This window comes from Streptomyces sp. NBC_01241, from assembly GCF_041435435.1.
Taxonomy (GTDB): Bacteria; Actinomycetota; Actinomycetes; order Streptomycetales; family Streptomycetaceae; genus Streptomyces.
Window position 1 is genome coordinate 1887675 of sequence record NZ_CP108494.1, and the last position, 230686, is coordinate 2118360.

General features: G+C 70.1%; 193 protein-coding genes, 1 tRNA gene, 13 pseudogenes and 1 riboswitch (2 of these 208 only partly in view). Of the genes and pseudogenes, 96 read left to right on the top strand and 111 right to left on the bottom strand.

All coding sequences use genetic code 11. The features are described 5' to 3' along the window. Nucleotides 1–424: the 5' end (the start) of an ABC-F family ATP-binding cassette domain-containing protein gene (locus tag OG306_RS08145; RefSeq protein WP_266745429.1), read on the bottom strand. It extends 1175 nt beyond the left edge of the window; only the first 424 of its 1599 coding nucleotides appear in the window; the start codon lies at nt 422–424; its stop codon lies off the left edge, out of view. 282 nt (nt 425–706) lie between these two features. On the opposite strand from OG306_RS08145, the gene OG306_RS08150 reads away from it, so the two are divergent. Then, entirely contained in the window at nt 707–1120 is a 414-nt protein-coding gene (locus tag OG306_RS08150) for a VOC family protein (RefSeq protein ID WP_266745430.1), read from the top strand. Nucleotides 1121–1214: 94 nt separating this feature from the next. Here the strand turns inward: OG306_RS08150 and OG306_RS08155 are convergent, their stop codons facing one another. The 3 genes from OG306_RS08155 to OG306_RS08165 form a co-directional block, all read right to left on the bottom strand. Then, nucleotides 1215–2525, bottom strand: coding sequence for a hypothetical protein (locus OG306_RS08155; RefSeq protein WP_266752116.1), 1311 nt, complete (start codon nt 2523–2525; stop codon nt 1215–1217). A gap of 185 nt (nt 2526–2710) precedes the next feature. Beyond that, complete coding sequence (locus OG306_RS08160) at nt 2711–3838, bottom strand: alpha/beta hydrolase (protein WP_266745431.1); 1128 nt, start codon at nt 3836–3838, stop codon at nt 2711–2713. A 161-nt stretch (nt 3839–3999) separates the two neighbouring features. Continuing rightward, nucleotides 4000–4659, bottom strand: a complete 660-nt coding sequence (locus OG306_RS08165; protein WP_266745432.1) for a class II aldolase/adducin family protein — start codon at nt 4657–4659, stop codon at nt 4000–4002. Nucleotides 4660–4963: 304 nt separating this feature from the next. On the opposite strand from OG306_RS08165, the gene OG306_RS08170 reads away from it, so the two are divergent. The 9 genes from OG306_RS08170 (at nt 4964) to cobI (ending at nt 18092) form a co-directional block, all read left to right on the top strand. Further along, on the top strand, nt 4964–6229 hold the full coding sequence (locus OG306_RS08170; protein ID WP_266745433.1) for an inorganic phosphate transporter: 1266 nt from the start codon (nt 4964–4966) through the stop codon (nt 6227–6229). A gap of 75 nt (nt 6230–6304) precedes the next feature. After that, nucleotides 6305–6535, top strand: a complete 231-nt coding sequence (locus OG306_RS08175) for a hypothetical protein (RefSeq protein ID WP_266745434.1) — start codon at nt 6305–6307, stop codon at nt 6533–6535. Nucleotides 6536–6708: 173 nt separating this feature from the next. Further along, nucleotides 6709–6837, top strand: a riboswitch (cobalamin riboswitch). Nucleotides 6838–6982: 145 nt separating this feature from the next. After that, nucleotides 6983–8056 carry a cobalamin biosynthesis protein gene (locus OG306_RS08180; protein WP_266907055.1) on the top strand — a complete coding sequence of 358 codons (1074 nt, stop codon included), beginning with the start codon at nt 6983–6985 and terminating at the stop codon, nt 8054–8056. Continuing rightward, nucleotides 8053–9570, top strand: a complete 1518-nt coding sequence (locus tag OG306_RS08185; RefSeq protein WP_266907053.1) for a cobyric acid synthase — start codon at nt 8053–8055, stop codon at nt 9568–9570. Before OG306_RS08180 ends, OG306_RS08185 begins: the two co-directional genes overlap by 4 nt. After that, complete coding sequence (gene cobN / locus OG306_RS08190; RefSeq protein ID WP_266907051.1) at nt 9567–13229, top strand: cobaltochelatase subunit CobN; 3663 nt, start codon at nt 9567–9569, stop codon at nt 13227–13229. The genes OG306_RS08185 and cobN overlap by 4 nt, the downstream gene beginning before the upstream one ends. Nucleotides 13230–13350: 121 nt before the next feature. Beyond that, a complete protein-coding gene (locus tag OG306_RS08195) occupies nt 13351–15375 on the top strand; it encodes a putative cobaltochelatase (protein WP_266745438.1) in 2025 nt (674 codons plus the stop codon). Next, entirely contained in the window at nt 15375–15974 is a 600-nt protein-coding gene (gene cobO / locus OG306_RS08200; protein ID WP_266745439.1) for a cob(I)yrinic acid a,c-diamide adenosyltransferase, read from the top strand. The genes OG306_RS08195 and cobO overlap by 1 nt, the downstream gene beginning before the upstream one ends. A 10-nt stretch (nt 15975–15984) precedes the next feature. Beyond that, on the top strand, nt 15985–17349 hold the full coding sequence (locus tag OG306_RS08205; RefSeq protein WP_266745440.1) for a cobyrinate a,c-diamide synthase: 1365 nt from the start codon (nt 15985–15987) through the stop codon (nt 17347–17349). Beyond that, complete coding sequence (gene cobI, locus OG306_RS08210; RefSeq protein ID WP_266745441.1) at nt 17346–18092, top strand: precorrin-2 C(20)-methyltransferase; 747 nt, start codon at nt 17346–17348, stop codon at nt 18090–18092. Before OG306_RS08205 ends, cobI begins: the two co-directional genes overlap by 4 nt. 23 nt (nt 18093–18115) lie before the next feature. Here cobI and OG306_RS08215 read toward each other — a convergent pair whose 3' ends face one another. Further along, nucleotides 18116–18838, bottom strand: a complete 723-nt coding sequence (locus OG306_RS08215) for a ZIP family metal transporter (RefSeq protein WP_266745442.1) — start codon at nt 18836–18838, stop codon at nt 18116–18118. Between the two features lie 115 nt (nt 18839–18953). Between OG306_RS08215 and cobM the strand changes: the two genes are divergently transcribed. From cobM to cobC, 6 genes and pseudogenes are all read left to right on the top strand, one after another. Then, nucleotides 18954–19802, top strand: a complete 849-nt coding sequence (gene cobM, locus OG306_RS08220) for a precorrin-4 C(11)-methyltransferase (protein WP_266745443.1) — start codon at nt 18954–18956, stop codon at nt 19800–19802. Beyond that, nucleotides 19799–21055 (top strand): precorrin-6y C5,15-methyltransferase (decarboxylating) subunit CbiE, encoded by a 1257-nt coding sequence (gene cbiE / locus OG306_RS08225; RefSeq protein ID WP_266907045.1) that lies wholly within the window; start codon nt 19799–19801, stop codon nt 21053–21055. Before cobM ends, cbiE begins: the two co-directional genes overlap by 4 nt. Continuing rightward, complete coding sequence (gene cobJ / locus OG306_RS08230) at nt 21052–22770, top strand: precorrin-3B C(17)-methyltransferase (protein ID WP_266745445.1); 1719 nt, start codon at nt 21052–21054, stop codon at nt 22768–22770. Before cbiE ends, cobJ begins: the two co-directional genes overlap by 4 nt. Further along, the gene (locus tag OG306_RS08235) at nt 22767–23375 is read left to right on the top strand and encodes a precorrin-8X methylmutase (protein ID WP_266745446.1); all 609 of its coding nucleotides are present in this window, start codon (nt 22767–22769) and stop codon (nt 23373–23375) included. The genes cobJ and OG306_RS08235 overlap by 4 nt, the downstream gene beginning before the upstream one ends. Then, nucleotides 23372–24292, top strand: coding sequence for a sirohydrochlorin chelatase (locus OG306_RS08240; protein WP_266745447.1), 921 nt, complete (start codon nt 23372–23374; stop codon nt 24290–24292). The genes OG306_RS08235 and OG306_RS08240 overlap by 4 nt, the downstream gene beginning before the upstream one ends. Before the next feature lie 31 nt (nt 24293–24323). Then, nucleotides 24324–25370: pseudogene (cobC, locus tag OG306_RS08245) on the top strand (Rv2231c family pyridoxal phosphate-dependent protein CobC); the annotation flags it as partial. Nucleotides 25371–25468: 98 nt separating this feature from the next. On the opposite strand, the gene OG306_RS08250 reads toward cobC, so the two are convergent. From OG306_RS08250 to OG306_RS08265, 4 genes are all read right to left on the bottom strand, one after another. After that, the gene (locus OG306_RS08250) at nt 25469–26509 is read right to left on the bottom strand and encodes an SCO1860 family LAETG-anchored protein (protein WP_371665212.1); all 1041 of its coding nucleotides are present in this window, start codon (nt 26507–26509) and stop codon (nt 25469–25471) included. Between the two features lie 334 nt (nt 26510–26843). Next, on the bottom strand, nt 26844–27920 hold the full coding sequence (locus OG306_RS08255; protein ID WP_266752117.1) for an amidohydrolase family protein: 1077 nt from the start codon (nt 27918–27920) through the stop codon (nt 26844–26846). A gap of 503 nt (nt 27921–28423) precedes the next feature. Continuing rightward, a complete protein-coding gene (locus tag OG306_RS08260; RefSeq protein WP_371665068.1) occupies nt 28424–29686 on the bottom strand; it encodes an IS701 family transposase in 1263 nt (420 codons plus the stop codon). Between the two features lie 62 nt (nt 29687–29748). Next, nucleotides 29749–30420 (bottom strand): hypothetical protein, encoded by a 672-nt coding sequence (locus OG306_RS08265; RefSeq protein ID WP_266745450.1) that lies wholly within the window; start codon nt 30418–30420, stop codon nt 29749–29751. A 318-nt stretch (nt 30421–30738) separates the two neighbouring features. On the opposite strand from OG306_RS08265, the gene OG306_RS08270 reads away from it, so the two are divergent. The 6 genes from OG306_RS08270 (at nt 30739) to OG306_RS08295 (ending at nt 36609) form a co-directional block, all read left to right on the top strand. Continuing rightward, nucleotides 30739–31845 carry a pyridoxal-phosphate-dependent aminotransferase family protein gene (locus tag OG306_RS08270; protein WP_266745451.1) on the top strand — a complete coding sequence of 369 codons (1107 nt, stop codon included), beginning with the start codon at nt 30739–30741 and terminating at the stop codon, nt 31843–31845. Between the two features lie 339 nt (nt 31846–32184). After that, nucleotides 32185–32715 (top strand): diaminobutyrate acetyltransferase, encoded by a 531-nt coding sequence (ectA, locus tag OG306_RS08275; RefSeq protein ID WP_266745452.1) that lies wholly within the window; start codon nt 32185–32187, stop codon nt 32713–32715. Between the two features lie 101 nt (nt 32716–32816). After that, nucleotides 32817–34085, top strand: a complete 1269-nt coding sequence (gene ectB, locus OG306_RS08280) for a diaminobutyrate--2-oxoglutarate transaminase (RefSeq protein ID WP_266745453.1) — start codon at nt 32817–32819, stop codon at nt 34083–34085. A 77-nt stretch (nt 34086–34162) separates the two neighbouring features. Beyond that, a complete protein-coding gene (locus OG306_RS08285) occupies nt 34163–34561 on the top strand; it encodes an ectoine synthase (protein WP_266745454.1) in 399 nt (132 codons plus the stop codon). A gap of 3 nt (nt 34562–34564) precedes the next feature. Then, a complete protein-coding gene (gene thpD / locus OG306_RS08290) occupies nt 34565–35470 on the top strand; it encodes an ectoine hydroxylase (RefSeq protein ID WP_266745455.1) in 906 nt (301 codons plus the stop codon). A gap of 113 nt (nt 35471–35583) precedes the next feature. Then, entirely contained in the window at nt 35584–36609 is a 1026-nt protein-coding gene (locus OG306_RS08295) for a VOC family protein (RefSeq protein WP_266745456.1), read from the top strand. A 144-nt stretch (nt 36610–36753) separates the two neighbouring features. Here OG306_RS08295 and OG306_RS08300 read toward each other — a convergent pair whose 3' ends face one another. Then, the gene (locus OG306_RS08300; protein ID WP_266745457.1) at nt 36754–39483 is read right to left on the bottom strand and encodes a SpoIIE family protein phosphatase; all 2730 of its coding nucleotides are present in this window, start codon (nt 39481–39483) and stop codon (nt 36754–36756) included. On the opposite strand from OG306_RS08300, the gene OG306_RS08305 reads away from it, so the two are divergent. After that, nucleotides 39476–39943, top strand: coding sequence for a MarR family winged helix-turn-helix transcriptional regulator (locus OG306_RS08305; RefSeq protein WP_371665213.1), 468 nt, complete (start codon nt 39476–39478; stop codon nt 39941–39943). The two genes, OG306_RS08300 and OG306_RS08305, sit on opposite strands and share 8 nt — an antisense overlap. A gap of 24 nt (nt 39944–39967) precedes the next feature. Here the strand turns inward: OG306_RS08305 and OG306_RS08310 are convergent, their stop codons facing one another. Together OG306_RS08310 and OG306_RS08315 are read right to left on the bottom strand one after the other, a co-directional pair. Then, complete coding sequence (locus OG306_RS08310) at nt 39968–41029, bottom strand: aminotransferase class V-fold PLP-dependent enzyme (protein WP_266745458.1); 1062 nt, start codon at nt 41027–41029, stop codon at nt 39968–39970. 235 nt (nt 41030–41264) lie between these two features. After that, a complete protein-coding gene (locus tag OG306_RS08315; protein WP_266745459.1) occupies nt 41265–41984 on the bottom strand; it encodes a DsbA family oxidoreductase in 720 nt (239 codons plus the stop codon). A gap of 220 nt (nt 41985–42204) precedes the next feature. Between OG306_RS08315 and OG306_RS08320 the strand changes: the two genes are divergently transcribed. From OG306_RS08320 to OG306_RS08340, 5 genes are all read left to right on the top strand, one after another. Beyond that, nucleotides 42205–42618, top strand: a complete 414-nt coding sequence (locus OG306_RS08320; protein WP_266745460.1) for a hypothetical protein — start codon at nt 42205–42207, stop codon at nt 42616–42618. A 64-nt stretch (nt 42619–42682) separates the two neighbouring features. Next, nucleotides 42683–44290 carry a DUF262 domain-containing protein gene (locus OG306_RS08325; RefSeq protein ID WP_266745461.1) on the top strand — a complete coding sequence of 536 codons (1608 nt, stop codon included), beginning with the start codon at nt 42683–42685 and terminating at the stop codon, nt 44288–44290. After that, a complete protein-coding gene (locus OG306_RS08330; RefSeq protein ID WP_371665214.1) occupies nt 44178–45494 on the top strand; it encodes a type II toxin-antitoxin system HipA family toxin in 1317 nt (438 codons plus the stop codon). Before OG306_RS08325 ends, OG306_RS08330 begins: the two co-directional genes overlap by 113 nt. Nucleotides 45495–46148: 654 nt before the next feature. Beyond that, nucleotides 46149–47489 (top strand): hypothetical protein, encoded by a 1341-nt coding sequence (locus tag OG306_RS08335; RefSeq protein ID WP_371665215.1) that lies wholly within the window; start codon nt 46149–46151, stop codon nt 47487–47489. A 205-nt stretch (nt 47490–47694) separates the two neighbouring features. After that, complete coding sequence (locus OG306_RS08340) at nt 47695–48540, top strand: LLM class flavin-dependent oxidoreductase (protein ID WP_266745464.1); 846 nt, start codon at nt 47695–47697, stop codon at nt 48538–48540. A gap of 566 nt (nt 48541–49106) precedes the next feature. Here OG306_RS08340 and OG306_RS08345 read toward each other — a convergent pair. The 3 genes and pseudogenes from OG306_RS08345 to OG306_RS08355 form a co-directional block, all read right to left on the bottom strand. Then, complete coding sequence (locus OG306_RS08345; protein ID WP_266907036.1) at nt 49107–49541, bottom strand: ankyrin repeat domain-containing protein; 435 nt, start codon at nt 49539–49541, stop codon at nt 49107–49109. 39 nt (nt 49542–49580) lie between these two features. After that, nucleotides 49581–50455 (bottom strand): IS5 family transposase gene (locus OG306_RS08350; protein ID WP_371665216.1). Its coding sequence is split into 2 segments (ribosomal slippage): nt 49581–50065 and nt 50065–50455, totalling 876 coding nucleotides; the frame shifts between segments, so codons are not numbered across the junction. A gap of 550 nt (nt 50456–51005) precedes the next feature. After that, nucleotides 51006–51206: pseudogene (locus tag OG306_RS08355) on the bottom strand (dienelactone hydrolase family protein); the annotation flags it as partial. Between the two features lie 217 nt (nt 51207–51423). On the opposite strand from OG306_RS08355, the gene OG306_RS08360 reads away from it, so the two are divergent. The 3 genes from OG306_RS08360 to OG306_RS08370 all read left to right on the top strand — a co-directional run bounded on the left by OG306_RS08360 (nt 51424) and on the right by OG306_RS08370 (nt 54976). Further along, nucleotides 51424–51669 carry a hypothetical protein gene (locus OG306_RS08360; RefSeq protein WP_266745466.1) on the top strand — a complete coding sequence of 82 codons (246 nt, stop codon included), beginning with the start codon at nt 51424–51426 and terminating at the stop codon, nt 51667–51669. Between the two features lie 408 nt (nt 51670–52077). Next, entirely contained in the window at nt 52078–53454 is a 1377-nt protein-coding gene (locus OG306_RS08365) for a vanadium-dependent haloperoxidase (protein WP_406735420.1), read from the top strand. Between the two features lie 199 nt (nt 53455–53653). Beyond that, nucleotides 53654–54976, top strand: coding sequence for an IS1380 family transposase (locus OG306_RS08370; protein ID WP_266907035.1), 1323 nt, complete (start codon nt 53654–53656; stop codon nt 54974–54976). Between the two features lie 225 nt (nt 54977–55201). On the opposite strand, the gene OG306_RS08375 is transcribed toward OG306_RS08370, so the two are convergent. Together OG306_RS08375 and OG306_RS08380 are read right to left on the bottom strand one after the other, a co-directional pair. After that, nucleotides 55202–56791, bottom strand: a complete 1590-nt coding sequence (locus OG306_RS08375; protein ID WP_266745471.1) for an ABC transporter substrate-binding protein — start codon at nt 56789–56791, stop codon at nt 55202–55204. Nucleotides 56792–57374: 583 nt separating this feature from the next. Continuing rightward, nucleotides 57375–57545: pseudogene (locus tag OG306_RS08380) on the bottom strand (pectate lyase); the annotation flags it as partial. Between the two features lie 413 nt (nt 57546–57958). On the opposite strand from OG306_RS08380, the pseudogene OG306_RS08385 reads away from it, so the two are divergent. The 7 genes and pseudogenes from OG306_RS08385 to OG306_RS08415 all read left to right on the top strand — a co-directional run. Beyond that, nucleotides 57959–58394 (top strand): annotated as a pseudogene (locus OG306_RS08385) (TetR-like C-terminal domain-containing protein); the annotation flags it as partial. Between the two features lie 172 nt (nt 58395–58566). Beyond that, a complete protein-coding gene (locus tag OG306_RS08390) occupies nt 58567–59124 on the top strand; it encodes an EF-hand domain-containing protein (protein ID WP_266745472.1) in 558 nt (185 codons plus the stop codon). 140 nt (nt 59125–59264) lie between these two features. Beyond that, nucleotides 59265–59975: a TenA family transcriptional regulator gene (locus OG306_RS08395; protein WP_266745473.1), complete on the top strand. Its 711-nt coding sequence runs from the start codon at nt 59265–59267 to the stop codon at nt 59973–59975. A gap of 170 nt (nt 59976–60145) precedes the next feature. Beyond that, a pseudogene (locus OG306_RS08400) lies at nt 60146–60571 on the top strand (transposase); the annotation flags it as partial. A 925-nt stretch (nt 60572–61496) separates the two neighbouring features. Beyond that, nucleotides 61497–62438 carry an ABC transporter ATP-binding protein gene (locus OG306_RS08405; protein ID WP_266745474.1) on the top strand — a complete coding sequence of 314 codons (942 nt, stop codon included), beginning with the start codon at nt 61497–61499 and terminating at the stop codon, nt 62436–62438. Next, on the top strand, nt 62435–63799 hold the full coding sequence (locus OG306_RS08410; RefSeq protein ID WP_266907033.1) for an ABC transporter permease: 1365 nt from the start codon (nt 62435–62437) through the stop codon (nt 63797–63799). The genes OG306_RS08405 and OG306_RS08410 overlap by 4 nt, the downstream gene beginning before the upstream one ends. 4 nt (nt 63800–63803) lie before the next feature. Then, the gene (locus OG306_RS08415) at nt 63804–66545 is read left to right on the top strand and encodes an alkaline phosphatase family protein (RefSeq protein ID WP_266745476.1); all 2742 of its coding nucleotides are present in this window, start codon (nt 63804–63806) and stop codon (nt 66543–66545) included. Nucleotides 66546–66734: 189 nt separating this feature from the next. On the opposite strand, the gene OG306_RS08420 is transcribed toward OG306_RS08415, so the two are convergent. Together OG306_RS08420 and OG306_RS08425 are read right to left on the bottom strand one after the other, a co-directional pair. Next, nucleotides 66735–67082: a VOC family protein gene (locus OG306_RS08420; protein WP_266745477.1), complete on the bottom strand. Its 348-nt coding sequence runs from the start codon at nt 67080–67082 to the stop codon at nt 66735–66737. A 76-nt stretch (nt 67083–67158) separates the two neighbouring features. Further along, nucleotides 67159–67623: an ATP-binding protein gene (locus OG306_RS08425; protein ID WP_266745478.1), complete on the bottom strand. Its 465-nt coding sequence runs from the start codon at nt 67621–67623 to the stop codon at nt 67159–67161. 150 nt (nt 67624–67773) lie between these two features. Here OG306_RS08425 and OG306_RS08430 point away from each other — a divergent pair, with 150 nt between their 5' ends. Both OG306_RS08430 and OG306_RS08435 read left to right on the top strand, forming a co-directional pair. After that, the gene (locus OG306_RS08430; RefSeq protein WP_266745479.1) at nt 67774–68631 is read left to right on the top strand and encodes a helix-turn-helix domain-containing protein; all 858 of its coding nucleotides are present in this window, start codon (nt 67774–67776) and stop codon (nt 68629–68631) included. Next, entirely contained in the window at nt 68628–68828 is a 201-nt protein-coding gene (locus OG306_RS08435; protein WP_266745480.1) for a DUF397 domain-containing protein, read from the top strand. The genes OG306_RS08430 and OG306_RS08435 overlap by 4 nt, the downstream gene beginning before the upstream one ends. A 49-nt stretch (nt 68829–68877) precedes the next feature. On the opposite strand, the gene OG306_RS08440 is transcribed toward OG306_RS08435, so the two are convergent. Then, on the bottom strand, nt 68878–69489 hold the full coding sequence (locus OG306_RS08440) for a DUF1349 domain-containing protein (protein WP_266745481.1): 612 nt from the start codon (nt 69487–69489) through the stop codon (nt 68878–68880). Beyond that, a complete protein-coding gene (locus tag OG306_RS08445; protein WP_266745482.1) occupies nt 69486–71006 on the bottom strand; it encodes an aldehyde dehydrogenase (NADP(+)) in 1521 nt (506 codons plus the stop codon). The genes OG306_RS08440 and OG306_RS08445 overlap by 4 nt, the downstream gene beginning before the upstream one ends. Before the next feature lie 172 nt (nt 71007–71178). On the opposite strand from OG306_RS08445, the gene OG306_RS08450 reads away from it, so the two are divergent. From OG306_RS08450 to OG306_RS08460, 3 genes are all read left to right on the top strand, one after another. Further along, the gene (locus OG306_RS08450; RefSeq protein WP_266745483.1) at nt 71179–71949 is read left to right on the top strand and encodes an IclR family transcriptional regulator; all 771 of its coding nucleotides are present in this window, start codon (nt 71179–71181) and stop codon (nt 71947–71949) included. 3 nt (nt 71950–71952) lie between these two features. Further along, on the top strand, nt 71953–72426 hold the full coding sequence (locus OG306_RS08455; protein WP_266907031.1) for a GNAT family N-acetyltransferase: 474 nt from the start codon (nt 71953–71955) through the stop codon (nt 72424–72426). Between the two features lie 102 nt (nt 72427–72528). Continuing rightward, nucleotides 72529–73980, top strand: coding sequence for a penicillin-binding transpeptidase domain-containing protein (locus OG306_RS08460; RefSeq protein WP_266907029.1), 1452 nt, complete (start codon nt 72529–72531; stop codon nt 73978–73980). A gap of 118 nt (nt 73981–74098) precedes the next feature. Here the strand turns inward: OG306_RS08460 and OG306_RS08465 are convergent. After that, nucleotides 74099–75420: pseudogene (locus OG306_RS08465) on the bottom strand (pectate lyase family protein). Between the two features lie 22 nt (nt 75421–75442). On the opposite strand from OG306_RS08465, the gene OG306_RS08470 reads away from it, so the two are divergent. Then, nucleotides 75443–75607, top strand: coding sequence for a hypothetical protein (locus tag OG306_RS08470; RefSeq protein WP_371665218.1), 165 nt, complete (start codon nt 75443–75445; stop codon nt 75605–75607). Nucleotides 75608–75619: 12 nt separating this feature from the next. Here the strand turns inward: OG306_RS08470 and OG306_RS08475 are convergent, their stop codons facing one another. The 9 genes from OG306_RS08475 to OG306_RS08515 all read right to left on the bottom strand — a co-directional run bounded on the left by OG306_RS08475 (nt 75620) and on the right by OG306_RS08515 (nt 84620). Further along, nucleotides 75620–76954 carry an ABC transporter substrate-binding protein gene (locus OG306_RS08475; protein WP_266745487.1) on the bottom strand — a complete coding sequence of 445 codons (1335 nt, stop codon included), beginning with the start codon at nt 76952–76954 and terminating at the stop codon, nt 75620–75622. A gap of 42 nt (nt 76955–76996) precedes the next feature. Further along, nucleotides 76997–77146, bottom strand: a complete 150-nt coding sequence (locus OG306_RS08480; protein WP_266752736.1) for a hypothetical protein — start codon at nt 77144–77146, stop codon at nt 76997–76999. Further along, complete coding sequence (locus OG306_RS08485; RefSeq protein ID WP_266745488.1) at nt 77143–77967, bottom strand: PmoA family protein; 825 nt, start codon at nt 77965–77967, stop codon at nt 77143–77145. The genes OG306_RS08480 and OG306_RS08485 overlap by 4 nt, the downstream gene beginning before the upstream one ends. Next, on the bottom strand, nt 77964–79139 hold the full coding sequence (locus OG306_RS08490) for a Gfo/Idh/MocA family protein (RefSeq protein WP_266907027.1): 1176 nt from the start codon (nt 79137–79139) through the stop codon (nt 77964–77966). Before OG306_RS08490 ends, OG306_RS08485 begins: the two co-directional genes overlap by 4 nt. Nucleotides 79140–79197: 58 nt before the next feature. Continuing rightward, on the bottom strand, nt 79198–80109 hold the full coding sequence (locus OG306_RS08495; RefSeq protein WP_266745490.1) for a carbohydrate ABC transporter permease: 912 nt from the start codon (nt 80107–80109) through the stop codon (nt 79198–79200). Then, on the bottom strand, nt 80106–81035 hold the full coding sequence (locus tag OG306_RS08500; protein WP_266745491.1) for a carbohydrate ABC transporter permease: 930 nt from the start codon (nt 81033–81035) through the stop codon (nt 80106–80108). The genes OG306_RS08495 and OG306_RS08500 overlap by 4 nt, the downstream gene beginning before the upstream one ends. A 254-nt stretch (nt 81036–81289) precedes the next feature. Further along, nucleotides 81290–83035, bottom strand: coding sequence for an L-arabinonate dehydratase (gene araD / locus OG306_RS08505; RefSeq protein WP_266745492.1), 1746 nt, complete (start codon nt 83033–83035; stop codon nt 81290–81292). After that, nucleotides 83023–83925 carry a dihydrodipicolinate synthase family protein gene (locus OG306_RS08510; RefSeq protein WP_266907746.1) on the bottom strand — a complete coding sequence of 301 codons (903 nt, stop codon included), beginning with the start codon at nt 83923–83925 and terminating at the stop codon, nt 83023–83025. The genes araD and OG306_RS08510 overlap by 13 nt, the downstream gene beginning before the upstream one ends. 32 nt (nt 83926–83957) lie before the next feature. After that, on the bottom strand, nt 83958–84620 hold the full coding sequence (locus tag OG306_RS08515) for a GntR family transcriptional regulator (protein WP_266745493.1): 663 nt from the start codon (nt 84618–84620) through the stop codon (nt 83958–83960). Between the two features lie 268 nt (nt 84621–84888). Here OG306_RS08515 and OG306_RS08520 point away from each other — a divergent pair, with 268 nt between their 5' ends. Next, nucleotides 84889–86121, top strand: a complete 1233-nt coding sequence (locus tag OG306_RS08520; RefSeq protein WP_371666220.1) for an MFS transporter — start codon at nt 84889–84891, stop codon at nt 86119–86121. Here the strand turns inward: OG306_RS08520 and OG306_RS08525 are convergent. Together OG306_RS08525 and OG306_RS08530 are read right to left on the bottom strand one after the other, a co-directional pair. Next, complete coding sequence (locus OG306_RS08525) at nt 86104–87282, bottom strand: hypothetical protein (protein ID WP_371665219.1); 1179 nt, start codon at nt 87280–87282, stop codon at nt 86104–86106. The two genes, OG306_RS08520 and OG306_RS08525, sit on opposite strands and share 18 nt — an antisense overlap. Then, a complete protein-coding gene (locus OG306_RS08530) occupies nt 87279–88238 on the bottom strand; it encodes a 5-dehydro-4-deoxyglucarate dehydratase (RefSeq protein WP_266745495.1) in 960 nt (319 codons plus the stop codon). Before OG306_RS08530 ends, OG306_RS08525 begins: the two co-directional genes overlap by 4 nt. 489 nt (nt 88239–88727) lie before the next feature. Here OG306_RS08530 and OG306_RS08535 point away from each other — a divergent pair, with 489 nt between their 5' ends. The 3 genes from OG306_RS08535 to OG306_RS08545 all read left to right on the top strand — a co-directional run bounded on the left by OG306_RS08535 (nt 88728) and on the right by OG306_RS08545 (nt 91167). Beyond that, a complete protein-coding gene (locus OG306_RS08535) occupies nt 88728–89537 on the top strand; it encodes an NAD-dependent epimerase/dehydratase family protein (RefSeq protein ID WP_266745496.1) in 810 nt (269 codons plus the stop codon). A 95-nt stretch (nt 89538–89632) separates the two neighbouring features. Next, a complete protein-coding gene (locus OG306_RS08540; RefSeq protein ID WP_266745497.1) occupies nt 89633–89866 on the top strand; it encodes a hypothetical protein in 234 nt (77 codons plus the stop codon). Between the two features lie 95 nt (nt 89867–89961). Further along, complete coding sequence (locus tag OG306_RS08545) at nt 89962–91167, top strand: TerD family protein (protein ID WP_266745498.1); 1206 nt, start codon at nt 89962–89964, stop codon at nt 91165–91167. A 129-nt stretch (nt 91168–91296) separates the two neighbouring features. Here OG306_RS08545 and OG306_RS08550 read toward each other — a convergent pair whose 3' ends face one another. The 3 genes and pseudogenes from OG306_RS08550 to OG306_RS08560 all read right to left on the bottom strand — a co-directional run bounded on the left by OG306_RS08550 (nt 91297) and on the right by OG306_RS08560 (nt 93629). Further along, the gene (locus tag OG306_RS08550) at nt 91297–91527 is read right to left on the bottom strand and encodes a hypothetical protein (protein WP_037691698.1); all 231 of its coding nucleotides are present in this window, start codon (nt 91525–91527) and stop codon (nt 91297–91299) included. A gap of 78 nt (nt 91528–91605) precedes the next feature. Next, nucleotides 91606–92052: pseudogene (locus OG306_RS08555) on the bottom strand (TROVE domain-containing protein); the annotation flags it as partial. A gap of 122 nt (nt 92053–92174) precedes the next feature. Further along, nucleotides 92175–93629: a hypothetical protein gene (locus OG306_RS08560; RefSeq protein WP_266745499.1), complete on the bottom strand. Its 1455-nt coding sequence runs from the start codon at nt 93627–93629 to the stop codon at nt 92175–92177. A 204-nt stretch (nt 93630–93833) separates the two neighbouring features. Here OG306_RS08560 and OG306_RS08565 point away from each other — a divergent pair, with 204 nt between their 5' ends. Further along, nucleotides 93834–95699, top strand: coding sequence for an endonuclease/exonuclease/phosphatase family protein (locus OG306_RS08565; protein WP_266745500.1), 1866 nt, complete (start codon nt 93834–93836; stop codon nt 95697–95699). A gap of 78 nt (nt 95700–95777) precedes the next feature. On the opposite strand, the pseudogene OG306_RS08570 reads toward OG306_RS08565, so the two are convergent. After that, nucleotides 95778–96491: pseudogene (locus OG306_RS08570) on the bottom strand (antibiotic biosynthesis monooxygenase). A 137-nt stretch (nt 96492–96628) separates the two neighbouring features. On the opposite strand from OG306_RS08570, the gene OG306_RS08575 reads away from it, so the two are divergent. Next, a complete protein-coding gene (locus OG306_RS08575) occupies nt 96629–97762 on the top strand; it encodes a lipid II:glycine glycyltransferase FemX (RefSeq protein ID WP_266745501.1) in 1134 nt (377 codons plus the stop codon). Nucleotides 97763–97823: 61 nt separating this feature from the next. Here OG306_RS08575 and OG306_RS08580 read toward each other — a convergent pair whose 3' ends face one another. Further along, nucleotides 97824–98537 (bottom strand): DUF4232 domain-containing protein, encoded by a 714-nt coding sequence (locus OG306_RS08580; protein ID WP_371665220.1) that lies wholly within the window; start codon nt 98535–98537, stop codon nt 97824–97826. A gap of 148 nt (nt 98538–98685) precedes the next feature. Between OG306_RS08580 and dapA the strand changes: the two genes are divergently transcribed. Then, the gene (gene dapA / locus OG306_RS08585; RefSeq protein ID WP_266907015.1) at nt 98686–99570 is read left to right on the top strand and encodes a 4-hydroxy-tetrahydrodipicolinate synthase; all 885 of its coding nucleotides are present in this window, start codon (nt 98686–98688) and stop codon (nt 99568–99570) included. On the opposite strand, the gene dapD is transcribed toward dapA, so the two are convergent. Then, a complete protein-coding gene (dapD, locus tag OG306_RS08590; RefSeq protein ID WP_266745503.1) occupies nt 99567–100556 on the bottom strand; it encodes a 2,3,4,5-tetrahydropyridine-2,6-dicarboxylate N-succinyltransferase in 990 nt (329 codons plus the stop codon). The two genes, dapA and dapD, sit on opposite strands and share 4 nt — an antisense overlap. A 208-nt stretch (nt 100557–100764) precedes the next feature. Between dapD and OG306_RS08595 the strand changes: the two genes are divergently transcribed. Then, on the top strand, nt 100765–101652 hold the full coding sequence (locus tag OG306_RS08595; protein WP_266907013.1) for a winged helix-turn-helix transcriptional regulator: 888 nt from the start codon (nt 100765–100767) through the stop codon (nt 101650–101652). 114 nt (nt 101653–101766) lie between these two features. Here the strand turns inward: OG306_RS08595 and OG306_RS08600 are convergent, their stop codons facing one another. Both OG306_RS08600 and OG306_RS08605 read right to left on the bottom strand, forming a co-directional pair. Further along, nucleotides 101767–102303 (bottom strand): TetR/AcrR family transcriptional regulator, encoded by a 537-nt coding sequence (locus tag OG306_RS08600; protein ID WP_266745505.1) that lies wholly within the window; start codon nt 102301–102303, stop codon nt 101767–101769. Continuing rightward, nucleotides 102303–102623 (bottom strand): DMT family transporter, encoded by a 321-nt coding sequence (locus tag OG306_RS08605; protein ID WP_266745506.1) that lies wholly within the window; start codon nt 102621–102623, stop codon nt 102303–102305. Before OG306_RS08605 ends, OG306_RS08600 begins: the two co-directional genes overlap by 1 nt. A 192-nt stretch (nt 102624–102815) precedes the next feature. On the opposite strand from OG306_RS08605, the gene OG306_RS08610 reads away from it, so the two are divergent. After that, a complete protein-coding gene (locus OG306_RS08610; protein WP_266907011.1) occupies nt 102816–103850 on the top strand; it encodes a hypothetical protein in 1035 nt (344 codons plus the stop codon). Nucleotides 103851–103961: 111 nt separating this feature from the next. On the opposite strand, the gene OG306_RS08615 is transcribed toward OG306_RS08610, so the two are convergent. The 9 genes from OG306_RS08615 to OG306_RS08655 all read right to left on the bottom strand — a co-directional run bounded on the left by OG306_RS08615 (nt 103962) and on the right by OG306_RS08655 (nt 111241). Then, nucleotides 103962–104435 carry a carboxymuconolactone decarboxylase family protein gene (locus OG306_RS08615; RefSeq protein WP_266907009.1) on the bottom strand — a complete coding sequence of 158 codons (474 nt, stop codon included), beginning with the start codon at nt 104433–104435 and terminating at the stop codon, nt 103962–103964. 223 nt (nt 104436–104658) lie between these two features. Continuing rightward, entirely contained in the window at nt 104659–105012 is a 354-nt protein-coding gene (locus OG306_RS08620) for a metal-sulfur cluster assembly factor (RefSeq protein ID WP_371665221.1), read from the bottom strand. Beyond that, the gene (gene sufU / locus OG306_RS08625; RefSeq protein WP_266745509.1) at nt 105009–105464 is read right to left on the bottom strand and encodes a Fe-S cluster assembly sulfur transfer protein SufU; all 456 of its coding nucleotides are present in this window, start codon (nt 105462–105464) and stop codon (nt 105009–105011) included. Before sufU ends, OG306_RS08620 begins: the two co-directional genes overlap by 4 nt. Before the next feature lie 26 nt (nt 105465–105490). Beyond that, nucleotides 105491–106747 (bottom strand): cysteine desulfurase, encoded by a 1257-nt coding sequence (locus OG306_RS08630; protein ID WP_266745510.1) that lies wholly within the window; start codon nt 106745–106747, stop codon nt 105491–105493. After that, nucleotides 106744–107508, bottom strand: a complete 765-nt coding sequence (gene sufC, locus OG306_RS08635; RefSeq protein WP_266745511.1) for a Fe-S cluster assembly ATPase SufC — start codon at nt 107506–107508, stop codon at nt 106744–106746. Before sufC ends, OG306_RS08630 begins: the two co-directional genes overlap by 4 nt. Nucleotides 107509–107515: 7 nt before the next feature. Further along, the gene (locus tag OG306_RS08640; protein ID WP_093539686.1) at nt 107516–107833 is read right to left on the bottom strand and encodes a bifunctional 3-phenylpropionate/cinnamic acid dioxygenase ferredoxin subunit; all 318 of its coding nucleotides are present in this window, start codon (nt 107831–107833) and stop codon (nt 107516–107518) included. After that, nucleotides 107833–109014, bottom strand: a complete 1182-nt coding sequence (gene sufD, locus OG306_RS08645) for a Fe-S cluster assembly protein SufD (RefSeq protein ID WP_266745512.1) — start codon at nt 109012–109014, stop codon at nt 107833–107835. Before sufD ends, OG306_RS08640 begins: the two co-directional genes overlap by 1 nt. A 68-nt stretch (nt 109015–109082) precedes the next feature. Then, nucleotides 109083–110504, bottom strand: a complete 1422-nt coding sequence (gene sufB / locus OG306_RS08650) for a Fe-S cluster assembly protein SufB (RefSeq protein ID WP_266745513.1) — start codon at nt 110502–110504, stop codon at nt 109083–109085. Beyond that, nucleotides 110501–111241 (bottom strand): helix-turn-helix transcriptional regulator, encoded by a 741-nt coding sequence (locus OG306_RS08655; protein WP_266745514.1) that lies wholly within the window; start codon nt 111239–111241, stop codon nt 110501–110503. The genes sufB and OG306_RS08655 overlap by 4 nt, the downstream gene beginning before the upstream one ends. Before the next feature lie 136 nt (nt 111242–111377). Between OG306_RS08655 and OG306_RS08660 the strand changes: the two genes are divergently transcribed. From OG306_RS08660 to OG306_RS08670, 3 genes are all read left to right on the top strand, one after another. Beyond that, nucleotides 111378–112358 carry an ABC transporter ATP-binding protein gene (locus OG306_RS08660; protein ID WP_266745515.1) on the top strand — a complete coding sequence of 327 codons (981 nt, stop codon included), beginning with the start codon at nt 111378–111380 and terminating at the stop codon, nt 112356–112358. Next, nucleotides 112355–113122, top strand: a complete 768-nt coding sequence (locus OG306_RS08665) for an ABC transporter permease (RefSeq protein WP_266745516.1) — start codon at nt 112355–112357, stop codon at nt 113120–113122. The genes OG306_RS08660 and OG306_RS08665 overlap by 4 nt, the downstream gene beginning before the upstream one ends. 75 nt (nt 113123–113197) lie before the next feature. Beyond that, entirely contained in the window at nt 113198–114202 is a 1005-nt protein-coding gene (locus tag OG306_RS08670) for a COX15/CtaA family protein (protein ID WP_266745517.1), read from the top strand. A 182-nt stretch (nt 114203–114384) separates the two neighbouring features. On the opposite strand, the gene OG306_RS08675 is transcribed toward OG306_RS08670, so the two are convergent. Beyond that, the gene (locus tag OG306_RS08675; RefSeq protein WP_266745518.1) at nt 114385–114741 is read right to left on the bottom strand and encodes a hypothetical protein; all 357 of its coding nucleotides are present in this window, start codon (nt 114739–114741) and stop codon (nt 114385–114387) included. A gap of 98 nt (nt 114742–114839) precedes the next feature. After that, on the bottom strand, nt 114840–115793 hold the full coding sequence (locus OG306_RS08680; RefSeq protein ID WP_266745519.1) for a heme o synthase: 954 nt from the start codon (nt 115791–115793) through the stop codon (nt 114840–114842). A gap of 412 nt (nt 115794–116205) precedes the next feature. On the opposite strand from OG306_RS08680, the gene tkt reads away from it, so the two are divergent. The 5 genes from tkt to pgl are packed head-to-tail and all read left to right on the top strand — an operon-like array spanning nt 116206 to nt 122809. Further along, nucleotides 116206–118293 (top strand): transketolase, encoded by a 2088-nt coding sequence (tkt, locus tag OG306_RS08685; protein WP_266745520.1) that lies wholly within the window; start codon nt 116206–116208, stop codon nt 118291–118293. A 34-nt stretch (nt 118294–118327) separates the two neighbouring features. Beyond that, complete coding sequence (gene tal, locus OG306_RS08690; RefSeq protein ID WP_266745521.1) at nt 118328–119446, top strand: transaldolase; 1119 nt, start codon at nt 118328–118330, stop codon at nt 119444–119446. 5 nt (nt 119447–119451) lie between these two features. Continuing rightward, a complete protein-coding gene (gene zwf / locus OG306_RS08695) occupies nt 119452–120984 on the top strand; it encodes a glucose-6-phosphate dehydrogenase (protein WP_266745522.1) in 1533 nt (510 codons plus the stop codon). Then, a complete protein-coding gene (opcA, locus tag OG306_RS08700) occupies nt 120981–122030 on the top strand; it encodes a glucose-6-phosphate dehydrogenase assembly protein OpcA (protein WP_266745523.1) in 1050 nt (349 codons plus the stop codon). Before zwf ends, opcA begins: the two co-directional genes overlap by 4 nt. Next, nucleotides 122027–122809, top strand: coding sequence for a 6-phosphogluconolactonase (pgl, locus tag OG306_RS08705; protein WP_266745524.1), 783 nt, complete (start codon nt 122027–122029; stop codon nt 122807–122809). The genes opcA and pgl overlap by 4 nt, the downstream gene beginning before the upstream one ends. Before the next feature lie 178 nt (nt 122810–122987). Here the strand turns inward: pgl and OG306_RS08710 are convergent, their stop codons facing one another. From OG306_RS08710 to uvrA, 14 genes are all read right to left on the bottom strand, one after another. Further along, nucleotides 122988–124547 (bottom strand): PH domain-containing protein, encoded by a 1560-nt coding sequence (locus tag OG306_RS08710; protein ID WP_266745525.1) that lies wholly within the window; start codon nt 124545–124547, stop codon nt 122988–122990. Continuing rightward, nucleotides 124544–125047, bottom strand: coding sequence for a PH domain-containing protein (locus tag OG306_RS08715; RefSeq protein WP_266745526.1), 504 nt, complete (start codon nt 125045–125047; stop codon nt 124544–124546). The genes OG306_RS08710 and OG306_RS08715 overlap by 4 nt, the downstream gene beginning before the upstream one ends. 4 nt (nt 125048–125051) lie before the next feature. After that, a complete protein-coding gene (gene pgi / locus OG306_RS08720) occupies nt 125052–126704 on the bottom strand; it encodes a glucose-6-phosphate isomerase (protein WP_266745527.1) in 1653 nt (550 codons plus the stop codon). Between the two features lie 154 nt (nt 126705–126858). Continuing rightward, on the bottom strand, nt 126859–127194 hold the full coding sequence (locus OG306_RS08725; RefSeq protein WP_072483070.1) for an RNA polymerase-binding protein RbpA: 336 nt from the start codon (nt 127192–127194) through the stop codon (nt 126859–126861). Nucleotides 127195–127303: 109 nt separating this feature from the next. Next, on the bottom strand, nt 127304–127540 hold the full coding sequence (gene secG / locus OG306_RS08730) for a preprotein translocase subunit SecG (protein WP_266736497.1): 237 nt from the start codon (nt 127538–127540) through the stop codon (nt 127304–127306). Nucleotides 127541–127654: 114 nt separating this feature from the next. Further along, nucleotides 127655–128431: a triose-phosphate isomerase gene (tpiA, locus tag OG306_RS08735; RefSeq protein WP_266745528.1), complete on the bottom strand. Its 777-nt coding sequence runs from the start codon at nt 128429–128431 to the stop codon at nt 127655–127657. 6 nt (nt 128432–128437) lie between these two features. After that, nucleotides 128438–129649 carry a phosphoglycerate kinase gene (locus OG306_RS08740; RefSeq protein ID WP_266745529.1) on the bottom strand — a complete coding sequence of 404 codons (1212 nt, stop codon included), beginning with the start codon at nt 129647–129649 and terminating at the stop codon, nt 128438–128440. Nucleotides 129650–129758: 109 nt separating this feature from the next. After that, nucleotides 129759–130766, bottom strand: coding sequence for a type I glyceraldehyde-3-phosphate dehydrogenase (gene gap, locus OG306_RS08745; protein WP_266745530.1), 1008 nt, complete (start codon nt 130764–130766; stop codon nt 129759–129761). Nucleotides 130767–131025: 259 nt separating this feature from the next. Next, the gene (gene whiA, locus OG306_RS08750) at nt 131026–132015 is read right to left on the bottom strand and encodes a DNA-binding protein WhiA (RefSeq protein ID WP_266745531.1); all 990 of its coding nucleotides are present in this window, start codon (nt 132013–132015) and stop codon (nt 131026–131028) included. Further along, nucleotides 132006–133040, bottom strand: a complete 1035-nt coding sequence (locus tag OG306_RS08755) for a gluconeogenesis factor YvcK family protein (RefSeq protein ID WP_266745532.1) — start codon at nt 133038–133040, stop codon at nt 132006–132008. The genes whiA and OG306_RS08755 overlap by 10 nt, the downstream gene beginning before the upstream one ends. Beyond that, nucleotides 133037–134032 (bottom strand): RNase adapter RapZ, encoded by a 996-nt coding sequence (gene rapZ / locus OG306_RS08760; protein ID WP_266745533.1) that lies wholly within the window; start codon nt 134030–134032, stop codon nt 133037–133039. Before rapZ ends, OG306_RS08755 begins: the two co-directional genes overlap by 4 nt. Continuing rightward, nucleotides 134029–136200 carry an excinuclease ABC subunit UvrC gene (uvrC, locus tag OG306_RS08765; RefSeq protein ID WP_266745534.1) on the bottom strand — a complete coding sequence of 724 codons (2172 nt, stop codon included), beginning with the start codon at nt 136198–136200 and terminating at the stop codon, nt 134029–134031. Before uvrC ends, rapZ begins: the two co-directional genes overlap by 4 nt. A 189-nt stretch (nt 136201–136389) precedes the next feature. After that, nucleotides 136390–136818 carry a Rieske (2Fe-2S) protein gene (locus OG306_RS08770; protein WP_266745535.1) on the bottom strand — a complete coding sequence of 143 codons (429 nt, stop codon included), beginning with the start codon at nt 136816–136818 and terminating at the stop codon, nt 136390–136392. Between the two features lie 416 nt (nt 136819–137234). After that, entirely contained in the window at nt 137235–140294 is a 3060-nt protein-coding gene (gene uvrA, locus OG306_RS08775) for an excinuclease ABC subunit UvrA (protein WP_266745536.1), read from the bottom strand. A 175-nt stretch (nt 140295–140469) separates the two neighbouring features. On the opposite strand from uvrA, the gene OG306_RS08780 reads away from it, so the two are divergent. The 3 genes from OG306_RS08780 (at nt 140470) to OG306_RS08790 (ending at nt 142548) form a co-directional block, all read left to right on the top strand. Further along, complete coding sequence (locus OG306_RS08780) at nt 140470–141159, top strand: maleylpyruvate isomerase family mycothiol-dependent enzyme (protein ID WP_266745537.1); 690 nt, start codon at nt 140470–140472, stop codon at nt 141157–141159. A gap of 10 nt (nt 141160–141169) precedes the next feature. After that, complete coding sequence (locus OG306_RS08785) at nt 141170–141823, top strand: MBL fold metallo-hydrolase (protein WP_266745538.1); 654 nt, start codon at nt 141170–141172, stop codon at nt 141821–141823. Nucleotides 141824–142170: 347 nt separating this feature from the next. Continuing rightward, the gene (locus OG306_RS08790) at nt 142171–142548 is read left to right on the top strand and encodes a nuclear transport factor 2 family protein (RefSeq protein ID WP_024757633.1); all 378 of its coding nucleotides are present in this window, start codon (nt 142171–142173) and stop codon (nt 142546–142548) included. A gap of 153 nt (nt 142549–142701) precedes the next feature. Here the strand turns inward: OG306_RS08790 and OG306_RS08795 are convergent. The 3 genes and pseudogenes from OG306_RS08795 to OG306_RS08805 all read right to left on the bottom strand — a co-directional run. Beyond that, nucleotides 142702–143760: pseudogene (locus tag OG306_RS08795) on the bottom strand (IS630 family transposase); the annotation flags it as partial. A 779-nt stretch (nt 143761–144539) separates the two neighbouring features. After that, nucleotides 144540–145076 (bottom strand): recombinase family protein, encoded by a 537-nt coding sequence (locus tag OG306_RS08800; protein ID WP_323183828.1) that lies wholly within the window; start codon nt 145074–145076, stop codon nt 144540–144542. 45 nt (nt 145077–145121) lie between these two features. Beyond that, a complete protein-coding gene (locus tag OG306_RS08805) occupies nt 145122–145739 on the bottom strand; it encodes an ABATE domain-containing protein (RefSeq protein ID WP_371665222.1) in 618 nt (205 codons plus the stop codon). An 87-nt stretch (nt 145740–145826) separates the two neighbouring features. Between OG306_RS08805 and OG306_RS08810 the strand changes: the two genes are divergently transcribed. Continuing rightward, nucleotides 145827–146615 (top strand): MBL fold metallo-hydrolase, encoded by a 789-nt coding sequence (locus OG306_RS08810; RefSeq protein WP_266745541.1) that lies wholly within the window; start codon nt 145827–145829, stop codon nt 146613–146615. A gap of 199 nt (nt 146616–146814) precedes the next feature. On the opposite strand, the gene OG306_RS08815 is transcribed toward OG306_RS08810, so the two are convergent. Then, entirely contained in the window at nt 146815–147126 is a 312-nt protein-coding gene (locus OG306_RS08815; protein WP_266745542.1) for a hypothetical protein, read from the bottom strand. A 183-nt stretch (nt 147127–147309) separates the two neighbouring features. Further along, a complete protein-coding gene (locus tag OG306_RS08820; protein ID WP_266745543.1) occupies nt 147310–147531 on the bottom strand; it encodes a helix-turn-helix domain-containing protein in 222 nt (73 codons plus the stop codon). Nucleotides 147532–147584: 53 nt separating this feature from the next. Between OG306_RS08820 and OG306_RS08825 the strand changes: the two are divergent. Further along, nucleotides 147585–147743: pseudogene (locus tag OG306_RS08825) on the top strand (MBL fold metallo-hydrolase); the annotation flags it as partial. 120 nt (nt 147744–147863) lie between these two features. Here OG306_RS08825 and OG306_RS08830 read toward each other — a convergent pair. From OG306_RS08830 to OG306_RS08850, 5 genes are all read right to left on the bottom strand, one after another. Beyond that, a complete protein-coding gene (locus tag OG306_RS08830; RefSeq protein ID WP_266745544.1) occupies nt 147864–148868 on the bottom strand; it encodes a TerC family protein in 1005 nt (334 codons plus the stop codon). A gap of 264 nt (nt 148869–149132) precedes the next feature. After that, nucleotides 149133–151073 carry a TerD family protein gene (locus tag OG306_RS08835; RefSeq protein ID WP_266745545.1) on the bottom strand — a complete coding sequence of 647 codons (1941 nt, stop codon included), beginning with the start codon at nt 151071–151073 and terminating at the stop codon, nt 149133–149135. 178 nt (nt 151074–151251) lie between these two features. Further along, the gene (locus tag OG306_RS08840; RefSeq protein WP_073747806.1) at nt 151252–151830 is read right to left on the bottom strand and encodes a TerD family protein; all 579 of its coding nucleotides are present in this window, start codon (nt 151828–151830) and stop codon (nt 151252–151254) included. 132 nt (nt 151831–151962) lie between these two features. Beyond that, nucleotides 151963–154098 carry an excinuclease ABC subunit UvrB gene (gene uvrB / locus OG306_RS08845; RefSeq protein WP_266745546.1) on the bottom strand — a complete coding sequence of 712 codons (2136 nt, stop codon included), beginning with the start codon at nt 154096–154098 and terminating at the stop codon, nt 151963–151965. Between the two features lie 63 nt (nt 154099–154161). Beyond that, nucleotides 154162–155061, bottom strand: coding sequence for an MHYT domain-containing protein (locus OG306_RS08850; protein ID WP_266745547.1), 900 nt, complete (start codon nt 155059–155061; stop codon nt 154162–154164). Between the two features lie 214 nt (nt 155062–155275). Here OG306_RS08850 and OG306_RS08855 point away from each other — a divergent pair, with 214 nt between their 5' ends. From OG306_RS08855 to OG306_RS08865, 3 genes are all read left to right on the top strand, one after another. Beyond that, nucleotides 155276–156223, top strand: coding sequence for a glycerophosphodiester phosphodiesterase (locus OG306_RS08855; protein ID WP_371665223.1), 948 nt, complete (start codon nt 155276–155278; stop codon nt 156221–156223). A 102-nt stretch (nt 156224–156325) separates the two neighbouring features. Beyond that, nucleotides 156326–156868, top strand: a complete 543-nt coding sequence (locus OG306_RS08860; RefSeq protein WP_266745549.1) for a methylated-DNA--[protein]-cysteine S-methyltransferase — start codon at nt 156326–156328, stop codon at nt 156866–156868. A gap of 117 nt (nt 156869–156985) precedes the next feature. Next, the gene (locus tag OG306_RS08865; RefSeq protein ID WP_266745550.1) at nt 156986–158368 is read left to right on the top strand and encodes an MFS transporter; all 1383 of its coding nucleotides are present in this window, start codon (nt 156986–156988) and stop codon (nt 158366–158368) included. Nucleotides 158369–158381: 13 nt separating this feature from the next. Here the strand turns inward: OG306_RS08865 and OG306_RS08870 are convergent, their stop codons facing one another. Continuing rightward, a complete protein-coding gene (locus OG306_RS08870) occupies nt 158382–158744 on the bottom strand; it encodes a cupin domain-containing protein (RefSeq protein ID WP_266745551.1) in 363 nt (120 codons plus the stop codon). Between the two features lie 121 nt (nt 158745–158865). Here OG306_RS08870 and OG306_RS08875 point away from each other — a divergent pair, with 121 nt between their 5' ends. Next, nucleotides 158866–159849 carry a pseudouridine-5'-phosphate glycosidase gene (locus OG306_RS08875; RefSeq protein ID WP_371665224.1) on the top strand — a complete coding sequence of 328 codons (984 nt, stop codon included), beginning with the start codon at nt 158866–158868 and terminating at the stop codon, nt 159847–159849. A 104-nt stretch (nt 159850–159953) separates the two neighbouring features. Beyond that, nucleotides 159954–160868, top strand: a complete 915-nt coding sequence (locus OG306_RS08880; protein ID WP_266752125.1) for a carbohydrate kinase family protein — start codon at nt 159954–159956, stop codon at nt 160866–160868. Nucleotides 160869–160899: 31 nt separating this feature from the next. Here OG306_RS08880 and OG306_RS08885 read toward each other — a convergent pair whose 3' ends face one another. From OG306_RS08885 to OG306_RS08900, 4 genes are all read right to left on the bottom strand, one after another. Further along, complete coding sequence (locus tag OG306_RS08885; protein ID WP_266745553.1) at nt 160900–161547, bottom strand: uridine kinase; 648 nt, start codon at nt 161545–161547, stop codon at nt 160900–160902. Nucleotides 161548–161554: 7 nt separating this feature from the next. Continuing rightward, nucleotides 161555–162034, bottom strand: a complete 480-nt coding sequence (locus tag OG306_RS08890) for a hypothetical protein (protein ID WP_266745554.1) — start codon at nt 162032–162034, stop codon at nt 161555–161557. A 159-nt stretch (nt 162035–162193) separates the two neighbouring features. Next, on the bottom strand, nt 162194–162628 hold the full coding sequence (locus OG306_RS08895) for a cupin domain-containing protein (RefSeq protein WP_266752126.1): 435 nt from the start codon (nt 162626–162628) through the stop codon (nt 162194–162196). 228 nt (nt 162629–162856) lie between these two features. After that, entirely contained in the window at nt 162857–163549 is a 693-nt protein-coding gene (locus OG306_RS08900; RefSeq protein ID WP_266745555.1) for a winged helix-turn-helix transcriptional regulator, read from the bottom strand. Nucleotides 163550–163635: 86 nt separating this feature from the next. On the opposite strand from OG306_RS08900, the gene OG306_RS08905 reads away from it, so the two are divergent. After that, complete coding sequence (locus OG306_RS08905; protein ID WP_266745556.1) at nt 163636–164847, top strand: pyridoxal phosphate-dependent aminotransferase; 1212 nt, start codon at nt 163636–163638, stop codon at nt 164845–164847. Between the two features lie 13 nt (nt 164848–164860). Next, nucleotides 164861–165547 (top strand): peptidase, encoded by a 687-nt coding sequence (locus tag OG306_RS08910; RefSeq protein ID WP_266745557.1) that lies wholly within the window; start codon nt 164861–164863, stop codon nt 165545–165547. A 275-nt stretch (nt 165548–165822) separates the two neighbouring features. On the opposite strand, the pseudogene OG306_RS08915 reads toward OG306_RS08910, so the two are convergent. Both OG306_RS08915 and OG306_RS08920 read right to left on the bottom strand, forming a co-directional pair. Continuing rightward, nucleotides 165823–165908, bottom strand: a pseudogene (locus OG306_RS08915). Between the two features lie 31 nt (nt 165909–165939). Further along, nucleotides 165940–166671: a hypothetical protein gene (locus OG306_RS08920; RefSeq protein WP_266745558.1), complete on the bottom strand. Its 732-nt coding sequence runs from the start codon at nt 166669–166671 to the stop codon at nt 165940–165942. Between the two features lie 337 nt (nt 166672–167008). On the opposite strand from OG306_RS08920, the gene OG306_RS08925 reads away from it, so the two are divergent. Both OG306_RS08925 and OG306_RS08930 read left to right on the top strand, forming a co-directional pair. Beyond that, entirely contained in the window at nt 167009–167521 is a 513-nt protein-coding gene (locus OG306_RS08925) for a DUF3574 domain-containing protein (RefSeq protein WP_266745559.1), read from the top strand. Nucleotides 167522–167606: 85 nt separating this feature from the next. Continuing rightward, nucleotides 167607–167846 (top strand): annotated as a pseudogene (locus tag OG306_RS08930) (TetR/AcrR family transcriptional regulator C-terminal ligand-binding domain-containing protein); the annotation flags it as partial. Between the two features lie 165 nt (nt 167847–168011). Here OG306_RS08930 and OG306_RS08935 read toward each other — a convergent pair. The 3 genes from OG306_RS08935 to OG306_RS08945 form a co-directional block, all read right to left on the bottom strand. Further along, the gene (locus tag OG306_RS08935) at nt 168012–169346 is read right to left on the bottom strand and encodes an SWIM zinc finger family protein (protein WP_266745561.1); all 1335 of its coding nucleotides are present in this window, start codon (nt 169344–169346) and stop codon (nt 168012–168014) included. After that, nucleotides 169343–172333, bottom strand: a complete 2991-nt coding sequence (locus OG306_RS08940) for a DEAD/DEAH box helicase (protein ID WP_266745562.1) — start codon at nt 172331–172333, stop codon at nt 169343–169345. Before OG306_RS08940 ends, OG306_RS08935 begins: the two co-directional genes overlap by 4 nt. A gap of 181 nt (nt 172334–172514) precedes the next feature. Further along, on the bottom strand, nt 172515–173528 hold the full coding sequence (locus OG306_RS08945) for an SPFH domain-containing protein (RefSeq protein WP_266745563.1): 1014 nt from the start codon (nt 173526–173528) through the stop codon (nt 172515–172517). 256 nt (nt 173529–173784) lie between these two features. On the opposite strand from OG306_RS08945, the gene OG306_RS08950 reads away from it, so the two are divergent. Then, a complete protein-coding gene (locus OG306_RS08950; protein ID WP_266745564.1) occupies nt 173785–174132 on the top strand; it encodes a hypothetical protein in 348 nt (115 codons plus the stop codon). A gap of 157 nt (nt 174133–174289) precedes the next feature. On the opposite strand, the gene OG306_RS08955 is transcribed toward OG306_RS08950, so the two are convergent. Continuing rightward, on the bottom strand, nt 174290–175429 hold the full coding sequence (locus OG306_RS08955; RefSeq protein ID WP_406735413.1) for an ADP-ribosylglycohydrolase family protein: 1140 nt from the start codon (nt 175427–175429) through the stop codon (nt 174290–174292). Between the two features lie 58 nt (nt 175430–175487). Here OG306_RS08955 and OG306_RS08960 point away from each other — a divergent pair, with 58 nt between their 5' ends. Beyond that, a complete protein-coding gene (locus tag OG306_RS08960; RefSeq protein WP_266745566.1) occupies nt 175488–175766 on the top strand; it encodes a DUF6343 family protein in 279 nt (92 codons plus the stop codon). Nucleotides 175767–175820: 54 nt separating this feature from the next. Here OG306_RS08960 and OG306_RS08965 read toward each other — a convergent pair whose 3' ends face one another. The 3 genes from OG306_RS08965 to OG306_RS08975 all read right to left on the bottom strand — a co-directional run bounded on the left by OG306_RS08965 (nt 175821) and on the right by OG306_RS08975 (nt 177824). Continuing rightward, nucleotides 175821–176189 (bottom strand): tetratricopeptide repeat protein, encoded by a 369-nt coding sequence (locus OG306_RS08965; RefSeq protein WP_266745567.1) that lies wholly within the window; start codon nt 176187–176189, stop codon nt 175821–175823. A gap of 68 nt (nt 176190–176257) precedes the next feature. Continuing rightward, complete coding sequence (gene coaE / locus OG306_RS08970; protein ID WP_266745568.1) at nt 176258–176860, bottom strand: dephospho-CoA kinase; 603 nt, start codon at nt 176858–176860, stop codon at nt 176258–176260. Nucleotides 176861–176903: 43 nt separating this feature from the next. Continuing rightward, the gene (locus OG306_RS08975) at nt 176904–177824 is read right to left on the bottom strand and encodes a PAC2 family protein (RefSeq protein WP_371666221.1); all 921 of its coding nucleotides are present in this window, start codon (nt 177822–177824) and stop codon (nt 176904–176906) included. A gap of 381 nt (nt 177825–178205) precedes the next feature. Here OG306_RS08975 and OG306_RS08980 point away from each other — a divergent pair. Then, nucleotides 178206–178463, top strand: a pseudogene (locus OG306_RS08980) (right-handed parallel beta-helix repeat-containing protein); the annotation flags it as partial. 117 nt (nt 178464–178580) lie between these two features. Here OG306_RS08980 and rpsA read toward each other — a convergent pair. Further along, a complete protein-coding gene (gene rpsA, locus OG306_RS08985) occupies nt 178581–180092 on the bottom strand; it encodes a 30S ribosomal protein S1 (RefSeq protein ID WP_266745570.1) in 1512 nt (503 codons plus the stop codon). A 399-nt stretch (nt 180093–180491) separates the two neighbouring features. On the opposite strand from rpsA, the gene OG306_RS08990 reads away from it, so the two are divergent. Together OG306_RS08990 and hrpB are read left to right on the top strand one after the other, a co-directional pair. Further along, the gene (locus OG306_RS08990; RefSeq protein WP_266745571.1) at nt 180492–181304 is read left to right on the top strand and encodes a class I SAM-dependent methyltransferase; all 813 of its coding nucleotides are present in this window, start codon (nt 180492–180494) and stop codon (nt 181302–181304) included. A gap of 94 nt (nt 181305–181398) precedes the next feature. Beyond that, nucleotides 181399–183906, top strand: coding sequence for an ATP-dependent helicase HrpB (gene hrpB / locus OG306_RS08995; RefSeq protein ID WP_266752127.1), 2508 nt, complete (start codon nt 181399–181401; stop codon nt 183904–183906). A 213-nt stretch (nt 183907–184119) separates the two neighbouring features. Here hrpB and OG306_RS09000 read toward each other — a convergent pair whose 3' ends face one another. The 3 genes from OG306_RS09000 to OG306_RS09010 all read right to left on the bottom strand — a co-directional run bounded on the left by OG306_RS09000 (nt 184120) and on the right by OG306_RS09010 (nt 187201). Continuing rightward, nucleotides 184120–185130: a DUF3068 domain-containing protein gene (locus OG306_RS09000; protein ID WP_266745572.1), complete on the bottom strand. Its 1011-nt coding sequence runs from the start codon at nt 185128–185130 to the stop codon at nt 184120–184122. A 40-nt stretch (nt 185131–185170) separates the two neighbouring features. Next, complete coding sequence (locus OG306_RS09005; RefSeq protein ID WP_266745573.1) at nt 185171–185311, bottom strand: SPW_0924 family protein; 141 nt, start codon at nt 185309–185311, stop codon at nt 185171–185173. Nucleotides 185312–185473: 162 nt separating this feature from the next. Next, nucleotides 185474–187201, bottom strand: coding sequence for a lytic transglycosylase domain-containing protein (locus OG306_RS09010; RefSeq protein WP_266745574.1), 1728 nt, complete (start codon nt 187199–187201; stop codon nt 185474–185476). A gap of 186 nt (nt 187202–187387) precedes the next feature. Here OG306_RS09010 and OG306_RS09015 point away from each other — a divergent pair, with 186 nt between their 5' ends. Next, the gene (locus OG306_RS09015; RefSeq protein WP_266906983.1) at nt 187388–188224 is read left to right on the top strand and encodes a DUF4184 family protein; all 837 of its coding nucleotides are present in this window, start codon (nt 187388–187390) and stop codon (nt 188222–188224) included. Nucleotides 188225–188270: 46 nt separating this feature from the next. Here OG306_RS09015 and polA read toward each other — a convergent pair whose 3' ends face one another. Then, complete coding sequence (gene polA / locus OG306_RS09020; RefSeq protein WP_266745576.1) at nt 188271–190982, bottom strand: DNA polymerase I; 2712 nt, start codon at nt 190980–190982, stop codon at nt 188271–188273. Between the two features lie 162 nt (nt 190983–191144). Between polA and OG306_RS09025 the strand changes: the two genes are divergently transcribed. The 7 genes from OG306_RS09025 to OG306_RS09055 all read left to right on the top strand — a co-directional run bounded on the left by OG306_RS09025 (nt 191145) and on the right by OG306_RS09055 (nt 200412). Beyond that, nucleotides 191145–193436 (top strand): FdhF/YdeP family oxidoreductase, encoded by a 2292-nt coding sequence (locus OG306_RS09025; RefSeq protein ID WP_266745577.1) that lies wholly within the window; start codon nt 191145–191147, stop codon nt 193434–193436. Nucleotides 193437–193574: 138 nt separating this feature from the next. Beyond that, complete coding sequence (locus OG306_RS09030) at nt 193575–194045, top strand: PaaI family thioesterase (protein WP_266906979.1); 471 nt, start codon at nt 193575–193577, stop codon at nt 194043–194045. A 648-nt stretch (nt 194046–194693) separates the two neighbouring features. Next, on the top strand, nt 194694–195902 hold the full coding sequence (locus tag OG306_RS09035; protein WP_266752128.1) for a branched-chain amino acid ABC transporter substrate-binding protein: 1209 nt from the start codon (nt 194694–194696) through the stop codon (nt 195900–195902). A gap of 109 nt (nt 195903–196011) precedes the next feature. After that, nucleotides 196012–196941, top strand: coding sequence for a branched-chain amino acid ABC transporter permease (locus OG306_RS09040; protein WP_266745579.1), 930 nt, complete (start codon nt 196012–196014; stop codon nt 196939–196941). A gap of 5 nt (nt 196942–196946) precedes the next feature. Beyond that, on the top strand, nt 196947–198740 hold the full coding sequence (locus tag OG306_RS09045; RefSeq protein ID WP_266745580.1) for a branched-chain amino acid ABC transporter permease: 1794 nt from the start codon (nt 196947–196949) through the stop codon (nt 198738–198740). Next, a complete protein-coding gene (locus OG306_RS09050; protein WP_371665225.1) occupies nt 198737–199699 on the top strand; it encodes an ABC transporter ATP-binding protein in 963 nt (320 codons plus the stop codon). The genes OG306_RS09045 and OG306_RS09050 overlap by 4 nt, the downstream gene beginning before the upstream one ends. After that, complete coding sequence (locus tag OG306_RS09055) at nt 199696–200412, top strand: ABC transporter ATP-binding protein (RefSeq protein WP_266745582.1); 717 nt, start codon at nt 199696–199698, stop codon at nt 200410–200412. Before OG306_RS09050 ends, OG306_RS09055 begins: the two co-directional genes overlap by 4 nt. Nucleotides 200413–200486: 74 nt before the next feature. On the opposite strand, the gene OG306_RS09060 is transcribed toward OG306_RS09055, so the two are convergent. Then, nucleotides 200487–201137, bottom strand: coding sequence for an ANTAR domain-containing response regulator (locus OG306_RS09060; RefSeq protein WP_266745583.1), 651 nt, complete (start codon nt 201135–201137; stop codon nt 200487–200489). A 100-nt stretch (nt 201138–201237) separates the two neighbouring features. On the opposite strand from OG306_RS09060, the gene OG306_RS09065 reads away from it, so the two are divergent. Both OG306_RS09065 and OG306_RS09070 read left to right on the top strand, forming a co-directional pair. Further along, nucleotides 201238–201310: transfer RNA gene (locus OG306_RS09065), tRNA-Leu, on the top strand. Nucleotides 201311–201420: 110 nt separating this feature from the next. Beyond that, complete coding sequence (locus OG306_RS09070; RefSeq protein WP_266745584.1) at nt 201421–202200, top strand: helix-turn-helix domain-containing protein; 780 nt, start codon at nt 201421–201423, stop codon at nt 202198–202200. Nucleotides 202201–202212: 12 nt separating this feature from the next. Here OG306_RS09070 and pyk read toward each other — a convergent pair whose 3' ends face one another. Together pyk and OG306_RS09080 are read right to left on the bottom strand one after the other, a co-directional pair. Further along, entirely contained in the window at nt 202213–203646 is a 1434-nt protein-coding gene (pyk, locus tag OG306_RS09075) for a pyruvate kinase (protein ID WP_266906973.1), read from the bottom strand. Between the two features lie 125 nt (nt 203647–203771). Further along, nucleotides 203772–204476 carry an SIMPL domain-containing protein gene (locus tag OG306_RS09080; RefSeq protein ID WP_371665226.1) on the bottom strand — a complete coding sequence of 235 codons (705 nt, stop codon included), beginning with the start codon at nt 204474–204476 and terminating at the stop codon, nt 203772–203774. 255 nt (nt 204477–204731) lie between these two features. Here OG306_RS09080 and OG306_RS09085 point away from each other — a divergent pair, with 255 nt between their 5' ends. Then, on the top strand, nt 204732–206543 hold the full coding sequence (locus tag OG306_RS09085) for a bifunctional metallophosphatase/5'-nucleotidase (protein WP_266906971.1): 1812 nt from the start codon (nt 204732–204734) through the stop codon (nt 206541–206543). A 75-nt stretch (nt 206544–206618) separates the two neighbouring features. On the opposite strand, the gene OG306_RS09090 is transcribed toward OG306_RS09085, so the two are convergent. The 4 genes from OG306_RS09090 to OG306_RS09105 form a co-directional block, all read right to left on the bottom strand. Further along, nucleotides 206619–208037 (bottom strand): lysine N(6)-hydroxylase/L-ornithine N(5)-oxygenase family protein, encoded by a 1419-nt coding sequence (locus OG306_RS09090; protein WP_266745588.1) that lies wholly within the window; start codon nt 208035–208037, stop codon nt 206619–206621. Continuing rightward, nucleotides 208034–209440, bottom strand: a complete 1407-nt coding sequence (locus tag OG306_RS09095) for a pyridoxal phosphate-dependent decarboxylase family protein (protein ID WP_266745589.1) — start codon at nt 209438–209440, stop codon at nt 208034–208036. The genes OG306_RS09090 and OG306_RS09095 overlap by 4 nt, the downstream gene beginning before the upstream one ends. Nucleotides 209441–209709: 269 nt before the next feature. Continuing rightward, on the bottom strand, nt 209710–212214 hold the full coding sequence (pepN, locus tag OG306_RS09100; RefSeq protein ID WP_327259380.1) for an aminopeptidase N: 2505 nt from the start codon (nt 212212–212214) through the stop codon (nt 209710–209712). Nucleotides 212215–212338: 124 nt separating this feature from the next. Then, the gene (locus OG306_RS09105) at nt 212339–212665 is read right to left on the bottom strand and encodes a hypothetical protein (RefSeq protein ID WP_266745591.1); all 327 of its coding nucleotides are present in this window, start codon (nt 212663–212665) and stop codon (nt 212339–212341) included. 38 nt (nt 212666–212703) lie between these two features. Here OG306_RS09105 and OG306_RS09110 point away from each other — a divergent pair, with 38 nt between their 5' ends. Further along, nucleotides 212704–213540 (top strand): alpha/beta fold hydrolase, encoded by an 837-nt coding sequence (locus OG306_RS09110; RefSeq protein ID WP_266745592.1) that lies wholly within the window; start codon nt 212704–212706, stop codon nt 213538–213540. Next, nucleotides 213533–214087 carry a TetR/AcrR family transcriptional regulator gene (locus tag OG306_RS09115; RefSeq protein ID WP_266745593.1) on the top strand — a complete coding sequence of 185 codons (555 nt, stop codon included), beginning with the start codon at nt 213533–213535 and terminating at the stop codon, nt 214085–214087. The genes OG306_RS09110 and OG306_RS09115 overlap by 8 nt, the downstream gene beginning before the upstream one ends. A gap of 103 nt (nt 214088–214190) precedes the next feature. Here the strand turns inward: OG306_RS09115 and OG306_RS09120 are convergent, their stop codons facing one another. After that, entirely contained in the window at nt 214191–214520 is a 330-nt protein-coding gene (locus OG306_RS09120) for a chorismate mutase (protein ID WP_266745594.1), read from the bottom strand. Nucleotides 214521–214722: 202 nt separating this feature from the next. After that, nucleotides 214723–215616, bottom strand: coding sequence for a helix-turn-helix domain-containing protein (locus OG306_RS09125; protein ID WP_371666222.1), 894 nt, complete (start codon nt 215614–215616; stop codon nt 214723–214725). Nucleotides 215617–215848: 232 nt separating this feature from the next. Here OG306_RS09125 and OG306_RS09130 point away from each other — a divergent pair, with 232 nt between their 5' ends. Further along, the gene (locus OG306_RS09130) at nt 215849–217654 is read left to right on the top strand and encodes a glycoside hydrolase family 35 protein (protein ID WP_266745595.1); all 1806 of its coding nucleotides are present in this window, start codon (nt 215849–215851) and stop codon (nt 217652–217654) included. 43 nt (nt 217655–217697) lie between these two features. Here OG306_RS09130 and OG306_RS09135 read toward each other — a convergent pair whose 3' ends face one another. Continuing rightward, nucleotides 217698–218474, bottom strand: a complete 777-nt coding sequence (locus OG306_RS09135) for a S1 family peptidase (protein ID WP_266745596.1) — start codon at nt 218472–218474, stop codon at nt 217698–217700. Nucleotides 218475–218733: 259 nt separating this feature from the next. Here OG306_RS09135 and OG306_RS09140 point away from each other — a divergent pair, with 259 nt between their 5' ends. Then, nucleotides 218734–219660 (top strand): hypothetical protein, encoded by a 927-nt coding sequence (locus OG306_RS09140; RefSeq protein WP_266752130.1) that lies wholly within the window; start codon nt 218734–218736, stop codon nt 219658–219660. A gap of 100 nt (nt 219661–219760) precedes the next feature. On the opposite strand, the gene OG306_RS09145 is transcribed toward OG306_RS09140, so the two are convergent. The 5 genes from OG306_RS09145 to OG306_RS09165 all read right to left on the bottom strand — a co-directional run bounded on the left by OG306_RS09145 (nt 219761) and on the right by OG306_RS09165 (nt 224188). Next, nucleotides 219761–221401, bottom strand: a complete 1641-nt coding sequence (locus tag OG306_RS09145) for a DEAD/DEAH box helicase (RefSeq protein ID WP_266745597.1) — start codon at nt 221399–221401, stop codon at nt 219761–219763. A gap of 199 nt (nt 221402–221600) precedes the next feature. Then, entirely contained in the window at nt 221601–221804 is a 204-nt protein-coding gene (locus tag OG306_RS09150) for a cold-shock protein (protein ID WP_003969786.1), read from the bottom strand. Between the two features lie 466 nt (nt 221805–222270). Beyond that, nucleotides 222271–222882, bottom strand: coding sequence for a TetR/AcrR family transcriptional regulator (locus tag OG306_RS09155; RefSeq protein ID WP_266745598.1), 612 nt, complete (start codon nt 222880–222882; stop codon nt 222271–222273). Between the two features lie 115 nt (nt 222883–222997). Beyond that, on the bottom strand, nt 222998–223498 hold the full coding sequence (locus tag OG306_RS09160) for a pyridoxamine 5'-phosphate oxidase family protein (RefSeq protein ID WP_266745599.1): 501 nt from the start codon (nt 223496–223498) through the stop codon (nt 222998–223000). 126 nt (nt 223499–223624) lie between these two features. Next, nucleotides 223625–224188: a HutD/Ves family protein gene (locus tag OG306_RS09165; RefSeq protein ID WP_327349940.1), complete on the bottom strand. Its 564-nt coding sequence runs from the start codon at nt 224186–224188 to the stop codon at nt 223625–223627. 260 nt (nt 224189–224448) lie between these two features. On the opposite strand from OG306_RS09165, the gene OG306_RS09170 reads away from it, so the two are divergent. Continuing rightward, nucleotides 224449–225378 (top strand): rhomboid family intramembrane serine protease, encoded by a 930-nt coding sequence (locus OG306_RS09170; protein WP_266745601.1) that lies wholly within the window; start codon nt 224449–224451, stop codon nt 225376–225378. Nucleotides 225379–225400: 22 nt separating this feature from the next. Here OG306_RS09170 and OG306_RS09175 read toward each other — a convergent pair whose 3' ends face one another. Next, nucleotides 225401–230686: the 3' portion of a TIR domain-containing protein gene (locus tag OG306_RS09175; RefSeq protein WP_266745602.1), read on the bottom strand. 570 nt of this gene lie beyond the right edge of the window; the window shows 5286 of its 5856 coding nt (coding positions 571–5856); its start codon lies off the right edge, out of view; the stop codon is at nt 225401–225403.

Here is a 230686-nt window from a genome sequence, read left to right on the forward strand (position 1 = left end):
CGATGGTGGCGGCCTCGGCCTCGGCGGCGTATCCGCCCTTGGTGAGGAACTCCGTCTCCAGGCGCTCGTACTTCTTCATCGCCTTCTCGCGGGTGGCGCCCTTGCCGTTCGCCATCCGCTCCTCGTTCTCCCGCATCTTGCGCAGGATCTCGTCGAGACCGCGGGCGGAGAGGATCCGGTCGCGGGCGAGTACGTCGAGGTCGCCGGTGCGCGGGTCCTGCGGGAGGTAGCCGACCTCGCCGGCGCGGGTGATGGTGCCGCCGACGGGGTTGCCCTCGCCGGCGAGGCACTTGGTGAGGGTGGTCTTACCCGCTCCGTTGCGGCCGACGAGGCCGATGCGGTCGCCCTTGGCGATACGGAAGGAGGCGGACTCGATGAGGATGCGGGCGCCGGCGCGCAACTCGATGCCGGAAGCGGTGATCACGGTAAAACTCCAGGGCGGGTGGGCTGCGGACGGGACGACTAAGAGTTCGACTCGACGCCGTTACTCATGCACAAGGAGAATTGCCATAGGGGTCATTCTACTGGCGGTGTGCAACTGCTTTTCCGCATGCGCCCACGGCACTCGTCCCGCCCTCGCCGGGCGCCGCCGCTCCGTGGCGGGCCGGGCCGAATCGGGCCGTTGTCGGTGGCGGGTGGAAGACTGAGACGCAGATCACAGAGATCACAGAAACGGGTCACGGGAGCACGAGAAGGGGTGAGCGTCATGGCAGGCGCACCGGCCGGCGTTCCGACGATCTATCCGACGATTCTGTACGACGACGCGAAGGCCGCGATCAAGACGCTGACGGAGGGCCTCGGCTTCAAGGAGGAAGCGGTCTACGAGGGCGCGGCCGGGCAGGTTCTCCATGCGGAGCTGTCCTGCGGCAACGGCAGAGTGATGCTCGGTTCCAAGGGCCGCGAGGGTGCCTTCGCCAAGGCGATGCAGGGGGCGGGCCCCGCCGGTGTCTACGTCGTGGTGGACGAGGTCGACGCGCACCACGCACGGGCCGTGGAGCACGGGGTGGAGATCCTGATGCCGCCCACGGACCAGGACTACGGCTCGCGCGACTTCATGGCCCGGGACGGGGAGGGCAATGTGTGGACCTTCGGGACGTACGCACCGGGGTCGGCGGGCTGACGGCCGGGCGGACCGACTGCCTGAGTGACGGGCTCAGCGGCGCACGCGCGGCCGGACGGGCTCGGGGCGGGCCCGTCCGGCGTGGTCGTACGGGCTACGCGCCGCCCGTGTGCACCTGGAACGCGGCCCGGCGCACCGCTTTGGCCAGTGCGGGGTCCGGGTGCGCGGCGGCCAGGGCCACCAGAACCTGCACGGTGCGCGGGTGGCCGACGGCCCGTACCTCGTCCAGCAGCGCCGGCACCGTGCCCTGGACGGCCGAGTCGAGGTGGCGGACCAGCAGTCCGGTCTCGCCGTGGTCGGCGACGGCCGCCGCGGTGTCGACCCAGAGCCAGGTGGCCTCCTCCCGGCTGAGGACGTCCTGGGTGTCCTCGGGGTCGGTTCCGTCGTACTCGGCCAGCCAGAGCAGCGCGTAGGGGCGCAGCGAGGGGTCGGCGACGACGGAGCGCACCTCGGGTTCCGCCGGGGCGCCGACGACCCGGAGGGCTTCGAAGGCGAGGCCGCGCAGCAGTGCGTCCTCGCCGCGGGCCACGGCGAGGAGTTCGGCGACGGCGCTTCCGACGGGGCGGGCGGCAAGCCAGGCGCGGTATTCGTCGCGGGCCGGGCCGGGGGTGAGCCGGGCGCAGCCGAGCAGCATGTCTGCGGCGGACTGCTCGATGTTCCCGGCGGGGCTCTGGGCCGCGACGCAGATCTGCTCCAGCTTGACCCAGACCGCCCAATTGCCGAGCGGGGTGAGGGTGGCGTGTCCGGCGCCGAGCGTGAGCGCGCCGACGGCGACCAGTCCCTCCAGGGCCCAGTCGAGGAGCAGGGCGACCAGGGCGGCGGGGTGTGCGGCGGGGGCGGGTTCGGCCGGTGCGGTCAGCGGCCGCGGTCCGTACGGCACCTCGCAGCGCTCCTCGTGGAGTTCGGCGACGCGCTGGCCGAGCAGGTCCAGGAGGGCGGGCACGGTGACCGGGCCGGCCGAGAGCTGGAGGAGGGAGAGCACCTGGGGCACGGCCTCGACGGCCTCGGCGACCGCGGTGGACTCGATGCCCTCGGGTGCGGGGTGGACGAGCGACCAGGCGTCGAAGAGCGCCACCCAGCCGCGGAGCACGGCGGAGTCGTCGCGGTCCCAGGCGCGCAGCCGCCAGCCGGGGCGCGCGGTGCCGCCGTGCAGTTCGACGAGACCGGCCAGGCGGGCCCGGTCCCAGCCGGAGCGCACCTGGGCCGGGGACAACTCCAGGGCCGTCGCGGCCCGTTCGAGAGCCTGGGCGGCCGGTGGCGGTGCGCCGGGGAACGCGCCGTCGGCTGCCCAGTGGGCGATCCGTACGGCGTCGGCGAGGACCGTCCTGGCCTGGCGGGCCAGTTCCGCCCGGGGCGGGGTGCCCTCCGGAGGGCGGGGCGCCGGCCTGGTGCGGCGGGTGGTCACCGCCTTGCGAGCGGTGGCGATGGGTCGGGGGCGGACAAGTCGCAGCCTGGAGTCGCGCGGAGTACGGGACGTCACGGGGAGCAGTCTTGCCTCTGACGGCCCGAAAGCCCAAACGGAACCCGAATTCCCGGTGGAGGGGGTGCCCGGCGGGGTCCGGCACCAATCGGCCGATCCCCCTCATCAGGTCACATCAGGGGCGTGAGGAAGCGGCGCAGGGCCTCTTCGTAGTGGACCGGATCGGCATTCCACATCGCCGCATGCGGAGCCTGTGGAACGGCGCGCAGGGCGACCAGGTCCGGGCGGCGGGCGGCGAGATCGCGGGACGGCTGCCAGGGGGCCAGGGTGTCGTCCGGGCCGTGGAAGATCAGGGCCGGGACGCGCAGCTCCGACGCGAGGGAGCCGTCCAGGAGCCGGGCGCCGCGCAGCCCGGTCTGTCCCTGGGCGGCGCGGACCGCGAGCGGCAGCAGCGCGGTCGGGACGCCGTGGGCGACGGCCAGGGCGCGCAGTGTGGTGACCCAGTCCAGGACCGGGGAGTCGAGGACGAGACCGCGGATCCGGTCACGCAGCGCAGAGTTGACGGCCGCGTGCAGCGCCATCGAGGCGCCGGTGGACCAGCCGTGCAGGACGACCTTGTCGGCTCCGTACCGCACGGCGAAGCGGACGGCCGCGTCCAGGTCGCGCCATTCGGATTCGCCGAGGTGGGCGAGGCCGTCGGGGGAACGCGGGGCTCCGGCGTCGCCGCGGTAGGCCAGGTCGAGGACGGGCAGGCGCAGGTCGTGCAGGAACTCCATGATGTTCATGGGGTGTTCCCTGGTCGTACCGAGTCCGTGCACGGTGATGACCCAGGTGTCGCGGGCGCCGGGCAGGAACCAGGCGGGCAGTGCGCCCAGTTCGCCGGGGATCTCGACTTCCCTGTGGTCGAGGCCGAGGGCCGAGGAGGGGTCGCCGCTGTGCAGCTGCGGGGTGATCCCGACCTTGGCGCCGGGTTCCAGGTTGCCGCGGTCGACCCGCTCCAGTCGGCGGACGACCGTGTCGGGGGCGTGATGGGCGTGTTCGATCACCGGGCCGACGACCGCGTGGACGTCGTCGCCCACCAGTCCGTACCTGCCGGGCCGCAGCGCGGCGAGGGAGCGGGTCAGGGTGATCTGCCCGGCCGCCGTGGCGTGCACGGTGAGCCTGCGGTCGGCGGGGAGCGGTCGTCCGGACGGCGCCCTGAGCGCGGCGTCGCTGGCGTACCGGCCGGCCGCGACAGCTGCCGCACCGACGCCGAGGATCGTGGTGACGGCTGCTGCCGTGACTGTTGCCGGGCGCACGGCTCCAGTGTCGGGGGATGTGCGGCACCCTGCCAGCGGACGGGGGCCGTCCGGTGTCCCGGCAGAGGTGATCCCGGAACGGATGATCTCGGAAGGGGTATCCCGGAAGGGGGCATCCCGAGGGGGGCACCCGGGAAGGATATGGGACCGCCGGGAGCGGGTCAGCCCGGTTGTCCGTATCCCTTCAGGGCTTCCTGTACGTCGCGCAGCTGGGCCGGGGAGAGCAGGCTCGGAGTGTGTCCGGGTACGGAGCTCGCGGTGAGCCAGAGCCGGCAGAGCCATTCCAGCTGGGCGGTCCTGTCGTACGCCTCGTCCAGGCGGGCTCCGTAAGTGAGGGTTCCGTGGTTCTGGAGCAGGCAGCCCGTACGGTCCCGCAGGGCGGTGAGCATGTTTTCGGCCAGTTCCGCGGTCCCGTAGCGCGCGTAGGCCGCGACCCGGACGGGGCCGCCGAGCATGGCGGCGGCGTAGTGGACCGGGGGGACCTCGTGGACCAGGGTGGAGACGGCCGTGGCGTGCACCGCGTGGGTGTGCACGACGGCGGCCGCGTCGCTGTTCCGGTAGACCGCGAGATGAAGCGGGAGTTCGCTGGTCGGGGCCAGTTCGCCGATGATCCGGTTGCCTGCCAGATCGACGCCGACGGCGTCCTCGGGGCCGAGCCGGTCGTACGGCACTCCGCTCGGCGTGACCAGGACCGTCCCGCCGACCCGGGCCGACACGTTGCCCGACGTGCCGACGACGAGGCCGTCCGCCGCCGTCCGGCGGGCGGTGGCGACGACGCCCTCCCAGGCCTGTTCGATCGCGTCCCGCTGCTGATCGCTCATACGGAGATCCTGTCAGCCGCGAAGGCCCGGGTCAGCTCTATGAGCGAACGGACAAACGGTCGGCTCGGCCGAAGTCGCCACCATCACAAATCGGAAACGATCGCAAATAGGGGTGACGAGGGGGCGAAACGGGCCTCACGGGGCCCTGCGCCCGACTCGTGCCGCCCGCGGAGGACGAGCAGAGAACAAACTGAGCGACCCGACTCCGTTTGGAGTCACCGTGACGCCCTGTCCAGTTCATCTTCCGTTCACTCAGGTTGCCTACGGTCCACGTGCCAATGACGTCGAACGATTGCCTGGGTAAATGGAACACATCACGCTGCTCCTCGCGATTGTGATCGTGACAGCTCTAGTGTTCGATTTCACGAACGGTTTCCATGACACCGCCAACGCGATGGCGACGACCATCTCGACCGGCGCACTCAGACCGAAGACAGCGGTGGCCATGTCCGCCGCTCTCAACCTCGTCGGCGCTTTCCTGTCCGTGGAGGTCGCCAAGACGATCTCCGGCGGGATCGTCAACGAGAACGGGCTGCGGACAGAAGTCATCTTCGCGGCACTCGTCGGCGCCATCCTGTGGAATCTGCTGACCTGGCTGGTCGGGCTGCCGTCCAGCTCCTCGCACGCCCTGTTCGGCGGACTGATCGGCGCGGCGGTGATGTCGGCGGGCTGGTCGTCGGTCAACGGCGGCACCGTCGTCACCAAGGTGCTGCTCCCCGCGGTCGCCGCCCCGATCGTCGCCGGTCTGGCCGCGCTGCTGGCCACCAGACTGACGTACCGGATCGGCGGGAAGATCCGTAACGACGCCCAGGAGAAGGCCACCGCCAAGGGCTACCGCGCGGGCCAGATCGCCTCGGCCGGACTCGTCTCCCTCGCCCACGGCACCAACGACGCGCAGAAGACCATGGGCATCATCACCCTGGCGCTGGTCACCGGTGGCGTCCTGCACCCGGGCTCCAACCCGCCGGTCTGGGTGATCGTCTCCGCCGGTCTGGCCATCGCGCTCGGCACCTACCTGGGCGGCTGGCGCATCATCCGCACCATGGGCAGTGGCCTCACCGACCTCAAGCCGCCGCAGGGCTTCGCCGCCCAGACCAGTGCGGCCACGGTCATCCTGGCCTCCTCCCACCTCGGCTTCTCCCTCTCCACCACCCAGTCCTGCTCCGGCGCCGTGATGGGCGCGGGCCTCGGCCGCCAGGGCGGCGTGGTCCGCTGGTCCACCGCCACCCGGATGTTCGTCGCCTGGGGTCTGACCCTGCCGGCCGCGGGCCTGGTCGGCGCGGGCGCGGAATTCCTCACCAAGCAGGGCACCTGGGGTGTCGTGGTCGTCGCGGCGCTGCTGGTCGCGGGCTCCGGGGCGATCTGGATGCTGTCGCGCCGCAAGCCGGTCGGCCACGGCGATGTCGCACCGGCGGACGGCGTCGCCGAGCCCGCGGGCGTCGTCACCACGGCCATCGCCGCCGTCAGCCCGCCGCTCACCGCGGCCCAGGCAGCGGCACAGGACCTCAAGACCACCATTCCGGCCCCGGCCGGAACCACCCCGGACCCGGCGCGACCCGCCACCGTCTAGGCCGACCTTCCAGGCCGGTCCGTCCGGGCCCGCCGTCCGGGCCCGCGTCCAGGCCCGCCGTCCAAAGGATTCCGCATGAAAATCGACTGGGCAGCCCTCGGCACCGTCTTCGGCGTCTCCCTCGTCGCCACCGTCGCACTGGTCGGCCTCTTCACCCTGGGCATCGTCGGCCTCTCCAAGCAGCCCGAACCGGCCACGCAGGGCGGCTCCGGCGGCTCACTGCTGCTGGCCCGCGCCGGCGCGTACGTCTGCTTCGCGCTGTGCGCGGCGGCGGTCGCGTACGGGATCTATCTGATCGTCGCCTGAGCCCCGCCCCGCGCACTCCCTCTTCGGGCCGGACACACCTCGTGTGTCCGGCCCGAAGTGCTGCGCCCGGCCCGGTGTGGGCCTCAGCACACTGCGCCGTCGCAGGTCAACGGCAAGTTGACGGGCGTTCGCGGAGCGTGGTGGACTGCCGGAGCCAATTACGGCGACAGCAGAGGAAGCCGGTGCGAATCCGGCGCGGTCCCGCCACTGTCACCGGGGAGCAGTCCCCCACACCGGAAGTCACGGCACGCGCGAGCGGGCTGGAAGGCCGGGGGAACTGCGGATCCGGGAGCCAGGAGACTCTCGTCGCCGGTCACGTCGAACCAGGGCGCGGACCCTGAGTGAGGACATATCGCCATGCCTGGCTGCCGTGCGTCCGTTGCTGTGGCGCTCTCACCGAGAGCCGCCTGTACGAAGCTCCTTCGAGGCGTAACGGCCGGCTGAGCCGTGCGTGCCGACCGCGTCTTCGCGTACGGCGCCACAGCCGGCCTGATCGGCGATCTGCTGCTCGGTGACCCCCGCAGGGGGCATCCGGTCGCCGCCTTCGGGCGGGCCGCGGCGGGCGTCGAGCGCCGGCTGTGGCGCGACCACCGCGGGTGGGGCGCGCTGCACACCCTCGTCTGCGCCGGAGGCGCCGCGGGTGGTGCCGCGCTGCTCGCCCGTGCTGTACGCGACCACCCCGCCGCCTCCGTCGCGTTGACCGCGGCCGCCACCTGGTCCGTCGTCGGCGGTACCTCCCTGGGGCGTGAGGCCCTGACCATCGGTGACGCCCTGGCCGCCGGTGACCTCGACCGCGCCCGCGAGCGGCTGCCGCATCTGTGCGGGCGCGATCCGCACTCCCTCGACGGGCCGCAGATCGCCCGCGCCGTGGTGGAGTCCGTGGCCGAGAACACCTCGGACGCCGTGGTCGGCGCCCTGGTGTGGGGTGCGCTGGCCGGTGTCCCCGGGCTCGTCGGCTTCCGGGCCGCGAACACGCTCGACGCCATGGTCGGCCACAAGTCGCCCCGCCACCGGCGCTACGGCTGGGCCTCGGCGCGCCTCGACGACCTCGCGGGCTGGCCCGGCGCCCGGCTCACCGCCCTGCTCGCCGTGGCCTCCGGGCGGCGGCCACGTGGAGCGGTACGGGCGTGGCGGGCCGACGCGGCCAAGCACCCGAGCCCCAACGCGGGCCCGGTGGAAGCCTCGTTCGCGGGTGCGCTCGGCGTGCGGCTCGGCGGGACGCTCGCGTATGGCGGCCGCGTCGAGCACCGCCCCGTCCTCAACGGGGAGACGGGCCGGGCGGTGGAGACCCAGGACATCGAACGCGCGGTACGGCTGTCGCGCCGGGTGAGCGCGCTGGCCCTCGGCGTGTGCGTGACGGGCCGGTTGGGCGTGGCCCTCGCCGCACGGCGGATCGCGGAACGCCCGATGACAGAACGCTCGGCCGCGGGGACTCCGGTCGCAGTGACGTCGATCGCTGTGACCTCGATCGCTGGAATTTCAATGGCAGCACGTTCGATCGCAGGACGGAGACGGACATGAGCGGCGGACTGCTGGTCGCCGGAACCACCTCGGACGCGGGCAAGAGCGTCGTCACCGCGGGCATCTGCCGCTGGCTCGTACGCCGGGGCGTGAAGGTGGCGCCCTTCAAGGCGCAGAACATGTCGCTGAACTCGTTCGTCACCCGCGAGGGCGCCGAGATCGGCCGCGCCCAGGCCATGCAGGCCCAGGCCGCCCGGGTCGAGCCGACCGCGCTGATGAACCCGGTCCTGCTCAAGCCCGGCGGCGACCGCTCCAGCCAGGTCGTCCTGATGGGCAGAGCCGTGGGCGAGATGAGTGCGCGCGGCTACCACGGGGGCCGGCAGGAAGCGCTTCTCTCCACGGTCGTGGACTGTCTGGAGCAGCTTCGGGGCACGTATGACGCGGTGATCTGCGAGGGCGCGGGCAGTCCGGCCGAGATCAATCTGCGGCGCACGGACATCGTGAACATGGGCATCGCACGGGCGGCGCGCTTCCCGGTGGTGGTCGTCGGCGACATCGACCGCGGCGGCGTCTTCGCCTCGTTCTTCGGTACGACGGCGCTGCTCGACGCCGAGGACCAGTCGCTGATCGCCGGCTACCTCGTCAACAAGTTCCGGGGCGACGTCTCGCTGCTGGAACCGGGCCTGGAGATGCTGCGCGACATCACCGGGCGGCGGACGTACGGGGTGCTGCCCTTCGCCCATGGCCTCGGCATCGACGAGGAGGACGGGCTGCGAGCCTCACTGCGCGGGGCCGTGCGCGAGTCGGCCGTCGCGCCGCCGCACGGCGAGGACGTACTGCGCGTCGCGGTGTGCGCCGTACCCCTGATGTCGAACTTCACCGATGTCGACGCGCTGGCCGCCGAACCGGGCGTCGTCGTCCGGTTCGTGGACCGCGCCGAGGAGCTGGCCGACGCCGACCTCGTCATCGTGCCGGGCACCCGCGGCACCGTGAAGGCACTGGCCTGGCTGCGCGAGCGCGGCCTCGCCGACGCCCTGGCGCGGCGCGCCGCCGAGGGCCGGCCGGTCCTCGGGATCTGCGGCGGCTTCCAGATCCTCGGCGAACACATCGAGGACGAGGTCGAGTCGAGGGCGGGGCACGTCGACGGCCTCGGCCTGCTGCCCGTACGCATCCGCTTCGACCGCGAGAAGACCCTCGCCCGCCCCGTCGGCGAGGCGCTCGGCGCGCCGGTCGAGGGGTACGAGATCCACCACGGCGTCGCGGACATGGGCGGCGGCGAGCCATTCCTGGACGGCTGCCGGGTCGGCGCCGTGTGGGGCACGCACTGGCACGGCTCGCTGGAGAGCGACGCGTTCCGCCGCCGCTACCTGACCGAGATCGCGCGGGCCGCCGGCCGGCGCTTCGTCCCCGCCCCCGACACCTGCTTCGCCGCGTTGCGCGAGGAACAGCTCGACCGCCTCGGCGACCTCATCGAAGAACACGCGGACACGGACGCGCTGCTGCGGCTCATCGAGTCGGGCGCACCGTCCGGACTTCCCTTCATCGCCCCCGGAGCACCTGGAGCACGCGCATGAACTCCCCTACGAGCACCGTGCTGTTGCTGTCGACCGCCGACACGGACCTCCTCGCCGCCCGCGCCTCCGGCGTGCCGTACCGGATCGGCAACCCCACCCGCATCGACGTCCGCGAGGAACTCCCCGCGCTGATCGAGGACTCCTCCGTCGCCGTCGTCCGTCTCCTCGGCGGCAAGCGCGCCTGGGAGGACGGGCTGGCCGTCCTCAAGGCGTCCGGCATCCCGACCGTGCTGCTGGGCGGCGAGGGCGTGCCGGACGCGGAACTGATGGCCGAGTCGTCGGTACCGGCCGGTGTGGTCGCGGAGGCACTGCGCTACCTCGTGGAGGGCGGCCCCGGAAACCTCGTGGAGCTGGCCCGCTTCCTGTCCGACACCGTCCTGCTGACCGGTCACGGTTTCGCCGAGCCGCAGCAGATGCCCGAGTGGGGCCTGCACGGCGGGCGTACGTTCACCGAGGGCCGCCCGACCGTCGGGGTGCTCTTCTACCGGGCACACCAGCTGTCCGGGAACACCTCGTTCGTGGACGTCCTGTGCGACGCGGTCGAGGCGCGCGGCGCCAACGCCCTGCCCGTGTACTGCGGTTCGCTGCGCGGCGCCGACGCCGGTCTCTACGAGCTGCTCGGCAGGGCGGACGCCCTGGTCGCCACGGTCCTCGCGGCGGGCGGCACCCGCGCGTCGGACGCCTCCGCCGGGGGCGACGACGAGGCCTGGGACATCGGCGCGCTCGCCGAGCTGAACATCCCCGTCCTCCAGGGCCTGTGCCTGACCTCGTCGCGCGGCGCGTGGGACGCCTCGGACGCGGCGCTCTCCCCCATGGACGCCGCGATGCAGGTCGCGATCCCGGAGTTCGACGGCCGGCTGATCACCGTGCCGTTCTCCTTCAAGGAGCAGGGTCCCGACGACGTGCCCGTCTACCGCGCCGACCCCGAACGCGCCGCGCGCGTCGCGGGAATCGCGGTACGCCACGCCGTCCTCAAGCACAAGTCGAACGCCGAGAAGAAGCTGGCCCTCGTCTTCACCGCCTACCCGACCAAGCACTCCCGCGTCGGCAACGCCGTCGGCCTGGACACGCCCGCGTCGGCAGTGCGGGTCCTGGACGCCCTGCGCGACGCCGGTTACGGGGTCGACGGGCACCCCGACAACGGCGACGAGCTGATCCACCGTCTCATCAACGCCGGTGGCCACGACATCGAGTGGCTGACCGAGGAGCAGCTCGCCGCCGCCCCCGCGCGCGTCCCGCTCGCCGACTACCGGGCCTGGTTCGAGAAGCTGAAGCCGGAGCTGCGCGACTCGATGCTGGAGCACTGGGGCGAGCCGCCGGGCTCGCTGTACGTGGACGGCGACGACATCGTCCTCGCCTCGTTGCAGTTCGGGAACGTGGTGGTGCTGATCCAGCCGCCGCGCGGCTTCGGCGAGAACCCGATCGCGATCTACCACGACCCGGACATGCCGCCGTCGCACCACTACATGGCGACGTACCGCTGGCTAGAAAACTCCTTCGGTGCGGACGCCGTCGTCCACATGGGCAAGCACGGCACGATGGAGTGGCTGCCGGGCAAGGGCCTCGGCCTGTCCGCGGGCTGCGGCCCCGATGCCGTGCTCGGCGAACTGCCGCTGATCTACCCGTTCATCGTCAACGACCCGGGCGAGGGCACCCAGGCCAAGCGGCGCGGGCACGCCACCGTGGTGGACCATCTGGTGCCGCCGATGGCGCGTGCCGACACCTATGGCGACCTGGCCAAACTGGAGCAACTGCTCGACGAGTACGCGCTGGTCAGCGATCTCGACCCGGCAAAGGCGCCGTCGGTGCGGGCGCAGATCTGGACGCTGGTGAAAGCCGCCGAGCTGCACCACGACCTCCATGTCGACGAGCAGCCCGGCGACGACGACTTCGACTCGTTCGTCATGCACATCGACGGCTACCTCTGCGAGATCAAGGACGTCCAGATCCGCGACGGCCTGCACATCCTCGGCGGCGGTCCCGTCGACGAGGCGCGGGTCAACCTGGTCCTGGCCGTGCTGCGCGCCTCCCAGGTGTGGGGCGGGCTGGCGAACGCGCTGCCGGGGCTGCGGGCGTCGATCGCCGGGCACTTCGGGCTCAGCGAGAAGGAGTTGCTGGCCGAGCCGGGCGCCGCGGTGAAGGTGCCGGCCGAGCTGACCGGACTGGTCGACGGCCCGGCGCGCACCGGTGCGGACGCGATCGATCTGCTGGAGCAGCTGTGCCGCCGGCTCGCGGAGGGCATGGAGGAGCGCGGCTGGGACCTCGCGGCCGTGGCGGGGCTGGTACGGGACGTCCTCGGCTTCGAACTCCCGGACGCCGTAGCCGTGTTGGGCTTCGCGTGCGAGGAGGTCGTGCCGCGGCTGGCCCGGACGACGGACGAGATCGACCACATTCTGCGGGCGCTGGACGGCGGCTTCGTACCGGCGGGTCCGTCGGGCTCACCCACCCGCGGTCTGGTCAACGTGCTGCCGACCGGGCGCAACTTCTACTCGGTGGACCCGAAGGCGATTCCGTCCCGGCTGTCGTGGGAGGTCGGCCAGTCCCTCGCGGACTCCCTGATCGCCCGGTACCTCGCCGACACGGGCGACTACCCGAAGTCGGTCGGCCTGACCGTGTGGGGCACCTCCGCCATGCGTACGCAGGGCGACGACATCGCGGAGATCCTGGCGCTGCTCGGCTGCCGTCCGGTGTGGGACGACGCGTCGCGGCGGGTGACCGGGTTCGAGGTCGTGCCGGTGAGCGAGCTGGGCCGGCCGCGCATCGATGTGACGGTGCGGATCTCCGGGTTCTTCCGGGACGCTTTCCCGCATGTGGTGGGGCTGATCGACGACGCGGTGCGGGCGGTGGCGGAGCTGGACGAGCCGGCCGGGGCCAACTACGTACGGGCACACGCCGACGAGGACACGGCGGTCCACGGCGACCGGCGCCGGGCCACGGCACGCGTCTTCGGCTCGAAGCCGGGGGCGTACGGTGCGGGGCTGCTGCCGCTGATCGACGCACGGAACTGGCGGTCGGACGCGGACCTGGCCGAGGTGTACGCGGTGTGGGGCGGTTACGCGTACGGGCGCGGGCTCGACGGGCGGGCGGCGCGCGGGGACATGGAGACGGCGTTCCGGCGGATCGCGGTGGCGGCGAAGAACGTCGACACGCGTGAGCACGACCTGGTCGACGCCGACGACTACTTCCAGTACCACGGCGGCATGGTCGCCATGGTGCGGCATCTGACCGGCGAGTCCCCCGAGGCGTACGTCGGCGACAGCGCCACGCCGGACCAGGTGAAGACGCGCACGCTCGGCGAGGAGACACACCGGGTCTTCCGGGCGCGGGTGGTCAATCCCCGCTGGATGAGCGCGATGAGAAGGCACGGCTACAAGGGCGCGTTCGAGATGGCCGCGACCGTGGACTACCTCTTCGGGTACGACGCCACAGCGGGGGTCGTCGACGACTGGATGTACGAGAAGTTGTCGGCGGAGTACGTGTTCGACGAGACCAACCGGGACTTCATGAAGAAGTCCAACCCCTGGGCGCTGCGCGGGATTTCGGAACGGCTGCTGGAGGCGGCGGAGCGGGGGCTGTGGGCGGAGCCGGACCAGGAGACCCTGGACCGGCTCCGGGCGACCTACCTCGAACTTGAGGGAGATCTGGAGGGGGACGAGTGAGCGGTCCGTCCGTGTCCGCCCATCGGGGGCTCCGCCCCCGGACCCCCGCTCCTCAAACGCCGGAGGGGCTGGAATTCACGCCGGAGGGGCTGACACCCCGCCGTATCCCCAAGGAGGCATCGTGAGTACGCCCTACCCCTTCACCGCCATCGTCGGGCAGGACGATCTCCGGCTCGGGCTGCTGCTCAACGCCGTCTCACCCGCCGTCGGCGGGGTGCTGGTGCGTGGCGAGAAGGGCACCGCCAAGTCCACCGCCGTGCGTGCGCTGGCCGCGCTCCTGCCGGAGGTTCCCGTCGTCGCCGGGTGCCGGTTCTCGTGCGACCCGGCGTCGCCCGATCCGGCGTGTCCCGATGGCCCCCACGAGGCCGGGACCGGCGTGTCGCGGGATGCGCGCATGGTGGAGCTTCCGGTCGGAGCGTCCGAGGACCGGCTCGTCGGGGCGCTCGACATCGAGCGCGCACTCGCCGAGGGCGTGAAGGCCTTCGAGCCGGGGCTGCTCGCCGACGCGCATCGCGGGATTCTCTACGTCGACGAGGTCAATCTCCTGCACGACCACCTCGTGGATCTGTTGCTGGACGCGGCCGCCATGGGCGCGTCGTACGTGGAGCGTGAGGGCGTCTCCGTACGGCATGCCGCCCGCTTCCTGCTCGTCGGGACGATGAACCCGGAAGAGGGGGAACTGCGGCCGCAGTTGCTCGACCGTTTCGGGCTGACCGTCGAGGTCGCCGCGTCCCGTGAGACCGATCAGCGGGTCGAGGTGGTGCGGCGGCGGCTCGCGTACGACGACGATCCGGCCGCGTTCGCCGCCCAGTGGGCCGACGAGGAGGGCGCGTTGCGGGCCCGGATCGTCGGTGCGCGCGCGCTGCTGCCCGAAGTACGGCTCGGGGACGGGGCGTTGCGGCAGATCGCGGCCACCTGCGCGGCCTTCGAGGTCGACGGGATGCGCGCGGACATCGTGATGGCACGGACAGCCACCACCCTGGCGGCCTGGGCGGGACGTACGGATGTGCTCGCCGAGGATGTACGGCAGGCTGCCCTGCTCGCGCTCCCCCACCGGCGCAGACGCAACCCGTTCGACGCGCCGGGCCTCGACGAGAACAAGCTCGACGACACGCTGGAGCAGAACAGCGGCGAGGACGACGATCCGGACCCGGACGGCCCCGGTGGCGGCGGCCGGCCCCCGCAGGGCGACGGGCCCGACACACCGCCGCAGCCCGAGGGCGGGGCCGACGACACGCCCGCGCAGTCCGTGCCCGAGCAGGGCAGGGAACAGGAGCCCGGGCAGGGGCAGTCCTCGGGGGGCGGCGAGCAGCAGCCCGTACGGGCCGGTGAGCCGTTCCGTACGAAGATGCTGAGCGTGCCCGGTCTGGGCGAGGGCGCGGCGGGGCGGCGGTCCCGGGCGCGTACCGAGCACGGACGTACGACCGGTGCGCGGCGTCCACAGGGCGCCCTGACCAAGCTGCATCTGGCGGCTACCGTGCAGGCCGCCGCCCCGCATCAGCGGGCGCGGGGGCGGTCGGGGCGGGGGCTGGTGGTCCGGCGGGACGATCTGCGGCAGGCGACCCGGGAGGGGCGCGAGGGAAACCTCGTTCTCTTCGTGGTGGACGCGTCCGGGTCGATGGCCGCCCGGCAGCGTATGAGCGCCGTGAAAGGTGCGGTTCTTTCTCTGCTGCTGGACGCGTATCAGCGGCGGGACAAGGTCGGGCTGGTCACCTTCCGGGGCAAGGACGCCGAGTTGGTGCTGCCGCCGACGTCGTCGGTGGACGCGGCGGCAGCGCGGCTGGAGATGCTGCCGACCGGTGGGCGTACGCCCGTCGCGGCCGGGCTGTTGAAGGCACACGAGGTGTTGCGGGTGGAGCGGCTGCGTGATCTGTCGCGGCGGCCGTTGCTGGTCGTGGTGACCGACGGCCGGGCGACCGGGGGGCCCGAGCCGGTGGCGCTGGCGACGCGGGCGGCGCGGCTGCACGAGGCGCAGGGCATCGCGTCCGTCGTCGTGGACTGCGAGTCGGGGCCCGTGCGGCTCGGGCTCGCGACCGGTCTCGCACGGGATCTCGGCGGCACCGCCGTCACGCTCGACGAGCTGCGGGCCGAGTCGATCGCCGGGCTCGTCAAGGACGTTCAGGGAACCAGCAGGAGGGCCGCGTAATGCCGCAGGGACAGCCGACCACCGTGCCGGACGACGGGCTCACCACCCGTCAGCGCCGCAACCGTCCGCTGCTGGTGGTGCACACCGGCATCGGTAAGGGGAAGTCGACGGCGGCCTTCGGGCTCGCGCTGCGCGCCTGGAATCAGGGGTGGCCGATCGGGGTCTTCCAGTTCGTCAAGTCGGCGAAGTGGAAGGTCGGCGAGGAAAACGCGCTCAAGGTCCTCGGAGCGAGCGGCGAGGGCGGGTCCGTGGCCTGGCACAAGATGGGCGAGGGCTGGTCGTGGGTGCAGCGCGACAAGCAGCTGAACAACGAAGAGGCGGCGCGCGAGGGCTGGGAGCAGGTCAAACGCGACCTGGCCGCCGAGACGTACCGGCTGTACGTCCTCGACGAGTTCGCGTACCCGATGCACTGGGGCTGGGTCGACACCGACGAGGTGATCGAGGTGCTGCGGGGCCGTCCCGGTACGCAGCATGTGGTCATCACCGGGCGCAACGCGCCCGAGAAGCTGGTGGAGGCCGCCGACCTGGTGACCGACATGTCGAAGGTCAAGCACCCGATGGACGCCGGTCAGAAGGGTCAGCGGGGCATCGAATGGTGAGGGGACCGCGGTGAACATTCCGCGTCTGGTGATCGCCGCGCCCTCCTCGGGCAGCGGCAAGACCACCGTGGCCACGGGGCTGATGGCGGCCTTCGCGGGCCGGGGTCTCGCCGTGTCCGGGCACAAGGTCGGGCCCGACTACATCGACCCCGGCTACCACACGCTGGCCACGGGACGGCCGGGGCGCAACCTCGACGCGTACATGTGCGGTCCGGAACTGGTCGCCCCGCTGTTCGCGCATGGGGCGCGCGGCTGCGATCTGGCGGTCGTCGAGGGGGTGATGGGGCTGTACGACGGGGCGTCGGGCCACGGTGAGCTGGCGTCGACCGCCCAGGTCGCGAAGGTGCTGCGGGCGCCCGTGGTGCTGGTCGTGGACGCGTCGTCGCAGTCGCGGTCCGTGGCCGCGCTGGTGCACGGCTTCGCCTCGTGGGATCCGCGGGTGCGGATCGGTGGGGTGATCCTGAACAAGGTCGGCTCGCAGCGGCACGAGGCGTTGCTGCGGGAGGCGCTGGACGAGTCGGGCGTGCCGGTGCTGGGGGTGCTGCGGCGGGCCGAGCAGGTGGCTGTGCCGTCGCGGCATCTGGGGCTGGTGCCGGTGGCCGAGCGGCGGGGCGACGCGGTGGCCGCGGTCGCGGCGATGCGGGAGCAGGTGGTGGCGGGGTGCGATCTGGAAGCGCTGATGGCGCTGGCGCGGTCGGCGCCCGGGGTGCCGGGTGAGGCGTGGGACGCGGTGGAGGCGGTGGGTGCAGGCGGGGCGGGGAAGCCGGGCCTGGGCTCCGGGGTGGTCGCCGTCGCGTCCGGGTCCGCGTTCACGTTCTCCTATGCCGAGCACACCGAGCTGCTCGCCGCCGCCGGGGCCGAGGTCGTGCCGTTCGATCCATTGCGGGACGAGGTGCTGCCCGAGGGGACTCGGGGGCTGGTCATCGGGGGCGGGTTCCCGGAGGTGTACGCGTCGGAGCTGTCCGCCAACGAGTCGTTGCGCAAGGCCGTTGTCGAGCTGGTGGAGTCCGGGGCGCCGGTGGCCGCCGAGTGTGCGGGGCTGCTGTATCTGGCGCGTTCGCTCGACGGGCTGCCGATGTGCGGGGTCCTCGATGCCGAGGCGCGGATGTCCGAGCGGCTGACGCTGGGCTACCGGGAGGCCGTGGCGGTCTCCGACAGCGTGCTGGCGGCGCCCGGGACGCGGGTGCGCGGGCACGAGTTCCACCGGACCGTGCTGGAGCCGGGCGCCGGGGCCGAACCGGCCTGGGGCCTGCATCAGCCGGAGCGGCGCGTGGAGGGGTTCGTGCAGCGGGGCGTGCACGCGAGTTATCTGCATACGCATGGGGCTTCGTCGCCCGCCATGGCCCGCCGATTCGTTGAGAGGTGCAAGGGATGAACCACGGTGACGTGACGCGCAGGCTGGTCGGTGTGGGTGTCGGGCCCGGTGACCCGGAGCTGGTGACCGTCAAGGGTGTGAACGCGCTGCGCGCCGCCGCGGTCGTCGTCGTGCCGGTGATGGACACCGGTGAGCGGGGGCGGGCCGAGGCGACCGTGCTGCATTACGTGGCGGCCGACAAGGTCGTACGGGTGGTGTTCGCGCTCAATGAGCGGACCGACCGGGCGCGCCGGGAGGCGGCGTGGGACGCGGCGGGTGAGAGGGTCGCCGAACTGCTGCGTACGCATGGTTCGGTGGCGTTCGCGACGATCGGAGACCCCAATGTGTATTCGACGTTCACGTATCTCGCGCACACGATAGGTGAGCTGCTGCCGGGTACGGCCGTGGAGACGGTGCCGGGGATCACGGCCATGCAGGATCTGGCCGCCCGCAGCGGTGCGGTGCTGACGGAGGGCACGGAGCCGTTGACGCTGGTGCCGGTGACCGCGGGGGCCGCTGTGCTGAAGGAGGCTCTGGAAGGTCCCGGGACGGTCGTGGCGTACAAGTTCGGGCGGCTGGCGGCGGAGGTGGCCACGGCGCTGCAGGAGACGGGACGTACCGAGGACGCGGTGTGGGGTTCGGCGCTCGGGCTGCCCGAGGAGTCGATCCGGCCGGCGGCGGAGCTGGCCGAGGGGCCGTTGCCGTATCTGTCGACGCTGATCGCGCCCGCGCCGCGCGACGGCGGGCGGGGCGGGAAATTGTGAGGCGCCCGGGTGCGGCCCGGTGGTCAGTCCGCGATGCCCACCACCAGCCAGATGAAGCCCACCCCGGCCACCGTGCACAGCAGCGTGGAGCGGGCCGGGTGTTCGTGGTGTGCCTCGGGCAGGATCTCGGCGGCGGCGAGGTAGAGCAGCGCGCCGCCGAAGAAGCCGAGGTAGCAGCCGAGCGGTTCCTCCGGAAGGGTGAACAGCAGCGTCGTCGCCGCGCCCACGAGGGGTGCCAGGGCGTCCGCGAACAGCATGAGCAGGGCCTTGCGGCGGGCGTTCCCGTACAGGCTGGTGATCGTGTAGGTGTTGAAGCCGTCGGCGAAGTCGTGCGTGATGACGGCGAGGGCGACGGCGGCTCCCATACCGGCGCCCACCTGGAAGGCCGCGCCGAGCGCGACGCCGTCCATCAGGCTGTGGCCGACCATCGCCGCCGCCGCCGTGAGTCCGACCTGTGGCACCCGCTCCTCGCCCGCACCGTGTGCCGCCTGGCGTACGGCGAGCAGACGCTCCACCAGGTGCGCGACGAGGAAACCGCCCACGAAGAGCAGCAGGGCGGCGGGGACACCGAAGACGGGTTCGCCCGCGGCGTCGATCGCTTCCGGCAGCAGGTCCAGTCCGACCACACCGAGCATCAGTCCGCCGGCGAAGCCGAGCACCAGGTGGCGGCGGTCGGTGACGCGTTGGGCGACCCAGCCGCCGGCCAGGGTCATCAGGAACGCGCCGAGCGCGACGAACACCGCCATGCGCTCTTGCTAGCCGATTGACCCCGGTGCGCGCATCTCAGCGCGCGCTGCCGTTCGCCCCACCCTTCTGTCCCGTTTTCCCGTTTTTCCCCGTTTCCCGAAAGGACCCCGTCCCATGTCCGAAGCAGTCGACGCAGCCGGCCCGGTCGCCGCGCCCACCCACGGCAAAGTGACGTTCGTCGGTGCCGGCCCCGGCGCCGCCGATCTGCTGACCTTCCGGGCGGCGCGGGCCATCGCGGATGCCGACATCGTCATCTGGGCGGCCAGCCTGGTGCAGGCGGAGGTCCTGGAGCACGCCCGGGAGGGCGCAGAGATCCTCGACTCGGCGCAGATGTCGCTGGAACAGGTCGTCGCCGTGTACGAACGCGCGGCCACCGAGGGGCTGAAGGTGGCCCGTATCCACTCCGGCGACCCGGCGCTGTGGGGCGGCACGCAGGAGCAGGTCGACCGGTGTGCCGGGCTGGGGGTCGCGGTCGAGATCGTGCCGGGGGTGTCGTCGTTCTCGGCCGTCGCGGCGATCGCGCAGCGGGAGCTGACGATTCCGGAGGTCGCGCAGTCCGTGATCCTGACCCGTCTCGGTGGTGGCAAGACGCCGATGCCGCCGGGCGAGGAGGTACGGGAATTCGCGCGCCACGGCACGACGATGGCGCTGTTCCTGTCGGCCGCCCGGTCCGGGCAGCTCACCCAGGAGCTGCTGGAGGGCGGCTATCCGACGTCGACGCCGGTCGTGATCGCGTACCAGGCGACCTGGCCGGAGGAGCTGATCCTGCATTGCACGATCGAGACCCTGGAGGAGACGGTCAAGGAGCACAAGCTCTGGAAGCACACCCTCTTCCTGGTCGGCCCGGCGCTTTCGGCTTCGGGGACACGTTCGCACCTCTACCACCCGGGGCACTTCCACGGTTTCCGCAAGGCCGACAAGGCGGCGCGGGCCGAACTGCGCGCCCAGCGGTCCGGCTCATGATCCGGGTCTTCGGTACGGGGACGGGCGAGCCGCTCAGTCGCGAGGCCCGGGAGGCGCTGGCCGTGGCCACGCTGGTGGTCGGCGCCCGACGGCATCTGGAAGCCGCGGGGCTGCCGGAGCGGGTGGGGCGCGTCGTGCTCGGTCCGCTGGCGCCGGCGCTCGACCGGATCGCGGAGCGTGCGCCCGAGGCCGGTGAGCGGGTGGTCGTGCTGGCCTCCGGCGACCCCGGATTCTTCGGGATCGTACGGGCTCTGACGGAGCGTTTCGGGCCGGACGCACTCGATGTGCGGCCGGGTGCGCCGTCCGTCGCGGTCGCGTTCGCCCGGCTCGGGCTGGCGTGGGACGACGCGGTCGTGGTCAGCGCGCACGGCCGCGACCCGAGGACCGCCGTGAACGTGTGTCTGGCGCATCCGAAGGTGGCCGTCCTGACCGGGCCCGGCGCCGGGCCGGCGGAGCTGGCGGCCGGTCTGGTGCACGGAGCCGGAGAACGCACCCTGGTCGTCGCGACGGCGCTCGGCGATCCGGAACGGGAGCGCGTCGAGCGGCTGACTCCCGCCGAGGCGCTGGCCCGTGACTGGCCGGATCCGGTGAGTGTGGTGCTGTGCCTGGACGAGTCCCGGGTGCTCTCCCCCGTACGGACCGTCGCGGGAGCGTCCGCCGGACCGGGGCAATGGGCTCTGGACGAGGCGGAGTTCGAACACCGCGACTCGATGATCACCAAGTTCGAGGTGCGGGCGCTGGCGCTGGCCCGGCTGGGGCCGCGCACCGGTGACCTGGTGTGGGACATCGGTGCGGGTTCGGGTTCGGTGGCGGTGGAGTGCGCGCGGCTCGGCGCGGCGGTCGTCGCCGTGGAGAAGACCCCGGACGGGGTCGAGCGGATCAGGGCGAACGCGGCCGCGCACGGGGTGTACGTCCGCGCGGTGCACGGCTCGGCGCCCGCCGTGCTCGACGGTCTGGGCGAGCCGGACGCGGTGTTCATCGGGGGCGGTGGACGTGAGCTGCCCGCCATCGTGACGGCGTGCGCCCGGCGTGCGCGACGCTCGGTGGTGGTGGCGCTGGCGGCGCTGGACCGGGTGTCACAGGTGCGGGCGGCGCTGGCCGGTGCCGGGCTCGCGCCCGAGGGCGTGCTGCTGCAGTCCTCCCGGCTGCGGCCGCTGCCCGGCGAGGTGACGCGGCTCGCCGCGGCCAACCCGGTCTTTCTGCTGTGGGGCACCCGCCCCGCGGTTCGTGCAAGTGAAGGAGCAACCCAGTGATCGGCCTGATCTCCGCCACGGCGGCGGGCGCCGTCGCCCGCGACCGGCTGGCCGCGGCCTGGCCCGGCCGCACCGTGGTCTACGAGGGACCGGTGCGCGAGGCCGTGCAGCGGGCGTTCGCCGAGTGCGAGCAGCTGGTGTGTTTCCTGGCGACGGGGGCCGTGGTGCGGCTGCTCGCGCCGCTGCTGTCGGACAAGTCCTCGGACCCGGGTGTCGTCTGTGTCGACGAGGCGGGTCGCCATGCTGTGGCGCTGCTCGGCGGGCACGGTGGCGGGGCGAACGCGCTGGCCGAGGCGGTCGGTGAGGTGCTGGACGCGGCGCCGGTCGTGACGACGGCGACGGACGCGACGGGGGCGTTGGGGCTGGACATGCTGGGCCTGCCCGTGGAAGGGGACGTGGCGGGCGTGTCGCGCGCGATGCTGGACGGGGCTCCGGTGGAGCTGCGCGCGGACGTGGTGCGGCCGTTGCCGCCGTTGCCGTCGAATGTGTCCCCCGGCGCCGGGCGTGCTGCGGTGCTGCGTGTCACCGACCGGATCGTGGAACTCGGTTCGCAGGCCGCCGTGTTGCGGCCCGCGTCGCTCGCCGTCGGGGTCGGTGCGTCCAGGGGCGCACCGGTCGAGGAGGTCGTCGGGCTGATCCGCGACACCCTGGACGGGGCCGGGCTCTCGCCACTGAGCATCGCGGAGCTGGTGACGGTCGACGCGAAGGCGGACGAGCCGGGGATCGTCGCGGCGGCGGCGCGGTTCGGCGTACCGCTGCGGACGTACGCCGCCGAGGAGCTGGCCCGTATCGAGGTGCCCAACCCGTCGGGCGCGCCGCTCGCCGCCGTCGGCACACCGTCCGTGGCGGAGGCCGCCGCGCTCGCCGCGGGGGGCGAACTCCTCGTACCGAAGCGGAAATCGAGCTCTGTGGGGCGAGCGGCGATGGCCACGTGTGCGGTGGTACGCCGCAGTCCGCGCGGGCGGCTGGCCGTCGTCGGGCTCGGGCCGGGCGCGCGCGATCTGCTGACGCCGCGGGCCCGCGAGGAGCTGCGGCGGGCCTCGGTGCTGGTCGGGCTCGATCAGTACGTGGACCAGATCAGGGACCTGCTGCGGCCCGGCACCACCGTCCTGGAGTCGGGGCTCGGCGCCGAGGAGGCGCGGGCCCGCACCGCGGTCGCCGAGGCGCGCAAGGGGCATGCGGTGGCGCTGATCGGCAGCGGCGACGCGGGCGTGTACGCGATGGCGTCGCCCGCGCTCGCCGAGGCCGGGACCGATATCGACGTGGTGGGTGTGCCGGGTGTGACGGCCGCGCTGGCGGCTGCCGCGATCCTGGGCGCCCCGCTGGGCCACGACCACGTGTCGATCAGCCTCTCCGATCTGCACACGCCGTGGGAGGTCATCGAGCGTCGGGTACGTGCCGCGGCCGAGGCCGACCTCATCGTGACGTTCTACAACCCGCGCAGCCGGGGCCGCGACTGGCAGCTTCCGAAGGCCCTGTCGATCCTGTCCGAGCACCGGGAGCCGGCGACTCCGGTCGGTGTCGTACGCAACGCCTCGCGTCCGGACGAGAGCAGCCGGGTGACCTCGCTGGCCGTTCTGGACCCGGCGACGGTCGACATGATGACGGTCGTGACGGTCGGCAACACGGCCACCCGGGAGATCGCGGGCCGCATGGTGACCCCGCGCGGCTACCGCTGGCAGTCGGCCCCCACGGAGCGGGGAGGAGCGAAGTGAACCGGCCCTGGGAGCGAACCGTTCACCCCATCGAGCAGGAGTCGTACCGGCGGCTGCGCGCCCGCCTGGACACCTCGCACTTCGCACCGCTGACCCGGGCCGTCGTGGAGCGGGTCATCCACTCCGCGGCAGATCCGCAGTACGCGACGGACCTGGTCTGCGACGAGGCGTCGCTCGTCGTCGCCCATGCGGCGCTGCACTCCGGTGCGCCGGTCGTCACCGATGTGGAGATGGTCGCGGCGGGCATCACCCGCCGCGAGACCGTGTGCCGGCTCAAGGAGGCCCGGTCGGGCCCCGGGCTGACCCGTTCGGCACATGCGATCCGGCTCGCGTACGAGCAGGTCGGGCCCGGCGCGATCTGGGTCATCGGCAACGCGCCGACCGCGCTGGAGGAGTTGCTCGTCCTGAACGCCGCGCCCGCGCTCGTCATCGGACTGCCGGTCGGTTTCGTCGGCGCGACCGAGTCGAAGGCGGCGCTGCGCGAGAGCGGTCTGCCCGCCGTGAGCAATGTGTCGGAGAAGGGCGGCTCGGCCGTCGCCGCCGCCGCCCTCAACGCCCTGCTGTACCACCCCGTACTCCCCACGACCACCGAGGAGAACCTGTGACTACCCCGGCCACCCCGGCCACCCAGCCCGCACTGCTCATCGCCGGCCACGGCACCAGGGACGCGGGCGGGGCCGCGGCGTTCCGTGACTTCGTGGCGGAGCTGGGCGAGCGCCACCCCGAACTGCCCGTCGCGGGCGGCTTCATCGAGCTGTCCCCGCCGCCGCTCGGTGACGCCGTGACCGAGCTCGTCGGGCGTGGTGTCCGGCGTTTCGCCGCCGTGCCGCTGATGCTGGTGTCGGCCGGGCACGCCAAGGGGGACATTCCGGCGGCGCTGACCCGTGAGAAGGAGCGCCACCCCGGCATCTCGTACACCTACGGCCGCCCGCTCGGCCCGCATCCGGCGCTGCTGAAGGTGCTGGAGCGCCGGGTGGACGAGGTGCTGGGCGACACCGACCGGTCCGAGGTGACGGTGCTGCTGGTGGGGCGGGGTTCGACCGACCCGGACGCCAACGCCGAGGTGCACAAGGCGGCGCGGCTGTTCTGGGAGGGCCGGGGCTACGCGGGCGTGGAGACGGCATTCGTGTCGCTGGCGGCGCCCGACGTACCGTCCGGTCTCGACCGTTGCGTGAAGCTGGGTGCCGGGCGCATAGTCGTTCTGCCGTATTTCCTCTTCACCGGCATCCTGCCGGACCGGGTGCGTCATCAGACCGCTGAGTGGGCCGCCGCCCATCCGGAGCTCGATGTCCGCCCGGCCGAGGTCATCGGTGGTGCCGAGGAACTGTTCGACCTGGTCATGGAGCGCTACCGGGAGGCCGTCGAGGGCGATCTGCGGATGAACTGCGACTCTTGCGTGTACCGAATCGCGCTGCCGGGCTTCGAGGACAAGGTGGGGCTGCCGCAGCAGCCGCACTTCCACCCCGACGACGACGGCCACCATCACCACCACCCTCATGGCGGTCATGCACACTCCCATTGAAAGCCCCGACGCAACAGGCGCGGGCACGCACGATCTGCGGCACCACGGTGACGCGGAAGTACGGGGACGGGGCCGGGATCTGACCGATCTCGCCGTCAACGTACGGACCGGTACGCCCCCGGCCTGGCTGCGGGCGCGGATCGCCGCGTCGCTGGGCACGCTCGCCGCCTATCCGGACGGCCGTCCGGCGCTGGCGGCGGTCGCGGCCCGGCACGGGCTGCCGGTGGAGCGCGTACTGCTGACGGCGGGTGCGGCGGAGGCGTTCGTGCTGATCGCACGGGCGCTGCCGGCCTGCCGTCCCGTGGTCGTGCATCCGCAGTTCACCGAGCCGGAGGCGGCGCTGCGCGCGGCCGGCCACGAGGTGCGGCGGGTGCTGCTGCGCGCCGAGGACGGTTTCCGGCTGGACCCGGCGGCCGTGTCCGAGGACGCGGATCTGGTGGTGGTCGGCAATCCGACCAACCCCACATCGGTCCTGCATCCGGCGGGCGTGCTGGAGCAACTGGCGCGCCCCGGACGGACGTTGGTGGTCGACGAGGCGTTCATGGACGCGGTGCCGGGCGAGCGCGAGGCGCTGTGCGGGCGTACGGACGTCCCGGGGCTCGTGGTGCTGCGCAGCCTCACCAAGACCTGGGGGCTCGCGGGGCTGCGGATCGGTTACGTGCTGGCTGCCCCGGAGACGATCCGTGTGCTGGAGAGGGCGCAGCCGCTGTGGCCGGTGTCGTCTCCGGCGCTGGCGGCGGCCGAGGCGTGCATGGAGCCGCGGGCCCTGGGCGAGGCGGCGGCCGCGGCGGAGCGGATCGCGGCGGACCGGGCCCATCTGGTCGCGGGGCTACGGGAGTTCTCCGAAGTGCGGGTGGCGGAGCCGGCCGAGGGACCGTTCGTCCTGGTGCGGCTGGAGGGGGCCACCGAGGTACGGGAGCGGCTGCGGGCACTGGGATTCGCGGCGCGGCGTGGAGATACGTTTCCAGGGCTGGACCCGCAGTGGCTGCGGGTGGCGGTACGTGACCGGGCGACGACGAACCGTTTCCTTCAGGCTCTCGACCAGGCACTGCAAACGCTGACCGCGGTCACACGCTGACGGGTCGGACCACGGGGAGCGGCGCTCCGTCACGCGAACGCCGCTCCCCGCCCCTCCTGGCCTGCGTCTGCCCCCCTCGGGCCTTGAGCCGTGCGGGGTCAGCCCTGGGCGCGGCGCCTGGCCACGACCATCGCCCCCGCGCCGGCCGCCAACAGCAGGGCGGCGCCGCCCGCGATGTACGGGGTGGTCGAACTGCCGCCCGTCTCCGCGAGGTTGGAGTTGACGGCCGGGGCGTGGCCGGTGCCGGTCTGGGGCTTCACGTTGCCGCCGTCACCGCCACCGGTGGCGCCGGAGGTGCTTCCCGATGTGCTGCCGGAGGTGCTTCCGCCGGTCGCGCCGCCGCTGCCTGAACCGCCGCCGCCTGAACCTCCGTTGCTCGTACCGCCGTTGCTCGTACCGCCGTTGCCGCCGCCCGGCTCGGTCCCCTTCGGGGTCTCGCAGGTCGCCTCGGCGAGCGTGACCTCGCCCCGCACATCGGCGACGTTCAGCTTGAGCGGGTTGACGGAGACCTTCAGTTGCAGTGCGGCCGCCGCCGCGGTGCGCGAGGTGGTGTGCGTCTTCGACAGGTCGAGGGTCACCTCGCCGACGCCCGGCACCTTGATCTGCGTGGTGCCGCCCGCGCTGAGGTCGATCCGCTTGCCGAGGATCGACACGTGCCCCAGCACGTTCGACTCGGCGACCGGCTTCTTGCCGGCCTCGCAGACGGCCTTGGAGGTGACCTTCTCGACCTCGATCAGCGAGAGCAGCGGCAGTCCGGGCACATGGACCCGGGCCTTCGCCACGTTGCTGTAGCCCTCGGCCCGGTGCTTGTCGACGGTGGCCTTCGCGGTGGCCACATCGGCGCTCAGGACGCTGAACGGCCGTCCGCCGTCCACCCCGTCGAGCCGCACGCTCAGCGCGGCCTTCTCGGCACTGGCGGGCGCCTGCACTTCATTGAGCGTGGCCTTGAGCGGCACTTCGACGGTCTTGTTCAGGAGCGAGACGTCGAGTGCGGTACGGAGCACGACCGCGCCCGCCTTCCCGTCGCCGGTGGTCGTGGTGGTCGTCGCGGTGGTGGCGTGCGCCGGGACGGCGACCAGCAGGGCGACGGGAGCGGCGGCGACCGCCAGGGCGGCCAGGCGGAAGGTGTTGCTGTTCAAGATGGTGGAACCCCCACAAGAGACATGGAGCCACCGGCGCCGTCCAATGGGGGACATCGCGGGCGCCGGTGACCTCGACCCCGAAAGCTTTACGCACAGAGGGTGAACCGTCAGACACCTGACGTGAGTTCACTCCAAAGGGGGGTTTCCGTGCTTGTATTCGAATATCTCGGTACGTTCGTTCCTCGGAGTCACCCGATCCGCTGAGCGCGGACGGCGCGGGCATCGACTGCGCCGGGGTGCGCGCAAAGGTGTTTCAACGACCCGGCAGCGATGTGGTAACTGCCTGTCAACACGGCACACCCCGGCCGGAAGGCGGCCCGGTGAGCCGCCCTCAGCCGATCACCCGCCCGTTCAGCACCACCCGTCGCGGCGCCGCCAGCACCCGGACGTCCGCCCGCGGATCCTCGTCGTACACCACCAGGTCCGCCGGGGCGCCCTCCTCCAGCACCGGCCGCCCCAGCCACCGACGCGCACCCCAGGTGGTCGCCGACAGCGCGTCCAGGGCCGGGATGCCCGCCTTGACCAGTTCGGCGACCTCGTCCGCCACCAGCCCGTGGGCGAGCACCCCGCCCGCGTCGGTGCCGACGAAGACCGGAATGCCGGCGTCGTACGCGGCGCGCACGGTGTCGTAACGCCGCTCGTGCAGCCGTCGCATGTGGTCCGACCAGCGGGGGAACTTGGCGTCGCCGCCCGCCGCGAGCGAGGGGAACGTGGCGATGTTGACCAGCGTGGGGACGATCGCGACACCGCGCTCGGCGAAGAGCGGAATGGTTTCCTCGGTCAGCCCGGTGGCGTGCTCGACGCAGTCGATCCCGGCCTCGACGAGATCACGCAGCGAGTCCTCGGCGAAGCAGTGCGCGGTGACCCGGGCGCCGAGCCGGTGCGCCTCGGCGATGGCCGCCCGGGCCGCCTCGCGCGGCCAGCAGGCGGTCAGATCGCCCACCTCCCGGTCGATCCAGTCGCCGACCAGCTTCACCCAGCCGTCGCCGCGGCGGGCCTCCTGCGCGACGTACGCGACCAGTTCGTCCGGCTCGATCTCGTACGCGTAGTTCCGGGTGTACCTACGGGGCCTGGCGATGTGACGGCCGGCCCTGATGATCTTCGGGAGATCCTCGCGGTCGTCGATCCACCGGGTGTCGGCCGGCGAACCGGCGTCCCGCAGCAGCAGCGCACCCGCCTCCCGGTCGGCGAGCGCCTGCTTCTCGCTGGTCGCCTCGTCGACGGCGCCGTGGTGGTCGAGCCCGACGTGGCAGTGGGCGTCGACCAGCCCCGGCAGCGCCCAGCCGGTGACGGTCACCGCCTCGTCCGCGCCGGGCGGCCTCGCGTACGAGATCCGTCCGTCGACGGCCCAGAGCTCGTCCCGGACGTCCTCGGGTCCGACGAGCACCCGCCCCTTCACGTGCAGCACCCGCGGTGCCCTGTGATCGCTCATGAACAGCACTGTACGAGGCGGCGCCCGGCGCCCTTGGGCCGATTCCTGGCTCTCCGGCCACCGCGGACTCGGCCCGCTGCGAACGCCGTCCCCGTAACGACCTGGCGTTCCTCACCACCTGGCGTTCCTCGGCCCCGCCCCAGCCCTCTACTGCGACAAGCGGCTGATCCACCTCCCCCATGGGCCACGGCCCAGGAGGGTGCTGAAGATCTTGGCCGGATCAGCGAGCGGCGTCTGGTGCGTGGCGCTGCAAGGCGCCGAAGCGGCCTCATAGCGGAGCTATCAGGTCGTTACGGCAACGCCGCAGGTGTGCGTGCCAGGCGTCGGGAGCCCGGCCAAGATCTTCAGCACCCTCCTAGTAGGGCTTTGTTAGGTGCGGTGGTGTGGTTCGGGTGCCGGGGCGGGTTGGCCGCATATGGAGCAGGCGCCGGTCCAGGTGGCCAGGAGGGCTTGGAGTTCGCGGAGGACCGCGTAGAGGGTCAGGCCGGCGCAGGGGCTTTTGGGTCGAGTCTGAGCAGGGTGCAGAAGGCTTGGGCGAGGGAGGCGAGGGTGGTGTGGCGGTGCCAGCCGGGGAAGTTGCGGCCCTCGAAGTGGTCCAGGCCCAGGCCGTCCTTGAGTTCGCGGTAGTCGTGCTCGATGCGCCAGCGGATCTTGCAGATGCGGACCAGCTCGCGCAGTGGGGTGTCGGCGGGCAGGGTGGACAGCCAGTAGTCGGTGGGCTCGGCGGCGCCGGGCGGCCACTCGGCCAGCAGCCAGCACTCGGGCAGGGAACCGTCCACGGCGCGGCGGATCGTGCGGTTGGCCGGGCGGACGCGCAGTGCGAGGAATCGTGAGCGCATCTCGGCGCGGGGGTTGTTCCTGGTGGTCTTGCTGCCCTGGCGCCAGGTCACCGTCCGTAGCGTGGATCGTCCTTCGTCCAGGGCGAGTTGGCGCAAGGTGGTGTGGGGGTCGGGGTACGCCGGGCCGGGCGGGCGGCCCTGGCCGCTGTAGGGCGGGCGCCGGGGGACGGCGTCACCCGGGTAGGCGGTGGTGCTGCCCTTGACCGCGACCGCGTAGGCCAGCCCACGTTCGCTCAGGCCCTCGCGAAAGCCTGTCGCGTCCCCGTAGCCGGCGTCGGCGACCACCGGCAGGTCGGGCAGCTCCCAGTCCCCGCGAACCTCGTCCAGCATGTCCAGGGCCAGGCGCCACTTCTCCCGGTGCCGCTCGCTGTCGGGGATGCCGGCCTTCGTCCGGCGGCGGCGGATCGCCTCGGCCAGCAGCGCATCGTCCGCGTTCTTGGCGTCGTCCCAGCTCTCGGGCAGGAACAGACGCCAGTCGACCGCCGAGGAGGCACGGTCGGACACCAGGTTGACACTGACCCCGACCTGGCAGTTTCCGCGCTTGCCCAGCGCGCCGCAGTACATCCGCGCCACCCCCGGCGAGTCGTAGCCGTCCTTGGGGAAGCCCACGTCATCGATCGCGTACGCCTCGGGCGAGATGTGAGCCGCAGCCCAACGGGCCAGCCGCTCACGGACCTTGCCCCAGTTCCAGGTGGAAGAGGAGACGAACTGCTGGAGCTGCTGATGGTCCACACCCAGACGCTCGGCCATCGGCTGCATCGACTTGCGCTTACCGTCCAGCATCAGCCCGCGCAGGTACAACTCACCCTTGGCCCGCTGGTCCCGCCGCGCCAGTGAACCGAGCATCTCCGCCGCGAACGCCTCCAAGCGCGGGCGGACCGTCTCCATCTCCTCAGGTGTCACACCTGAAAGAAGATCACAACCCTACCCCTGGCCGAACATTCGGGGTACCTAACAAAGCCCTACTAGATCCCGCTGATGTCGGGGCGGAAGGGAAACGTCTCGCTCATCCGTCCGGCCCTGTGCATCCTGCGTGCGGTCCACAGCGGAGTCGCGACCATCACGAGGACCAGGGCGCCGAGCGCGCCCAGTGCCACCGCACCCTCCGTCGCCGGTTCGAGATCCGCACGGACCCCCTCGACCGGTGCCTGCCGGCCCAGCGGGTCGACGAGGGCCTGCACCCGGTCCCCCTTCCGGTACCCGTCGCAGGGCGTGAGGGGGTGGCGAATCTCCCGGCCGTCGTCGAGCCTCCGCAGCAGGCAGCTCCTGCTGGACCTGCTCGTCGCCGGCCGTACCGCCGAGACCAGCGCTTCGGTCTGCTCCCCCCGCCGGGCCTGGGCCTGGTCGGTCAGCGCCGCGCTGCCGATGAGGAGCGCGGCCAGGCAGAGCAGCAGTGTCACGACCGCGGAGAGCTTGCCGCCACCCGTCATCTTCACGCCCGTGGGGACGGCCATCGCCGTGATCGCCACGGCCCCCGCCTCCGGCCACTCCGCATAGCCCCAGCGCAGCGAGAACAGCGCCGTGGCACCGCTGCCGACCGCGAGCATCAGCAGTGAGATGCCCGTCCCGCGCCACCGCCCGGCCATCGTCTGCGGTGGGCGCCACACCGTGCGGTCCGGTCTCTGTGCACGGGACATGACAGCTCCGATCGACGCGGGAGACGATCAAACCATCAGAGCAGAGGCACTGCCGCGGCCGTAAGAGTCGGTCGCCCTCGGAGTCGGGCGCGACGGCCCGAAGGAGTGGCGGTCAGCGATCGCGGGCCGGGCGCCCCTCGCGACGAGTTCCGGGATCGCGACGCACTCCGATCGATGCGCCACGGGGAAGGCGTGCGCGGCGTCCGGCCCGTTGGCGATCACCACGTAGGACACGGTCTTAGTACGCTTCGACGGAAGCACCGTCCGTACGCGGCACCGCAGCGCACCGACCCGACCCGACCCGAAGAGAGCACCACCGTGACGCACCCCTTCCTCGACCTCGCCCCGCTCACCGCCACGCGTTTCGCGGCCATCGAGAAGCGAGTGGCCGGCCTCCTCGCCACCGAGCAGGACGTCGTCATCATGCAGGGCGAGGCGCTCCTCCCCCTCGAAGGCTGCATCCGGGGCGGCGCCCGGCCCGGATCGACCGCCCTGAACGTGGTCACCGGTCCGTACGGGCAGACCTTCGGGAACTGGCTGCGGGACTGCGGTGCCCATGTCGTCGATCTGGCGGTTCCCTTCCACACGGCGGTCACCGCCGACCAGGTGGCGCGGGCGCTGGCCGAGCACCCGGAGATCGACTTCGTCTCCCTGGTGCACGCGGAGGCGGCGACGGGGAACACCAATCCGGTCGCCGAGATCGGCGAGGTGGTCCGTGCGCACGGGGCGCTGTTCATGCTGGACGCCGTCGCCTCGGTGGGCGCGGAGCCGCTGCTGCCGGACGCGTGGGGCGTCGACCTCTGTGTGATCGGCGCGCAGAAGGCGATGGGCGGCCCGGCCGGGGTGTCGGCGGTGTCGGTGAGCGAGCGCGCCTGGGCGCGGATCGCGGCCAACCCGCAGGCCCCGCGCCGCTCGTACCTCTCGCTCCTGGACTGGAAGGAGCGCTGGATCGACGGCGGTCGCAGGGCGCTGCTGCACGCCCCCGCCCAGCTGGAGATGCTGGCGCTGGAGGCGTGCGTGGAGCGGATCGAGGCCGAGGGTCTGGACGCCCTCACGGGCCGCCACGCCTCGGCTGCCGCGGCGACGCGGGCGGGCGCGGTGGCGCTCGGCGGGGGCCTGTCGCCGTATGTGCACGAGGCGGGGGACGCGGCGCCGGTCGCGACGACGCTGCGCGCCCCCGAGGGCGTCGACGCCGCCGGGCTGGTCGCGCGGGCGCTCGCGGCCGACCCGGCGCTGCCGCTGATCGCGGGCGGGGGCGCGCTGTCCAAGGAGATGATCCGGGTCAATCACTACGGTGTGGATGCGACGCGGGGAGCGGTGCAGTCCTCGCTCGCGGCTCTGGGGGCGGCGCTGGCCGATGCGGGCCGGCAGGTCGACTTCGAAACTGCCCGCAAAGCCGTATCGGAAACCTGGCCGAGCGAATAAATCCACACCGGAACGCCGGTATTCCATAAATGCGGGGAGCTGCTCTATTCAGAGCAGCTCCCCGCATTCTTCTGCCCGCTTTCCCGGACCCTAAACACCCGAGTTTCCAGGACCTCGATCCGGGCTCGATCCACACAATTCAGGTGCGTAACCCGAGAGTTATGGCCTTGTGACCGACTCCACATCGCGCCCGTTATGCCGGATAAATAGCACCCAAAGCAGAAGAAAGCGCGGCCAGATCGCGCCGGGGCACGCGCCCGCGTGATAACACAACGGATCACTCCACCCAAGCCCCCGCATCGATGCAATTCAGAAATTTGCTGGGTAAATTCAATTCCCATGACCGCCGCACCCGCAGATTTTGCACGTGCCCGAAGCGAATTCCTCACCATCGACACCCCACGAGTGGAGGACGGAGCCGCGATCTGGCGCATCGCCCGCGACTCCGAGGTCCTGGACCTCAACTCCTCGTACAGTTACCTGCTGTGGTGCCGTGACTTCGCCGCCACCTCCGTGATCAGCCGCAACGAGACCGGCGAACCCGTCGCCTTCGTGACGGGGTACCTCCGGCCGGACCGTCCCGAGACGCTCGTCGTCTGGCAGGCGGCCGTCGACCACGCCCACCGCGGGACCGGCCTCGCGGGAAAGCTCCTGGACGCGCTGACCTCGCGGGTCGCGGCCGAGCAGGGCCTCGCCTCGGTCGAGACGACCGTCACCCCGGACAACACCGCGTCGGACCGGCTGTTCACCTCCTACGCGCTCCGCCACGACGTGGGCCTGGAGCGCGAGGTGCTCTTCGACAGCGGGCTCTTCCCGGAGGGAACGCACCTTCCCGAAGTGCTGTACCGCATCGGCCCGTTCCACGCGTGAACGCGTCGACCGGTTCCGCACGTGGGCGCCCGGCCTGTTCCACACGTGAACACACCCGCACCGCCACCCGTCACACGCCCCCCTCAAGCAGGAGACTCCCTGTGACCATCACCCCGCCCGCGCTGAGTGTCTTCGAGACCCTGGAGTCGGAGGTACGGAGCTACTGCCGTAGCTGGCCCGCCGTGTTCGACCGCGCGCAGGGCGCCCGTCTGACCGACGAGGACGGCCACAGCTACCTCGACTTCTTCGCCGGCGCCGGATCCCTCAACTACGGCCACAACAACCCGGTGCTGAAGCGCGCGCTGATCGACTACATCGAGCGCGACGGCATCACCCACGGCCTCGACATGGCCACCACCGCGAAACGGGCCTTCCTGGAGTCCTTCCAGAACAACGTGCTGCGCCCGCGTGACCTCCCGTACAAGGTGATGTTCCCCGGCCCGACCGGCACCAACGCGGTCGAGGCTGCGCTGAAGCTGGCCCGCAAGGTGAAGGGGCGGGAGTCGATCGTCTCCTTCACCAACGCCTTCCACGGCATGTCGCTGGGCTCGCTCGCCGTCACCGGCAACGCCTTCAAACGGGCCGGGGCCGGCATCCCGCTGGTGCACGGCACTCCGATGCCGTTCGACAACTACCTCGACGGCCGGGTGCCCGACTTCCTCTGGTTCGAGCGGCTCCTGGAGGACCAGGGCTCCGGTCTCAACAAGCCCGCCGCCGTGATCGTCGAGACGGTGCAGGGCGAGGGCGGCATCAATGTGGCGCGCCCCGAGTGGCTGCGGGCGCTCGCCGATCTGTGCCGTCGCCGCGACATGCTGCTGATCGTCGACGACATCCAGATGGGCTGCGGGCGTACGGGCGCGTTCTTCTCGTTCGAGGAGGCCGGCATCACCCCCGACATCGTGACCCTGTCCAAGTCCATCAGCGGCTACGGACTGCCCATGTCGCTCTGCCTGTTCACACCGGAGCTGGACGTCTGGGGGCCGGGCGAGCACAACGGCACCTTCCGCGGCAACAACCCGGCGTTCGTCACGGCCGCGGCCGCGCTGGACGCCTACTGGGCGGACGGCCAGATGGAGAAGCAGACCCTGGCCCGCGGCGAGCAGATCGAGCAGGCGCTGCCGGCGATCTGCGACGAACATGCCCGGCTCGGCGCGCAGTTCCGGGGCCGTGGGCTGGTCTGGGGCATGGAGTTCACCGACAAGGCGCGCGCCGCCGCGATCTGCGCCCGCGCCTTCGAGCTGGGCCTCCTCGTCGAGACCTCCGGTCCGCAGAGCGAGGTCGTGAAGCTGCTGCCGCCGCTGACCGTCACCCCCGAGGAGCTGGACGAGGGTCTGCGGACGCTGGCCCGCGCGGTCCGCGAAACCGCCTGAACCCGACCCGGACCCGGACCACCCCGGCGCGGGTCCGACGAGAAACACCCCCGCAGAGAGAAAGGCACCGAACCACCGTGATCGTCCGATCGTTCCGTGACATCGAGAACACCGACCGGCATGTGAAGGCCGCCTCCGGAACCTGGGAGAGCAAGCGCATCGTGCTCGCGCAGGAGAAGGTGGGCTTCTCGCTCCACGAGACCACGATGTACGCGGGTACCGAGACGTCGATGTGGTACGCGAACCACATCGAGGCCGTCCTGTGCGTCGAGGGCGAGGCCGAGCTCACCAATGACGAGACCGGCGAGAAGCACTGGATCACCCCCGGCACGATGTACCTGCTGAACGGCCACGAGCACCACACCATGCGGCCGAAGACCGACTTCCGCTGCATCTGCGTCTTCAACCCTCCGGTCACCGGACGGGAGGAGCACGACGAGAACGGTGTCTACCCCTTGCTGACCGAGGAGGACTGAACCATGACCACCGATGTACGCACCGGTGTACGCGCCGATCTGTACCCCACCCGCGGCGCCGCCGAGATGATCACTCCCCGCCAGGACCCGGTCATCTGGTCGGCGCCCGGTGCCCCGGGGCCGGTCCCCGTGAAGGACCTGCAGGACTTCGAGCGGGACGGCTTCCTCACCGTCGACCAGCTGATCACCCCGGACGAGGTCGCCGTCCACCACGCCGAACTGGACCGGCTGATCGCCGATCCGGCGGTACGGGCCGGCGAGCGCTCGATCATCGAGCCGACGTCGCAGAAGGTGCGGTCGGTCTTCGAGGTCCACCGGATCAGCGAGGTCTTCGCCCGGCTGGTCAGTGACGAGCGCGTGGTGGGCCGGGCCCGGCAGATCCTCGGTTCGGACGTGTACGTCCACCAGTCCAGGATCAACGTCAAGCCGGGCTTCGGCGCTTCGGGGTTCTACTGGCACTCGGACTTCGAGACCTGGCACGCCGAGGACGGCCTGCCGAACATGCGGGCCGTGTCCGTGTCGATCGCGCTGACCGAGAACCACGACACCAACGGCGGGCTGATGATCATGCCCGGTTCGCACAAGTCGTTCCTCGGCTGTGCGGGCGAGACGCCGAAGGACAACTACAAGAAGTCCCTGAAGATGCAGGATGCCGGCACCCCGTCGGACGAGGCGCTGACGAAACTGGCCGACCGGCACGGCATCAAGCTCTTCACGGGCAGGGCGGGTTCGGCGACCTGGTTCGACTGCAACTGCATGCACGGCTCGGGGGACAACATCACCCCGTACCCGCGCAGCAATGTCTTCATCGTCTTCAACAGCGTGCAGAACGCCGCCGAGGAGCCGTTCGCGGCACCGGCCCGGCGTCCGGAGTTCATCGGCGCGCGGGACTTCACTCCGGTGAGGTGATCCGGTGAGGGGGACTTCACTCCGGTGAGGGGGTGGGCGGCATCCGTCGCCCACCCCCTCCTCCACCCTAAAGTTGGTGGACCGCGAGGCCGCTACCGGCGACAGTGTGGCCCATGACCTCACTCGTACGTCACATCACGATCGACTGCGCCGACGCCTACGAGCTCGCCGGCTTCTGGTCCGGGGTGCTCGGCGCGCCGCTCTCCGACGATGACGCGCCCGGCGATCCCGAGGCACTCGTCGAAACCCCTGGTGCCGCACTGCTGTTCATCTCGGTACCGGAGCCGAAGAGCACCAAGAACCGTCTCCATCTGGACATCCAGCCACAGGACCGCACCCGGGACGAGGAGGTCGAGCGGCTGCTCGGCCTGGGCGCCACCCTCGTGGCCGACCACCGCAAGCCGAACGGACGGGGCTGGGCGACGCTCGCCGATCCGGAGGGCAACGAGTTCTGTGTCGAGTGCAGTGCGGCGGAACGGGCCGCGCTGACCGGGACCCGGCTGCCGGTCACCGCGGACGACGTGACCACCGCGGTCCGTCTCGCGGTTGCCGCGCTCGGCGAGTCCCCGGTGGACGACTGGCTGGTCCCGGCCGGGACGCTGGAGTGGAACTGCTGGGAGACCACGGAGCACCTGAGCGACGATCTCTTCTCCTACGCGGCCCAGTTGGGCCCGCAGCGCCCGCCGCTGGACGCGTACGTCCCGTACCGCTGGAGCGCCAACTACCAGGGCGGCCCGGCGAACGCGGTCTTCGCGGACCCGTCGGCCGGACCGGCCGGGCTGCTCCAGACGCTGGAGGCGAGCGGCGCGCTGCTCGCGGCGATGGTACGGACGGCCCCGCCCGAGTTGCGCTCGTACCACCCCCACGGGGTGTCCGACCCGGAGGGCTTCGCCGCCATGGGCATCGTGGAGACCCTGGTCCACACGCACGACCTCGCCGCCGGTCTGGGCGTTCCCTGGACGCCGCCCGCCGGTCTCTGCGACCGGGTGCTGGCCCGGTTGTTCCCGGACGCCCCGAAGGACGCCGACCGGTGGACCGTCCTGCTCTGGGCCACCGGCCGCGCGGAGCTGCCCGGCCGGCCCCGGGTCACCTCGTGGAAGTGGCACGGTGCGCCGCTGGAGGAGTCGGGCCGGGAGTAGCGGGAGGCCGGAAGGGCGCGGGAGTGCGGTGACGGCGTGGGCACCCCGAAGACCGTCGGCGTCGATCGCACGACGGTCCTGTGCAGGCCACCATTCCGGGACGGCCGAGGAGGTGTTCCGCTCGGGGGCCTGCCGATCCAGCGGTCAGAGTTCGGCGTCGAGGATGTCCGGCCACGCCGTGCCGGCCGCGCTCCCGTCGGACCGGGGCAGCGCCACCTCCGCCCAGATGACCTTTCCCTGGGGGGTGTAACGGGTGCCCCAGCGTTCGGTCAGTCGTGCGACGAGGAACAGACCGCGGCCTCCCTCGTCCATCACTGCGGCATAGCGCAGATGGGGCGAGGTGCTGCTTCCGTCGGCCACCTCACAGGTCAGGGTGCGGTCGTACAGCAGTCGTACGGTGACTGGCGCGGAGCCGTAGCGGATGGCGTTGGTGATCAACTCGCTGAGCACCAGTTCCGTGGCGAACGCGAGCTCGGACAGACCCCAGTCGTCGAGCTTCTCGGCCACGAGAGCACGTATCCCCGCCACGGCGGCGGGATCGAACGGTACGTCCCAGTCGGCGACATGGTCGGGCGGGACAGCCCGTGTCCGGGCGATGAGCAGCGCCACATCGTCCTTCGGCCGGCTCGGCAGGAGCGCGTCGAGCACCGCCTGACAGCTCTCCTCCGGCGACCGGTCGGGGTGGCACGCCAAGGTCTCACGAAGCAGCTCGATCCCCACATCGATGTCTCGGGTGCGGTCCTCGATGAGCCCATCGGTGTACAGGACGAACTGCGTGCCCTCCGCCACTTCCAGTTCCGCCGTCTCGAACGGCATCCCCCCCAGGCCCAGGGGCGGGCCGGCCGGCAGGTCGGGGAAGGTCACACTGCCGTCGGGCCGGACCAGTGCGGGCAGGGGATGCCCGGCCCGGGCCATGGCGCAGTGGCGGGAGACGGGATCGTAGATCACGTACAGGCAGGTGGCTCCGATGATCCCCGCGTCGGCGGTGGTCTCCGCCTCCTCCTGGTCGATGCGCCCGACCAGGTCGTCCAGATGGCTGAGGATCTCGTCGGGCGGCAGGTCGAGCGTGGAGAAGTTGTGCACGGCCGTGCGCAGCCGTCCCATCGTGGCGGCCGCGTGCAGGCCGTGGCCGACGACATCCCCGACGACCAGCGCCACCCGACTGCCCGGGAGCGGGATCACGTCGAACCAGTCGCCGCTCACCCCGGAGAGTGCGGGCAGGTAGCGATGGGCAACGTCGAGCGCGCTCTGTTCGGGCAGGGCCCGCGGGAGCAGACTGCGTTGCAGAGTCACGGCCATGTCGTGCTCACGGGTGTAGCGGCGGGCGTTGTCGATGCTGACGGCCGCCCGAGCGGCCAGTTCGTCGGCCAGGGACAGGTCGTCCTCCTCGAACGGCTGGGGCTTCTCGGAGCGCCAGAAGTCGGCCATGCCCAGGATGACGCCCCGTGCCTTGAGAGGCACCGTGATGAGCGAATGGATGCCGTAATCGACGATCAGCCGCGTCCGCTCCGGGTCCTGGGCGAGCCAGCCGGGTGCGGCGGACAGGTCGGGCACCAGCTCCGATCGGCCGGCGGCGAAGGCCCGTGCCTGCGGCGTGGAGGGGAGGAAGCTGATCAGGTGGCCGAGCTCGTAGAGCGGATGGTCGTCCCGGATGCCGCGGACAGCGGTGCGGCGCATGGCCGTGTCGGTACCGGTCGGCTCGTCCCCTTGCAGGACCGGGTCGGCCAGATCGACGGTGACGAAGTCGGCGAGCCGGGGGACCGCGACCTTGGCCAGTTCCTCGGCCGTACCCGCCACATCGAGGGTGGTACCGATGCCGAGACCGGCGTCGTACAGCAGCCGCAGCCGCTCGCGGGCGCTCTCCGCCCTGCCGGAAAGCGCCCGCAGCTCCGTGGAGTCACGCAAGGTCGCCACGGTCCCCTTGGGACCACCGTGACGATCCGTGGACCGTTGGTTCACCGCGAGCAGTCGGTTCCCCGCGAGGTGCACTTCGTCCGTGGCCGTGCGCCCCGAGCTCAGCAGTTCCACCGTGCCGGGATCAAGGCTGGGCAAGTCCGAGATGTGCCGCCCCTCGGCGTCGAGCGGCAGATCCAGCAGCCGTCTGGCCTCGTCGTTGGCCAGCAGCAGCCGACCGTCTCTGCTGATGATGAGCACGCCTTCGCGCACGGCGTGGAGCACCGCGTCGTGATGCTCGTACATACGAGTCATCTCGGCAGGGCCCAGACGGTGGGTCTGCCGCCGCAGCCGCCTGGCCACCAGCGCCGTCCCGGCCGTGGCCATGGCGAGCGCAGCCGCTCCCGCGCCGAGGATGATCGGAATCTGCCGTGCCACCACGCCGGTCACGCTCTTGACCTTCATGCCGGCAGCCACCAGGGCCACGACCTTGCGCGCGCGATCATGGACGGGGACGATCGCCTGCTCCTCACGGCCGAGCGGGCCGTTGACGCTCTCGGTGTACACGCGGCCGGCCAGCGACGGCTCGATGGTGCCGACGAGCCTCTTCCCGATCAGGTCCGGCCGGGGGTGCGTGTAGCGGATCCCTTTTGTGTCCGTCACCACGATGAAGTCGACGCCGGCCGCCTTCCGCCCCGCCTCGGTGAGCGGCTGGAGCACCTTGGAGGGATCGGGGGCCTTCAGCGCGGCCAGGAGGCCCGGTGAGTGAGCGAATGTCTGCGCGACGGCGACGGAACGGCTTCTCGCCTCCGCGCTGCTGTCGTGCCGGGACTGCACTACGAGCGCGAGCACCGCAGCGGCCACGAGGAGCACGACGACAGCCACCTGCAGGGCGAAGACCTGGCCTGCGACGCTCCGAGGGTACTTCCCCGTGAGTGACCGACCCTGCGCGCTCCGGAATCGTCCGAAACGATTGACCACATTGCCCTTTGTAACACCGCGAGGTCGAAGGTGCGTGCGGTCAGGGCCCGCTCGGGGGCGGGACAGCGCGGCGGTTCCGACGCCGATCCGCCAGTTCGGGCTCTACCCCGGCCGGGAGTTCCTGATGCTGTACCTGTGGGACGCGGGTGCGGTGCGCCAGTCCGAGCTGATCAAGGCGATGGAGCTCGACCCCTCCACGGTGACCAAGATGCTCCAGCGCCTCGAACAGACCGGGCACGTCCGCCGCTGCCCCGACCCCGGCGACCGCCGGGCCGTCCTGGTCGAGGCCACCGACGACAGCTGCGCGCTGCACTCCGACGTCCAGCGGGCCCGGACGAACCTGGAGGAGCACACCCTCGCCGGGCTGGACACGGCCGAGCGCGAGGAGCCGGCCCGGCTGCTCGCCAAGGTCGAGGAGAACCTCTGTCACGAGAGCGAGAACGGCCCCGGCCTCCGCTGATCCCCCGGCGTCCGGGCGGCGGCCTCAGCCGGAGAGCGCGTCCAGCACCCGGTCCACATCGGCCTCCGTGTTGTACAGGTGGAAGGCCGCGCGCAGGTTCCCCGCCCGGTTCGAGACCATCACCCCGGCCCGCGCCAGCCCGGGCTCCCGCCCGCCGAGTCCGGGCACGACGACGATCGCCGACTCCCCCGGCACCGCCTCGTGCCCCAGCCCGGCCAGCCCCGCCCGCATCCGGGCCGCGAGCCCGGTGGCGTGGGCGTGGAGGGCGTCGATGCCGACCTCGCCGAGCAGCGCGAGGGAGTGCTCGGCGCCGTGGTACGAGAGGAAGGCGGGCGGTTCGTCGTAGCGGCGGGCGGTCGGGGAGAGCCGCTCGACCGGGCCGTACGTGCTGTTCCACGGGTCGTCGGAGGCGACCCACGCGGCGAAGACGGCCGGCAGGGTGCGCTGCGCCTCCTCGGTGACGGTGAGGAACGACGCACCGCGCGGGCAGAGCAGGAATTTGAAGCCGCCGGTGACGGTGTAGTCGTACGCCCCGGCGTCCAGCGGCAGCCAGCCGGCCGACTGGGTGGCGTCGAGCAGGGTCCGGGCGCCGTGGGCGGCCGCCGCCGCGCGTACCGCGTCGAGATCGGCGATCCGGCCGTCGGCGGACTGCACGGCCGAGAAGGCGACGAGCGCGGTACCGGGCCGTACCGCATCGGCCAGTCCGTCCAGCGGGACATAGCGCACCTTGAGATCGCCACGGACCGCGAACGGGCTGACGACGGAGCTGAACTCACCCTCGGGCGCCAGGACTTCGGCCCCCGGCGGCAGCGAGGCCGCGATCAGTCCGACGTGCACGGAGACCGAGCTGCCGGTGGCGACCCGGTCGGCGTCCACACCGGCGAGGCGGGCGAAGCCGGCCCGGGCCGCTTCCACCGCCTCGAAGTCGCCGGAGCCGGCGCTGCGCCCCGTGGCGATCGCCTCCGCGAGTGCCTGCACCGCCGCCACGGTGCGCCGGGGCAGCAGCCCGCAGGTGGAGGTGTTGAGGTACGTGGTCTCCGGTGCGAACTCGTCGTCCGCCGTACGGCTGAGCGAAGTAGTCTCCATGGGCCCAGCGTGCGGCGCCCTTGACTCCTCGTCAATGACGAGGAGTCAAGGGGCGCACCCCAGCGGCGCCGGGGGCTCAGGCGGTGCGGCCGCCCCGCGGACTCAGGCACGAAGCCCGGCAAGCGGGCGGCTCAGGCACAGCTTCCGGCCGGCGGGTTCAGGCATTGCTTCCGGTCTGCGGACTCAGGCATGACGCCCGGTCCGCGGACTCGGGCATGACCCCCGGCCGACGGACTCAGGCATTGTTTCCGGTCTGCGGAACCTCGCAGGCGCCGTCGGCGTCGCACGCCGCGGCGTCCCCGCCGATCGCCGTGAGCGGCCGGTCCCGCCACGCCTGTTCGAGTGCCTGGGCGAACACCTCGGCGGGCTGGCCGCCGGAGATCCCGTACCGCCGGTCGAACACGAAGAACGGCACGGCGTTGGCCCCCAGCTCGGACGCCTCCCGCTCGTCGGCCCGCACCTCGGCGGCGTAGGCCTCCGGATCGGCGAGAACGGCCCGCACCTCGTCGGCGTCGAGACCGGCCTCGACGGCCAGCTCGACCAGCACGTCACCGTCGAAGACGGAACGCTCCTCGGCGAAATTCGCCCGGTAGGCGAGGCTCAGCAGCTCGTCCTGGCGGCCCCGGGCCTTGGCCAGGTGGAGCAGCCGGTGGATGTCGAAGGTGTTGCCGTGGTCACGGCCCTCGGTGAGGTAGCCGAGCCCTTCGGACTGCGCGTTGGCCGCGACGTTCGCCTCCATGGCCCGCGCCTCTTCACGGGTGCGCCCGTACTTCTGCACCAGCATGTCGATCACCTGCGTGGTGTCACCCTTGGGGTACGCGGGGTCGAGCTCGAAGGACCGGTGCACGACCTCGACGTCGTCGCGGTGGGCGAACCCCGCCAGTCCCTTCTCGAAGCGGGCCTTCCCTATGTAGCACCAGGGGCAGGCGATGTCGCTCCAGATCTCGACGCGCATGTTTCTTCTTCTCTCCAGGGTCTCGGGCAGCGTGAGGTGATCCTCCGCACAAGAGATCGAACAGAGCGGCGAACCCGCCCATTCCCGCGGGTGGGGCACGGCACCATCCATGGGGGCATGCACTGCCGTTTGCAGGGCAACGGGCAGTTCGGTGCAACGGACGCCGATCCAGCATTACGCTATCGACTGTCACATATGAGTCAGTCAGAGCGGAAGTCAAATGAGTCGAACGATCCGTGTGGACGACGACGTGTTTGCCAGGCTGCAGAGTCTGGCGGAGCCGTTCACCGACACACCCAACAGCGTCATCCGCAGGCTGCTCGGCCTGGCCGACCCGTCGGCGACACAGGCTGGGCGTCCGGCGTCCCCCGTGCATTCACCTGCCGACGACTCCCCCCTGGCAGCCCTGATCACCGAGGGGCGACTGCACGTGGGGCAGCGACTGGTGTGGCGCCGCCGCAACCTCAAACAGGTCCACCACGCTGTCGTGGTCGATGGCGGAGGATTGAGGCTCAACGACGGCAGCGTCCACGCGACGCCGTCCAGTGCCGCCACCGCGCTCGCGGGAAACCAGCAGAACGGCTGGAAGGTCTTCGCGACCGAGGACGGCACGCTGCTGAAGGACCTCCGGTGACCGTCGTGAGCGCCGCCATGCGGCCATGGCCACCTCACACCACAAACGTTCTGGAAGGTGGAGCATGGCAGGCGTGACCCAACCGAAGGTGAGCCGTGTCGATCCGCTCAGGCTGACCGAGTGGGCCAGGACCGGACGCATCCGCATCCCTCATTTTCAGCGGTCCTACGTATGGGACGCGTCGGACGCGGAGCGGCTGTTCGACAGCATCCTGCGCGGATACCCGATCGGCAATCTCCTCATGTGGCGTAAACCCGCCCCCGCAGCCGAGATCACTGTGGGCGAGTTGCAGATCGAAGCGCCGGAACACTCCGACGCCCTATGGGTGGTGGACGGCCAGCAGCGGCTCACCACACTGATCGGCGCCCTCACGGCATCCGAGGAAACGGTCGACCGGCGGTTCCGTATCTTCTTCGACCTACAGGCGGAGAAGTTCGTCTCCGCCCCTCATTCTCAGCGGCCGCGCGAACACTGGCTTCCCGTCTGGGTCGCCCAGGACAACCGTCGGCTGATCGCATGGCAACGGGATCGCCCCTGGCTGACCGAGAAACAATACGACCTGTGCGACACCGTCGGTACAGCCATCCGCACCTACGAGATCCCCATGTACGAAATCGAGGGCGATGACGAAAAGGCCCTCACCGAGATCTTCGACCGGATGAATACATTCGGGAAATCACTCAAGCGGTCCGAGATCTTCCGGGCTCTTCATTCCGGCCCACTCGATGTTCAGCCCTCCGATATCGACGCATTGCACGAAAGGATCACAGCACTCGATTTCGGAGATTTCACGGAGCAGACATTGATGCAGAGCGTGATGGCGGTACGCGGGGGAAAGGTGGACCGCGACTTCCGCCATGAATTCAAGAGCGACGAGGACCGACGCGCATCTTTCGCCACGACGGAGAAAGCCCTGAGGATCGTCGTTGAATACCTACGCGAATACGTCGGCATCCCTCACCTCCGGCTCCTGCCCTACGCTCTGTTCGTCCCCGTACTCACCCGGTACGCAGCCCTGTTCGGCTCTCCCGAGGCCAGGGCCGCAGAACTGCTGCGCCGCTGGATCTGGCGTGGTTCCGCAGTGGGAGCGGCCCCGCAGGGCAATACGGTCGCACTGCGCCGCAACGCCAGTGCGGTGTACGGCGACCCTGCGGCCAGTGCAGGCCGACTGCTGGCGATCCTGCCGCCGGGCGGCGAGCAATGGTCACCCGATCTGACGCAAACCGCCCTGAACCGCGCCCAGGCGAAGCTCAACGTACTCGGGCTGCTCTCGGCCAAACCGGTTCTCCTCACCCCGGCGCGCGGGCAGGACGGAACCCACTACCCGGCCGGCACACGCCTCGACCGGACAAGACTTCTCAACGAGATGCTCGACAGCGGAAACTCACCGTTGCTGCCGATCCTGCCCGGGGATCGGACGATCGCCAGCAGACTGGTTCATCCAGCCATGGAATTGCCCCCATGGACGGTGATCTGCGAAACAACGGGCGAGGCGGAACTGCGTTCGCACTGCCTCGATACGAAAAGCGTGCACGCACTGGAATGGCACGATGAAGACTTTGTCCTTCATCGTGCGAAGCTCGCTGGATCTACTATCGCCCGACATGTGCAAAGCATGGCGCTCTGGGGATTTCCGGATGGTCCGGAACCTGAATCCTGGTTCGAAATCTAAGGAGAAAGCCATGCAACGCGATGTGACCGCCTCAGTATTTCTTGACGACCGACGGGTAGGGGTTCTCGGTTATCACGACGGCAACACCTGGTTCGATTACACTGATCTGAGCGCGGAACACCCGGTTCTGGGGCAGGGATTCGAGCGGGATCCACGCAAACGCCGCTCGGGGAGCGGAAGCGTCCCGGAATGGTTCGCCAACCTGCTACCGGAACCCGGCAGCGGTCTGCGGCACATGATCGCCACGGAACTCAGCAAGAAGAAGCTCCACGACTTCGTACTGCTCAGCCACCTGGGCGAGGACCTGCCGGGCGCGGTCCGGGTGGTTCCTGACGTTCCGCTCGACGGGCTCCCGGACCACGAACCCACCAGCGTGTGTGAGCACGAACACGCGCTGCGTTTCTCACTGGCCGGAGTCCAGCCGAAGTTCTCGATGCGATACGAGGGAAAGGCCCTCGTACTCCCTGCCACGGGCAGCGGTGGCGACTGGATCGTAAAACTACCCGACCAGCGTTTTCCCGCTGTCCCGGAGAACGAGTTCGCCATGCTTCAGTGGGCCGGAAGGGCCGGAATCGACGTTCCCGAGTCCCATCTCGTACCAGGCACCCTCATCCGGAATCTGCCCGAGGGCACGATCGGACCGGATGAACACGCTCTTGCGATCCGGCGGTTCGACCGTACGGACGACGGACGTGTGCATCAGGAAGACTTCGCGCAGGTACGCGAGGTATCCGCTGAGGCAAAGTACGACAAAGCCAATTACGAAGGCATCGGACGTGTCATCAGCGCCGTGTGCCCTGTTGAGGATGCCGTCGAGTACCTTCGCCGTCTCGCCGCTTTCACCCTCATGGGCAATGCCGACGCACACCTCAAGAACTGGACTCTGCGCTACCCCACCGTTCGTCAGGCACGACTGTCTCCGGCGTACGACCTGGTGTGTGTCACCGCGTACCCGAAGGCCGACCACAAGCTCGCTTTCCCACTCGGTGGCAACACGAACACCGAGCTGATCACCACGGAGAGTTTCCGCGGGCTCTCCCCGGCGCTCAGGCTTTCACCGGAGTTGATCACGGATACCGTGCGGGAGACGGTGGAAGCGCTGACTGCCTCGTGGTCCGGCATCAAAAACGACTTCGAGGTACCGGAGTTCGTGGCTGTGACCATCGACAGCCGCCTCGCCTCGCTGCCACTGGTGCGCGGCTGAGCAGGCGGAGATACAGGCGGCGCCTTGATGTCGAACACTGCCCGGCACATGGGTACGGTGCACCTCGCCGGACCGGACGGCTACAACGTGGCCTGGTCCATCGAGCGCGGCCGCGGCTGCTGCGCACCGACGTCCCACAAACGCAGCTTGGACCGGAGTAAGTCCCAGCTCTGCGAGGACCACGAAAGCGACGGTACGGGAGGCACAGGCAGGACCAGGGACGCTGGGTACCAGCGGCACCGGCGGTACGGCAGGGACAGGCGGAACCGGCCCTCCCACGGCACCAGAAACCCAGCTCGCCACCGCTGCAAGCGTCCCTGGCGCCTCGGCGATCACTCCAGATCACTCGTATGTCCGTCCGGACGCGACGGCGGGCACTGATCCGCTGATGCTGGGACCTGACAGAGCCGCGGTGTGCTTCCCGCCGAGTGACCGGACCGCCCAGCCGGGCATCGGGCCCTCCTTTTCGGCGGAATTCGTTTACTGGGACGTTGCGCGGACAGCGGCGCCGCACTCCCGGTCCAGCACTGGGGCAACCCCCAGGGTGAGGAGACTGTCCCCTTGGTGACACGACACGTGCGGCCCGGCCGCATACTCCCCAGGCGCATACCTATACGGGCGCTGACGGCATTGCTGGCGTGCGGAGCGGCGCTGATGGCCACCACGCTGGTGGCGGCGCTCCCTGCCGCAGGTCCCACACCGCCCGACCCGAACCGCTACCCCTTCGGCCGGCCCACCGGCAGCGGCGATTTCCAGGTCCCTCCACCACCCGAGGCGCCAACCCTGGTGCCCACCATCGGCACCAAGACCACCCAGCGGCTCTACGGCTCCGACCCCTTCCAGGAGGCGGTGTCCGTCACCCAACACATCTGGCCGGCCGCGCTCCCGGAAAACGCCCCGGGGGAGAACGACAACGTCCCAGACCGGCCCTGGGCCGTCACCCTGATCACCACCGACGATCCGCTGACGGGCATCACCGCCGTCCCTCTCATCCACTTCCCCGATGACGCGCCCATCCTCTACCTCACCAAGACCGGCATCCCCCAGGTCACTCTGAACGAGCTCAAGCGCCTCGGCGACACGGGCATCAGCCGCCACCACAACATCGACGCCTTCCTGGTGGGCGCGGCGGCCAACCCGGCTGTCCAGGCGCAGCTCAAGGCCATCGGCATGACCTTCCAGAGCATCACCTCGCCCACCATCCCAGGGCTCGCCGACGCCGTCGACCGTGTCTACGGCAGCATCCAGAACCCGGACACCGGCGTACCGCAGATGGGTAACAGCGGCAGCCAAGGGGGCGCCGGAATGATGGACGTGATGATCGCGTCCACGAACTCCTGGGAGTACGCCCTGCCAGCCACCCACTGGTCCTCCCACATGCCCACCGCAATTCTGTGGGTCACCCGGGACGGCATCCCGCCGGAGACCGTCACCGCGCTCAAACGCCGCATGGGCCGAGCCACCATCTACCTGTGGGGCGGACCGGACCAGATATCCCCCGCCGTCGCCAAGCAGCTCAATGCCTACGGTGCCGTGCAGCGCATCACCAACGACGACCCCGTCGACTTCAACGCGACCCCGAAGAACACACCGGAGACCACCGCCATCGCGTTCGCCAAGATGTGGGACCCCGCGGGCATGGTGGGCTGGAACATCACCGGACCGGGCCACGGCTTCACCCTCGTCAGGCGGGACGACTGGCAGGGCGCGGTCGCCTCGGCGCCCCTGTCCCACCTCGGCTTCCACTCCCCGCTGCTGCTCACCGACAGCGCCGACAAACTCCCCGAGGCCGTCGAGGCCTACTACAAGCAGGTGGCGCCCACATACCTGACCACCCCGGCCGAAGGCCCCTACAACATGACGTACATCATCGGCGACTGGAAGCGGCTCTCCTGGCCGCTGCAGGCACACGTCGACTACATCTCCGAAATGAGCAACCGACGCGTCTGGAACCAATCCGCCGGAGGACGCTACAGCGACTCCGGACAACCCTGATCAACGGTCCACGCCTGGCTGCCACAGCCCAAGCCTGCCGCGGCGCACGCCGATAGCCCTGCGCCGCGCAACCGCGGCAAGCAACCTGATCACGCCCCGGCTCAACCGTCTCCGAGTGCCTGATCAGCAGTCGCGATCGTCCGGACGGACCCGCTCGAGACGGGACACGCCCCACGCACGCTCGACCCGCGAGGAACACGCCCCCATGGACATCGGAATCGGGCTACAGGCCCTGCACCCCGACCCGGACCTGTCGATCGTGGACTGGGCAAGACGCGCCGAGGAGCGCGGCTTCTCCACGCTCGGCACTACCGACCGCCTTGTCTACGACACCTACGAGCCGCTGACCGCACTTGCCGTCGCGGCCGGAGCGACTTCGCGCATCCGTCTGACCACCACCATCCTGCTGGCCCCGCTGCGCGCCAACCATGCGCTGTTCGCCAAGTCCGCAGCCACGCTCGACCGCCTGTCCGATGGCCGGCTCGTGCTGGGCCTGGCACCCGGCGCCAGGGAGGACGACTACAGCGCAAGCGGGGTCGATTTCCGGCAGCGCGGCAAGCTGTTCGACGCACTGCTCGAACAGGCCACCCGGCAGTGGCAGGACCACGGCGGTATCGGACCACGTCCGGCCACGGCTGGTGGCCCCCCGATGCTGTTCGGTGGGTTCACCAAGCCCGCACTGCGGCGGATGACCACCTATGGTCGCGGCTGGATCAGTGGCGCCCAGGGCGTGGACAACTTCCGGGCCTTCCTCCCACAGGTCCGACAGGCGTGGCAGGACGCGGGCAAAGCGGGGGCGCCCCGCCTGGTGGCGACCGCGCACTTCTCGCTGGGTCCGGAAGCAGAGCAACGCCTGCACAGCCGCCTTGCGAACTACTACACCTCTGGCACCTACACCCGCGAAAGCATCGAAGCCGGTCTGTCCACGCCCGAAGGAGTGGCCCGCGAGGTCGCTGCCTACGCCGAGGCGGGCTGCGACGAACTCATCCTCTTCGCCCACGGCGGCGGACTGGAACAGGTAGACCTGCTCGCCGACGCGGTCGCACTGTGACCGCGTCGGGACCGAAGTACAGCAACCTCCGCAGCCGCGGCCAACCGTCAACGAAGTCGACCCCGGGACCGATGGACTCGGACTGCGGCTGCGTGCACAACGCGCTGGAGACATTCTCCTCACGCGCCCGGTCTTCGTCGCTCGCGAGTGGGCTGATCGCGTCGGAGAAACCTCCGAGAGCCAGATCCCTCAGGCGGAATGGCAGGTGCACGCCTAGCCTTCGGCTAAGCCTTGATCCACCGATCCGATGGCTGTGGATGACTCTTCGGAAAACAAGGAAATGCCTTGTGACCTGCGATGATGGGAGTTCTTGAGGCTTCCAGCACGCACGATCGGCAAGGCACTTCCGAGATGCAAGTTTCCCGTACTCCAGCGGCGGTGAGCTGCCCGCGCGTACTCCAGTGCATTGGGACCACTTCGGCCACACGGCACTGGCCACGACCCGGGCCGGATCGCCACCGACCTCGCGGTGATGCCGACTGATGGCGGGGAACACTAGGGCGTGTTGCGAAAGTGGCTCTTGAGATCCATCCAACTAATGGGATTCGTGATGACGAACGTCGCTGCTATGTCGTTCGCCCGCTGGTGGTGGCGCCCGCCGTGGTGAGGAGAGCGACAGTTGCGGGGTGGGGGCCATTGTTCGCCCAGTCCAAGGGGGACCAGCCTGTGCCGTGATCTTCCTGCACATTCGGATCGGCACCATGCGCCAACAGCTCGCGCACTGTCTCGGTGTGCCCCCAGCATGCGGCTGCACACAACGGCGTGCCCTCTGCGCCGATTCCGCTGCTCTCGGTGTCAGGGGAGGCGCCGGCGGCCAGAAGCAGGCGGGCGATCTCGGCTTCTCCGTTCACGGATGCGGCGTACAGAGGGGTGGTGCCTTCGCCGTCGGCTTGCTCCGGGTCGGCCCCAGCCCGCAGTACCGCCTTCACGACAGCGGTGTCACCCAGCGGAATTGCGTTGAAGAGGCGCCGGGAGAGCTTCTTTCGCTGCCGCTGGTTCATGAGGGCCGAGGTTAGCGACTGGGAGCGAGGTGGGGCCAGTCATATCCATTCGTTGATGGCCGCGACCAGCACTGTTGCTTCATAGCGGACCGCGAGTTTGTCGTATCTCGTGGCGACGGCTCGGTTCCTCTTGAGGCGGTTGATGCCGCATTCGACCGCGTGGCGCTCGCGATAGTCGATCTTGTCGAACTTCGGCGGGCGACCGCCGCGCGAGCCGAGCTTCTTGCGGTTGCGGACGTGGTCGACCTTGTCCGGGATGGTGCAGCGGATGCCGCGACGCCGCAGGTAGGCACGGTTCTTGCGGGAGGCGTACGCCTTGTCGGCGCGGACCCGGTCCGGGCGTGTACGCGGTCTGCCTGGTCCGGTACGGGCGACGCGGATCTTCTTCAGGACAGGCTCGAACTGCGGGGAATCTCCACGCTGTCCGGCGGTGATGACGATCGACATGGGCTTCTGGCCCTGCTCGACGGCCAGGTGCAGCTTCGTTGTCAGGCCGCCTCGCGAGCGTCCGAGTCCATGGTCGTCCGGCTCGATGGCGACGCCGCCGGGCGGCTCCTTCTGCAGAGCCCCCTTTTCCGCGCTCCGGCGGCATGCTGGTGGGCCCGGCAGACAGTGGAGTCGACGTCGATGTCCCAGGTGATGAGTTTCCTGGCGTCCGCCTGGGCCTGCAGCTCGGCGAAGATTTGCTGCCAGGTGCCGTCCCGCTGCCAGCGCCGGAACAGGTCGTACACCCGGCCCCACGGGCCATACCGCTCGGGGACGTCCCGCCATGGGGCACCTGTGCGGGTCCGAAACCGTATGCCGTCGATGAGTTGCCGCCTCATCCATATCGACGGCCGCCCCGGCTTCTTGCCCCTAGGCAACAACGGCTCCGGGCGAGCCCACTGCGTATCCGTCAGATCTCCACGCGCCACAGAGCAAGATCATTCCATCTCGAGATCGACTTCCGATACACGCCCTAGCCTCGCGCTTTCATGAAGCGGGCTGTCCGATAGGTGGTCAGCTCAGCGAAAAGTGCCTCTGACCATCATTGCCGGTGAGTTAGCGCGTCAGTGCAGGTCAGGTCTGGGTGCCTGGTGACTTTGAGTGTGTAGCGGACGCTACTGGGAGTGCGGGGCTGGTCGCGCTTTCTGACCTCGAAGGTGTTCTTGGACGGCTTCTGATCGTTGGCACTGCCTGTTGCCGCGGGGTGGGAGGAGGGCGACCAAGAGCTCTGTGGTGACCTCGCGACGGGCGGCGGACAGTGTGGTGGGGTCTGCTGCGGCCTGGGCAGCGACGGCCAGCCGGGTGACCTGCATGGTGACGGTGAAGGAGATCCGGTCGGGATCGGTCCCGCCGGGTTCTGCCGTGCGCGTCTGCAGCGCGCAGTGTCTGCTAGACGGTGAGGAGGGCGTAGATCTCCTGGCAGACCAGCTCGGGCGCCTTGGAACGCAGGATAAATCCGGCGCCGCGCAGGCGGTTCTGGAGGTAGGCGTCGGCGTCACGCAGTACGCGTTCGGCGGTGTGTGCCTCGATCAACGGCATCAGCTGGGCCGTGAGCGCGGGCCGGACCTCTTCTCCGATGTGCTCGCAAAGCTCGATCAGCGGTGCCGGGCCGTGCCGGTTGAAGAGGTTGGGGACGAGTACGTAGTACCCGTGCCCGGCTACTGAGGTATTTCGGTTCAGAGTGACCGTGACAACGGCGGACCGATACGCACCATTCGCACGGGGATCGAGAAGCGGCACCTGCCCGGCAAGGCCACCAGGAGGCGGCTACGGCCGCGCCGCACAACCCTCGAAGACGCAGCACCGAGCAGCGATCACCGAGGCGCTGCCCCTGGAGTACAACGTGTACTCCGGCGGAGCCATATAACGGAGTCGGTGTCGTTCACGCCGCTTCGACGTGGCGACATGCGACGGCAAGCAGGGAGACCGCCTCATCGTCAGCCTGCTCAGCACAATCGCGGCCGCGGTGACCGCGGCCTCTGCCGGGGTGGTCATCTGCTTCGTCTACGGCCACCACGCCGGAGGCAAGCTTCTGCGAAGGGCCTACGGACCAACCATGCCCGTCTCCGACCCAAGCGTTTCTCCGCTGCGCGCTCTGCGGGCAACCGGCCGCTGGCTCGTGCCCGAGTGGAAGCGGCTGTAGGCGGCGCTTTGACCTCGCCGTCGTACCAGTGCGAAAGGCGGGGCTCGTCGGGCACCGACCAGCAACCGGCGCAGCCGACTGTAGCCAGATGACCACAGGCCGGAGTTGCGGCGTGCTTCGGGAACCCGCAGGCTGTATCTGGCAAGCGACCTTGATGACGCAAAGAGGTGATCAGGTTGCATGGCCACTCGCGCCCGGTCAACCCCTCGAAACATGGGTGCGGGTGACGCGTGCCGCCTCAAGGGCCGGTACCCCAGTGAGTCCAGTCGCGATACTCCAACGACCGCCCCAGCACGGGACTCAGACAGACGGAACCGGCTTCACGTCCCAGTCGAACTCCGCAGCAAGCGCCCGGAGTACTTCTTTGCGGCACACGCTGCGGACTCCCCTCTCGCCCAGTGGTGCCCGTTGACCGTCTGGCCCGAAGCGGCCCACGTGGTCGAAGTGTATGACCACCGGTTGCCCCAGCCCACCACCCACCACAGGGAGCCACAGCATATGGACGGAAAGCACAAGATACTGGCTGCACTGACCGGAACTGCGCTGACAGCCGGACTCACTGGCTTGGCCCTCGGGCCCACCGCCACCACACCTGCTCACCCCCCAACCCTGCGCGCCGCCACCGGGCCCTCTGGGATGTCGGTCGTGGAGTGGAACCGTGAGCTCATCACCGTCCTGAGCGATCCGAAGGCCCAACCGCCCACCATCCACCCCACGCGCAGCTTCGCGCTCCTTCAGGCCGCCGAGTACGACGCGGTGGTATCGGTCACCCGGGCCGGCCCTGCCTACTTGTTCTCGGTGTCGGCGCCGCGAGGCGCCCGTGCAGACGCCGCAGCGGACCAAGCAGCCCACGATGTGCTGGTGGCCCTGTACCCGGCCAAGCGCGCAAGCGTGGACCAACGGCTGAGCAGCCAGTTGTCCGCGATTCCCAACGGCCCCGGCAAGCAGGCGGGCATTCGCGTGGGAGCCGAGGTCGCCCGCCGGCTGATCAGCCTGCGATCCCATGATGGGTCCTCGACCAAGCCGCCGCCGTTCAGTCCCCGCAACGTGGCCGGCGGCTACCGGCCCACACCGCCCGACTTCCCCACACCGGTGTTCACCAACTGGGGCTCGGTCAAGCCGTTCGTGCTTGCCAAAGGAAGCCAGTTCCGCCCGGCGCCGCCGCCGGCCGTCAGCACCGCCGAGTACGCCACAGCCTTGAATGAGGTCAAGAGCCTGGGGAGAAAGACCAGTACCACCCGCACCCCCGATCAGACCGCAGCCGGGAAGTTCTGGGCGGCAGCGCCCGTCTGGAACGTCTGGAATCAGATCGCGCAGGACCTGGTCACCTCCCAGCACGCAAGCCTGGAGAACGCGGTGAAGGTCTTCGCCCAGCTCAACCTGTCCCTCGCCGACACCGCGATCGCGATGTACGACGCCAAGTACACCTACCGCGTATGGCGGCCCGTGACCGCCCTCCGGCTCGGTGGTACGCACTACAACCCGCGCATCGCCGGCGATCCCAACTGGACCCCCCTGCTGCCGACCGCCCCGGATCCGTCCTACCCCGCCGCCCACGGCGCTCTCAGCCAGGCGGCGGCAACGACGCTCACCAGGTTCTACGGTGCGCAGCACCACCTCGTGGTGACGTCGAAGGGCGTCACCCGAACCTTCGCCGGCTTCCAACGCGCCGCCACCGAAGCGTGGCTCAGCCGGATATGGACCGGCCAGCACACCTCCATCGACAACCGGGCAGGCCAACAACTCGGCACGCAGGTCGCCGATTTCGTGGCGCAACACATCTGACTGCCCGCACCCGTGCAGCGTCAACGCGCCGCATGGCTGTGGCCAAGAGCCAGCTGTACCCAGCGTATCGGGTACAGCTGGCCCGAACATTGTGCTACCCATGGGCTTTCATGTGGGCGAGTGTCCGAGGTGTGATCGGAAACGCGAAGAGTGCTCCTGAACAGCAACGATGGGACTTGTCTAAGGTCCAGGTCGTCGCATGGAAAGAAGCACTCCTCAAGTGAAGAAGCGTATCGGGTCCTACCCGCGTGTCCGCGTCGAGGGCGGCGGCCAGGCAGTGGTCTCCCAGGCCGGGGCGTCCTGCTGGTCGAGACGGTCCGCAAGACCGGGTTGGATGCGTCGATATCGGCGGCGCTCGCGCCGTGGCGGAAGGCTCGGGCGGTGCAAGGTCCTGCTGGACGTGGCCCTCGCGGTCGCCCTTGGCGGGGACTGCCTGGCCGATGTCGGGATGCTTCGGGCCGAGCCGGCAGTGTTCGGGCCGGTGGCCTCCGACCCGACCGTCTCCCGCCTCATCGATATCCTCGCCGCTGCCGGGCCGAAGGCTCTCACCGCCATCCGGTCCGCACGGGCCAAGGTCCGCGAACACGTCTGGAAGCTGACCGGGAGCTCGTCGCCGGACGCTTCGGGCCAGGTGATCGTGGACCTGGACGGACTGCTGGTGCTGGCCCACTCCGACAAGCAGGACGCCGTCGCGACCTGGAAGAAGACCTACGGACACCACCCGCTGATGGGCTTTGTCGACCACGGACGCGGTGGCACCGGGGAGCCGGTGGCCGCGCTCCTGCGGCCCGGGAACGCGGGCAGCAACACCGCCGCCGACCACATCACCACCGCCCAACTCGCCCTGGCCCAGCTTCCGAAGAAGTACCGGCGCGGACGCCACACGCTGATCCGTACCGACTCCGCCGGCGGCACCCACGAGTTCACCGCCTGGCTCGCCCAGCGGGGCAGGTGGCTGTCGTACTCGGTCGGCATGACCATCACCGACCACATCCACGAGGCCGCCCTCACTGTCCCGCCCACTGCCTGGACAGCAGCCGTCGAACCGGACGGCGAGACCCGACACGGAGCGTGGGTCGCCGAACTCGACGGCGACGTACTCAAGGGCTGGCCGAAGGGAATGCGTCTGATCATCCGCAAAGAACGCCGGCACCCCGGCGCCCAGTTGCGGTTCACCGACGCCGACGGGCTGCGGCTCACCGCGTTCGCCACCAACACCACCGACATCCCCATTGCCGCACTCGAACTACGGCACCGCCAGCGGGCGAGAGCCGAGGACCGTATCCGCGCCGCCCGCGCCACTGGCCTGCGCAACCTGCCCCTGCACGACACCGCGCAGAATCGCATCTGGCTGGAGATCGTCCAGATCGCCCTGGACCTGCTCGCCTGGATGCCCATGCTCGCTCTGACCGGCAAAGCCCGCAGGTGGGAGCCCCGCCGACTGCGGCTCCGCCTCTTCTCTGCCGCCGCACAGATCATCACGACCGCCCGTCGCCGACACGTGAGATTCACACGCCACTGACCCTGGACCGACCTCGTCGTCAGCGCGATCCAACGACTTGCGGCCCTCCCCAACCCCGGCTGACCAGCCGACTCCCATCCCTGCGAGCAGCACCACCACCCGACCGGAGCCGTGGAACCCGGCGCCCACCCGACGCGACAGCCGGGCCACCCACCTGCCCACCACGACCCCAACAAGCCAAGACGGGCCGCCGGAGAACCAGCGGACCGTCACGAAAGTTCGAGGCTAGTCCGCGGTGCTGAGTTCCCAGAACCGGAAGACGGTCGAGGTGTCCAGGCAGTTCTGCAGGCCCCGGACGTTCTCGTGGGCGACCGCGTACTGCTTGCCCTGCCAGAGCGGCAGGAGCGGAAGCTGGCGCGCCACGATGTCCTGCAGCTTCATGAACTCCTGCCGGGTGTCCGCGCGGTCGGTCATGGACGAGGTCCTCGGGATGATCTGCTTGGTTATCTCGCCGTTCTCGTAATTGTTCGACAGGACGTTTCCCTTGCCGAAGAACGGCTGGGTGAAGTTGTCGGGGTCGGGGTAATCCGGCACCCAGCCCTTGACATAGACGCCGTACTTGCCCTCGGAGATGTCCTTCTCGTATTGCTCGAACGGGACGGACTTCATCCTGGCGTCGAAGAGTCCGCTCTTGTTCAGCTGACCGGCGATGGTCCGCAGTTCGTCGTCGGTGGCGGGTCCGTAACGGCTCGGAGTGGACCAGAGGGTGAGTTTCACCTTGTCGGTGATACCGGAGTCCCGCAGGAGATCCTTCGCCCGTTGTGGTTGCGGGACGTCGCCGTACGTGTCGAAGAAGGAGGTGCCGTGGCCGGTGATGCCGACCGGGACGATCGAGTAGAGCGGTGCCGCCGTGGACTGGTAGACCTGGCTGACCAGGGAGTTGCGGTCGACGAGATAGGCGATGGCCTTGCGCACAGCGAGCTTGCCGACCACGGGATCGGCGACGTTGAAGACCATGTGCTGGACTTCGGCGCTGCTTCCCTGGACCACCTCGAGGCCGTCGTTCTGCGCGGTGGGCGAGGTGTCCAGGGCAGCTATCGCCTTGGCGGTGAGGCCACGGTAGGCGATGTCGACCTTGCCCTTTTCCAGGGACGTTTCGAGGGCCTGCTGGTCGCCGCGGAAGAGTTCCAGCGTCACGCCGGAGTTCTTCACCTCGGCGTTTCCGTGGTAGCCGGAGTAGACCGAGAAGACGGCCTTCGACTTGTCGAAGGAGTCCAGCTGATAGGGGCCGGAGCCAACCGTCTTGCCGCCCTTGAGCAGCCGGTTCTTGGGGTAGACGCGATGGTCCACGATGGAACCGGCACCCGATGCGATCTTGCTGGGAAATATCGCATCGGGCACGTTGAGGTGGAAGACGACGGTCTTCTCGCTCGGGGTGGTGATCGACGAGATGGTGGAGAGCAGCGGGGCCGGGCCCGCCGGGTCGTTGATTCCGATTGCCCGGTCGAAGGAGTATTTGACGTCCTCCGATGTGAGGCTGTTGCCGTTGCTGAACTTCAGCCCGTCACGCAGAGTGCAGGTATAGGTCTTGCTGCCGTCCGAGAAATGGCACTCCTCGGCCGCCTCCGGCACAGGGGTGGAACTCCCGGGCGGGAAGCTCAGCAAGGACTGGAAGACGTTGCTGAACAGCAGCCAGGACCCCGGGTCGTAGCCCGCTGCCGGATCCGTCGCGAGGATGCCGTCGGACATCCCGACGACCATCCTCTCCTTGGACTCGAACGGCCAGATCTGATCCTGGGAGCCGCAGCCTGTCAGCAGCACCACTGCTATTCCCCCGGCGATCAGGGTGCTCGACCGCCTCGTACGAACCTTCACAGAACGTGCCTCATACTCTCGGCCGGCCACAGGGGTGCACCCGGACAACGGATCAGGTCGGGAAATACTGCGAACGGCACGCCTGTCCGGCATATTCAGCCCGGCCGGGCGCGGTGGTGCGGACTGAAACATTGCGCCTGGACCGGGTGTTCACCAGGAATTCCAGGCATAGTGACCAACTTTCGCATTCCCAGCCGGTGAACGGCACGGGCAGGCTATGGCCGGCCTCGTGGTGCCGTCGGTCAATCTAGTAGTTGACGGCATTGCGCGATGGCACATCATGCGCCAATTAATTCCCGCGGTCCGCCGGGGATGTTGGCCTGGTTTGCCTAATATCACATGGTGATGGTCAAGCTGATCGGCCCGGTCGTCACCCCGCCCGGCTGATCGACGAACCGGTCCCGGAGGGCGGTAAGCGGGGCCACAGGACAGCACCAAAAGCCCCCTTCCTGGACACCGCGGCTGTTCACCGGCCCCAGGGCTCACTCCCGTCCCGCCCCCGCGCCATCGAGGCCGAAAATCGTCGGATTACCGCGGAACCCTCGAACTTCCGGCGTCCATCGGCACCCCGGTTCTTCCCGCAGATCTTCCCGGCTTCCGCCCCCGAGGTCACCGAGGCGGCCACGGTCGAGGCGGGTTCGGCGGAGTACGCGTACGGCGGGGTGGTGAAGGCGCCGACCCAGGAGATCTCGGTGGCCGCGCCGCCGAGATCGTTGCCCCGCTCGACCACATAGCCGTCCAAGTCACTGCTGCGGCACTGCCACCACCCGTGATGCCCGCGCCGAAACCCACGGGGTGGCCTCGGCTGCTCCTGCGGTGCCGGGGAGGTGGCGAGGGCAATGACGACGACGGTTCCGGCTCACAGAGCCATGAGACGGCGGCTGCGGAGGTGCGTGCGCATGGGTGTCCCTCCTCAGTACGACGACGTGCGGGGAGGGGTGCTGTTCACGGCAGCTCGCACGCGGCACGCGGTGCCTGCGTGTGTGCGCTGCCCCTCTCTGGTCGCCGCCGACCGCCGGGGGTTGCCGGGTCGGGGACGTAATCCCGGCCCGTTCCCCGTCCGGGTTCCACAGCGTCCGGACGATGCACGGACGCCCTCGTCCCCGCCGGCGTTGGTAGGGCACCGAGTCGCAAAAGCTCTCCTACAGCAAGGCTAGTGGACGGTAGGGCTACCGTCGCTGGGCCATCGCCCATCCCGAGCACTTCCAGCTCCTCTACGGAACGCCGCTACGGGACTACGCGACACCCATCGAAGGCCCGACCACCCAGGCGTCGCGCCGGATGAGTGCGATCTCCGAGCGCGAGATGTTCGACGGGTTCACCTCGGCGCAACTCGCCGCAGTCGACACCCCCGCACTCTCACCCGCACTCCGCGGCCTATCCGGACCAGCTGCCGCATTACGGCCTGGGATATCTGCCGCCCCCAGCGACCGCGCTCCTGCTGATCGCGTGGGGACACCTGCATGGCCTCGTCGCCCTTGAGGTGTTCGGGCACACCTCTTTCCTCGGTGACCACCAGACTGAAATCTTCCGCACAGCGATGCGGAACCTGCTTGAGGACATCCACCGCCGGATCGCGGTCGCGCCGACGCCACGCCCTTGAACCGGGCTGAAACTGCCAGGTCGAATTACTCACTCGAATGAGTGGTGAAGCTTTGGTGCCGGCGCCCGGGAAGGGAAACGCTGCCACCCTGAGCTCACGAGTCATTGCTCGTGGACCGGGTCGCGGTGGGTATTCGATTCGCCCACCGCACAAGAAAATTCGAGGTCTTCGCATGCCGGAAAAATCCATTATCCACAGCAAGGCCCAGCATTATTACAACGTGTTCCATCACGAGCGCGACGGGTGGGTCAGCGAAACCGACGTGTACGCCTGGGTGGGCCGCACGACGCAGGAATTCAAGCTCACGCCAGGAACCGCCCCCGCCAGCGCGCTGCAGAGATCCCTTCTGGAGTACTGGAAGAGATTGTTTGTCCCTATGGACACAGACGGGGACGGCGTCGTATCACGCGACGAATTCCTGGCCGGGTTTGTCAGCCTGGGGGACAAGCCGGATGATTACGCGCGGATTGTCACGCCGTCCGCCAAGGTCTTCGTGGCCACCGCCGACGTCGACGGAGACGGCGAACTCGACAAGTCCGAGTTCAAGCGCCTGTTTCAGTCCTCTTTCGCGCTGAGCGACGAAGACATCGACGTGTCGTTCGCCGACATCGACACCGACAGCTCCGGCTCCATCTCAACTGACGAGCTGAGAGCGGCCATTCGCGTGTTCCACAGCAGTACTGATCCGAACGACCGAGGCCACCGCCTCCTGGGAGCCCTGCGTTCCTGAGCCGACAGAACCGGACAGCGTCCTCTCGTCCAGAGCCCCTCGCCGTCGGGTGCTGATTCCACTCGGCACCGGCGATCAGAGGGGCTCCGCCGGTCCCGCATCGAGCCGCGCTCAGGAACAACACGCCAGGAGAAACGACCATGACCACCCATCTGCGGAAAACCAAGGCCCCGTTGGTGACAGCGCAGGCCAAGCACATCGTGGCCGAGACCGGTGTCCTGAACAATCCGTACTTCCGAACGCTGGTAGACGGAAGCATGTCGTTGGAGAACTTCCGCACAAGCCAGGAGCAACTAGGTTTCGCCGTCACCTACTTCGCCCGTCCGATGGCTGCGCTGGTGTCCCGGATCGAGCACCCCGCGGATCGCATCGGCATCCTGGGCAATGTCGTGGAAGAACACGGCGGATTCCGCCCTCAGGAATTCCATCACGAGACCTTCCGCGGATTTCTGGCCAGCATCGGCAGCGACACCGTACGGCTGAACGGCCTGAAGATGACTCCGGCCGTCCACGCGTACAACAGCGTTCTCAGTGCGGTGTGTACGTGGGAGGACCCGCAGGTAGGAATTGGCTGCATGGGCGCGATCGAGTACGCATTCGCCTCGGTATCGGCCATCACGGGCAACGCGGCTGTGAACCGCGGTTGGGTCGCTCAAGCCGACCTGATGCACTACGGCCTCCACTCCGAAATCGACGAACAACACGCAGAGGACTTCTTCCTGCTGCTAGAACCCCACTACCGAAACCCAGCCGCACGACGCCGAATCGACCAGGGCCTCGGCCTGGGCGCGTACGCGCTGAACCGCCTCTACAGCGATCTGTCCGAACTGGGTCGTTCACAGCAAAACTGATCACGGCTGGGCGAGCAGGAAGGCTGCCAGCGCGGTGAATACGGACAGGATCGCGTTTTCCGCCGCCCGGGGCGACCGTCCCAGAAGCCTGATGAACGTGTGCGATCGCATGCCACTCCACTCTTGGGTTCTTCACCGGTGCCCACGAGGTGCTCACCAACAGCAACGAAACGGGCAGCAACACCGCAGCCGATCACATCACCACAGTTCAACTCGCCCTGGCGTCCATGCCGGAGAAGTACCGGCACGGACGCCGGACGCTGGTTCGCACCGACTTCGGAGGCGGAACACACGAGTTCACCGCCTGGCTTGCCCAGCGGGGAAGGTGGCTGTCGTACTCGGTCGGCATGACCATCACCGACGCCGTCCACGAGGCCGTCCTCAAAGTCCCGCCCGCCGCTTGGACACCGGCGGTCGAGCCGGACGGAGAGATCCGCGACGGCGCCTGGGTCGCCGACCTTACCGGCAATATCCTGAGCGGCCGGCCGCAGGGCATGCGATTGATCGTCCGCAAGGAACGCCCGCCCCCAGGGGCGCAGTTGCGCTTCACCGATGCCGACGGCCTGCGGCTCACCGCGTTCGCCGCCAACACCACCAGTTGACCAGCACGTTCCCGCCCCCGCGAGCAGCACGACCCCGACCCGGAACCGTGGAACCCGGCACCTACCAGTCGAGACGCTTAAGTCACTGGTATTGCTCCTACAGCTGGTCTTGCGCCGTCCCGGGAACCATGGCGACGTGGACCGCCACGTTGATGTCCCGGTCGAGGACGGCTCGCGGACCCCGCACTCCCAGACGCGGATGTGGAGAGGTTTGGATGTGGAGAGGTTTGACATAACTCACTCCGGATCCTCCTCCTGCTCCGACGAGGGGACAGTCCGCCAAGTGTGACCACAACCGGAGACAGGCCCTGGTTCACCGGCGCCACGCTTCCCACGACCGTGCCGGCCGGCAGCGGTGCCGACCCCGCGCGCCCGGCCGCCCCGCCGCGCCGCCCCGCCGCGCCGTCCCGCGCGGCGGACCTCACGAGGGCGGCGTGGTCCGCTGTCCGTCTGCGGGCGGGATCTCGCAGTGGAACATGCAAGTGCCGCTGGAGATCAGAGGTGTTGCCGAACCCGCCGCCTTCGACACTGGTGCAGTGTCTGCACAGTGCGCCGCGGGCACGCTTCATGCCGGCAGCACACCGGATTGCGGGCACGGCGCTGCGTACGGAGTCGGTGCATTCAGGTGTGGCCCAAGTCCGGCTCGATGCCCCTCACTTCGTGCGCCGACTTGCCGACGCCTTGCGTTGATCAAGATCCAACCGGCGGCGATGCTCACGGTCGCGCGTGTCTGATGACCCCTCGGTGTGCTCTGTGATCCGGCCGACGAAAGGTGCCGGCCGACATGCCGACGGCTATGGGCGTGACGCCGGTGCAGCGAATGCCAGTCGTCTCCCGTTCCACAAGCGTTCAATGGGACGCCCCTGTCGGCATGGTGCGCCGTCCCTAAGGTCACTGGAGGTTTCGAAAGGAGGGGTTCATGGACACACGCATCGCCATCCGGGCTCGCGGGATCACGAAACGCTTCGGCGACGTCGTCGCACTCGACGGCATCGATCTGGACGTGGCGCAGGGTCAGATCCACGCCTTGGTCGGACCGAACGGCGCCGGCAAGACGACCTTGCTCGGACTCCTGTTGGGCCTGGCCGTCGCCGACCGCGGTCGCCTCGAGATCCTGGGTACGCCGGTCGGGCGGTCGCTTGCCGCTCCCTACGGTGTCGCCGGCTTCGTGGACGGTCCTGGTCTCTACCCTTCGCTCACTGCCAAGCAGAACCTCGCCGCGCTGGCCGCTCTCCGCGGCGACGCGCGGACAACGGGGGTCGACGACGCGCTCGACCAGGTCGGGCTCACCGATGTCGCCGACGACCGGGCCCGCGGTTTCTCCCTGGGCATGCGTCAGCGGCTCGGGCTGGCCGCCGCCCTGCTCACCAAGCCTCGGCTGCTGGTGCTCGACGAGCCTTCCAACGGCCTCGACCCGGCCGGCAAGAAGCACGTTTACGGTGTCCTCAGCCGGCTTGCGGCTGAGGGAACCAGTGTCGTGCTCTCGAGCCACCGCATGGACGACCTCGAGGCACTGTGCTCCGAGGTCACCCTCGTCGCCACCGGACGGGTCGTCTTCTCCGGCCCGCTGAGCAAGCTGGCCGCCGAGAACCGCGAACTCGACTACCGGCTGCTCACCTCCGACCCGGAGGCCGCCCGCCGGCTGGCTGTCGACACGGCCGGGATCCAGGTCGTCGACGACGCCGGCGTATGGCACGACGCCCAGATGCTCGTCGTCCGCGCGCAGGTGCCCGCCCTCGACGAACTGGTGGCGGGGCTGGTGCACGCGGGCATCGCGGTGCGCGAGCTCGCCCCCGTGGTGTCGCCGCTCGAGGCCGCGTTCCTTGCCCTCACCGAGCAGCAGCAGGAGGCCGGCCGATGACCGCGACCCTTACTGACGACAACGTTGCTGTTACCGGGGTCCACCCCGCTTCGGTGGCCCGCAGCTACCGCTTCGAGCTGGTCAAACTGATCTCGCAATGGCGTATCCGTCTGCTGGTTCTCGCCTGCTGGATCGCGCCCGCGCTCTTCGTCGCCGCAGTGAGCCGGCAGAGCTCGCTCCCCTCCGACACCCTCTTCGGTCGCTGGATGCACGCCACCGGGTGGGCCGGATCGCTGGTGGTGCTCGGCTTCGCGGGCACCTGGGCGCTCCCGCTGCTGACCTCGCTGGTCGCCGGCGACGTGTTCGCCTCCGAGGACCGGCTCGGCACCTGGCGCCACCTGCTGGTGGCGGTCCGGTCGCCACGGCGGATCTTCGTGGCGAAGGCACTGGCCAGCCTCACCGTCATCCTGCTGCTCGTGGCGGGGATGGCGTGTTCCAGCGCTGTCGGTGGGGTCCTGGCGGTCGGCAACCATCCGCTGGTCGGCCTCGACGGTCACCTGCTGGCACCGGGGGACGCCGCCGGGAAGGTGCTGCTCGCCTGGGCCTGCGCGCTCGCTCCGACGCTGGCTCTCGCTGGGATCGGACTGCTCGGGTCGGTCGCGTTGGGGCGGTCTCCGACGGGGCTGCTGCTGCCGGCGCTTGTCACGATCGTGATGCAGATTGCCCAGATGATGCCGCTTCCGGTCGGTGTACGCCTTGCCCTGCCCGGATACGCGTTCATCTCCTGGAATGGTCTGTTCACCGGCCCGGCGCAGCTCGGCCCGCTGCTGATCGGCGTCGTGGTCGGCCTGGTGTGGGCCGTGACCGCGACAGCCCTTGCCTACCTGCTGTTCCTGCGGCGTGACTTCACCAACCTGACCTACGACGGTTCGGGGCGCCGCGCGGTCACTGTCGGAGTCCTGCCGCTCGTCGGCCTGCTCGCCGTGACGGTCGCGGTTGTCACCGGGGCGATCGGGGCCACGGGTTCCGGGATCGAGCGAGACAAGGTGCAGCGCTCGGTCGCGACGGCGTTTGCGCACCTCTACCGCATTCAGACCAAAGAGCTCAACCGTCCCGACGTCACCGAGGCGCAGGTAAGGGCCACGGCGGCGTGCGACAAGGGCAGCGACAGGGTCGCTGCCGAGGGTGCGGGTAACGACTGGCGTTGCGTCGTGACCTGGCATCTCCCTGGCGTCGAGGCCGCAGGGACGGCCATCTACCAGCTCGACGTCACCCCTGACGGGCGGTTCGTCGCCGACGGCGACGGGCCGAAGGAAGTGAACGGCTACTTCCTGGTGCGCACCCCGACCGGGGACGCACCGAATCCCCTCTGGCAGTTCGACGGCAACGTCGAACTGCTCCCGCCCCCTTCGAAGGGATAACTCCATGCAGGTCATACGTCGTCGTGTGAGTGGCGAGAAGGGCTCCGGTCGGCGCTTCGGCAGCCGGCGAGCCCTCATCACGGCAACCGCCACCGCTGTCGTCGTCGCCACCGGCACCGGCGTCGGTTTCGCCCAGGCGGACCCGTTCGGCGCCAACCAGGTCGGCCAGACCTACGACAAGGGCGAGCTGGTCTCCAGCAACCAGTACATCGACCCGTACGGCGAGCGTCTGGTCATCAACAACGGCAAGATCATGTCGTCCACGGTGAGTCCGGACGGCGCCCACATCGCCGCCGCGGTCACCGACGGTGGCGCCGCGCTCGCGATCGTGGACGTGAAGAACTGGAAGGTACAGCAGCTCGTCAGCAACGCTGCGTCGTCCATCCCGCGCATCAGCGGCAACGACGTGGGCCAGGAAGGCCCCACGTACTCGCCCGACGGCAAGCACTTGTGGCTGGGCCGGACCGACGGCTACACCCGGTTCGACGTGAACGCGGACGGCAGCGTCACCAACCCCGTCGACATCAAGATCCCGGCGGACGGCTCCAAGCACGCGCTGGCGTCCGCGGCGGTCTTCTCGGCCGACGGCTCCACCGTGTACTCGGCGGTCAACGGCCAGAACCGCGTGGTCGCGCTCGACGCGGCGACCGGTGCCATCGCGCAGAGCTGGAACGTGGGCAACGCCCCGCGTGGCATGGTCCAGGTCGGCGACAAGCTGTACGTCAGCAACGAGGGCGGCCGCCCGGCGAAGCCCGGCGACACCACCATCAACTCGTACGGCACCCAGGTGCCGGCCGACGCGAACACCGGTGCCACCACCTCCGGTACGGTCAGCGTGATCGACCTGGCCACCCCGACCGCCGCCCCGAGCAGCGTCGACGTCGGTCTGCACCCGACGGCCGTGTACGCCAAGGGCGGCGCGGTGTTCGTCACCAACACCGCCACCAACAGCGTGTCGGTGATCAGCGCCAAGAACGACAAGGTCGTCCAGACCATCGCCACCCAGCCGTGGTCGCAGGCGTCGATCGGTTACGAGCCCAACGCCGTGACCCTCACCGACGACGGCCACCTGCTGGTGACCCTCGGCCGGGCCAACGCGATCGCCGTCTACAAGTACACCAGCCCGCAGGAGCCGGTCAGCTACGTCGGTCTGCTCCCGACGGACTACTTCCCCGCGGAGATCGCCAGCTCCGGCAACGAGATCCTGGTCTCCAACACCCGCGGCATCGACGCGCGCCGTTCCACCGGGGCCGGCCACGGTACCCACGACACGACCTCGAGCGTGGTGCGGTTCACCCTGCCGAGCGACAAGGTCATCAAGAAGCAGACCGCCAAGGTCTTCGCGCAGAACAACTGGACCAACAACGCGGCCAAGCGTGCCACGGGCAACAAGGCCGGCGCCGTGCCGGTCCCGGCGAAGCTCGGCGACCCTTCGACGATCAAGCACGTCTTCTTGATCGTCAAGGAGAACCGGACCTACGACCAGGTCTACGGTGACATGCCGCAGGGCAACGGCGACCCGTCGCTGACGCAGTTCGGCGAGAACGTGACGCCGAACCAGCACGCGATGGCTCGGCAGTTCGGGCTGTACGACAACACGTACGACATCGGCACGAACTCCGCCGAGGGTCACAACTGGCTGATGCAGGCCGACAATCCGGAGTACACCGAGTCCTCGGCCGGTGAGTACAAACGCAGCTACGACACCGAGGACGACTCCCTCGGTCACCAGGCGAGCGGCACCCTGTGGAGCGGTGCCCAGGCGGCGGGCCAGAGCGTGCGGAACTTCGGTGAGTTCCACCAGTTCCTGTCCAAGCCGTCGGACGCGTCCTGGCAGAACCTGTACTGCGACGCCAAGAACATGCAGGCGACCGGCCAGGGCTCGGCCTACAAGCTGGCCTCGTCCTCGCCGATCCCGTCGCTCAACAACGTGTCGGTGCCCGCCTTCCCGAAGTTCGACACCAGCGTCCCGGACGTCTACCGCGCCCAGATCTGGAAGCAGGACTTCGAGCAGAACGGTCCCGCCAACCTGAACATGTTCTGGCTCTCCAGCGACCACACCGGTGGTCCGGCGAACTCGGCCGCTCAGGTCGCGGACAACGACCTCGCGGTCGGCCAGATCGTTGACGAGATCTCGCACAGCAAGTACTGGAAGGACTCGGCGATCTTCGTCGTCGAGGACGACTCCCAGGCCGGCAGCGACCACGTCGACGGCCACCGTGCCCCGGTCCAGATCATCAGCCCCTGGGCCCAGCACGGCACCGTCGACAGCCGCTACTACAGCCAGATCAACATGGTCCGGACCATTGAGCAGATCCTCGGGATCCAGCCGATGAACCAGAAGGACACCGCGGCCACCCCCATGACCGCGGCCTTCACCCGCACGCCCGACAACACGCCGTTCACCGCGCTGCCCAACCGGACCGCGCTGACCAACGGTCTGTCGACCGCGCCTTCCTGCGGCCTGGACGTCCCCGCGCCACAGAACCCCGCTGCGGCGCCCGCGCCGTCCGGGACGGTGCCGGCGAGCAAGAAGGCGGTCGCGACGAAGTGGGCGGACTGGAAGTCGCACCAGCGGCTGACCGGCTCGAACGCCGTGCCCGACTACGCGAACCCCGCGCAGATGAACCACCTCACCTGGTACGAGTCGCACGACTGGAAGAAGCCGTACCCGGGCGAGAGCGAGATCTACGTGCCGGCTGACGTGCCGGGCGCCTACATCCCGTCGGCGGAGAACGACGGCTGACACAGGCTGATCGCGTAAAGGAGCCCCTGGCCGGCGTCACCGCCGGCCGGGGGCCGCGACGATCCAGTCGACCTCTCGCCGGAGACCGGGCTGCGGAGCGGTCCGAGGGCCGCGACCTCAAGGCCGCGGCCCTCGCTTCCGTGCCGACAAGGCGTACGCCTCGCGCAAGAACCGCGCGTACCTGCGCGGTCAGCGGTGGCCCAGCACGTTGACCACGCGGCCGTTGGGGTCGCGGACGAAGAAGCGCCGCACGCCCCACTCCTCGTCCTGCAGGGGGTGGACGATCTCCGCACCGATGTCCCGCATGACCGCATGGGCCGCGTCCACGTCGTCCACTTCGATACTCATATCGGGAGTGACCGGGGCAGTCTTGTCGCTGGTCATGATGCTGACTTGCGCCGCCGGAGCGGATGGGGAGGCGAGCGTCATGATCCAGCCGTGGTTCATGACCTCCTCGAAGCCCAGCAGGCCATAGAATTCCCGGCTCTCCTGCGCAGCCTCTGACTGGATGTTGGGCACGACACGGCGAACGGCCATCGACGACTCCAGGTGGGAACAAACGTGTGTCCGAGACCCTCTACAAGTACTACGGCGCAGCCACCGACGCGCACACTTACGCAACAGGCAGGCTGCCCGGTCGCGTCGCGGAGACCTCGGCCCAGACCGTTTTTCCGGACGGTGGGCACGGATGTACGCCCCATTCCGCGGCTAGGGCATCGACGATGACCAGCCCCCGGCCGCCTTCAACCGCTTCCCGGGGCACGGCAGGGAGGCGCTCGCCGCGCGGGTCCGTGACCTCGATCCGCAACCGTGCGGTCGGGAGGAGGACAAGCCCGAGCCGGAAGCCCCGCCCGTCCAACCGCCCGTGCGTGACCGCGTTCGCCGCCAGTTCGGCGACGACGAGCGCGGCCGCGTCGGTCCGCTCGCCGTCACGCGGCCACCCCCACGCCACCAGTTGCTCCACGGCGAGCAGGCGAGCCAGGCGGGCTCCTCGGCGGGTGGCACTGAACAGCTGTGTGAACTGCGGGGCGGCAGTCGCCGGTTGCGGAATTTCGATCTCTACGGATTCACTCGTCACGCCACTCAGAGTTGCCAAGCGACCGTACGCTGACCAGCAACGACAGCGGTACGTAGCGTGCACGTACCGGTACGCACGGCAACCGGTACCGGTTGTCCGCCGTGCCGTGACGGCGCACGCGGTCGGCCCATGGAACGAAAGCGGGCAGCGATGGAGCTGGACGGTGCGATCGGTGGCGACGACGACTCGGAGGAGGCCGCGGACCTGTTCCGGGTGATCGGCCGACAGGTCCGGCTCCTACGGGAGCGCGCCTGCCTCACCCAGCGGGAGTTGGGTGAACAGCTCGGCTACAGCGAGGACCTGATCCGGTCGCTGGAACGGGGACGCAGGACACCGCAGCCGGAGTTCCTGGACGCGGCGGACGACCTGCTGGAGGCAGGCGGGCTGCTGCGGACGGCGAAGGAGGACATCTCGCGGGCGAAGGCACGGGCGCGGGTGAAGCATCCGGCGTGGTTCAAGGACTACGCCGATTTGGAACGCAAGGCCGTGGAGCTCAACTTCTTCAGCACGCTGACCATTCCAGGACTCCTGCAAACAGAGGCGTACGCGAGGACAACCTTCATGTCGCGTCAGCCGCCGATCGATGAAGCCACGATCGAGCAGCGTGCCACGGCCCGGCTCGCAAGACAGGAAATCCTCACCACGTGGCCATCTCCCATGGTGAGCGCGGTCATTGACGAGTCCGTGCTACGCAGGGCGGTGGGCGGGCACGAAGTGCGCCAAGGCCAGCTGAAACACTTGCAGCACCTCTCGCGATTGCGCAGCACAACAATCCAGGTGCTCCCGATGGCCTGCGAAGACCACACGGCGTTGGAGGGGCCGTTCATCCTTCTCACGCCCAAGGGCCGACAGCAGCTCGGCTACGTCGAGGTCCAGAGCGTGAACCGACTGATCACCGACGCCGAAGAGGTACGTATCCTGGCCGCACGATACGGAAGCATTCGCGGCCAGGCTCTCAGTCCCCACAAGTCCCTGGCGCTGATTGAAGAGTTACTGGGAGAGCGATGAACATCGAACGCACCCCGATCAACGGGCTCAACTGGTTCAAGAGCACCTACAGCGCCGGCGACGGCGGCGAGTGCATCGAGGTCGCCGCCGCCGACCAGGCGGTCCTCGTCCGTGACTCGAAGGACACGTCCCTCCCCCACCTGACGCTCACCCACGCCGGCTGGACGCACTTCGTGCGGTACGCGGCCGGCGCCTGAACGACGGACCGCCTGTTCGTTCGAGGACGCCACAGATGCGCGAGTCTGCTCAGCTCCCGTCGCGCAGATCCCCAAGTCCCGTCGTACGGAACGCGATCCGGTCGAACGTCGCCTCGCAGCCCTCGCCCGTGGGCGACTGGACCAGGAAGCCGACCGATGCCGCGGCCGCCTCCTGCGGATCGCCGAGGGCGAAGACGCGGACGAAGGTCCACTTCTCGCCGTCGGCGGAGGCGTGGAAGGCGAACGCGTTGCCGGTGCGGCTGAGGCGGAGCCAGTAGCTGTCACCGTCGACGACGAAGGAGTTGGTGTCGTCGGAGTGGCCGCGGGTGACGACCGTGCAGATGGTGGGGTGGTCGGGGGAGAGTTCCAGGCAGAGCTTGGCCCACGCGCGTTCTCCGACGTGGAGGTAGAGCACGCCCGCGTCGAAGGCCGCGGCGAAGCCGACGCGCACCCGGGCGAGGAGTTGGAAGTCGCCCGGGGGCGCGGTGCCGAGGAGGCGGGGGGCATCGCTCGCGGGGTCGAGGGCGTCGCCGTCCGGTGGTACGAAGCGGTCCTGGCGGGCGCCCGCGCGGGCTGTCAGTGCGCCGATCTCGTACGTCCAGTCGGCCTCGGGGCCGAAGGGGCGCAGCTCAAAGGGGAGTTCGGGAAGGTGTGGGGTCATGCGCGGCGGCCGTTCACTCGGCGGGGCAGGTTCAGGGGGTTGTCGTCGCGGAGCTCCCGGGGGAGCAGGGCCTCGGGGGTCGTCTGGTAGGTGACCGGGCGCAGCCAGCGTTCGATGGCGGTGGCGCCGACCGAGGTGGAGGTGGAGGTGGTGGCCGGGTAGGGGCCGCCGTGGTGCTGGGCGGGGGCGACGGCGACTCCGGTCGGCCAGCCGTTGACGAGGATCCGGCCGGCCAGCGGGGTGAGGGCCGCGAGGAGTCCGGGGGCGTCGGCGTCGGCGCTGTCCGTGGCGGTCTGGAGGGTGGCGGTGAGGTTGCCGGGGAGCCGGGAGAGGACGGCGGTGATCTCGTCCGCGGAGGCGTAGCGGGCGACGACGGTGACAGGGCCGAAGCACTCCTCCAGGAGCGCGTCGTGCGGGCCGTCGGCGGTGAGGAGGTGCGCCGGTACGGTGAGGAAGCCGGCCGAGACGGTGTGCTCGCCGCCCGCGCCGGGGGTGACCGGGGCCTCCACGTCGGGCAGTTCGGCCCGTTCGCGTACGCCCGCGACGAAGGCGTCGCGCATCCGGTGGTCGAGCAGGACCCCGGCCTCGGTGTCGCTGACCGCGTCGGTCAGGGACTTCAGCAGCCGGTCGCCGCTCTCGCCGGCCGGGGCCAGGACGAAGCCGGGCTTGGTGCAGAACTGGCCCGACCCCATCGTCATCGAGCCCGCGAGCCCGGTGCCGATCTGCTCGCCGCGCTCGGCGGCGGCGGCCTCGGTGACGACGACGGGGTTGAGGGAGCCGAGCTCGCCGTGGAAGGGGATGGGGGTGGGGCGGGCGCCCGCCGCGTCGAACAGGGCGCGTCCGCCGCGTACGGAGCCGGTGAAGCCGGCGGCGGCGACGAGCGGGTGCTTGATCAGCTCGATGCCCGCCTCGAAGCCGTGCACCAGGACCAGTACGTCCTCCGGCAGGCCGACGCGGGCCGCCGCCCGGCGCAGTACGGAGGCGCACAGTTCGGAGGTGGCGGGGTGGTCGGGGTGCGCCTTGACGACGACCGGGCAGCCGGCGGCCAGTGCGCTCGCGGTGTCGCCGCCGGGGACGGAGAAGGCGAGCGGGAAGTTGCTGGCCGCGTACACCGCGACGACGCCGAGCGGGATCTTGTAGCGGCGCAGGTCGGGCCAGGGCGGGGTCCTGGTGGCGTCCTCGTGATCGATGTGGATGTCGAGGAAGGCGCCCTCGTCGACGACCTCCGCGAAGGCCCTCAACTGCGCTGCGGTGCGCGCGAGTTCACCGGTGAGCCGGGCCGGTCCGAGTGCGGTCTCGGCGTCGGCGGCCTCGATGATGTGCTCCCCGGCCTCGGTGAGCAGCTCCGCGGCGGTACGCAGGAACGCGGCGCGCACGACGCGGTCGGCGAGCGACGCGCGTACCGCGTGGGCGGCCCGGACCGCGCGGTCGACCTCCTCCGCTGTAGCCTCCACCGCAACCTGCTCACGCGGGTTCCCGGTGCGGGGGTCGACGCTCCAGACTGGTGCTGCTGCCACCGTGATTCCTTCCGCTCCACTGCCACACATCAGAAGTTGTTCGGTATTCTGAACAACGTTCCTGATCGTGAATATGCGGCGACTCTATTTCCGGGCGTTCGGTGTTGGCAAGAAGTCGCTGAGTTCAAGAGGTCGCGGGATTTCGTGAGTGGGCTGGAAGGGGCGTAGGGCGATGTCGGCTGCCGAGTCTGGTGGGGCACAGGTCAAGTCCGCCGTGCGGACGGTGGAACTGCTCGAATACTTCGCCGGGCGACCCGGCATGCACTCGCTCGCCGCGGTGCAGGAGGCCGTCGGCTATCCCAAGTCCAGCCTCTACATGCTGCTGCGCACGCTGGTGGAGCTGGGCTGGGTGGAGACCGACGCGACGGGCACGCGGTACGGGATCGGCGTACGGGCCCTGCTCGTCGGCACCTCGTACATCGACGGCGACGAGGTCGTCGCGGCGGCCCGCCCGACGCTGGACCGGCTCGCCGACGACACGACGGAGACCATCCACCTGGCCCGCCTGGACGGCACGAACGTGGTGTACCTCGCCACCCGTCAGTCCCAGCACTATCTGCGCCCCTTCACCCGCGTCGGCCGCCGGCTGCCCGCCCATTCCACCTCGCTCGGCAAGGCCCTGCTGGCCACCCACAGCGACGAGCAGGTCCGCACGATGCTCCCTCGGACGCTGCCCGCGCTGACCGAGCACACCATCACCGACCGCGAGAAGCTCATCGAGGAGCTGCACCTCGTCCGCGAGCAGGGTTACGCGGTGGACCGCGAGGAGAACACCCTCGGGCTGCGCTGCTTCGGCGTCGCCGTCCCGTACCGCACCCCGGCCCGTGACGCCATCAGCTGCTCGGTGCCGGTCGCCCGGCTCACGCCCGCGCACGAGCAGCTGGTGAAGGACGCGCTGTTCGACGCGCGGGACCGCCTGACGCTGGCCACCCGGAGGCTCTGAACCATGCGGGTTTCCCTGCGCGAGGTGCGGGAGGGCGATCTGCCGTCGTTCTTCGTGTTCATGTCCGACCCGGAGTCGGTCAGGACGGCCGCTTTCACCAGCGAGGACCCCACCGACCGGCATGCCTTCGACGCCCACTGGCGGCGCGTCCTGGCCGACGGCTCGGTCGTGATGCGGACGGTGGTCGCGGACGGTGTGGTGGTCGGCAACGCCGGGGCGTACGGGCCGCCGGACGACCGCCAGGTCACCTACTGGATCGACCGGGCGCACTGGGGCCGCGGGCTCGCGACGGCCGCGCTGCGGGCGCTGCTCGACGTCGTACCGGACCGCCCGCTGCACGCGCGGGCCGCGGCCGACAACACCGGTTCGCGCCGGGTGCTGGAGAAGTGCGGGTTCGCCGTCACCGGCAGGGACCAAGGGTACGCGCACGCTCGCGGCGAGGAAACCGACGAGCTGCTGTTCACCCTGCCGGGGTGACCCGGGGTATCACCTCCGGCAGCCCCGGCCGCTCATGAGGAATCGGTGAGAAGCGGCATATTCGGGAACCCCGCGCCTCGCCCCGGTCGTCCCTCCCGTGGGATGAACAAAACGATCAGGCACACCTCGGTCTTCTGCCTGCTGCTGGTCCTCGCCCTGCTGGGGCGGGCGACCTGGCTGCAGGCGTACCAGGCACGGGCGCTCGCAGACGACGACCACAACCGGCGGAACACCATCGCGCAGTACGCGCAGCCGCTCGGCGACATCATCGTGGCCGGGAACCCGGTCACCGGATCGAAGAGGACGGTGAGCGGCGACCTCGCGTACAAGCGCACCTACAAGCAGGGCGATCTCTACGCGGCCGTCACCGGCTACAGCTCGCAGGCGTACGGTGCCACGCAGCTCGAAGGGATCTACAGCCATGTGCTGGACGGCACCGACGACCGGCTGAAGAGCCCGATGGACGTGGTGACGGGCAAGCAGGCGGCCCCCGGCGATGTCCTGACGACGATCGACCCGGCTGTGCAGAAGGCCGCGTACGAGGCGCTCGGCACCGACAAGGGCGCGGCGGTCGCGATCGACCCGAAGACCGGGCAGGTCCTGGGCGTGGTCTCCACGCCTTCGTACGACCCGTCGAAGATCAGCGGGACGGCGGACGGCGACGCCTGGCAGAAGCTGCTCGACGACCCGGACAAGCCGCTGGTCAACCGGGCGCTGCGGCAGCCGCTGGCGCCCGGTTCGACGTTCAAGCTGGTGGTGGCGGCCGCGGCGCTGGAGGACGGGCTGTACAGCTCCGTCGACGAGCCCACGGACAGCCCCAATCCGTACCCGTTGCCCGGCAGCAGCAAGAACCTGGAGAACGAGAGCGCCTCGGCCCCCTGCGAGAACGCCACGCTGCGCACCGCGCTCCAGTACTCCTGCAACAACGTCTTCGGGAAGGTCGCCGTCGACCTCGGCCAGGACAAGGTCAGGGCGATGGCGGAGAAGTTCGGCTTCAACACCGCGAAGCTGGACATGCCGGTGCGGGCCTCCGAGAGCGTCTACCCGTCCGGCATGGACAAGGCGCAGACGGCGCTGTCGGGCATCGGCCAGTTCGAGGTCACCGCAACGCCGCTGCAGATCGCCATGGTCTCGGCCGCCCTCGCCAACGGCGGCGAACTGGCCGCACCCCACATGGTGTCCCGGGTGACGGACTCCAAGGGCAACACGTTGCAGGACTTCGCGGACGGGGACATGAAGCGGGTCGTCTCGCAGTCCACCGCCGAGCAGCTGCGCAGCGCGATGGTGACCGTCGTCGAAAAGGGCACCGGCACCAACGCCCGGATCGCGGGGGCCGAGGTGGGCGGCAAGACGGGGACCGCGCAGAACGGCGTGGGCAACAGCAAGTCCCCGTACGCCTGGTTCACCTCGTACGCGAAGGACAGGTCCAGCGGCAAGGAGGTCGCGGTGGCGGTGGTCGTCGAGGACTCGGGCGCGGCCCGCGCGGAGGTCAGCGGCAACGGTCTGGCGGCGCCGATCGCCCAGAAGATGATGAAGGCGGCGCTCAAGGGGTGAGAGGGACGACGGGCGACGGGCCAACATGCCGCTGTGGGCGACGAATTCGGCTCCTCGCACTAGCGGAAACCGCAGCCGGGCCGAGCCGGGCCCGCCCCGGCCCGGCCCGGCGTGCGGGTCAGCGGCCCCGCCCGGCTCCGGCTCCGTGGTCGACGAGTGCGGGGACGGCGCGAGGGTTGTCGATCCGGGTGCGCAACGTCGGGGTCCAGCCGGCGTCCCGGGTGAGCTGCTCGGCGGGAACGCCCGCGTTGTGGACGGTGATGAGGTCGGTCCTGCGGCCGTTGACGTAGTTGTCCGCCGCGGTGATCGGGGACTCCTTCCACTTCTTCAGGATGGTCGCCGGGTCGGCCTGCGGGGCGAGTGTGAACGCGTTGTGTTCGGCGACGATCCGGGACTCCATGCCCACGCCGTAGCTGTAGCCGTAGGCGGCGCCCGCCGTGGCGACGAAGTGGTTGTTGTACGAGTCGACGGCGCCGAAACGGACTCGGGGGGCGCGTTCCTTGACGTCCTGGAAGAGGTTGTGGTGCAGGGTGACGCGGAGCTTTCCGCGGTCGATCGCCGCGGTGGCGGCGCTGTCGCTGTTGCCGATGAGCATCGTCTTGTCGTGGTTCTTCAGGACGTTCCAGGAGACGGTGATCAGGTCGGCACCGCGGACGATGTCGAAAAGGCCGTCGTGCTGTTGGAAGAGTTCGCCGTAGTAGCGGGGCTGGTCGGCGTCGTGCCGGTCGCCGTCGCTGAAGGTGTTGTGGTCGACCCAGACATGGCTGGAGCCGGTGACGACGAGGTTGTCGTACTCGGAGTTCCAGGCGCCGGTCTCACCGTCGGTGGGGTCCCACCGGGGAAAGCAGTCGTAGGTGTCCTCAAAGCCGATGTTGCGGACGATGACGTTCGAGACGTTCTTGACCTGGAGGCTCGCGCCGATGACGGTGGCGTCGCCGACGCCGACGAGCGTGGTGTTGGACGGGACCACGACCTCGACCGCGGCCTTCTGGCGGGCGGCGGAAGCAACGCGGGCGTCCTCCAACGGGCCGGACGGGAGCTCCTTGCCCCAGGTCGCCGGGGCGTAGGCGGCAAGGTACTTGTCGAGGGTGTAGCCGTCGGCCTGGTAGTCCTCGCAGTCGATGGGGTTGCCTTCGGTGTCGGAGTTGCCGTGGATGGTCCGGCGATCCTGACGATCTTCGGTGCGTCGCCCGCGTCCTCGAACGCGGCGATGAGTTCGGCCCGGTCGGTGACGGTGTAGATGTGGTCGGGCGTCGCCCGGGAGCCGCCGGTGGTGGAGCCGTCGGCGGCGGCCCAGCCGTCGCCCTCGGGGAGTACGGCGCGCTCGATGCCCTTCGTGTGGTGCGGGGCGGCCTGGGCGGGAACGGACACGGCGAGGGCGAGTGAGGCACAACCCATCGCGAGAGCGATGGCGTGGGCATGACACATGCGTGCGGACATGGCGGTTCCTTCGATGGGTGGGGTGGGACGTTACGGAGGTCGGGCCTGTGGCCAGGTGATCCACTCGGTGGGGGACGGGGTCGTCGAGTCGGCGCGGGCCGGGCGGAACGAGGACGCGTGCGTCCCCCACGGCGAGATCCCGCACCGCGGCCGGCCCCCGGTCACCGGGGTGCCGGCCGTGACGTGACGGTCGGCCGGATCAGCTCTTGTTCTGCTGCTTCCACTCCGCCTGGGCCTTGTTCAGCTCGTCGGCCATCTTGTCCAGGAATGCCTTCGCAGTGGTCTTGCCGAGCAGCACCTTCTGGAACTCGGGCTCGTTGTCGGCCTTGCTGATGTTGTTCCAGTCGGGCAGGTAGTACGGCAGCTGCACGATCTTGGTGGAGCCGTCGGTCAGGGACTTCGCGGCGAGCTCGGTCGGCGCGGCGGCGCTGATCCACGGGTCCTTGGCGGCCTCGGTGTTGGCCGGGATGGCGCCCGCCGACTCGTTCCACTTGCTGTTCGACGCGTGGGAGGCGGCGAACTCGATGAACTTCCAGGCCGCCGTCTTGTTCTTGCTCGACTTGAACAGCCCGAGCCCGTCGACGGGGTTGGAGACCTGGACACGGGTGCCGCTGTCACCGATCGGGTTCGGGATGCCGGCGAACTTGTCCTCGCCCAGCGCCTTCAGATGGTCCTGGTAGGAGCCGAGGTTGTGGCTGAGCATGCCGATGGTGCCGGAGTCCCACTGGGCGACCATCTTGGTGAAGTCGTTGTTGACGTCGGCGGCGGGCGTCGTCTTCTTGTACAGGGCGGCGTACTTCTCCAGCGCGGCGACGTTCTTCGGGTCGTTGAGGGTCGTCCTGTCACCGTTCCAGAACTCGGTGATCCCGGACTGCCCGTATGCGGCGTCGATGGCCTGGGCGATCGAACCGGCGCCGCCGCGGATGGTGTAGCCGAACTTGTTGTTCTTGGAGTCGGTGAGCTTGCCGGCCGCCTTGTAGAAGTCGGCCCAGGTGGTGGGGGCTTCGAGGCCGGCCGCCTTGAAGAGGTCGGTGCGGTACCAGAGCGCGCCGTTGTTCGCGGAGGTCGGCACGGTGTACATCTCGTCGCCCCGGCCCCCCGCGTCCTTGACGCTCGCGACCATGCCCTCGACGAGCTTGCCGTTCAGGGACGAGCCCTTGATGCGGTCGCCGACCGGTTCCAGGGCGTCCTGGGCGACGATGTTGGAGAGATAGGCGGTGCCGACGCCTCCGACGTCCGGCAGTCCGCCGCCCGCTATCGCGGTGTCGTACTTGGACTGGACGTCCGCGATCGGGATCGGGACGTACGTGACCTTGATGTCCGGGTTCTTGTCCTCGAAGTCCTTGATGATCTCGGTCCAGACGGCGGTGCGCGGGCCGCCGTTGTTGTCCCAGAAGGTGATCTCGCCCTTTCCGCTGCCTTCGTCTCCGGAGCTGGATCCGTCGTCGCCGCAGGCGGTCGCGGTGAGGGCCAGCAGTGCCGCGAGGGACACGGCTGCCGTGGCACGCCCCCGCTGCGTCTTCGAATGGGTCATGGTCGGCTCTTCTCTCTCGATGTCGTCTCTGTTCCTGCGGTGTTACGGGTTGGGCAGGGCCCGCAGGTCGTGCGCGTACGCGGTCCGTACGCAGGCGAGCCGCAGCCCGTCCCCGGCGTGTTCGACCGTCCACCCGGGCCGCGGGTTCGCCGTCGTTCCGTCGCCCCGGTCGGCGGTCCACGGGCGGCTCACGCGGTCACCGCCCGGCGTACGTACCCGGCCGCCGCGGCCCGGTCGAGCCGGCCGTCCGCGACGACGGTGACGACCCGGCGTACGACGGTGGCACCCGCCGGGACCGGCAGCCGGTGCGCGGCGGCGAGCGAGGAGCCGACGCCCGGGTACTCGGTGGTCCGGACGAACCATGGGTCGCGGCGGGTCTCCTCGGTCGCCCCGGCGAAGACCAGGGTCCAGCCCTCGCCGGTCATGGCCACCCAGTCGGCGGCCCGGCCGTGCAGGGCCTCCTCACCGGCGGCGCACCCGCTGAAGACGGCGGGTGCGGCCGGTTCCTTCGGGGCGCGCCAGAAGAAGCCCCCGTAGCCGGCGCCGGGGCGGCCGTTGGTGGCGGGGCTGCCGATCGAGAGATCGACGCTGCCGCGGTTGGTGAGCGAGAAGGAGAGGTCCAAGGCCCAGGCGCTGTCGGAGAGTTCGGTGGCGGCGAAGGTGCGGTGCTCGCGCAGCAGCTCGGTGCCGTCCGCCTCCCAGCTGAGCTCCTCGACGCAGCCGTCCGGGTCGCGGAGTTTCCAGCCGAGGTGGCGCTGGACGCCGTGGTTGTCGAGCTCGGTGGGGCCTTGGCCCCGGACGAAGGTGCGGCCGCCCCAGAAGTTGTGCCCGGCGACGTCCGGAACGGCCACGGAGGCGCCGAGGTGGTGGAGGTGGTCGGCCGGGCGTTCCTCGGTGACGGGGACGCCGCCGAGCGTGGTGACCGGGTGGAGGAAGGGGCGGCCCGCGGACTCCGGCAGATAGGTGTAGCGGCCGACGGGACGTCCCGCGCAGCGGAGGAGCGCGGTGGTCACGGTGTACTCACCTCGCCGGGTTGCGCCCAGGGGACGCCGAGTTCGGAGAAGAGGGTGAGGGTGTCGGCGCCCGCGGCGACGGCGGCGTCGATGCCGTGGACCACCCGGCGGATGCCGGTGGAGCCGGTCACCGGCTCGGTGTGCCAGGCGCCGGCGGGCAGGGCGACGGGTTCCGGGGCGGTCCGTACGGCTTCGACGACGCGCATGAACGCGCCGGTGCGGTGCGGTGGTACGAGGAGCCCGGCGCGCCCGTCGAGGTGGTCGACGAGGTTCTCCAGGAGGTCGGTCCGCCCGTGCACGGCCTCCTCGGGGCCGTGTCCGGCGCGCTGGACGAGGACCCGGTCCTGCTTGTACCAGAAGGTGATCCGGCCGCGGTCGCCGTGGACGACGACGTACGGCTCCCCGGCCTGTTCGGCGCAGAGGGTGACGGCGACGGTGACGGGCAGCCCGTCCGTGGTGGTGACGCGGACGCACGAGGTGTCGTCGGCCTCGATGTCATGGGCACGGAACAGCTCGGTCTCGATGGACGCGACGTCCTCGGCCCGCCCGCGGTCGGCGAGTTCGAGGGCGGTGGCGACCGCGTGGGCGAGGGGGTTGGTGAGGACGCCGTCGACGACGTCGACCGTGCCGATCCGGCGCCGTCCCGCCCAGGGGGCCCGCCGGTAGTAGGCGTCGTCGCGGACCCACGCGCCCGCGGCTCCGATGCCCCGCAGGGTGCCGATCGCGCCGGAACGGATGAGTTCCCGGACGGCGGGCACGGCGTGCGAGCCGAAGGACTGGAAGCCGATCTGGCAGGCGATGCCGGCCGCCCGGACGCCGTCGCTCAGGCGCGCGAAGTCGGCGTACGTCGCCGCGGGCGGCTTCTCCAGCAGGAGGTGGACGGAGCGGGCGGCGGCGGTCAGTGCCAGTTCGGTGTGGGTCTGGATCGGGGTGCAGACGACGGCGGCGCGGGCCCCGGTGGAGTCGATGAGCGCACCGAAGTCCGCGGACTGCTCGGGGAGTTCACCGGCGAATGCTTCGAGCTCGTCGTCGCTCAGCGGGTCGAGTTCGCAGATGCCGGCCAGCCGGACGAGGCCCTGGTGCTGGAGGCGGCGGATATTGGCGAGGTGCCATCGGCCGTGGCCGCGGGCGCCCGCGAGAACGATCGGGAGGGCGGTGGGTCGCGTGGTCATCGTGGGGTCCTTCTCGACCGGTCGTGCGGGGTGCGGTCGGCGCGGCGCTGCACGGTCATCAGCCCTTCACGGCACCGGCGCTGAAGCCGGTGATCAGCCACTTCTGGATGAAGGCGAAGACGATCACCACGGGCACCGCGGCGATGACACCGCCCGCGGCGAGTGCGCCCAGGTCGACGCTGTCCGCGCCGATGAGGGTGTTCAGGCCGACCGGGATCGTCTGCTTGTCCTGCTCGCTGAGGAACATCAGGGCGAACAGGAAGTGGTTCCAGCTGTGCACGAAGGCGAAGGAGCCGACGGCGATCAGTCCGGGCCGCAGCAGGGGCAGCACCACCGCGCAGAAGGCCCGGAAGCGCGAACAGCCGTCCACCCAGGCGGCCTCCTCCAGGGAGGCGGGCACGTTCTTGATGAATCCGCTGATCAGGATGATGGAGAGCGGCAGCTGGAAGACCGTCTCGGCGATGACGACACTGCCCAGCGAGTTGATCATCCGGAGGTTCTTGAAGATCTCGAAGAGCGGTACGAGCATCAGCGCGCCGGGGATGAACTGCGAGCAGAGCAGCGCCAGCATGAACGCGCCCTTGATCCTGAAGTCGAACCGGGCGAGGGCGTAGCCGCCCGCGAGGGCGACGAGCGTCGTGGCGATCAGCGTGCAGACGCCGACGATCATGCTGTTCTGGAAGAAGACCGCGAAGCTGCGCTCGTTCCAGACCTTGGAGAAGTGTTCCCCGGTCATGGGCCACGGCACGAGCGAGGTGGAGCCCGCCGGCCGTACGGCGAAGAGGAACATCCAGTAGAACGGGATGAGGGTGAACAGGAGGTAGATGCCCAGCGGTAGGTAGATCTGCCGGCGCGGCACGTCATCGTAGGCGCGCTCACGTCCGCGGCGGTGGTGTGCGGTGGGCGGTGGACCGTTGTGTACCGGTTCCACGGCCGTGCCGGTGTGCTTCTCGGCGAGTGCGGCAGTCACTTGTGGTCGCCTCCGAACTTGCTCAGGCGCAGATAGACGATCGAGCAGAAGAGGAGGATCACGAAGGCGACGGTGGTGAGCGCGGAGGCGTAACCGAAGTCGTGGCCCTCGATGCCGGTGTTGGCGACGTAGAGCGGGAGTGTGGTGGTCTCGCCCGCCGGTCCACCGCCGGTGAGGGTGTAGAGCAGGTCGACGTTGTTGAACTCCCAGACGCCGCGCAGCAGCGTGGAGAGGATGATCGCGTCCCGCAGGTGCGGCAGCGTGATGTGGAAGAACTGACGTGCCCGCCCGGCGCCGTCGACCGCCGCCGCCTCGTACAGCTCCTTGGAGACGGACTGCAGGTCGGCGAGGATGAGGATGGCGAAGAAGGGGACGCCGCGCCAGAGTTCGGCGACGGTCGCGGCCCAGAACACGGTGCCGGTGTCGGAGAGCACGGAGGTGCCGTAGTCGCCGATTCCGGCGTCCGCGAGGTAACGGCTGAATCCTGTCGAGGAGTTGTAGAGCAGGATCCAGATGGTGCTGGTGAGCACACCGGAGACGGCCCACGGCGAGAAGACCATGGCGCGGGAGATGCCGCGGCCGATGAACGTCTGGTTGACGATCAGGGCGAGCGCCAGGCCGAGGGTGAGCTGGAGGGCGACCTGGGTGACGACCCACTGGGCGCTGAAGCCGAGCGATGTCCAGAACTGGTCGTCCTCGGTGAAGATCCGGGTGAAGTTGTCGAAGCCCGCGAAGCCGTTCCGCCACGGCTTGGTGACGTTGTAGTTCTGCAGGCTGTAGTAGAAGACACTGAGCACCGGGTAGGCGATGAAGCCCAGCATCAGCAGCCCCGCGGGGGCGATCAGCAGATACGGCAGCCGGCGGGGGCTCGCGGAGCGGCGCCGGGGCACTTGGGGCGGTGCGGCCACAGCGGGAGCTCGGGCCATGACACGTCTCCGTTCTCTCTCGGGTGATGCGGGTGCTGAGGTGGTGCGGGTGCTCGGTGGATGCGGGTGCTCGGTGCTGAGGTGATGCGGTGCTCAGGTGCTGCAGGTGATGGGGGTGATGCGGATGCTGGGTGAAACGCGTTGCCGAGGGTGATGCGTGTATTCAGCAAGTGCTTGCCGTACGGCGTTCGAGATCACGTACGAGCGGTGCGGAGGAAACCCGTTGTGGCGTGCGGGTTGTCCGGCCGGGCCGTTCAGCCGGCGTACGGGTCGGGCACGTCTCCCTGCCGGGCCAGGAACGCGAAGTCGCAGCCGGTGTCGGCCTGGGTGATCTGGTCGTGGTACAGCGCCCCGTAACCGCGCTCGTACCGGGTGGGCGGTGGCGTCCACGCGGCCCTGCGCCGCGCCAACTCCTCGTCCGTAACGTCGAGGTGGAGCAGCCGCGCCTCGACGTCCAGGGTGATCGGGTCACCGGTGCGGACGAGGGCGAGGGGCCCGCCGACGTACGACTCGGGCGCGATGTGCAGCACGCAGGCCCCGTAACTGGTGCCGCTCATCCGGGCGTCGGAGATCCGCACCATGTCCCGTACGCCCTGCTTCAGCAGGTAGTCGGGGATCGGCAGCATGCCGTACTCGGGCATGCCGGGGCCGCCCTTGGGGCCCGCGTTGCGCAGGACCAGCACATGGTCCGGGGTGAGGGCCAGGGCCGGGTCGTTGATGGTGCGCTGCATCTCCTTGTAGTCGTCGAAGACGACCGCCGGACCGGTGTGGCGCAGCAGGTGCGGCTCGGCGGCGACGTGCTTGATGACCGCGCCGTCCGGGCAGAGGTTGCCGCGCAGCACCGCCACGCCGCCCTCGTCCGCCAGGGGGTTGTCGCGTTCCCGGATGACCTCGTTGTTGTGCACGAGCGCCCCGTCGAGCTGTTCGCGCAGGGTGTCGTACGCAACGGTGGGGCGGTCCAGGTGGAGTACGTCGGTCAGCCGGGCAAGGAACCCGGGCAGCCCGCCGGCGAAGTGGAAGTCCTCCATCAAGTACCGGCCGCCGGGGCGGAGGTCGGCGAGTACGGGCACGGTGCGGGCGATCCGGTCGAAGTCGTCGAGGGTGAGCTTCACTCCCGAGCGGCCCGCCATGGCGATGAGATGGATGACGGCGTTGGTGGAGCCGCCGAGCGCGAGAACGGTGGCGACGGCGTCCTCGTACGCCTCCGCCGTGAGGATCCGTGACAACTTCCGCTGCTGCCAAACCAGTTCGACGATGCGGAGTCCGGACCGTGCCGCCATCCGGTCGTGCCCGGAGTCGACGGCCGGGATGGACGAGGCGCCCGGCACGGTGACGCCGAGCGCTTCGGCGGCGGCCGTCAGGGTCGACGCGGTGCCCATCGTCATGCAGTGGCCCGGAGAGCGGGCCAGCCCGTTCTCCAGCTCGGCCATCTCGCAGTCGCCGATGAGGCCGGCGCGCTTGTCGTCCCAGTACTTCCACATGTCGGTGCCCGAGCCGAGCACCTCGTCGCGCCAGTGCCCCGGCAGCATCGGCCCGGCCGGCACGAAGACGGCCGGCAGATCGACGGAGGCCGCGCCCATCAGCAGCGCGGGCGTCGACTTGTCGCAGCCGCCCATCAGCACGGCGCCGTCGACCGGGTAGGAGCGCAGCAGCTCCTCCGTCTCCATCGCCAGCATGTTGCGGTAGAGCATCGGGGTGGGCTTCTGGAACGTCTCCGACAGCGTGGAGACCGGGAATTCGAGCGGGAAGCCGCCCGCCTGCCAGACGCCCCGCTTGACCGCCTGCGCACGGTCGCGGAGGTGGACGTGGCAGGGGTTGATGTCGGACCAGGTGTTGAGGATCGCGATGACGGGCTTGCCCAGGTGTTCCTCGGGGAGGTAGCCGAGCTGCCGGGTGCGGGCCCGATGGCTGAAGGAGCGCAGCCCGTCCGTCCCGTACCACTGGTGGCTGCGCAGTTCCCCGGGGGCGATCCGGGTGTTCCGGCCCGTCATATCGACCATCCGGCGACCTCGGCGGCGACCTCGGCGCGCTCTGCCTCGGGCAGCACCCGGCTGGGCGGACGGACGTCGCGGCGGCAGAGTCCCAGCGCGGCGAGGGCCTCCTTGACGACCGTCACGTTGTTGGCGGACTGCCGGTCGGCGCGCAGCTCCTCGAAGCGGCGGATCCGCTCCCAGACCTTCATCGCGGCCGGGTGGTCGCCGGTCCGCAGCGCCTCCAGCATGGCGAGCGGGACTCCGGGGGCGACGTTGACGAGCCCCGAGGTGAAGCCGGTGGCACCGGCGGAGAAGTAGGCGGGGGCGTACAGCTCGGCGAGACCGGCGATCCAGACGAAGCGGTCCAGGCCGGCGTCCCGGGAGAAGGCGGCGAACCGGGCGGCGTCCGGGACGGCGTACTTCACGCCGATGACGTTGGGGCAGCTGTCGGCGAGCGCGGCGAGGCTTTCGCCGCCGAGCTGCGGGTTACGGATGTACGGGACGACACCGAGCCCGGGGACGGACTCGGCGATGGCGCGGTGGTAGTCGATCCAGCCGTCCTGCGAGACGTACGGGTGCACGGGCTGATGCACCATCACCAGCTCGGCACCGGCGTCGCGCGCGTGCTCGGCGGCGGCGACCGCGGTCGGCACGTCGTGGCCGACGCCGACCAGGATCGTGGCGCGGTCACCGGTCTCCTCGATGGTCACCTCGGTGACGGTGCGCCGCTCCTCGGGGGTGAGGGCGTAGAACTCTCCGGTGTTGCCGTTCGGGGTGAGGGTGCGTACCCCTCCATCGAGGAGCCGTCGCAGCAGGGCGCGGTGGGCGGCCAGGTCGATGGTCCCGTCCGCGGCGAACGGCGTCACCGGGATCGCCACGACATCTGCGAGGGCCGTCTTCAGCGGGAGGAAGTCCATGCGACCAGGCCTTTCATCGGTGTGCTGGTGGTTCATGCCGGGGCCCCCTCGGTCTCCGCCGATTCGGGGAACGCGCGGCTGACGAACGACGCGATGTGGTCGTGCAGGGCGCGGGCCGCGGCGTCCGCGTCGTCGGCGAGCGCGAGCCGCAGGATCTCGCGGTGCTCGGCGGCCTCCCGCTCCCAGGACGGAATGGCCGCCCAGGCGACGGTCGACACCAGTGCGGCCTGGTCGCGGACCTCGTCGAGCATCCGGGCCAGCAGCGGATTGCCGCAGGGCAGGTAGAGCGCCCGGTGGAAGTCCCGGTTGGCGAGCGAGCGGTCCGCCTTGTCGCCGGCCGAGTCGGCTCGCTCCAGGGCCTCCCGGGCGGCGTCGAGCGTGGCCTTGCGGGTGATGGAGCGGCGCAGCGCCTCCGGTTCGAGGAGCAGGCGTACGTCGTACACCTCCCGGGCCATGGCCGCGTCGACGAGGCGCACCGTGACGCCCTTGTACTGGCTCATCACGACGAGCCCGGTACCGGCAAGCGTCTTGAGCGCCTCGCGCACCGGTGTCTTGGAGACCCCGAACTGTGCGGCGAGTTCGGTCTCGACGAGCGCCTGCCCTGGTCTCAGCTGCGCGGTGAGGATCGCATGCTTGATCGCCTCCAGCACGTACTGGGTGCGGGACGGAATCGGGGTGGGCGTCGCAAAGGTCATGAGTGAAGGGCTCTCGCATCTCGCGTATCGCGTCTCATATATGACGTACGAAGTACGACGCGATGAAGCTAGAGGGGGCCGGAATGTTTCGTCAACGCTTCTGACCAAACAACTTCGCGGGCATCGGGCATGTGCCGTACACCCGGTGCGGGGCCGGCGGGCGCGGCCGGGTGCGCGGTAGGGCATCCGCCCGATGCCGGCGGGCGTACTCAGTCACCAGCCTGAACCCGTGACGAACGTGCGGGTCGGAAGGGTTGTGGTGGGTGCGATGGCGGGGTCGACGACGGTGCGGGTGCTGCGGGACCGTACGGCGGGGCTGTTCCTGGCGGCGGTCGTCGTCTCCGGTTTCGGGACGTCCGCGATGTGGCTCGCGGCCGGCGTCTGGGTCAAGTCGCTCACCGGCTCGGACAGTCTGGCGGCGCTCGCCGTCTTCGCGATGTGGCTGCCGGTGCTGGTCGGGCCCGCGCTCGGGGCGATCGCCGACCGCCTGCCCAGGAAGCCGCTCCTCGTCGCGTCGAATCTCGTCATGGCGGGGCTGGTGGCCTCGCTGGTCGTGGTCGACTCGGCGGGGCGGATCTGGATCCTCTTCGCCGTGCTCGTCCTGTACGGAACGAGTTCCGTGCTGATGGACGCGGCCGAGTCGGCGCTGGTCGCCGGGGCCGTCGACGCACGGCTGCTGGGTGATTTCAACGGGCTGCGGATGACGGCGAACGAGGGCATGAAGCTGCTGGCGCCGCTGACCGGCGCGGCACTGTACGGCCGGTTCGGGGGCAGCGCGGTGGCGCTGCTGGACGCGGTGTCGTTCGCGCTGGCGGCCGGGGTCTACGTGCTGCTGCCGGTGCGGGAGCCGGTCGTGACCGCTCCGGTCGGACGCCGGGGCGAACTCGCCGCGGGTGCACGCCAGGTGTGGCGGTCTCCGGTGCTGCGGCCGCTCGTGCTGGCGGGATCGGTGACGATGCTGTGCGCGGGACTCAACGGGGCGGCGGTGTACGCCTTCGTCGACGACGGTCTCGGGCACTCCCCCACGTACGCGGGGGTGCTGTACGCGGCGCAGGGCGCCGGGTCCGTCGCCGTGGGGGTGCTGGCCGGGCCGTTGCTGCGGCGGCTGCCGGAGCGGGTGTTCACGGCGGCCGGGATCGCGCTGTTCGCGGCGGCGGTGGCGGCACGGGCACTGCCGTACGACGCGGTGGCGCTGGCGGGGAGCGCGGCCATCGGGATGGGGCTGCCGTGTGTGCTGATCGCCGCGATGACGGCGGTGCAGCGGGAGACCCCGGACGCCCTGCTGGGCCGCACCGTCGCGACGGCGAACACGCTGATGATGGTGCCGAACGCGGTGGCGCTGGCGCTCGGTGCCGGGCTGATCGCGCTGGTGGACATCCGGGTACTGCTGCCGCTGGTCGGTGCGGCGGCGCTGCTGACCGCGGCCCTGCTGGTCACGGGCCGGCGGGGGAGGCTGACGGGCGCCCCCACCGGCCCGCTTCCTTCATCGCCCGAGGCGTGACAGCGCTCCGGCGACGGCATCGAGGTCCGGGCCGGAGGCCAGCCCGGCGTGGTACAGGCGCAGTTGGTTCGCGCCGAGCGATGCCGCGTGCGCGGCGTCCCGCTCCAGCGTGGCGGGGCTGCCACCCATGCCCGTGACCACGGTGAAGTTGGCCGCGAGCACGCCGTCGCGCCCGGCGAACGGGCCGAGCACGGCCTCGCGCGCCGCTTCGCCGCCGGTGCACGGCAGCACCGCACCGTCCGCCACGGACAGGAGGTGCTCCGGGTCCACGCCGACGTTGGCACCGCAGCGGTACGGGGCGGGGTCGGCGTGCAGCAGCACCTGGAAGCCCGGCTCCGCCGCCGCCCGCACCGCGGCGACCGCGGCTTCCTGAAGCGTGCGGGCGACCTGGCCTCGCCACTGGAGGGTGGCGGCGGCGAGGCCGGCGCCGAGGAGCTTCTCGATGCCCGCCCACCCGGCCTCCGGGGAGCCGGAACCCGCCCATGCCGGTTCCAGGCCCCGCCGTACGGCCGCGGCCAGCTCTTCGGTGTCCAGGCCGTGTTCGCCGTATCCGGTCCGGCAGGCCGGGCAGAAGCAGAGCGACATCAGATACTGCGCCGCGTCCCCGAGGCCGACGCCCGCGATCTTGTCGTGGGCGTGCAGATGCGCGAAGCCGTACCAGCCGCAGGACTCCAGCTCGGTGCCGCGCGCACCGTCCCGGACCGCCGCCTCCGCCGCCAGGTCCACCAGGTAGGAGCGGACCGCGGGCTGTGCGATGCAGGGCGCCCACGGGTAGCGGTCACCGTAGGCGTTGACGACGGAGGTGTCCGGATGCTCGGTGCCCAGCCGGGAGTTGTGCGCGAGGACCACCCAGGTGTGCACCTCCAGACCGGCCCCGGTGAGTGCCTGTGCGGCCTCGGCGTACGGATCGTCCGAGGCCAGCCAGGACTGCGCGTACGGACGCAGTTCGCGCCCGGCCCACCGGGCGGCGTCCGGCGGGTAGAGCACCGCGGCGTGCTCGGCGGTGACGATGCGCCGGCCCGGGTGGCGCGGGGTCAGCGCCCGGGTGGAGTGGTAGGCGGCGGCGAGCGTCACCTGCTGGACGCCCAGGTCCACGACGCGGGCGGCCGCGTCCGGGTCGCCGACGACGTCCCACGGGTAGAGGAAGGCGGAGGTCTTCATCCGCGCCGCTCCTGTCCGTACTTCTCCAGCAACGCGCGGCCGCGCGCGATGATCGCGGTGAGCTCCTCGACGTGGGCGGCGGGAGGCTCGGTGAGCGGGGTGCGGACCTCGCCCACCTCCAGACCACCCAGCCGGACCGCCGCCTTGACGAGCGAGACGGCGTAGCCGCGGCCCTTGGCGCGCAGTTCGACGAGCGGCCGGTAGAAGTGGTCGAGAAGCGCGTCGGCCAGGTCGGTGTCGCCGGAGTCCAGCGCCCGGTAGAAGGCGAGCGCGATGTCGGGCGCGAAGGCGAAGACGGCGGAGGAGTAGAGCGTGACGCCGATGCCCCGGTAGGCGAGGCCGGTGAGTTCGGCGGTGGGCAGCCCGTTGAAGTACAGGAAGTCCTGGCCGGGCCGTTCGGTGCGGACGGCGCTGACGATGCGCTGCATCAGGTCGAGGTCGCCGTAGCCGTCCTTGAGACCGATGACGCCGGGCGTCCCGGCGAGCGCGACGACGGTCTCCGGGGTGAAGACGGCATTGTCCCGCTGGTAGACGATCGTCTCCAGACCGGTGGCCGCGGCGAGCGCCGTGTAGTGGCTCAGCAGCCCGGCCTGGTCGGCGACGACGAGATACGGGGGCATGGCCAGGAGCCCGTCCGCGCCCGCCTCCTCCGCGAGCCTCGCGTACTGGATCGCGAGCGCAGTGCCGTACCCGGCACCCGCGACGACGGGCACCTCTCCGGCGGTCTCCTCGACGGCCGCGGCGACGACGAGGCGGAATTCCTCCGGTGTCAGCGCGTGGAACTCGCCGGTCCCGCAGCAGGCGAAGACGGCCGCCGCACCGGCGTCGATGCCGGTGCGCACATGGGCCCGGAAGGCGTCGAGGTCGACGGCGCCGTCCGGTCCGTAGGCGGTGACGGGGAAGAAGAGCGGCCCGGCGGCACGGTTGAGTCGGGCGGCAAGAGGGGCTGAGGTCACGGGCGCTCCCTGAGCAGATTCAGGCGTGCACAATTCTGATTGATGTCCATATTCATGAACGAGCTCACGCTAAGGCAGCCGCCTGGCGCAGGTCAAGACGGGAGCGCGCACCCCACCCGAGCCCGGCAGTGGGGACTTCATCGCCGAACAGGCACCGGCCAGACACCGCGCAGACGGACACACAGATGTCGGAACACGGCACGCACACGACACCGCACACGACACCGGACATGACAGCGGGCATGACGCCGGGCAGCCGGACAGTCGGACGGCCACCCGGAACAGGGGCCGCCGGCTCCACCGGCCCCGGCGACTCCACCGCGCACACACCCATGCTCTTGACGCGATACGCCCGGACTTCTTAGCGTGTCCACGAATATGAATGTCGTCCATGGATTTGACGCCCCGCGGGTACGCATCGCAGGTGCCGCAGGGCCCGTGCCGCGCGCACGTTGCGCGCGTGCACCTATGTACCGAGGAGATCCGCGCATGCCCGCTCCCCGCACCGTCCTGCTCACCGGCGCCGCCGGCGGCCTCGGCACCCTGATGCGCGGACTTCTGCCGGCGTACGGTTACGAGCTCCGCCTCTTCGACGTCGCCCCGGTCGAGGGCGAGCCGGACGCGATCACGGCCGACCTCGGTGACGAGGAGGCGCTGCGCGAGGCCGTTCGGGGTGTCGACGCGATCATCCACCTCGCGGGCATCTCCCTGGAAGCCTCTTTCGACAAAATTCTGAAGGCGAACATCCAGGGGACGTACCACCTCTACGAGGCCGCGCGCGAAGAGGGCGTCCGGCGCATCGTGTTCGCCTCCTCCAACCACGTCATCGGATACACCCCCCGCCCGCTCCCCGGCGATCCGCTGATCCCGATCGACGCCCCGCGCCGCCCCGACACCTTCTACGGACTGTCCAAGTCCTTCGGCGAGGACCTCGCCCAGCTGTACTGGGACCGGCACGGCATGGAGACCGTCTCCGTACGCATCGGCTCCTGCTTCCCGGTGCCGACATCCGTACGGATGCTCTCGGTCTGGATGAGCCCCGAGGACGGCGCCAGGCTCTTCCACGCCGCGCTCACCGCCGAGGACGTGCGGCACACCGTCGTCCACGGCTCGTCCGACAACACCCGGCTGTGGTGGGACCTGACGACGGCACGCTCGCTCGGATACGAGCCCAGGGACGACTCGGAGCCGTACGCGGCCGAGCTCCTCGCCGAACAGGGCGAGCTGGACCCGGACAACCCCGACCACGCCCACCTCGGCGGCCACTTCTGCACCAACCCGCCGATCTGGCCGCGCTGAACCCGCGGCTCGGAACCGGCGGCAGCGACCCCGCGGCTCGGAACCGCGGAAATCCACGCGACAGCGCGCCCCGGCGGACGGCAGGATGCGGAGCCATGCCGAGACCCTCCGGATTCCTGTACGAGCAGCACGGCGACGCGAGCGTCACCATCACCCATCACGGCCGCCCCGCGGACACGCTGCGCGGCGGCCGGGCGGAGAAGTTCCTGGCCGAGGTGGCTTGCGGGGACGCGCAGCTCGTGATGGCCCGATGGACCGGGGCGTACAAGCACGGCAACGAGCGCACGGCCCGCGACCACCCCCGCAATCGCCGGCGGAGGGGCTCCTGACCCGTACGGCCGAAGGCCCGCGAACGCCCGCGAAAGCCCGCGAAAGCCCGCGAAGGTAAGGGAACGGCAAAGCCGGGTCGTTCGTTACCCCCGGCATGACCGCTATGACCCCCGGCTCGAACATCCCTCTCTCCGCCGCCCGCGTGGCAGTGGACGTCTCCGCCCCGGTGCGGCTCGACGTTTCGGGCCTGCTGCTCACCGCCGACGGAAAAGTGCGCTCCGACGACGACTTCATCTTCTACAACCAGCCCGCCGGCCCCGGCGTGACGTACCGCTCCGGCGGCGGCACCGCGCCGGACGCGATCGTGGTGGACACCACCGCGGTCCCGCCCGGCATCGAGAAGATCGTCGTCACGGCGAGCCCGGACGCGGCGGGCCAGACCTTCCAGGGCATCGAACCCACCGCGACCGTGCGCAACGCCGACGACAACAGCGTGCTCGCCACGTTCACGCCACCCCAGCTGGGCACCGAGACGGCGCTCGTGGTCATCGAGGTCTACCTCCGCAACGGCGCCTGGAAGGCCCGCGCGGTCGGCCAGGGCTATGCGGACGGACTGGCCGGAATCGCCACGGACTTCGGCGTCTCGGTCGAGGAGGAGCCCGCCGCCGCGCCCGCGCCCGTCGTGCCCCCGATGCCCACCGCGCCGCCCGTGGACCCGCGGATCGCCGCGCCCGCGGCCCCGGCGGCCCCGCCCGCCGCCGCGCCCGCGCCCGCCGCCTCCGGCAAGATCAACCTCGACAAGGGCCGGGTCAGCCTCCAGAAGAACCAGACGGTCTCCCTGGTCAAGGCCGGCCGGCCGCTGCTCTCCCAGGTCAAGATGGGCCTCGGGTGGGAGCCCGCGTTCCGCGGCAAGGACATCGACCTCGACGCCTCGGTGATCGCCTACGGCCCCAACCGGAACCACTTGGACAGCTGCTACTTCGGCAAGCTCTCCATCCTGAACGGCGCGATCAAGCACTCCGGCGACAACCTCACGGGCGAGGGCGCCGGGGACGACGAGGTGATCGTCGTCGACCTGGGCCGGATCCCGGCGGAGGCGACCGGCCTGGTCTTCACGGTCAACTCGTTCACCGGCCAGAAGTTCACCGAGGTCGCCAAGGCCTACTGCCGGCTGATCGACGCCACCACCGGCGAGGAGCTGGTCCGCTTCGACCTGACCGGCGCCGAGCCGCAGACCGGCGTGATCATGGCCAAGCTGATCAAGCAGTTCTCCGGCGAGTGGGAGATGACGGCCATGGGCGACTTCGTGAAGTCACGCACCGTCCGCGGCATGGTGAAGCCCGCCGCCCAGGCGCTGTAACGCCGCAAGGGCTTCCGGCGACGGCGAGAGCCTCCGGTACGCCTTCAGGGGCACCTGTCAGTGCCAGGTGCCCCTGAAGCCAGAGGAGTGTGACGGGACCGCGGACGCTGCGCGTGCTCGCCGGCTCTCTCAGAGCTTGGTCAGCTTGGAGTACGGGCTCAGGATCCTCCCCTGTCGCCCCGAGAAGTCGATGAGTACTGCGTCGTTGTCGCCCTCGACAGCAAGGACTCGACCGAGTCCGAACTGGTCGTGCGACACCCTGTCGCCCACATCGAACAATTCGACCGGTGGGGCCGCCTGGGCCGGGCGGTTGAAGGGACTGGAAGGCAGGTAGCGCCGGGATCCGGCTGACTGTTTCATTACCTTGAGTATGCGCCCTGGGAACGTCCGACGCCATGCCCGTCCGCTCCTGGGGGCCCACTGATGCCGGATTCGTAATCAGCGATTCCAGGACCAGTGGGCGTCCCGGCCCGCTTCCAGCAACGGCACCATGCGGAACGCCGCGTCCGAAAGACCCCCGAAGGTGTGGCGGTTCCCACCTCCCGACGGGGCGTGCCCGACCTGATATCCGGCCAGGTTCCAGGTGTAGACGGGCACCTCGGACGGCACGGCCGCGGTCGCGTCCGCGGCGTACGAGAACGACGCCTGCTCGTCGGTGACGATCAGTACCCGGTCGTGCTTCTTGTACTGGCGGCGCACCGCCTCGGCGGTGTTGGTGCCGCCGAGGTCGCCGAAGCGCTCCAGGACCTTCAGCACGGACTCGCGCCGGCGATACCTCACCGGTGCGCTGTCCGTACCGAACTGCACCAGACCGGCGTCGGCGGCCCGCAGTGCCGGCGCCGTGCCGAAGATCGCGGCGGCGTCGGCCCGGTCGAACTGCGAGCGGTGGCCGAATACGGCACCGGCGGCCGGACGCGATGCCGTACCCGGATGCGGCCTTCCGCATCCGGCCATCCCCGCATCCGGCCTTCCGCACCCAGCCGTCGCCACGCCCGGTCGCGTGCTGCTCAGGCGCGCGACCGGGCCTTGAACGCCGCCTTGCGGGCCTCCTTGGCCTTCTTCTTGTCGCTGTGCAGCCGCCCCATCGCTTCGAGGACGTCCGCCGTCGCCGGGTGCTCCACCCGCCACGCCTCGCCGAAGAAGCCGCTGTGCTGACCCGCCAGGCCCTCGACCAGGCCCTGGAGCTCGTCCAGGTCGCCGTCGGCCTCCAGCTGGGCGGCGATCGTGTCGATGGCGAGCCAGAAGATCATCGACTCGGGCGGCGCGGGTACGTGCGCCGCGCCCAGCTCCGCGAGCCAGACCCGGGCGAGGCCGCCCAGCTCGGCGTCGTCCAGCACCGCGCGCACCGCGGGCTCCGCCTCCGCGCCGACCAGGGCGAGCGCCTGCTGGCAGTTGAGCCGCCGCAGCGGCGCCTGCCGGTCCGTTCCGCGGGCCGCCGCCAGGAGTTCGGCCGCGGCGCCGTCCACACCGCGCCGAGTGAGCCACAGCTCGATCTCGCCGCGCGCCGCCGCCTCGGCGTAGTACGCGATGCCGCCGAGGAGCGCGTCGGCCCCCTTGTCCGCGAGGTCGCCGATCGCCGGGGCGTCCACCCCGGCCTCCAGCATCCGGGCCCGGACGCCGTACAGGCCGAGGGGGGTCAGCTTCACCATGCCGTACCGGGTGACGTCCTCGTCGTCGGCCGCGACGGCGGTGTCCTCGCCCTCCTCGGCCAGCAACGCCTCGTCCACCGGGCGGTATTCGACGATCCCCATGGGTTCGAGGACCCGGAACTGGTCGTCGAGACGCATCATCGCCTCGGACACCTGCTCCAGGATGTCGTCGGTGGGCTCGCCCATGTCGTCCGGCACCAGCATCGACGCGGCGAGCGCGGGCAGCGGTACGGGCGCCGCGTCCACGCCGCCGTCGCCGTCGCCGACGGTGAGCAGGTACAGATTGCCGAGGATCCCGTCGAGGAATTCCGCCTCGGCCTCCGGATCCCAGTCCAGGGAGTCGAAGTCCACCGTGCCGTCCTCGCCGACGAGGTCGGCGAAGTCCTCGAAGAAGGGCGCGGTGGCATCGGCGTGGACGGCCTCCAGCCCGTCGAGCCAGATCGACAGGACGTCCTGCGGCGAACCCCCGGTGATCAGCGCCAGGTTCTCACCGGCGGTGGCGGTCCCCTCCGCGTCCTCCGCGTCGGTCTCCCCCGGGTCCTCGACGTCGACCAGTCCCGTGTCGACCGCGAGCCGCCACGCCTCGCTGGCCTCCGCCGCGCCGTCCTCGTCCGCCGTGCGGCCGAGGTGCTCGGCCGCCGCGGGCAGTTGCGCTTCGACGAGCTCGCCACCGGCGCCGACCCGGGTCTCCGGGCCTGCCCAGCGGGCGAGCCGGACGGCGCGGGCGAGCAGCGGCGCGGCGAGCGCGTCCCGTGCCAGCTCGGCCTCGGTGCGCAGCCTTACGGGCGGCAGGGTGGGGCGCTCTGCGGACATCAGGTGGTTCTCCTCGGGACGTACGGGGCGTACGGGACGCGTACGGGTCGGGCGGCCCAAGCGTAGACGCATTTCGCCCCATGCCACCTGGTTCACGAAACGGACAGCTTCCGTCCACCCGGAGGTTCTTGACAACGGATCTGCCCACACAAGAGATTGACGCGCGTAGACCCAATCGTCCCCCTCGAAATTCCGGAGCCATTGATGCCCTCCGCATCGTCCCGAACAACCGCCGTATCCGCGGTGGTCGCCGCCGCGCTCGCCGCGGGCCTGCTCACCGGCGCAGCCACCACTTCCGCGTCCGCCTCCTCCCCGGCCGTCTCCTCCCCGTCCGCCGACGGCCAGGTCCGGATCCACGACATCCAGGGCACCACCCGGATATCCCCGCTCGCCGGCCAGCAGGTCGCCGGGGTCCCGGGCATCGTCACGGGGGTGCGGACGAACGGCTCGAAGGGCTTCTGGTTCCAGGACCCGAACCCCGACGCCGACCCCGCCACCAGCGAGGGCGTCTTCGTCTACACCGGCTCCACGCCGACCGTCGCGGTCGGTGACGCGGTCACGGTCTCGGGCACGGTCGCCGAGTTCGTCCCGGGCGGCGCCGCCTCCGGCAACCAGTCGCTCACCCAGATCACCAGGCCCGCCGTCGCCGTGGTCTCCTCGGGCAACGCCCTGCCCGCGCCGGTGACGGTCTCGGAGCGCTCGGTCCCCGCCCGGTACACCCCCGCGGGCGACCCGGCGGCGGGCGGCTCGATCGACGCGCTCCCCCTCGACCCGTCCCGCTACGCCCTGGACTACTACGAGTCCCTGGAGGGCATGAACATCCGCATCGGCTCCTCGCGGGTGGTCGGCGCCACCGACCCGCACGCCGAGCTGTGGGTGACGGTGAAGCCGCACGAGAACGCGAGCAGCCGCGGCGGCACGGTCTACGGCTCGTACACCGCGCAGAACACCGGCCGGCTCCAGATCCAGTCGCTGGCGCCGCTCACCGAGCAGCCCTTCCCGGCCGCCGACGTCGGCGATGTGCTGTCCGGTACGACCGAGGGCCCGCTCGACTTCAACCAGTACGGCGGCTACACGCTGACCGCCCGCACCCTGGGCAAGGTCACCTCCAACGGGCTGCGCCGGGAGACGACCCGCAAGCAGCACGACGACGAGCTGGCGGTGGCGACGTACAACGTCGAGAACCTCGACCCCGGCGACCCGCAGGAGAAGTTCGACGCGCTCGCCGCCGCGGTGGTCGGCAACCTCGCCTCGCCCGACATCGTGGCGCTGGAGGAGATCCAGGACAACAACGGCGCGACGGACGACGGCACGGTCTCCGCCGACCGGACGGTCAAGATGTTCACCGACGCGATCGTGGCCGCGGGCGGCCCGGCGTACCAGTGGCGTTCCATCGACCCGGAGAACAAGCAGGACGGCGGCGAGCCCGGCGGCAACATCCGCCAGGTGTTCCTCTTCAACCCGAAGCGGGTGTCGTTCACCGACCGCGCGGGCGGCGACGCGAAGACCGCGACCGATGTCGTACGGGCGGGGAACGGGGCGGCCCTGACCCACTCCCCCGGCCGGATCGACCCGTCGAACCCGGCGTGGACGAACAGCCGCAAGCCGCTCGCCGGCGAGTTCACCTTCCGCGGCCGTACGGTCTTCGTCGTCGCGAACCACTTCGCGTCCAAGGGCGGCGACGAGTCCATCGTCTCGCAGCACCAGCCGCCCACCCGCTCGTCGGAGGTCCAGCGGCTCGCGCAGGGCAAGGCGGTCAACACCTTCGTCAAGAAGCTGCTGAGCGTCCAGAAGAACGCGAACGTCCTGGTCGTCGGCGACATCAACGACTTCGAGTTCTCCGGCACGACCGAGGCGCTGACGGCCGGTGGCGCGCTGTATCCGGCGATCAAGTCCCTGCCGCGCGCGGAGCGTTACTCGTACGTCTACCAGGGCAACACCCAGGTGCTCGACCAGATCCTGACCAGCCCGTCGATCCACGGCTTCCACTACGACAGCGTCCACATCAACGCGGAGTTCGCCGCGCAGAACAGCGACCACGACCCGCAGGTCCTGCGCTTCCGCCCGTAGTCGTAAGCCTGTAGTCCGTAGTCCGTAAGCCCGTAGTCCGTAAGCCCGCAGTCCGTAAGCCCGCAGTCCGTAGCGCCCCTACACGCCCGCCCTCGGCCGCATGCTGAGCGCGGGCGTGTACCGGTGCACGCCGCCGCCGGTCACTCCCGGGTACGACCGCACCCGCTCCCACTGCGGCGTCCTCGACCCGATCCCGTCACCGGGCGCGGCCAGCGCCTCGACATGGGCCCGTGCGCTCTCTTATTCGGCGTAATTGAGTACGCGCGTTCCGTCGGTGCTGACGTGGAAGTGCCCGGAGAGGCCGCCGGGTGCGGGCGCCGGATCGGTCCCCAGTGCCTCGAACACGGTGTCCACCCAGTCCCGCTGCCGCGCCTTGTCCGGCCCCTCGAACTCGACGTCGACGATCACGACGCACCCCGGTTCCCGCCCGTCTCCCTCCGTCGGCGGCACGGAGCGGTACATCTCGAAGGTGTGCAGCCCGAGCCGCCGGATACCCGGCACGGCGGCGTCGATGTCCGCGTTCCGCTCGTCCCGGCCGTGCCGGAAGAACTCCTGGTACGCCTGCTCACCACTCCACTGGCTGTAGTGGAACAAGGTCTTCCCGTCCTCACCGACATGGACGGTGTACGAGAGCAGCCCCGGATGCGGCCACTCCCGGCTTTCCCACGCGGTACGGATGGCCTCGGTCGTCCGCCGCTGCCGCTCGGGGGTGCCGACATCCCAGGTGCTCGCCTTGACCAGTCCGACGTCGTTACGGGCAGGATCGGGACGGGATTCGAATCGCACGCTCATGACGGGTCCTCCTGACCGGTGCACCCGCGCGGCGCGCCGCTGCCGACCACACTGGTGGATCAAGTGCGCTTGAGGTCAACAACACTCTTCTGGTGACACCGTCGGGCCCACCGACGGGACAACGAACGGAGTACCGCATGGAACCGCGTCTCAGGGCGATCACCCGCGAGGAGCATCTGGCGTTCGTCGCGAGCCGGCCCGCCGTGAGCCATATGCAGGTTCCGTCATGGGGCGATGTGAAGCCCGACTGGCGCCCGGAGAGCATCGGCTGGTTCGACCGCGACGCCGCCGGCCGGGACCGGATCGTCGGAGCCGGGCTCGTCCTCTACCGGCCGATCCCCCGGCTGAAGCGCTGTCTGGCGTATCTGCCGGAGGGTCCCGTCATCGACTGGCACGACGCCGGTCTGGAGCGGTGGCTGGCACCGATGCTGGCCCATCTGAAGGCGCAGGGCGCGTTCTCGGTGCGCATGGGCCCGCCGGTGGTCGCCCGCAGCTGGGACGCCGGGACGGTCAAGGACGCCATCGCGGACCCGGCCGCCGGACGGCTGCGCGACGTGGCGGCGGACGCGGAGGAGCCGCAGGCCGCCGCGCTGGTGGAACAGCTGCGCGCACTGGGCTGGCGGCAGGGCGAGGAGGGCGGCGAGGACGGTTTCAGCGCCGGACAGCCCCGGTACGTCTTCCAGGTGCCGTTCGCCGGGCGGTCGCTGGAGGAGATCCTGGGCAACCTGAACCAGCAGTGGCGGCGCAACATCAAGAAGGCGGAGAAGGCGGGTGTCAAGGTCGTCGAGGGCGACTACGAGGACCTCCCGGCCTTCTACGAGCTGTACCGCGAGACGGCCGCGCGCGACCGCTTCATCCCCCGCCCGCTCGGCTACTTCCAGCGCATGTGGACCGCGCTGCGGGCCGAGGACCCCGACCGGATGCGGCTCTATCTGGCCCACCACGACGGCGAGACGCTCTCCGCGGCGACGATGCTGACCGTGGGGAACCACGTCTGGTACTCCTACGGCGCCTCGACCGGCCGCAAGCGCGAGGTCCAGCCCAGCAACGCGATCCAGTGGCGCATGATGAGCGACGCGCACGAGAGGGGCGCGGCCGTCTACGACCTGCGCGGCATCACCGACACCCTGGACGAGAGCAACCATCTCCTGGGCCTGCTGCGCTTCAAGGTCGGCACCGGCGGGCGGGCAGCCGAGTACGTCGGCGAGTGGGACTACCCGATCAGCAAGGTGCTCCACAAGGCGTTCTCCCTCTACCTGGCGCGCCGCTGACCTCACCACCCGCGTCGGCCTGCCCGCCGAGCTCGTCCTCCGGTCCGAGGCCACCGCGGTACTACTGCGAGGAACCGGCCCGCCAGGCGGTCATGTTCAGCTCGTCGAGCAGCCGTACGTCGCTCCCCTTCAGCGGGAAGGTGCGCGCCTGAAGGCCGGGGGCCGGTGCGATCTCCAGCGCGTCGCCCTCGATGAGGTCACCGCCGGTCGGGGTGGAGACCCAGGCGAGGAGCGAGCGCATCGTCCCTCCCGGCTTCAGCATGACCTCCTTCGGCCCCGGGTCGTTCCCCATGTACGAGGAGCCCGGATTCACCGGGACCGGCAGCGGGTCACCGGCCTCGTCCAGGGCCCGGACCGACGGATAGCCGTAGACGCGGTACGGCTTGCTGCCGCAGTTGGTGAGGGTGAGGCCGACGGCCCGGTGGCCCAGCGCGGCCTCGATCTCGCCCATGCCGACGACGACTCCGGAGGACGGGCAGTCGGCCCGGGTGGTACTCCCGGTGGGTGTCGGGCCGGGCCGCTGCGCCGACGGAGGCGGCGGCCGGTCGGGAAGCGCTGCGGGGACGCTCGGAAACGATGACGGCAGCTTGTCGGCGTGCACCCGGTACGAAAAGCTCGGTGCCGGCTCCGGCTCGCCCTCGCCCGCCGGCACGAGAAACCCGGCGCAACCCGAGAGCGACAGGCCCAGCATCCCGGCCATGAGCACGGCCACCACCGGCCGCCGCCTCCCGGCCCCGGTTCCGTTCTCCGCCCCTGTCCGTTCCCGTACGGTCATGCACCCGCCCCCGGTGTCGGTCTGCCGCGTAGGCGTTCGATCATGCCAGAGCGCGGACCCCCTCCCCACGACTGTTCAGTATTACTTCCCCTTTATCCCAAGCAGAACTAAGTGGACCTTCACAGTCCGGTCGACCGACACTTCGGGAATGACAGCACCCGTAGCCCCCTTCGGCCGCGCACTCTGCGCCATGATCACGCCGTTCACCGCCTCCGGAGCGCTGGACCCGGCCGCCGCCGGGAAGCTCGCCGCCTCATTGGTCGCCGACGGCTGCGACGGTCTGGTGCTCAGTGGCACCACCGGCGAGTCCCCGACCACCTCCGACGCGGAGAAGACGGCGCTGCTGCGGGCCGTCCGGGCGGCGGTCGGCGACGGTGTGCCGATCGTCGCCGGGGTCGGCAGCTCGGACACCCGGCACACCGTGGCCCTCGCCCGGCAGGCCGAACAGGCGGGCGCGGACGGCCTGTTGGTGGTGACTCCGTACTACAGCAGACCGCCGCAGGCCGCCGTCGAGGCGCACTTGTGGCGCGTCGCCGACGCGACCGGCCTGCCGCTCATGCTGTACGACATCCCCGGCCGCACCGGCACCCGCATCGAGCCGGAGACCCTGCTGCGGCTCGCGGAGCACCCGCGCATCGTGGCCGTGAAGGACTGCGCGTACGACCTGCTCGGCTCGACGAAGGTGATCGGCGCGACGTCGCTGGCCTACTACTCGGGCTGCGAGGAACTGAACCTGCCGCTGTACGCGGTCGGCGCGGCGGGCTATGTCAGCACGGTCGCCAATGTGGCACCCCGGCAGCTGCGGGCGGTGCTGGACGCCTTCGACGCCGGGGACACGGCCGAAGCCGCCCGGCTCAACCGGCTGACCGTCCCGCTCGCCGAGCTGATGATGGCGTCCGGGCTGCCCGGCACGGTCACGGCCAAGGCGCTGCTCGGTGCCGGACCGGTCCGCGAACCGCTGCAGCCCGCCGGGCGCGAGGCGACCGACGGGCTGCGGAGGGCGTACGAGGAACTCCTCGCCGCTACACGCTAGTTGTGGCTGTGCAGGATGTCGTTGAGACCGCCCCAGACCGCGTTGTTCGGGCGGGCCTCGACGGCGCCGGTGACCGAGTTGCGGCGGAAGAGGATGTTCGAGGCGCCGGAGAGCTCGCGGGCCTTGACGATCTGCCCGTCCGGCATCGTGATACGGCTGCCGGCCGTGATGTAGAGCCCGGCCTCGACGACGCACTCGTCGCCGAGCGCGATCCCGACACCGGCCTCGGCGCCGATCAGGCAGCGCTCGCCGATGACGATGCGCTCCTTGCCGCCGCCGGAGAGGGTGCCCATGGTGGAGGCGCCGCCGCCGATGTCGGAGCCGTTGCCGACGACGACACCCGCGGAGATCCGGCCCTCGACCATCGACGTGCCGAGGGTGCCCGCGTTGAAGTTGACGAAGCCCTCGTGCATGACGGTGGTGCCGGAGGCGAGGTGCGCGCCGAGCCTGACCCGGTCGGCGTCGGCGATCCGGACGCCCTTCGGTGCGACGTAGTCCGTCATCCGGGGGAACTTGTCGACCGAGGTGACCTGGAGGTGCAGGCCCTCGGCGCGGGCGTTCAGCCGTACCCGCTCCACGTCGTCCACGGCGACCGGGCCGAGCGAGGTCCAGGCGACGTTGGTGAGGAGGCCGAAGAGTCCGTCCAGGTTCTGGCCGTGCGGCCGGACGAGGCGGTGCGAGAGGAGGTGCAGGCGCAGGTACGCGTCGTGGGCGTCGAGCGGCTTGTCGTCGAGCGAGGCGATGACCGTACGTACGGCGACGACCTCGACCCCGCGGCGGGCGTCCACACCGATGGCCCTGCCGGCACCGTCGCCGAGGAGGTTGACGGCCTGGTCGGGGGTGAGCCGTTCGGTTCCGGCCGGGCCCGGCTCGGCGTTGAGCTCGGGGGCGGGGAACCAGGTGTCGAGAACGGAACCGTCGCCGGCGATGGTGGCGAGGCCGGCGGCGACGGCGCCGGTGGTGCGAGCAGGAGTCGTGTCGGTCATGACACGAAACCTAACCGGCGGGGCACCGTCGTCGCCAACCGGTCTCGCCCGGTGGTCGCGCCCGCGCCCCGGCAGACGGCGATCGGCGCGGCAAGCGGCAGGCCGACGGCGAACCAGGCAAGTTCCCCTTGGGAACGGACTGTGCCATCATGCTTGACTGCAGGTCGATCACGTAAGAGACGGCAGCGGCAGACCGACGGAGGAGCCCATGCCCCAGCGCACCAGCCTGGCCGACGCCGACTGCGCGATCGCCCAGGCACTCGATGTCGTCGGCGACTGGTGGACCCTGCTGATCGTGCGGGACACGGCGCGCGGGGTGCACCGCTTCGACGCACTCCAGGAGGAGCTGGGCGTGTCCCGCAAGGTGCTGACCGAGCGGCTGCGGCTGCTCGTCGACGCGGGAGTGCTGTCCCGGGAGCCGTACCAGGACCGGCCACCCCGGTACGAGTACCGGCTCACCCGGCGCGGACGCGCACTGCTGCCCGTACTGATCGCACTCCAGGACTGGGGCGACAGCTGGGTGATGGGAGACGGAGAGATGACGGCAACGTCCGCCGAGGCATCGAAGGAGGCGGCCCGGGTGCACGCCCTGGTGGGCACGCGCCTGCCCGAGCTGCAACTGCTGGACTACGACGGCGCGTTGCGCGACCCGGTCGCCGACACCCCGTACACCGTCCTGTACTGCTTCCCCGGCGCCTACGCCCGCCGGGACGCCTATCCGCCGGGGTGGGCACAGATCCCCGGCGCGAGCGGCTGCACCCTCGAATCCTGCACGTATCGCGACCAGTTGGCCGAGTTCACGGCGGCGGGCGCGACCGTGCACGGGGTGTCCACCCAACGCCCGGACGAGCAGCGGGCGTTCGCGGACGCGGAGCGACTGCGCTTCCCGCTGCTGTCCGACGCGGAGCTGGAGCTGACGGCGGCTCTGCGACTGCCGACGTTCCGCGCGGCAGGGACGAGCCGGCTGAAGCGGCTGACGCTGGTGGTGGACCGGAACCGGACGGTCCGCGAGGCGCTGTACCCGATCACGGACATCGAGGCGAGCGTGCGGGCGGCCCTGACGACGATCCGAGGGGCGGCCCGGCCCGGCGCGTGACGCCCGAGAGGCAGCCCGGCCCGGCGTATGACGCCCGAGGGACAGCCCGGCCCGGCGCATGACGCCCGAGGAGCGGCCCGGCCCGGTGCGTGACGCCCGGGCGGCGCCGGTCCGTCAGCCGACGAGGCGCCCCAGCATCTCCCGCGCGTACGCCTCGTCGTATTCGCCGCCGGTGAGCAGCACCTGCAGACAGATCCCGTCCATGAGCGCGATCAGCGCGCGCGCCGTGGCCGGATCGGTCCGCCGGGACAGCAGTTCGGCGGCGCCGTCGGTCCACTCGGCGGCGACCGGCCGCAACGCGGACCTGCGGAGCGCGGCGCAGTACAGCTCGTATTCCAGCTCGGCCCGCCCACGCCCGCCGGAAAAGTACTCCCCCAGCAGCCCGGCCAGTTCCCCGGCGAGGTCGACGGCCGGGTCGGCCAGAGCCTCACTCGCCCGCATGACCTCGGCGAAGTTCTCGTTCGACCGGCGCAGCGCCGCGATCAACAGCTCGTCCAGCGACGCGAAGTGATACGTCGTCGAGCCGAGCGGCACATCGGCCTCGGCCGCGACGGAGCGGTGGCTGAGTCCCGCGATGCCCTTGGCGCCGACCACCCGGATCGCGGCGTCGATGATGCGGCCGCGCCGCTCGGGGTCGTAACGACGTGTCATCAGTGCGCCCCTCCCAGGTTCAGCACCACCACTCCGGCGATGACCAGCGCTATGCCGGCCAGCTTGACGAGGTTGCCGGACTCCCCCATGAAGAGGATGCCAATGGCGGCGATCGCGGCGGTGCCGATCCCGGCCCAGATGGCATAGGCGGTGCCCATCGACAGCGTCTTCAGCGTCTGGGCGAGCAGGGCGAAGGCGATGAGATAGCCCGCGACGGTGATCAGCGAGGGCCAGAGCCGGGTGAAGCCCTCGCTGTATTTCATGGCCGTCGTACCGGCCACCTCGGCCGCGATCGCCGCGGCAAGCAGTCCATAACCCATGTGTACGAGTGTACGCATCGCTGCTCGCGCCACGATACGGCGGTTTTGCGCCATCCGGGGCGCTACGGTGTCCCGACCGGCACACAGGACGACGACACACAACGGAGCGGCAGAGTGGCGCAGGACGCAGGGTGGGGCGGCGGAGCACCGTACGGAGGGCCCCCGGGGCCACCGGGATGGGGCGGCGGCTGGATGCCACCGCCGAAGCCGGGGGTGATACCGCTGGCGCCCCTGAAGCTCGGGGACATACTCGGCGGCGCCTTCAGCGCGATGGGGCGCTACTGGAAGCAGTTGTTCGGCATAGGCGTGACCGTGTACGGCGGAGCGCTGGTGATCGTGGGGGCGGCTGCCCTGATCGCGTACTCCGCGACCAGTGACCATCTGCACCACGTCATCTCGCTCAGCGCCGAGGAGGATCCGGCGTCGGCGGACGTGGTGCCGCTGGGGATCGGCTTCGGCGTCGTCTGGCTGGTCGCGATGATCGTGTTCATGGTCAGTACGGCCATGATGTACGCGACCGTTCCCGCGATCCTGCAGGAGGCGGTCCTGGGCAGGCCGACCACCTTCGGCGTGATCTGGCGCCGGGCCTGGGCCCGCGTGCCGGCGGTGATCGGAACGGTGGTCCTGTCCGCGCTGATCGCGATGATCCCGATGGTGCTCGCGGTGATCGGCTTCGTCACGGTCATGATCGGCGCCATCACTCTCTCGCAGGGGTCCGGCACCGCGCTGTGGACCTCGCTCGGCTTCCTGGGCGCCCTGGCCACCGCGCCCCTGGCGGCCTGGCTCTGGGTGAAGTTCTGTCTGGCCCCCTCGGCCGTGGTCTTCGAGGGGCAGGGCCCAGTGGCGGGAGTGCGCCGCTCGTCGCAGCTGGTGCGCGGCGACTGGTGGCGGGTCTTCGGGATCACCCTGCTGGCCCTGCTCATGGCGGCCGTGGCGAGCTACGTCATCCAGATCCCGTTCTCGTTCCTCGGCATGTTCTCCGGTGTCATCGGCGGCGCGACCCTGGCCGACGACCCGAATCCGGCCTCGATTCTCTTCGCCATGAGCGGCTATCTGGTGATCATGGCGCTCGGGCAGCTGATCGGACAGCTCGTCTCGACGACGTTCCCGCCGCTGGTGACTGGACTCCTCTACGTCGACCGGCGCATCCGTACGGAGAACCTGGGCCCCGCCCTCGCCGAGGCGGCGGCCACCCCGCCGCCGCCCCCGTACGGCACCCATGGCTGATCAGCCGGACCGCAGGGCGGTCCAGCACGACGCCCCGGGCTCCACCGCATGGCGCCCGGGGCGTCTGCCGCTCCGGTACCGGACCGAATCGGCGGTCCCGGCTCTCCCCGGCTATCCGAACTGGCCGGGCTGGTAGTCGCCGGCGGGCTGCTGGATGATGACGTTCACGCGGTTGAAGGCGTTGATGAGGGCGATGAGCGACACCAGGGCGCCGAGCTGCTCCTCGTCATAGTGCTTGGCGGCATTCGCCCACACCTCGTCACCGACACCACCGGCCCCGTCGGCGATGCGGGTGCCCTGCTCCGCAAGCTCCAGGGCAGCGCGCTCGGCATCGGTGAACACCTTGGCCTCCCGCCACGCCGCGACCAGGTTGAGCCGCACCGACGTCTCCCCGGCGTGTGCGGCGTCCTTGCTGTGCATGTCGACGCAGAAGCCGCAGCCATTGATCTGACTGGCACGGAGCAGCACCAGCTCCCGCGTCGTGGCCGGCAGCGACGATTCCCCGATCACCTTGCCCGCCGCGACGAGGTGCTTCAGCGCCCCGGCCGCGACCGGGTTGGCGAAGAGGTTCAAGCGAGCTTCCATGGTGCACTCCTTTGCCGTTGTTGGCGGTTACACCTCTCTGACGGAAACGGCCCGGCAGATGTGACCCGACGGAATGTGACGTGCGTCTCCCTCACCGAGCCGCGGCAGGGCGTACGGGTCCGGGTTGTCGTCGGCCGCCCGGGAACGGGCCATCATGCGTGCGGCGGCCGAACAACGACGAGCGGCCCCCGGCAGAAGCCGGGGGCCGCTCGTCGGTGATGCCTCAGACGTTGAAGCCGAGCGCGCGCAGCTGCTCGCGCCCGTCGTCCGTGATCTTGTCCGGGCCCCACGGCGGCATCCAGACCCAGTTGATCCGCAGCTCGTTGACGATGCCGTCGGTCGCGGACTTCGCCTGGTCCTCGATGACATCGGTCAGCGGGCAGGCCGCGGACGTCAGGGTCATGTCGAGGGTGGCGATGTTGGCGTCATCGATGTGGATGCCGTAGATCAGGCCCAGGTTGACGACGTCGATGCCCAGTTCGGGGTCGACGACGTCGTACAGGGCCTCGCGGACCTCCTCCTCGGAGGCCGGCTTGGTCGTGAGCTCCTCGTTGGATGTCACCGTGTTGTCGCTCATGCCGTCTTCCCTTCGGACAGCGCTTTCGCCGTCGCGTCCTTCCACGCCATCCAGCTCAATAGCGCGCACTTGACCCGGGCCGGGTACTTCGAGACACCGGCGAACGCGACCGCGTCCTCCAGTATCTCTTCCATCGCGTCGTCCGGCTCCAGCTGGCCCTTCGACTGCATCAGCTCCAGGAAGGTCTCCTGGATCTTCTGCGCCTCGCCTAGTTCCTTGCCGACCAGCAGGTCGTTGAGCACGGATGCGCTGGCCTGGCTGATGGAGCAGCCCTGACCCTCGTACGACACATCGGCGATGGTCTCGCCGTCGTACTTCACCCGGAGAGTGATCTCGTCGCCGCACGTCGGGTTGACGTGGTGCACCTCGGCGTCGCCGTCCCGCAGGCCACGCCCGTGGGGGTGCTTGTAGTGGTCCAGGATCACTTCCTGGTACATGGAATCAAGCTTCACCAGTCAACCCTCAGCCGCTCTGCGTATTAACCGAAAAAGTTCCGTACGTGTTCCAGCCCGTCCACCAGGGCGTCGACCTCGGCGGGCGTGGAGTACAGATAGAACGACGCTCGCGTCGTCGCAGGAATTCCGAACCGCAGGCAGACCGGCCGTGCGCAGTGGTGTCCGACCCGGACGGCGATGCCCTGCTCGTCGAGCACCTGGCCCACGTCGTGCGGGTGGATGTCACCGAGCGTGAAGGAGATCGTGGCGCCGCGGTCCTCGGCCGTCGCAGGACCGATGATCCTGAGATCCGGGACCTCCAGGAGACGCTTCACCGCGTACTGGGTGATCGCGTGCTCGTGCTGGTAGATCTTCTCCATGCCGATCGCCGACAGGTAGTCCACGGCCGCACCGAGGCCGACGGCCTGGGCGATCGGGGGTGTACCGGCCTCGAACTTGTGCGGCGCGGGGGCGTACGTCGACGAGTGCATCGACACGGTCTCGATCATCTCGCCGCCACCGAGGAACGGCGGCAGGTCCTCCAGGAGCTCCTGCCGTCCCCAGAGCACGCCGATGCCGGTCGGGCCGACCATCTTGTGGCCGGTGAAGGCCACGAAGTCGGCCTGCAGCGCCTGCACGTCGAGCACCATGTGCGGGGCGGCCTGCGAGGCGTCGATGCAGACCAGCGCGCCGACCTGCTGGGCGCGGCGGATGATCTTCTCGACCGGGTTGATCGTGCCCATGATGTTGGAGACCAGGGTGAAGGTGACGATCTTCGTCTTCTCCGTGATGATCTCGTCGATGTTGGACAGGTCGAGGCGGCCGTCGTCGGTGATGCCGAACCACTTCAGCTTCGCGCCGGTGCGCTGCGAGAGCAGCTGCCACGGCACGATGTTGGAGTGGTGCTCCATCTCCGTGGTGACGATCTCGGTCTCGTGGTCCACCCGGTAGGGCTCATCGGCCCAGCCGAGCATGTTGGCCACGAGGTTGAGCGACTCGGAGGCGTTCTTGGTGAAGATCACCTCGTTGCGGCTGGGCGCGTTGATGAACGCGGCGATCTTGTCACGGGCGCCTTCGTACAGCGCCGTGGCCTCCTCCGCGATCGTGTACACGCCGCGGTGCACGTTGGCGTTGTGCCGCTCGTAGTACTCGTTGAGGGCATCGAGAACCTGGCGCGGCTTCTGCGACGTCGCCGCACTGTCCAGGTAGACGACCTTCTTCCCGTCGTGGACCGTACGGTCCAGGAGGGGGAAGTCCTTGCGGATCGCCTCGGTGTCGAGGAGGCCCGGCAGCTGTGTCACGCGGAAGCGCCACCCTTCACATATGCCTCGTAGCCCTCGTTCTCCAGCTTGTCCGCGAGCTCGGCGCCGCCGGACTCGGCGATGCGGCCGTTGGCGAAGACGTGCACGAAGTCGGGCTTGATGTAGCGGAGGATCCGCGTGTAGTGCGTGATCAGCAGGGTGCCGACCTCGCCGGTCTCGCGGACCCGGTTGACGCCCTCGGAGACGATGCGCAGGGCGTCGACGTCCAGACCGGAGTCGGTCTCGTCGAGGATCGCGACCTTCGGCTTCAGGAGCTCCAGCTGAAGGATCTCGTGGCGCTTCTTCTCACCACCGGAGAAGCCCTCGTTGACGTTGCGCTCGGCGAACGCCGGGTCCATGTGGAGCTGGCCCATCGTCTCCTTGACCTCCTTCACCCAGGTACGCAGCTTGGGCGCCTCGCCGCGGACGGCGGTGGCGGAGGTGCGCAGGAAGTTGGAGACCGAGACACCGGGGATCTCGACCGGGTACTGCATCGCGAGGAACAGACCGGCGCGGGCGCGCTCGTCGACAGTCATCTCCAGGACGTCCTCGCCGTCCAGGGTCACCGAACCGCTGGTGATCGTGTACTTGGGGTGACCTGCGAGGGAGTACGCGAGGGTGGACTTGCCGGACCCGTTGGGGCCCATGATGGCGTGGGTCTCGCCCTGCTTCACAATCAGGTCGACGCCCTTGAGGATCTCCTTCGTGGCGTTGTCGGCCTCGACGGAAACGTGCAGGTCGCGGATTTCAAGCGTTGCCATGGGTGACTCAGGACTCCTGGGTGACGGAGACGAGCACATCGTCCCCTTCGATCTTGACGGGGTATACGGGGACGGGGCGCGTCGCGGGAAGGCCGGACGGCTTGCCGGTGCGCAGGTCGAAGCTGGAGCCGTGCAGCCAGCACTCGATCATGCAGTCCTCGACCTCTCCCTCGGACAGGGACACGTTCGCGTGCGAGCAGATGTCGTTGATCGCGAACACCTCGCCCTCGGTACGGACGACGGACACCGGGACGCCGTCGAGCTCCACCCGCTTCGGGGTGTCGTCCTCCAGCTCACTCAGCGCACAGGCTTTGACGAAGGCCATCAGACGGAAGCCTTCAGCTCGGTCTCGATCTTGTCGAGCAGCCGCGCCTCGACGTCCGGCAGGCCGATCTGCTGGACGAGCTCGGCGAAGAAGCCGCGCACGACGAGGCGGCGGGCCTCCTCGGCCGGGATGCCGCGGGACATCAGGTAGAAGAGCTGCTCGTCATCGAATCGGCCGGTCGCGGAGGCGTGGCCGGCGCCGACGATCTCACCGGTCTCGATCTCCAGGTTCGGCACCGAGTCGACCCGCGCGCCGTCCGTGAGGACGAGGTTGCGGTTCATCTCGTAGGTGTCGGTGCCCTCGGCCCTGGCCCGGATGAGGACATCACCGATCCACACCGCGTGTGCGCCGTCGCCCTGGAGCGCGCCCTTGTAGGCGGCGTTGGACTTGCAGTGCGGGGTGTTGTGGTCGACCAGGAGGCGGTGCTCCTGGTGCTGGCCCTTGTCGGTGAAGTACAGGCCGAAGAGCTCGGCCTCGCCGCCGGTGCCCGCGTAGCTGACCCGCGGGTGGAGACGGACCAGGTCACCGCCGAAGGTGACGACGATCGACTTGAACGAGGCGTCCCGGCCGACCAGCGCGTTGTGCTGGCCGACGTGGACCGCGGTCTCGTCCCAGTCCTGCACGGAGACGACGGTGAGCTTCGCGCCGTCACCGAGAACGTAGTCCACGTTGGCGGCGAGCACCGCGTCACCGGTGTGGTCGATGACGACGACGGCCTCGGCGAAGGCACCCAGCTCGACGACCTGGTGGCCGTAGGCCACGCCGCCCTCGCCGTGCACCGCGATGCGGATCGGCTCGGTGAGCACGGCCTCCTTGGCGACCGTGACGACGGACGCCTGCTCGAAGGACGTGTACGCCTGGGCGGCGACGCGGTCCACGGGGGTGCCGGCCTTCCCGAGCCGGGAGTCGTCGCGGCCGACGGTCTCGACCGTGACGCCCTCGGGGGCCTCGATCGCGACCTTCACGGCGCCACCGGTGGCGACGGCCGTGCCGTCGTGCAGTCCGCGCAGCCGCTCCAGCGGCGTGAACCGCCACTCCTCCTCGCGGCCGTGCGGGACCGGGAAGTCCGCGACGTCGTAGGACGGGGGGGCGCTCATGCGCGTGGCGACGGTCGACTCGGCGGCCACCGCGATGGATCCCGTGGTGGTGGACCCCGCCGGAATATTCTGAGCCTCAGCCATGGCTGTCGTAGTGCTCGCTTTCTCTGTCAAAAGTCGGGGAGTTCGGTCGTCCGGCTGCGGTAGCCGTATTAGCCGACCGAGCCCTCCATCTGCAGCTCGATCAGCCGGTTGAGCTCGAGTGCGTACTCCATCGGCAGCTCCTTCGCGATCGGCTCGACGAAGCCGCGCACGATCATCGCCATCGCCTCGAACTCGGTCAGACCGCGGCTCATCAGGTAGAAGAGCTGGTCCTCGGAGACCTTGGAGACGGTTGCCTCGTGACCCATCGACACGTCGTCCTCGCGGACGTCGACGTACGGGTAGGTGTCGGAGCGCGAGATGGTGTCGACCAGCAGCGCGTCACAGAGCACGTTGGACTTCGCGCCCGGCGCGCCCTCGCCGATCTCGATCAGGCCGCGGTACGAGGTACGGCCACCGCCTCGCGCCACCGACTTGGAGACGATGTTGGAGGAGGTGTTGGGCGCCATGTGGACCATCTTGGCGCCGGCGTCCTGGTGCTGGCCCTCGCCCGCGAAGGCGATGGACAGGGTCTCGCCCTTGGCGTGCTCGCCCATCAGGTAGACGGCCGGGTACTTCATGGTGACCTTGGAGCCGATGTTGCCGTCGACCCACTCCATGGTCGCGCCCTCGTAGGCCACGGCGCGCTTGGTGACCAGGTTGTAGACGTTGTTCGACCAGTTCTGGATCGTCGTGTAGCGGCAGCGGCCGCCCTTCTTCACGATGATCTCGACGACCGCGGAGTGCAGCGAGTCGGAGGAGTAGATCGGCGCGGTGCAGCCCTCGACGTAGTGGACGTAGGCGTCCTCGTCGACGATGATCAGCGTCCGCTCGAACTGGCCCATGTTCTCCGTGTTGATACGGAAGTAGGCCTGCAGCGGGATGTCGACGCGGACACCCTTGGGCACGTAGATGAACGAGCCGCCGGACCACACGGCCGAGTTCAGCGAGGCGAACTTGTTGTCGCCGACCGGGATGACGGTGCCGAAGTACTCCTTGAAGAGCTCCGGGTGCTCCTTCAGCGCGGTGTCGGTGTCGAGGAAGATGACGCCCTGCTCCTCCAGATCCTCACGGATCTGGTGGTAGACGACCTCGGACTCGTACTGCGCGGCGACACCGGCGACCAGGCGCTGCTTCTCCGCCTCCGGGATGCCGAGCTTGTCGTAGGTGTTCTTGATGTCCTCGGGCAGGTCCTCCCAGGACTCCGCCTGCTTCTCGGTGGATCGCACGAAGTACTTGATGTTGTCGAAGTCGATGCCCGACAGGTCGGAGCCCCAGTTCGGCATGGGCTTCTTGTCGAAGAGCCGCAGGCCCTTGAGGCGCAGCTTCAGCATCCACTCGGGCTCGCTCTTCTTCGCCGAGATGTCGCGGACTACATGCTCGGAGAGCCCGCGCTTGGCTGCGGCGCCTGCCGCGTCGGAGTCGGCCCAGCCGAATTCGTACGTGCCCAGACCCTCGAGCTCAGGGTGGGCAGTCTCCGTGGGGAGCGTCATGCGGGGTTCCTCCCGGCCGTGCTTGCAGATACTGAATGGGTGGTCTGTGGTGCTGCGTGGCCGCTGCGCGGAATGTACGTCGTACACACACCGTCGCCGTGGGCGATGGTGGCCAGACGCTGCACATGGGTCCCGAGGAGGTTGGAGAAGAACTCCGTCTCCGCCTCGCACAGCTGCGGGTACTGCTCGGCGACATGGGCGACCGGGCAGTGGTGCTGGCACAGCTGCTCGCCCTGCTGCGGGCCGGGCGCGCTACGCGCGGTAGCAGCGTACCCGTCGGCCGACAAAGCCTTGGCCAGGGCCTCGGTCCGCGCCTGCGGGTCCGCGGCCTCGACCGCCGCGCGGTACGCCTCGGACTGGGACGCAATCCTGGCCCGGGCGAAAGCGACGACCGCCTCATCGCCCGAGGTCTCGGCGATCCAGCGCAGCGCGTCCGCGGCGAGCTTGTCGTAGGACTGGTCGAAGGCGTCCCGCCCGCAGTCGGTCAGAGCGAACGCCTTGGCCGGGCGGCCCCGGGTCCGCGCGCCGTACACCCGCTGTTCACGGGCCTCGACGATGCCGTCGGAGACGAGGGCGTCGAGATGCCGACGGACAGCGGCCTGGGTGAGACCCAGGCGCTTCGCCAGCTCGGCGACCGTGGACGGGCCGTGGTCCAGGATGGAACGCGCGACCCGATTGCGCGTCGAGCGCTCTCCGGTCACGAGTTCCTCCTGCGGAGCCTCGCCAACGTATTTCACAACGCCATTGTTGCGTAATTCATCTCGCCCTGACAACCACGGTCCGGAACGATCTACGGTGCGGTTCATCACTTAGGGTTACCTAATGCGGCCCCGGGAGACGGGCGTTTCCCGCCCCTGCCTAGACTTACCGGCCATGAAGAGCGAGTCCGCCCTCCCGTCACCCGGCCGCTGCCCCCCATCGAGGCACTCCGCGCCGCACCTGGCCATTGAGGTCCGCGGACTGGTGAAGCGGTACGGCCCCAAGACCGCTGTGGACGGCCTCGACCTGCGTGTACGCACCGGCGCGGTCACCGCCGTCCTCGGCCCCAACGGCGCCGGCAAGACCACCACCATCGAAACCTGCGAGGGCTACCGCCGTCCGGATGACGGGACGGTACGGGTCCTCGGTCTCGATCCGGTCGCCGACGCCGCGCTGCTCCGCCCGCGGATCGGCGTGATGCTCCAGTCGGGCGGCGTCTACTCCGGAGCGCGCGCCGATGAGATGCTCCGCCACATGGCGAAACTCCACGCCCATCCCCTGGACGTCGACGCCCTGATCGAGCGCCTCGGCCTCGGCAGCTGCGGCCGGACGGCCTACCGCCGGCTCTCCGGCGGCCAGCAGCAGCGGCTCGCCCTGGCGATGGCCGTCGTGGGCCGCCCCGAACTGGTCTTCCTGGACGAACCGACCGCCGGCCTCGACCCGCAGGCACGTCGGTCCACCTGGGATCTCGTACGGGAGCTGCGCGCCGATGGCGTGTCCACCGTCCTGACCACGCACTTCATGGACGAGGCCGAGGAGCTCGCCGACGACGTCGCCGTCATCGACGCGGGCAAGGTCATCGCCCAGGGCAGCCCGGAGACGCTCTGCCGCGGCGGCGCCGAGAACACCCTGCGCTTCACCGGCCGCCCCGGACTCGACCTCGGCTCCCTGCTGAAGGCGCTGCCCGACGGTACGGAGGCTGCGGAGCTCACCCCGGGTACGTACCGCATCACCGGCGACGTCGGCCCGCAGCTGCTGGCCACCGTCACCTCCTGGTGCGCGCAGCACGGCGTGATGCCGTCCGGCATCTCCGTGGAGCGGCACACCCTGGAGGACGTCTTCCTGGAACTGACCGGCAAGGAGCTGCGCGCATGAGCGCCGGTACGTACACCCCGCGGCCGGGCGCCGCCCCGCTGTCCCGCATGATCACCACGCAGACCGCGCTGGAGACGCGGATGCTGCTGCGCAACGGCGAGCAACTGCTGCTGACCGTGATCATCCCGACGCTGCTGCTGGTGCTGTTCAGCGCGGTCGACATCGTGGACACCGGCTCGGGCGAGTCGGTCGACTTCCTGACCCCCGGCATCCTCGCGCTCGCCGTGATGTCGACGGCCTTCACCGGCCAGGCCATCGCCACCGGCTTCGAGCGGCGGTACGGGGTGCTCAAACGGCTCGGTGCCTCGCCGCTGCCCCGCTGGGCCCTGATGACCGCCAAGACCCTCTCCGTACTGGTCACCGAGGTGCTGCAGGTGGTGCTGCTGACGGTGATCGCGTTCGCGCTGGGCTGGTCGCCGCACGGCAACCCGTTCGCCGTCCTGCTGCTGCTCGTGCTCGGCACCGCGGCCTTCTCCGGGCTCGGGCTGCTGATGGCCGGGACGCTGAAGGCGGAGGCGACGCTCGCCGCGGCCAATCTGGTCTTCCTGCTGCTGCTGGTCGCCGGCGGTGTCATCGTGCCGCTGGAGAAGTTCCCGGACGCGGTGCAGTCGGTGCTGGGGCTGCTGCCGATCGCGGCCCTGTCGGACGGGCTGCGCGCCGTGCTCCAGCACGGCGCGTCGATGCCGTGGGGAGACCTCGGCATCCTCGCGGTATGGGCGGTGCTCGGGCTGGGCGCGGCGGCGAACTTCTTCCGCTGGGAGTGAGCGGGCCCACGCATCGGTCGACGATTCGGGGTAACTCGTCCCCCTCGTGAAAGCTTGCACAAGCCGCCGCCTACCATGGTGCGCGTGCCCAAGCTGACCCGAGCCGAAGTCGCTCAAGCCGTGCGGAACCCGCTCCTCTACATCGCCGAGCGATGGACTCCGTCCCCCCGCACGGTCCGCCGTGCGGCCATGTCGGCCGTCGTCATGGCCGTGCTCATCGTCGTGACCGGCGGCGCGGTGCGGCTGACCGGCTCCGGCCTGGGCTGCCCGACCTGGCCCAAGTGCACCGAGGAGAGCCTCACGGCGACGAGCGCGATGGGCCTCCACGGCGTCATCGAGTTCGGCAACCGGATGCTGACGTACGTCCTGTGCGCGGCCGTCGGGTGGGCGATCATCGCCGCCCGGTCCGCGAAGCCCTGGCGGCGCAGCCTCACCCGGCTCGGCTGGGTGCAGTTCTGGGTGGTCATGGGCAACGCGGTGCTCGGCGGCATCGTGGTGCTGGTCGGCCTCAACCCGTACACCGTCGCGGCGCACTTCCTGCTCTCCACGGCGCTGCTCACCGTCGCGATGGTGACGTGGCAGCGGGTCCGTGAGGGCGACGCGGCGCCCCGGCCGCTGGTGGGCAAGGCGGTGTCCCAGCTGACCTGGCTGCTCGCGGTCGTGGCGGGGCTGCTGATCGCGGTCGGCACAGTCGTCACGGGCGCCGGACGGCACGCGGGTGACTCCAGCGACGTCCACCGCATTCCGATCGACTGGAAGATGATCACGCAGCTGCACGCCGATCTGGCCTGGGCCGTGGTGGCGCTGACCGTCGCCCTCTGGTTCGTACTGAAGGCCGTGGACGCGCCCGTCGGGCCGCTGCGCCGCACCCGTGACCTCTTCCTGGTGCTGCTGGGGCAGGGGCTTGTCGGGTACGTGCAATATTTCACCGACACGCCGGAAGTACTGGTCGGACTGCACATGTTCGGCTCGTGCCTGGTGTGGATCGGCGTGGTGCGCGTCCTGCTGTCGCTGCGCGAGCGGCCGGTGGAGGTCGGGCCGACTCCGACCCCACGCAGCGAAACAGCGCTCATCGCCTGAAAGGCGCCGCGCACCGGGGAGCACATGGGCAAGGCGTCATCGGGTACGTGCAGTACGGACCATTCCCGGCACGCGGCAGAAAAATGCCAACGCGCGAATCCCCTAAAGGTTTTGTCAGCGGCTGATCGAAAGCCCCCTGCTAGCCCGGCTGAATACGGTGAGCAGGGGGCTTTCGCCTGCCCTCAGGCCTTGTTGGACGGGCCGCCCACCTGGATTCCGGCCATCCGCGTCCACTCGTACGGGCCGGTGCGGACCTTCGCGGCGAACTCCCCGTCGAAGGACTCGTGCATCGTGATCCCGGCCTTCCGAGCGGCACTCTCGGCGACCGCGTACGACGGGGCGACCAGATCGCCCCAGCCGCCGTCCTCGCCGACGAGAACGATGCGGGTGCCCATCTGCCCGATGTAGGAGAGCTGTCCCTCCGCACCGCCGTGGGCCTTGGAGAAGGCACCGATCTGCTTGGCGAGCCTCGCCGCCCTGCGCTCCGCGCGGGCCGCCTGCTTGCCGCTCTCCACCTGGGTTTCTGCCGTCTCTGCCATGCTCAGGATGCTATCGATGGGTACGCCGACGTGCGACGGGCGGGGCACGTGGCCTGGGCCACGCACCCCGCCCGTCGGCAGGTGTCGGTGAAGCGGGACTACCTCAGGAAGGGGTCGACCGCCACGGCGACGAAGAGCAGCGAGACATAGGTGATCGACCAGTGGAACAGCCGCATCTCCTTGAGCTTCCCGCCCGTCACCCCGGCCTTGGCCCGGTTGAGCAGGCCATGGGCCTCCCAGAGCCAGAACCCGCCGGTCAGCAGCGCCACCGCCGTGTAGAACCAGCCGGTGTAGCCGAGCGGAGTCAGCAGCAGCGAGACGGCGACCATCACCCAGCTGTAGACGACGATCTGGCGGGCCACCACCCGGTTGGAGGCGATGACCGGCAGCATCGGCACGCCGACCCTGGCGTAGTCGTCCTTGACCTTCATCGACAGCGGCCAGTAGTGCGGCGGCGTCCAGAAGAAGATGACGGCGAAGAGAATGACCGCGGCCCAGGACATCGAGTTGGTCACGGCGGACCAGCCGATGAGGACCGGCATGCAGCCGGCGATGCCGCCCCAGACGATGTTCTGCGAGGTGCGGCGCTTCAGCAGCATCGTGTAGACGACGACGTAGAAGAGCAGCGCACCGAGCGACAGCGCCGCCGACAGCCAGTTGACCAGCAGTCCGAACCAGACCGTGGAGATCACCGCGAGGGCAACACCAAAGGCCAGGCACTCACGTGGGGTCACCATTCCGGTGACCAGCGGGCGCTGCGACGTACGGTCCATCAACGCGTCGATGTCGCGGTCGATGTACATATTCAGCGCGTTGGCACCGCCCGCGGAGAGATATCCCCCGATGGTGGTGGTGAGAACGAGCCACAGATCGGGTACACCCTGAGCGGCCAGGAACATCACCGGAACAGTGGTGATCAGCAACAGCTCGATGATCCGAGGCTTGGTCAACGCCACGAATGCCTTGACACGGGCCCCGAACGGGCGATGGCCCCCTGGGCTGGGAGTCAAGGCGACCCCTGCGGGTCGGGACTCGACGGCCGTCACGCACACCCCTGACAGAGAAATCCCAGCAAGCTCCGGGCGTGAAGGCCCAGTAAAGACTTGCGCGAACCACACCACTGTAGACGTTGGGGACAGGCCGCCCTTCGCGGGGGTGCGGTCGTGTTGAAGTGGCGCAGAAGTAAAGGGACGCGCTCATCGAAGTGGCATATGGGGGCCTCGCTCACCGGGGTGGCGCATCAGTGAAAGGACACGCTCATCGGAGGGCCCAGAAGTGGCCGGAGGCGCTCATCAGAGGGCCCAGAAGTGAGCCGTCGCGCTCATACGGGAGGCGAACTCCACGGACCACCCGCACCCTGGAAAGCAGCCGGAAAATGCTTGTTCCGACGAGGGTAGGCTCGACAGCGCCCGGTGCGGTCACCAGTCACCGGTTTAGAACAGTGGAGAGGAGCCCTGACTCAGGGTGAGCACCAAGCCGACCACCACAGACCTCCAGTGGACCGAATTGGACCAGCGGGCCGTGGACACTGTCCGCGTCCTTGCCGCCGACGCCGTACAGAAGGTCGGAAACGGCCACCCGGGCACGGCGATGAGCCTGGCTCCTGCCGCGTACACCCTCTTCCAGAAGGTGATGCGGCACGACCCCGCCGACGCCGAGTGGACCGGTCGCGACCGGTTCGTGCTCTCCGCGGGGCACAGCAGCCTGACCCTCTACATCCAGCTCTACCTGGCCGGGTACGGCCTGGAGCTCGATGACCTCAAGGCCTTCCGCACCTGGGGTTCGAAGACCCCCGGTCACCCGGAGTACGGCCACACCACCGGCGTCGAGACGACCACGGGCCCGCTGGGCCAGGGTGTCGCCAACGCGGTGGGCATGGCAATGGCCGCCCGCTACGAGCGCGGCCTGTTCGACCCGGAGGCGGCCCCCGGCACCTCCCCGTTCGACCACATGATCTGGGTCGTCGCGGGCGACGGCTGCCTCCAGGAGGGCATCTCCGCGGAGGCGTCCTCGCTGGCCGGGCACCAGAAGCTCGGCAACCTGGTCCTGCTGTGGGACGACAACCACATCTCCATCGAGGGCGACACGGAGACCGCGGTCTCCGAGGACACCCTGAAGCGGTACGAGGCGTACGGCTGGCACGTCCAGCGCGTCGACCAGCTGCCCAGCGGCGACCTGGACCCCGCAGGTCTGTACGCGGCGCTGCAGGCCGCCAAGGCCGAGACGGAGCGCCCGTCGTTCATCGCGGCCCGTTCGATCATCGCCTGGCCCGCCCCGCACGCCCAGAACACCGAGGCCTCGCACGGCTCGGCACTCGGTGACGAAGAGGTCGCCGCGACGAAGAAGGTCCTCGGCTTCGACCCGGAGAAGACCTTCGAGGTCTCCGACGAGGTCATCTCGCACACCCGTGAGGCACTGGACCGCGGCCGCGAGGCCAAGGCCGAGTGGGAGAAGTCCCTCGCCGCGTGGCGCACCGCCAATCCGGAGCGCGCCGCCGAGTTCGACCGGATCTCCGCGGGCGAACTGCCCGCCGGCTGGGAGGACAAGCTCCCCGTCTTCGAGCCGGGCAAGAGCGTCGCCACCCGTGCCGCCTCCGGCAAGGTGCTCCAGGCTCTCGGCGAGATCGTCCCCGAGCTGTGGGGCGGCTCCGCCGACCTGGCGGGCTCGAACAACACGACGATCGACAAGACGTCGTCGTTCCTCCCGACGGGCAACCCGCTGCCGGGCGCGGACCCGTACGGCCGCACGATCCACTTCGGCATCCGCGAGCACGCCATGGCCGCGGCCATGAACGGCATCGCGCTGCACGGCCACACCCGTATCTACGGCGGCACCTTCCTGGTGTTCTCCGACTACATGCGCAACGCCGTGCGCCTGTCCGCGCTGATGCACCTGCCGGTGACGTACGTGTGGACGCACGACTCCATCGGTCTCGGCGAGGACGGCCCGACCCACCAGCCGGTGGAGCACCTGGCCTCACTGCGCGCCATCCCGGGCCTGAACATCGTCCGCCCGGCCGACGCGAACGAGACCGCCGTCGCCTGGCGCGAGATCCTGCGCCGCTACACCAAGGTGTTCGGCAAGGGAGCCCCGCACGGCCTGGCGCTGACCCGTCAGGGCGTGCCCACGTACGAGGCGAACGAGGACGCGGCCAAGGGCGGCTACGTGCTCTTCGAGGCCGAAGGCGGCGACGCCCAGGTCCTCCTCATCGGTACGGGCTCCGAGGTGCACCTCGCCGTCGAGGCGCGCGAGGAGCTGCAGGCGGCCGGCATCCCGACCCGGGTGGTCTCGATGCCGTCGGTCGAGTGGTTCGAGGAGCAGGACCAGGCGTACAAGGACAGCGTTCTGCCGCCGTCCGTGAAGGCCCGGGTCGCGGTCGAGGCCGGTATCGGGCTGACCTGGCACCGGTACGTCGGAGACACCGGCCGAATCGTCTCGCTGGAGCACTTCGGTGCCTCGGCCGACGCCAAGGTCCTCTTCCGTGAGTTCGGGTTCACCGGCGAGCACGTCGCCGCCGCCGCGCGGGAATCTCTCGCCGCCGCCACGCGCTGACGCCGGTATACGACTAGTAGGAGATGCAATTCTCATGACAGACGCACTCAAGCGCCTCTCCGACGAGGGCGTGGCGATCTGGCTCGATGACCTGTCGCGCAAGCGGATCACCTCGGGCAACCTCGCCGAGCTGATCGACCAGCAGCACGTCGTGGGCGTCACCACCAACCCGTCGATCTTCCAGAAGGCGATCTCGCACGGCGACGGGTACGAGCAGCAGCTCACCGATCTCGCCACCCGCAAGGTCACCGTCGACGAGGCCATCCGCATGATCACGACGGCTGATGTGCGGGACGCGGCGGACATCCTGCGTCCGGTCTTCGACGCCACGGACGGCCAGGACGGCCGGGTCTCCATCGAGGTCGACCCTCGTCTGGCGCACCACACCGACGCCACCGTCGCCGAGGCCAAGCAGCTGGCGTGGCTGGTGGACCGGCCCAACACGCTCATCAAGATCCCGGCGACGAAGGCCGGCCTCCCGGCGATCACCGAGGTCATCGGAAAGGGCATCAGCGTCAACGTCACGCTGATCTTCTCGCTGGAGCGCTACCGCGAGGTCATGGATGCCTACCTGGCGGGTCTGGAGAAGGCGAAGGCCGCGGGCCTGGACCTCTCCAAGATCCACTCGGTGGCCTCCTTCTTCGTGTCCCGCGTGGACACCGAGATCGACAAGCGTCTCGACGCGATCGGCACCGACGAGGCCAAGGCGCTCAAGGGCAAGGCGGCACTCGCCAACGCCCGGCTCGCCTACCAGGCGTACGAGGAGGTCTTCGGCTCGGAGCGCTGGGCCGCCCTGGACAAGGCGCACGCCAACAAGCAGCGCCCGCTGTGGGCCTCGACCGGCGTCAAGGACCCCGCGTACAAGGACACCCTGTACGTCGACGACCTGGTCGCCCCCGGCACGGTGAACACCATGCCCGAGGCCACCATGGACGCCACCGCGGACCACGGACAGATCACGGGCAACACCATCGCCGGCACCTACGAGCAGGCCCGCGCCGAGCTCGACGGCGTCGCGAAGCTCGGGATCTCCTACGACGACGTCGTCCAGCTCCTCGAGGACGAGGGCGTCGAGAAGTTCGAGGCGTCCTGGATCGACCTGCTCAACTCGACCGAGGCAGAGCTCAAGCGCCTCGCCCCTTCGGAGGGCTGACCACCTTGTCTGGTGTTCCCGGAGCCAACCCGCTTCGTGACCCCCAGGACCGACGGCTCCCGCGCATCGCGGGACCGTCGGGTCTGGTGATCTTTGGTGTCACGGGCGATTTGTCCCGTAAAAAGCTGATGCCCGCCGTCTACGACCTGGCCAATCGCGGCCTGCTGCCGCCGGGCTTCTCCCTCATCGGTTTCGCGCGCCGCGAGTGGCACGACGAGGACTTCACACAGGAGGTCCACGACGCCGTCAAGCAGCACGCCCGTACGCCGTTCCGTGAAGAGGTCTGGCAGCAGCTCATCCAGGGGATGCGCTTCGTCCAGGGCAACTTCGACGACGACGACGCCTTCGAGACGCTGAAGGCGACGATCCAGGAGCTGGACAAGGCACAGGGCACGGGAGGCAACTTCGCCTTCTATCTGTCCGTGCCGCCGAAGTTCTTCCCCAAGGTCGTCCAGCAGCTCAAGAAGCACGGGCTCGCGGACCAGAAGGAGGGTTCCTGGCGGCGTGCCGTCATCGAGAAGCCCTTCGGCCACGATCTGAAGAGCGCACAGGAGCTCAACCAGATCGTGCACGACGTGTTCCCGCCCAACGAGGTCTTCCGGATCGACCACTACCTGGGCAAGGAAACGGTCCAGAACATCCTGGCGCTGCGGTTCGCCAACACGATGTTCGAGCCGATCTGGAACAGGTCGTACGTCGACCACGTCCAGATCACGATGGCCGAGGACATCGGCATCGGCGGCCGGGCCGGCTACTACGACGGCATCGGCGCCGCCCGCGACGTCATCCAGAACCACCTGCTCCAGCTGCTGGCACTGACGGCCATGGAGGAGCCCGGCTCCTTCCACCCGAAGGCCCTGGTCGCCGAGAAGCTCAAGGTGCTCACGGCGGTGGAACTGCCGGACGACCTGGGCAAGCACACGGTGCGCGGCCAGTACGCGCGCGCCTGGCAGGGCGGCGAGGAGGTCCTCGGCTATCTGGAGGAGGACGGCATCGACCCCAAGTCGACGACCGACACCTTCGCCGCGATCAAGCTGACGATCAACAACCGCCGCTGGGCGGGCGTGCCGTTCTACCTCCGTACCGGAAAGCGGCTCGGCCGCCGCGTCACGGAGATCGCGGTCGTCTTCAAGCGCGCCCCGTATCTGCCCTTCGAGTCCGGTGCGACGGAGGAGCTGGGCGGCAACGCCCTGGTCATCCGGGTCCAGCCGGACGAGGGCGTGACCGTGCGGTTCGGCTCCAAGGTGCCCGGCACCTCGATGGAGGTCCGGGACGTCACGATGGACTTCGCGTACGGCGAGTCCTTCACGGAGTCCAGCCCGGAGGCGTACGAGCGGCTCATCCTCGATGTGCTGCTCGGCGACGCCAACCTGTTCCCGCGGCACCAGGAGGTCGAACTCTCCTGGAACATCCTCGACCCGATCGAGGAGTACTGGGACAAGCACGGCAAGCCCGCGCAGTACCCGGCGGGCACCTGGGGCCCGGCCGAGGCGGACGAGATGCTCGCACGAGACGGACGGAGCTGGCGTCGGCCATGAAGATCGATCTCACGGAGACCACTTCCAGCAAGATCAACCAGGCGCTGGTGTCGGCCCGCCGGGCCATCGGTACCCCGGCCATCGGCATGGTGCTGACCCTGGTCATCGTCACCGACGAGGAGAACGCGTACGACGCGCTCAAGTCGGCCGGCGACGCCTCGCGCGAGCACCCCTCGCGGATCATCGCGGTGATCAAGCGGGTCAGCCGTTCGCCGCGCAGCCGCCGGGACGCCCGGCTCGACGCCGAGGTGCGGGTCGGCTCCGACGCGGGCACCGGCGAGACCGTCGTCCTGCGTCTCCACGGCGAGCTGGCCAACCACGCCCAGTCGGTGGTCCTGCCGCTGCTGCTGCCGGACGCCCCGGTCGTGGTCTGGTGGCCCGAGGACGCACCCGACGACCCGGCGAAGGACCCGCTGGGCGCGCTCGCCCAGCGCCGGATCACGGACGCGTACTCCTCGGAGCACCCGAGCGACGAACTCGCGGTCCGCGCCCGGTCGTACACCCCGGGCGACACCGATCTGGCCTGGACCCGCATCACGCCGTGGCGCTCGATGCTCGCCGCCGCGCTCGACCAGCAGCACGTCGAGGTCGTCGCGGCGACGGTCGAGGGCGAGTCGGAGAACCCAAGCTGTGAGCTGCTCGCCATGTGGCTCGCCGACCGGCTCAAGGTTCCGGTGGAGCGCACCCAGTCCGACGGCCCCGGTCTGACGGCCGTGCGGATGGCGACCAAGAACGGTGTCATCGTCCTGGACCGGCCGGACGGTTCGCTGGCCACGCTCTCGATGCAGGGCCAGCCCGACCGTGCGGTGGCGCTCAAGCGGCGGGAAACCTCCGAGCTGCTCGCCGAGGAGCTGCGGCGCCTGGACCCGGACAACACCTATGAGGCGACGGTGAAGTTCGGCGTGGAGAAGCTCGGCGGACCGGCGGCGCAGAAGCCTGCCGAGCCCAAGTCCACCGAGCCCAAGTCCACCGAACCGAAGTCCGGCGGGACCGCCGCCCCGGCCGCCGCCAAGAAGACGGCGGCCAAGAAGGCGGCGACGAAGTGAGTGTCCCTCAGCTTGTCGTGCACCGCGACAAGGAGCTGATGGCGCAGGCCGCCGCGGCCCGGCTGATCACGAGGGTCGTGGACGCCCAGGCCGCCCGGGGCTACGCCTCGGTGGTCCTCACCGGCGGGCGCAACGGCAACGGCCTGCTGGCCGCCCTCGCCGCCGCGCCCGCCCGGGACGCGATCGACTGGTCGCGGCTCGATCTGTGGTGGGGCGACGAGCGGTTCCTGCCGGAAGGCCATCCGGAGCGCAATGTCACGCAGGCCCGCGAGGCCCTGCTCGACTCGGTGCCGCTGACCCCGTCCCGGGTGCACGCGATGCCCGCCTCGGACGGCCCCTGCGGCAATGACGCCGACGCGGCCGCCGCCACGTACGCCGGGGAACTGGCCGCGGCGGCCGGTCCGGAGGACCACGGTCCGGTGCCGACGTTCGATGTGCTGATGCTGGGCGTCGGCCCGGACACGCATGTCGCGTCGCTCTTCCCGGAACTGCCCGCGATACGGGAGACCGAGCGCACCGTCGTCGGTGTGCACGGCGCCCCCAAGCCGCCGCCCACCCGGGTCTCGCTCACGCTGCCCGCGATCCGGGCGGCGCGCGAGGTGTGGCTGCTCGCCGCGGGTGAGGACAAGGCGGAGGCCGCGGAGATCGCGCTCTCGGGTGCCGGGGAGATCCAGGCCCCGGCGGCCGGTGCGTACGGACGCAGCCGCACCCTGTGGCTGCTGGACGCGGCGGCGGCCTCGCGGCTGCCGCGTGCGCTGTATCCGCCGGCCTCTCCCTGAGTGGCCGTCAGTACCGTTGCGTCCGGGCCCGGTTCGCTCCTCGGAGCGGCCGGGCCCGCGGCATGAAAGGGCGGGGAGCCGGGCGCGCCGTCCCCCGACGCCCCGGATGTCGTGGCGCCGGCCGGCACCGGGGCAGCTGATTCCGCGTCATCGGCGCGACGCACGGCCCCTCCAGCGCTCATCCGGCCGCCGGGGTGCGCTCCAGGAAGGGTTCCAGCAGGCCCGGGACCGCCTGCGAGGCGAAGTCGAGGCCCTCGCTCGCGTCCGCGTCGTACGCCGTGTACGCGCCCGCTCCCGCGGCCGTCGTCGCGGTGAGACTCAGCACGCCTGACCGCCGCTGGAAGTACGTCTGCCGGACCGTCCAGCCGATGACCCCGGCCCGCTCCAGCGCGGCGGTCGAGCGCCGGACCGTGCCCGAGCGGACCACCAGGTAGTCGCCGCTGAGGCCATGTCCCAGACCGCGGTACGCGTCAAGGGCCACGAACACCCCCAGAGGCAGCCCCACGGCCGCGCAGCCGAGCGCGGTCCAGAGCAGTACGGGGGTCACCAGCACGCCGAGCACGGCCTGGACGGCCACGGGGACGACGACGGCCCAGAACGCCCGGCGCAGCCGCCGGCCGCGGGCCGCGACGGGGTGCCCGGTCAGCGGGGCGCCCGTCGGGGACGTGGTCGCGCGCAGGACGTCGGCGGCCACCGTGTCGGCGACGGGCCGGGGTGCGGCGGGCAGCAGGGTGTTGTGGTCGCCGTGCTGCTCCTCGTCGTCCTTGGCCAGTCCGGTGGTGATCGCGTCGACGCGGGCGGCGCCGAAGAGCCGGATGCCGAACGGTTCGACGAGGTCGACTCCGCGCAGCCGCCGCTCCTCGATGGAGACGGACCGGGAGGTCAGCAGGCCGCGCCGGATGCGCAGGGTGCCACCGAGTTCGCGCTCCAGCCGGTAGCCCCACCACATCTCGACCCACAGGCCGAGCGCACCGACGACACCGGCCGCCACAGCCGCGACGGCGAGGATCACGATCATGGCCGTCAGCGAGGTGTCACGGAACCGGTCGCCGACCCAGTCGATCACCTGCCCCTGCGCCCCGAACCAGTCGCTGACCTGCATCACCGCACCGACCGCCGCGCCGCCGAGTGCGGGGGCCACGAACGAGACCGGTGCGTAACGGATCCAGCGCGGGTCGAGGGCGACGAGTTCGCCCTCGCGATGCGTGCCCGGGGTGCCGGTGGCCGTACGCTCCAGCAGTTCGCGGCGGAGCCGTTCACCCTCGGCCCTGGGAACCGGGTCCAGTTCCAGGGTGGATTCGCCGCCGGAGCGCTCACCGGTGCCGATACGGACGGTCACCAGGCCGAGGACCCGTTGGAGCGGATGGGCGGTGAGGTCGACGCTGCGGATGCGTTCACGGGCCAGTGAGCGCTTCTTGACCAGGAACAGGCCGGTGTGGAGCTCGACCCGTTCGATGCCGACGCGGTAGCGGGTGCGGCGCCACCGTACGTAGTCGCCGGCCGCGGCGGAACCGATCAGCAGGAGCGCGCCGGCCAGCACCCACGCGACCGCGTGCCCGAGGCCGAACCGCCCGGAGAGCCCGAGCGTGGTGGGCGCGGCCGCACCGGCCGCCACTCCGACCGTGACGAGTGCACTGACGAGGACCGTACGCCGGTCCAGCCGCCGCCAGTCGGTGTCGGGGCCGGTGGCGCGGTCGTCGTCCCCGGCGTCCGGGGAGACGACCGCCTCGGCGCTCATGTGGCGTCCCCGGGGGTGTCCTGGGTGATCCGGGTCAGCCGCTCGGCCAGCTCGGCCGCCAGCTCGTGGCCCAGTCCCTCGATCCGGACCGCGCCCTTGGACGATGCGGTGGTCACGGTGACCGTGGCGAGCCGGTAGAGCTGTTCGAGCGGGCCGCGGACGGTGTCCACGGTCTGGATGCGGGACATCGGGGCGATCCGCCACTCCTGTCGCAGGACGCCGGTTCTGACGTACACCGCTTCGTCGGTGACCTCCCAGCGATGAGTGCGGAACCACCAGAGGGGGAAGAGGACGGCGCAGCCGATGCCGAGGACCGCGAGGATCGCGGCGGGCAGCAGCAGCCAGAACCGGGCGGGCTCGATGAGCACGCCGAGCACCGCCAGGACGGCCACCGGCGCCGCGGTCAGCAGCAGCCACTGGGCCCGCCACCAGCCGACGGCCCGCGCGTCCAGAGTGTTGCTGGGCGGCCTCAGCCGCACCGTCCGCTCCCCCGTGGTCATCGGCTCAGCGCCCCCTGCGGGCGCGGTATGCCGTAACGAGTGCGGCGGTCGAGCTGTCCAGCTGCTCGCCCCCCTTGCCTTCGGTCAGCACCGGCTCGATCTTCTTGGCCAGGACCTTGCCGAGCTCGACGCCCCACTGGTCGAAGGAGTCGATGTTCCAGATGGCGCCCTGGACGAAGACCTTGTGCTCGTACAGCGCGATCAGCTGGCCGAGGACGGACGGCGTCAGCCGGTCGGCGAGGATCGTCGTCGTCGGGTGGTTGCCCTGGAAAGTCTTGTGCGGCACCAGTTCCTCGGCGACGCCCTCGGCGCGGACCTCGTCCGGCGTCTTGCCGAAGGCCAGCGCCTGGGTCTGGGCGAAGAAGTTGGCCATCAGCAGGTCGTGCTGGGCGACGAGACCGGGCAGCAGGTCGGCGACGGGCTCGGCAAAGCCGATGAAGTCGGCCGGGATGACCTTGGTGCCCTGGTGGATGAGCTGGTAATAGGCGTGCTGCCCGTTGGTGCCGGGGGTGCCCCAGACGACCGGTCCGGTCTGCCAGTCGACCGGATTGCCGTCCCGGTCCACGGACTTGCCGTTGGACTCCATGTCCAGCTGCTGCAAGTACGCGGTGAACTTGGACAGGTAGTGGCTGTACGGCAGCACGGCATGCGACTGGGCGTCGAAGAAGGCGCCGTACCAGACGCCCAACAAGCCCAGCAGCAGCGGGACGTTGTCCTCGGCGGGAGCGGTGCGGAAGTGTTCGTCGACGAGGTGGAAGCCGTCGAGCATCTCGCGGAACCGGTCCGGGCCGACGGCGATCATCAGCGAGAGGCCGATGGCGGAGTCGTAGGAGTAGCGGCCGCCGACCCAGTCCCAGAACTCGAACATGTTGGCGGTGTCGATGCCGAAGTCCGCGACCTTCTCGGCGTTGGTGGACAGCGCCACGAAGTGCTTGGCAACCGCGTCCTGACCGGCCCTCAGACCGGTCAGGAGCCAGTTGCGGGCCGAGGTGGCGTTGGTGATGGTCTCGATCGTGGTGAAGGTCTTCGACGCGATGACGAAGAGCGTCTCGGCCGGGTCGAGATCGCGCACGGCCTCGTGGAGGTCGGCGCCGTCGACGTTCGACACGAAGCGAACGGTGAGCGAGCGGTCCGTGAAGGAGCGCAGCACCTCGTACGCCATGGCGGGGCCGAGATCGGAGCCGCCGATGCCGATGTTGACGATGTTCTTGATGCGCTTACCGGTATGACCGGTCCACTCCCCCGACCTGATGCGGTCGGAGAAGGCCGCCATCCTGTCGAGCACGGCGTGCACGGCCGGCACCACGTTCTCGCCGTCGACCTCGATCACCGCATCACGCGGGGCGCGCAGCGCAGTGTGCAGGACGGCGCGGCCCTCGGTGGTGTTGATCTTCTCCCCGCGGAACATCGCGTCCCGCAGCTCCGCCACCCCGGTGGCCTCTGCGAGCTCACGCAGCAGCCGGAGCGTCTCGTCGGTGACCAGGTGCTTGGAGTAGTCGACGTACAGATCGCCGACCCGGAGCGTGTATCCGGTGCCGCGCTCCGGATCGTCCGCGAAGAGCTGCCGCAGATGGGTGGTCCCGAACTGCTCGCGGTGCTTGCCCAGAGCGGTCCACTCGGGCGTCTGGTTGAGCCTGGTTCGGCTTGGTGTATTCATCCCGGATATCAGCCCACTTCTTCTCGTACCTGCAGATGCCCCGCTGCCCTTCCAACCTAATTGATCAGAAGGGCGGACGAGACGACGGCGAGCTGCGGCACGGCGAAAGCGGTCCGGCCGGGCACCTGTGAGGTGCCCGGCCGGTGAACAACAACTAGATCTCGCCCCGGAGTTTCGCCAGGGCCTCGGCGAGGATGGCCTCGCCGTCCGCATCGCTGCGCCGCTCACGTACGTACGCGAGGTGCGTCTTGTACGGCTCGGTGCGCGGCGGGTCCGGCGGGCTGTCCCGGTCCTGGCCGGCCGGGAAACCACAGCGCGGGCAGTCCCAGGTCTCCGGTACCTGCGCGTCACTGGCGAAGCTCGGCTGCGTCTCGTGCCCGTTCGAGCACCAGAAGGAGATGCGGAGGCGTGGTGCGGACTCGCCCCGCTCGGCCTCCCCCATCGGCCCCGCTCCGACCCGGCTTCCCCGGATCGCGTTGCCACTTGCCACGGTCGTAACTCCCTGCGTGATGGTGCTCGAAGATGCCCCAGTCTACGTAAGGCCCAACGCGCGTCCAGTGAAAGGAGTTACACCCTCACCGGGAATCGCCTACGACGGGTCAGTTGTCCAGCTTGATCAGCAGACCAAGCACAACAATGCACGCGAACCAGGCCAGGCCGACGAAGACCGTGATCCGGTCGAGGTTCCGCTCGGCGACCGAGGAGCCGCCCACGGACGACTGCATACCGCCACCGAACATGTCGGAGAGGCCGCCGCCCTTGCCCTTGTGCATCAGCACCAGCAGCATCAGCAGCAGGCTGAAGACGATCAGGGCGATCTCGAACGCCAAAATCACGGCTGGTCCCTACTTTCCGGAATTCTCTGGACTGCATGTGCGAACAGCGGAGGCCGGGAGGCTATACCCTCCTCGGCCCCCGCAAGGGTACGACGGATCCGCGCTACCGCATACTCACTGGTCGCGGAAGCGGACGATCTTGACGAACTCGTCGGCGTCCAGTGCGGCGCCGCCGATCAGCGCGCCGTCCACGTCGGGCTTCGACATGATCTCGGCGACGTTCCCGGACTTCACGGAGCCGCCGTACTGGATACGGACCGCGTCGGCCAGGTCCTGGGAGTACAGCTCGGCGAGTCGGCTGCGGATCGCCCCGCAGACCTCCTGGGCGTCGTCGGCGCCGCAGACCTTGCCGGTCCCGATCGCCCAGACCGGCTCGTACGCGATCACGATCGACTCGGCCAGCTCGGCGGGAACGTCCTTGAGACCGCCGTCGACCTGCGCAAGCGTGTGCGCGACATGGTTGCCCGCCTCGCGGACCTCCAGCTCCTCGCCGACACAGAGGATCGGGGTCAGGCCGTGCTTGAAGGCGGCCTTCACCTTGGCGTTGCAGAGCTCGTCGGTCTCGCCGTGGTACTGGCGGCGCTCGCTGTGGCCGACGGCGACATAGGTGCACTTCAGCTTGGCGAGCATCGGGCCGGAGATCTCACCGGTGTACGCGCCGGAGTCGTGCGCCGAGATGTCCTGGGCGCCGTACTTGATCTTCAGCTTGTCGCCTTCGATCAGCGTCTGGACGGAGCGCAGATCGGTGAAGGGCGGCAGGACGGCGACCTCTACGGCGTCGTAGTCCTTGTCGGTCAGCGCGAAGCCGAGCTTCTGGGTGTGGGCGATGGCCTCGAGGTGGTTGAGGTTCATCTTCCAGTTGCCCGCCATCAGCGGGGTACGGATGGTCATGAAAGGTCAGTCCTCCAGTGCGGCCAGGCCGGGAAGCGTCTTGCCCTCGAGGTATTCGAGGCTGGCGCCGCCACCGGTCGAGATGTGTCCGAATGCGTTCTCGTCGAAGCCCAGGATGCGGACGGCAGCGGCGGAGTCGCCACCACCGACCACACTGAAGCCCGAGGAGTCCACGAGGGCCTGGGCGACGGCCCGGGTGCCCTCGGCGTAGTCGGGGTGCTCGAAGACGCCCATCGGGCCGTTCCAGAAGACGGTGACGGCGTCGGCGAGCTTCGAGGCGTACAGCTTGTTGGTCTCGGGGCCGTTGTCCAGGCCCATGAAACCGACGGGGATCGCGTCCGCGGGTACGGTGCGGTGCTCGGTCGGCGCCTTGGTCCTGAGGTCCGGGAACTGCTCGGAGACCACGACGTCGACGGGGAGCACGAACTCCACGCCCTTCGCCTCGGCGCGCTCGAGGTACTCCAGCACCGCCGGGATCTGGTCCTCCTGGAGGAGGGAGCTGCCGACCTCGTGGCCCTGGGCCTTGAGGAAGGTGTACGCCATGCCGCCGCCGATGAGGATGCGGTCGGCGCGCTCCAGCAGGTGGTCGATCACGCCGAGCTTGTCGGAGACCTTCGAGCCGCCGAGCACGACGGCGTACGGGCGCTCGACGCTCTCGGTGAGCTTCTTCAGGACGCCGACCTCGGTGGCGATCAGGTCGCCGGCGGCGTGCGGCAGCCGGGCCGGGAGGTCGAACACCGAGGCGTGCTTGCGGTGTACGGCTCCGAAGCCGTCGCCCACGTACACATCGGCGAGTTCGGCGAGCCGGTCGGCGAACGCGCCGCGCTCGGCGTCGTCCTTCGACGTCTCACCGGGATTGAAGCGGAGATTCTCGATGACGGCGACCTTGCCGTCGGTGAGCGCGGCGACCGTGGCGCGGGCGGACTCGCCGACGGTATCGGTCGCGAACGCCACGTCCGCGCCGATGAGTTCACCGAGACGGGCGGCGGCGGGGGCCAGGGAGAAGGCGGGGTCCGGGGCACCCTTGGGGCGGCCCAGGTGCGAGGCGACAATGATCCGCGCACCGGCCGCGGCGAGCTTCTCCACGGTCGGCCGGACGGCGCGGATGCGGCCGTCGTCGGTGATGGTGGTGCCGCTCAGCGGCACGTTGAGGTCGGCGCGGACGAATACGCGCTTGCCGGTGACCCCTTCGGCGAGAAGTTCGTCGATCGTCTTCATCTTGCTGGACTCCTTGAGAGGACGAGAGGGCATGCAACGGGGCTCGAACGGCGCCGCGTTGCGCCTTTCGAGCCCCGTGCTCACTTCGAGGTGCCTGCCGATCCGACGGTCAGAGCTGGCTGCCGACGAACACGGTCAGGTCGACGAGGCGGTTGGAGTAGCCCCACTCGTTGTCGTACCAGCCGATGACCTTGACCTGCGTGCCCTCTGCCATGGTCAGCAGGGAGTCGAAGGTGCAGGAGGCCGGGTCCGAGACGATGTCCGAGGACACGATCGGGTCCTGGGTGTAGGCCAGCTTGCCCTTGAGCGGGCCTTCCTCGGCGGCCTTCTGGAACGCGGCGTTGACCTCGTCGCGGGTCACCTCGCGCTCCAGCGTGATGACCAGGTCGGTGACCGAACCGGTCGGGACCGGGACGCGCATCGCCATGCCGTCGAGCTTGCCCTTGAGCTGCGGGAGCACCAGAGCGGTGGCCTTGGCGGCGCCCGTCGTGGTCGGGATGATGTTCTCCGCCGCGGCGCGGGCGCGACGCAGGTCGGAGTGCGGGAAGTCCAGGATGCGCTGGTCGTTCGTGTACGCGTGAACCGTCGTCATGAGGCCCTTGACGATGCCGAAGTTCTCATCGAGAACCTTGGCCATCGGCGCGACACAGTTGGTGGTGCAGGACGCGTTGGAGATGACGTGGTGGCTGGCCGCGTCGTACTTGTCCTCGTTGACACCCATCACGATCGTGATGTCCTCGTTCTTGGCCGGGGCCGAGATGAGGACCTTCTTGGCGCCACCCGCGATGTGCTTCTCGGCGTCGGCCTTCTTGGTGAAGATGCCGGTCGACTCGATGACGATGTCGACGCCCAGCTCACCCCAGGGGATGTCGGCCGGGTTGCGCTCGGAGAGCACCTTGATGGTGTGCCCGTCGACGGTGATGCTGTCGGCGGTGTGACTGACCTCGGCCTTGAGACGGCCCAGGATCGTGTCGTACTTCAGAAGGTGTGCCGTGGTCGCGGTGTCACCCAGGTCGTTGACAGCCACGATCTCGATGTCCGCACCCTGCTCCAGCAGCGCGCGGAAGTAGTTACGACCGATGCGGCCAAAGCCGTTGATGCCTACGCGGATCGTCACGAACCGATCTCCTCGTTAGGTACGCGGGGTTGCCCCCGGCGAGTTGTATGAGATGTCCCCGACCGCCTCCGACCCTACCTCTCCGATGGCCTCGGAGTGACATCGAGCAGGGCCGTACGAAGCGCCGAGGCCCGTACTCCGCGGTAGGAGTACGGGCCTCCGGATGCCCGGCCGTACACGCAGTGGCGATTACGGAGAGTCAACACCCTCGGGAAGGCCATGCGTTCTGGATTCGGCCGATTTCATGGCCTTTCACAGGTCACCCCACCAGGCCGTCTGCGAGCTCCTCGCTGAGGGTGGATTCCGTACCCGGAATGCCCAGGTCCTGGGCCCGCTTGTCGGCCATCGCCAGCAGCCGGCGGATCCGGCCGGCGACCGCGTCCTTGGTCAGCGGCGGTTCGGCAAGCGCGCCCAGCTCCTCCAGGGATGCCTGCTTGTGCTCCATGCGCAGCCGCCCGGCGGCCGCGAGGTGCTCGGGCACCTCCTCGCCCAGGATCTCCAGCGCACGCCCCACCCGGGCGCCCGCGGCGACCGCGGCCCGCGCGGAACGGCGCAGATTGGCGTCGTCGAAGTTGGCGAGCCGGTTGGCGGTGGCGCGGACCTCGCGCCGCATCCGCCGCTCCTCCCAGGCCAGCACCGACTCGTGGGCGCCGAGCCGGGTGAGCAGGGCGCCGATCGCGTCGCCGTCACGGACGACGACCCGGTCCACGCCGCGCACCTCGCGGGCCTTCGCCGCGATGGACAGCCTGCGGGCCGCGCCGACCAGCGCGAGCGCCGCCTCCGGGCCCGGGCAGGTCACCTCCAGCGAGGAGGAGCGGCCCGGCTCGGTGAGCGAGCCATGGGCCAGGAAGGCTCCGCGCCAGGCGGCCTCGGCATCGCAGGTGGCCCCCGAGACCACTTGCGGGGGCAGGCCGCGGATCGGCCGGCCACGGCCGTCCACCAGTCCGGTCTGGCGGGCCAGCTGGTCGCCGCCCGCCACCACCCGTACGACATAGCGGGAGCCGCGCCGCAGCCCGCCGGGAGCCATCACGATCAGCTCCGAGCTGTGCCCGAAGATCTCCAGGATGTCCCGCTTCAGCCGGCGCGCCGCCATCGCGGTGTCCAGCTCCGCCTCGATCACAATCCGGCCGCTCACCAGGTGCAGCCCACCTGCGAACCGAAGAATCGCCGAGACTTCTGCCTTCCTGCAGCAGGTCCGGGTCACGGGAAGCCGAGAGATTTCGTCCTTCACCGCGGGCGTCATCGCCATGGGCCGATCCTTCCATGCATCCGAAAAATACGGTCGTACGCGGCGGCCAACAGCTCCGGGTCATGAATCGGAACGCCGTCGGGTGAGGCCACCGGCGCCAGCTCGACCGCGGCACCGAGCCGCTCGGCGGCGTCGGCGAGGGACTCACGATCGGGCACGGCGGCTTCGTCGGCCAGCACCACGTCCATGGCGAGTTTAGGGGCGTGTCGTCCCAAAACCTCCAAATGACGCTGCGGGGAGAAGCCATCAGTTTCACCGGGTTGCGGTGCGAGGTTGAGCGAGAGGACCTTGCGGGCCTTGGTCTCGACGAGCGCGTCGAGCAGTTCCGGTACGAGCAGGTGCGGGATCACGGAGGAGAACCAGGACCCCGGGCCGAGCACCACCCAGTCGGCGTCCAGGACGGCGGCGACGGCCTCGGGGACGGCCGGCGGGTCGTGCGGGACGACGTGGACGGACTGCACCTCGCCCGGGGTGAGCGCCACGGTGGCCTGGCCACGGACCGTATCCACGTCGTCGGGGCGGGCCGGGTCGTGTCCCCGTACGAGCGCCTGGAGCTCCAGTGGCACGGCGGACATGGGCAGCACCCGGCCGTGCGCCCCGAGGAGCTTGCCGACCAGGTCCAGGGCCTGGACGTGGTCGCCGAGCTGCTCCCACAGGGCGACGATCAGCAGGTTGCCGACCGCGTGCTCGTGCAGGTCGCCCTTGGACTGGAAGCGGTGCTGGATGACCTGGGCCCAGGTCTGGCCCCAGTCGTCGTCACCGCACAGGGCGGCGAGCGCCTTGCGGAGGTCGCCGGGCGGCAGGACGCCGAGCTCCTCTCGGAGCCGGCCGCTGGAGCCGCCGTCGTCGGCGACCGTGACCACGGCCGTGAGGTCGCCGGTGATCCGGCGGAGCGCCGCGAGCGACGCGGACAGGCCCATGCCACCGCCGAGGGCGACGACTTTGGGCTGCGCCCCGCGCTTGCGGGCGGACAGTGCAGAGGTGGCTCTGCGCAGCCTCCGCAGGCGCAGATTACGACTGGTCACTCGCGCCCCATGTCCCGGTGGACGAGTACGGTCTCGATGCCTTCGGTCGCGAGCCGGGCCGCGAGCTTCTCGGACATGGCGACCGAGCGGTGCTTGCCGCCCGTGCAGCCGACGGCGATCGTCACGTAGCGCTTGCCCTCGCGGCGGTACCCGGCGGCGATGAGCTGGAGCAGTTCCGTGTACTGGTTGAGGAATTCCTTGGCGCCGGGTTGGTCGAAGACGTAGTCGGAGACCTCGGCGTTGAGCCCGGTGAACGGGCGCAGCTCGGGGACCCAGTGCGGGTTGGGCAGGAAGCGGCAGTCGACGACCAGGTCGGCGTCGACCGGCAGGCCGTACTTGAAGCCGAACGACATGACCGTGGCGCGCAGCTCCGGCTCCTCGTCGCCGGCGAACTGGGCGTCCATCTTGGCGCGCAGTTCGTGCACGTTGAGACTGGAGGTGTCGATCACCAGGTCGGCGTCGCCGCGCAGCTCGCGCAGCAGGTCGCGCTCGGCGGCGATGCCGTCGACGATCCGGCCGTCGCCCTGGAGGGGGTGCGGGCGGCGGACCGACTCGAAGCGGCGGACCAGGGCGTCGTCGGAGGACTCCAGGAAAACGATCCGCCGGGTGACGTGCTTGGTCTCCAGGTCGGCGAGGGAATCGCGGAGGTTGTCGAAGAAGCGGCGGCCGCGCACGTCGACGACGACGGCGATCCGGGCCACGTTGCCCTGCGAGCGGGCGCCGAGCTCGACCATGGTGGGGATCAGGGCGGGCGGCAGGTTGTCCACGACGAACCAGCCGAGGTCCTCCAGACACTTGGCCGCGGTGCTGCGTCCCGCGCCCGACATCCCGGAGATGATCACCAGCTCGGGGATGGCCCCGGCCCCGTCGCCCGGGTCGATCGTGGTGCCGGTACTCACGTGTCCTGCTCCGTCTGCTCGGTCGGTGCTGTCGTGCTCGACTTCGTGTTCGCGCCCGACTTCGTGTTCGTGTTCGTGCTCGTGCTCAGTCATGTCGTGCTGCCCCCGTCGTCCTCTTCAATGATCTCTCCTGTCGCCGTGTTCACGGCGGGCGTGGCCGGGGCGGCCGAGGCCAGGGCGATGGCCACTGATTCCGCCGTTCTGCGGCCTATCCCCGGCGCCTCGCAGATCTCGTCGATTGTCGCCTGCTTCAGCTTCTTCACGGAGCCGAAATGCTTGATCAACGCCTGTTTCCGGGTCTCGCCGAGGCCGGCGACGGCATCCAGGGGGCTGGACCGGATGCGCTTGGCCCGTTTGGCGCGCTGGTACGTGATCGCGAAGCGGTGGGCCTCGTCGCGGACGCGTTGGAGGAGGTAGAGACCTTCGCTGGAGCGGGGCAGGACGACGGGGTCGTCGTCCTCGGGCAGCCAGACCTCTTCGAGGCGCTTGGCGAGGCCGCAGACGGCGATGTCGTCGATCCCGAGCTCGTCGAGGGCGCGTTTGGCCGCGGCGACCTGCGGCTGACCGCCGTCGACCACGACGAGCTGCGGCGGATAGGCGAACCGCTTGGGACGACCGTCGTCCTCACGGGGCTCGGCGTCCGGATCGGGAGTGGTGTCCACCGGACCGGGGGTAGTGCCCACCGGACCGGGGGTAGTGCCCACCGGATCGGGGGTGGTGTCCACCGGATCGGGGGTAGGGCCCACCGGATCGGGGGTGGTGTCCGGGTCGGCGGCCGGGACGGCCGGGGCCGTCGAGGCGGTGTGCGGGGCCGGGACGGGGCCGCTCGGGGCGGGGGTCTCCTCCCACTCCCCCGTGCGTTCCTTCTCCTGGAGATACCGCTTGAAGCGGCGGCCGATCACCTCGTGCATCGACCGGACGTCGTCCTGGCCCTCGAAGCCCTTGATCTGGAAGCGGCGGTACTCGCTCTTGCGGGCGAGACCGTCCTCGAAGACGACCATGGACGCGACTACGTCGTCGCCCTGGAGATGGGAAATGTCGAAGCACTCGATGCGCAGCGGAGCCGTGTCGAGGCCGAGTGCCTCGGCGATCTCCTCCAGGGCCCGGGAGCGGGTCGTCAGGTCGGAGGCGCGTTTGGTCTTGTGCAGCCCCAGGGCCTGCTGTGCGTTGCGCTGGACCGTCGTCATCAGGTCCTTCTTGTCGCCGCGCTGCGGGATGCGCAGGCTGACCTGGGAGCCCCGGCGGTCGGCGAGCCACTGGGAGACCGCGTCGGGGTGCTCGGGGAGGGCCGGGACGAGGACCTCCTTGGGGACGGAGTCGCCCGTCTCCTCTCCGTACAGCTGTTGCAGGGCGTGCTCGACCAGGCCCGAGGTGTCGACGTTCTCGACCTTGTCGGTGACCCAGCCGCGCTGGCCGCGCACCCGGCCGCCGCGCACGTGGAAGATCTGGACGGCGGCTTCGAGGTCGTCCTCGGCGACCGCTATCAGGTCGGCGTCGGTGGCGTCGGCGAGGACGACGGCGCTCTTCTCCATGGCCCGCTTGAGGGCCTCCACGTCGTCACGGAGGCGGGCCGCCCGCTCGTACTCCATCTCTTCGGCCGCCGCCATCATGTCCTTCTCCAGGCGGCGGATGTACGTGCCGGTGCGGCCGGCCATGAAGTCGCAGAAGTCGACCGCCAGTTCGCGGTGTTCCTCGGGGGTGACCCGGCCGACGCAGGGGGCCGAGCACTTGCCGATGTAGCCGAGGAGGCACGGGCGGCCGGTCCTGGCGGCGTTCTTGAAGACTCCGGCGGAGCACGTACGCACCGGAAAGACCCGGAGCATCAGGTCGACCGTCTCGCGGATCGCCCAGGCGTGCCCGTACGGACCGAAGTAGCGCACGCCCTTCTTCTTGGCTCCGCGCATGACCTGGACGCGCGGGAATTCCTCGTTGAGCGTGACCGCGAGGTACGGATAGCTCTTGTCGTCGCGGTACTTGACGTTGAACCGGGGGTCGAACTCCTTGATCCAGGAGTACTCCAGCTGAAGCGCCTCGACCTCCGTGGAGACGACGGTCCACTCCACCGAGGCGGCCGTGGTGACCATCGTGCGCGTACGCGGGTGGAGAGCGGCCAGGTCCTGGAAGTAATTGGCCAGGCGCTGGCGCAGGTTCTTGGCCTTTCCGACGTAGATCACCCGGCGGTGTTCGTCGCGGAATTTGTAGACCCCCGGGGAGTCGGGGATCTGTCCCGGCTTGGGGCGGTAGCTGGAGGGGTCTGCCATGTGTCCCACCCTACTTGCGGGCAGTGACAGCACGGCCTGCCCGGCCGTGGTGCCGCGTTCCGGGGTACGGATCTCACGCTCACCGGCCGCCACCGGACCGTGCACCTGGTGGAGCAGGGGGTACGGCCCGGGCTGGTCGGCATCGGCCAGGAGTGATCGGCCGGGAGTGAATCCGCCCTCCGCGCGCCGTCAGGCGTCGGGGCCCGCGACGAGCTTTCCGCCCTCGATCCGGACCGGGACGGACGGCAGCGGCGCGGTCGCCGGGCCGCGCGTCGCCTGGCCGGTCGTCGTGTCGAAGCGGCTGCCGTGGCAGGGGCAGTTCCCGACGTTGTCCTCGACCTTGTCCAGCAGGCAGCCCGCGTGGGTGCACTGGGCGCTGAACGCCTTGTACTGGCCCTTGGCCGGGCAGCTGACGACGACCCGCTGTTCGCGGTAGAGCTTGGATCCGCCGACCGGAACCTCTTCCGGCACGCCGAGTTCGACGGGGGCGGTCGGCGTCGGCGTCTCGGCGTGGCCGAGCTTCGACTCGGTCGAGCAGGCGGCCACTCCCAGCCCGGCGACGCCGGCGAGAGCGGCGCCCTTCAGCACGGTACGGCGGGCGGCGGGCTGGCCGGGCATGCGGTCTCCACTGGTCAGAAGGGGCAGGGTGCAGAGGATTACCGGTCGACTGGGGCACCACGCGGACCAGAGGTACCGCGGGTATCAGAGCCATCGGTGACAGAACCGACGATACCGGCGGAGACCGGAGACCCGGCGGCCGGGCTGCCCAAGGCCCGTTGCGCCTGGTCAGGGGGGTAGGGGGCCGGATCAGGACGTGTGGACGTGCCGGGGTATCGGGGGGTTCGGGTGGCGCGGCCGGCCAGCGCCCGGCGCACAGGCTGAGCACCGGGAGCTGCGGTGAGGGGCAGGGCCCGTACCGGCCGAAGGTCCCCCGTACCGACAGAGGTGGTGGCCCCCGGGCTCCGGGGGCCACCACCTGAACGCGCGGGCCGTCAGGCCTTGCGCGCGGGCGATCAGGCCTTGCGCGCGGGCGATCAGGCCTTGCGCGTGCGGGTCGCCTTCTTCGCCGCGGGCTTCTTCGCGGCGGCCGTCCTGTCGGTCCTGGCCGTGGCCGACTTGGCGGCCTGGCCTGCGCTCGTCCTGGCCGTGGCCGTCTTCCTGGCCGGGGTCGACTTCGCGGCGACCGCCTTCTTCGCGACCACCTTCCGCGCCGGCTTGCGGGCCGCCGGCACCGCGGCTTCGCTCACCCGGTCCGGGTCGAGGATGCCCTGGAGGAACTTGCCGGTGTGGCTGGCCGGAACTCCGGCGACCTGCTCCGGGGTCCCCTCGGCAACGACGAGACCGCCGCCGTTGCCCCCTTCGGGACCCATGTCGATGACCCAGTCCGCGGTCTTGACCACGTCGAGGTTGTGCTCGATGACGATCACCGAGTTGCCCTTGTCGACCAGCCCGGAGAGCACCTTGATGAGCTTGCTGATGTCCTCGAAGTGCAGACCCGTGGTCGGCTCGTCCAGGACGTAGACCGTCCGGCCGGTGGAGCGCTTCTGGAGTTCGCTCGCGAGCTTCACACGCTGCGCCTCGCCGCCGGAGAGCGTCGGCGCGGACTGGCCGAGCCTGACGTAACCGAGGCCGACCTCGTGGAGCGTACGGAGGTGGCGGGCGATCGTCGGGACGGCCTCGAAGAACTCCAGGCCCTCCTCGATCGGCATGTCCAGCACCTCGGCGATGGACTTGCCCTTGTAGTGGACCTCCAGGGTCTCCCGGTTGTAGCGCGCTCCGTGGCAGACCTCGCACGGGACGTACACATCAGGCAGGAAGTTCATCTCGATCTTGATCGTGCCGTCGCCGGAGCAGTTCTCGCAGCGGCCGCCCTTGACGTTGAAGGAGAAGCGGCCCGGCAGATAGCCGCGCACCTTCGCCTCCATCGTCTCGGCGAACAGCTTGCGGACGTGGTCGAAGACGCCGGTGTACGTGGCCGGGTTGGACCGGGGCGTACGGCCGATGGGCGACTGGTCGACGTGCACCACCTTGTCGACCTGGTCGTCGCCGTCGACCCGGGTGTGCCGGCCGGGAACCGACTTGGCGCCGTTCAGCTCGCGTGCCAGGTGGGTGTAGAGGATGTCGTTGACCAGCGTCGACTTTCCGGAACCCGAGACGCCCGTGACGGCCGTGAGCACGCCGAGCGGGAAGGAGACGTCGATGTCCTGGAGGTTGTTCTCCCGGGCACCGTGCACCGTGAGGATGCGCGTCGGGTCGACGGGGCGCCGGATGTCGGGCATCACGATCGACTTCTGGCCGGTCAGGTACTGACCGGTGATCGACTCGTCGTTGCCCAGCAACTCCTGGAGCGATCCGGAGTGGACCACCTTGCCGCCGTGCTCACCGGCGCCGGGGCCGATGTCGACGACCCAGTCGGCGACCTTGATGGTGTCCTCGTCGTGCTCGACGACGATGAGCGTGTTGCCCATGTCACGGAGCCGGACCAGGGTCTCGATCAGCCGGTGGTTGTCCCGCTGGTGCAGGCCGATGGACGGCTCGTCCAGCACGTACAGCACGCCGACCAGGCCGGAACCGATCTGGGTGGCCAGCCGGATGCGCTGGGCCTCGCCGCCGGACAGGGTGCCCGCCGCGCGGTTGAGCGAGAGGTAGTCGAGGCCGACGTCGACCAGGAACCTCAGCCGCTCGTTGACCTCCTTCAGCACCCGTTCGGCGATCTTCTTGTCGCGCGCGTTCAGCTTCATCCGGCCGAGGAACTCGGCGCACTCGCTGATCGACATCGCGGAGACCTCGGCGATGGACTTCTCCATCACCGTGACCGCGAGGACGATCGGCTTGAGCCTGGTGCCCTCACAGGTCGGGCAGGGCACCTCGCGCATGTAGCCCTCGAAGCGCTCCCGGCTGGAGTCGCTCTCGGCCTCGGAGTGCCGCCGCTTGACAAACTGCACCGCCCCCTCGAAGGCGGGCGTGGTGTAGGCGCGCTCGCGCCCGTACCGGTTGCGGTAGCGGACCTCGGTCTGGATCTTGTGGCCGAAGAGAAGGGCCTTCTTGGCGCGCTGCGGCAGCCCGGCCCACGGGATGTCCGTACGGAACCCGAGGGCTTCGGCGAGGGCGCCGATCAGCCGGCCGAAGTACTCCTTGGTGTGGCCGTGCGACCAGGGGTGGATCGCGCCCTCGTCGAGCGACCTGTCCTCGTCGGGGACGATCAGCTCGGGGTCGACCTCCATGCGCGTACCGATGCCCGTGCAGTCGGGGCAGGCGCCGAAGGGCGAGTTGAAGGAGAAGGAGCGCGGCTCCAGCTCCTCGAAGGAGAGGTCGTCGTACGGGCAGTAGAGGTGCTCGGAGTACATCCGCTCACGCTCGGGGTCGTCCTCGGGGAGGTCGACGAAGTCGAGCACGACCATGCCGCCGGAGAGCCCGAGCGCGGTCTCGACCGAGTCGGTCAGCCGGCGCTTGGCGCTGTCCTTCACCGTGAGCCGGTCGATGACCACCTCGATGGTGTGCTTCTCCTGCTTCTTCAGCTTGGGCGGCTCGGAGAGCTGGATGGTCTCGCCGTCGACCCGGGCCCTGCTGTACCCCTTGGTCTGCAGATCGGCGAAGAGGTCGACGAACTCGCCCTTGCGCTCGCGCACCAGCGGCGAGAGCACCTGGAAACGGCTGCCCTCGGGCAGGCCGAGCACCTTGTCGACGATGGCCTGCGGCGACTGGCGCGAGATGGGCCGGCCGCACTCCGGGCAATGCGGCTTGCCGATCCGGGCGAAGAGCAGCCGGAGGTAGTCGTAGACCTCGGTGATGGTGCCGACCGTCGAGCGCGGATTGCGCGAGGTCGACTTCTGGTCGATGGAGACGGCGGGCGAGAGGCCCTCGATGAAATCGACGTCCGGCTTGTCCATCTGGCCGAGGAACTGGCGGGCGTAAGAGGAGAGGGACTCCACGTAGCGTCGCTGGCCCTCGGCGAAAATCGTGTCGAACGCGAGAGACGACTTGCCCGACCCGGAAAGCCCGGTGAAGACGATGAGGGAGTCGCGGGGGAGGTCGAGCGAGACGTTCTTGAGGTTGTGCTCGCGAGCGCCACGGACGATGAGACGGTCGGCCACGCCGGTCCGCACCTTTCTGGAGAGAAATGGGGGAACTGAGCCGCTGTCCCAGGGTACGGGGGGCGCCACAGCGATGTACGAAGCTTTCGACTCCGAGCGTATAGCACGCGCATTCGATTTACGGACGGCTGTCGACTCCTTCACCCGATTGAGTGGCGGAGCTAGGCTCGACATCATGATTGATCATGCGCACGACCTGGACGCCGTACGTGAAGCGACTGATCGACTGCTCAGCGCCACCGAGAAACTCGACGATGCCGCGCTCGCCCGGCCGTCGCGATTGCCGGGCTGGAGCCTGGGCCATGTCGTTGCGCATCTCTCTCGTAACGCCGACGCGCTCGTAAATGTTCTCCAGGGCCGCCCCATGTACGCAGACAGCGAAACCCGCGACCGCGACATCGAGCGCGACGCATCCCGGCCGAAGGCCGAGCAGCTGGCCGACCTGGCCGGGAGCGCGGCCCGCCTCATGGACGCCGCCTCGGCCCCGGCGGACTGGTCCCGCACGGTCACGCTGCGCAACGGCGTGACGGACTCGGCCTCCCGGATTCCCTTCCGCCGCCGCGTCGAGGTCGAGCTGCATCATGTCGACCTGGGCATCGGCTACGAGCTGGAGGATCTTCCCGAAGAGTTCGTCGGCCGGGAGATCGACTTCCTCACCGAGCGGTTCGACCGGCATTCGGAGGTCGTGCCCACGACGGTGGCCGCGGACGACGGCCGGTCCTGGACCACGGGCGGCGGTGCGGAGGGCGGCCCTGCCGTGGTCCGCGGCGCCGCCCCCGAGCTGCTCGGCTGGCTCTGCGGACGCCGTGACGGGTCGGCGCTGACCGTCGAAGGCGGACCCCTTCCCGCGCTGCCCCCGCTATAGGCTGAGTCGTATGACGTACAGCGGAGCGGTCAAGGTCGGCGGACGTGCGGATGTGCACGAGTTGACGGATCTGATGATCTCCAAGGTCGCCGTCGGCCCGATGAACAACAACGCCTATCTGCTGCGCTGCCGGGCCACCGGCGAGCAGCTCCTGATCGACGCGGCCAACGAGGCCGGGACCCTGCTGCGGCTGATCGGTGACGACGGCATCGCCTCCGTCGTCACCACCCATCGGCACGGCGACCACTGGCAGGCGCTCGGCGAGGTGGTGGCGGCCACCGGCGCGCGTACGTTCGCCGGGCGGTACGACGCCGAGGGCATCCCGGTCCCGACCGATGTCCTGGTCGGTGACAACGACACGATCTGGGTGGGCCGGGTCGGTCTGACCGCCCGTCATCTCGTCGGTCACACCCCGGGCTCCATCGCGCTGATCTACGACGACCCGCACGGCGCTCCGCACCTGTTCACCGGGGACTGCCTCTTCCCGGGCGGTCCTGGAAGGACAACACTTCCGAAGGACTTCGATTCGCTGATGAACGACATCGAGGCGAAGCTTTTCGACCAGTTGCCGGACGAGACGTGGGTCTACCCGGGCCACGGCCATGACACCACGCTCGGTGCGGAACGCCCGCACCTAACGGAGTGGAGAGCCCGAGGCTGGTAAACCGGAACTCGCACAAGCGGGGCCGCCCTGAAAGAGGCCGGCCCCGCTTTGGTGTTCCCGCACCGCGCACACGGCGCCATAATCCGGCCACGCCCCTGCCATTCGGTCTGAGTGATCAGCACCGGCACGGCGACGTCCGCGTCAGCTGGATCCGCACGTGGAAGTGCGGGTCCCCGAGTTTCCCCGAACTTGACACAGGTGTGGTGCAGCAGGAGGGGCCCGCACGACCTGGTGGTCGGCGGGCCCCCTCCTCTTCTGGCTAGTGCTGTGACCGGGATGGTTCACCGTGGTCGGGAGACGACTCACGGGACGAGCGCGGTCCGCGAGGCGAGTGGTATTACTGGTGCATGCAGGAAGAGACCGCGCGGTCCGCGATCGACACGTTCATCTCCGCGTTCAACGCCTCGGACGACAGCTATGTGACTGCGCTGCTCTCCCAGGCCCTAACCTCGGACGTGGTCTTCTGGGGACCGTTGGGCCGCAGTGAGGGGATCGAGGCGGTCGAGCGGTTCGTGCTGGACATCCGGCGCCACCCCGCGGGGACCGGCACGATGGTGCGCTGTTCGGCGGTGGACATGCCGGACGAGTGGGCCCGGTACCAGTGGGTCTTCACGACGCCGGATGGAGGCCCCCGCCTGGCGGGAACGGACGTCGTCCATCTGCGGCGGAGCCTCATCGACCAGGTCATCGTCTTCGCGGGGGAGATCGAGCCGTCCGCCTCCTGAGTCATTCTCCTCTGGCGCCGTCCTTCTCCTGAACCGGCCCCGTTCGGGGCTCCGGGTCTGCCCAGCCGAGATCATCTTTACAACGCTTCGGTCGTCTGCGCTTGGCCACGAGCGGACCGATGATGCGCTGTGGCTGTGTAAGTTCGCGGTTGGTCAGGCTGCGGTGTTGAGGGGGCGTCCGCCCCAACGGATGCCCTTCTCGCTTCGGATGCGGGCGCGTTCCTTGCGTTCGGCGGCCAGGACGTCGCGGTGGCGGGCGTTGGCGTTGCGCCAGCGTAGATAGGCGTGCAGGGCTCGTGTCTGCACGGTGTGGTTGGGGTGGTTGGAGTTGGCGATGGTGAACTGCCTCAGCGGTCCGAAGTGGGCCTCGATGGGGTTGGCCCAAGAGGCGTAGGTCGGGGTGAAGCACAGCTCGACCTCGTGCTTTGTAGCCCAGCGGCGGATGTCGGTGCCTTTGTGGGCGGACAGGTTGTCCAGGATCACGTAGATGGGGGCGCCGTCGGGCCGGGCGGCGCGGATCGACTTGAGCGCGGCCAGCGTGTTCGCGGTACCTTTCTTGCGGCGGTTGACGCCCCACAACATGTCGTCGCCGACCGAGTAGCAGCCGTGGAAGTACCGGACACCATGGGTGCGGTGGTAGGTGGCCGGCACCCGGTCGGAGTGTTTCCGTTCGGCCCAGCCCGAGCCTGCGGTGGGCCGGATCCCGAGTGGGCCGAACTCGTCGAACGCGAAGACCCGGTCGGGGAAACGGTCCAGGACGTGCTCGATCCGGTCCAGCTTCGCCTCGCGGTCGGGGTCGGTGGATTCCTTCCAGGTCTTGGTGCGCTGGAAGGTGACTCCACGGCGGGCGAGCAGGCCGCGTAACGCCTCGCGGCCGATACGGATCACTCGGCCGTGAACTGTGCGCAGGTAGGCGACGAGTTTGCGTAGCGACCAGCGAGTGAAAGGCTGGCCGAGCTTGGTGGGGCGGGTGGTGGCCGTCTGGACGACGAAGTCCTCGTCGTCATCGCTGAGCAGGCGGGGACGGCCTCCCGCCCACCGAGGGTCCAGGCAGGCCAGGCCGATCTCGTTGAACCGGTGGATCACATCGCGCACGGTGTCCTCGTCGGCCGCCACCAGCTGGGCGATCAGCGGCACCCGATTCCCGCCGGCCGAGGCCAGCAGCATCATCGCGCGCCGATAGCGCACCGAGTTGGTGCTGCCCCGGCGCACCCCCGGTCACTCCTCCGTGCCGGTTGATACCGACGAACGCGGGCGTGTCCGGGGCCGACCAGCGCGGGGCCGCCTCGGTGGCCAGCTGCTCGCGGTACGCGATCCAGGCCCGCGCCGGGCAGATCTCCGGGTCCTGCTGATACCGGATCTTCGCGTCCCGTACGGAGTGCTTCGTCTTCCCGGTGAGCACCGAGACGACCAGGCCGCGCGGGTGCACGGTGACGTCCCCGGCGAGGAGGCCGGCAGGATCCTGCGCACGCGAGGCGTAGTGAAAGCCCGTCAGGATCAGTGCCTTGTCCCGGGCCCCGGCGAGGCCGTCCGGGCAGGCCCGCACGATGGCGACCAGGCCATCGACGTCCCCGGCCACCGCCTTGCCCCGGCCGCGCCGCTCGCCGTCCTGCAGGAGCTTCACGGCCAGGCCCTCCAGCGACTTCCGGGCCGCCGCCTGGTCGTCGTCCCGGCTGACGGTCTGGCCGCGCTGCTGTAGACCCACGACAACGGCCGCGAGGTGCGTTCCGGCGGACGAGGGGGCGTAGCCCTTCCCGGACTGCTGGCCCTCCCGCAGCATCCACGCCGCGAACGCGAGGGCAGATCTGCCACGGGTCTGTTCGTCCAAGTTGGACGAGCAGACACCCGCCGCGGCACGTGCGACGAGGAAGGTAGCGGCGGTGGGGACGAGAACACATGCCGCAAGCCACTCACCTCGTACGAAGCAGCGCGCGCCCGGGAAGGCCCTGTTCTCCCGAAGCTACGGCGAAGTGACAAGTAGCTCTCTGTAATCAGCGTGACGCTCGGTCAGGGAGAGCGAGGCGGGGTCCCGGGACTTCGCCGGTCTGGAGGGCGGCGAAGTCGGCGTGGGCCTGCTCGACGGCTTCGGGGTACGCCTGGGTCTTGTCGTGCTCGGCGAGCGCCCGGTAGATGCTGGAGAGGCTGGGGCTCTGTCCCTTGCGGCGGCCGGTGGGGATGAGCAGGTCGGGCTGGATGTCCTCGACGGTCTCGCCGTTCGCGCGGCGGCGGAGCACGGTGTGCAGCATGTTGTCGGTGATGACCGGGGGCCGACCGCCGTGGTTGCCCTTGCGGGCCGCGCTGTCGAGTCCTTCGAGGGTGGCCTCACGGATGTTCTCGCGCTCGGTCTCGGCCATCGCGGCGAAGAACCCGAACAGCAGGCGTCCCGGACCGCTGGGGTCGTACATCCCCTGGAGGGGTCCGGCGAGCATCTCCAGGACCAGGCCGTGGGGGGTGAGGTGATCGGCCAGGGCTGTCAGCTCTGCGGCATCGCGGCCCAGGCGCTTCATCTCGTACACCGTGAAGATCACCCGGCAGTGCGGGGCGTGGGCCTTGAGGGGGCCCTGGGTGGCGCGTCAGCCCGAGGCGCCGCTGCGCCGGGCGTAGGCGCGGGCGGCGCGGACGCGGTCGCCGCAGCGGGTAGAGCACCAGTGGCGCCGGCCGTGGGTGCGCAGGAGGAACCGGTCGCAGGGGGCGGAGCCGCAGGCGGCGAGGATGCCGGCGTCGGGACTGGTGAGCAGGTCGGCGGCGTCGGCGGCGAGGGTCGCCAGTGCGTGGTTGACGGCCCGGTCGGTGGGGTGTGCCTGGATGCGGCGCAGTCCCTGGGCCCCGTCCCAGGCGAGGAGGGGTGCGGTGGGTACGGCCATGAGTGCCTCGTTCACCGCGCGCAGGGATTCCTCGGGCGGGGTGGTGCTGTCGACGCGGGCGGCGAACAGGGCGCGTACGTGGGCGCGAAGCGTGCGCATCCGCTGTGCGCACACCTCGTACAGCTGTACGTCCGGGGTGGTCAGGTCGTGGGCGGCGAGCCAGTGCATGGCGGATTCGGGGGTGGCAAGCAGGTCGTAGCTCTGGCCGGCGGGCAGGGTTGCGGCGGTGTCGGCGAAGTCCAGGGAGCGGTACCGGTCGGCACCCGGAGCTGGGGGCAGAGCGGCCTGCGCTATGTCGGTGGCCAGGGCGTCGTCCATGCCTCTCATGGTAGCGCTTGCATTTTTCCGTGATGCCTGCCTAGTTTGGCATCACGTTAAACACGGATTTTTTTCGTGAGAAATGAAGGAGATGTGATGTCCCAGCTCAACGCCGGTCAGTTCCCGGTCCGCACGTTCGGCGGCCCGACCACCCTGTTCGAGTACGGCGACCTGCGCTTCCTGACCGACCCGACCTTCGACGGCCCCGGCGACTACCCCTCGCCCGGTCCGACTCTGACCAAGACCGCCCCCTCCACTGTCACCCCCGCCGACCTCGGCCCCATCGACGTGGTCCTGCTCTCCCACGACGAGCACGCCGACAACCTCGACACCTCCGGCCGGGCCCTGCTCGCCGACGTCCCCCTCACCCTGACCACCCCCGGCGGCGGCGAGCGCCTCGGGGAGAAGGCCAAGGGCCTGGCCGACTGGGAGACGGTCGAGCTGGAGCGTCCGGGCGGCGGCACCATCACCGTCACCGGTGTACCCGCCATCCACGGCCCCGGCCCGCGCGAGGAGGTTGAACCCTTCTCCGGCCAGGTTGTCGGCTTCGTCCTGACCGGCGAGGGCCTGCCGACGGTCTACGTCAGCGGCGACAACGCCTCCCTCGACGCCGTCAAGGAGATCGCCGAGCGCTTCGCCCCGGTGGATACCGCCATCCTGTTCGCAGGCGCACCCCGGTTTCCCATGCTTTTCGATGGCAACCTGATCGTCCTGGACAGCGCGCAGGCCGCCGAGGCCGCCCGGATCCTCGACGCCCGCCGTGCCGTCCCGGCCCACCACGACAGCTGGGCCCACTTCACCGAGGGCCGCGAGGACCTGGAGGCCGCCTTCACCGCCGCCGGCCTGGCTGACCGCCTGGACCAGGGCTGGACGCAGCGCGCCTGAGTCTGAACCGCCGCCCAAAACCGAGACCTCCTGCCGGGGGTCGGGGCCCGAAACGCGCCAGGCCCCGACCCCCATGGGCAGACAGCACCCGGCAGGCCCAACGCGGGCGAGGTGAGGGCGGGCATCGGGGTTGTCCCTTCAGGGGAGTGGGGCGAGGGCGGGCATCTTCCCCGGTGGCCGGGTGCTGCCCGCCGTGGTGTCAGGCGGGCATGACGCGGGACCGGTTGAACTCGTCTTCCCGCTGCTCCAGCTCGACGGCCGCCCGGTCGAAGGCTTGGGCGGGGAGCCACCCGAACGGGACGTCGGGCGCGGGGGCCCCACCGGGGGCGTCGTGCCACGCGGTGATGCGGTGCCGGCGTGCGACGTCCTGCAGCCGCCCCTGACGGAATCCGCTCTCGGTCCAGTGGCCGCCGAGCTGGAGACGGGCGGCGACAGCCGACGCGGCGCGTACCCAGGTACTGGAGCCGCGCGGCTGGAGCGTCCAGCAGGGCGGGCACAGGTGGCCGGTCACGTGGATGTCGAACCGTAGCGGGCCCTCGGCGGTGCCGCAGAGCCGGCAGCGGACAGGGGCGACGGTGCGGCGGGCGTAGGGGACGTCCCGGTGTTCGTACTGGCGCCCGGCCCAAAACCAGCGGCGCGCCCGGGCGGCGGCGCGGTGGCCGGCATCGCCTCGGGGTGGTGCGTGCGCGACCGGTCAGGCGGTCGCGGTGGTGTCCTGCTGGGGGGTCGGGACGGTCAGCCGCCGTTCGACCTCGGAGCGGTGGATACGGACGCGGTGGCCGTTCGGTCCCAGGCGGCGGACGCGCATCTGCGGGTCGGTGCTGATCCATCGCGAGACGGTGACCACGTGGACCTGGAGGGCGGCGGCCACCTGTGCCCGGGTCAACCACTCGGGACCGTCGTCGGCGGTGTCCATGGCGATCTCCTTCGTTTGATTGTGCGCGGGTGCAACGGGCTGCAGCGGAGAGCAAGGACCCCGAGGCCTTCGCGAGCCTGCTCCGCGATGTGGAGGCCAAGCTTTTCGACCAGTTGCCCGACGAGACCTGGGTCTATCCGGGCCACGGCCACGACACCACGCTCGGCGACGAGCGTCCGCAGCTGCCGCAGTGGCGCGCCCGCGGCTGGTGACGGCGGCCGCGAAGACACTCTCCACGCGTACGGACACCGGCCGGGGCGGGCAACGGACAGTTGCGCACCCCGGCCGGTGCTGGTTCCCGTCGTGCCGGACGGCCGACGGGGAACGGTCGGTCAGGCGTCGACGCTGGAGCCCTCGTCCGCGGCCTTGTCCGCTTCCGCGACCGCCTCGGCCCGCTCCTGCTTCTTGTTGGCCACGAGGCTGGTGATCGTGGTGATCACCAGAACGCCGCAGATGACGCCGAGCGAGACCGGGATGGAAATCTCGGGGACGTGCACTCCGGACTCGTGGAGTGCGTGCAGCACCAGCTTCACGCCGATGAAACCGAGGATGGCCGAGAGGCCGTAGCCGAGGTGGACCAGCTTCTTCAGCAGGCCGCCGATCAGGAAGTACAGCTGTCGCAGCCCCATCAGGGCGAAGGCGTTGGCCGTGAAGACGATGTACGGGTCCTGGGTCAGGCCGAAGATCGCGGGGATGGAGTCCAGCGCGAACAGTACGTCGGTGGTGCCTATGGCGAGCATGACGATCATCAGCGGCGTCAGGACGCGCTTGCCGTTGTTACGGATGAAGAGCTTGGTGCCGTGGTACCGGTCGGCGACCCCGAAGCGGCGTTCGATCGTCTTGAGGAGACGGTTCTCCTCGAACTCCTCCTCTTCCTCGTCGGCCCGCGCCTCCTGGATGAGCTTCCAGGCGGTGTAGATCAGGAACGCGCCGAAGATGTAGAAGACCCACGAGAAGTTGGCGATGACGGCCGCACCGGCGGCGATGAAGATCCCTCGCAGGACCAGCGCGATCAGCACGCCCACGAGCAGTACCCGTTGCTGAAGGTGGGAGGGGACCGAGAACTTCGCCATGATCAGGACGAAGACGAAGAGGTTGTCGACACTGAGCGACTTCTCGGTGATGAAACCGGCGAAGAACTCGCCCGATGCCTGACTCTCACCGAAGACCAGCAGGCCGAGTCCGAAGAGCGCGGCCAGTGCGATCCAGATGATCGTCCAGATTCCGGCTTCCTTGGTCGTCACGTCATGGGGTTTGCGCCCGATGAAGAAGTCGACGGCAATAAGGGCTGACAGACCAAGAATGGTCAGCGCCCAGAGGGTCCATGAAACGTCCACTGCGCCTCCGGCAGTTCGCTACGGCTACTGATCAGCGTCGTCGCTGCCGGAGGTCTCTTCCACCCGGGCGCACGGGCTGCGCACCACGGGCCGGCGCCCCGGGACCGGTCACAGTCCGTACTGACGGGAACGCCGCGTATGGGAGTACTCCCCTCCGCCCAAAGAACAGTACAGGGATTACCAAGGAAAGGTAAAGGCTAGGGTAAAGATCTTTCAAAAGAGCTGGTCAGGTGGGTGAGGTTCGGTTGCCGCCGGCTTCGCCGCTCAGGCTCGCCGGGGGCGGCGGGCCGCGGCCACCCTGGCGAGCACCTGTGCGAGGACCCGGCTCCCGGGTGGCATCCTCAGTGGCTCGTACGTCCACGCGTGGCCCACCCAGGGATCGGCCAGGTGGTCGTCGGCGACCGGGGTGATCCGGAGCAGCGAGCGCCACAGCGGGTCGAGCACCGGTCCGTACGCGCTGGCGTCCTCCCGGTCCGCGACCATCAGCAGATGGACGCCGACCGAGGGTCCCTCGTCGGCGAGGTATCGGAGCTGGGTGACGGCCCGATCGTCGAAGCCGTGCGGGAAGTCGTTGACGATCAGCAGCTGCTCGCCCGTGTCCAGGTCCGGCGGAAGCGAATCCGCGGCGCCGGCCCGTATCGCCATCTGCACCAGGTCGACGCGCCGAGTGAGCCGGGCGAGGACCGAGGCCACGCCCCCGGCTCCGGCGGCGGGCGGCCCGGCGAGGGCTCCGGCTTCGGCCAGCGGCGCGAGCGCTCCGGCCGCCGAGCCCGCGGGGTCGATGACATGGACGGAGAACTCGTCGGCCGGGTACACGGCCAGCAGCCGGGCCGCGTGCGCGACGGCGTTGTCCATGGCGAGGCGGCGCAGCTGAGCCGTATCCATGAGGGCCGCGGCCTCGGACGCCCTACGGCCGCTGTCGACCCAGATGCCCCGCTCCAGCGGCAGCCGGACCAGCAACGGGATGCGCAGCTGCGGGCTCTCGGGCAGATGGAGCTCGCCGATGCGCAGCGCCATGGGGATCTCCATCGGGACGCGGTAGGCGTGCCAGACGGGGTTGTCCCACCCCGCGAACGCGGCGGGGAGCGCGGGTTCGACGACGGCGGACTCGGCGGCGAGCTGGGCGAGGTCGCGGTCGAGGGCCTCGCGGGCCCGGGCGGTCAGCTCGTCGCGCTTGGCCCGGGCCTGTTCGCGGGCCCGGTCACCGGCGCCGCCGATCCGGTTGCGCGGGTCGGACAGAGCCCGGTCGAGTTCCTGGTCCATGCGGGACTCGGCGAAGTCGACGGCGCTGCGGTACGCGGCGGTGGTGCGGGCCAGGTCCTCGAACATGCCCCAGATCTGGTTGTAGAGGCGCTCGTCCATCGACCAGCCGGTCGCGTCCCCGGCGACGGGCTGTGCGGGGCGGCCCGGCTCGGCGGGTGGCGCGGTGGGGGGCGGCGGCGGGGGCGCGGTGGCCTGGCGGCGCGGGTGCGCGTAGTTGATGGGGCGGCCTGCCGTGGCCGCCGACGGCGGGGCGGTGGGTTCGGTGAGCTGTTCGGGTGACTGGGCGGCCGTCGGTGGTGCGACGGGTGGCCGGGGGCGGTCCGGGCCCGTGCCGTGACCGACGCGGTCGGTGTCCGGGGTGCGCGGCGGGGGCGGGGCGACCGAGCGGGCCGTCGCGCGAGCGACCGCGTCCTGGATCGTGTGGGCCAGCTCGGCCGCCTGGGGCAGCCCCTGGTCGGCGAGCATGGCGGCGAGTCCGGCCGCGTAGCCCTGGCCGACGGCACGGACCTTCCAGGCGCCCTGGCGGCGGTAGAGCTCCAGGGCGGTGACCGCGGACTCGGTGTCCAGGCCGGTGAGGGTGAAGGTGGCGATCTCGGTGCCGTCGAGCCCGGTGACGGCGACGTACGGCGCGGCGACCGCGCCGAACCGGACCGGGCAGTCGGCGCCCGTGGGCAGGGCCAGCAGCACGGTGACCCGGTGCACCGGGTCGGGCAGCGCGTCGAGGTCCACGGCGAGCCGGTGGTCGGCGGCGGGCTGTCGGGACACTTCGAGCCCGGGCAGCTGGGGCGATCCCGGGTGGGCGATCCACTCGGTGCCGCGTACCGTGCCGTTCTCGTCGCCGAGCGTGGCACCGGCCACGACGGGCGTACCGGCCGATACCCGGATCTCCAGACGGGTCTGGGGCAAGGTGTGGTTCTGCCCCCGGACCAGCTCGGCCGTCATTGCCCTGTCCCCTCGGTGAGTTGCTGCTGCATCAAGCGGTGCCGCGCGATGCGGCGTCATGCGGTCCGGCGCCGTATGGACCGGTGCCATGTGGACCGGTGCCATGTGGTGCAGCTCCCGGCGGCCGATGCCGCCGGGAGCTGCGCGTGCCGATGTCGACCGGCCGGTCGGGCCGTGCCTACAGGTGCGGCAGGATCGCCGGCATCAGGTCCTGGAAGGTGCGACCGTTGGCCGGGTTGCCGAGGGCGGTCATCTGCCATCCGTTCCCCGAACGGTGCACCTTCGCCATGATCTGGGCGGTGTACTGCCCGCCGCCGTCCAGCGTGTAGCGGGCGAGCTCCTGGCCGTTGGTCTCGTCGACGATGCGGCAGAAGGCGTTCTGCACCTCCTGGAACGTCTGCCCGGTGAAGGAGTTCACCGTGAAGACGATCTGGTCGATGTGGACCGGCACCCGCTGCAGGTCGACGAGGATCGCCTCGTCGTCGCCGCCGGAACCGGCGCCGCCGACCAGGTTGTCCCCGGTGTGCTTGACCGAGCCGTCGTCACTGACGAGGTGGCGGAAGAAGACCACGTCGACCGGCTGCTTGTCGGCGAACAGCACCGCCGACGCGTCGAGGTCGATCTCCCGCGTACGCGAACCGAACAGACCACGGCGCGGCGCCGCCTGCCAGCCGAGCCCCATCCGCACCGCGGTCAGGGTCCCCCCGTCGCTCTTCTGCAGGCTGATGGCCTGACCCTTGGTCATATTGACCGTCACGCGCTGTCCCCTCTCCGCTTGCCCCGCATCCGTCCGTGCGCGGTTTTCCCAGCACCCTACGCAGTCGCGCCGGGGGCGCGGCCGCTTGGGGCGTTTTTGTGTCGGTCCTGCAACACACCCGACGCGACGGGGTCAGGCGAGACCCGCCTCCCTCATCTGGCGCAACTCCTTCTTCAACTCACCGACCTCGTCGCGCAGTCGGGCCGCCACCTCGAACTGCAGGTCCGCGGCGGCCGCCCGCATCCGGTCGGTCATCTCCTCGATGATTCCGGCGAGTTCGGCCGCGGGCCGGTCGGTGACCACCGCGCCCTTGCCTCCGGCCTTCTTGGCGCCGGCCGTCTTCGCGCCTGCCGTCTTGACGCCCAGCGTGGGAACGGGGGCCTTGGCACCCTTCGCCTGGCGGTAGCCGCTGCCGAGCAGCTGCTCGGTGTCGACCTCCTCCCGGGCGATCGTGGCGACGATGTCGTTGATCTTCTTGCGCAGCGGTTGCGGGTCGAGGCCACGCTCGGTGTTGTAGGCGATCTGCTTCTCGCGGCGGCGGTTCGTCTCGTCGATGGCCTGCGCCATCGCCGGGGTGATCTTGTCGGCGTACATGTGGACCTGTCCCGAGACGTTACGGGCGGCGCGCCCGATGGTCTGGATCAGGGACGTCCCCGAGCGGAGGAAGCCCTGCTTGTCCGCGTCGAGGATGGCGACGAGCGACACCTCGGGCAGGTCGAGGCCCTCGCGCAGGAGGTTGATGCCGACCAGTACGTCGTACTCGCCGGAGCGCAGCTCGCGCAGCAGCTCGATGCGGCGCAGGGTGTCGACGTCGCTGTGCAGATAGCGGACCTGGATGCCGAGCTCCAGGAAGTAGTCGGTGAGGTCCTCGGCCATCTTCTTGGTGAGGGTGGTGACGAGAACCCGCTCGTCCTTCTCGGCGCGCGTGCGGATCTCGTGCACCAGGTCGTCGATCTGGCCCTCGGTGGGCTTGACGACGACTTCCGGGTCGACGAGGCCGGTGGGGCGGATGATCTGCTCCACGAAGCCGTCCCCCCTGGACAGCTCGTACTTTCCGGGCGTGGCGGAAAGATAGACGGTCTGGTTGATCCGGCCCAGGAACTCCTCCCACTTCAGCGGGCGGTTGTCGAGCGCGGAGGGGAGCCGGAAGCCGTGGTCGACGAGGGTCCGCTTACGGGAGGCGTCGCCCTCGTACATGGCGCCGATCTGCGGGACGGTGACATGCGACTCGTCGAGGACGAGGAGGAAGTCCTCGGGGAAGTAGTCGAGGAGGGTGTTGGGGGCGGTGCCGGGTGAGCGGCCGTCGAAGTGCATCGAGTAGTTCTCCACGCCGGAGCAGGTGCCGATCTGCCGGAGCATCTCGATGTCGTACGTGGTGCGCATCCGCAGCCGCTGGGCCTCCAGCATCTTGCCCTGCTTCTCCAGCTCGGCGAGGCGCTGCTCCAGCTCCTGCTCGATGCCGTTGACCGCCTTCTCCATGCGCTCGGGGCCGGCGACGTAGTGGCTGGCGGGGAAGACGTGGAGGGACTGGTCCTCGCTGATGACCTCGCCGGTGAGCGGGTGGAGGGTGGAGAGCGCCTCGATCTCGTCACCGAACATCTCGATGCGGACGGCGAGCTCCTCGTAGACCGGGAAGATCTCGATGGTGTCGCCGCGGACCCGGAACGTGCCGCGGGTGAACGCGAGGTCGTTGCGGCTGTACTGGATCTCGACGAAGCGGCGCAGCAGCTGGTCGCGGTCGATCTCGTCACCGACCTTGAGCTGGACCATCCGGTCCACGTACTCCTGGGGCGTACCGAGGCCGTAGATGCAGGAGACGGAGGCGACCACGATGACGTCGCGCCGGGTGAGCAGCGAATTCGTCGCGGAGTGGCGCAGCCGTTCGACCTCCTCGTTGATCGAGGAGTCCTTCTCGATGTAGGTGTCCGACTGCGGGACGTACGCCTCGGGCTGGTAGTAGTCGTAGTACGAGACGAAGTACTCGACGGCGTTGTTGGGCAGCAGCTCGCGGAACTCGTTCGCCAGCTGGGCCGCGAGCGTTTTGTTCGGCGCCATGACGAGGGTGGGGCGCTGCAGCTTCTCGATCATCCAGGCGGTGGTCGCCGACTTGCCGGTGCCGGTCGCACCGAGCAGGACGACGTCCTTCTCATCCGCACGGATGCGACGCTCCAGCTCGGCGATGGCCGCGGGCTGGTCGCCGCTGGGCTGGTAGGGACTGACGACCTCGAAAGGCGCCACCGAACGTTCGATCTTCGAAACGGGCCGCATGCAACCACCGTACGACCCACCACTGACAACCGGGCCCGGCCGGCCGTGGTGCCGGTCCGGGGGTCACCATTCCCCTGGCGGCGCGGGGTCGCGGGGCCTGGAGTGGAACGACGCCGGATCGGCATGTGTTCCGAACCTGGGGACCTGCCGCGGGACCGGCCGGGGGGCCGGGATTCCGGGGCGGCGTCCGGCCCCGTTCAGGGCCTTGGGGTCGTCCCAGTCCGGGGTGCCCATCACCATCAGGGGGTCGAACATCACGACCACCGCGGCCAGCAGCAGGAAGCAGCCGGGGCCGATCATCAGCGGTACGAGGGGGGCGGTCGGCCCGTCGTCCGAACCGGCGCCGACGAGGGCACCGGGATGCAGGTGGACGCTGAGCGCGGCCATTCCGGTGTAGTGCATGCCGCTCACCGCGACGCCCATCACGGCACTCGCGCCGAGGCTGGGCAGGAAGCCGTGGATGGAGACGGCCGCCCAGAGCGCGGTCGTGGCGGCCACCACGGCGATGACCACGGAGAGGGTCACGGTGACCGTGTCGTACTCGAACTGCCCCGGAAGACGCATTCCGGCCATACCCAGATAGTGCATGGTGGCCACGCCGAGCCCGGTGATCGTGCCGCCCGTCACCAGTGCCATGCGGGTGGCGCCCCGGTACCCGACGATGAAGATGCCGATGGCGACCATGCCGATCGCGACCGCGAGACTGGCGAAGGTGATCGGCTTGTCGTAGTCGATGACCACCCCTTCGACGGAGAACCCCATCATCGCGACGAAGTGCATCGTCCAGATTCCGGAGCCGATGGAGGTCGCGCCGAGGGCCAGCCAGCCGGCCTTGAAGGAACGCTCGGTGCGCAGCGAACGAGTCGTGCAGCGCAGCCCGAGGGCTGCGCCGAGGCAGGCCATGAGGAAGGCCGCGACGGGCGTCACCATTCCGTAGCTGAAACCGTCGATCGTGCCCTGCATGCTCGTACGCCCTTCGCGGAAGCCCGGGTTCGAGGTGACCCTAAGGCGCGAGGCCCGGCAGACAAACAGAAGAGCTGCATTTTATCGACACGGAAATCGGTCCGTGACCCGGTCTCAGGAGCGGCGTTCGCGTTGTGGCCATCATTCGCCTGTCCCCCGTTGGGGGACGACTGCCACTCTCGGCCCGTCCGTAACTCTGACGCGAGGAGTACACGTGTACGCACGTACCGCCACCGCCACCGCCGCCGTCGCTGCCACCGCCCTCATGGGCGTCGGCGCCCTCCTGATGTCGAGCACTGATACGCGGACCACGAGCACGGTCACGGCCGGGCACACCGGCACGACAAGCATCCGGACCGTGAGTGCCCGGACCGAGGACACGAAGCCGGACGCTCCGGTCGTCTTCGCCCACCGGGGCGCTTCGGCCTATGCGCCGGAGAACACCCTGGCGGCCGTCGACAAGGCCGACGCCCTCGGCTTCGACTGGGTGGAGAACGATGTCCAGTTCACCAAGGACGGTGTGCTGGTGGTCGTGCACGACACCGATCTGAAGCGGACCACCGACGTCGAGGAGGTCTTCCCGGACCGCGCGCCGTGGGCGGTCAAGGACTTCACGGCCGCCGAGATCGCCCGGCTGGACGCGGGCAGCTGGTTCGGTCCGCAGTTCGCCGGTACCCGGGTGCCCACCCTCAATCAGTACCTGGACCGGATCGAGCGCAACGACCAGAATCTGCTGCTGGAGATCAAGAGCCCGGAGATCTATCCGGGCATCGAGAAGGAGACCCTGCGGGTGCTGAGCCGGAAGGGGTGGCTCGACCGCAATCACGTCAAGCACCGGCTCGTCATCCAGAGCTTCGGCGCGGACAGCGTGAAGAAGGTGTACGAGCAGTGTCCGGACGTCACGACCGGCTTCCTCGGTACCCCGGCGGTGGTCGATCTGCCCTCGTACGCGGCGTTCACCGACCACATCAATCCCTCATACACGTCGATCTCCGCCGACTACGTGAAGGCGGTACATGCGCTGAAGGGCGCACACGGCAAGAAGCTCCGGGTCAGCACCTGGACGGTCAACGACGCGGTGACCGCCGCGAAGGTGGCGGGCTTCGGGGTCGACGGGATCATCACCAACACCCCTGATGTGGTGCGCGAGGCCATGGGCTGACAGCTCGGCCACCCCGGCTCCGCAGCCCGTTTCCCCCGGCTCCGCAGCCCGTTGCCCCGGCTCCGTGGCCCGTTGTCAGTGGTCGGCCGTACGGTGGTTTCCATGAACAGCAACGGGGTTGTCGAGTGGGCCGTCGTCGAGAGCGGCATCGGCCCGCTGCTGCTGGCCGCGACCGATGCGGGGCTGGTGAGCGTGGTCTTCCATGCCCGTCCCGAGGTCAGGGAGAAGGCGGTCGGGCAGTTGCGGACGCGACTGGGTGCGGAGCCGGTGGAGAATCCCGGCTCCGCACGGCTCGCCGAGCCGATACGCCAGCTCGCGGAGTATTTCGCGGGCTCGTTGCGGGAGTTCACGCTGGACCTGGACTGGTCGCTGGCATCCGGTTTCAACCGCCAGGTGCTCCGCGAGCTGGCCACGGGGGTGCCCTACGGGGCGGTCGCCGGATACGGGGACCTGGCCGAGCGCGTGGGGCAGCCGGGGGCCGCGCAGGCGGTCGGGGCGGCCATGGGCTCCAATCCGCTGCCGGTAGTGGTGCCGTGCCACCGGGTGGTGGAGAGCGACGGCGGACTCGGCGGGTTCGGCGGGGGCCTCGAAACCAAGCGGAAGCTGCTGGCTCTGGAGGGTGTGCTGCCACAGCCGCTGTTCTGATTCGGGTTGCGGGGAGGGCTGATCCTTCCCGATCCGAAGCCCTGCCGTGGCCCTTCCGTGGCCCCGCCCGGACCGAACCCGGATTCGTACCCGTGTACGGGCTGGCACACTGCGTCAGTGACCAACACCTTCGACTCACCTGACACCCCCACCGGGTCCGGCCTTCCCGGCGCCGGCCCGGTCACGGCGGACGAACTGCCCGGACTGCGGCGCAGAACGTCCGCGGTGCTCGTGGCCAGCCAGATACTCGGCGGCCTCGGCGTGCCCATCGGTATCGCCCTGGCCCCGGTCCTGGCCACGGAGGTGAGCGGTTCCGAGGCGCTGTCCGGTCTGGCCCCGACCGCGTCGGTGACCGGTACGGCGCTGTTCTCACTGCCGCTGGCCGCGTTGATGATCTCACGGGGACGGCGCCCCGGTCTCGTACTGGCGTATCTGATCGGTGCGCTCGGCGCGGGGCTCGTGGTCCTGGCCACCGTCGTGGAGAGTTTCCCGCTGCTGCTGCTCGGCATGGCCGGGTTCGGTGCCGGCTCCTCGGCCAATCTGCAGGCCCGGTTCGCCGCCGCGGATCTGGTCGAGCCCGACCGGCGCGGCCGGGCGATCTCCACCGTCATCTGGGCCACGACGATCGGTTCGGTTCTGGGGCCGAACATCGCGGCCCCGGTGGGACATGTCTTCCGCGGCACCGCGATATCCGAACAGGCGGGTCCGTTCTTCTTCGCGGCCGGGATCTTTCTGCTGGCCGCCCTGGTGGTCTGGGCGCTGCTGCGGCCGGATCCGCTGCTCACCGCGCGGGCGCTGGCGCCGCAGGAAAGCGAGTCCCCCGCAGGCCGTTCGCTGCGTGCCGGTATCGCGGCGGTCCGGGCGTCCCCGATGGCGCGGCTGGCGCTGGTGACGGTGGCCGTCTCGCACACCGCGATGGTCTCGATCATGGTGATGACCCCCGTCGATATGGGCCATCACGGCGCCGGGCTCCAGCTGATCGGCCTGGTCATCAGCGGCCACATCGCGGGTATGTACGCGTTCTCCCCGGTAATGGGCCGGCTGTCCGACCGGTTCGGCCCGCTCACCGTGATCGGCCTGGCGGTCGGGTTGCTCTCCTGCGCCGCACTTCTGGCCGGCACGGCGGGCGCCAGTCACGGGCAGACGGCGGCCGGTCTCTTCGTGCTCGGACTGGGCTGGTCGGCCGGGCTGGTAGCGGGTTCGGCGCTGCTCACCGACTCCGTGCCGCAGCCCGCCCGCGCCGCCGTGCAGGGTCTGTCGGATCTGACCATGAACACGGCAGCGGGCATCGGCGGCGTGATCGCCGGAGTGATCGTCGCCCGGGCGAGCTACGGCTGGCTGAACGTGGTCGGCGCATGTCTGCTGCTGCCCATGGCGGCGCTCGCCCTGCGCCGGGCACTCACCCGGCCCGCGGCACACGCCGAGACAGCAGCCCCGGATACGGCGCCGGCAGCGGCTGCACCCGGGGCACCTGCTGCCCCCTCCTCCGACGACGTCTGAGGCTGCCGAGGCTTCACAGGCTGATGTGGTACGCCTTGCGCAGCGTCTCATGCACGGTCCACGTCGTACGGTCGCCCTCGCGCAGTACGCAGGCGTCCCCCGGCCCGATCTCCAGCGTCGCCCCGCCCTCGACGGCCACGGTCGCGCGCCCGCTGACGACGACGAACAGCTCATTGGCCTCGGTGTCGGTGACCACTCCGGGAGTGATCTGCCAGATCCCGCGCACCTGCTTGCCGTCGGGCGACTCCCAGAGCACCTTGCCGGTCACCACGGGGTCGCCCGAGACGATCTGTGCCGGGTCGAGCGGTTCCGGTTCGAGTTCGGCGGCCGGAATGTGCACGGTGAACGAGGCGGGAGCTTGATCGAATGTGGTCATGGCTGGTCACCCTAGCGACCGCTCCGGAGCGACTCGGCACCAGGACCGGGAGAACATGCACAGAAGACGAGTAGTCCCGCAGCACGTTTGAGGCCGGCGCGCCCGCGACAGAGATGTGGACATGTCATTGAATGCGTCGCACAGCGCACATTCCTGCGCCCCCGTCCTCTCCACCGAGGTACGGGCGGCCCTCGCCACGCACCACCCCGTCGTGGCTCTGGAGTCGACGATCATCGCCCACGGCCTGCCGCGCCCACGCAATCTGCGGGTCGCCGAGGAGCTCGAAGAACTCGTACGGTCCGCGGGCGCGGTGCCCGCCACGATCGCCGTACTCGACGGACGGGCCCACATCGGCCTGGACAAGGACCAGTTGGAGCGGGTTGCCACCGACCCGGCGATCCGGAAGCTGGGCCACCGGGGCCTCGCACCGGCTCTGGCGGCGGGCGCGAGCGGGGCGACGACCGTGTCCGCGACGGCGTTCCTGGCCGCGCACGCGGGCCTGCGCGTCTTCGCGACCGGCGGTCTCGGCGGCGTACACCGGGGCTGGACGGAGACCCAGGACGAGTCCGCGGACCTCCGGCTCCTCGCGCGGACCGGCATCACCGTGGTGTGCGCGGGGGTGAAGTCGATCCTGGACGTTCCCGCGACGTTGCAGCGCCTGGAGACGCTCGGTGTCGGCGTGCTCGGTTACGGCACCGACCGTTTTCCCGGCTTCTACCTGAACAGCTCGGGCGAACCGGTCGACTGGACCGTACGGACGCCCGAGGAGGTCGCGGAGGTGATGCGGGCCCAGGACGCGCTCGGCGGTCCCGGTTCCGCGCTGATCGTCGCCAACCCCGTGTCCGTGGACGATCAGTTGGACCCCGCGCTCCATGACCGCGTGCTGGCCGAGGCCCTGGACGCGTGCCGGGAGCGCGGCATCGTGGGCCAGGCCGTCACGCCGTTCCTGCTGGACCGGCTGATGCGTGGGACCGGGGGCGCTTCGCTGGAGGCCAATCTGGCAGCCGTACGCGGAAACGTATCGCTTGCCGCGCGGATCTCCGGTGCGTGGGCCGCCGCCGCGCAGGACACGACATCGCACCGGAGCCCGGCGGCCGGTCAATGACCGACGACAGGCCGATCACCGGTGACGGGCCGATGGCCGACGACGGACCGATGCCCAACAGCGGATCAATGGCGGACGACAGGCCGAAGACCGACAGCGGGTCAATGACCAACAGCGGGCCGATGAGCGGCGGCGGTCTGCTCGTCGTCGGGGACGTGGTCACCGATGTAGTGGCCCGGCATGCGACGGCACTGGTCCACGGTACCGACACCTCGGCCCGGATCCGTACTCTCCCCGGCGGCGCGGGCGCCAACGTCGCCTGCTGGGCGGCGCGTTCGGGCTGCCGCGACGTACGGCTGCTGGCCCGCGTCGGCGCCGACCGTGCGGTCTGGCACCGTGACGCGCTCCGACGGGCAGGGGTACGTTGTCTGCTGGCCGTGGACGACGACGTGCCGACCGCCACCGTCGTCGCCCTCGTCGATGCCGCCGCCGAGCGCACCTTCCTCACCGACAGCGGTGCCGTGCTCCGTCTCTCCCCCGGCGACTGGTCGCCGTCGATGCTCGACGGCATCGCCCATCTCCATCTCTCCGGATACCTCCTCTTCGCCGCGACGAGCCGGGCGACGGCCCTGCTCGCCCTGCGGGAGGCCCGTCGGCGGGGGGTCACGGTGAGCGTCGACCCGGCGTCGGCCGGCTTCCTCGCCGAGCTGGGCGTCGACCGGTTCCTGACAGCCGTGGAGGGCACGGATCTGCTGCTGCCCAATGCGGACGAGGCCCGGCTGCTCACCGGACTACCCGAACCGGCCGACGCGGCGGCCAAGTTGAGCCTTCAGGTGCCCCGGGTGGTCGTCACGCTCGGCGAGGACGGGGTCCTGCTGGCCGTCGCGGGCACGGTGACCCGGCGCATCCCGGCTGTTCAGGTGCGGGGTGCCGTGGACTCGACGGGTGCGGGCGACGCGTTCACCGGTGGCTTCCTCGCGGCGCACCTCGCGGGGGCGGACGACACCTCGGCCTTGGCGGCGGGCTGCCGGTCGGGGGCGGAGGCGGTCACCACGGTGGGGGGCCGCCCCGGTCCATGACGCACCCGGCTCGCCGGATCGGCCCCGCCCGCTACCCGCTCCGCCCCCACCCGGTCCAGGCGGGGTGCATGGGATCGTCGGCCCGTACGACCGCGTCCGCGCGTCCGCCGGGCGCCACCTCGTCCTCGTACCGCGCGAAAGCGGGCAGGGTCCAGCGCTCGCCCGCCCCGGTACGCCGCCGCAGTGCGCCCGACGACAACCGCAGATGGACGCTCAGGTCGAACGGGAACCAGTGCCCCAGCAACAACGGACCGTGCACCACCAACACACCGCCCTCGGGCAGGTGTTGATACGGACTACGCGTGGCTCGGTCCGTCACCGGATCCCAGAGATCGGGCAGCACCCGCCCGCTCCCGCCCGCCTCCAGCGGCCCGAACACCTCGCGCCACAGCGCGCCCGTGTCGAACCAGCTGTCGTAGTACGAGTCGGGGTCCTCCTTGCCGTACTCGTACCGAAGACTCGCCGGCCGCAGGAAACCCTCGGTGGACACCACCAGCACCGCACGCCCCCGGACCCGCAGCGCCTGCGCGACCCGCCCGGCCAACTCCCCGGTACGGGCCGCCGGGGCGCCATCGACCGCGACTTTCAGCCAGGGCCCGGCGTCGGCCGGCTCCAGACCGTCGGCGTGCGCGGCGCAGGCTTCGGCCAGCCGTTCCCAGGTGATCGCTTCGAATCGCACCCGACCATCATCGCCCCGGCCCCTCGCCCGGGCGCCGGCCGTCCCGCCGACGGGGTGCCTCCTCGCCGCTCCCCACCAGGTGGTTCCGGGCCAGCCGCACCACTCGGCCGGCGAGCGGGCGCAGGCCCGGTTCAGTGTCGGCGGCCGCTTCGGCGAGCCGGCGGATGTCGGCGAACCACTGCCCGGTGACCCGGTCCTGGGCGTCGATGCGCCGGAAGCCGCGCTCCAGCAGGCCCCGGGCGGTCTGCGGCTGCCCGCGCAGTACGGCCTTGGTCGCGGCGACCGCATTGGCCAGGGCGCTCGTCGGCCGCGACCAGTCGTCGCCGCGCGCCGCGGGGTTGTCCTGGTCGTAGCCGGCCACGTGGGCGACCGATGACGCCACGATCTCCAGGTCCACGCGCCAGAAGAGCGGCAGCCATGGGCGGCGGCGCTGGGGCGTATCCCCGAGCTGAAGTTCGAGGTGGTGGACGTCCGGGCGAGCGTCCATGCCCTGGTGATCGACTATCGCAACCAGATCGGCGGCCGGGTCGGTGAGGTGCTGACCTTCCGCGACGGCCTGGTGATCTCCGGCTTCGGGGCATACGGGGAGACCGCTCGCCGGCTGACGGCCGCGCCGGCGGCGGTGGGCGGGTGCGCGTCACGCGGTCTACTTCTTCGCGCCGCAGTCCACCGCGTCGGCGTCGTCCGAGAGGGCGCTGCCCTCGGGCAGCAGATACGTCGCCCAGATCACCACAGGTTCGGTCCCCAGGTTGCGTCCGATGTGGCGGTGCTTGGCCCCGGACGGCTCGATGAAGGACGAGCCCGCGGATATCACCTCGACCGAGCAGTCGTCCATAGTGCGCGTCAGCGTCCCGGACTTGACGACGGCGATGACCTGACCGCTATGAGTGTGCCAGCCGGTGGAGCCGCCCGGCTCGACGGTGATGGTCCGGAAGGTCACCTCGGTGCGGCCGTTCGGGGTCTTCACCTTCAGCTTCCCCTCCGATGTGCCCTTCGCGAGCACCGTGCCACTCACACCGCTGCCGGGTGTGGCGACGGCTGCCGACGGCACGAAGCCGAGCGCGGCCGCGCAGCCGTCCATGCCCAGGACTTTGGCGGGTCGCGCCTGCTGTACGTGCTGCCCGCGGTTCCCCTGCTGTCTTCCGGCCTTCACGTGCGACTCCTCTGCCTCGGCGTCCCGGACCGGACGTTCCGAACCGGAACCCCGGACCGGAAATCCGGAACCGGTCATGTCAAATGCCCCCACGCTACCCGCGAGTTGACCCGCGAAACCCTCGCGGTCCGACGGTCGCCCCACGCGCCGTTCCGGTCATTCGCCGCGGAGTTCGGCGACGAGCGGCCCGTCGCCAGACACCTCGATGCGCCCGTCCTTGACGGCCTCGGCGAGCGTCAACTCCCCCCGTCCGAGCGCCAGGCAGACCTCGACGTCAAGGGCGATACGGGCATCGGCGTGGTCGGCGGGGCCATCCCCGTAGACCGCCTCGGCAGCCGTCGAATCCCCCGCCCCCCCGGCTGTCGCACCACCGGCGCGTACATGGAACTCGCCCTCGTCCAACTGGACTTCGACGACTCCGGCATGGGTCAGCCCGTCCAGCGCGCGCAGCAGCGGAAGCGCGAACCAGTGCGCCCGCACCGCATCGGTGGGCCGCCGCTCGGTGAGCGCGGGCGCGCCCCACTCCGCGAGGGCGGCGAGTACGGGCAGCAGTCCGCGACCGCGCCCCGTCAGTTCGTACACCGAGGCCGCGGCGGGCGGTGGGAGCCTGCGGCGGGTGGCCAGGCCGCCCTGCTCCATGTCCTTGAGCCGGGAGGCGAGGACGTCGGTACTGACGCCCGGCAGGTCGGCGTGGAGGTCGGTGTAGCGGCGGGGGCCCGCCAGCAGTTCACGGACGATCAGCAGAGTCCATCGGTCGCCCACGGAATCGAGGGAGCGTGCGGTGGCGCAGAACTGGTCGTAACTCCGGCGGCGGGCCGGGCGGGTTGCGGACTGTTGCTGACGTGGCATGCGACGCAGTCTAGACATGTTGTTGGACTTTCCAAGCCCGAGCTTGGTAAAACCAAGTATCGCAATCAGGTCGGGGAGGCCACCGCATGGAATTCCGGCAGTCCAGCAAGCTCAACGAGGTCTGCTACGAGATCCGGGGCCCGGTCATCGAGCACGCCAACGCCCTGGAGGAGGCGGGCCACAGCGTGCTCCGCCTCAACACGGGCAACCCGGCACTCTTCGGTTTCGAGGCGCCGGAGGAGGTCGTCCAGGACATGATCCGGATGCTTCCGCAGGCCCACGGCTACACCGATTCGCGCGGCATCCTGTCCGCCCGCCGGGCGGTGGCGCAGCGCTACCAGGCGATGGGGCTGGCGGACGTCGGGGTCGACGACATCTTTCTCGGCAACGGCGTCTCGGAGCTGATCTCCATGGCCGTCCAGGCGCTCCTGGAGGACGGTGACGAGGTGCTCGTCCCGTCCCCCGACTATCCGCTGTGGACCGCGGTGGTGACCCTCGCGGGCGGCAAGGCCGTGCACTACACCTGCGACGAGGCCTCGGACTGGAACCCGGACCTCGCGGACATGGCGTCGAAGATCACCGACCGCACCAGGGCCGTCGTGATCATCAACCCGAACAACCCGACCGGTGCCGTCTACCCGCGCGAGGTCCTCGAAGGCATCCTCGATCTGGCACGCAGGCACGGCCTGATGGTCCTCGCCGACGAGATCTACGACCAGATCCTCTACGACGACGCCGAGCACCACAGTGTGGCGGTCCTCGCCCCCGACATGGTCTGCCTCACCTTCAGCGGTCTGTCGAAGACGTACCGGGTGGCGGGGTTCCGCTCCGGCTGGATGGTGGTCTCCGGCCCGCAGCAGCACGCCCGCAACTATCTGGAAGGGCTGACCACGCTCGCCTCCATGCGCCTGTGCCCCAACGCGCCCGCGCAGTACGCCATCCAGGCGGCGCTCGGCGGCCGGCAGTCGATCCGGGAACTGGTCGCGCCCGGCGGCAGACTGTACGAGCAGCGCAACCGGGCCTGGGAGAAGCTGAACGAGATCCCGGGCGTGTCGTGCGTGAAGCCGAAGGGCGCACTATACGCGTTCCCGCGCATCGACCCGAAGGTGCATCCGATCGTCGACGACGAGAAGTTCGTCCTGGACCTGCTGCTCCGGGAGAAGATCCAGGTCGTGCAGGGAACCGGCTTCAACTGGCCGCGGCCCGACCACTTCCGGATCCTGACCCTCCCGTACGCTGACGATCTCGACGCGGCGATCAGCCGCATCGGCCGTTTCCTGACCGGATACCGCCAGTGATCGGATGCCCCCGGTGACCTGCCCCGTCTGCCGCGTTCCCGTCCTCACCCAGTTCGCCTCGCCCGAACTCGTCGGCCCGATCGTCGAGGGCGGACTCGATCCGGCCGCCGATCCCGCGTGGGCGGAGTCGGGAGCGGCGTCACCGGCCGAGTACGCGCGCTGGTCCGGTCATCTGTGCGGCGTGACCTGCCTGCGCATGGCGCTCGGCACCGGGGAGGGCTCGGGCGCCGTATCGGCCCGGGCCGCCGGGGCCCCGTCCCTGTTCGCGCTGCGCGACGGGGCGCTCAAGTACGGCGCGTACACGGAGGATGCCGAGGGGGTGATCCGGGGCCTGATCTACGCGCCCTTCGCACAGTACGTACGGGAAGTGCACGGACTCGACGCCACGGTCCACCGCCACCTCTCCGTGCGGGAGATCCTCGATCTGCTGGACGGTGGCCGGACCGTCATGGCCTCGGTGCACCACGGCATCCGGCATCCGGAGCGGCCCGCTCCGGGGCTGGGCGGACATCTGGTGCTGCTGACGTCCCGTACGGCCGACGGCGCCGGTGTCCACTTCCACAACCCCTCGGGCACGACGGCCGGGACGCGTGTCGCGGACCTTCCGCTGCCCGGTTTCGAGCGCTTCTTCGCGAGGCGCGGGGTGTCGCTGCCCGCGAGCGGCGCGTTGTCCGGAACGGGAGCGGGCCCGGGGGCGTAGCCGGCCCCCGAGCCCTGGTGTGCCACCCATGCGGCACGCCGACACTTTTAAGGACCCATGTCAGGTTTATGTCGCCGCGTCCTGCCTTTAGACGACCGCAGATCGAAGCTCTGCGAGCCGGAGTCGAACCGGCATCTCGACGCCCATGGGCACGGGCCCGTTTGATTCGGCGATGGGTGGCGAATGCTGAGTCTGGAGCAAGAGTCTGAGATTGATCGCGGTCTGCCTCTGCCATTTGGGCTACCCCGGCCCGTTCATGTGCGGGCCGCACAGAATGCCGGGGGGAGGACTCGAACCTCCACTGGAACCGCGTCGTCACGACAAGCTTCAGTTTCAGCTTGCGCTCCTCGCGCACCCCGGCCGCAGTGAACGGCCGGGGAATCAATGGTCGGTCACCCGAAGAGGTAACCGAATACCGCATCACCCACCCGCTGGTCGGTGACGTCCACGCCGTTGGCCTCCTCGCGGGCGAACTTCACGGCCTGCTGGAGCTTCTCCACCCGGTCCAGCAGTTCGTTGACCCGCCGCGCGGGCAGGGCTCCGGAGAACTTCACGGTCGTCCAGTACCCGATCGGCACGTCCTCGTAGTACACCTCGACCTGCGCCGGATGCTTGTCGGTGGCCTCCGCCTTCACGTGGTTGCGGGGCACCTTCTTCGTGCGGAGTGTCCGCACCGGCTCGGTCTTCCAGGAGTCCGTCGACGGGTCCTGGGTCCAGGCTTCGGCGGCATCGAGCACGGGAAGCCTGCGGACGAAGGTGTTGATGTCCGTCAGCTGCTTCTCCAGGAAGAGCAGATACGACACCGGCACCTCGCTCACGAGGACCCGTCCGTCGACCTTCACATCCGCGCGGGCCGCGCAGTTCGCCCAGTCCTTCGTGGCGGTCACATCGAAGAGCCGGGTCAGGGTCGTCGCGGTCTGTCGCAGCACGTCCTCGGCCTTGATCTGCACGAGTGTCGACTCGGGCGGCAGCTGCTCGCCCTCCTCGTCCTTCGGCTGATACGTCCGGGAGATCCCGGCCAGCAGACCGGTCTTCTGAAGGCCGTGATGCGCCGCCGTCAGGTCCTGGTGAGCCTTGGACTTGACGCCCTTCTCCACTGCGATGATCTGATTGAGTTTCGCCACATCGAGGAAGCTAGCAGCGCCGAGCCGATGGGAACCAAGGGTTTTTTCACAGCAACGGCCCTTCAACGGCCATCGAAGGCGCGGGGTACGCGGGCGCGGCGGGATTTCGGTGAATCCGTCGGATTCGGTGAAGCAGTGGGATTCGGTGAAACCCCTGGATTCCGTGAAGCAGTGGGATTCCGGTGAAGCCCCGGTCCGACCCGTACGGGTGGTTTCCGGTGGGTGCTCCCATGTCCTGCCGCCGTCCGGCGCGCGTCGCTTGCCACAGTGAGCCCCGCGCATCCGCGCCGCAGGCCCTCACGGACGCCCGCGCAGACTCCGAACGAAGGTTCCCGCCTTGCCTCGCTTCCCCCACTTCACCCGTACGAAGGGCCTCACCGGCCCGAAGCAGCACACCGCACTCACCGCTGCCGCCGCCCTGACCGTCCTGGCCGTGGGCACACCGGTCGCGTACGCCACGCTCGGCAACGAATCCCCCTCCGCCTCGCGGCCCGCAGCATCGTCCGTCGCCGTGCGCGGAAAGGCCTACATCGAGACCCGGCTGTTCTTCGGCACCGAACGCCCTGACGGCGGACCGACGGTGACCGACGGTCAATTCCTTGCGTTCGTCGACGAAGAGGTCACACCGCGCTTCCCGAACGGGCTGACCATCCAGGACGGCCGAGGCCAGTGGCGCGACTCCAAAGGGGTCATCGAACGGGAGCGCAGCTACGAACTGACCCTGCTCTACCCCGCGTCCGAGGCCCGCGTACGCGATGCCCAGATCGAGCGGATCCGCGACGCCTACGAGAAGGCCTACGCCCAGGACTCGGTGGCTCGGCTCGAAGAGCGCACGACCGCCGACTTCTGACACCCGACCGCCGACTTCCGGAACAAGACGACGATCTACCGCTGGTGGCCCTCGAAACCGGCGCTCCTGCGGGCGGCCCTGGTCCATGCCCGGGTCCTCGACATCGACATCCCCGACTCGGGCAGCCTCCGCGGGTGATCTGATCGCCCTCACCGAACAGATCACCCGCCTGCTCACCGACGGGCGCACCGAACCTGTCGCCCGCGCCATGACCTCGGGCACCGGCCTGCCCGACGACGAACTCGCCGCCCTCACCCGCGACTTCTTCGCCGATCGCTTCTCCCGTGAACAGCCGGTCTTCACCCGCGCCGCCGCCCGCGGCGAACTCCCCGTGGACGCCGACCCGATGCTGCTGCTGGACCTGATCGCGGGGGCGGTCTGGATAGGTGCTGTTCCGCCGCGAACCGGTGCCGGCGGACTTCGCCCGGGATGTCGTCGATGCCGTACTGCCTCGCTGACGGCGCCGGGAACGGGCGCGGACCGGCCGGGTTCAGCCCCCGCCGAGTTCCATGAGTGCGCCCACCGGGTCGGAGTCCGGGGTGGCACGGGGCCACCAGTCGTCCTCGCCCGGCTCGGATTCGTAGCCGTACCAACGGCCGTCGTGGCCGAAGCGGAGCTGGAGTGTGCCGCTGGGGTGGGTGAGGTGGTTGCGCCAGGGGTGGAAGCGGGGGAAGTCGGCGGCAGCGAGCGCGGGGCGGGCACGGTCGAAGGGGCCGGCCGGAGGGTCCCAGGGTGTTTCGAGGACGGCCAGTCCTTCGGCGTCGCCCTGGCGCCAGGCTGCGACGGCCCGGGCCAGGTCGGTGGGGGTGCGGCCGGTGGCGTACGCCAGCTCGCGGTAGAGGGCGCGGGTGGTCGCGGTGAGTCCGGCGGTGGGCCGGGACGCGGCCAGCCGCACCGCGTCCTGCCAGGCGGTGAGACCGGCGAGCGGGTCGAGGCCGGTGGTGAGGAGCGCGTGCGCACGGGCCGCCGCGTCCGTGGCCAGGTGGTCGAGAGCGAGTGGGTCGCGGGCGCCGGGCAGGCTCGGGTACGAGGGTGGCTGCCCCGGGTGCGGCAGGACCGGGAGCGGGGCGGGGAGCGGCGGGAGGTAGCGGTCCGCAAGGGCTTCGCCGGCCGGCACGGAGGGGGTGGCGGGAGCGGCGGGGCGTTCCCGGGCGGAGTGCGCGGCGTTGCGGCGGCCCAGCTCTTCGAGGAGTTCGCGCTCGCCCCGGCCGCGCAGCAGCAGAAGGACGAACGGGTCGGCGTCCAACAGCCGGGCCATCTGGTAGCAGAGGGCGGCCACATGCTTGCAGGGCCAGCCGTGATCGGGGCAGGAACAGCCGGGATCGAGATCGCCCGCGGTGGGCAGCAGCCCGATTCCGGCCTCGGCCGCCGTGTCGGCCAGCGAGTGCGGCATCTCCTTGGCGAGCAGTGCGGCGAGGTGACCGGGGCGGGCAGCCACCGCGTCCAGGAAGATGTCCCAGTCGGTGTCGGTGAACGACCGCAGACGCAGCTCGGCGCGGTAGGGGCGGGGGCGGCTGCCGTGGACGTAGGCGACGACTCGTCCAGGGGTGACGGTGATCGCGGCGACCTTGCCGCTGTCGGCGTACGTACGGCCGCGGAAGAGCCGTCCCTCGTCCATCGATAGGGATTCCAGGGCGGCCACCCAGGCGCGGCCCCACCAGCTGTCCGCGAAGGGTTCGTCGCCGTCGCAGGTGCGGGGCGGCACGGCCTCGAAGGTGCGCCGCAGATCGTCGGGACCGGGGCGTGACCTTGCCGCCGGCCGACCGCCCGGCCGGGGCTCGGGGCGGGCGTACGGACGGGGCAGGGGCTGCGGGCGGGGGCTCATGACGGCGGCCTCCGGAGCGAGACGAGATCGGCCAGGTCGCGGTCGCTGAGCTCGGTCAGCGCGGTCTCGCCGGTGCCGAGGACCGTGTCGGCCAGGACCCGCTTGGTCCGCAGGAGCTCGTCGATCCGGTCCTCGACCGTGCCCTCCGCGATCAGCCGGTGCACCTGCACGGGCTGTGTCTGGCCGATGCGGTACGCCCGGTCCGTGGCCTGTTCCTCGACGGCCGGGTTCCACCAGCGGTCGTAGTGGATGACGTGGGCGGCCCTGGTGAGGTTCAGTCCGGTGCCCGCCGCCTTGAGGGAGAGCAGGAAGACCGGGACCTCGCCGGACTGGAAGCGGTCCACCATCCGTTCCCGCTCGGCGATCGGTGTGCCGCCGTGCAGGAGCTGGGAGGGGACGGCGCGCGAGGCGAGGTGGGCGGAGAGGAGCCGGGCCATCGTCACGTACTGGGTGAAGATGAGGACGGAGCCGTCCTCGGCAAGGATCGTGTCGAGGAGTTCGTCGAGCAGGGCGAGCTTTCCCGAACGGCCGGTGAGGCGGGTCGGCTCCTCCTTCAGATACTGCGCGGGGTGATTGCAGATCTGCTTGAGCGAGGCCAGCAGTTTCATGATCAGACCGCGCCGGGCGATGCCCTCCGAGGCCTCGATGAACGCCATCGTCTCGCGGACCGCCGCCTCGTAGAGCGTGGCCTGTTCGCGGGTGAGGAAGACGGGGTGGTCGGTCTCCGTCTTGGGCGGCAGCTCGGGGGCGATGCCCGGGTCCGACTTCTTGCGGCGCAGGAGAAAGGGCCGGACCAGCCGGGAGAGCCGTTCGACCGCTTCGTCGTTGGCGAGCCCGGCGGCCGTACCGGTGTTCTCGACGATACGGGCGTGGCGGGCCCGGAACGCCTTGAGCGGGCCGAGCAGTCCGGGAGTGGTCCAGTCGAGGAGGGCCCACAGCTCGGAGAGGTTGTTCTCCACGGGCGTGCCGGTGAGGGCGACCCTGGCCGGGGCCGGGATGGTGCGCAGCGCCTTCGCCGTGGAGGAGTGCGGGTTCTTCACGTGCTGGGCCTCGTCGGCGACGATCAGTCCCCAGCTGTGGTCGGCGAGTTGCGCCGCGCTCGAACGCATCGTGCCGTACGTGGTGAGGACGAAACCGCCGTCGGGATCGGCGAGTGTGCGGCCGGTGCCGTGGAAGCGGCGCACGGGGACGCCGGGGGCGAAGCGGTTGATCTCCCGGTGCCAGTTGCCGAGGAGGGAGGCGGGGCAGATCACCAGGGTGGGCGCGGGGTGGGCGCGGTGCAGATGCAGGGCGATGAGGGTGATCGTCTTGCCCAGGCCCATGTCGTCGGCGAGGCAGCCGCCGAGGCCGAGCGAGGTCATCCGGTCCAGCCAGGCCAGGCCGCGCAGTTGGTAGTCGCGGAGCGTGGCGTCGAGGCCGGGCGGCGGGGCGATGGTGGTGTCGTCGGCGGTGATGCGGGTCCGGAGCGCGGCCAGCGCGCCGACGGGCACCGCTTCGACCTGTTCTCCGTCGACTTCGGCGCGGCCGGTCAGCGCGACGGCGAGGGCGTCGACCGGACCGAGCAGCCCGAGCTCCCGCTTGCGCGCCTTGCGCACGAGCGCGGGGTCGACGACGACCCACTGGTCCCGCAGCCGCACCACCGGCCGGTGGGCCTCCGCGAGAACGTCCATCTCCGCCTCGGTCAGCCGCTCGTCGCCCAGCGACAACTGCCAGTTGAAGGAGAAAAGCTGCTCGGCGTCGAAGAACGAGGTGCCGTCGGTGGCGGAGCCGGGAGCGGGCCGCACGACGGCGGCGGCGGTGAGGGAACGGGCGAGCTCCCTGGGCCAGTGGACACTCACCCCGGCCGCCGCCAGCCGGGCTCCGGCGTCGCCCAGCAGCTCGTACAGCTCGTCCTCGTCGAGCGCGAGCACATCGGGTGCCGGCTGGTCCAGCAGCCGCTCCAGCGGCGTCCAGACGCGGGCGGCGCGGCGCAGTGCGAGCACCGCGTCGATCCTGGCCCGGGGACCGAACGGCTCTCCGGCCCCGCCGTGCCACAGGGCGGCGGCGTCGACGACGTAGGTCGGGTCGGCCAGGCTGTGCACCTGGGTGATGGCCGCGGCGGCGTGCCGCGCAGCGCCGGGACGGATATCCGCGGCCGTCGCGGCGGAGGCGTCGTCGTCGATGCCGTTTCGGCCGTTGTCGGCGTCGTGGCCGTGGCCGTCGCCGTCCATTTCGTGGTGGACGGCGTACGTATCCGCCGTGTCGAAGAGCTCGTATGCCGACAGGTCGAGGCGCAGCGAGACCCGTACGCCCGCGTCGAGCCCCGCCGCGACTTCGACGGCCCAGTCACGGGCTTCCGGCAGATGCTGGGCCTCACGGGCCGCGAAAGGTGCCCCCATCGCGTATGCGGCGGCGGGCGTACGGGGCAGGGTGTCGGCCACCGCGTCGAGGAACGTCCCGAGCAGCCACTCCGGGTCGGGGACCTGGAGCGGTGCGCGGTCCGGGAGCGGGACCGCGTACCCCTCGGCCGGCATGGCGGCGGCGATCGCACGGAGGTGGGCGATGTCCTCGGCATCGCGCGGTCCGGCCCGCCAGGCGTCGTGATCGTCGCCTGTCAGGCCGGGAAGCAGTCTGCCGCGCGCCACCAGGTTGAGTGACTGGAGCGCGGCGGCGCCCCAGCAGCGGGTCGCGGGGTGGGCGGACTGCTGGTACCGGGCGCGGGCCAGCAGCGGCACGGCCTCGCACAGGGGCAGCAGGACCGCGGGCACCGCACGCCGTCGCACGCCGTCCTGCTGTCCGTGCCGACGGACGACGGTGATCTCCGCGACGACCGCACCGGGCGCCGCACCCTCACGATCCGCGGAAGTGGCCTGTTCCGGGAGGGGACCGCCATCGGGATCCCAGAAGGCGACGCGCCCGTCCCTCGGCAGCGATGCCGGAAGGAAGACCGCAGCACATCTCAGAAGGCGGACGGCGGACTCGTCCAGCCGGTGTTCTGCCGTGGTCATCGGTCCCCTCCCGTCCCGCCCTGATCCTCGTGATCGTCCTGATCCCTATGACTTCTGCGAGTCTAGGCGGGGGGTCTGACAACCGGTCGCGCACCCGCATTTCAGCAGGTCAGAAGTTCAGTGCGTGGTTCAACGCCCGGTCCGGCACCCGGTCCATCGCCGGGATGGATCCACGCATGCCTCAGTGCCTGGTGAACGGCTTCGAACGAGACGGCCGCGCGTGTGCGGTGCCCGCGAGAACAGCGGGCGTGGGTACAGGCGCCCCGGACTGCGACTTCTGCGCCCGCGTCCGTGGCTGCGGCTGCGGCTGCGGCTGTGCCTGACCGGTGCGCTCGGGCTGCGCCTGGGCCGGACGCTCGGGCTGCGCCGGTGCCTGCGCGGGGCGCTGCGGCGGCCGCACGGCCTGCCGCGGCTGCAGCTCCGTCTGCTGGCCGGGCTGCTGGGCCCTCTCCAGGAAGCGGAGCAGCTCCACCGGGAACGGAAGCACCAGCGTGGAGTTCTTCTCGGCCGCGACCGCGACCACCGTCTGCAGCAGGCGCAGCTGGAGCGCGGCCGGCTGGCTGGACATCTCCTTCGCCGCCTCGGCGAGCTTTTTCGACGCCTGAAGCTCGGCGTCCGCGTTGATGACGCGGGCCCGCCGCTCACGGTCGGCCTCGGCCTGCCGGGCCATGGAGCGCTTCATCGTCTCGGGCAGCGAGACGTCCTTGATCTCCACGCGGTCGATCTGCACGCCCCACCCGACCGCCGGGCTGTCGATCATCAGCTCAAGACCCTGATTCAGCTTCTCGCGGTTGGACAGCAGATCGTCGAGGTCGCTCTTGCCGATGATCGACCGCAGTGAGGTCTGTGCCATCTGCGAGACCGCGAACCGGTAGTCCTCCACCTGGATCACCGCATTCGCCGCGTCGACCACCTTGAAGTAGATGACAGCGTCGACCCGCACCGTCACGTTGTCCCGGGTGATCCCGTCCTGCGCGGGCACCGGCATCGTCACGATCTGCATATTGACCTTGTGCAGCCGGTCGATGCCGGGGATCACCATGGTGAATCCGGGCCCTCGCACATCGTTACGAAGCCTGCCGAGCCGCAGCACGACACCCCGCTCGTACTGCTTGACGACCTTGGCCGCCGCCGACAGGTACAGCGCACCCGCCGAGGCCGCAGTCACTATCGCGATCACGAGCTCCTGGACCATGACGGCCCCCTGAATGCCGAAATAACGAAACACGACAATCAATCGCTATTACCACGGTATGCCCACTATCAACCGATATGAACATGGGTCGCGGCTCTCCGCTTACGGCTGTCCCCCGCCCGGCCCCGCCCCGGATGCAGGGTCGCCGGGGAGCGGGCAGGGTGACCAGCGTCACCACGTTCTCCGCGGCGTACGCAGTGCCGTGGCGCGAGCGGTGCTGACGGCTGAGCCGGACGAGACAGACGAGGACCCGCCCATGCCCGTGATCGATCACCGACGCCGCCTTCTCGGCACAGCGGCCGGGACCGTGCTCCTGACCCTCACCGTCGCAGGCTGTTCCGGCCTCGGCCGGACCGCGGTCGGGCCGGTCACCTACACGACGGAGCGGAATGCCGTGATCATGGTGAACAGCCCCTCGGTGAAGGGCTGCCACCGGCTCGCTCCCGCAGGTGCCAAGGAAGTGACCAACGGCACCCTGATCGACATCCTTCTGTACCGCACACCCGACTGCACCGGGCCGGGTACGACGTACGTCGCGACGACGGTCAGCGACGTCACCGGGGTCCGTAACCTCCCGTGGCGCAGCTTCACCACTGTCCACTGACCGGTGGTCACCCCGCCTGTACTGACGGACCGACCAGCCGTCGCCGCTATTGCACTGACTGGATGACCAGCCGTCAACACACGGCGTACCGAGGGACCGTTGGCGTCGAAGCCGTCAGCATCGACGCCGTCGGCATCGTCGCCGTACGGCCGGCCCGTCAGTACACCGGGTACCGCTCGGCCGGCCACGCGACCGCGTGCTCGAACTCCACGCACAGGTCGTCGGCCACCTCCGTGATCACCGCGCGTCCTTCGGTCGCGACCAGCCAGGACGGCGGAAGGTGTACGTCCCCGTGGCGGGCGCCGAGCAGATTGCCGCAGACCGCACCGGTGGAGTCGCTGTCGCCCGAGTGGTTGACGGAGAGCAGCAGCGACTGGGCCACCTGGTCGGCGCCCGGCAGCACCAGGGCGCAGTACACGGCGATGGCGAGGGCCTCCTCGGCCACCCAGCCCGCGCCCAGCGTCTCCACCTTCTCAGCGGTCGGCTCGCCCTTCGCGGCCAGGTCGACGGCCGCGCGCAGGGCCGCCGTCGTCTCCTCGTGCCCCGGGTGGCGGCGGAGCAGCTCCATGGCCCGCAGTACCGCGCCCGCCATCGAGTCGCCCTCCAGGAGATGGGCGACGATCGCGGCGAACGCACCGGCGGCGTACGCACCGGTCGGGTGGCCGTGGGTGATCTGCGCGCACCAGTGGGCGAGCCGGAAGCCCGCCTCGGCGTCCTTCCCCACCAGCCCGAAGGGAGCGGACCGCATCACCGTGCCGCACCCCTTGGACCCGGTGTTGACGGGACCGGGCTCGCCGAGCCGCCTCGACGGTTCGGGGACATGGCCGGTCGCGAGGCCCGTCAGGCAGGCGTTGCCGGGGGCCCGGCGCGCGTACAGCCAGGGCTGCTGCCTGAGCCAGCCGGTCCGTACCGGGTTGTCGCCGCCGCGGGCCGGCGGAGCGGGGTGGTTCTGGGTGTCCAGCCAGCGCAGATAGGCGTTCCGCACGATCCCGATCTCGGCACCGCCGATGCCCTTCGACCTCGCCCGGGAATGGGCCCTGATCAGCCCTTCTGCTGTGAACAGGGTCATCTGTGTATCGTCCGTGACACGTCCGACGACCCCCTCCTCGTCCGCGACAAGTCCTTGCACACCGTGTTCACCGTGCGCGCGGCGAATGCCGGCGAGCGAGAGGAACTCCACGGGGTTTCCCAGGGCGTCCCCGATCGCTCCGCCCAGCAGACAGCCCCGGACCCTTGCCCTGCGACCGACGCGGTCCCCCCATGATGTGCCGTTCACGCACGATCCCCTCAATCCCATGTCGGTATGTCCCCAAAACGGCGTCGCGGGTCCATCCTGGTAGGAGAGGGCGATTGCCATGCGTACAGGTAATGAACCGACGACTGCCCGCAGTCCTCTGCGGCTGCGGCTCGGCCTGAGTCTATGGGGGCTGGCCTGGGCCGTCTTCGGCCTGACGGCCTTCACGCTGACCGGCCGTCCGGGGTGGGCCGTCGCCTGCGGTGCGCTGCTTCTGCTGGTCCTTGTGGACATGGCGGTGATCGTCCACCACATCCACCAGGGCCCGCACTACCAACCGGGCCGCAACATTCCGCCGTACGAACCCGACCACGGCGGGCACGGCAGGTACAGGCACTGACCGGGACGCGACGTCCGCCGGGCGGCCAAGCCGCCCGGCGGAGCGGTGTCGGTGTCAGTTCTCCGTACGGAAACGGGCCGCCTTCAGGTACTCCGGGTTCGGGTCGAGGGCCGCGGCCAGCCGGAAATGGCGGGCGGCCCGGTGAGAACGGCCGGAGCGTTCGAAGGTGCGGGCGAGCGCGAAGTGCGCGAAGGCGTTGTCCGGTTCACGCTCCAGGACGAGTTCGAATTCGAGCTCGGCGGGACGCAGTTGGGCGGCGGCGAAGAAGGCACGCGCCCGCAGCAGGCGGGCGGCCGTGTTCTCCGGATGGGCCGCGATCACCGAGTCCAGCAGCTTCACCGCACCCCGGGGATCGCGCGCCGCCAGCAGGTGTTCGGCCGCGCGGAAGTCGATGACGTCGGTTTCCGGGGTCCTCTCGGGCACGATTGCATCCTTCCCTTCGCTACGCGGCTCTCAACACCCGGCCGACGCCCGGTATTCCGGTACGCAGGTCAGCCGGCCGCGGCCCGCTTCGTCAGCTCCGACCAGACCTTGCGGACCTGCGGCTCCAGTTCCTCCAGTGGTCCGTCGTTGTCGATGACCAGATCGGCCACGGCACGCCGTTGCTCCCGGGTGGCCTGCGCGGCCATCCGGGCGCGGGCCTCGGACTCGGTCATTCCGCGCAGCCGTACGAGCCGGTCGAGCTGCGTCTGCGGACCGGCGTCCACGACGACGACCAGGTCGTAGAGCGGGGCTAGGCCGTTCTCGGCGAGGAGGGGAACGTCGTGGACGACGACCGAGTCGGGGCCCGCGGCCCGTTCCAGTTCTGCGGAACGGGCACCGACCAGCGGGTGGACGATCGCGTTGAGGGTCGCGAGCCGGTCGGCGTCGGAGAACACGATCGAGCCGAGCCTGGGGCGGTCCAGGGTGCCGTCCGCGGTGAGGATGTCCGCGCCAAACGCCTCGACGACGGCCGCAAGCCCGGGGGTCCCCGGCTCGACGACCTCCCGGGCGATGCGGTCCGCGTCGATCAGCACCGCTCCGTACCCCACGAGCATCCGGGACACTTCACTCTTGCCGGCGCCGATCCCGCCGGTCAGGCCCACTTTCAGCATGCCGGGCAGCCTAGTGCCCCTCCCGGCAGGCCGGTGGGGCCGGTCAGATGTCTCCCTCGCGCTCCGCGAGGAACCGCTCGAATTCGAGACCGATCTCGTCGGCCGACGGCAGGTCGACCGGCTCGGCCACCAGATTGCCCCGGGTCTCGGAGCCCGCGACCGCGTCGTACTGGTGCTCAAGGCCCTCGACGAGCGAGACGAGCTCCTCGTCGCCCTGGTCGATCTGCCGGTCGATCTCGGTCTGGGTGCGGTGGGCCTCCGTACGCAGCGCATGGGCGACGGTCGGCAGGACCAGGCCCGTCGCGGCCGTGATCGCCTCCAGGGCGGTGAGCGCCGCGTCCGGGTAGGCGGAGCGGGCAACGTAGTGCGGTACGTGGGCGGCGACGCCGAGGACGTCGTGTCCGGCCTCCATCAGCCGGTACTCCACCAGGGCCTCGGCGGAGCCGGGAACCTGCGCCTCGTCGAACGGGCTGCGGTGGCCGGGCATGAGGTCCGTGCGGTTGCCGTGCGGGGTGACGCCGACGGGGCGGGTGTGCGGGACGCCCATCGGGATGCCGTGGAAGTTCACCGCGAGGCGGACGCCGAGGCGCTCGACGATCTGCTCGACGGCGGTGGCGAAGCGCTCCCACTCCACGTCGGGCTCGGGCCCGGAAAGCAGCAGGAAGGGCGCCCCGGTCGCGTCCTGGACGACCCGGACGTCCAGCGTCGGCGTCTCGTAGGCCGCCCAGCGATCACGCCGGAAGGTGAGCAGCGGGCGCCGCGCGCGATAGTCGACGAGCCGGTCGTGGTCGAAGCGGGCGACGACCTGGTGCGGCAGCGTTTCGAGTAGGCCGTCGACGATCTGTTCACCGGTCTCGCCCGCGTCGATGTATCCGTCGAAGTGGTAGAGCATGACCAGGCCGGCCGACTCCTGGGCGAGCGCCATGTCGACGACGGCCAGTCCCTTCGGCTCCCATTCGTACAAACTCTGCGGATCAAGCACGGTTACCGCTCCTCCTCGTGTTCCCTGAGAAGAACGCCGGACGGGGCACGAGCATTCCCGGACCATGCCCCTTCACCCAGCGGTTCATGCCAGAACTTGCGCGACAACGCGGGTGTGCTGTGCCGTCACCGCCTACGGGACGTTGTCGGTACGGGACGCTACCGGTACGGACGTTGACATTCATGTCGGTGAACACCTCGACGTGGGAATCGAGTTGACGACGGAAGCCGAGTCGCACCGGCCATCCGTGAACAATGGCCCATACCTTGACATGGCCTCACCTCGTCCCTACCGTCACTGGGCAGCAAGTTCAGGGATTCGCCTCAGGTTCACGTACGGGAACCTCTCGAACTCTTCCGACGGGAAGGCAATGACGTCCTGGTCGACGGCAACAAGGGCTCCCGTACGACCAACAATGGCTACGAGACCCACACCCAGCAGAGCGGCTGGGGCTGCGGCACCGTCTTCCGCAACGACATCTCGGACCTGTCCGGCTCCACGGGCAACAAGCAGATCGCGTTCAACGTCACCAACTACAGCGCGAGCTGTCCGACCACCGTCTACAGCGGCAACACGGCGACCGGCGGCGAGGGCCTGACCAATATCACCGTGACGCCGTAACGGCCCACGCGGCGACCTCGCGCGGCCCCGGACACGAGTGAGGCCCGCCCCCCGAAGGGAGCGGGCCTCACTTTTCAGCTACTGCGGTCGATCACCGACCGGAGGGGGCACGGAGCGTCAGCTCTGGCCGCCCGCCAGCTTCTCGCGCAGGGCAGCCAGGGCCTCGTCCGACGCCAGGGCGCCGGAGTTGTCCGCGGACTCCGAGGAGTACGAGCCGCCACCGCTGCCGCCGGAGGCAGCCGGGGTGCCACTGGCCGGGGCAGCAGCGCCCTCGGCAGCAGCGGCCTCGTCGGCCTCGCGGGACTTGATGACCTGGGCCTGGTGCTGCTCGAAGCGCTGCTGCGCCTCGGCGTACTGCGTCTCCCACGCCTCGCGCTGGGTCTCGTAGCCCTCGAGCCAGTCGTTGGTCTCGGGGTCGAAGCCCTCGGGGTAGATGTAGTTGCCCTGGTCGTCGTAGGACGCGGCCATGCCGTACAGGGTCGGGTCGAACTCGACCGAGGCCGGGTCGGCACCGAAGGACTCGTTGGCCTGCTTCAGCGAGAGGCTGATGCGGCGACGCTCCAGGTCGATGTCGATGACCTTGACGAAGATCTCGTCGTTGACCTGGACGACCTGCTCCGGGATCTCCACGTGGCGCTCGGCCAGCTCGGAGATGTGGACCAGACCCTCGATGCCCTCGTCGACGCGCACGAACGCACCGAAGGGAACGAGCTTGGTGACCTTACCGGGAACGACCTGCCCGATCTGGTGCGTACGGGCGAACTGCTGCCACGGGTCTTCCTGCGTCGCCTTGAGCGACAGCGAGACGCGCTCGCGGTCCATGTCGACGTCGAGAACCTCGACGGTGACTTCCTGGCCGACCTCGACAACCTCGGAGGGGTGGTCGATGTGCTTCCAGGACAGCTCGGAGACGTGCACGAGACCGTCGACGCCGCCGAGGTCCACGAACGCACCGAAGTTGACGATCGAGGAAACGACGCCGGAGCGGACCTGGCCCTTCTGCAGGGTCGTGAGGAAGGTCTGGCGGACCTCGCTCTGGGTCTGCTCCAGCCAGGCGCGGCGGGACAGGACCACGTTGTTGCGGTTCTTGTCCAGCTCGATGATCTTGGCCTCGAGCTCCTTGCCCACGTAGGGCTGGAGGTCGCGGACACGACGCATCTCGACGAGCGACGCCGGCAGGAAGCCGCGGAGGCCGATGTCGAGGATGAGACCACCCTTGACGACCTCGATGACGGTACCGGTGACGATGCCGTCCTCTTCCTTGATCTTCTCGATGGTGCCCCAGGCACGCTCGTACTGAGCGCGCTTCTTCGAGAGGATCAGGCGGCCTTCCTTGTCCTCCTTCTGGAGAACCAGGGCCTCGATCTCGTCACCGACCTTGACGACCTCGTTCGGGTCGACGTCGTGCTTGATCGAAAGCTCGCGGGAGGGGATGACACCTTCGGTCTTGTAACCGATGTCGAGGAGAACCTCGTCCCGGTCAACCTTGACGATGACACCGTCAACGATGTCGCCGTCGTTGAAGTACTTGATCGTCTCGTCGATCGCCGCGAGGAACGCGTCCGCGTCGCCGATGTCGTTGACCGCAACCTGCGGAGTGGTGGCGGTGGTCTCGGTGCTGCTCGTCATGTGGGAAAGGGCTCCGGTACGGACAGTGAGTCGTAGGTACTGCTACGCCGGGAGCCCGTATCGCCTCTGCAGAAGCCGGACAGCTCGGGAAGCACCGGACCCGCCGAACGGGAAGCGCCTCGTGAACCGAGGGGACATGCAACAGATGCGAGCGCGGCCTGCTAGGTCTGAGGCGCGCAGGCTCGCAGCGCAACTTGTAGCATACGGGGGCAGCCGGGCACGGTCAATGCGCGAAGGCGCACACCCGGGGCACAACGGCCCATTTCCGGCACATTTCGTGTTCTCCGAGGCCACATCGGCCCCGGGAGACAATTGGGTGAGCACGGAGCCGTAAGGACAGGCACCCCTGGTTACGTACCGCGTGCGGCGGGGTGAAGGCAAACTACAACGACGGAAACGATGAGCCAAGAGATCCACCCGGCCGAGCCCGAAGCGACACGCCGCAGCGCGTCGCAGGCCGAGAGCAGCCGGGCCAGTCGCGGCTGGTGGGACCGGAACGCCGACGAGTACCAGAGCGACCACGGCTCCTTTCTCGGCGACGACCGTTTCGTCTGGGGTCCGGAGGGGCTCGACGAGGCCGAGGCCGCTCTGCTCGGCCCCGCCGGGTCGCTGAAGGGCCTGGACGTCCTGGAGATCGGTGCGGGCGCCGCGCAGTGCTCGCGCTGGCTCGCCGCCCAGGGGGCCCGTCCGGTGGCCCTGGACCTCTCGCACCGACAGTTGCAGCACGCCCTGCGGATCGGCGACGAGGTCCCGCTGGTGGAGGCGGACGCGGGGGCGCTGCCGTTCCAGGACTCCTCCTTCGACCTGGCGTGCTCCGCCTACGGCGCCGTGCCGTTCGTCGCCGACCCCGTGCAGGTGTTCCGCGAGGTGCACCGGGTACTGCGTCCCGGGGGCCGCTGGGTCTTCTCGGTGACGCATCCGGTCCGCTGGGCGTTCCCGGACGAGCCGGGGCCCGAGGGTCTCTCGGTCGCCGCCTCGTACTTCGACCGCACCCCCTACGTCGAGCAGGACGAGCGGGGCGACGCGGTCTACGTCGAGCACCACCGGACGCTGGGCGACCGGGTGCGGGACGTGGTGGCCGGCGGATTCCGGCTCGTCGATCTCGTCGAACCGGAGTGGCCCGCCTGGAACCACCAGGAGTGGGGCGGCTGGTCCCCGCTGCGCGGGAATCTGATCCCGGGCACGGCGATCTTCGTCTGCGTACGGGACTGACGCCGGGGGCCGTCCCGGGGCCGGAAAACGGTCTCGCGGCCCGGGACCGGCCTCGGGGTACGGGAGCGGAGGCGTGTCGTACGAGACTGGGGGCGTGATCCGTACCGACGCCCTGGACCAGTTGCCCGTACGCACCGCTGTGCCCGCCCTGGAGCGGGCGCTGGACGACCGCGGTGTCGCGGTGCTGTGCGCACCGCCCGGCACCGGCAAGACCACCCTCGTACCCCTGGTCCTGGCCGGCCTGGCCGGTCCGGCCGGGGGCGGCCCGGTGCGCAGGGTGGTGGTCGCCGAGCCGCGGCGGATCGCGGCGCGGGCGGCGGCGCGGCGGATGGCGTGGCTCGTCGGGGAGCAGGCCGGCGGGCGGGTGGGGTTCACGGTCCGCGGAGAGCGGGTGGTGGGGCCCGACACGGTGGTGGAGGTGGTGACCACCGGGGTGCTGCTCCAGCGGCTGCAGCGCGACCAGGAGCTGGCCGGGGTCGATGCGGTGATCATCGACGAGTGCCATGAGCGGCATCTGGACGCGGACACGGTCGCCGCGTTCCTCCTTGACGTGCGGGAGGCGATCCGGCCCGATCTGCGGTTGGTCGCCGCGTCCGCGACGACGGACGCGCAGGGCTGGGCGCGGCTGCTGGGTGACGCCCCCGTGGTGGAGGCGCAGGGTGTTTCGCATCCGGTGGAGGTGGTGTGGGCGCCGCCCGCCGGGCCGGTGCGGCCGCCGCACGGGATGCGGGTCGATCCGGCGCTGTTGACGCATGTCGCGGCGACGGTGCGCCGGGCGCTCGCCGAGCGGGACGGCGACGTGCTGTGTTTCCTGCCCGGTGTCGGCGAGATCGGCCGGGTGGCGGGGCAGCTGGCGGGGGTGGCGGCCGAGGTGCTCCAGGTGCACGGGCGGGCTCCGGCGGCGGTGCAGGACGCGGTGCTGGCCGGGTCGTCCGACGGGCGGCGGGTGGTGCTGGCGACGTCGGTGGCGGAGTCGTCCCTGACGGTGCCCGGGGTGCGGGTCGTGGTCGACTCGGGGCTGGCCAGGGAGCCGCGCACCGATCACGCGCGGGGGCTGAGCGCGCTGACGACCGTACGGGCCTCGCAGGCGGCGGGCAGGCAGCGGGCGGGGCGGGCCGGGCGTGAGGCGCCGGGGACGGTGTACCGGTGCTGGGAGCAGGCGGAGGACGGGCGGCTGGCGCGGTTCCCGTCCCCGGAGATCAAGGTCGCGGATCTGGCGGCGTTCGCGTTGCAGGCGGCCTGCTGGGGCGATCCGGACGCATCGCGGCTGGCGCTGCTCGATCCGCCGCCCGCGGGCGCGATGGGCGCGGCGCGCGAGGTGCTGACGGCGGTCGGCGCGGTGGACACAGCGGGGCGGGTCACCGACCGGGGTGTGCGGCTGTCCCGGCTGGGCCTGCATCCGCGGCTGGCGCGGGCCCTGCTCGACGGCGCCGCCGAGGTGGGCGGGCGGCGGGCGGCCGAGGTGGTGGCGCTGCTGAGCGAGGAGCCGCCGCGGGAGTACGGCGACGATCTGGCGGTGGCGCTGCGTACCGCCCGGCGGGGCCGGGACGGGTATGCGGCGCGGTGGCGGCAGGAGGTTCGGCGGCTGTCGTCGTCGGTCGAGGACGTGGGTGGGGGTTCCGGTCCGGACGACGCCGCCGTCGGTCTGGTGGCCGCGCTGGCGTTCCCGGAGCGGGTGGCGCGGGCGCGGGGCGAGGGGTCGTTCCTGATGGTGTCGGGGACGGGGGCGGAACTGCGGGACGGGTCGGGGCTGCGCAGCGCGCCGTGGCTGGCGGTCGCGGTCGCCGACCGGCCCGCCCATGCCGCGTCCGCGCGGGTGCGGCTCGCCGCCGTCGTCGACGAGGGCACGGCGCGGGCGGCCGCCGGGCAGCTGCGCTTCGCGGGCGAGGAGGTCCACTGGGCAGGCGGCGATGTGGTGGCCCGCCGGGTGGAGCGGCTGGGTGCCGTCGAGCTGTCGGCGCGCCCGCTGAAGCAGCCGGCGCCGGAGCTGGTGCGCGAGGCGCTGGTCGAGGGTCTGCGGCGCGAGGGGCTCGGGCTGCTGCGCTGGACGCGGGACACCGGGCAGTTGCGCGAGCGGCTCGCCTTTCTGCACCGGGAGCTGGGGGAGCCCTGGCCGGAGGTGTCGGACGGTGCGCTGCTGGACCGTGCCGGGGAGTGGCTGGAGCCCGAGCTGTCGCGGGCCCGGCGCCGTTGCGACCTGGCGCGGATCGATGCGGGGCAGGCGCTGCGGCGGCTGCTGCCGTGGGCGACCGGCGAGGCGGCCCGGCTGGACGAGCTGGCGCCGGAGCGGATCGAGGTGCCGAGCGGTTCCCGTATCAGGGTGGAGTACGGCGGGGCGCAGCCCGTACTCGCGGTGAAGCTCCAGGAGCTGTTCGGCCTGCGGGAGACGCCGCGGGTGGCCGGGGTGCCGGTCCTGGTCCATCTCCTCTCCCCCGCCGGCCGTCCCGCGGCGGTCACCGCGGACCTGGCGTCGTTCTGGCGGGAGGGCTACCGGGCTGTGCGGGCGGAGCTGCGCGGCCGGTATCCGAAGCATCCGTGGCCGGAGGACCCCACGACGGTGGAGGCGACCCGGTTCACGAAGGCGCGGCTCAGGCGGGAGTAGGAAGAGGGCCCGGTGGTAGGCAGCGCGGGTGAAGGAGCGGGGCTGGGGTGCGTGCATCGCAGGGCGGAGGATTGAGTCAGATGGGGTCTCCCCTGCTCGAGCGCAGTCGAGAGCTTGGGGAAGGAGCGTTGGTGATTGACGACAACGCCGCGAGGTGCGTGCCCCAGCCCCGCGACGCCGCGAAGCCTGCCGCCGGGCCCTCTGCGGCCCGGCTCAGGCGGGTGCAGGTTGCGGGTCGGGGGTGGGTGCCGTCGTGCCGTCGGGCAGTTCGCCGTCCGGGCGACGGGAGCGTGCCTCCAGCCACAGGGCGAGCGCGAGCAGGACCGTGCCGAGGGCGAGGAAGCCCCAGGGCAGGTACGAGGTGAGCAGCAGGACCAGCATGCGCTGGGACTTGACCAGGGCGACGATCGAATCGACGTAGTCCGCGCGCATCTTCACGTGCCCGGCGAACACGGTGACGGTGTCCTGGGGCAGGCCCATCGCCTTGGCGTTGCGCAGCTCCTCCTTGTGGATCTCCTCGCCGTTGACGGGCGCTCCGGTGACCGGGTCCACCCAGAACATCCGCTTGGTGGTGTACCAGCGGGTCATGCCCGTCTTGGCGATCTGTTCCGGGGTGACGCCCTTGATGGGCATCTTCTTCGGCATCGGGACCTTGGTCCACGGGATGGTCTGCTCGAAGTAGTAGACGTCCATGCCGTGGAAGGCGCGGGTGCCCTTGTAGTGGATGGGCGAGCTGGTGCGGGCCTGCGCGTCGAAGTATGCGTAGTCGCGCTTCTCGGTGAGGAAGGGCCACTTGAACTCGATGCCCTCGCGCCTGACCGGGTCGCCGTCGACGGATTCCCCGGTGGCGTGGACGGGGGCCTGGCTGTGCGCGTCGAAGATGTAGCGCTCGGGGATCTCGGAGACCATCTTGCCGTCCGGGCCGACCACGTAGCTGAGGGCGTCCCAGACGACGACGTCGCGGCCGGCGCTGCGCTCGATCTTCTCGGACTCCTCCACGTTGCCTTTGAGGGTCTGCACGATGGTGACCTTGGGGACCCGTTTGACCTTCATGTTGTCGTTGTAGTCGAGGAGGGTGGCGGGCTTCGCCTCCAGCACCGTCTCCTGGTACTGACTGGGCGGGATCTTCGCGAGCCTGGGGAAGGCGTACCAGCGCATCAGGGGCGACATGGCGGCGAAGAAGACGGCGAAGGCCAGGAGTACGAGGCTGGCTCGGCGGCGCATGGTGGTGGTGCCCTCCCTCAGCTTCTGTTGCTTCTTCCGGTTACTGGTTCTTGGGGCCCGGGACGGTGGTCAGCAGAGGTTTGGGCGAGGTTTCTCCGGGCGGGGCGCCGATCGCGCTGATGGTGAAGACGAGCGCGAGGGCTGCGGCCAGCCCGATGGCGGCGGCGACGAGGGCACGCATGCCGGTCCTCCCGGAGAGCACATATCTGATGGGTCGTCAGGGTTGGGGCACCGTAGCAACGTGGGCGCGAGATGAGAACACCGGGCGCGGGATCAGAAGACGTGGAACAGCCCCTCTGCCGGGTGGTGGCGGAGGGGCTGCCGGGACGTGCGGGCGGGCTGATCAGGCGGCGGGGGGCTCCGGGCTCTGCGATGCATCCGGGGCCGGTGATGTCTCCGGGGCCGGCGGGGCCTCGACCTCCAGCTCGATGACGATTACGGCGCCGCCCTCGGTGGTGAGGCGCAGCTTGTAGGTGCCCGCGGTGCCGTCGGCGTAGATCTTCGGGAGCTTCAGGGTGCCGTCGGCGCCGGTCCTCAGATTCGTGAGGGTGCGGACCGTCTTGCCGTCCGCGTCCTTGAAGTACGGGCCCTTGTCGTTCTCGGCGGGCTCCGCCGCGTCGGTGATCATGGTGGCGGTGACGGCGACACCGTCGGCGACCGCGTCCTTGTAGGTGGCCTTGACCTCGACGGTGTCGGCGAACTCGGCGCCGGGCGCGGCGGTCAGGGCCTTGTCGTCGGTCCTGGCGATCGCGTCGGCCCGACGGGCGGTGACGGTCGCGCCGTAGGTGACGGGGGGCAGGGAGCGGCCGGTGGCGATGGCCCGCACCGTGAACTTCCCCGTCCTCTCGCCCGCCTTCAGCACCGGGGCGGTGACCGTGCCGTCGGCCGTGGTGAGGAGGGTGACCGCCTTCTTCCCGCCGTCGAAGGCGGCGTCCGTGTCACCGGCGATGGTGAAGGTCACGGACACCCTGGCGAGCGGGCCGCCGAGGCTGTTCCTGGCCCGCACCTTGATCCGCTCGGCGAACGTGTCGCCCGCGGTGGCGGTCAGCGTGCCGGTGCCGGCGTTCTCCACGCCCGCGAGGGTCTGGGACGGCGTGGGGGTGGGGGTGGGGGTGGGGGTGGGTTCGGGGGTCGGGCCGGTCGTGGTGCCGCCGCCCGGCTTCGAGGGGGCCGGGCTCGGCTTCGGCCCGGGCTCGGCGGATCCGGACGGCGAGGGGGAGGGACTCGGGCTGCCGGGCCTCGCGTCCGTACCGCCGAGGCCGGGCGGGACCACGCCGGTGCCGTCGGGGATCTCGTGGGTGCCGCGCTTGTAGTACTCGAACCAGGAGCGGACCGTACGGAGGTAGGCGTCCGAGTGGTTGTAGCTCAGGACCGCCCGGTCGAGATCCGTGGCGATGGACAGATCTCGGGAGCCGGCGCAGAGGTAGTGTCCGGCGGCGAGCGCCGCGTCGTAGATGTTGTTGGGGTCCTTGCGGCCGTCACCGTTGCCGTCCTGGCCCCAGGTCGCCCAGGTGGACGGGATGAACTGCATCGGGCCGACGGCGCGGTCGTGCGTCGCGTCCCCGTCGTACGCCCCGTTGTCGGTGTCCTTGATCAGGGCGAAACCCCGGCCGTCGAGGACCGGGCCGAGGATCGGGGAGAACGTGGTGCCGTTCGCGTCGACCCGGCCGCCGCGCGCATGGCCGGACTCGACCTTGCCGATCGCGGCGAGCAGCTGCCACGGCAGCCGGCAGGCGGCGTCGCTGCTCGCGAGGCTCTGCTCGGCCTTCTTGTACGCGGCCAGGATCGACGCCGGGATGCCGGATTCCGCGCTGCCGGTGACGGGCAGATTCGTGGACGTTCCCGGCTTGTCGGGCGTGATCAGCGGGGGCAGTTCCGTGTAGTACGGCGAGTTGCCGGTGGCCGCGCCGTCGTCGGGCGGAGGTGTCGTTCCGGTGGACTGCGGGTCGCCACTGCCGGAGACCAGCGGTGTGCCGGGGGCGCCGGAGGCGGAGAGTGCCGCAACGGCGACGGCGGCCACGGCGGTGGTGGTCGCCCCCTTGCGAAGCCGACGACCGAACTGCGCTGCCATACCTCTGGCCCCTCCCCATCGACGACTGTCCGCGCTCCCCAGCGCCTGGACTCAGGCGACCCTACGGCAACTTGTGCCGCCGGAACACCGTGCAATGACCGGATCTTGCCTGTATTTCACGTTCTCGACAGCAAGTTGTACGGCCGTCGCCGGGCGGGCGACGGGGGCTCGCGCATACTTGCCGCCATGCCGTTCACCCTCAGTCATGCCGCCGCCGTGCTCCCGGGGATGCGGCGCAACGGAACGGCGCGTGGCCCGCTCCTCGCCTCGGCCCTCGTCGCGGGCTCGTTCGCGCCCGACATGACGTACTACGCGGATACCGCGATCCCTGGAGCCATGGAGTTCGGGCAGGTCACCCATTCGGTGTGGGGCGTGTGCACGGTCGATGTGCTGATCACCGGGGTCGTGGTGGCGCTGTGGCTGCTGCTGCGCGAACCGTTGGTGGCGCTGCTGCCTGGGGCCTGGCAGGGCCGGGTGCACACGTTCGTACGGGGCCGGCGCGCACCCGGGCGGGGGGCGTGGGGTGTCCGGGACGGTGGGTGGTTCGCGCTGTCGGCGGTCATCGGGGCGGCCACCCATGTCGTCTGGGACGCCTTCACCCATCACGACCGGTGGGGTGTGCGGCTGGTGCCGGTGCTCGACGGGAGCGTGGCGGGACATCCCGTGTTCCAGCTGGTGCAGTACGGCAGTTCGGCCGTGGCACTGGCCGTGCTCGCCCGGTTCACGGCGTCGGGGCTGCAGCGGACGGGGGCGTGCCCGGCCCCGCCGTCCGTGCCCGTGCTGAGCCATCGGGGCCGGTGGTCGGTGGCGGCGCTGCTGAGCGTGTGCGTACTGCTCGGTGTCGTACACCGGTGCGCGCGCTGGTACGCGTACATCGGGCACATCGACACCCCGCTGGACATCATCCCGACCGCCTGCTTCGGCGCCGGGGCGGGGGCGGCGGTGGGCCTGGTGCTGTACGGGGCGTGGATGCGGCTGCGGCGACCGCGTGCGTCCGTGCCCCCGGTCGCCGGACGGGCCTGATTCCCGGGAGTCCCCGAAAAAACCGGGCCCGTCCGGCGCCGCCGGGTCAGTGCGCCGCGGACTCCCAGTCCGTGCCGACACCGACCGAGACATCGAGCGGGGCGCGCAACTGCACGGCCGTGGACATCTCGTGGCGGAGGATCTCCTCCACCCGCACGCGCTCGCCCTCGGCGATCTCCAGCACGATTTCGTCGTGGACCTGGAGCAGCATCCGGGACTTCAGCTTCGCCTCGGTCAGCGCCCGGTCGACATGGAGCATGGCGACCTTGACGATGTCCGCCGCCGTGCCCTGGATCGGTGCGTTGAGCGCCATCCGCTCGGCCATCTCACGGCGCTGGCGGTTGTCGCTGTTGAGGTCGGGGAGGTAGCGGCGGCGGCCGAAGACCGTCTCCGTGTAGCCGGTGGCCCTGGCCTCCTCCACCACACGGTGCAGATAGTCACGCACTCCGCCGAACCGCTCGAAGTAGGTGTCCATCAGGCCGCGCGCCTCGCCCGCCTCGATGCTCAGCTGCTGGGAGAGGCCGAACGCGGAGAGCCCGTACGCAAGTCCGTAGCTCATGGCCTTGATCTTGCGGCGCATCTCCGGGTCGACGGCCGACTTGTCGACGCCGAAGACCTGCGAGGCGACCGTCGTGTGCAGGTCCTCGCCGGAGGTGAACGCCTCGATGAGGCCGGCGTCCTCGGAGAGGTGGGCCATCACCCGCAGTTCGATCTGGCTGTAGTCGGCCGTCATCAGCGTTTCGAAGCCTTCACCGACGACGAAGCCCCGGCGGATGGCCCGGCCCTCGTCCGTACGGACCGGGATGTTCTGCAGGTTGGGGTCGGTGGAGGAGAGCCGGCCGGTCGCCGCCACCGTCTGGTTGAACGTGGTGTGGATACGGCCGTCGGCCGCGATCGTCTTGATCAGGCCCTCGACGGTGACCCGCAGCTTCGCCTGTTCGCGGTGGCGCAGCATGATGACCGGCAGCTCGTGCTCGGTCTGGGCGGCGAGCCAGGCCAGGGCGTCGGCGTCCGTCGTGTATCCGGTCTTCGTCTTCTTCGTCTTGGGCAGGCCCAGCTCGCCGAAGAGGACTTCCTGGAGCTGCTTGGGCGAACCGAGGTTGAACTCGCGGCCGACCGCGGCGTGCGCCTCCTTCACCGCCTGCTGCACCGCACCGGCGAACTGCTGCTCCATGCCTTCCAGATGGGCCCGGTCCGCGGCGATGCCATGCCGCTCCAGGCGGGCCAGCAGGACGGACGTCGGCAGCTCCATGTCATGCAGCAGCTCGGTCGCGCCGACCTCGGCGAGCCGGGCGGTGAAGGCGTCCCCCAGGTCCAGGACCGCGCGGGCCTGCGTCATCAGGGCGTCGGCCTCGGCCTGGTCGTCCGCGCCGAAGGCCAGCTGCCCGTCGGACGCCGCCGCGGGGGCCAGCTCCCGGCCCAGGTACTCCACCGCCAGTGCGTCCAGCGCGAAGGAACGGCGGCCCGGCTTGACCAGATAGGCGGCCAGCGCGGTGTCCATCGTGACGCCGTCGACCTGCCAGCCGTGCTCCGGGAAGACCCGCATGGCGCTCTTCGCGTTGTGCATGACCTTCGGCCGCTCCGCGTCGGCGATCCAGGCGGCGAACGCCTGCTCGTCGCCCTCGTCGAGCTCCGCGGGGTCGAACCAGGCCGCCGCCCCGCCGGCCGCGGCGAGCGCGATCTCGGTGACCGTGCCCGTGCCCAGCGCCCACGTGTCGACGGTGGCGACGCCGAGCGGCTGCCCGCCGTGCTCGGCGAGCCACGGCGCCAGCTCGCCCGCGCCCAGCACCGCGCCGTCCAGCTCGATGCCCGCGGCGGGCGCCGGGGTCTCGTCCTCGGCCGCGCCCGGGTCGACGGCCAGCAGCCGCTCGCGCAGGCTCGGGTTACGGATCTCCAGGACGTCGAGCACACCGGTCACCGCGGTGCGGTCGTACGGTGCGCGCTCCAGGTCCTGCGGGGTCTTCGGCAGCTCCACGTCGCGGACCATCTCGGTCAGCCTGCGGTTCAGCCGCACCGCGTCCAGGTGATCCCGGAAATTCTGACCGGCCTTGCCCTTGACCTCCTCCGCGCGCTCCACCAGCTCGTCGAACGAACCGAACTGGTTGATCCACTTCGCGGCGGTCTTCTCACCGACGCCGGGGATGCCCGGAAGGTTGTCCGACGGGTCACCGCGCAGCGCCGCGAAGTCCGGGTACTGCCGCGGCGTGAGCCCGTACTTCTCCTCGACCTTCGCCGGGGTGAAGCGCGTCAGCTCCGAGACGCCCTTCGTCGGATACAGCACGGTGACGTTGTCCGTGATCAGCTGGAACGAATCCCGGTCACCGGTGACGATCAGCACCTCGAAACCGGCCGCCTCGGCCTGCGTGGCCAGCGTGGCGATGACGTCGTCGGCCTCGAAACCGTCGATCGCGAAACGGTCGGCGTGCATCGCGTCGAGCAGCTCGCCGATCAGCTCCACCTGGCCCTTGAACTCGTCCGGCGTCTTCGAGCGGTTCGCCTTGTACTCCGGGAACTCCTCCGAGCGCCAGGTCTTGCGCGAGACGTCGAACGCCACCGCGAAATGCGTCGGCGCCTCGTCACGCAGTGTGTTCGCCAGCATCGAGGCGAAGCCGTACACCGCGTTCGTCGGCTGCCCCGACCCTGTCGTGAAATTCTCCGCAGGCAGCGCAAAGAACGCCCGGTACGCCAGGGAGTGCCCGTCCATCAGGAGCAGGCGCGGTCGGTTGTCTGCCGTCTTCTTCGATGCCGTCTCAGCCACGCCCCCGATCCTGCCACGGACCACTGACAATCCCGACCGCACATGACTCCCGGACCCTCCGCCCCGGCCGCGTGGCAGGATCGCGCGAGGAACACGTACCGCACCGATACGTAAGCGCACCGCGCGCACGCGCATCGGCACCGCCTCGAAGAGGAGCGCACCATGGCCACGAAGCCGCCCACAGGTGACCCGGTCCAGGACGCACCGCAGGTCGAACCCGCGCAGCACGCCGCCGCCGGACTGCCGGCCGTGGCCCACAGCCTGCTCATCGCCCAGCAGCAGATGGGCCTGCGGCGCACCGCGCAGACCCTCCTCAAGGTCAACCAGAAGAACGGCTTCGACTGCCCGGGCTGCGCCTGGCCCGAGGGCGACAAGCGGCACACCGCGGAATTCTGCGAGAACGGCGCCAAGGCCGTCGCCGAGGAGGCGACGCTGCGCCGTGTCACCCCCGACTTCTTCGCCGCGCACCCGGTCGCCGATCTCGCCTCGCGCAGCGGGTACTGGCTGGGCCAGCAGGGCCGGATCACCCAGCCCATGTACCTCCCCGAGGGCGCCGAGCGGTACGAGACGGTGACCTGGGAGCGCGCCTTCGGCATCATCGCCGAGGAGCTGGGCGCGCTCGACTCCCCCGACGAGGCCCTCTTCTACACCTCCGGGCGCACCAGCAACGAGGCGGCGTTCCTGCTCCAGCTGTTCGCCCGCGAATTCGGCACCAACAACCTCCCCGACTGCTCCAACATGTGCCACGAGTCCTCCGGCTCGGCCCTCGTGGAGACCATCGGCATCGGCAAGGGCAGCGTCTCCCTGGAAGACCTCCACCAGGCCGACCTGATCATCGTCGCCGGACAGAACCCCGGCACGAACCACCCCCGGATGCTCTCCGCCCTGGAGAAGGCCAAGTCGGCGGGCGCGAAGATCATTTCGGTGAATCCGCTGCCCGAGGCCGGCCTGGAGCGGTTCAAGAACCCGCAGACCCCGCTCGGCATGGTCAGGGGCGCCGCGCTCAACGATCTCTTCCTGCAGATCCGTATCGGCGGCGACCAGGCCCTCTTCCGACTCCTCAACAAAATGATCCTGGAGACCGAGGGCGCCGTCGACGAAGACTTCGTACGAGAACACACCCACGGCTACGAGGAGTTCGCGACCGCGGCCCGCGAAGCCGACTGGAAGCAGACCCTCGCCGCCACCGGCCTCGACCGCGGCGCCATCGAAGAGGCCCTCGCGATGGTCCTCGCCTCCCAGCGCACCATCGTGTGCTGGGCCATGGGCCTCACCCAGCACAAGCACTCCGTGCCGACCATCCGCGAAGTGGTCAACTTCCTCCTGCTGCGCGGCAACATCGGCCGCCCCGGCGCCGGAGTCTGCCCCGTCCGCGGCCACTCCAACGTCCAGGGCGACCGCACCATGGGCATCTTCGAGCGCCCCTCCCCCGCCTTCCTCGACGCCCTCGACAAGGAATTCGGGATCACCTCGCCGCGCCACCACGGCTACGACGTCGTCCGCTCCATCGAGGCCCTGCGCGACGGCGACGCCAAGGTCTTCTTCGCCATGGGCGGAAACTTCGTCGCGGCCACCCCCGACACCGGCGTCACCGAGGCCGCGATGCGCCGCGCCCGCCTCACCGTCCACGTCTCCACCAAGCTCAACCGCTCGCACGCCGTGACCGGCACCCGCGCGCTGATCCTGCCGACACTGGGCCGTACCGACAAGGACGTCCAGGCGAGCGGCAAGCAGTTCGTCACCGTCGAGGACTCCATGAGCATGGTCCACGCCTCGCGCGGCAACCTCACTCCGGCCGGCCCCCATCTGCTCTCCGAGCCCGCCATCGTCGCCCGCCTCGCCCGCGCCGTCCTCGGCCCCGGATCGACCACCCCCTGGGAGGAGTTCGAGAAGGACTACGCGACGATCCGCGACCGCATCTCCCGCGTCGTCCCCGGCTTCGAGAACTACAACGCCCGCGTCGCCCGGCCCGGCGGCTTCACCCTCCCCCACGGCCCCCGCGACGAACGCCGCTTCCCCACCACGACCGGCAGGGCCAACTTCACCGCCGCACCCGTCGAGTACCCCGAACTCCCCGAAGGCAGGCTGCTGTTGCAGACCCTGCGCTCCCACGACCAGTACAACACCACCATCTACGGCCTCGACGACCGCTACCGCGGCATCAAGGGCGGCCGCCGGATCGTCCTGGTCAACCCCGAAGATGCCCACGCACTCGGCCTGGCCGACGGCACCTGCACCGACCTGGTCAGTGAGTGGAAGGACGGCGTCGAACGCCGCGCCCCCGGCTTCCGCGTCGTGCACTACCCGACAGCCCGGGGCTGCGCCGCCGCCTACTACCCGGAGACCAACGTGCTGGTCCCCCTCGGCTCCACGGCCGACACCAGCAACACCCCCGCCAGCAAGTCCGTCGTCGTGCGCTTCGAGAACGTCCAGGGGCCGGCCGGCCAGGAATGATCCGTACCCACAACCCACCAGGGCCTGCCCCGCGGATCAGGGCCGGACAGGCCCTAAGCGTTCGCTCAGTCGTCTGATAAGAACAATGCATACAGCAACAAGACGGTGAACCACCGCAGACGATCGGAGCCGGACCCCATGGGCGAGCACACCACACCCAAGTTCCCCCAGGAGATCATCGACGAGTACGCCGCACTCGGCGTCGACCTGCCCGCCCTCTTCTCCGCCGGCCACCTCGGCGAGCGCATGGGCGTCACGATCGCCGAAGCCTCCGCGGACCGCGTCGTCGGCACCATGCCCGTCGAGGGAAACACCCAGCCCTACGGACTGCTCCACGGCGGCGCCTCAGCCGTCCTCGCCGAGACCCTCGGCTCGATCGGCTCCATGCTCCACGGCGGCGCCACCAAGCTCGCCGTCGGCGTCGACCTGAACTGCACCCATCACCGAGGGGTACGAAGCGGCCTCGTCACCGGCGTCGCCACCCCCGTACACCGCGGCCGCTCCACCGCCACCTACGAGATCGTCATCACCGACGAACACGACAAGCGGGTCTGCACCGCCCGACTCACCTGCCTGCTCCGCGACGCACCCCGGCCCGACGCCGCCTGACCGACCGGAACACACCGCACCACCCGCACCGCACCACTGCCCGGCCGGACCACCATCCGGCCGGGCAGAGCCATTTCTGCCCACAACCGCCCACGCACACACCACAGTTGAACAACCCAGCTGGCCAACACCCTTGACCGCGCACTCCGTTGTATGGCCCACTCGGCACTCCCCGCACACCACACCGCGTCGACCACACCGACCCGAATGTAACACTGTGTAACAAACGCACCATGTGCAAACAGTCCCACGCAACACCCCGAACCCGGCCCCACCGCCGCCGGGCACCTCGTCGCGCCCACACGGACCCCTCCCCGCCCCCACCGCGCGACAGCAGCAAGATCCACCCAAGCCCCTTAGCAGAGCTGCGCGTTCTCACCATCCGGTCACTCCACCCGACCGGCAAAAAACCGTACATGTCGGCACAGCCACCTCAAGCCTTGCTCAAGGGCATAACAAGACAGTCACATCCTGCGGCGGACCCATCCCTGACCCCCACACCTGCGCCTAGAGTCACCGCCAGTCACCGCGCCGCCGGGCGCGTCTGCAGCACGGCCCTGTACCAACCAGTACGGCCCGGCGAACGACACGGCACCTCAAGCAGAGGAGGCCGCGCCAGGGAAAGGACCTTTCGTGCGACACCGTTCTTTGCTCATCCTCACCACAGTGCTCACCACCGGAGCACTGACACTCACCGCCTGCGGGTCGCGCGACGACAGCAACAAGAGCAGCAGCGGCGACACCCAGACCGTCGTCATCGGCGTCGACGCGCCCATCACGGGCGACCTGTCCGCCCTCGGCCTCGGCATCAAGAACTCCGCGGACCTCGCCGCCAAGACGGCGAACAAGGAAAAGACCGTCCCCGGCATCAAGTTCGTGGTCAAGCCGCTCGACGACCAGGCACAGCCCTCCGTCGGCCAGCAGAACGCCCAGAAGTTCATCGACGACGACACCGTCGTCGGCGTCGTCGGCCCGCTGAACTCCGGCGTCTCCCAGTCGATGCAGAAGCCGCTCAACGACGCCTCCCTCACCCAGGTCTCCCCCGCCAACACGGGCACCGAACTCACCCAGGGCGAGAACTGGAAGACCGGCGACAAGAAGCGCCCCTACAAGACCTACTTCCGCACCGCCACCACGGACCAGATCCAGGGCGCCTTCGCAGCGAAGTACCTCTTCAACGACGCGAAGATCAAGCAGGTCTACCTCATCGACGACCAGAAGCCCTACGGCGCCGGTCTCGCCGCCTCCTTCAAGGCGACCTTCACCACCCTCGGCGGCAAGATCGTCGGCTCCGACCACGTCAACCCCGACGACCGCGACTTCAACGCCGTCGTCACCAAGGTCAAGAAGTCCGGCGCCAAAGCCGTCTACTACGGCGGCGAGTACCCCGCCGGCGCACCCCTGAGCCAGCAGCTCAAGGACAGCGTCAAGATCCCCCTCATGGGCGGCGACGGCATGTACAGCGCCGACTTCATCAAGCTCAACAAGAAGGCCCAGGGCGACATCGCCACCTCCGTCGGCAAGCCCGTCGAGGAACTCGACTCCGCCAAGAAGTTCATCGCGGACTACAAGACGGCCGGATACAAGGACGCCTACGAGGCCTACGGCGGCGGCACCTACGACGCCACCTGGTCCATCATCGAGGCCGTCAAGATCGCCGTCGCCGACAACAACGGCAAGCTCCCCGACAACGCCCGCGTCAAGGTCCTCGAAGCCATGAGCAAGGTCAAGTTCGACGGCGTCACCGGCCCCGTCTCCTTCGACGAATACGGCGACACCACCAACACCATGATGACCGCCTACCAGGTCGACGGCGGCAAGTGGACCTCCAAGCTCAGCGAGGCCTACAAGCCCTGACCCCCGCAGGCCCTCCCGGCCACGCACTGAACTGACACCAGACCGCGCGGGAGCGCTACCAGCGCTCCCGCGCGGTGCCATATCCGAACCACTCCACGGAGGCCCTGCGGTGAACGAACTGCCGCAACAGCTGGCCAATGGACTCATCCTCGGCGCGATGTACGGTCTCATCGCGATCGGCTACACGATGGTCTACGGAATCATCCAGCTCATCAACTTCGCCCACGGCGAGATCTTCATGATCGGAGGCTTCGGAGCTCTCACCGTGTACCTCTGGATGCCGGCCGGTGTCTCCCTCCTCGCAATCATCCCACTCATGATCATCGGCGGCGTCATATGCTCCGTCGCCGTCAGCACAGCCGCCGAACGCTTCGCCTACCGGCCCCTGCGAGGCGCCCCCCGACTCGCACCGCTCATCACCGCGATCGGACTCTCCCTCGCACTCCAGCAGGCCATCTGGAAGTGGTACCCCGACGCCAAGAAGGACCGATCCTTCCCCCAGTTCAAGGGCGAAGCGATCGACATCCTCGGCGCCCACATCCAACGCGGTGACCTCTTCGTCCTCATCACGGCACCCATCTGCATGCTCGCCCTCGGACTCTTCGTCTCCAAGACCCGCACCGGCCGCGGCATGCAGGCCACCAGCCAGGACCCCGACACCGCAAAACTCATGGGCATCAACACCGACCGCATCATCGTCATGGCCTTCGCCATCGGTGCCGCGTTCGCCGCCGTCGCCGCCGTCGCCTACGGGCTCAAAAACGGCCAGATCGGCTTCAAAATGGGCTTCATCATGGGCCTCAAAGCCTTCACCGCAGCCGTACTCGGCGGCATCGGCAACATCTACGGCGCCATGCTCGGCGGCGTCGTACTCGGCATCGCCGAATCCCTCGCCACCGGCTACATGAGCAACGTCCCCGGCATGGAACTCTTCGGCGGCGGCGCCTGGAAGGACGTATGGGCCTTCGTCCTCCTCATCATCGTCCTGCTGCTCCGCCCCCAGGGCCTGCTCGGCGAACGCGTCGCGGATCGGGCGTGATACGGATGACCACCAACCACACCACCACGCCCGGGACCACCTCCTTCCTCCCGGTCCCCGCAGCCGCCGCCCGCATCGCCACCCTCGCCGGCGCCGCAATCGCACTCGCCGGCACCTTCCTCGCCTGGACCTGGACCAGCGACTTCCCCGGCGACCTCACCGTCACCGGCTACCCCGGCGGCCTCCAGGTCCTCACCCTCACCAGCGCCGCACTCACCCTGCTCTTCGCGCTCTCCGGGTACGGCATCCGAGGCCTCGGCTGGCTCACCCCCGGCGGCACCAACAGCCCCGTCCGCCTCCTGGCCCTCGGCACCCTCGGCACCACCGGCTACACCATCGGCGCCATCGCCTACGACCTCGGCGGCGTCGTCAACCTGGAACCCGGCGCCTGGGTCAGCGGCATCGGCGCACTCATCACCGCCATCGCCGCACTCGGCCTCCCCGACGACCAGCCACACACCACCACCGCCACCACCACCTGGCAGCGCTTCCGCAACAGCCTCGGCGCCCCACCGGCCCGCCGCACCAACCCCCTCCCCTCCTGGGCCGAAATCCTCATCATCGCCGTAGCCTTCGGCATCGGCCTCTACATCTTCAGCTACGGAATCGACACCGACTACGCCGAACTCTTCATCGGCTTCCTCATCACCGTCGGCTTCGCCTTCACCGCACTCCACCGCGCCGGACTCATCTCCCGCGTCACCGCACTCACCACCAAACACCGCAACGTCACCCTCACCGCCGCCCTCGTCGCAGCCGTCTGCTTCCCCTTCACCCAGCAGAAAGAGGAATACGCGCTCATCGGCGCCAACATCCTCATCTTCGCGACCGTGGCACTCGGCCTCAACGTCGTCGTCGGCCTCGCCGGCCTCCTCGACCTCGGATACGTCGCCTTCCTCGGCGTCGGCGCCTACGCCGCCGCCCTGGTCTCCGGCTCCACCATGTCGGCCATCGGCGTCGAATTCCCCTTCTGGGCCGCCGTACTCACCGGCGCCGCAGCCTCACTCGTCTTCGGCGTCCTCATCGGCGCACCCACCCTCCGACTACGCGGCGACTACCTCGCCATCGTCACCCTCGGCTTCGGTGAAATCTTCCGCCTCACCGTGAACAACCTCAACGGCAACAGCGGACCCGACCTCACCAACGGCTCCCAAGGCATCCCCAGCATCCCCGACCTCGACTTCTTCGGATTCGACTTCGGACTCAAACACGACATCCTCGGCTTCAACCTCGGCAGGTCCGCCAACTACTACCTGCTGATGCTCGTCTTCACCGCCGTCGTCGTCCTCGTCTTCCGCCGCTCCGGAGAATCCCGCATCGGCCGCGCCTGGGTCGCCATCCGCGAAGACGAAACCGCAGCCACCGCCATGGGCATCAACGCCTTCCGGCTCAAACTGCTGGCCTTCGCCCTCGGCGCCACCCTCGCCGGCCTCGCCGGAACCGTCCAGGCACACGTCAACTACACCGTGACACCCGAGCAGTACCAGTTCGCCGGCTCCGTACCACCCAACTCCGCGTTCCTCCTCGCCGCCGTCATCCTCGGCGGCATGGGAACCCTCAGCGGACCCCTCGTCGGCGCCGCACTGCTCTACCTCATCCCGGCCAAGCTCCAGTTCATGTCGGACTACCAGCTCTTCCTCTTCGGCGTCGCACTCATCCTCCTGATGCGCCTGCGCCCCGAAGGCCTCGTCGCCGACCGCAGGAAGAAGCTCGAATTCCACGAGACCGACCAGCTCGACCTACCCGAGCCACGGCAGTCCGAAGAAACCGGCGCCGACATCGCCAAGGCGGGGGCGTGACCACCATGACCACCACGAAAACCGCCACCACCGTCCTCGACGCCAACGGCGTCACCATGCGCTTCGGCGGCCTCACCGCCGTACGCAACGTCGACCTCACCGTCAACGCGGGCGAGATCGTCGGCCTCATCGGCCCCAACGGCGCCGGCAAGACCACCTTCTTCAACTGCCTCACCGGCCTCTACGTCCCCACCGAGGGCAAGGTCAGCTACAAAGGCACCGTCCTGCCGCCCAAGCCCCACCTCGTCACCCAGGCAGGCATCGCCCGCACCTTCCAGAACATCCGGCTCTTCGCCAACATGACCGTCCTGGAAAACGTCCTCGTCGGACGCCACACCAGGACCAAAGAAGGCCTCTGGTCCGCCCTCCTACGGCTCCCCGGCTTCACCAAGGCCGAACACGCCAGCCGCGAACGAGCCATGGAGCTCCTGGAGTTCATCGGCCTCCAGGACAAGGCCGAACACCTCGCGCGCAACCTCCCCTACGGAGACCAGCGCAAGCTCGAAATCGCCCGCGCACTGGCCAGCGACCCCGGACTCCTGCTCCTCGACGAGCCCACCGCCGGCATGAACCCGCAGGAAACCCGCGTCACCGAAGAACTCATCTTCGCCATCCGCGAACAGGGCATCGCCGTCCTCGTCATCGAGCACGACATGCGGTTCATCTTCAACCTCTGCGACCGCGTCGCCGTCCTCGTCCAGGGCGAGAAACTCGTCGACGGCACCTCCGACGTCGTCCAGAGCGACGAACGCGTCGTCGCCGCCTACCTCGGCACCCCCTTCGAAGGTGCCCCCGGCGCCGAAGAAGTCGCCGAGGTCGAAGCAGCCGAAGCCGTCGCCACCAAGGCGGCCGACGCCGCCGACACCAACAGCACGACCGAAACCGACAGCACCACCGGCACCACCGGCACCACCGGCACCACCGGCACCACCGGCACCGAGGAGGAGGACGCCCGATGACCGCACTACTGGAGGTCGAGGACCTCCGCGTCGCCTACGGCAAGATCGAAGCCGTCAAGGGCATCTCCTTCACCGTCGAAGCCGGCCAGGTCGTCACCCTCATCGGCACCAACGGTGCGGGCAAGACCACCACCCTGCGCACCCTCTCCGGACTGCTCAAGCCGGCCGGCGGCCGCATCACCTTCGACGGCCAACCACTCGCCAACATCCCGGCCCACAAGGTCGTCTCCCTGGGCCTCGCCCACTCCCCCGAGGGACGCCACATCTTCCCCCGGCTGACGATCACGGAGAACCTCCAGCTCGGCGCCTACCTCCGCAACGACAAAGCAGGCATCGAGAAGGACATCCAGCGCGCCTACGACCTCTTCCCCATCCTCGGGGAACGCCGCAAGCAGGCCGCCGGAACCCTCTCGGGCGGCGAACAGCAGATGCTCGCCATGGGCAGGGCCCTCATGTGCCAGCCCAAGCTCCTGATGCTCGACGAACCCTCCATGGGCCTCTCCCCGATCATGATGCAGAAGATCATGGAGACCATCGTCGAACTCAAGGCCCAGGGCACCACCATCCTGCTCGTCGAACAGAACGCCCAGGCCGCACTCTCCCTCGCGGACCACGGCCACGTCATGGAGGTCGGCAAGATCGTCCTCTCCGGCACCGGCGCGGACCTCCTCCACGACGAGTCCGTCCGCAAGGCCTACCTCGGCGAGGACTGACCCCTCCCGTACACATGCAGGAGGCCCGCACCCGGCTGACCGGGTACGGGCCTCCTGCATGAGCGCGTACAGGCCTACTCGGCCGCCTTCTTCTTCTCCTCGGCGTCCTCGATCAACGCCTCGGCAAGCTGCTGCATCGACAGCCGACGGTCCATCGACGTCTTCTGGATCCACCGGAACGCGGCCGGCTCCGACAGACCGTAATCCGTCTGCAGAATGCTCTTCGCCCGGTCCACCAGCTTCCGCGTCTCCAGCCGCTGCGCGAGGTCGGCAACCTCACCCTCCAGCGCCTTCAGCTCCGCGAACCGCGACACCGCCATCTCGATGGCCGGCACCACGTCGCTCTTGCTGAACGGCTTCACGAGATACGCCATCGCCCCGGCGTCCCGCGCCCGCTCCACGAGATCGCGCTGCGAGAACGCGGTGAGCATCAGGACCGGCGCGATGGACTCCTCAGCGATCTTCTCCGCGGCGGAGATCCCGTCGAGAATCGGCATCTTCACATCGAGGATGACCAGATCCGGCCGGTGCTCCCGGGCGAGCTCGACAGCCCGCTGCCCGTCCCCGGCCTCACCGACGACCGCGTAGCCCTCTTCCTCCAGCATCTCTTTGAGATCGAGACGGATGAGCGCCTCGTCCTCCGCGATGACGACGCGGGTCGTCAGCGGCGGAACGTGCGACTTGTCGTCGTCGGCTGCGGGCTGGGACGGCTCGGGGGTTGTCACGGTGCTCCTTATTTCAAGGCAGGTGCTGCTACCTGAGCCTACCTAGCTCCTGTATGTTTGAGTCACAGCGGGCCTACGCTAACCTTCGATGCTAAGGCCAGCCCTGGTAGTCCAGCGGAAGAGACACGGTGCTCAAACCACCGACAGCGTGGGTTCGAATCCCACCCAGGGCACTTCACCTTTGATTCCAAGGTCCAGCACAGCTTAGCGGTCTTCACTCCTGCTGGTGAACGCTCCTTCGAATCTGGCACACGCCAGTGAAGGTTGCACGAGACTTCACCGCATGGAACAGCACAATCCATCGATACGGGACGAAGCGCTCGCCCTCTTACGAAGTGGCTCCACCAATCGAGCGGTTGCAGAGCTTCTCAACGTTCCTCGTGGAACAGTCGGCTGGTGGCTGCACCAGGACCGCAAGCACCGCGGCGTGCAATATGAGCAGCCCACCGACTGCCCCGTGTGCACAGGTCGAGACTTCGATCGCGTTGCGTACGCGTATCTACTCGGGCTCTACCTCGGAGACGGCCACATCATCTCCAAGCCCAAGCAGCACCACCTGTCGGTCTTCTGCGGAGACTCATGGCCCGGCCTGATCGAAGAAGCAGAATCGGCAATGCGCAGGGTGATGCCCATGCCGCGCATCGGACGCCGCCAGAAAAACGGCTGCGTCGAGGTCAAGTCCTATACGAAGCACTGGACATGCGTATTCCCGCAACACGGCCCCGGCAGGAAGCACGAGCGCCCCATCATCCTCGAACCCTGGCAGCAGGAAACCGTCGACGCCCACCCCTGGGACTTCATCCGTGGACTCATCCACTCCGACGGTTGCCGGAACATGAACTGGACGACTCGGATGGTCGGCGGCGTACGCAAGCGCTATGAGTACCCGAGGTACTGGTTCACCAACGTCTCGGACGACATCCGGCAGCTCTACACCGACACCCTCGACAAGCTGGGCGTCGAATGGAAGCACTGCACGCGCGCGGGCAAGAAGTACAACATCTCCGTCGCCCGACGGGCGTCCGTCGCGCTCATGGACGCCCACGTCGGGCCGAAGTACTGACGACCGACCGGCCTACTTCGCGCTGTCGCCCTCGCCGATGTGGTGGACCCGGACCAGATTCGTCGAGCCCGGGACTCCCGGCGGGGAGCCGGCCGTGATGATCACGACGTCACCCTTCTCGCAGCGGCCGATCTTCAGCAGCTCCTCGTCGACCTGGGCCACCATCGCGTCCGTCGATTCCACCTGCGGGCCGAGGAAGGTCTCGACGCCCCAGGTCAGGTTCAGCTGGGAGCGGGTGGCCGGGGCCGGGGTGAAGGCCAGGAGCGGGATGGGCGAGCGGTAGCGGGAGAGGCGCCTGACCGTGTCGCCGCTCTGGGTGAAGGCGACCAGGAACTTGGCGCCCAGGAAGTCGCCCATCTCGGCTGCCGCGCGGGCCACCGCGCCGCCCTGGGTGCGGGGCTTATTTCGGTCGGTCAGGGGCGGGAGGCCCTTGGCGAGGATGTCCTCCTCGGCGGCCTCCACGATGCGGGACATCGTGCGGACCGTCTCGATGGGGTACTTGCCGACGCTGGTCTCGCCGGAGAGCATCACCGCGTCCGTGCCGTCGATGACCGCGTTGGCGACGTCGGAGGCTTCGGCGCGGGTGGGGCGGGAGTTGTCGATCATCGAGTCGAGCATCTGGGTGGCGACGATGACCGGCTTGGCGTTGCGCCTGGCGAGTTTGATCGCGCGCTTCTGGACGATCGGCACTTGTTCCAGGGGCATTTCGACGCCGAGGTCGCCGCGGGCGACCATGATGCCGTCGAAGGCGGCGACGATGCCGTCGATGTTGTCGACGGCCTGGGGTTTCTCCACCTTGGCGATGACGGGGAGGCGGCGGCCCTCCTCGTCCATGATGCGGTGGACGTCCTCGATGTCGCGTCCGCTGCGTACGAAGGAGAGGGCGATGATGTCGGCGCCGGTGCGCAGGGCCCAGCGGAGGTCTTCGATGTCCTTTTCGGAGAGTGCGGGGACGGAGACGGCGACGCCGGGGAGGTTGAGGCCCTTGTGGTCGGAGACCATGCCGCCCTCGATGACGGTGGTGTGGACGCGGGGGCCGTCCACTTCGGTGACTTCGAGGGTGACGCGGCCGTCGTCGACGAGGATGCGTTCGCCTGTGGTGACGTCGGTGGCGAGGCCGTCGTAGGTGGTGCCGCAGGTGTGGCGGTCGCCTTCGATGGGTTCGACGGTGATGGTGAAGTTGTCGCCGCGTTCAAGGAGTACGGGGCCTTCGCGGAAGCGTCCGAGGCGGATCTTCGGGCCTTGAAGGTCGGCGAGGATGCCGACGCTGTGTCCGCTCTCGTCGGAGGCCTTGCGTACGTGGCGGTATCGCTCTTCGTGTTCGGCGTAGGTGCCGTGGCTGAGGTTGAGGCGGGCGATGTCCATTCCCGCGTCGACCAATGCCTTGATCTGGTCGTATGTGTCGGTGGCGGGTCCCAGGGTGCAAACGATTTTTGCTCGGCGCATGGTTCGAGCCTAGACCTTACCTACGGGTAGTTATTTGGCCGCACATGACTGCTCAACAACCTTTGGATGAAGGGTTATTGACAAGTGTTGAATTGTGCGCCGGGGTGCTCGGATGAGCATTCTCTTTATAGTTTTGGCGGTGACATGGTGAAGCGGGCGTTCACCTGGGCGTAGACGGTCTGGCGTTGTGGTTCGAGGTCGAGGGCGGGGGCGGGTTCGGCTGCTGCTCCGCCGTAGGCGGCGCGGCTGCGTTGCCCGCCGGGCGCGGCGGGCATGGGGGTTGCGGTGATGGCGTTCTCTGCGCCGAGGTCGGCGAGTTCGACCAGGGTGGTGAGGTGGGCGCCGAGGGCGTCGGCGTATTCGCGGGCGCGTTGGACGGCTTCGTGTACGGCTTGGCGGCGGGCGTTCGCGTGGGCGGGTGAGTCGGGGCGCAGTGCCCACCAGGGGCCGTTGACGTGGGTCATGTCGAGGTCGGCGACGTGGGTGGTGAATTCGCCGAGCGCGGTGAAGTCGTTGAGGACGGCGGTGACGTGGACGCGGCCGTGGTAGGCGCGGATTTTTTCGTCGCGGCCGCGTTGGGTGAGTTCGGGGGTGATGGAGAATGCGCCGGTTTCGAGATTTTCGACCGCTTTTCCGTAGGAACGTGCTAGTTCGAGTACTTGTGTGTTGCGTCGGGTGAGGTCTTCGAGGGCGGCGCGGCGGTCTTTTCCGCGGGCGCTGACGGTGATGCCGATGTGGGCGGTTTCGGGGTCGACTTCGAGGCGGGCTTCGCCGCGGACGGCGACGCGGGGGTGGTCGGGGGTGCCGTAGGGCGGTGGGGTGTCGGTCATGTGTTCACTGTCGCATTCGGGTAGGACAGCTGGTGGTCATCAGATCGAAACCTGCGAGGGGTGTTGCCGGGTGTGGCTTCTGGGTCATTATCTACGCGCGTTGTGTGCTGCGAGCGCTGAGCTGTACGAGCACTGAGCCGTACCGGAACTGAGCTGTACGAGCGAGCACTGGGCTGTACGAGCGAGCACTGAGCTGTACCAGAACCGAGCTGTACCTGAACTGAGCTGTACGAGATCTGAGATGTGGGAGACGAAATGCCGCTGAACCGTAGGACGTTCCTGGGCACATCGGCGGCTGCCGGTGCCGGTGTGGCGCTCGCGGGTGGCTCCGCCGTTCCCGCGGCCGCCCAGGGTGGTGGCGACGGGCATGGCCAGGGGCATCCGTCGAAGCGGTACTCGTTCACCGTGATGGGGACCACCGATCTGCACGGGAACGTCTTCAACTGGGACTACTTCACCGATGCGGAGTTCGACGACAACGCTCACAACGACGTCGGTCTGGCCAAGATCTCGACCCTGGTGGACCAGGTGCGCCGGGAGAAGGGCCGTCACAACACGCTGTTGATCGATGCGGGTGACACGATCCAGGGCACCCAGTTGTCGTACTACTACGCGAAGATCGATCCGATCACGGCGAAGCGTGGGCCGGTGCACCCGATGGCGCAGGCGATGAACGCGATCGGTTACGACGCGGCGGCGCTCGGCAACCACGAGTTCAATTACGGTATTCCGGTGCTGCGGAAGTTCGAGGAGCAGTGCGATTTCCCGCTGCTGGGTGCGAACGCGCTGGATGCGAAGACGTTGCAGCCGGCGTTCGCCCCGTACGTCATCAAGAAGCTGCGTACTCCGCAGGGTCGGGATGTGAGGGTGGCGATCCTGGGGCTGACCAACCCGGGCATCGCCATCTGGGACAAGGCGAACGTCAGCGGGAAGATGGTGTTCCCGGGGCTGGAGGAGCAGGCGGCGAAGTTCGTGCCGCGGCTGCGTTCCATGGGTGCGGATGTCGTGATCGTCTCGGCGCACTCGGGTACCAGTGGTACGTCGTCGTACGGTGATCAGGTCCCTTATGTCGAGAATGCGGCGGGTCTGGTGGCCGAGCAGGTGCCGGGTATCGACGCGATTCTGGTCGGGCATGCGCATCTGGAGATCCCCGAGTACTTCGTGGAGAACAAGCAGACCGGCAAGAAGGTGGTGCTCTCGGAGCCGTTGAAGTGGGGGCAGCGGTTGACGCTGTTCGACTTCGATCTGGTGTGGGAGAAGGGTCGTTGGGTGGTGGAGAAGGCGGGTTCGCGGGTGTTGAACTCCAACACCGTGGATGAGGACCCGAAGATCACGGGGTTGCTCGTGGACGAGCACAAGAAGGTCGTGGCGTACGTCAATCAGGTCATCGGTACGTCGACGGCGGCGATGACGACGGCGGAGGCGGCGTGGAAGGACGAGCCGATCATCGATCTGATCAATGTCGTCCAGGCGGAGACGGTGCAGGCGGCGCTGGCGGGTGGGGCGTACGCGGCGCTTCCGGTGCTGTCGCAGGCGTCGTGTTTCTCGCGTACGGCGCGGATCCCGGCCGGGAAGGTGACGATCAAGGATGCGGCGGGGCTGTATCCGTTCGAGAACACCCTTGAGGCGCGGTTGCTGACCGGTGCGCAGATCAAGGATTATCTGGAGTTCTCGGCCCGGTACTACGTGCAGACGGCGGCGGGTGCTCCGGTGGACACGGCGAAGCTGACGAATGCGGGCAACACGCCGGACTACAACTATGACGCGGTGTCGGGTCTGACGTATGAGATCGACATCGCGAAGCCGAATGGTTCGCGGATCGTTGGTCTGGCGTTCGAGGGGAAGCCGATCGATCCGGCGGCGCAGTTCGTGTTGGCGGTGAACAACTACCGGGCGAGTGGCGGTGGCAATTTCCCGCATGTGGCGGGTGCGAAGCAGTTGTGGGCGAACTCGGAGGAGATCCGTAACACGATCATCGGCTGGGTGCAGGCGAAGGGTTCGGTGGATGGTGCGCAGTTCGCTTCGGTGGACTGGCGTCTGACGCGGGACGGTACGCCGGTGTTCTAGGGGTTTGTTGTCGGGTGGGCGGCCGTCCTTTCCTTGTGGAGGGGGCGGCCGCCTGTTGTCTGTGTGCGGGGGGGGTCAGTTGCCGTGAGTGAGGGGGATGAGGTCGGGGTTCTGGGTGGGGACGTTGGGGGTTTGGGGGGTGAGGCCGAAGGTGGTGAAGGCGGTGCGTGCGGGGAGGGGGTAGGGGTTGGTGCCGGTGAGGTCGTTGAGGATGGTGGCGCTGCGCCAGGCGGCGAGTCCGAGGTCGGGGGCGCCGACGCCGTGGGTGTGGCGTTCGGCGTTCTGTACGTAGACGTGGCCGGTGACGGTGGGGTCGAGGATGAGGCGGAACCGGTCGTCGATGCGGGGGCGTTCGGAGGTGTCGCGGCGGATGTGGGGGTCGAGGCCGGTGAGGATGCGGTCGAGGGAGCGTTCGCGGTAGCCGGTGGCGAGGATGACGGCGTCGGTGGTGAGGCTGGAGCGGGTGTTCTGCTGGGTGTGTTCGAGGTGGAGTTCGACGCGGGCGTTGGCGAGGCGTCCTGCGGTGCGTACCCGGACGCCGGGGGTGAGGGTGGTGTCTGGCCAGCCGCCGTGGAGGGTGCGGCGGTAGAGCTCGTCGTGGATGGCGGCGATGGTGTCGGCGTCGATGCCTTTGTGGAGTTGCCATTGGTGGGGGACGAGTTCGTCGCGTACGGATTCGGGGAGGGCGTGGAAGTAGCGGCTGTAGTCGGGGGTGAAGTGTTCGAGGCCGAGTTTGGAGTACTCCATGGGGGCGAAGGCCTGGGTGCGGGCGAGCCAGTGGAGTTTTTCGCGGCCGGTGGGGCGGGCGCGTAGGAGGTCGAGGAAGATTTCGGCGCCGGACTGTCCTGAGCCGATGACGGTGATGTGTTCGGCGGTGAGGAGTTTTTCGCGGTGGTGGAGGTAGTCGGCGGAGTGGATGACGGGGACGGATTCGGCTTCGGCGAGGGGTTTGAGGGGTTCGGGGATGTGGGGTTCGGTGCCGATTCCGAGGGCGATGTGGCGGGTGTGGGCGCGGCCGAGTGCTTCGGCTTCGCCGTGGGTGTCGAGTTGGGTGAAGTCGACTTCGAAGAGGTCTCGTTCGTTGTTCCAGCGGACGGCGTCGACCTGGTGGCTGAAGTGGAGGCCGGGGAGTTGGTCGCTGACCCAGCGGCAGTAGGCGTCGTATTCGGCGCGTTGGATGTGGAAGCGTTCGGCGAAGTAGAAGGGGAAGAGGCGGTCGCGGGTGCGCAGGTAGTTGAGGAAGGTCCAGGGGCTTGCGGGGTCGGCGAGGGTGACGAGGTCGGCGAGGAAGGGGACTTGGAGGCTGGCTCCGTCGATGAGGAGGCCGGGGTGCCAGTGGAAGGCGGGTCGTTGTTCGTAGAAGGTGGCGGTGAGTGGGTGGGGGTTGCCGGGGATACCGTGGGCGAGGGCGGCGAGGGAGAGGTTGAAGGGGCCGATGCCGATGCCGACGAGGTCGTGTGGCTGGTTGGTTTCGGGGGTGGGTTGGTCGGTCATCGGGTGGTGTTGCCTTCCGCGAGGTCGGTGGTGAGTTGGGTGACGAGGGCGAGGAGTGTGCGGAGGTCGTCGGGGGTGGTGTGGGGGTTGAGGAGGGTGGCTTTGAGCCAGAGGCGGTCGTCGGTGTGGGCGCGGCCGAGTACGGCGTGGCCGCGGGTGAGGAGGGTGCGGCGGATGGTGGCGACGGTGTGGTCGTCGGCGTCGGTGGGGCGGAAGAGGACGGTGCTGATGGTGGGACGGTCATAGAGGTCGAGGGTGGGGGTGTGGGCGATGAGGTCGGCGAGGTGGTGGGCGGTGGCGATGGTGCGGTCGATGAGGTCGGCGAGTCCGGTGCGGCCGAGGGCTTTGAGGGTGACGGCGATCTTGAGGGCGTCGGGGCGTCGGGTGGTGCGCAGGGAGCGGCCGAGGAGGTCGGGGAGGCCGGCTTCGGTGTCGTCGTCGGCGTTGAGGTAGGAGGCGCGGTGGTGGAGTGCGTGGAGGTGGGTGCGGTGGGGGACGGCGAGGATGCCGGCGGAGGCGGGTTGCCAGCCGAGTTTGTGGAGGTCGAGGGTGACGCTGTGGGCGCGGTCGAGGCCGTGGACCTTGCCTCGGTGGGTGGGGCTGAAGAGGAGGGGTCCGCCGTAGGCGGCGTCGATGTGGAGTTCGGCGCCGTGGGTGGTGCAGAGGTCGGCGATGTCGGCGAGGGGGTCGATCTGGCCGGTGTCGGTGGTGCCTGCGGTGGCGGTTACGAAGAGGGCACGGTGGGGGCTGTGGAGCCGGGTGAGGGCTTCGTCGAGTGCGGTGAGGTCCATGACGCCGGTGGGGGCGGGGATGACGACGGGGGTGGGGAGGCCGAGGAGCCAGGCGGCGCGGCTGATGCTGTGGTGGGCGTTGGCGGCGCAGATGGTTTGTACGGGGCCGTTGCGTTCGCGGGCGAGGAGCAGGGCGAGTTGGTTGGCTTCGGTGCCGCCGGTGGTGACGAGTGCGTCGGGTGAGGGGTGGTGGGGGTAGATCTCGGTGGCGAGTGCGGTGGTGATGTCGGCTTCGAGGGTGGAGGCGGCGGGGGCCTGGTCCCAGGAGTCCATGGAGGGGTTGAGGGCGGAGGCGGCGAGGTCGGCGGCGGTGGCGAGGGCGAGGGGTGGGGTGTGGAGGTGGGCGGCGCAGAGTGGGTGTGCGGGGTCTGCGGCGCCTTCGGCGAGGGCGGTGACGAGGGTGCGCAGGGCGTCGTGGGGGTCGGTGCCGTGGTCGGGGATGACGGGGTGGGTGGTGGTGCGTGTGCGGGGGGTGACGGCGTCGGGTCCGCCTGCGGGGAGGGGGCCGTCGCGTCTTTGGGCGCCGTCGTGGAGTGCGGTGAGGACGGTGTCGATGAGGGGGCGTAGGGCGGCGGGGCCGTTGGTGGAGCCGGCGAGGGGTGGGGTGGGCATGGTGGTGGGCCTTCGGGTGGGTGTGGGTGGGCATGGGTGGACGTGCCAGTTTGTCCGGGTTTTCGGGGGCGCGGCCGGAGAGCTCGGTGATCTGAACTCGAAAGGGGGATGTGGGAGGGGTGGGGGGCTGTATTCGGGGGTTCTGGTGGTATGGGTGTGGCGCCGGATATGGGTGTGCCCGGCGCCTCCCTGTGTGGTGGGGGTGGCGTCGGGCACGGGTGGTGCGGACTTTGCTTCGGGGCCCGTACGGGTGGTGCGGGCCGTGTGGGTCAGTGGGCGTTGCGTACGGCGAGGGTGCGGCGCAGGTCGTCGATCTGGTCGATGAGTTTGCGGCGGAGGGCCGGGGTGAGGTCCTTGTCGTTCAGGGCCTGTTCGCCGAGGTGGAGGCTTTCCGCGTCGATGGCGTGTGCGGGGAATGCGTAGCGGCCGGCGGCTTCGGCGATGGCGGGGCCGCGGCGGGCGGCGAGCCGGGTCGCCTCGGGGTAGTAGCGGGGCACGTAGGCCCGTACGAGGTCGGCCTGTTCGGGTTGCCAGAAGCCTTGGGCGGTGGCGGTGAAGAGGTAGTTGGAGAGGCTGTCGTCGTTGAACAGGGCGTGCCAGGCGGCGGCCTTGGCCTCGGGGGTGGGGAGGGCGGCGCGGCAGCGGGCGGCGCCTTGCTGTCCGGTGGCGCTGGGGTCGTGTTCGAGTTCGGCGGCGATGGTGGTTTCGTCGGTGGCGCCGAGGACGGCGAGGCGGGTGAGGATGCGCCAGCGCAGTTCGGGGTCGAGTTCGGGTCCGCCGGGGACGGTGCCGTTGGTGAGCCAGTCGTGGATGGTGTCGGGCTGGGTGGCGGCGTCGATGAGGTGGCGTACGGCGATGAGGCGGAGGCCGGGGTTGTGGCCGTCCTCGGTGCGGCGGATGAGGTCGCGGCACAGTGCGGTGAGGGTGGCGAGGGCGGCGGGTCGGTGCTCGGGGGTGAGGTAGTGGTCGGCGATGTGGATGCCGGCGAAGGCGAGTACGCCCTGGGCGAGGGCGAGGTCGGTCTCGTGCGGGAGGTGTGCGCGGGCCGCTTCGAGGTAGACGGTGGGGGTGAGTTCGCCGTCGCGGACCATGTCTCGGGCGGTGTTCCAGATGACGGCGCGGGTCAGTGCGTCGGGGATGCCGGAGAGGTGGCGTACGGCGGTTTCCCAGGATGTGGGGTCGAGGCGGACCTTGGCGTAGCTGAGGTCGCCGTCGTTGAGGACGACGAGGGCGGGGCGGCGTCCGGACAGTGCTTCGGTGGTGCCGTTGTGGGGGACGTCGATCTCGAACCGGTCGCGCGGGACGAGGCGGTCGGGGTCGAGGTGGGTGTCGGGGGTGTGGTCGTACGCGCCTACGGCGATGCGGTGGGGGCGGCTGCCGTTGTGGTCGACGGTGAGGGACCACGTGCTGTCGGATTCTTCGATGTGGGGGGTGAGGGTGTCGACTCCGGTGGTGCGCAGCCAGGCGTCGGCCCAGGCGTGGACGTCGCGGTCGGTGGCCGATGCGAGGTTGTCGATGAAGTCGGCGAGGGTGGCGTTGGCGAACTTGTGGCGGGCGAAGTGGGTGTTGATGCCGGCCAGGAAGTCCTTCTCGCCGAGCCAGGCGACGAGTTGGCGCAGGGCGGATGCGCCCTTGGCGTAGGAGATGCCGTCGAAGTTGAGCATGGCGGACGCGGTGTCGGGGACGGCGGCCGGGTCGGGGGCGACGGGGTGGGTGGAGGGGCGCTGGTCGGCGTCGTATCCCCAGCCCTTGCGGGCGACGCCGAAGTCGACCCAGGTGTCGGTGAAGCGGGTGGCTTCGGCGAGGGTCTGGTAGCCCATGTACTCGGCGAAGGACTCGTTGAGCCAGATGTCGTCCCACCAGGCGAGGGTGACGAGGTCGCCGAACCACATGTGGGCCATTTCGTGGGCGATGACCATGCCGCGGGTCTGGCGTTCGGTGTCGGTGACGGCGGAGCGGTAGATGAACTCGTCGCGGAAGGTGACGAGTCCGGGGTTTTCCATGGCGCCGGCGTTGAACTCGGGTACGAAGGCCTGGTCGTAGGAGTCGAAGGGGTAGGGCTCGTCGAACTTCTCGTGGAAGCGGTCGAAGCAGGCGCGGGTGATGTCGAGGATCTCGTCGGCGTCCGTGTCGAGGTACGGGGCGAGCGAGCGGCGGCAGTGGATGCCGAAGGGCAGTCCGGCGTGTTCGGTGGTCACGGAGTGCCAGGGGCCCGCGGCGACGGCGACGAGGTAGGTGGAGATCGGCGGGGTCGCGGCCAGGGTCCAGCGGCCGTCGGCCCGGTGCTCGGCGATGCCGTTGCCGAGGACGGTCCAGCCGTCGGGGGCGGTGACGGTGAGCTCGAAGACGGACTTGAGGTCGGGCTGGTCGAAGGCGGCGAAGACGCGCTGGACGTCCTCCATGAACAGTTGGGTGTAGACGTATGTTTCGCCGTCGGTCGGGTCGGTGAAGCGGTGCATGCCTTCGCCGGTGCGGGAGTAGCGCATGGCGGCGTCGATGCGCAGTTCGTGTGCGCCGGTGGTGAGTGCGGTGAGCGGGAAGCGGTTCTCGGTGAGGTCGGCGGGGTCGAGGGGCTGTCCGTCGAGGCTGATCGAGTGCAGGGTGGCCGGCTTGAGCTCGACGAACGTGTCTCCGGCCGTGGCTGCGGTGAACCGGATGACGGTACGGGAGTCGAAGGTCTCCTCCCCTCCGGTCAGATCGAGGTCGATCGTGTACCGGTGTACGTCGAGGAATTGGGCTCGGGTCTGCGCTTCGTCGCGCGTCAGTACGGACATGCGTCCATGCTGCCGTACGGGGTGGGCGGGGCGCAGGCGGGTTCTGCCAACGGCTGATCGGCGACGGACGGCCCGCGGAGTCCGCTCGGGGTTCCGGGCGGTACCGGTTCGGGGTGTCGGACGCTCATGGCGACGTTACGGGCCGCGGGACGGGCTGATCGCGTTCTCGGCGGTCTCCGGTGCGGCGGTGCGGCGGGAAGGTTCCGGACGCACCGGCTACGGGGGTGCGGGTGTCGGTACGGCCCTTGCCGGTGTCGGCGGTCGGAAGTGCGCAGAGCCGGTCGGCGTCGGGTTCGACGAGGTCGGCGACGTGATGGAGCAGCCGGGTGCGGAGGCGTCGGGTGGCGTCCTGGGCGGCGTGTGCGCCGGCGGTGGCGGCCTCTTCGACGTCGGGCGAGGGAGGCGGCGTGCACGCTGCGGAGCGCCGGTTGACGCGAGCGGCTAATGACATTAGCTTAAAGGCTACATTCATTAGCCCGGAGGGTGGACATGACCGAGTTCTTGACGATCGACGGCGGGCAGCTGGCGTACGACGTGACCGGCGAGGGCCCGCTGATTGTGCTCGCCCACGGCATGGGCGACAACAGAGCGGCCTACCGGGACACGGCCGCCCGGTTCGTGGCGGCCGGATGGCGGGTCGCCTGCGTGGACCAGCGCGGTCACGGTGAGTCCAGCACCGGCTGGGCGTCCTACACCCGCACCGACGCGGCGGCCGACCTCCTCGCCGTGATCCGGCACCTGGGCGGCCCCGCCGTCATCGTGGGCCACTCCTTCGCCGGCGGCGCCGCCACCATCGCGGCGGCCCAGGAGCCCGAACTGGTCAGCGCCGTCGTGGAGATCAGCCCGTTCACCCGCGCGCAGAAGGTCAGCCCGCGCTCCCTGCTGTCCCACGCCCGCTACCGCAAAGGCATGAGCCTGCTGATGGGCGCCGGCCTGCTGCGCAGCGTCGGGCTGTGGAAGCGCTACCTCGACCACGCCTACCCGGGCGTCAAGCCCGCTGGTTACGCCGGCCATGTCGCCGCTCTGGAGGCCGACCTGCGCAGGCCGGGCCGGATGGCCGTCGTCAGCAGGATGGGCATGTCCGTGCCCACGGATGCCGGTGCGTGTCTCGGCGCCATCCGGTGCCCCGCCCTGGTCATCGAGGGCACGCTCGACCCCGACTGGGCCGACCCCGGGGCCGAGGGCGAGGGCATCGTGGCCGAGATGCCCGCAGGGCTCGGCCGGCTCGTGATGATCGAGGGAGCCGGTCACTACGCACACGTCCAGTTCCCGGACGAGGTCGCCGCGGCCGTCCTGGCCTTCCTCAAGGTGGGCGCGCGTGGCTAGGGCAGCGCTCACCACGGATGCTGTCGTCGATGTCGCACTGCTGGCCATCGACGAGAAGGGCCCCGCCGCTCTGACCCTGTCGGCGGTGGCCGACCGGGCGGGCGTCGCCACCCCGTCCCTCTACAAGCACGTGCGCAACCTGGCCGAACTGCGCGACCTCATGTCGGCGCGCATCATGAACGAGATCGCGGACCAGGCCGGCGAGGCCGTGCTGGGGCGCTCCGCCGACGAGGCGATCCGCGCGCTCATGGTGGCCTGGCGGCACTACGCGCTGCGCCACCCGCACCGCTACTCGGCACTCGTCCAGACACCCGAGCCGCACACGGCCGAGGCCGGGGCGCGACTGATCAACATCATGCTCGCCGCCTTCCGCGCCTATGGAATGGCCGACTCCGCGGCGATTCACGCGGCCCGCTGCCTGCGAGCGGCCGTCCACGGCTTCGCGGTTCTGGAGACCGAGGGCGCCTTCGGACTGCCGGAGAAACTGGACGAGAGCTACGACCTGCTGATCCACATGGTGATCACGGGCCTGCGTGCACCTCGCTGATCAGCCAGTGATGAGGGACCACCGGCCGAACACCTCGCGGGGCCGCGTCGTCCGCGGCGACCGAGGTCGGCAGGGGTGATCCCCCGGAGCCGCCCCACGGCGCTCACGACGTCTCCCCGTTCGTCGCCGACTCCTCCGCGATCCGCTCGTGATGGCGGATGACCTCCGCCACGATGAAGTTCAGCAGCTTCTCCGCGAAGGCCGGGTCCAGGTGCGCGCTCTCCGCCAGCTGCCTCAGCCGGGCGATCTGCCGGCTCTCGCGGGCCGGGTCGGCCGGGGGCAGTTGGTGGGCGGCCTTGAGGTGGCCGACCTGCTGGGTGCACTTGAAGCGCTCGGCGAGCATATGGACGACAGCGGCGTCAATGTTGTCGATGCTCTCGCGCAGCCGGTTCAGTTCCGCGCTCACGGACTCGTCGATGTCCCTCGTGGTCATGGTCAGCGAGCTTACGGCCTCGCCCGCGATAGAGGGCGGATCAGCGAGCGGCGTCATGCGGCTTCGAATCCAAGGCGGAGGAGGGAAGCGACGCGGAGCGTCGTTGACCGACGACAACGCCGGAGGCGGAGTCGCATGACGCCGGGAGCCCGCTCTCTATCGCGGGCGAGGCCGTTAGCCCGGCCGGCGAGGGGCGAGCCGCTCAGAGGGCCGGGCCCAGGGGGCTGATCGTCGGTGGGTGATCCGGGTCCGGGACCTGGTCGCTCCAGCCGCCCGGGACGTTGCGGCCCTGCTGTTCGCGGAACCGGACCGGGGCGGCGCCCACCCGGCCGGCGAAGAGGCGGGAGAAGTACGCCGGGTCGTCGTAGCCGACGCGTCGGGCGACCGCGGCGACCGGCAGGTCGGTGGCGGCGAGGAGCTCCTTGGCGCGGCCGAGCCGGATGCCGAGGAGGTAGTCCTTGGGGCTGCAGCCCGCGCCCCGCCGTACCACCGTGCGCAGTTCGGCGGGTGTCATGCCGTGCCGGGCCGCGTGTTCGGCGACGGACAGCGGCTGGAAGGCGTCGCGGGCGAGGGCCTGGAGAACCGGGTCGCCGTCGGGGCTGACATCGGCGCGGGCCCGGCGCAGGGCGACGAGGAGTTCGTGGACGGCGGCACCGGTCTCCACCTCCAGCAGCGGGTTGCCACGCCGGGCCGCCCGCACCATCCGCCCCACCGCGGCCCGGGGGCCGGCCGTGTCGGCGAGCGGGACGAGCGGGCGGTCGGGCTCGATGTAGCCGAGTTCGGTGTACGTGGCGGTGGCGGGGCCGGTGAAGTCGACGAAGCTCTCGTCCCAGCCGGTGCCGGGGTCGGCGCCGTAGTGGTGCGGGGTGCCGGGGGTCAGCCAGATCAGGCTGGGGGCGACGACGGGGACCCGGCGGCCGTCCGTGCCGCTGAACCAGCCGCTGCCGGAGTTGATGACGACGGCCACGTGGTGGTCCAGGGTGCGCGGGCCGACCGTCGGCAGGGCGCCGTGCTGCAGGCCCACGCCGAGGCAGACGAGGCCCAGCCGGTGGTGGAGCGGGCTGGGGGTGAAGAAGCGCATCCAGGTGTGGTACATCGGCCGTTCTTCCTCCCCTTTCATCTTCATCTTCATTTTCATCTTCATCGCATTGGTCCGAACAATTGTGTCCAAACAGCAGTGATCTTTGTCCATGGACCGGCCGCACGCCAGGGGACGAAGGTTGGTTGCAACATTCCTCCCGGGTTCGCCCGCTCCGTGGTGCGTGCCGTCGTGCGACCCGGGGCCGCGCGGCTCCGGGGGACCGCACGCACAGGAGAGTACGAGCACAATGGCTGACTTCACCGTGGGGGACGACCACTTCCGGCTCGACGGGAAGCCCGTACGGCTGCTGTCGGGAGCCCTGCACTACTTCCGGGTCCACGAGGCGCAGTGGGACCACCGGCTGTCGATGCTGCGCGCCATGGGTCTCAACTGCGTCGAGACGTATGTTCCGTGGAATCTCCATGAGCCGCGGCCCGGCCGGTTCCGGGACGTGGCGGCGCTGGGCCGGTTCCTGGACGCGGCGCAGCGGGCCGGGCTGTGGGCGATCGTCCGCCCGGGCCCGTACATCTGTGCCGAATGGGAGAACGGTGGTCTGCCGGCCTGGGTGACGGGGCGGTTCGGACGGCGGGTGCGGACGCGTGACGAGGAGTACCTGGGTGCCGTGGAGCGGTGGTTCACGGCGCTGCTGCCGCAGGTGGTGCAGCGGCAGATCGGGCGCGGCGGCCCGGTGATCATGGTCCAGGCGGAGAACGAGTACGGGAGCTACGGCACCGATCAGGTCTATCTCCGGCGGGTGGCCGGGATGCTGCGGGAGCGCGGGGTGACCGTGCCGCTGTTCACCTCCGACGGGCCGGAGGACCACATGCTCACGGGCGGTTCCGTGCCGGGGCTGCTCGCCACGGCGAACTTCGGGTCGGGTGCGCGGGAGGCGTTCGAGGTGCTGCGCCGCCATCAGCCGAAGGGGCCGCTGATGTGCATGGAGTTCTGGTGCGGATGGTTCGAGCACTGGGGTGCCGAGCCGGTCGTGCACGATCCGGAGCGGGCCACCGACTCGCTGCGGGAGATCCTGGAGTGCGGGGCCTCGGTGAACATCTACATGGCGCACGGGGGCACGAACTTCGCCGGGTGGGCGGGGGCCAACCGGTCCGGTCCGCTGCAGGACGGGGACTTCCAGCCGACGGTGACGTCGTACGACTACGACGCGCCGATCGACGAGTACGGCCGCCCCACGGAGAAGTTCCGGCAGTTCCGCAAGGTGCTCGCCGAGTACGCGGACGGGCCGCTTCCGGAGCTTCCTCCCGAGCCCGTCGGTCTTGCCGCTCCGGTACGGGCGGAGCTGACGGGCTGGGCTCCGCTGACCGCCGTACTGGAGGCGCTGGGCGATGAGGAATCGGCGCCGTCCGGCGTTCCGCCGACCTTCGAGGAGCTGGGGGTCGACCGGGGCCTGGTGCGCTATCAGGTCGCGGTGCCGGGTCCGCGCCGCCCGTACACCCTGGGTGTGGCGGGGCTCCGGGACCGGGCCGTGGTGTACGTGGACGGTGTCCGCGAGGGTGTGCTGAGCGAGGAGAACAGCACTCTGGACGAGCCGGTGGCCGGGCCTGCGGAGGTCGAGCTGTGGGTGGAGTCCCTGGGCCGCGTCAACTACGGGCCGCGGCTCGGTGAGCCCAAGGGGATCACGGGCGGGGTGCAGCACGAACGGCAGTTCCTGCACGGTGTACGGGCCCGGGCGCTGCGGCTGGAGGCGTTCGAGGAGCCGGACGCGCTGGCCGCAGTGGCTTTCGGGAGCGTCGAGGGGGCCGGGCGTCCGGGGCTGTTCCGGGGGGAGTTCGAGGCCGCGGGGGTGGCCGGCACCGGGCATGCGGGGCTCGAACTGCCGGGCTGGACGCGCGGGTTCGTGTGGGTGAACGGCTTCTGCCTGGGACGCTACTGGTCGGCGGGGCCGCAACGGACGCTGTACGTGCCGGGGCCGGTGCTGCGGGAGGGCACCAACGAGGTGTGGGTGCTGGAACTGGAGGACGCGGGCGCGCCGTACGCCGAGCTGGGCCCGGGGGTGCCCGTCCGGACGGGCACCCCCGGGGAGGTTCAGGTGTGAGCCGGACACCGGCCGTGGCAGGAGCCGGTACCGGGGACCGGGGTCAGAGCGTCGACGCCGCGGAGGCGATGGCGGCGGCGAACGTCGAGACCTCGCTGTACACACCCGGGTAGCCGGGCTCGGCGCAGCCCTGGCCCCAGCTGACGATGCCCACCTGGATCCAGGCTCCGGCGTTGTCCTTGCGGAACATGGGGCCGCCGGAGTCACCCTGGCAGGTGTCCACGCCACCGGTGTCGATCAGCCCGGCGCAGATCTCCTCACCGGGGATGAGATCGCTGCCGTAGGCGGCCTGGCAGTCGGCGTCGGAGACGAACGGCACGGTGGCCTTCAGCAGATGGCGCTGCTGGCCGCCGCCCTCGGTGGCGGCGCCCCAGCCGGCGATGGTGAAGGTGCCGTTGTTGTACGTGGTGCTGGTGGCGATCTTCAGGGTCGGCAGGTCGATGGGCTTGGCGAGCTTGATCAGTGCCCAGTCCTTGCCCGCGCCGTTGTAGCCGGGGGCCTGGAGGACCTTGGTGGACTTGACCTTGATCGCATCGGCGGACTGCAGGTCGACGACGCCCGCGGTGGCGGTGATGGAGGTGTTGTTGCCGGAGCCGTCCACGCAGTGCGCGGCGGTGAGGACGATGTCCTTGGCGTAGAGGGCACCGCCGCAGCCCATCGACAGCCGGACCATGAACGGGAATTCGCCCTGGGCGGCGCGGGTTCCGCCGACGACCGGGGTGGGGGCCGCGGAGGCTCCGGCGGGCTGGAGGCTGACGGCCGCGAGGACCACGGCGGCTATGACGGAGCATCTTTTCACCGCACGCAGAAGCTGCTTCAACGGACTGCCTTCTTTCGTGGGGGGTTCTTGTGGGGGGTGTACGTGCCCTCGCCGGGGGCCGGACACGGGCAGAGCCGCACCCGATGGTCATGCTCCCGACAAACACATGGTTCGGATTATCGGAACGCGGTCACGCGGCCCACAAGATTCACTTTTCAGCCAAGATCATCCCTAACGCTCCGGCTACAGTGGAGCCCGGTTCGAGCGTCACGGAGGGGGTGGGGACGTGCCGGACAACAGCCGGAGGAGCGGCCGGGGGATCGGCCGGGACAACAGCCAGGGCAACGGCCGGGGCGGCGGCCCGGTGGTCCATGGCTTCCCCCACCTCGACACCGTCCGGTCCGCGATCACGGCGCTGTACCGGAGGCTGTCGTACGACGGTGTCCGCGGCTACGCCACGAGCCTGACGCCCGCCGACGCGGCCTTCTGCGACCAGGACGATCTGCACCTCGGCGCCCAGCGGGTGGCGCGCGCCATCGTCCAGCACCTGCATCTGCCGGACGCCCGGATGATCGTCGGCTTCCGGACGATGGAACACGCCGCCGGTGTCGAACTCGCCGCGGGACCCGAGTACTTCATCGAACTCAACGACCGCTTCCGCACCCATCGCAGGGACATCGGCGCCGCGCTCTCGCATGAAATCACGCATGTGCTGCTGCACCGCCTGGGCCTGGAGTTCCCCGGTACGCGCGACAACGAGATCCTCACCGACACGGCGACGACGTACCTGGGCGCGGGCTGGCTGCTGCTGGACGCGTTCCGCGAGGACGCCGTCTCCAGCCAGAAGCTCGGCTATCTCACCCCGGAGGAGTTCGGATACGTCCTCGCCAAGCGGGCGTTCGCCTTCGACGAGGATCCCTCCCCGTGGTTCACGAGCCCGCAGGCGTACACGGCCTACGCCAAAGGCCGCGCCCAGGCCCTCCACGACACCCGGCTGCCGCCCCTCACGGCCGCGGGCTGGGCGGGCCGGCACCGCTACGCCAAGGACCGGCGGCACGCCCAGGACCACCCGGCCACGGGGGCGGCCCAGGGCTCCGACGCCCCGTACGCCTTCGAGAACGGCCCGCAAGGGCTCCGGGTCTCCTTCGCCTGCCCCACCTGCCACCAGCGCATCCGCGTTCCGGTGCGCGGCCGGGTTCGGGCCCGGTGCGGACTGTGCCGGACCGTCCTGGACTGCACCACCTGAAACAACCGGGGGCTCCACTCCGGAACCAGCCGCCCGGGGGCTGAGGACCGCGCGGTGACCGGACGGGGGGCCGCCCGGTCACCGCACTCGGTCCGCGACGCTACGCGGCCCTGCGGCCACGTCCCGCCGCCGCACCACCGCGTCCGGCCCCGGAACGCCCGGCCCCGGCACCACGCGCCTCACCGCCGCCACGGCCACCGCCCGCACCGGCGCCACGGGAAGAACCGCCCGCGCCCCGGCCCTCGGCGCCGCCGCCCTGTCCGGCACCACCGCGCCGGCCCCGGCCGCGGCTGCCCGAGCGGAAGGCGGAGCCACCGGCCGCCGCCCCGCCCGACCGGGTACGCGCCTTCGGCTGGGTCGGCTGCGGGACCTCGATGACGATCGCGACGCCGGACGGCTCACGGGCCCCGGTGATCCGGGTGAGCTCCTCGTCGCTGGACTTGATCCGGGTGGTCCGCGGGGCGATGCCCGCATCGGCCATCAGCCGGGTCATCTCCCGCTTCTCCTCGGGCAGCACCAGGGTGACGACGCTGCCGGACTCCCCGGCACGCGCCGTGCGCCCGCCGCGGTGGAGATAGTCCTTGTGATCGGTCGGCGGGTCCACGTTCACGACCAGGTCGAGGTCGTCGACGTGGATGCCGCGCGCCGCCACGTTCGTCGCCACGAGCGCGGTGACCTGACCGTTCTTGAACTGGTCCAGCGTCCGGTTGCGCTGCGGCTGCGAGCGCCCGCCGTGCAGGGCGGCGGCCCGTACACCGCTGGCCAGCAGCCGCTTGGCGAAGCGGTCGGCGCCACGCTTGGTGTCCACGAACATGATCACCCGGCCGTCACGGGCGGCGATCCGGGTGGCGACGGCCTTCTTGTCGGTCTCGTCGGCCACGTGCAGCACATGGTGCTCCATCGTGGTGACCGCGCCCGCGGACGGGTCCACCGAGTGCACGACCGGGTCCGTCAGGAACATCTTGACCAGGCGGTCGATGTTCTTGTCGAGCGTCGCGGAGAACAGCATCCGCTGACCGTCCGGCTCGACCTGCTTGAGCAGCGCGACGACCTGCGGCATGAAGCCCATGTCGGCCATCTGGTCGGCCTCGTCGAGGACGGTGATGGCGACCTGGTCGAGGCGGCAGTCGCCACGCTCGATGAGGTCCTTCAGCCGGCCCGGAGTGGCGACGAGCACCTCGGCGCCGCGGCGCAGCGTGCCGGACTGCTTGCTGATCGACATGCCGCCGACGACGGTGGCCAGGCGCAGGTTCACGGCCGTGGCGTACGGCGTCAGCGCGTCGGTGACCTGCTGGGCGAGCTCGCGGGTCGGCACGAGGACGAGCGCGAGCGGGGCGCGCGGCTCGGCGCGCCGTCCGCCGGTACGGGCCAGCAGCGCGAGGCCGAAGGCGAGGGTCTTGCCGGAGCCGGTGCGGCCGCGGCCGAGGATGTCCCGGCCGGCGAGCGAGTTCGGCAGGGTGGCGCCCTGGATCGGGAACGGATCGGTGACGCCCTGCGCGGCAAGGGTCTTCAGCAGGGCTGCGGGCATGTCCAGCTCGGCGAACGCCTCGACGGCGGGCAGTGCGGGGGTCATGGTTTCGGGCAGGGCGAATTCGCCCTGCGGCGGCGTGGCCCTGCGACGGGGCGACGCCTTGCCGGATCCCTTGCCGGAACCCTTAGCGGTTGCCATTGCCGGGGCCGTGCCGCGCCCCCTCGACGGGCGGTTGCGGGCGGGTCGGTCCTGGCGTTCGGAGCGGGTCATACGGAATTGCCCTCCTGGGGGATTCCTGAGGATTCCTAGGGATTCCTGGGAACTGCTTGGGACTGCTGGGGACTACTGAGGGGGTGCTGGGGACCTCCGCGGGACGGGCGGTGCTTCTTCGCCCTGTCCCGTGGACAGCACAAGCCGGGACCCGCACCTTCACGGTGCGGGCCCCGGCTGCGAGGTACGCGTCCGGCAATTAGGCCGGGACGATGTTCTCCGCCTGCGGGCCCTTCTGGCCCTGCGTGACGTCGAAGGAGACCTTCTGGCCCTCCTGGAGCTCACGGAAGCCCGAGGTGGCGATGTTGGAGTAGTGGGCGAAGACGTCGGCGCCGCCGCCGTCCTGCTCGATGAAGCCGAAGCCCTTTTCCGAGTTGAACCACTTCACGGTTCCAGTAGCCATGTCATTCTCCTAAAAGAGGTGCAGTGCCGGAAATCCGCACTTTACGAATTCCAAGTCGCCGCATTGAGCCCCATCCGGAGAAAGCCGGAAAACAATAATGCGCCTGAGGAAGCATTCCCGTCAGGCGCACATAATGTTCATGGGTACCAAAACTGCAACACGGCAACCGTAGCACGATCTGTCGGTCAGCGGTGGAACACCCCGCGCCGCCGGTCGGCAGATTTTTGCCCGGACCCATGGGCCAACTGGCCGGGAGCAGGCTCGACACGCCGCCGAAAATTTCCCGCGGCAGGTGTCGGCGCGGCCGGGCAGCCCCGGTCCGCAGGCCGTAGCGGCCGCCGGTCCGGGCTCCGGCTCATGCGGCGTCGTCGTCGTCAAATTCTGGACCGGTTACGCCGAGTGGGTGACCCGGCACGATCGCACAGCCTCGTCCTGGGACGTGTCGCTGCCACTCCTTCTCGTGAGGTCAGATGTCCAGGGCGATGCCGTCCAGGACCATCGAGAGGTACTGGCGGGCGATCTCCTCGGGGCTGTGCTGTCCGCCGGGCCGGTACCAGGACGCCGCGACCCAGACGGTGTCGCGGACGAAGCGGTAGGTCAGACGGATGTCGAGGTCGGCGCGGAAGGCCTGGTCGGCGACGCCGCGTTCCAGCGTGCCGAGCCAGACCTTCTCGAACTTCTGCTGGGAGTCGACGAGGTACTGGAAGCGCGGCTGGGTGGCCAGGTGCTTGGACTCCTTCTGGTAGATGGCGACGGCGGCGCGGTGCCGGTCGATCTCCCGGAAGGACTCGGTGACGAGCGCCTCGATGGTCTCCCGGGGGCCGAGGCCGGCGGCGAGCACCGCGTCGTACCCCTCCCAGAGTTCGGCGAGGAAGGTCGAGAGGATCTCGTCGATCATCGATTCCTTGGAATCGAAGTGGTAGTAGAGGCTGCCCGCGAGCATCCCGGCCTCGTCCGCAATCTTGCGGACGGTGGTGGCGTTGTATCCCTGCGCGGCGAACACCTCGGCGGCGGTGTCGAGCAGTTCGCGGCGGCGCTCGGGCGCAGGGGTCACCTGGGGCTTCTTCTTGTTAGGCACGCGCCCATTCTCCGCCCGCCGGGAAACCGCCCGGGACACCCGCCCGGGACGCTCGCCCGGCCGGACCGGCCCGGCCTCTCGGGCGGAGGTCAGGAGCGGAGGTCAGGAGCAGAGGTCAGGATTCGTACGGGGCACTGTCGTCCCCGGTCCGGCGGATCGTGCGCAGGGGCTTTCCGGGCCGCCACACCTGGACCACCAGCTCGTCGGAGTCCAGCGTCGTCCGGACCACCTCCTGGACTTCCGCGCGGAAGAGGTGGAACGGCTCCGGCGGCTTCACCTCCTCGGTGAAGCGGGCCAGGATCCCGGGGTCGGTCTCCTCGACCGCGCGGCCGGAGACCCGGACGTCGCCGTCGGCCATCTCGGCGTCCGGTCCCGGATTGGCCTGTACCGCGAACCGCGGATCGCGCAGCAGGTCCAGCGCCTTGCGCGAGTTCGGCATCATGCCGAGCCACAGTTCACCGAAGAGGACGTACACCTCCAGGCCGGTCACCCGTGGCGATCCGTCCTTGCGCAGGGTCGCCAGGACCTGGTGCTTGTACTGCCCGAAACGGGCCTGGACGGTGTCGGCGAAGGCCGGCTGTGCGGACTGGAACTCTTTCCAGGAACTCGATGTCATGAGGCCATAGAACTCTGGAATCCCGACATCCCCTGTCCGGAATTCCGCTCGGCCCGAAGGTTCGCCCGCCCGACGGCTCGCCCGCCCGACGGTTCGCCCGCCCGACGGCTCGCCCGCCCGGCGGCCTCATCCCCTCGACAGGGTCACCACCAGGGCCCACCCCTGGGTCCGGAGCACCCCTGGCGATTCCCCCTGCGCCAACAACGCGTCGTAGCGGTCGAGTGCGACGTCCTGGCCATCGAGCACCGCACCGTCCTCCAGCGCGACGGCCAGCACCGCTCCGCCCTGCGGCACCGCCAGCCGGACGGTGCCGCGTACCACCGCGACCTCCGCGCTCGTACGCTCCCTGCGGTACATCACGTTGAAGTTCACGACCGGGCCGCCGAGCAGCCGGCCGTACGTCTCCAGGTCGCCGGGGAATTCGTGCGGCCAGTACGCCTCGTCGACGATGTGGTGCTCGCCGCCCACCATGAGGTCCATCCCGGCGCCCTCGACCACGGTCAGCGTGCGGTCGACGCCGGGGAACGAGGAGAACGGCCCGTCCCCGGACACATCGGCCAGGCTGACCCGCCAGTCGAAGGCGTCCAGCGGCGCGCCCTCGGGGTACGCCGCGATCTCCCGGGTGACTCCCCCGCCGTTCTTCCAGGGCGTGGCCGTGCGGTCGGCCGCCCGCAGCACCCGGGCCGTCACCTGCCGATCCCCTGCGCCCGGGCCGCCAGGGCCTGGACGCTGCCGTCCCGGGCGGTCTCCTCGAACTCGCGGAGGCTGATGGCCGGACCTGTGGTGGCGGACGAGCCGACCATGCGCGTTCTCCGAATCCCCGACGTGTCAGAACACTGAGAGCACCGAGCGTAAGGCACCCGGATCCGTCCCGGACGGCGGCGTTCGCTATCTTGATCGCCGCCGCCCCCACCGGCCGCTCGTGTCTGCCCACCGTGAAGGAGCCTGCCGTGGAGGCCGCGGTCACCACCTGTTTTCGCCATCCGTCGTACGAGACGTATGTGAGCTGCACACGCTGCGAACGCTTCATCTGCCCCGACTGCATGCGTGAGGCCGCCGTCGGCCACCACTGCGTGGAGTGCGTGAAGGAGGGGCAGCGCTCGGTCCGGCAGGCGCGCACGGTGTTCGGCGGCGCGGTGCCCAGGAGCGCGGTGCCGCTCGTCACGTACGTGCTGATGGGCCTCAACATCCTGGTGTATCTAGGCGAGTTGGTCCGCCCGGGGATCGTCGACCGGTTCGCGATGCTCGGCGCGGGTATGAACGGCCCGGACGGCGCCCAGTACGTCTACGAGGCCGGGAACTTCCCCGGCTTCGATGTGATCGGTGTGGTGGGCGGTGAGTGGTACCGGCTGCTGACCGGGGCTTTCCTGCACCTCCCGCCGGACGGGTCGTCCTTCGGCTCGCTGCCGTTCGGGGTGCTGCACATCCTCTTCAACATGTACGCGCTGTGGAATCTGGGCCGGGTCGTCGAGGAGCAGCTGGGCCGGGCCCGTTACCTCGCGCTGTATCTGCTGTCCGCGCTGGGCGGTTCGGTCCTGGTGTATCTGATCGCGCCGTCCGACAGCACGGTGGGCGCCTCCGGGGCGATCTTCGGTCTCGGTGCGGCGTTCTACGTCATCAACCGGCGTCTGGGCCGCGACATGCAGGCGGTGAACCGGTTCATGGCCGGGTTCCTGATCTGGATGCTGATCTCGGCCGGATTCACCTCGTGGCAGGGCCACTTGGGCGGGCTGCTGACGGGGGCCGTCGTCACGGTCGCGTACGCGTACGCCCCGGCGAAGCAGCGTACGGCGATTCAGGTGGGCGCGGGCGTGGTGCTGCTCGCCGTGCTGGTGCTGCTGGTGGTGCTCAAGACGTCGGCGCTGACGGGCGGTGCGTGAGCACCGCCCCGGCCGTGTCCCCTCAGAGGGCTTCGCCCAGCGCCAGCCGGTTCACCCCCGGCAGATAAGGATCCAGTTCGCCGGGGGCGAACCGGGACATGCCCACCACGTGCCAGAACTCGCCGGCCACATCGCCGTCGTACTTGTAGCCCCCGGCCGGGGTGAGCGTCGCCCAGCCGCCCGGCAGCCCGATCAGGGTGGCCGTGGGTTCGGGCACCGTACGGTCGTCTGAAAGGGTCCACAGGCGCACCGTGCCGTCCTCTCCCGCGCTCGCGAGGATGCGCCCGTCAGGGCTGAACGCGAGGGAGAGGACCCGTCCGGCGTGGCCGTCGAGCGCCGCCAGCCGCTCGCCCGACTCCGCGTGCCACAGCCCGATCGTGCGGTCGTCACCCGCCGTGGCGAGCAGGTGGCGTGCGGGGTGCGCCGCGACGGCCCAGAGCTTGCCGGCGTGTCCGGCCAGCCGAAGCTCCGGGACGCCGTCCCGCCACACGACCGTGCGGCCGTCCCAGCCCGCCGTGGCCAGCCATGCGCCACCGGGTCCGAACGCCACCCCGTACACCCGGTCCGTGTGCTCGCGCAGTTCTGCCAGGAGCTCGCCCGTGCCGGGACGCCACAAACGTACGGCCCCGTCGTCGCAGCCGGTGGCGAGCTCGCCTCCGGGGCCGGTGCAGAAGGCGATGGAGCGGACCCGGCCCCGGTGCTCGGTCAGGGTGGCGACGGGTGCGCCGGTCGAGCGGTACCAGAGGCGGACGGTGTCGTCGTCGTTGGCGGTGGCGAGGAGGGAGCCGTCGGCGCTGAACGCCCCGGCCCAGATGTGCTCGGTCTCGGCGTCCACCTCGCGCAGGTGGGCACCGTCCGATGCGCTGCGGAGGTAGATGTCGCCGTCGTTGCTCGCCGTGGCCAGGATTTCCTCGGCCGGGCTGAAGAAGGCGGAGACCAGGCGGTTGCCCCGGCCCGTCAACTCAGCGGTGCGCCGGCCGGTCCGGGTTTCCCACAGCCGTACCGTTCCGTCGTTCCCCGCCGCCGCGAGCTGGGTGCCGTCGGCGCTGAACGAGAGTCCGGTGACCCGGCGGCCGTGGCCACGCAGGATGCGGCGGCCGTGCCCGGTGTCGGCGTCCCAGATCTGGGCACCGCCGTCGTTGCCGACGGTGAGGAGCTGCCGGTTCCCCGGACAGAAGGCGCAGGCCCACGCGGAGCCCCGGTGCGCGGTGGGCTGGCGGTCGTGCAGGGCGACGGTGCGGCCCGTGCGGGGAGTGCCGGAGACGGTCCAGAGACGGACCTGGCCGCTGCTGTCGCAGGAGGTGAGGAGCTTCCCGGAGGAGTGGAAGAGCACCTGGTAGACCGCGCCGGCGCAATGTTCCATGGTTCCCGCGGGGGTGCCGACGACCGGGTCCCAGAGGCGGACCTGGCCGTCGGTGTCACCGCTGACCAGAAGAGTTCCGTCGGGGTGGAAATCGAGCGCGTACACGCGTCCGGTGTGGCCGGTGAACGTGTGCAGCAGCCGGGTGTCCTCGGCCCGCCAGATCCTTACCGTACCGCCGCCCGCCGCACCCTGGTCGGCGGTGGCCAGGAGGGTGCCGTCGGGGCTGAACCTGGCCCGGTAGACAGCACCCTGATGACCGGCCAGTTCGCCGTCGGCGGAGCCGTCGGACAGGTTCCAGCGGCGGACCCGGGCCCCGGCGTCCCCGGTGATCAGGGTGCGTCCGTCCGGGGAGTACACGGCCGTGTAGACGGGGGCGGTGTGACCGGGAAGCCGGTGCAGGGGCCGCCCGGTGGCCACGGACCAGACAGTGACCACGCCCTCACGGTCTCCGGTGGCGACCAGGGTGCCCTCCGGGTCGAGCGCGAGCGGCCACACCCCTTCGGGATGGACGTCGAGCCGGTGGCGGCAGGCCCCGGAGACCGGGTCCCACAGGCGTACGGTGCCGTCGGAGCCGCCCGTCGCGATGGTGTCGCCGGCGAACTTCACCGCGTACACGCGTCCGGAGTGGCCCTGCAGCGTGCGCAGGGCCCGGCCGGTGTCCGCGCCGCAGATCAGCACGCCGCCGTCCTCGCTGCCGACGGCGAGGAGTTCCCCGTCGGGACTGTAGGCGATGGGTTCGGGGAGTCTGCTGGTCCGCATGTTGAATCCGTAGGGGACGCCGACGGCCGACGGCCGGTATCCGGCTTCGACGGGCATGCCCGGGGCGATGGCCGCGGCCCGGAGCTCGGGGGCCCGGCGCACGGCATCGTCCAGGATCGGTGCGATCAGCGCGGCCCGGTGCCAGCGGCTCCCGGTGAGTTCGGCGCCGGTGAGTTCGGCGCGGGTGAGGCGGCTGCCGGTGAGGTCGGCACCCGTCAGGTCCGCCCGGGAGAGGTCGGCGTGGTCGAGCCGGGCGCCGGCGAGCCTGCTGTCGCGGAGTACGGCACCGGAGAGGTTGGCTCCGGTGAGACGGGCGTCGGTCAGGTCCGCGCCGGAGAGGTCGGCGCCGGAGAAGTCCCGGTACGAGAGGTCCTCGCCGGCCAGCCGCGCGCCGCGCAGGTCGGCGTTGGCGGGGACCCGGAGCCGGTCACCGATCCGCAGCGCGTTGCGGCGGGCCGCTTCGCTGACGACGGGGCCGTCCGGGGCGAGGGTGCCGCGGACCCAGTCGGCGCAGGTCTCATGGTCGGCGAGGTCGCAGAGGAATTCGACGGCGAGCTGGCTGAACGGACGCGCGGCCAGGAGCGCGGCCCGGCCCTCGTCGAGCTGCCGCGCGGCCTGCCGGGCGACCAGCCATTCGAGCACCGAGCCGTGGATGAACTGGAACACTCCGTCGTCGCTGCGGACCAGCAGGCTGCCGGCACCGACCGCCTGGGCCTGTTCGGCGGTGGAAAGCGTGGAGGGCGCCGGCGTGGGCCCGGTGAGTCCGCCGAGGGTGGCGGCCACGGTCTCGGTCAGTTCGTCCAGGCGCAGCGCGGTACGACCGGACTCCCACAGCCGCAGGGCGAGCGCGGTGACGGAGGACCACAGCGCGGCAGCGCCGAGTCCGGGTGCGGCGCCCGTGCCGCCCTGGCCGCGCTGTTCCTCGTAGTCGATCCAGGAGGTGAAGACGTCCTCGTAGAGCCGGGCGGGGCTGAGGGTGCGGCCCGCTCCGGCGACCGCGCGCAGCCGGTCCGGGCTGAGGGCCGCGGCGAAGGAGAGCAGCCGGGGGTTGCCGCACAGGGTGAGCAGGTCGGGGATGTTGCGCAGCAGCTGGAACCGCTGTTCGGCCTGGTGTTCGTCGCCGTAGGTGCGGACGAGGTAGGAACGGACCTGGTCGGGCGTGAACCCTTCGACGGCGAGGATGCGGCGTTGGGGCAGCAGCCCGACGCGTTCGCCGAGCGCGGTCAGGATCTGGTCGTGGGACTTGAAGTGCTGGGTGCGGCTGCTGACGACGATCTTCGCCCGGTCGACGGCGGCGCCGAGAAGGACCTGGAGGTGGTCGGCGGCCCTGTCGTAGCTGACCCGGTTGACGAGTTCGTCGAAACCGTCGAAGAGCAGGACGACGCGGCCCTGGGCGAGCATGTAGCGCAGGGCCCGCAGGTCGATGGTGTCGACGCCGTGGCCCGCGAGGTGGGCGGCGACGAGCCCTTCGAGGCTGTGGGCGCGGTCCAGGGTGTTGAGCGGGATGAGCAGCGGGGTGAGGTGCGGGAGCTGTTCGGGAATGCGCCGGGCCAGTTCACGCAGGGCGAAGGTCTTGCCGTGGCCGAAGTCGCCGAGGAGCAGCAGGAACCGGCCGTGGTCGCTCTCCAGCAGGTCGATGAGGTCCTCGACGAGCCCGGTGTGTTCGGCGCCTTCGGGCCGGTCGGCGTCGCGGTAGCGCTGCGGGAGGTAGCGGGCGGGCGGGTACTGTTCGCTGCTGTTCAGCCGGGCGGTCTGCGCGGCCACGTAGCCGCGCAGATCCAGCAGCCCCTGGAACTCGACGAAACTGCGCAGCCTGACGCGGACCGTGCGGGTGGCGGCACGGTCGCGCAGCGCCTGGTCGGGCGTGTCCCCCGCGTGCACCAGCACGGCGTCGGCCGCCGCTCCGGTGGCGTGCACCTGGGCGGTGAACCGGTCGAGTTCGGCCTCGGTGGGAACGCCCGGGTGGACGGCGATGCGCTGCTGGCGCACCACCCCGTCCTCCTGCCAGGTGGCCATGATCTGGGCCATGTCGGCGGGGTCGCGGCGGGGGATGTCGCGCAGCCGTACACCGTCCCTGCGGGCGAGGCAGATCTCCTTGACGCGTTCGGTGAGGGAGTCGACGGGTGTGTCGGTGGCCGGCCGGTCGAAGTCGGGTGTGGCCGGGGTGGCGGCCGGGCCGGGGGCCGGGAAGACCCGGCCGGTACGACGCCATTCGCCGGGCAGCCGGACGGGGGACGCCGCGGTGGTGCGGTCGTCCCAGCGGGTGACGCCGTCCGCGGCGATCCGCAGGAGCTGGAAGCGGGCGGGGGCCGAGGCGCCGAAGACCGGAAGCCGCGCGGGCCCCGCCGCGACCGTGGTGTGGCTCGGTTCGCCGCCGGTGGTGCGGGGGCCGCCGGTGGGGCCGTGCAGCAGGAGGTTGAGCCGGGGGCCGGTGAGCCGGGTGAGGGCGTCCGCGTCCCGCAGCGCGCCGGGTCCACTGGTGGCGTCGGCGTAGTGGCGGGCGGCGGTGAGCGGGTGGCGTACGGCTCCGATCCGCAGCCAGCCCTCCTCCTCGTATCCGCGCAGGGCCTCGGCGAACCAGGCGGCCTGGTCGCGGCCGATGGAGCCGTACTGGTCGTCGGGGCGGTGGCTGAAGGCCATGGAGGAGTTGAACCCGGCGACCACGGTGCTGAGTTCGGGGACCGGGAACAGGGTCCAGGGCTGGTCGCTGTCGAAGACGGTGTCCAGCCCGTGATAGAAGCTGCGGAAGAGCCGGGTGTGGTGGCGCCACTTGGGCCAGTACGGGGGCTGCGGGGCGACCTCGTCCGCCTCACAGGTGTGGAAGTAGCCGCGGCAGGCGGCCTGGTTCACGTCCTGCGCGCCGGGCACCACCATGACCCGCTGCGGCGGCAGGTCGAGCTGTGATCGGATCGCGGTCAGGAAGCTGAGGGCCTGGTCGCACTCGCGGGGGCTGCCGGACGCGGTGAGGTCGCCGGTGACGACCAGCAGATCGGGGGCGGGTGCCCCGGCGTCCCGGAGTTCGACGATGTCGCCTCGCAGCTGTCGGCTGAGGGCGTCGGGTTCCCGGCCGCGCCCGAAGCCGGGTCCGGCGAGGTGGAGGACGGTGACGGTGTCGCGGGCCACGCCGGCGCCGGTGGCGGGCGGGTATCCGGGGGCGCGGGCGGGTCTGCGCCGGCCCGCCCAGCC

Excerpts from the sequence above, each read along its gene's own strand:
- OG306_RS08150 (WP_266745430.1), top strand. The coding sequence starts at position 707 with ATGGCAGGCGCACCGGCCGGCGTTCCGACGATCTATCCGACGATTCTG.
- OG306_RS08165 (WP_266745432.1), bottom strand. The coding sequence starts at position 4,659 with ATGAGCGATCAGCAGCGGGACGCGATCGAACAGGCCTGGGAGGGCGTC.
- OG306_RS08170 (WP_266745433.1), top strand. The coding sequence starts at position 4,964 with ATGGAACACATCACGCTGCTCCTCGCGATTGTGATCGTGACAGCTCTA.
- OG306_RS08175 (WP_266745434.1), top strand. The coding sequence starts at position 6,305 with ATGAAAATCGACTGGGCAGCCCTCGGCACCGTCTTCGGCGTCTCCCTC.
- OG306_RS08185 (WP_266907053.1), top strand. The coding sequence starts at position 8,053 with ATGAGCGGCGGACTGCTGGTCGCCGGAACCACCTCGGACGCGGGCAAG.
- cobN (WP_266907051.1), top strand. The coding sequence starts at position 9,567 with ATGAACTCCCCTACGAGCACCGTGCTGTTGCTGTCGACCGCCGACACG.
- cobO (WP_266745439.1), top strand. The coding sequence starts at position 15,375 with ATGCCGCAGGGACAGCCGACCACCGTGCCGGACGACGGGCTCACCACC.
- cobI (WP_266745441.1), top strand. The coding sequence starts at position 17,346 with ATGAACCACGGTGACGTGACGCGCAGGCTGGTCGGTGTGGGTGTCGGG.
- OG306_RS08215 (WP_266745442.1), bottom strand. The coding sequence starts at position 18,838 with ATGGCGGTGTTCGTCGCGCTCGGCGCGTTCCTGATGACCCTGGCCGGC.
- cobM (WP_266745443.1), top strand. The coding sequence starts at position 18,954 with ATGTCCGAAGCAGTCGACGCAGCCGGCCCGGTCGCCGCGCCCACCCAC.
- cbiE (WP_266907045.1), top strand. The coding sequence starts at position 19,799 with ATGATCCGGGTCTTCGGTACGGGGACGGGCGAGCCGCTCAGTCGCGAG.
- OG306_RS08265 (WP_266745450.1), bottom strand. The coding sequence starts at position 30,420 with ATGTCCCGTGCACAGAGACCGGACCGCACGGTGTGGCGCCCACCGCAG.
- ectA (WP_266745452.1), top strand. The coding sequence starts at position 32,185 with ATGACCGCCGCACCCGCAGATTTTGCACGTGCCCGAAGCGAATTCCTC.
- thpD (WP_266745455.1), top strand. The coding sequence starts at position 34,565 with ATGACCACCGATGTACGCACCGGTGTACGCGCCGATCTGTACCCCACC.
- OG306_RS08295 (WP_266745456.1), top strand. The coding sequence starts at position 35,584 with ATGACCTCACTCGTACGTCACATCACGATCGACTGCGCCGACGCCTAC.
- OG306_RS08310 (WP_266745458.1), bottom strand. The coding sequence starts at position 41,029 with ATGGAGACTACTTCGCTCAGCCGTACGGCGGACGACGAGTTCGCACCG.
- OG306_RS08315 (WP_266745459.1), bottom strand. The coding sequence starts at position 41,984 with ATGCGCGTCGAGATCTGGAGCGACATCGCCTGCCCCTGGTGCTACATA.
- OG306_RS08320 (WP_266745460.1), top strand. The coding sequence starts at position 42,205 with ATGAGTCGAACGATCCGTGTGGACGACGACGTGTTTGCCAGGCTGCAG.
- OG306_RS08325 (WP_266745461.1), top strand. The coding sequence starts at position 42,683 with ATGGCAGGCGTGACCCAACCGAAGGTGAGCCGTGTCGATCCGCTCAGG.
- OG306_RS08335 (WP_371665215.1), top strand. The coding sequence starts at position 46,149 with ATGGCCACCACGCTGGTGGCGGCGCTCCCTGCCGCAGGTCCCACACCG.
- OG306_RS08340 (WP_266745464.1), top strand. The coding sequence starts at position 47,695 with ATGGACATCGGAATCGGGCTACAGGCCCTGCACCCCGACCCGGACCTG.
- OG306_RS08345 (WP_266907036.1), bottom strand. The coding sequence starts at position 49,541 with ATGAACCAGCGGCAGCGAAAGAAGCTCTCCCGGCGCCTCTTCAACGCA.
- OG306_RS08370 (WP_266907035.1), top strand. The coding sequence starts at position 53,654 with ATGGAAAGAAGCACTCCTCAAGTGAAGAAGCGTATCGGGTCCTACCCG.
- OG306_RS08390 (WP_266745472.1), top strand. The coding sequence starts at position 58,567 with ATGCCGGAAAAATCCATTATCCACAGCAAGGCCCAGCATTATTACAAC.
- OG306_RS08395 (WP_266745473.1), top strand. The coding sequence starts at position 59,265 with ATGACCACCCATCTGCGGAAAACCAAGGCCCCGTTGGTGACAGCGCAG.
- OG306_RS08405 (WP_266745474.1), top strand. The coding sequence starts at position 61,497 with ATGGACACACGCATCGCCATCCGGGCTCGCGGGATCACGAAACGCTTC.
- OG306_RS08410 (WP_266907033.1), top strand. The coding sequence starts at position 62,435 with ATGACCGCGACCCTTACTGACGACAACGTTGCTGTTACCGGGGTCCAC.
- OG306_RS08415 (WP_266745476.1), top strand. The coding sequence starts at position 63,804 with ATGCAGGTCATACGTCGTCGTGTGAGTGGCGAGAAGGGCTCCGGTCGG.
- OG306_RS08420 (WP_266745477.1), bottom strand. The coding sequence starts at position 67,082 with ATGGCCGTTCGCCGTGTCGTGCCCAACATCCAGTCAGAGGCTGCGCAG.
- OG306_RS08430 (WP_266745479.1), top strand. The coding sequence starts at position 67,774 with ATGGAGCTGGACGGTGCGATCGGTGGCGACGACGACTCGGAGGAGGCC.
- OG306_RS08435 (WP_266745480.1), top strand. The coding sequence starts at position 68,628 with ATGAACATCGAACGCACCCCGATCAACGGGCTCAACTGGTTCAAGAGC.
- OG306_RS08440 (WP_266745481.1), bottom strand. The coding sequence starts at position 69,489 with ATGACCCCACACCTTCCCGAACTCCCCTTTGAGCTGCGCCCCTTCGGC.
- OG306_RS08450 (WP_266745483.1), top strand. The coding sequence starts at position 71,179 with ATGTCGGCTGCCGAGTCTGGTGGGGCACAGGTCAAGTCCGCCGTGCGG.
- OG306_RS08455 (WP_266907031.1), top strand. The coding sequence starts at position 71,953 with ATGCGGGTTTCCCTGCGCGAGGTGCGGGAGGGCGATCTGCCGTCGTTC.
- OG306_RS08460 (WP_266907029.1), top strand. The coding sequence starts at position 72,529 with ATGAACAAAACGATCAGGCACACCTCGGTCTTCTGCCTGCTGCTGGTC.
- OG306_RS08475 (WP_266745487.1), bottom strand. The coding sequence starts at position 76,954 with ATGACCCATTCGAAGACGCAGCGGGGGCGTGCCACGGCAGCCGTGTCC.
- OG306_RS08490 (WP_266907027.1), bottom strand. The coding sequence starts at position 79,139 with ATGACCACGCGACCCACCGCCCTCCCGATCGTTCTCGCGGGCGCCCGC.
- OG306_RS08500 (WP_266745491.1), bottom strand. The coding sequence starts at position 81,035 with ATGGCCCGAGCTCCCGCTGTGGCCGCACCGCCCCAAGTGCCCCGGCGC.
- araD (WP_266745492.1), bottom strand. The coding sequence starts at position 83,035 with ATGGTCGATATGACGGGCCGGAACACCCGGATCGCCCCCGGGGAACTG.
- OG306_RS08510 (WP_266907746.1), bottom strand. The coding sequence starts at position 83,925 with ATGGACTTCCTCCCGCTGAAGACGGCCCTCGCAGATGTCGTGGCGATC.
- OG306_RS08515 (WP_266745493.1), bottom strand. The coding sequence starts at position 84,620 with ATGACCTTTGCGACGCCCACCCCGATTCCGTCCCGCACCCAGTACGTG.
- OG306_RS08520 (WP_371666220.1), top strand. The coding sequence starts at position 84,889 with ATGGCGGGGTCGACGACGGTGCGGGTGCTGCGGGACCGTACGGCGGGG.
- OG306_RS08525 (WP_371665219.1), bottom strand. The coding sequence starts at position 87,282 with ATGAAGACCTCCGCCTTCCTCTACCCGTGGGACGTCGTCGGCGACCCG.
- OG306_RS08535 (WP_266745496.1), top strand. The coding sequence starts at position 88,728 with ATGCCCGCTCCCCGCACCGTCCTGCTCACCGGCGCCGCCGGCGGCCTC.
- OG306_RS08540 (WP_266745497.1), top strand. The coding sequence starts at position 89,633 with ATGCCGAGACCCTCCGGATTCCTGTACGAGCAGCACGGCGACGCGAGC.
- OG306_RS08545 (WP_266745498.1), top strand. The coding sequence starts at position 89,962 with ATGACCGCTATGACCCCCGGCTCGAACATCCCTCTCTCCGCCGCCCGC.
- OG306_RS08550 (WP_037691698.1), bottom strand. The coding sequence starts at position 91,527 with ATGAAACAGTCAGCCGGATCCCGGCGCTACCTGCCTTCCAGTCCCTTC.
- OG306_RS08560 (WP_266745499.1), bottom strand. The coding sequence starts at position 93,629 with ATGTCCGCAGAGCGCCCCACCCTGCCGCCCGTAAGGCTGCGCACCGAG.
- OG306_RS08565 (WP_266745500.1), top strand. The coding sequence starts at position 93,834 with ATGCCCTCCGCATCGTCCCGAACAACCGCCGTATCCGCGGTGGTCGCC.
- OG306_RS08575 (WP_266745501.1), top strand. The coding sequence starts at position 96,629 with ATGGAACCGCGTCTCAGGGCGATCACCCGCGAGGAGCATCTGGCGTTC.
- OG306_RS08580 (WP_371665220.1), bottom strand. The coding sequence starts at position 98,537 with ATGACCGTACGGGAACGGACAGGGGCGGAGAACGGAACCGGGGCCGGG.
- dapA (WP_266907015.1), top strand. The coding sequence starts at position 98,686 with ATGACAGCACCCGTAGCCCCCTTCGGCCGCGCACTCTGCGCCATGATC.
- dapD (WP_266745503.1), bottom strand. The coding sequence starts at position 100,556 with ATGACCGACACGACTCCTGCTCGCACCACCGGCGCCGTCGCCGCCGGC.
- OG306_RS08595 (WP_266907013.1), top strand. The coding sequence starts at position 100,765 with ATGCCCCAGCGCACCAGCCTGGCCGACGCCGACTGCGCGATCGCCCAG.
- OG306_RS08600 (WP_266745505.1), bottom strand. The coding sequence starts at position 102,303 with ATGACACGTCGTTACGACCCCGAGCGGCGCGGCCGCATCATCGACGCC.
- OG306_RS08605 (WP_266745506.1), bottom strand. The coding sequence starts at position 102,623 with ATGGGTTATGGACTGCTTGCCGCGGCGATCGCGGCCGAGGTGGCCGGT.
- OG306_RS08610 (WP_266907011.1), top strand. The coding sequence starts at position 102,816 with ATGCCACCGCCGAAGCCGGGGGTGATACCGCTGGCGCCCCTGAAGCTC.
- OG306_RS08615 (WP_266907009.1), bottom strand. The coding sequence starts at position 104,435 with ATGGAAGCTCGCTTGAACCTCTTCGCCAACCCGGTCGCGGCCGGGGCG.
- OG306_RS08620 (WP_371665221.1), bottom strand. The coding sequence starts at position 105,012 with ATGAGCGACAACACGGTGACATCCAACGAGGAGCTCACGACCAAGCCG.
- sufC (WP_266745511.1), bottom strand. The coding sequence starts at position 107,508 with ATGGCAACGCTTGAAATCCGCGACCTGCACGTTTCCGTCGAGGCCGAC.
- OG306_RS08640 (WP_093539686.1), bottom strand. The coding sequence starts at position 107,833 with ATGGCCTTCGTCAAAGCCTGTGCGCTGAGTGAGCTGGAGGACGACACC.
- sufD (WP_266745512.1), bottom strand. The coding sequence starts at position 109,014 with ATGGCTGAGGCTCAGAATATTCCGGCGGGGTCCACCACCACGGGATCC.
- sufB (WP_266745513.1), bottom strand. The coding sequence starts at position 110,504 with ATGACGCTCCCCACGGAGACTGCCCACCCTGAGCTCGAGGGTCTGGGC.
- OG306_RS08660 (WP_266745515.1), top strand. The coding sequence starts at position 111,378 with ATGAAGAGCGAGTCCGCCCTCCCGTCACCCGGCCGCTGCCCCCCATCG.
- OG306_RS08665 (WP_266745516.1), top strand. The coding sequence starts at position 112,355 with ATGAGCGCCGGTACGTACACCCCGCGGCCGGGCGCCGCCCCGCTGTCC.
- OG306_RS08670 (WP_266745517.1), top strand. The coding sequence starts at position 113,198 with ATGGTGCGCGTGCCCAAGCTGACCCGAGCCGAAGTCGCTCAAGCCGTG.
- OG306_RS08675 (WP_266745518.1), bottom strand. The coding sequence starts at position 114,741 with ATGGCAGAGACGGCAGAAACCCAGGTGGAGAGCGGCAAGCAGGCGGCC.
- tal (WP_266745521.1), top strand. The coding sequence starts at position 118,328 with ATGACAGACGCACTCAAGCGCCTCTCCGACGAGGGCGTGGCGATCTGG.
- opcA (WP_266745523.1), top strand. The coding sequence starts at position 120,981 with ATGAAGATCGATCTCACGGAGACCACTTCCAGCAAGATCAACCAGGCG.
- OG306_RS08710 (WP_266745525.1), bottom strand. The coding sequence starts at position 124,547 with ATGAGCGCCGAGGCGGTCGTCTCCCCGGACGCCGGGGACGACGACCGC.
- OG306_RS08715 (WP_266745526.1), bottom strand. The coding sequence starts at position 125,047 with ATGACCACGGGGGAGCGGACGGTGCGGCTGAGGCCGCCCAGCAACACT.
- pgi (WP_266745527.1), bottom strand. The coding sequence starts at position 126,704 with ATGAATACACCAAGCCGAACCAGGCTCAACCAGACGCCCGAGTGGACC.
- tpiA (WP_266745528.1), bottom strand. The coding sequence starts at position 128,431 with ATGACCATCCGTACCCCGCTGATGGCGGGCAACTGGAAGATGAACCTC.
- OG306_RS08740 (WP_266745529.1), bottom strand. The coding sequence starts at position 129,649 with ATGAAGACGATCGACGAACTTCTCGCCGAAGGGGTCACCGGCAAGCGC.
- whiA (WP_266745531.1), bottom strand. The coding sequence starts at position 132,015 with ATGGCGATGACGCCCGCGGTGAAGGACGAAATCTCTCGGCTTCCCGTG.
- rapZ (WP_266745533.1), bottom strand. The coding sequence starts at position 134,032 with ATGACTGAGCACGAGCACGAACACGAACACGAAGTCGGGCGCGAACAC.
- uvrC (WP_266745534.1), bottom strand. The coding sequence starts at position 136,200 with ATGGCAGACCCCTCCAGCTACCGCCCCAAGCCGGGACAGATCCCCGAC.
- OG306_RS08770 (WP_266745535.1), bottom strand. The coding sequence starts at position 136,818 with ATGCCCGGCCAGCCCGCCGCCCGCCGTACCGTGCTGAAGGGCGCCGCT.
- OG306_RS08780 (WP_266745537.1), top strand. The coding sequence starts at position 140,470 with ATGATTGATCATGCGCACGACCTGGACGCCGTACGTGAAGCGACTGAT.
- OG306_RS08785 (WP_266745538.1), top strand. The coding sequence starts at position 141,170 with ATGACGTACAGCGGAGCGGTCAAGGTCGGCGGACGTGCGGATGTGCAC.
- OG306_RS08790 (WP_024757633.1), top strand. The coding sequence starts at position 142,171 with ATGCAGGAAGAGACCGCGCGGTCCGCGATCGACACGTTCATCTCCGCG.
- OG306_RS08805 (WP_371665222.1), bottom strand. The coding sequence starts at position 145,739 with ATGAGAGGCATGGACGACGCCCTGGCCACCGACATAGCGCAGGCCGCT.
- OG306_RS08810 (WP_266745541.1), top strand. The coding sequence starts at position 145,827 with ATGTCCCAGCTCAACGCCGGTCAGTTCCCGGTCCGCACGTTCGGCGGC.
- OG306_RS08820 (WP_266745543.1), bottom strand. The coding sequence starts at position 147,531 with ATGGACACCGCCGACGACGGTCCCGAGTGGTTGACCCGGGCACAGGTG.
- OG306_RS08835 (WP_266745545.1), bottom strand. The coding sequence starts at position 151,073 with ATGACGGCCGAGCTGGTCCGGGGGCAGAACCACACCTTGCCCCAGACC.
- uvrB (WP_266745546.1), bottom strand. The coding sequence starts at position 154,098 with ATGCGGCCCGTTTCGAAGATCGAACGTTCGGTGGCGCCTTTCGAGGTC.
- OG306_RS08850 (WP_266745547.1), bottom strand. The coding sequence starts at position 155,061 with ATGCAGGGCACGATCGACGGTTTCAGCTACGGAATGGTGACGCCCGTC.
- OG306_RS08860 (WP_266745549.1), top strand. The coding sequence starts at position 156,326 with ATGAACAGCAACGGGGTTGTCGAGTGGGCCGTCGTCGAGAGCGGCATC.
- OG306_RS08870 (WP_266745551.1), bottom strand. The coding sequence starts at position 158,744 with ATGACCACATTCGATCAAGCTCCCGCCTCGTTCACCGTGCACATTCCG.
- OG306_RS08875 (WP_371665224.1), top strand. The coding sequence starts at position 158,866 with ATGTCATTGAATGCGTCGCACAGCGCACATTCCTGCGCCCCCGTCCTC.
- OG306_RS08880 (WP_266752125.1), top strand. The coding sequence starts at position 159,954 with ATGACCAACAGCGGGCCGATGAGCGGCGGCGGTCTGCTCGTCGTCGGG.
- OG306_RS08890 (WP_266745554.1), bottom strand. The coding sequence starts at position 162,034 with ATGGACGCTCGCCCGGACGTCCACCACCTCGAACTTCAGCTCGGGGAT.
- OG306_RS08895 (WP_266752126.1), bottom strand. The coding sequence starts at position 162,628 with ATGGACGGCTGCGCGGCCGCGCTCGGCTTCGTGCCGTCGGCAGCCGTC.
- OG306_RS08900 (WP_266745555.1), bottom strand. The coding sequence starts at position 163,549 with ATGCCACGTCAGCAACAGTCCGCAACCCGCCCGGCCCGCCGCCGGAGT.
- OG306_RS08905 (WP_266745556.1), top strand. The coding sequence starts at position 163,636 with ATGGAATTCCGGCAGTCCAGCAAGCTCAACGAGGTCTGCTACGAGATC.
- OG306_RS08935 (WP_266745561.1), bottom strand. The coding sequence starts at position 169,346 with ATGAGCCCCCGCCCGCAGCCCCTGCCCCGTCCGTACGCCCGCCCCGAG.
- OG306_RS08940 (WP_266745562.1), bottom strand. The coding sequence starts at position 172,333 with ATGACCACGGCAGAACACCGGCTGGACGAGTCCGCCGTCCGCCTTCTG.
- OG306_RS08945 (WP_266745563.1), bottom strand. The coding sequence starts at position 173,528 with ATGGTCCAGGAGCTCGTGATCGCGATAGTGACTGCGGCCTCGGCGGGT.
- OG306_RS08950 (WP_266745564.1), top strand. The coding sequence starts at position 173,785 with ATGCCCGTGATCGATCACCGACGCCGCCTTCTCGGCACAGCGGCCGGG.
- OG306_RS08955 (WP_406735413.1), bottom strand. The coding sequence starts at position 175,429 with ATGGGATTGAGGGGATCGTGCGTGAACGGCACATCATGGGGGGACCGC.
- OG306_RS08960 (WP_266745566.1), top strand. The coding sequence starts at position 175,488 with ATGCGTACAGGTAATGAACCGACGACTGCCCGCAGTCCTCTGCGGCTG.
- coaE (WP_266745568.1), bottom strand. The coding sequence starts at position 176,860 with ATGCTGAAAGTGGGCCTGACCGGCGGGATCGGCGCCGGCAAGAGTGAA.
- rpsA (WP_266745570.1), bottom strand. The coding sequence starts at position 180,092 with ATGACGAGCAGCACCGAGACCACCGCCACCACTCCGCAGGTTGCGGTC.
- OG306_RS08990 (WP_266745571.1), top strand. The coding sequence starts at position 180,492 with ATGAGCCAAGAGATCCACCCGGCCGAGCCCGAAGCGACACGCCGCAGC.
- OG306_RS09000 (WP_266745572.1), bottom strand. The coding sequence starts at position 185,130 with ATGCGCCGCCGAGCCAGCCTCGTACTCCTGGCCTTCGCCGTCTTCTTC.
- OG306_RS09005 (WP_266745573.1), bottom strand. The coding sequence starts at position 185,311 with ATGCGTGCCCTCGTCGCCGCCGCCATCGGGCTGGCCGCAGCCCTCGCG.
- OG306_RS09010 (WP_266745574.1), bottom strand. The coding sequence starts at position 187,201 with ATGGCAGCGCAGTTCGGTCGTCGGCTTCGCAAGGGGGCGACCACCACC.
- OG306_RS09015 (WP_266906983.1), top strand. The coding sequence starts at position 187,388 with ATGCCGTTCACCCTCAGTCATGCCGCCGCCGTGCTCCCGGGGATGCGG.
- OG306_RS09025 (WP_266745577.1), top strand. The coding sequence starts at position 191,145 with ATGGCCACGAAGCCGCCCACAGGTGACCCGGTCCAGGACGCACCGCAG.
- OG306_RS09030 (WP_266906979.1), top strand. The coding sequence starts at position 193,575 with ATGGGCGAGCACACCACACCCAAGTTCCCCCAGGAGATCATCGACGAG.
- OG306_RS09045 (WP_266745580.1), top strand. The coding sequence starts at position 196,947 with ATGACCACCAACCACACCACCACGCCCGGGACCACCTCCTTCCTCCCG.
- OG306_RS09055 (WP_266745582.1), top strand. The coding sequence starts at position 199,696 with ATGACCGCACTACTGGAGGTCGAGGACCTCCGCGTCGCCTACGGCAAG.
- OG306_RS09070 (WP_266745584.1), top strand. The coding sequence starts at position 201,421 with ATGGAACAGCACAATCCATCGATACGGGACGAAGCGCTCGCCCTCTTA.
- pyk (WP_266906973.1), bottom strand. The coding sequence starts at position 203,646 with ATGCGCCGAGCAAAAATCGTTTGCACCCTGGGACCCGCCACCGACACA.
- OG306_RS09080 (WP_371665226.1), bottom strand. The coding sequence starts at position 204,476 with ATGACCGACACCCCACCGCCCTACGGCACCCCCGACCACCCCCGCGTC.
- OG306_RS09085 (WP_266906971.1), top strand. The coding sequence starts at position 204,732 with ATGCCGCTGAACCGTAGGACGTTCCTGGGCACATCGGCGGCTGCCGGT.
- OG306_RS09090 (WP_266745588.1), bottom strand. The coding sequence starts at position 208,037 with ATGACCGACCAACCCACCCCCGAAACCAACCAGCCACACGACCTCGTC.
- OG306_RS09095 (WP_266745589.1), bottom strand. The coding sequence starts at position 209,440 with ATGCCCACCCCACCCCTCGCCGGCTCCACCAACGGCCCCGCCGCCCTA.
- pepN (WP_327259380.1), bottom strand. The coding sequence starts at position 212,214 with ATGTCCGTACTGACGCGCGACGAAGCGCAGACCCGAGCCCAATTCCTC.
- OG306_RS09105 (WP_266745591.1), bottom strand. The coding sequence starts at position 212,665 with ATGTCATTAGCCGCTCGCGTCAACCGGCGCTCCGCAGCGTGCACGCCG.
- OG306_RS09110 (WP_266745592.1), top strand. The coding sequence starts at position 212,704 with ATGACCGAGTTCTTGACGATCGACGGCGGGCAGCTGGCGTACGACGTG.
- OG306_RS09120 (WP_266745594.1), bottom strand. The coding sequence starts at position 214,520 with ATGACCACGAGGGACATCGACGAGTCCGTGAGCGCGGAACTGAACCGG.
- OG306_RS09125 (WP_371666222.1), bottom strand. The coding sequence starts at position 215,616 with ATGTACCACACCTGGATGCGCTTCTTCACCCCCAGCCCGCTCCACCAC.
- OG306_RS09130 (WP_266745595.1), top strand. The coding sequence starts at position 215,849 with ATGGCTGACTTCACCGTGGGGGACGACCACTTCCGGCTCGACGGGAAG.
- OG306_RS09145 (WP_266745597.1), bottom strand. The coding sequence starts at position 221,401 with ATGACCCGCTCCGAACGCCAGGACCGACCCGCCCGCAACCGCCCGTCG.
- OG306_RS09150 (WP_003969786.1), bottom strand. The coding sequence starts at position 221,804 with ATGGCTACTGGAACCGTGAAGTGGTTCAACTCGGAAAAGGGCTTCGGC.
- OG306_RS09160 (WP_266745599.1), bottom strand. The coding sequence starts at position 223,498 with ATGACATCGAGTTCCTGGAAAGAGTTCCAGTCCGCACAGCCGGCCTTC.